Annotated in this window: 145 protein-coding genes, 1 tRNA gene and 1 riboswitch; of the genes, 72 read left to right on the forward strand and 74 right to left on the reverse strand. The window is 37.1% G+C overall.

The annotated features are described in order from the left end of the window. The 18 genes from DEU42_RS08890 to DEU42_RS08975 all read right to left on the reverse strand — a co-directional run. Nucleotides 1-4,745, reverse strand: a 4,745-nt coding sequence (locus tag DEU42_RS08890) for an Ig-like domain-containing protein (RefSeq protein WP_114757943.1), incomplete at its 3' end; no start/stop codon positions are given. Between the two features lie 637 nt (nt 4,746-5,382). After that, nucleotides 5,383-6,432, reverse strand: coding sequence for a response regulator (locus DEU42_RS08895; protein WP_114757944.1), 1,050 nt, complete (start codon nt 6,430-6,432; stop codon nt 5,383-5,385). Continuing rightward, nucleotides 6,429-7,613 carry a PAS domain-containing sensor histidine kinase gene (locus DEU42_RS08900; protein ID WP_114757945.1) on the reverse strand — a complete coding sequence of 395 codons (1,185 nt, stop codon included), beginning with the start codon at nt 7,611-7,613 and terminating at the stop codon, nt 6,429-6,431. Before DEU42_RS08900 ends, DEU42_RS08895 begins: the two co-directional genes overlap by 4 nt. Before the next feature lie 211 nt (nt 7,614-7,824). Next, complete coding sequence (locus tag DEU42_RS08905) at nt 7,825-8,934, reverse strand: glycosyltransferase family 4 protein (protein ID WP_114757946.1); 1,110 nt, start codon at nt 8,932-8,934, stop codon at nt 7,825-7,827. 3 nt (nt 8,935-8,937) lie between these two features. Beyond that, on the reverse strand, nt 8,938-10,149 hold the full coding sequence (locus DEU42_RS08910) for a DUF1972 domain-containing protein (RefSeq protein ID WP_114758082.1): 1,212 nt from the start codon (nt 10,147-10,149) through the stop codon (nt 8,938-8,940). 121 nt (nt 10,150-10,270) lie between these two features. Further along, nucleotides 10,271-11,338 carry a glycosyltransferase family 4 protein gene (locus tag DEU42_RS08915; protein ID WP_114757947.1) on the reverse strand — a complete coding sequence of 356 codons (1,068 nt, stop codon included), beginning with the start codon at nt 11,336-11,338 and terminating at the stop codon, nt 10,271-10,273. Then, complete coding sequence (locus tag DEU42_RS08920) at nt 11,335-12,570, reverse strand: glycosyltransferase family 4 protein (protein WP_114757948.1); 1,236 nt, start codon at nt 12,568-12,570, stop codon at nt 11,335-11,337. The genes DEU42_RS08915 and DEU42_RS08920 overlap by 4 nt, the downstream gene beginning before the upstream one ends. Then, complete coding sequence (locus DEU42_RS17735; protein ID WP_114757949.1) at nt 12,560-13,258, reverse strand: acyltransferase; 699 nt, start codon at nt 13,256-13,258, stop codon at nt 12,560-12,562. Before DEU42_RS17735 ends, DEU42_RS08920 begins: the two co-directional genes overlap by 11 nt. Before the next feature lies 1 nt (nt 13,259). Then, nucleotides 13,260-15,629, reverse strand: a complete 2,370-nt coding sequence (locus tag DEU42_RS08930) for a hypothetical protein (RefSeq protein WP_147278095.1) — start codon at nt 15,627-15,629, stop codon at nt 13,260-13,262. Between the two features lie 137 nt (nt 15,630-15,766). After that, a complete protein-coding gene (locus DEU42_RS08935; protein WP_114757951.1) occupies nt 15,767-17,056 on the reverse strand; it encodes an O-antigen ligase family protein in 1,290 nt (429 codons plus the stop codon). Further along, nucleotides 17,056-18,171 (reverse strand): glycosyltransferase family 4 protein, encoded by a 1,116-nt coding sequence (locus tag DEU42_RS08940; RefSeq protein WP_114757952.1) that lies wholly within the window; start codon nt 18,169-18,171, stop codon nt 17,056-17,058. Before DEU42_RS08940 ends, DEU42_RS08935 begins: the two co-directional genes overlap by 1 nt. Further along, a complete protein-coding gene (locus tag DEU42_RS08945) occupies nt 18,162-19,385 on the reverse strand; it encodes a hypothetical protein (protein ID WP_114757953.1) in 1,224 nt (407 codons plus the stop codon). Before DEU42_RS08945 ends, DEU42_RS08940 begins: the two co-directional genes overlap by 10 nt. 12 nt (nt 19,386-19,397) lie before the next feature. Next, a complete protein-coding gene (locus DEU42_RS08950) occupies nt 19,398-21,548 on the reverse strand; it encodes a GumC family protein (protein ID WP_114757954.1) in 2,151 nt (716 codons plus the stop codon). A gap of 11 nt (nt 21,549-21,559) precedes the next feature. Continuing rightward, complete coding sequence (locus tag DEU42_RS08955; protein WP_114757955.1) at nt 21,560-22,291, reverse strand: polysaccharide biosynthesis/export family protein; 732 nt, start codon at nt 22,289-22,291, stop codon at nt 21,560-21,562. 22 nt (nt 22,292-22,313) lie between these two features. Then, nucleotides 22,314-22,748 (reverse strand): response regulator, encoded by a 435-nt coding sequence (locus DEU42_RS08960; protein WP_114757956.1) that lies wholly within the window; start codon nt 22,746-22,748, stop codon nt 22,314-22,316. 128 nt (nt 22,749-22,876) lie between these two features. After that, nucleotides 22,877-25,927: a PAS domain S-box protein gene (locus DEU42_RS08965; RefSeq protein ID WP_114757957.1), complete on the reverse strand. Its 3,051-nt coding sequence runs from the start codon at nt 25,925-25,927 to the stop codon at nt 22,877-22,879. After that, on the reverse strand, nt 25,914-27,056 hold the full coding sequence (locus tag DEU42_RS08970; RefSeq protein ID WP_114757958.1) for an FIST signal transduction protein: 1,143 nt from the start codon (nt 27,054-27,056) through the stop codon (nt 25,914-25,916). Before DEU42_RS08970 ends, DEU42_RS08965 begins: the two co-directional genes overlap by 14 nt. Beyond that, nucleotides 27,057-28,406, reverse strand: coding sequence for a sigma-54-dependent transcriptional regulator (locus DEU42_RS08975; RefSeq protein WP_114757959.1), 1,350 nt, complete (start codon nt 28,404-28,406; stop codon nt 27,057-27,059). It abuts the gene before it with no gap. A gap of 340 nt (nt 28,407-28,746) precedes the next feature. Here DEU42_RS08975 and DEU42_RS08980 point away from each other — a divergent pair, with 340 nt between their 5' ends. From DEU42_RS08980 to DEU42_RS09010, 7 genes are all read left to right on the forward strand, one after another. Further along, on the forward strand, nt 28,747-30,297 hold the full coding sequence (locus tag DEU42_RS08980; protein ID WP_158537869.1) for a tetratricopeptide repeat protein: 1,551 nt from the start codon (nt 28,747-28,749) through the stop codon (nt 30,295-30,297). 335 nt (nt 30,298-30,632) lie between these two features. Beyond that, the gene (locus tag DEU42_RS08985; RefSeq protein WP_114757961.1) at nt 30,633-38,333 is read left to right on the forward strand and encodes a fibronectin type III domain-containing protein; all 7,701 of its coding nucleotides are present in this window, start codon (nt 30,633-30,635) and stop codon (nt 38,331-38,333) included. A gap of 181 nt (nt 38,334-38,514) precedes the next feature. Further along, a complete protein-coding gene (locus tag DEU42_RS08990; protein ID WP_114757962.1) occupies nt 38,515-39,210 on the forward strand; it encodes a VIT family protein in 696 nt (231 codons plus the stop codon). 89 nt (nt 39,211-39,299) lie between these two features. Continuing rightward, the gene (locus DEU42_RS08995) at nt 39,300-39,731 is read left to right on the forward strand and encodes a thioredoxin family protein (RefSeq protein ID WP_114757963.1); all 432 of its coding nucleotides are present in this window, start codon (nt 39,300-39,302) and stop codon (nt 39,729-39,731) included. A 14-nt stretch (nt 39,732-39,745) separates the two neighbouring features. Further along, nucleotides 39,746-40,669 carry an FAD:protein FMN transferase gene (locus DEU42_RS09000; protein ID WP_114757964.1) on the forward strand — a complete coding sequence of 308 codons (924 nt, stop codon included), beginning with the start codon at nt 39,746-39,748 and terminating at the stop codon, nt 40,667-40,669. A 6-nt stretch (nt 40,670-40,675) separates the two neighbouring features. After that, nucleotides 40,676-40,897 carry a DUF4266 domain-containing protein gene (locus tag DEU42_RS09005; RefSeq protein WP_114757965.1) on the forward strand — a complete coding sequence of 74 codons (222 nt, stop codon included), beginning with the start codon at nt 40,676-40,678 and terminating at the stop codon, nt 40,895-40,897. 18 nt (nt 40,898-40,915) lie between these two features. After that, entirely contained in the window at nt 40,916-42,100 is a 1,185-nt protein-coding gene (locus DEU42_RS09010; RefSeq protein ID WP_114757966.1) for a DUF3570 domain-containing protein, read from the forward strand. Nucleotides 42,101-42,188: 88 nt separating this feature from the next. Here the strand turns inward: DEU42_RS09010 and DEU42_RS09015 are convergent, their stop codons facing one another. After that, nucleotides 42,189-42,419, reverse strand: a complete 231-nt coding sequence (locus DEU42_RS09015) for a helix-turn-helix domain-containing protein (RefSeq protein ID WP_114757967.1) — start codon at nt 42,417-42,419, stop codon at nt 42,189-42,191. Between the two features lie 206 nt (nt 42,420-42,625). Between DEU42_RS09015 and DEU42_RS09020 the strand changes: the two genes are divergently transcribed. From DEU42_RS09020 to katG, 5 genes are all read left to right on the forward strand, one after another. After that, nucleotides 42,626-42,958, forward strand: coding sequence for an ArsR/SmtB family transcription factor (locus DEU42_RS09020; protein ID WP_114757968.1), 333 nt, complete (start codon nt 42,626-42,628; stop codon nt 42,956-42,958). A gap of 17 nt (nt 42,959-42,975) precedes the next feature. After that, a complete protein-coding gene (locus DEU42_RS09025; protein WP_114757969.1) occupies nt 42,976-43,452 on the forward strand; it encodes a DUF6428 family protein in 477 nt (158 codons plus the stop codon). Nucleotides 43,453-43,462: 10 nt separating this feature from the next. Continuing rightward, nucleotides 43,463-44,092: a low molecular weight phosphatase family protein gene (locus DEU42_RS09030; RefSeq protein WP_199509078.1), complete on the forward strand. Its 630-nt coding sequence runs from the start codon at nt 43,463-43,465 to the stop codon at nt 44,090-44,092. Between the two features lie 2 nt (nt 44,093-44,094). Then, on the forward strand, nt 44,095-45,162 hold the full coding sequence (arsB, locus tag DEU42_RS09035) for an ACR3 family arsenite efflux transporter (RefSeq protein WP_114757970.1): 1,068 nt from the start codon (nt 44,095-44,097) through the stop codon (nt 45,160-45,162). Between the two features lie 182 nt (nt 45,163-45,344). Continuing rightward, nucleotides 45,345-47,618, forward strand: a complete 2,274-nt coding sequence (gene katG / locus DEU42_RS09040) for a catalase/peroxidase HPI (protein ID WP_114757971.1) — start codon at nt 45,345-45,347, stop codon at nt 47,616-47,618. A gap of 154 nt (nt 47,619-47,772) precedes the next feature. Here katG and DEU42_RS09045 read toward each other — a convergent pair whose 3' ends face one another. Continuing rightward, nucleotides 47,773-48,576: a DUF2490 domain-containing protein gene (locus tag DEU42_RS09045; protein ID WP_114757972.1), complete on the reverse strand. Its 804-nt coding sequence runs from the start codon at nt 48,574-48,576 to the stop codon at nt 47,773-47,775. A gap of 225 nt (nt 48,577-48,801) precedes the next feature. Here DEU42_RS09045 and DEU42_RS09050 point away from each other — a divergent pair, with 225 nt between their 5' ends. Continuing rightward, complete coding sequence (locus DEU42_RS09050) at nt 48,802-49,833, forward strand: BamA/TamA family outer membrane protein (RefSeq protein WP_114757973.1); 1,032 nt, start codon at nt 48,802-48,804, stop codon at nt 49,831-49,833. Nucleotides 49,834-49,881: 48 nt separating this feature from the next. Here DEU42_RS09050 and DEU42_RS09055 read toward each other — a convergent pair whose 3' ends face one another. The 6 genes from DEU42_RS09055 to DEU42_RS09080 form a co-directional block, all read right to left on the reverse strand. Then, nucleotides 49,882-50,349: a DUF5362 family protein gene (locus DEU42_RS09055; protein ID WP_114757974.1), complete on the reverse strand. Its 468-nt coding sequence runs from the start codon at nt 50,347-50,349 to the stop codon at nt 49,882-49,884. 19 nt (nt 50,350-50,368) lie between these two features. Next, the gene (gene rocD / locus DEU42_RS09060) at nt 50,369-51,613 is read right to left on the reverse strand and encodes an ornithine--oxo-acid transaminase (protein WP_114757975.1); all 1,245 of its coding nucleotides are present in this window, start codon (nt 51,611-51,613) and stop codon (nt 50,369-50,371) included. 163 nt (nt 51,614-51,776) lie between these two features. Continuing rightward, on the reverse strand, nt 51,777-52,274 hold the full coding sequence (locus DEU42_RS09065; protein WP_114757976.1) for a DinB family protein: 498 nt from the start codon (nt 52,272-52,274) through the stop codon (nt 51,777-51,779). Nucleotides 52,275-52,329: 55 nt separating this feature from the next. Further along, nucleotides 52,330-53,298, reverse strand: coding sequence for a helix-turn-helix transcriptional regulator (locus DEU42_RS09070; RefSeq protein WP_114757977.1), 969 nt, complete (start codon nt 53,296-53,298; stop codon nt 52,330-52,332). Between the two features lie 85 nt (nt 53,299-53,383). Beyond that, the gene (locus DEU42_RS09075; protein ID WP_114757978.1) at nt 53,384-53,800 is read right to left on the reverse strand and encodes an OsmC family protein; all 417 of its coding nucleotides are present in this window, start codon (nt 53,798-53,800) and stop codon (nt 53,384-53,386) included. An 83-nt stretch (nt 53,801-53,883) separates the two neighbouring features. Beyond that, on the reverse strand, nt 53,884-54,432 hold the full coding sequence (locus tag DEU42_RS09080) for a DUF1697 domain-containing protein (RefSeq protein ID WP_114757979.1): 549 nt from the start codon (nt 54,430-54,432) through the stop codon (nt 53,884-53,886). Between the two features lie 71 nt (nt 54,433-54,503). On the opposite strand from DEU42_RS09080, the gene rlmD reads away from it, so the two are divergent. Genes rlmD through DEU42_RS09095 form a run of 3 tightly spaced genes read left to right on the forward strand, consistent with a single transcriptional unit; the run spans nt 54,504 to nt 57,180 of the window. Further along, complete coding sequence (gene rlmD, locus DEU42_RS09085) at nt 54,504-55,916, forward strand: 23S rRNA (uracil(1939)-C(5))-methyltransferase RlmD (protein WP_114757980.1); 1,413 nt, start codon at nt 54,504-54,506, stop codon at nt 55,914-55,916. Nucleotides 55,917-55,937: 21 nt separating this feature from the next. Further along, a complete protein-coding gene (locus DEU42_RS09090; protein WP_114757981.1) occupies nt 55,938-56,471 on the forward strand; it encodes a DUF6452 family protein in 534 nt (177 codons plus the stop codon). Then, nucleotides 56,452-57,180, forward strand: coding sequence for a DUF6048 family protein (locus tag DEU42_RS09095; RefSeq protein ID WP_114757982.1), 729 nt, complete (start codon nt 56,452-56,454; stop codon nt 57,178-57,180). The genes DEU42_RS09090 and DEU42_RS09095 overlap by 20 nt, the downstream gene beginning before the upstream one ends. A gap of 44 nt (nt 57,181-57,224) precedes the next feature. Here the strand turns inward: DEU42_RS09095 and DEU42_RS09100 are convergent, their stop codons facing one another. Together DEU42_RS09100 and DEU42_RS09105 are read right to left on the reverse strand one after the other, a co-directional pair. Beyond that, on the reverse strand, nt 57,225-59,402 hold the full coding sequence (locus DEU42_RS09100) for a T9SS type A sorting domain-containing protein (RefSeq protein WP_114757983.1): 2,178 nt from the start codon (nt 59,400-59,402) through the stop codon (nt 57,225-57,227). A gap of 127 nt (nt 59,403-59,529) precedes the next feature. Next, nucleotides 59,530-60,195: a DUF4294 domain-containing protein gene (locus DEU42_RS09105; protein ID WP_114757984.1), complete on the reverse strand. Its 666-nt coding sequence runs from the start codon at nt 60,193-60,195 to the stop codon at nt 59,530-59,532. 80 nt (nt 60,196-60,275) lie between these two features. Between DEU42_RS09105 and DEU42_RS09110 the strand changes: the two genes are divergently transcribed. Continuing rightward, nucleotides 60,276-61,367 (forward strand): M42 family metallopeptidase, encoded by a 1,092-nt coding sequence (locus DEU42_RS09110; protein ID WP_114757985.1) that lies wholly within the window; start codon nt 60,276-60,278, stop codon nt 61,365-61,367. 52 nt (nt 61,368-61,419) lie between these two features. On the opposite strand, the gene DEU42_RS09115 is transcribed toward DEU42_RS09110, so the two are convergent. The 4 genes from DEU42_RS09115 to DEU42_RS09130 form a co-directional block, all read right to left on the reverse strand. Further along, on the reverse strand, nt 61,420-61,803 hold the full coding sequence (locus DEU42_RS09115) for an ankyrin repeat domain-containing protein (RefSeq protein ID WP_114757986.1): 384 nt from the start codon (nt 61,801-61,803) through the stop codon (nt 61,420-61,422). Nucleotides 61,804-62,007: 204 nt separating this feature from the next. Further along, nucleotides 62,008-62,955, reverse strand: coding sequence for a phosphoribosylaminoimidazolesuccinocarboxamide synthase (locus DEU42_RS09120; RefSeq protein ID WP_114757987.1), 948 nt, complete (start codon nt 62,953-62,955; stop codon nt 62,008-62,010). A 48-nt stretch (nt 62,956-63,003) separates the two neighbouring features. Further along, nucleotides 63,004-63,426, reverse strand: coding sequence for a hypothetical protein (locus DEU42_RS09125; RefSeq protein ID WP_114757988.1), 423 nt, complete (start codon nt 63,424-63,426; stop codon nt 63,004-63,006). Between the two features lie 62 nt (nt 63,427-63,488). Then, nucleotides 63,489-64,436 (reverse strand): PhoH family protein, encoded by a 948-nt coding sequence (locus DEU42_RS09130; protein ID WP_114757989.1) that lies wholly within the window; start codon nt 64,434-64,436, stop codon nt 63,489-63,491. Between the two features lie 104 nt (nt 64,437-64,540). Here DEU42_RS09130 and DEU42_RS09135 point away from each other — a divergent pair, with 104 nt between their 5' ends. The 5 genes from DEU42_RS09135 to dnaN all read left to right on the forward strand — a co-directional run bounded on the left by DEU42_RS09135 (nt 64,541) and on the right by dnaN (nt 69,396). After that, nucleotides 64,541-65,368 (forward strand): S-adenosyl-l-methionine hydroxide adenosyltransferase family protein, encoded by an 828-nt coding sequence (locus tag DEU42_RS09135; RefSeq protein ID WP_114757990.1) that lies wholly within the window; start codon nt 64,541-64,543, stop codon nt 65,366-65,368. Between the two features lie 67 nt (nt 65,369-65,435). Further along, nucleotides 65,436-65,732: a putative quinol monooxygenase gene (locus tag DEU42_RS09140; protein WP_114757991.1), complete on the forward strand. Its 297-nt coding sequence runs from the start codon at nt 65,436-65,438 to the stop codon at nt 65,730-65,732. 16 nt (nt 65,733-65,748) lie between these two features. Beyond that, nucleotides 65,749-66,474, forward strand: coding sequence for a gliding motility-associated ABC transporter permease subunit GldF (gldF, locus tag DEU42_RS09145; RefSeq protein WP_114757992.1), 726 nt, complete (start codon nt 65,749-65,751; stop codon nt 66,472-66,474). Continuing rightward, entirely contained in the window at nt 66,474-68,183 is a 1,710-nt protein-coding gene (gene gldG, locus DEU42_RS09150; protein WP_114757993.1) for a gliding motility-associated ABC transporter substrate-binding protein GldG, read from the forward strand. Before gldF ends, gldG begins: the two co-directional genes overlap by 1 nt. Before the next feature lie 94 nt (nt 68,184-68,277). Then, nucleotides 68,278-69,396 carry a DNA polymerase III subunit beta gene (dnaN, locus tag DEU42_RS09155; RefSeq protein ID WP_114757994.1) on the forward strand — a complete coding sequence of 373 codons (1,119 nt, stop codon included), beginning with the start codon at nt 68,278-68,280 and terminating at the stop codon, nt 69,394-69,396. Nucleotides 69,397-69,494: 98 nt separating this feature from the next. Here dnaN and DEU42_RS09160 read toward each other — a convergent pair whose 3' ends face one another. Beyond that, a complete protein-coding gene (locus DEU42_RS09160; protein WP_114757995.1) occupies nt 69,495-70,379 on the reverse strand; it encodes an alpha/beta fold hydrolase in 885 nt (294 codons plus the stop codon). Nucleotides 70,380-70,496: 117 nt separating this feature from the next. Then, entirely contained in the window at nt 70,497-71,894 is a 1,398-nt protein-coding gene (gene mnmE / locus DEU42_RS09165; protein ID WP_114757996.1) for a tRNA uridine-5-carboxymethylaminomethyl(34) synthesis GTPase MnmE, read from the reverse strand. A gap of 248 nt (nt 71,895-72,142) precedes the next feature. Here mnmE and DEU42_RS09170 point away from each other — a divergent pair, with 248 nt between their 5' ends. From DEU42_RS09170 to DEU42_RS09180, 3 genes are all read left to right on the forward strand, one after another. Then, nucleotides 72,143-73,771, forward strand: coding sequence for a hypothetical protein (locus DEU42_RS09170; RefSeq protein ID WP_114757997.1), 1,629 nt, complete (start codon nt 72,143-72,145; stop codon nt 73,769-73,771). 132 nt (nt 73,772-73,903) lie between these two features. Continuing rightward, nucleotides 73,904-74,740, forward strand: coding sequence for a universal stress protein (locus tag DEU42_RS09175; RefSeq protein ID WP_114757998.1), 837 nt, complete (start codon nt 73,904-73,906; stop codon nt 74,738-74,740). Between the two features lie 143 nt (nt 74,741-74,883). Next, nucleotides 74,884-76,569, forward strand: a complete 1,686-nt coding sequence (locus DEU42_RS09180; protein ID WP_233506654.1) for a MutS-related protein — start codon at nt 74,884-74,886, stop codon at nt 76,567-76,569. 158 nt (nt 76,570-76,727) lie between these two features. Here DEU42_RS09180 and DEU42_RS09185 read toward each other — a convergent pair whose 3' ends face one another. The 5 genes from DEU42_RS09185 to DEU42_RS09205 form a co-directional block, all read right to left on the reverse strand. Then, the gene (locus tag DEU42_RS09185) at nt 76,728-77,750 is read right to left on the reverse strand and encodes an LLM class flavin-dependent oxidoreductase (protein ID WP_114758000.1); all 1,023 of its coding nucleotides are present in this window, start codon (nt 77,748-77,750) and stop codon (nt 76,728-76,730) included. Nucleotides 77,751-77,786: 36 nt separating this feature from the next. Then, nucleotides 77,787-78,794: an LLM class flavin-dependent oxidoreductase gene (locus DEU42_RS09190; protein WP_114758084.1), complete on the reverse strand. Its 1,008-nt coding sequence runs from the start codon at nt 78,792-78,794 to the stop codon at nt 77,787-77,789. 35 nt (nt 78,795-78,829) lie between these two features. Next, a complete protein-coding gene (locus DEU42_RS09195) occupies nt 78,830-79,333 on the reverse strand; it encodes a peptide-methionine (S)-S-oxide reductase (protein ID WP_114758001.1) in 504 nt (167 codons plus the stop codon). Continuing rightward, nucleotides 79,326-80,327 (reverse strand): bifunctional methionine sulfoxide reductase B/A protein, encoded by a 1,002-nt coding sequence (locus DEU42_RS09200; RefSeq protein ID WP_114758002.1) that lies wholly within the window; start codon nt 80,325-80,327, stop codon nt 79,326-79,328. The genes DEU42_RS09195 and DEU42_RS09200 overlap by 8 nt, the downstream gene beginning before the upstream one ends. A 248-nt stretch (nt 80,328-80,575) precedes the next feature. Beyond that, entirely contained in the window at nt 80,576-82,780 is a 2,205-nt protein-coding gene (locus tag DEU42_RS09205) for a bifunctional alpha,alpha-trehalose-phosphate synthase (UDP-forming)/trehalose-phosphatase (protein ID WP_114758003.1), read from the reverse strand. Nucleotides 82,781-82,860: 80 nt separating this feature from the next. Between DEU42_RS09205 and DEU42_RS09210 the strand changes: the two genes are divergently transcribed. Then, complete coding sequence (locus DEU42_RS09210; protein ID WP_114758004.1) at nt 82,861-84,660, forward strand: glycoside hydrolase family 15 protein; 1,800 nt, start codon at nt 82,861-82,863, stop codon at nt 84,658-84,660. A gap of 302 nt (nt 84,661-84,962) precedes the next feature. Beyond that, complete coding sequence (locus DEU42_RS09215; protein ID WP_114758005.1) at nt 84,963-85,640, forward strand: mechanosensitive ion channel domain-containing protein; 678 nt, start codon at nt 84,963-84,965, stop codon at nt 85,638-85,640. 271 nt (nt 85,641-85,911) lie between these two features. Here DEU42_RS09215 and DEU42_RS09225 read toward each other — a convergent pair whose 3' ends face one another. From DEU42_RS09225 to DEU42_RS09255, 7 genes are all read right to left on the reverse strand, one after another. After that, nucleotides 85,912-87,423, reverse strand: a complete 1,512-nt coding sequence (locus DEU42_RS09225) for a right-handed parallel beta-helix repeat-containing protein (RefSeq protein ID WP_114758006.1) — start codon at nt 87,421-87,423, stop codon at nt 85,912-85,914. Between the two features lie 201 nt (nt 87,424-87,624). Then, nucleotides 87,625-95,748, reverse strand: a complete 8,124-nt coding sequence (locus DEU42_RS09230) for a LamG-like jellyroll fold domain-containing protein (RefSeq protein ID WP_158537870.1) — start codon at nt 95,746-95,748, stop codon at nt 87,625-87,627. 343 nt (nt 95,749-96,091) lie between these two features. Next, nucleotides 96,092-98,065, reverse strand: coding sequence for a cytochrome-c peroxidase (locus tag DEU42_RS09235; RefSeq protein ID WP_114758008.1), 1,974 nt, complete (start codon nt 98,063-98,065; stop codon nt 96,092-96,094). Between the two features lie 209 nt (nt 98,066-98,274). Next, nucleotides 98,275-99,669: a TolC family protein gene (locus tag DEU42_RS09240; RefSeq protein ID WP_114758009.1), complete on the reverse strand. Its 1,395-nt coding sequence runs from the start codon at nt 99,667-99,669 to the stop codon at nt 98,275-98,277. After that, nucleotides 99,669-101,021: an HlyD family secretion protein gene (locus DEU42_RS09245; protein ID WP_114758010.1), complete on the reverse strand. Its 1,353-nt coding sequence runs from the start codon at nt 101,019-101,021 to the stop codon at nt 99,669-99,671. Before DEU42_RS09245 ends, DEU42_RS09240 begins: the two co-directional genes overlap by 1 nt. 5 nt (nt 101,022-101,026) lie before the next feature. After that, complete coding sequence (locus tag DEU42_RS09250; protein ID WP_114758011.1) at nt 101,027-102,682, reverse strand: peptidase domain-containing ABC transporter; 1,656 nt, start codon at nt 102,680-102,682, stop codon at nt 101,027-101,029. Between the two features lie 92 nt (nt 102,683-102,774). Next, complete coding sequence (locus DEU42_RS09255; RefSeq protein WP_114758012.1) at nt 102,775-103,179, reverse strand: hypothetical protein; 405 nt, start codon at nt 103,177-103,179, stop codon at nt 102,775-102,777. A 386-nt stretch (nt 103,180-103,565) separates the two neighbouring features. Here DEU42_RS09255 and DEU42_RS09260 point away from each other — a divergent pair, with 386 nt between their 5' ends. The 14 genes from DEU42_RS09260 to DEU42_RS09325 all read left to right on the forward strand — a co-directional run bounded on the left by DEU42_RS09260 (nt 103,566) and on the right by DEU42_RS09325 (nt 122,374). After that, the gene (locus DEU42_RS09260) at nt 103,566-104,789 is read left to right on the forward strand and encodes a DUF4856 domain-containing protein (protein ID WP_114758013.1); all 1,224 of its coding nucleotides are present in this window, start codon (nt 103,566-103,568) and stop codon (nt 104,787-104,789) included. Nucleotides 104,790-104,855: 66 nt separating this feature from the next. After that, nucleotides 104,856-105,968 (forward strand): imelysin family protein, encoded by a 1,113-nt coding sequence (locus DEU42_RS09265; RefSeq protein ID WP_158537871.1) that lies wholly within the window; start codon nt 104,856-104,858, stop codon nt 105,966-105,968. Nucleotides 105,969-106,107: 139 nt separating this feature from the next. Next, nucleotides 106,108-108,579, forward strand: a complete 2,472-nt coding sequence (locus tag DEU42_RS09270; RefSeq protein WP_114758015.1) for a TonB-dependent receptor — start codon at nt 106,108-106,110, stop codon at nt 108,577-108,579. 58 nt (nt 108,580-108,637) lie between these two features. Further along, entirely contained in the window at nt 108,638-110,005 is a 1,368-nt protein-coding gene (locus DEU42_RS09275; RefSeq protein WP_114758016.1) for an HTTM domain-containing protein, read from the forward strand. Nucleotides 110,006-110,336: 331 nt separating this feature from the next. Then, entirely contained in the window at nt 110,337-111,353 is a 1,017-nt protein-coding gene (locus DEU42_RS09280; protein WP_114758017.1) for an alpha/beta fold hydrolase, read from the forward strand. A 64-nt stretch (nt 111,354-111,417) separates the two neighbouring features. Next, entirely contained in the window at nt 111,418-112,809 is a 1,392-nt protein-coding gene (locus DEU42_RS09285) for an alginate export family protein (RefSeq protein WP_114758018.1), read from the forward strand. Nucleotides 112,810-112,948: 139 nt separating this feature from the next. Beyond that, entirely contained in the window at nt 112,949-113,419 is a 471-nt protein-coding gene (locus tag DEU42_RS09290) for a Dps family protein (RefSeq protein WP_114758085.1), read from the forward strand. Nucleotides 113,420-113,521: 102 nt separating this feature from the next. Beyond that, nucleotides 113,522-115,717, forward strand: coding sequence for a histidine kinase dimerization/phosphoacceptor domain -containing protein (locus DEU42_RS09295; RefSeq protein ID WP_158537872.1), 2,196 nt, complete (start codon nt 113,522-113,524; stop codon nt 115,715-115,717). Between the two features lie 11 nt (nt 115,718-115,728). Continuing rightward, on the forward strand, nt 115,729-117,099 hold the full coding sequence (locus tag DEU42_RS09300) for a sigma-54-dependent transcriptional regulator (RefSeq protein ID WP_114758086.1): 1,371 nt from the start codon (nt 115,729-115,731) through the stop codon (nt 117,097-117,099). Between the two features lie 17 nt (nt 117,100-117,116). Further along, nucleotides 117,117-117,413, forward strand: a complete 297-nt coding sequence (locus tag DEU42_RS09305) for a GNAT family N-acetyltransferase (RefSeq protein ID WP_114758020.1) — start codon at nt 117,117-117,119, stop codon at nt 117,411-117,413. Between the two features lie 46 nt (nt 117,414-117,459). Further along, nucleotides 117,460-119,001 (forward strand): sigma-54 interaction domain-containing protein, encoded by a 1,542-nt coding sequence (locus DEU42_RS09310; protein WP_114758021.1) that lies wholly within the window; start codon nt 117,460-117,462, stop codon nt 118,999-119,001. A 346-nt stretch (nt 119,002-119,347) separates the two neighbouring features. Beyond that, nucleotides 119,348-120,037 carry a hydrolase gene (locus tag DEU42_RS09315; RefSeq protein WP_114758022.1) on the forward strand — a complete coding sequence of 230 codons (690 nt, stop codon included), beginning with the start codon at nt 119,348-119,350 and terminating at the stop codon, nt 120,035-120,037. 93 nt (nt 120,038-120,130) lie between these two features. Further along, nucleotides 120,131-121,936: an amidohydrolase gene (locus tag DEU42_RS09320; RefSeq protein ID WP_114758023.1), complete on the forward strand. Its 1,806-nt coding sequence runs from the start codon at nt 120,131-120,133 to the stop codon at nt 121,934-121,936. 3 nt (nt 121,937-121,939) lie between these two features. After that, nucleotides 121,940-122,374 carry a DoxX family protein gene (locus DEU42_RS09325; RefSeq protein WP_114758024.1) on the forward strand — a complete coding sequence of 145 codons (435 nt, stop codon included), beginning with the start codon at nt 121,940-121,942 and terminating at the stop codon, nt 122,372-122,374. A gap of 210 nt (nt 122,375-122,584) precedes the next feature. On the opposite strand, the gene DEU42_RS09335 is transcribed toward DEU42_RS09325, so the two are convergent. After that, complete coding sequence (locus DEU42_RS09335; protein WP_114758026.1) at nt 122,585-123,097, reverse strand: adenine phosphoribosyltransferase; 513 nt, start codon at nt 123,095-123,097, stop codon at nt 122,585-122,587. A gap of 115 nt (nt 123,098-123,212) precedes the next feature. Between DEU42_RS09335 and DEU42_RS09340 the strand changes: the two genes are divergently transcribed. Continuing rightward, nucleotides 123,213-123,286, forward strand: a tRNA-Arg gene (locus DEU42_RS09340). A 421-nt stretch (nt 123,287-123,707) separates the two neighbouring features. Here the strand turns inward: DEU42_RS09340 and DEU42_RS09345 are convergent. The 3 genes from DEU42_RS09345 to DEU42_RS09355 all read right to left on the reverse strand — a co-directional run bounded on the left by DEU42_RS09345 (nt 123,708) and on the right by DEU42_RS09355 (nt 126,596). Then, nucleotides 123,708-124,598, reverse strand: a complete 891-nt coding sequence (locus DEU42_RS09345) for a helix-turn-helix transcriptional regulator (RefSeq protein ID WP_233506651.1) — start codon at nt 124,596-124,598, stop codon at nt 123,708-123,710. A 936-nt stretch (nt 124,599-125,534) separates the two neighbouring features. Continuing rightward, nucleotides 125,535-126,125: a hypothetical protein gene (locus DEU42_RS09350; RefSeq protein ID WP_114758028.1), complete on the reverse strand. Its 591-nt coding sequence runs from the start codon at nt 126,123-126,125 to the stop codon at nt 125,535-125,537. Nucleotides 126,126-126,143: 18 nt separating this feature from the next. Continuing rightward, entirely contained in the window at nt 126,144-126,596 is a 453-nt protein-coding gene (locus DEU42_RS09355; RefSeq protein ID WP_233506652.1) for a hypothetical protein, read from the reverse strand. Between the two features lie 414 nt (nt 126,597-127,010). Here DEU42_RS09355 and DEU42_RS09360 point away from each other — a divergent pair, with 414 nt between their 5' ends. Beyond that, nucleotides 127,011-128,417: a serine hydrolase domain-containing protein gene (locus DEU42_RS09360; protein WP_114758030.1), complete on the forward strand. Its 1,407-nt coding sequence runs from the start codon at nt 127,011-127,013 to the stop codon at nt 128,415-128,417. A 261-nt stretch (nt 128,418-128,678) separates the two neighbouring features. On the opposite strand, the gene DEU42_RS09370 is transcribed toward DEU42_RS09360, so the two are convergent. Continuing rightward, entirely contained in the window at nt 128,679-130,250 is a 1,572-nt protein-coding gene (locus DEU42_RS09370) for a T9SS type A sorting domain-containing protein (RefSeq protein WP_114758032.1), read from the reverse strand. A gap of 589 nt (nt 130,251-130,839) precedes the next feature. On the opposite strand from DEU42_RS09370, the gene DEU42_RS09375 reads away from it, so the two are divergent. Both DEU42_RS09375 and DEU42_RS09380 read left to right on the forward strand, forming a co-directional pair. Continuing rightward, nucleotides 130,840-131,358 carry an ankyrin repeat domain-containing protein gene (locus DEU42_RS09375; protein ID WP_114758033.1) on the forward strand — a complete coding sequence of 173 codons (519 nt, stop codon included), beginning with the start codon at nt 130,840-130,842 and terminating at the stop codon, nt 131,356-131,358. Beyond that, nucleotides 131,355-133,535, forward strand: coding sequence for a catalase (locus DEU42_RS09380; RefSeq protein ID WP_114758034.1), 2,181 nt, complete (start codon nt 131,355-131,357; stop codon nt 133,533-133,535). The genes DEU42_RS09375 and DEU42_RS09380 overlap by 4 nt, the downstream gene beginning before the upstream one ends. Before the next feature lie 95 nt (nt 133,536-133,630). Here the strand turns inward: DEU42_RS09380 and DEU42_RS17740 are convergent, their stop codons facing one another. From DEU42_RS17740 to DEU42_RS09400, 5 genes are all read right to left on the reverse strand, one after another. Next, complete coding sequence (locus tag DEU42_RS17740) at nt 133,631-133,759, reverse strand: hypothetical protein (RefSeq protein ID WP_255418249.1); 129 nt, start codon at nt 133,757-133,759, stop codon at nt 133,631-133,633. A 146-nt stretch (nt 133,760-133,905) separates the two neighbouring features. Further along, on the reverse strand, nt 133,906-134,286 hold the full coding sequence (locus DEU42_RS09385) for a hypothetical protein (protein WP_114758035.1): 381 nt from the start codon (nt 134,284-134,286) through the stop codon (nt 133,906-133,908). A 121-nt stretch (nt 134,287-134,407) separates the two neighbouring features. Continuing rightward, nucleotides 134,408-135,322: an SDR family oxidoreductase gene (locus DEU42_RS09390; protein WP_114758036.1), complete on the reverse strand. Its 915-nt coding sequence runs from the start codon at nt 135,320-135,322 to the stop codon at nt 134,408-134,410. A gap of 124 nt (nt 135,323-135,446) precedes the next feature. Next, nucleotides 135,447-138,014 carry a DNA ligase D gene (gene ligD / locus DEU42_RS09395; RefSeq protein WP_114758037.1) on the reverse strand — a complete coding sequence of 856 codons (2,568 nt, stop codon included), beginning with the start codon at nt 138,012-138,014 and terminating at the stop codon, nt 135,447-135,449. Between the two features lie 6 nt (nt 138,015-138,020). Then, nucleotides 138,021-138,806 (reverse strand): Ku protein, encoded by a 786-nt coding sequence (locus DEU42_RS09400; RefSeq protein ID WP_114758038.1) that lies wholly within the window; start codon nt 138,804-138,806, stop codon nt 138,021-138,023. A gap of 783 nt (nt 138,807-139,589) precedes the next feature. On the opposite strand from DEU42_RS09400, the gene DEU42_RS09405 reads away from it, so the two are divergent. The 4 genes from DEU42_RS09405 (at nt 139,590) to DEU42_RS09420 (ending at nt 141,879) form a co-directional block, all read left to right on the forward strand. Beyond that, on the forward strand, nt 139,590-139,781 hold the full coding sequence (locus tag DEU42_RS09405) for a cold-shock protein (RefSeq protein WP_114758039.1): 192 nt from the start codon (nt 139,590-139,592) through the stop codon (nt 139,779-139,781). A 166-nt stretch (nt 139,782-139,947) separates the two neighbouring features. Next, nucleotides 139,948-140,430: a hypothetical protein gene (locus tag DEU42_RS09410; RefSeq protein ID WP_114758040.1), complete on the forward strand. Its 483-nt coding sequence runs from the start codon at nt 139,948-139,950 to the stop codon at nt 140,428-140,430. Next, nucleotides 140,423-141,151: an endonuclease gene (locus DEU42_RS09415; protein WP_114758041.1), complete on the forward strand. Its 729-nt coding sequence runs from the start codon at nt 140,423-140,425 to the stop codon at nt 141,149-141,151. The genes DEU42_RS09410 and DEU42_RS09415 overlap by 8 nt, the downstream gene beginning before the upstream one ends. Next, nucleotides 141,151-141,879 (forward strand): DUF72 domain-containing protein, encoded by a 729-nt coding sequence (locus DEU42_RS09420; RefSeq protein WP_114758042.1) that lies wholly within the window; start codon nt 141,151-141,153, stop codon nt 141,877-141,879. The genes DEU42_RS09415 and DEU42_RS09420 overlap by 1 nt, the downstream gene beginning before the upstream one ends. A gap of 247 nt (nt 141,880-142,126) precedes the next feature. Here the strand turns inward: DEU42_RS09420 and DEU42_RS09425 are convergent, their stop codons facing one another. Beyond that, nucleotides 142,127-142,720, reverse strand: coding sequence for a ferritin-like domain-containing protein (locus DEU42_RS09425; protein WP_114758043.1), 594 nt, complete (start codon nt 142,718-142,720; stop codon nt 142,127-142,129). Nucleotides 142,721-142,740: 20 nt separating this feature from the next. Then, entirely contained in the window at nt 142,741-144,891 is a 2,151-nt protein-coding gene (locus DEU42_RS09430) for a catalase (protein WP_114758044.1), read from the reverse strand. A 785-nt stretch (nt 144,892-145,676) separates the two neighbouring features. Between DEU42_RS09430 and DEU42_RS09440 the strand changes: the two genes are divergently transcribed. The 7 genes from DEU42_RS09440 (at nt 145,677) to DEU42_RS09470 (ending at nt 160,362) form a co-directional block, all read left to right on the forward strand. Then, entirely contained in the window at nt 145,677-149,834 is a 4,158-nt protein-coding gene (locus tag DEU42_RS09440; RefSeq protein ID WP_114758046.1) for a two-component regulator propeller domain-containing protein, read from the forward strand. 173 nt (nt 149,835-150,007) lie between these two features. After that, entirely contained in the window at nt 150,008-153,085 is a 3,078-nt protein-coding gene (locus tag DEU42_RS09445) for a SusC/RagA family TonB-linked outer membrane protein (RefSeq protein ID WP_114758047.1), read from the forward strand. A gap of 10 nt (nt 153,086-153,095) precedes the next feature. Beyond that, entirely contained in the window at nt 153,096-154,571 is a 1,476-nt protein-coding gene (locus DEU42_RS09450) for a RagB/SusD family nutrient uptake outer membrane protein (protein ID WP_114758048.1), read from the forward strand. 70 nt (nt 154,572-154,641) lie between these two features. Then, the gene (locus tag DEU42_RS09455; protein WP_114758049.1) at nt 154,642-155,700 is read left to right on the forward strand and encodes a glycoside hydrolase family 130 protein; all 1,059 of its coding nucleotides are present in this window, start codon (nt 154,642-154,644) and stop codon (nt 155,698-155,700) included. Then, nucleotides 155,700-156,992 carry an MFS transporter gene (locus tag DEU42_RS09460; RefSeq protein ID WP_114758050.1) on the forward strand — a complete coding sequence of 431 codons (1,293 nt, stop codon included), beginning with the start codon at nt 155,700-155,702 and terminating at the stop codon, nt 156,990-156,992. The genes DEU42_RS09455 and DEU42_RS09460 overlap by 1 nt, the downstream gene beginning before the upstream one ends. A 17-nt stretch (nt 156,993-157,009) precedes the next feature. Then, nucleotides 157,010-158,725 (forward strand): hypothetical protein, encoded by a 1,716-nt coding sequence (locus DEU42_RS09465; protein WP_114758051.1) that lies wholly within the window; start codon nt 157,010-157,012, stop codon nt 158,723-158,725. A 2-nt stretch (nt 158,726-158,727) separates the two neighbouring features. Beyond that, a complete protein-coding gene (locus tag DEU42_RS09470) occupies nt 158,728-160,362 on the forward strand; it encodes an alpha-glucosidase (protein ID WP_114758052.1) in 1,635 nt (544 codons plus the stop codon). Between the two features lie 383 nt (nt 160,363-160,745). Here DEU42_RS09470 and DEU42_RS09475 read toward each other — a convergent pair whose 3' ends face one another. Together DEU42_RS09475 and DEU42_RS09480 are read right to left on the reverse strand one after the other, a co-directional pair. Next, a complete protein-coding gene (locus tag DEU42_RS09475) occupies nt 160,746-161,567 on the reverse strand; it encodes a helix-turn-helix domain-containing protein (RefSeq protein ID WP_114758053.1) in 822 nt (273 codons plus the stop codon). Between the two features lie 30 nt (nt 161,568-161,597). Further along, complete coding sequence (locus DEU42_RS09480; protein ID WP_114758054.1) at nt 161,598-162,593, reverse strand: SDR family NAD(P)-dependent oxidoreductase; 996 nt, start codon at nt 162,591-162,593, stop codon at nt 161,598-161,600. 499 nt (nt 162,594-163,092) lie between these two features. Between DEU42_RS09480 and DEU42_RS09485 the strand changes: the two genes are divergently transcribed. Further along, entirely contained in the window at nt 163,093-164,673 is a 1,581-nt protein-coding gene (locus DEU42_RS09485; protein ID WP_114758055.1) for a phage tail sheath family protein, read from the forward strand. Nucleotides 164,674-164,915: 242 nt separating this feature from the next. Here the strand turns inward: DEU42_RS09485 and DEU42_RS09490 are convergent, their stop codons facing one another. Beyond that, nucleotides 164,916-168,089 carry a PAS domain-containing hybrid sensor histidine kinase/response regulator gene (locus DEU42_RS09490; protein ID WP_114758056.1) on the reverse strand — a complete coding sequence of 1,058 codons (3,174 nt, stop codon included), beginning with the start codon at nt 168,087-168,089 and terminating at the stop codon, nt 164,916-164,918. A gap of 282 nt (nt 168,090-168,371) precedes the next feature. Between DEU42_RS09490 and DEU42_RS09495 the strand changes: the two genes are divergently transcribed. The 3 genes from DEU42_RS09495 to DEU42_RS09505 are packed head-to-tail and all read left to right on the forward strand — an operon-like array spanning nt 168,372 to nt 173,503. Beyond that, complete coding sequence (locus DEU42_RS09495) at nt 168,372-169,415, forward strand: ligase-associated DNA damage response exonuclease (protein ID WP_114758057.1); 1,044 nt, start codon at nt 168,372-168,374, stop codon at nt 169,413-169,415. After that, nucleotides 169,412-171,016, forward strand: a complete 1,605-nt coding sequence (locus DEU42_RS09500) for an ATP-dependent DNA ligase (protein WP_114758058.1) — start codon at nt 169,412-169,414, stop codon at nt 171,014-171,016. The genes DEU42_RS09495 and DEU42_RS09500 overlap by 4 nt, the downstream gene beginning before the upstream one ends. Nucleotides 171,017-171,043: 27 nt before the next feature. Next, complete coding sequence (locus DEU42_RS09505; protein WP_114758059.1) at nt 171,044-173,503, forward strand: ligase-associated DNA damage response DEXH box helicase; 2,460 nt, start codon at nt 171,044-171,046, stop codon at nt 173,501-173,503. 1 nt (nt 173,504) lies between these two features. On the opposite strand, the gene DEU42_RS09510 is transcribed toward DEU42_RS09505, so the two are convergent. Beyond that, entirely contained in the window at nt 173,505-173,702 is a 198-nt protein-coding gene (locus DEU42_RS09510; protein WP_114758060.1) for a YqaE/Pmp3 family membrane protein, read from the reverse strand. A 29-nt stretch (nt 173,703-173,731) separates the two neighbouring features. On the opposite strand from DEU42_RS09510, the gene pdeM reads away from it, so the two are divergent. Next, nucleotides 173,732-174,376 (forward strand): ligase-associated DNA damage response endonuclease PdeM, encoded by a 645-nt coding sequence (pdeM, locus tag DEU42_RS09515; RefSeq protein ID WP_114758061.1) that lies wholly within the window; start codon nt 173,732-173,734, stop codon nt 174,374-174,376. Nucleotides 174,377-174,462: 86 nt separating this feature from the next. On the opposite strand, the gene DEU42_RS09520 is transcribed toward pdeM, so the two are convergent. Beyond that, the gene (locus DEU42_RS09520) at nt 174,463-174,879 is read right to left on the reverse strand and encodes a hypothetical protein (protein ID WP_114758062.1); all 417 of its coding nucleotides are present in this window, start codon (nt 174,877-174,879) and stop codon (nt 174,463-174,465) included. A gap of 360 nt (nt 174,880-175,239) precedes the next feature. Here DEU42_RS09520 and DEU42_RS09525 point away from each other — a divergent pair, with 360 nt between their 5' ends. Together DEU42_RS09525 and DEU42_RS09530 are read left to right on the forward strand one after the other, a co-directional pair. Beyond that, nucleotides 175,240-176,217 carry an SDR family NAD(P)-dependent oxidoreductase gene (locus DEU42_RS09525; RefSeq protein ID WP_114758063.1) on the forward strand — a complete coding sequence of 326 codons (978 nt, stop codon included), beginning with the start codon at nt 175,240-175,242 and terminating at the stop codon, nt 176,215-176,217. A gap of 51 nt (nt 176,218-176,268) precedes the next feature. After that, nucleotides 176,269-176,490 (forward strand): hypothetical protein, encoded by a 222-nt coding sequence (locus DEU42_RS09530; protein ID WP_114758064.1) that lies wholly within the window; start codon nt 176,269-176,271, stop codon nt 176,488-176,490. Nucleotides 176,491-176,525: 35 nt separating this feature from the next. Here DEU42_RS09530 and DEU42_RS09535 read toward each other — a convergent pair whose 3' ends face one another. Genes DEU42_RS09535 through thiS form a run of 7 tightly spaced genes read right to left on the reverse strand, consistent with a single transcriptional unit; the run spans nt 176,526 to nt 182,395 of the window. Beyond that, nucleotides 176,526-177,236, reverse strand: a complete 711-nt coding sequence (locus DEU42_RS09535; RefSeq protein WP_114758065.1) for a HesA/MoeB/ThiF family protein — start codon at nt 177,234-177,236, stop codon at nt 176,526-176,528. A 3-nt stretch (nt 177,237-177,239) separates the two neighbouring features. Then, nucleotides 177,240-178,355 carry a 2-iminoacetate synthase ThiH gene (gene thiH, locus DEU42_RS09540; protein ID WP_114758066.1) on the reverse strand — a complete coding sequence of 372 codons (1,116 nt, stop codon included), beginning with the start codon at nt 178,353-178,355 and terminating at the stop codon, nt 177,240-177,242. A gap of 12 nt (nt 178,356-178,367) precedes the next feature. Beyond that, nucleotides 178,368-179,138, reverse strand: coding sequence for a thiazole synthase (locus DEU42_RS09545; RefSeq protein ID WP_114758067.1), 771 nt, complete (start codon nt 179,136-179,138; stop codon nt 178,368-178,370). After that, entirely contained in the window at nt 179,135-179,752 is a 618-nt protein-coding gene (locus DEU42_RS09550; protein ID WP_114758068.1) for a thiamine phosphate synthase, read from the reverse strand. Before DEU42_RS09550 ends, DEU42_RS09545 begins: the two co-directional genes overlap by 4 nt. Further along, nucleotides 179,742-180,335, reverse strand: a complete 594-nt coding sequence (locus tag DEU42_RS09555) for a thiamine phosphate synthase (protein ID WP_233506653.1) — start codon at nt 180,333-180,335, stop codon at nt 179,742-179,744. Before DEU42_RS09555 ends, DEU42_RS09550 begins: the two co-directional genes overlap by 11 nt. Continuing rightward, nucleotides 180,335-182,155 (reverse strand): phosphomethylpyrimidine synthase ThiC, encoded by a 1,821-nt coding sequence (thiC, locus tag DEU42_RS09560; RefSeq protein ID WP_114758069.1) that lies wholly within the window; start codon nt 182,153-182,155, stop codon nt 180,335-180,337. The genes DEU42_RS09555 and thiC overlap by 1 nt, the downstream gene beginning before the upstream one ends. A gap of 33 nt (nt 182,156-182,188) precedes the next feature. Continuing rightward, nucleotides 182,189-182,395 (reverse strand): sulfur carrier protein ThiS, encoded by a 207-nt coding sequence (gene thiS / locus DEU42_RS09565; RefSeq protein WP_114758070.1) that lies wholly within the window; start codon nt 182,393-182,395, stop codon nt 182,189-182,191. Between the two features lie 60 nt (nt 182,396-182,455). Further along, nucleotides 182,456-182,551, reverse strand: a riboswitch (TPP riboswitch). A 229-nt stretch (nt 182,552-182,780) separates the two neighbouring features. Between thiS and DEU42_RS09570 the strand changes: the two genes are divergently transcribed. Further along, complete coding sequence (locus DEU42_RS09570) at nt 182,781-183,890, forward strand: YncE family protein (protein WP_114758071.1); 1,110 nt, start codon at nt 182,781-182,783, stop codon at nt 183,888-183,890. Between the two features lie 146 nt (nt 183,891-184,036). On the opposite strand, the gene DEU42_RS09575 is transcribed toward DEU42_RS09570, so the two are convergent. The 3 genes from DEU42_RS09575 to DEU42_RS09585 form a co-directional block, all read right to left on the reverse strand. Beyond that, complete coding sequence (locus DEU42_RS09575; protein WP_114758072.1) at nt 184,037-186,259, reverse strand: multicopper oxidase domain-containing protein; 2,223 nt, start codon at nt 186,257-186,259, stop codon at nt 184,037-184,039. Beyond that, nucleotides 186,259-187,098 (reverse strand): DUF3347 domain-containing protein, encoded by an 840-nt coding sequence (locus tag DEU42_RS09580; protein WP_199509080.1) that lies wholly within the window; start codon nt 187,096-187,098, stop codon nt 186,259-186,261. The genes DEU42_RS09575 and DEU42_RS09580 overlap by 1 nt, the downstream gene beginning before the upstream one ends. A gap of 80 nt (nt 187,099-187,178) precedes the next feature. Then, nucleotides 187,179-187,529, reverse strand: coding sequence for a hypothetical protein (locus tag DEU42_RS09585; RefSeq protein WP_114758073.1), 351 nt, complete (start codon nt 187,527-187,529; stop codon nt 187,179-187,181). 448 nt (nt 187,530-187,977) lie between these two features. Between DEU42_RS09585 and hisG the strand changes: the two genes are divergently transcribed. Genes hisG through hisIE form a run of 8 tightly spaced genes read left to right on the forward strand, consistent with a single transcriptional unit; the run spans nt 187,978 to nt 194,844 of the window. After that, nucleotides 187,978-188,835: an ATP phosphoribosyltransferase gene (gene hisG, locus DEU42_RS09590; protein WP_114758074.1), complete on the forward strand. Its 858-nt coding sequence runs from the start codon at nt 187,978-187,980 to the stop codon at nt 188,833-188,835. 4 nt (nt 188,836-188,839) lie between these two features. Further along, nucleotides 188,840-190,129 (forward strand): histidinol dehydrogenase, encoded by a 1,290-nt coding sequence (gene hisD / locus DEU42_RS09595; RefSeq protein ID WP_114758075.1) that lies wholly within the window; start codon nt 188,840-188,842, stop codon nt 190,127-190,129. Next, a complete protein-coding gene (gene hisC, locus DEU42_RS09600) occupies nt 190,122-191,144 on the forward strand; it encodes a histidinol-phosphate transaminase (RefSeq protein WP_114758076.1) in 1,023 nt (340 codons plus the stop codon). The genes hisD and hisC overlap by 8 nt, the downstream gene beginning before the upstream one ends. Beyond that, nucleotides 191,141-192,229: a bifunctional histidinol-phosphatase/imidazoleglycerol-phosphate dehydratase HisB gene (hisB, locus tag DEU42_RS09605; protein ID WP_114758077.1), complete on the forward strand. Its 1,089-nt coding sequence runs from the start codon at nt 191,141-191,143 to the stop codon at nt 192,227-192,229. The genes hisC and hisB overlap by 4 nt, the downstream gene beginning before the upstream one ends. Continuing rightward, entirely contained in the window at nt 192,226-192,804 is a 579-nt protein-coding gene (gene hisH / locus DEU42_RS09610; RefSeq protein WP_114758078.1) for an imidazole glycerol phosphate synthase subunit HisH, read from the forward strand. The genes hisB and hisH overlap by 4 nt, the downstream gene beginning before the upstream one ends. After that, entirely contained in the window at nt 192,801-193,514 is a 714-nt protein-coding gene (gene hisA, locus DEU42_RS09615; RefSeq protein ID WP_114758079.1) for a 1-(5-phosphoribosyl)-5-[(5-phosphoribosylamino)methylideneamino]imidazole-4-carboxamide isomerase, read from the forward strand. Before hisH ends, hisA begins: the two co-directional genes overlap by 4 nt. Continuing rightward, a complete protein-coding gene (hisF, locus tag DEU42_RS09620; protein WP_114758080.1) occupies nt 193,508-194,260 on the forward strand; it encodes an imidazole glycerol phosphate synthase subunit HisF in 753 nt (250 codons plus the stop codon). Before hisA ends, hisF begins: the two co-directional genes overlap by 7 nt. Beyond that, a complete protein-coding gene (gene hisIE, locus DEU42_RS09625) occupies nt 194,257-194,844 on the forward strand; it encodes a bifunctional phosphoribosyl-AMP cyclohydrolase/phosphoribosyl-ATP diphosphatase HisIE (protein ID WP_114758081.1) in 588 nt (195 codons plus the stop codon). Before hisF ends, hisIE begins: the two co-directional genes overlap by 4 nt. 87 nt (nt 194,845-194,931) lie before the next feature. Here the strand turns inward: hisIE and DEU42_RS09630 are convergent. Then, a partial coding sequence (locus DEU42_RS09630; protein ID WP_147278097.1) for a T9SS type B sorting domain-containing protein occupies nt 194,932-195,210 on the reverse strand: 279 nt, incomplete at its 5' end.

Below are 195,210 nucleotides of genomic sequence, written 5' to 3' on the forward strand. Positions count from 1 at the left end.
TCTGAATCGCTACATTGCAGCGTTACATTTAGAGATGATGACTCTGTTGACCAAACAGGAACCTGGGTGTCCTCTATGGTAATTATCTGAGTAAAGATCTCTGATATATTACCGCAAACATCAGTAGCAATCCAGGTATTGGTATAAGTACCTGAATTGGCACAAGAACCTGCCACAAAAGAACCTGAGGTTTTGGTATAGGTGATTGTACCTCCGCAGTTGTCTGTTGCAACCGGGGCTTGCGACTGAGCATTGGCCAATCCTTCTGAGTCACTGCATTCAAGAGTAACATTAAGGGCTGTTGTTTCAGTTGACCAAACAGGAACCTGGGTATCTTCAATAGTAATAATTTGGGTAAAGATCTCTGATACATTACCACAGCCATCAGCAGCACTCCATGTATTGGTATAGGTACCTGAGTTGGCGCACGCTCCTGCTACAAATGAACCTGAAGTTTTGGCGTAGGCGATTACTCCGCCACAATTATCGACAGCAACAGGTGATTGAGATTGAGCAGCAGCAAGTCCTTCTGAATCGCTACATTGCAGCGTTACATTTAGAGATGATGACTCTGTTGACCAAACAGGAACCTGGGTGTCCTCTATGGCAATTATTTGAGTAAAGATCTCTGATATATTACCGCAAACATCAGTAGCAATCCAGGTATTGGTATAAGTACCTGAGTTATCACAGTCACCACGGGTAAATTCTCCTGAGGTTTTGGTGTAGGTGATTACTCCTCCACAGTTATCTGTTGCGACAGGTGATTGTGACTGAGCATTGGCCAATCCTTCTGAGTCGCTACATTGCAACGTTACATTAAGCGCTACTGACTCTGTTGACCAAACAGGAACCTGAGTATCTTCAATAGTAATCACCTGAGTAAATACTAAAGAGGTATTGTTACATCCATCGGTAGCAGTCCAGGTATTGGTGTAAGTACCTAAGTTATCACATGCTCCTGCTACAAAAGAACCTGAGGTTTTGGTATAGGTGATTACTCCTCCACAGTTGTCTGTAGCGACAGGTGATTGTGACTGAGCATTGGCCAGTCCTTCTGTATCACTGCATTGAAGTGTTACATTTAGAGAAGATGCTACGGTGCTCCACACAGGAAACTGAGTATCTTCGATAGTAATTAACTGAGTGAAAACTGAGGATGTATTATTACAAACATCTTTTGCAACCCAGGTATTGGTATAAGTACCTGAGTTATCACAGTCACCTCGGACAAATTCGCCTGAACTTCTATTATAACTGACCGCACCGCCGCAATTATCAATAGCAACAGGAGCTTGTGACTGAGCATTGGCCAATCCCTCTGAGTCGCTACATTGCAACGTTACATTAAGCGCTACTGACTCTGTTGACCAAACAGGAACCTGGGTATCTTCAATAGTAATTACCTGAGTGAACACTGAGGAAGTATTGTTACATCCATCAGTAGCAACCCAGGTATTAGTATAGGTGCCTGCATTGGCGCACGCACTTGCTATAAAAGACCCTGAGGTTTTGGTATAGGTGATTGTACCACCACAGTTATCGGTAGCAACAGGAGCTTGTGACTGAGCAGTTGCAAGTCCTTCTGAATCGCTACATTGCAGCGTTACATTTAGAGATGATGACTCTGTTGACCAAATAGGAGCTTGGGTATCCTCTATTGTAATTATCTGAGTAAATACTGATGAAGCATTTCTACGTAAATCCAAAGCAACCCAAGTATTAGTATAAGTTCCCGAGTTTTCGCATTCACTTTGAACAAATGTTCCTGAGGTCTTGGTAAAACTAACAGCACCACCGCAATTATCAACTGCTTCAGGTTCATATAGCTGTGCAGCTGCAAGTCCTAATGCATCGCTACACTGCAGCGTTATATTAAGTGCGAAAGCAGAAGTTGTCACTACTGGAACAAGAGTGTCTACGATTGTAATTGTTTGTGTAAAAACAGAAGAACTATTGCTACAAATATCAGTAGCAGTCCAGGTATTTGTGTAAGTTCCCTCATTAGGGAAAAGTCCCTCTACAAATGAACCTGAGGTTTTGGTATAGGTAATTGTACCTCCGCAGTTATCTGTAGCGACAGGGGCTTGTGACTGAGCAGCAGCAAGTCCTGAAGCATCACTACATTGCAGCGTTACATTTAGAGATGATGCTGCGGTGCTCCACACAGGAACCTGAGTATCTTCGATAGTAATTACCTGAGTGAACACTGAGGAAGTATTATTACACACATCTTTTGCAACCCAGGTATTGGTATAGGTTCCTGCATTAGCGCATGAACCTGCTGCAAAAGAGCCTGAGGTTTTAGTGTATGTGATTGTACCACCACAGTTATCGGTAGCAACAGGAGCTTGTGACTGAGCAGTTGCAAGTCCTTCTGAATCGCTACATTGCAGCGTTACATTTAGAGATGATGACTCTGTTGACCAAACAGGAACCTGGGTGTCCTCTATGGTAATTATCTGAGTAAATTCAACTGAAGAATTACCACATCCATCATTGGCTATCCAAGTATTGGTATAAGTACCTGATTTGGCGCACGCTCCTGCTATAAAAGACCCTGAGGTTTTGGTGTAGGTGATTGTACCTCCACAGTTGTCTGTAGCAACCGGAGCTTGTGATTGCGCTGTGGCTAATCCTGAAGCATCACTGCATTGCAGCGTTACATTTAGAGATGATGCTGCGGTGCTCCACACAGGAACCTGGGTATCTTCAATAGTAATCACCTGAGTGAACACTGAGGAAGTATTATTACACACATCTTTTGCAATCCACGTATTGGTATAGGTGCCTGCATTAGCGCATGAATCTGCTACAAAAGAGCCTGAGGTTTTGGTATAGGTGATTACTCCGCCACAGTTATCGGTAGCGACAGGAACTTGTGATTGCGCTGTAGCTAATCCTGAAGCATCACTGCATTGCAGCGTTATATTTAAAGATGATGCTGTAGTGCTCCACACAGGAACCTGGGTATCTTCTATAGTAATAACCTGAGTAAAGACTGAGGAGGCATTATTACAAACATCTTTTGCAACCCAGGTATTGGTATAGGTACCTGTATTGGCGCACACTCCTGCTACAAATGAACCTGAGGTTTTGGTGTAGGTGATTACTCCGCCGCAGTTGTCTGTAGCTACAGGGGCTTGTGCCTGAGCAGTTGCAAGTCCTTCTGAATCGCTACATTGCAGCGTTATATTTAGAGATGATGCAGCGGTGCTCCATACAGGAACCTGGGTATCTTCAATAGTAATCACCTGAGTAAAGACTGAGGAAGTATTATTACAAACATCTTTTGCAAACCAGTTATTGGTATAGGTGCCTGCATTGGCACACGCCCTTGCTACAAAAGAACCTGAGGTTTTGGTGTAGGTAATTGTACCTCCGCAGTTGTCTGTAGCGACAGGAGCTTGTGACTGAGCAGCAGCAAGTCCTGAAGCATCACTGCATTGCAGTGTTACATTTTGAGATGATGCTGCGGTGCTCCATACTGGGGGTGTATTGTCCACAACATTAATCGTTTGACTTACAGGAAGAGACTGATTGTTACATGCATCTGTAGCTATCCACGTTCTTGTTATAGAATAAGTCCCCGAACAAGATCCCGGAGTATTAACTTCTGTATAAGTCAACGAGCTGACTGTCCCACTATTATCAGTAGCAACTGCCTGAGTAAATACTGGCGTATCCGGACAATTAATAGTTGTAGGAGCAGGTAAAGGATTAATTACAGGCTTAATTGTATCTCCTCCCGGTATAGTTACTGATAATTGCTTAGTACAATTATTACTATCCTTTACAGTAACCGAATATGTACCCGAAGACACATTAGAGAGGTTCATTGTTGTTGCTCCAGTATTCCACAAATAAGTATAACCTGGTGTTCCTCCGGTTACATTTAATGTTATGGAAGATGTTCCTCCACTACACCCTATGCTTGTATGTGTCTCACTTACCATTAATTCAGCAGGCTGAATAATAGCCAGTGTATAGGAATTTGAGATATTTTGAGCATCGGTAACGGTAAGTTTTGCAGTATTATTAGGAGTTGTGTATACATATGTGGGATTTGATAAAGTAGAATCAGGCGCCCCTCCATCATTTTGAAAATCCCATGCATATGTATATGGCGTTTTACCACCATTTGTTGTTGAAGTGAAATTCACAGTTGTATTGTTTCCAACTTTACACGCTTTGTAACTAAACTGAACCGCTAAAGGCTTAGAAATTGTTATAGCATTAGTAAAATCACATTGTGAATTAGAGTAATTACTACATTGATAATTTGGTCCCGGATCGTTATTACTAGTAGTTTTCCAGGCAATTATAGTATTGGTAAGACTTAATTCGTCACCACAAACCCAATTAAAAGGCCCATATAATAATTTGATGTTGTTCCCGGGAACTATATCTCCCAAAAGAACATTAACAAAAGTGGTTGTTCCACCTATATTTAAGTCGGCATTTAATCTAGCAAAGTGAACTGTGGAGCTCGAATTTGATGAATAATTTAAGTAGATGTAAACCTGTTGTGATTGACCAATTGTACAAGGCGTATTACCTATAGGAATACCACTTACGGATGAAAGGCTTAAATATACATCCGTTAATGTATAATTATTTGAAGTACAATTAAAACCACACGTCCTTAGATCTACTTGCGAAAATGCATAATGAATATTAAATAATAGAAATACTATCACAAGACTACATTTAATATTTTTAAAAAAGGAAGTAATGTTTTTCATAATCTCTAATTTTTGAAAACTGTATTTTGAGATTGTTGTGTTTTTTAATCCTTTTATTTGATCAAAAAAGTATGTTTTTTATAAGCTTATCAACTGATTAGCTTATTGCTTAAAAAAACCTTCGTAATTGTGGTATAACAATTTATAAAGTATTAGAGGAGGTAGGAATTATAAGGTTATTTTTAAGGGGGCTGGTATAATCTTTACGACTATAAATTAGTTTGTTTTATTAACTTTTTTTACAATTTATATCTTGTTAATTTTTAGCAAAAAACAAGTTTTAAAAAATGAGACATTCAGTTAACTATTTTTATTTTTGGAAGCCTTACGATATTCAAATAGTAGATTTTTAAAAAAAAATCAAACGATATATTTAAAACATATCTAAAACACCTATCAAAGTTAAATTTTAAATACAGCATGCGTAATGACACAGATCACCTAAAAAGATGATTCACATCATTTTTATTTAAGGTATGGTATCCAAAAAAATTAGTATATTTTTGATGAGAAAAAAGGCGTTAATTAACCCTGAAAAAGGCAATGTGGATTATTGATTTCAAAACGCAAAAAAAAAACATCATTTTGGAAAATCCAAAATGATGTTTTTTTACTTTACTTTTAATTTATTTTACAGCTAGTTCCTTAACGTATTAAGTTTATTAAAATTAAGAATATGAAGCGTTCCTGCGCTTTTTTTAATAAGCCCTTCTTCTTTAAAATCACTTAGCGTACGACTAACAGTTTCAGGGGAAGTTCCTGATAGTGCTGCAAGATCATCCCGTGTTATTTTTATCATAGCGTTGTCACAATTATGCTGCCCGGCCATTTTAATTATTCCCTCTGCTATCCTTTTACGTACTGACATGTAAGCAATTTGCAGAAGACGTAATTCTTTTTCTCTGATATTACAGGTAAGTATATTAATGAACTTGGCTCCTATTTCAGGATGTAAAAAAATAAGCTTATCTAATTGATCAATGGGTAAAAAACTTAAAACTGTTTCTTCTATCGCAATGGCTGTATCACTGTAAATATTTGCCGATAGCATAACGTTTATATCCAGGTAATCTCCCTCTTTGTATATGCCTGTAATTAGCTCACGTCCATCTTTGGTAAATTTTACAGTTTTTACTGTTCCGCTTATAATGTAATATATACCGGTTACGTGATCTCCCTCATAATGAATATGCTGATGAGGTTTGAATTTCCTACAGCTTCGCTCCTGCATAACGCTTTTTAATTCATCTAATCCTTTTTTATTTGAGATTATAGTATTAAGATTTTCAGGAGTCTGCCCATAATATAATTGCTGTGCTTCTTTTTTTTTGGTACGGCTTTCAATAGCCCTGAGTAATTCTGAATCATCAAAAGGTTTGGTGAGATAATCATCCGCTCCCAGTTCCATCCCTTTCCTTAAATCCGATCTTTCTGCTTTGGATGTTAGAAATATAAAGGGAATTGTTTTGGTTACTGAACTTTGACTAAGTACATGCAATACCCCATAACCATCTAATTCAGGCATCATTATATCACATAATATGATATCTGGATTATGTGTTATTGCAAGTTCAATTCCTGACTTTCCGTTTGATGCAGATAAAACTTCGTAGCCGGACAGTTCTAATATTTCAATAATATTTTCCCTAATGCTGTCATTGTCCTCAATAATAAGTACTTTGCTCATGATAATGGAAATTTAATTGAAAATATTGTACCTTCATTTTGTTTACTTTTGAAACTTATAGATCCTGCCATAAGTTTTACATATCTGGACACTATATGAAGTCCTAGTCCTGTTCCCGGAATATTTCCTGTATTTTGAGCCCTGAAAAAGGCCTCAAACAAATGTTCCTGTTCTTCTTTTGGTATACCAATACCATTATCCTTAACAGTTATATTTATACTTTTTGCTGTTATAGAAGAGTGAATCTCAATATTAGTTTCTTCACCGGAATATTTAATGGCATTAGATACCAAATTAATAATGCAATTTCTAAGCAAATTTTGATCTAATGTTACTAATCTGAATTTACCCGTATGCCTGCTTATTATCTTTTGGCTCTTCTTAGCAAGTAATTGTAACTCTTCTATTATCTCATTAACAAATAAATCAAGTTCGAAATAGGTATAAGAAACTTTTATTTTATCAGATTCGGTCTTTTCAAGCTGTAAAAAATCATTAAGAATCGTCGTGAGATTACCAATGGCACTTTTAATCTTGTAAACGTGATTCTCAATTTTATTGTGCTCGGATTTTTCGGCGTAATGCTGAATCAAAGATGAAGAAAGCTGAATAGTACTCAAAGGTGTGCGAAATTCATGAGAAGCCATAGATAAAAGCCTGCTTTTTAGCCTGCTCATCTTTATTTCATTTTCCAAAGTTGTACTTATTTCTTCTTTGGCCTCGGTAAGAGCTTCAATTGTTTCATTCAAAGAGTTTGTACGGTCCTTTACGATTTCTTCTAAATGCTGAGTATACTGAAGCAGCTTATTTTCTACCTCGGTTCGATAACTCAGGTCATGAACAAATCCTGTAAACAGTCTTTTACCCTGAAAATTGATTTCACTAATTCCTAATCTAAAAGAGAATATAGAGCCATCTTTTTTCTTACCCAGTACATCCCTATTAATACCTCTGGAATCAATCCCGGAAGACAATAAAGAGTGTAAACACGAATTATACTTTTCTATATAAGAAACAGGCATTAATAATTCAATGCTTTTTCCGATAAGTTCGTGTGGATAATACAAAAAGAGATTGCATGCAGAGGGATTTATCGATTCTATTACGCCATGTTCATCAATCGTAATAATTCCGTCAATTGCATTTTCGATAATAGCATTAAAAAGAATATGATCTTCCATATCGATCAAGTTTGGGGGAAATACAAATTTATTCAATTTTTAAATAAATTAACATTAAAATAATTTATTTTTTAATTAAATATGAATATAAAAGTAATTTCAGTAAGTTAACAACATATATATTTAAGAATAATCCGATAACTATTATAAATAATTATTTAGCATGTCTGTCAATGTAATTTCGTGAAAGGAGAAAAACAAAATACAATAATTAATAATCTAAATTTCCTTCTTTTTTATTTACAGAACACTCCATCACTTTGATTCTAATAGTCCACTGATATAACTTATTAATCATCAGAAGCAATCTTATGATTATTGAAAAAGAAAGAATTAAAAGCATAATAATTAAGGTCATTGTCAAAAAAGATTTTAAACTGACAATCAATATAAGCATTAGCATACATATTGCAGAAATTACAATATCTACTTTCTTATGTGTTAAACCAATACTCAGCAACAAATGATGAAGATGTGATTTATCAGCTTTAAAAGGAGATTTTCCATTTTTCATTCTTCCCAGATATACCCTTAACGAATCAAAAACAGGTATTGAAAAAAAGACAAGCAAGATCAATAAAACAAGATCGGGGGTTGTATCATGCGGCAACATATTTTTTTGTAAAAACTTTATAGCTAATGTTATCATTATAAAGCCTATGAACAGAGATCCTGAATCACCCATGAAAATCTTTTTCTTCCCTAAATTAAATTTTAGAAAACCTACGATAGCTCCCATAAAAACAGCACTTAAAAATACCAGAAAATAATCTTTGAAATAAATTGCGGAAATCAAAAAAATTGAGAAACCAATTAATGAAAGTCCACCCATGAGACCATCTACTCCGTCCATAAGATTAAAAGAGTTAACAACACCCGTAATAATTAAAATTGTCAATAAATACTGTATCCACGTACTTATTTCATAAATGCCAAATAAGCCATATAGTGAAGTCAGTCTTGTACCGGAAAGTGCAATGATTAGAGCCAAAATTAGTTGTATCGCTAATTTATACTTTGCCGAAATATCATTTTTATCATCAATAATACCAACGATTAGCAAAGTAATTGCTCCTGCAAAAACACTAAAGTATTCTTTGATAAAAACATTTCTGAAACCAGAAATAAAAATCACAATAAATATTACTAAGGCTATTGCTATCCCTCCTATCAAAGGCACTGTATCTAAATGCACTTTTCTGTAATTAGGTTTATCTACCAGGTTAACAGAAATTGCAACTTTTCTAATGAATGGTATAAAACTGATTGTCAAAAGAAGCGACAAAAATCCATACGATATAATTTCCAATATTGTTTTCATGACTTATCTGTTTTCGTAAAAAAAGTTATTGTCTTTTAGATGTGACAGCTGAAAATCCTGTAAAAAAGAATTCCTTAGTCTTTTTACCTCCGAAGAAACACCTATCTTCCTTTTAGTCATATAAGCTTCTTCAATCAAAAATTCATATTTCCTGGCAATGGTATTCCAGGTATACCTTCTTCTGGCTATTGAAGACATTGCGGCAGCAAGTTTAACCAGCATTTCATCATTAACAATAGATAATTGATTTACTAAATCTTGTACAGACGAAAAATAGAGCGCTTTTCCTTCAGTAGTTGTAATATTATAAGAGACATTAAAAGCTATAACCGGTAGCTCTAAATACATAGCTTCAACCAGGGATGGATTGGTTCCTCCTGCTGAATGCCCGTGAATATATAAACTTGCGTTTCCTCTTATCAAATCAATTTCCCTCTGGTCATAAATAGGATCGTACAAATAAAGATTTTGGACTTCACTATATTTATCTTTCAGTTTTTTACCATACTCACTATTATTCCAGTTCCCTACGAGTACCAGATTGGTGTCTGATTTTTGCTTGAAAGCTTCTAAAACTACATGGACATTATTTTCTGGCTCAATACGACATACCTTTACCGCATAATTCTGTTTAAGAAACGAATATTTACGTATATCCTCTTCATCAGGTTTTACATTTTTTGTATGATCTGCGCCATATTCAATAACACGGCTTAGTGTTTCATAACGGATAGCTGTATAATCCTGAATGGATTCGTTATCTGATATGTCAATATGTGAATATCTTACAGCTATTTTTTCTGACCACCATAAATACAATTTAGCCATCAGTGGCCATTTATCCCTTTTCCATTCGATTCCATCAATTGAAATGATTATTTTTTTATTTGTAAATAATCTCACAAAAGGCAAAATCCATGCTCCGGCCACACCAAGAATCAGTAAAACATCATTTTTAAAAATTGCATGGATTATAGAAATAGTATCATATAATATGCTCTGAATCCCGTTAGCTTCTAAAGGAATGTATTTTAACTTAGCTCCTTTGTACGATTTTAATCGTTCTTCCTTTTTATATTTCTTTTGAGAACAATAGACCGTAAAATCATACTTATCAGATAGATTGCTCACCAAATGATCTGCAAGGGTTTCAAAACCTCCATACTTAGCCGGTAAGCCTACGGTACCAATTATGGCAATTTTACGTGTTTTCATAATTTTATTATTTTTCTGGTACAGTACCAAAATCATGCTTCAATTAAAAACATTTGATTTTCAGCAAGTTAAAAACATTTCCTAATGTTTAATTTTCCATATTTTGGAAATAAAAACATTATCAGGAAAGCAGGTTAAATGATTTTTGCTCAAAAATATCAAGATTAAAGTCCCTGCTTTTATCTTTTGCATGTTTACTCATTTCATTATATAGTTCTTTATCCTCCAAAACTCTGCAAATGGTGGCGGATAGTAATGACAGGTTTTTACTGTCTATTAAAAAACCATTTCTACCTTCATCTACGAGTTCAGTAACACCGCCAACAGGAGGAACTATCGTTGGCAAACCATAAGCCATCGCCTCTAAAATGGTTAGGCCAAAGGTCTCAACCCATAATTTTGTATCCGATAAATTAAGCACCATAGCAGCCTCATCGTAAAATTGATGTGTGTTAATCTGAGTAGGATAAATTAAGAGATTTACAGGTATTTCTACATTTTTAAAGTAGTCGTTAATTTCTGAAATTGATGCGTTTACAATCAACTTAAAAACATACCCGGAATTCATTTCAGCCAACTTTAAAAACTCATTGACTCCTTTGTATGCTTTTAATGAACATATCATCAATACGATCTTTTCGTGTTTCGAATAATTTGAAGAAACAGATGTTTTTTGAATGAATTCTTCTTCAAGAACATTATGAATAATATGTTTTCTAACATCCAATGGCTCCTGATTGGCTAAAAACTCAGAAACATATACAATATCATCAGCTGAACATCTAACAATACCAAACAAAAAGCGTTTGAATAGTAATGGCTTCATACTGGTTTCATGTATATGATAAATGACTTTTACACCTCTTATTTTTCCGGCTAATGCTGCTCCAAATGGTAACACAGTATTTATATACAATACATCGTCTTTATTCAGAAAGAAGACTAATTTAACGGCTAAAAGAATTTGACTTGAGAAAAGAAATATCAATCGTATCAATGGATTTTTAGCAAACTTATACCAATAGAAATGACAAATAACACTGGGCAAATCTGATAAGAACCCTTCTCGTCCGCTACAGGTAAATAAATGTAATTCAACATTTCTTTTAGCCCAGCCATTTAGCAGCTGTCTTAAAACTTTAGGGCTGCCACTAAAATCATTTAATAAGTGTACCGCTATAACTCTCATAATGATATGCTATTATAAATTTCTTTAAGATGCTCTCCCCTGCTATTCCAGGTAAATCGTTCATTATATCGTTCACGCGCTTTCCTGCTCATTTTTGCCAACAAACTATTGTCATTAAACAATTTGTATAATGCATCATCAAGTCCTGAAACCGTTGCATCATAATTTGTTTGAGGTACAATAAAACCGCATTCAGATGTTATGTATTGCCCCGGACCAATGTTGTCAAGGCAAATTACAGGTAAACCAAAGGATAATGCTTCAGCTACAACCATCCCTGCTCCTTCGTGGGATGGGAACATAAACACTGATGATTTTGCGTAGAGTTTCATTAACTCCTTACGCTCAATCCATTCAATAATTTCAATATTATCTTTAGCAATGCTGTTATTGATCAATTGCTCATAAAATCCTTTTTCCGGTCCTGAGCCTACAAGCGTTAGTTTACAATTCCCCCTTTCTTCAAAAGGTATTCTATCTAAAAAATTGATAAAAGAACGAATGGTCAGATCAAAACCTTTGAGAGGAACAAAACGTCCGGCACTTATAATATGGAAACCTTGTGTTTCTCTACCCTCGACAGTACCGGAATAATCCTCTGAAGCTACAGATGGAAAAACAGAATAACTATTACCTTTCAGGTTAAGCTTAACAGGAACATCAGTATTCATACACCATATATGGGCCGAATTATCTTTTGTTTCTTTTAAAGCAGATGAATAATTCCAGAATATTTTTTTTACAAGCCAGGTAAGGCTATCTTTTATACTATAATTTAGGGAATAAGGCCTCAAATACATTTTTGGAATGAGCGGATGATGACCGACAGGACCCCAAACCAAAGGTTTATTTAATTTCCATAAAAAACTGGGTGTCCAGTCGTTATGAAAGTTAACATTGTGAGCAATATCAAATTTCAGTTTTTGTTTTTTTACAAAACCTACAATTCCCTTTTGCCATAAATAAAAGTAAAGCATGGCTCCACGGCTTCCTTTTTTCCAGAAGCGCATGTAATAGGGCAAATCAAAATATAAAAATGTGATGTTAGAATATTCAGAGGCCGGATTTATAGCCATAAATTGCTCTATTGCTTCTCTGTTGTTTTCTCTTGTAACTGCTATTACTTTATTAAATCTGGCAATTTGCATTACAAAATTCCAACCCATTGCATCTTCAGAGCCTTTATAAGGATTAACGGCATAGCAAGATGCTAAAATAATTCTATTGCTCATGACTCCTGTTTTTTAAAATTTTAGCAGGAACACCTCCAATTATACTATTATCCGGAAAAGATTTAGTTACCACACTTCCTGCAGCGATAACACATCCACAACCTATTTCTACACCATCAAGTATTGTAACCTTACTGCCAATCCAGCAATTGCGACCTATTAGTATCCCTTTTCTTGAAACCCCCTGATGCCTGATAGAAATATTTAAGTCATCACAATTATGGTTTTCGGGATGACAGCTAAAGTACTGTCCTACTATACACTCATCCCCTATTTCTAAGCCACCTCCACCACCTAAATAGGCAAATTCACCAATACCTACATTATCTCCTAATACAATCTTATCACCAGGATTATTGAGCGATGTTGATACTATTATCCTGCTAAAGGCACCTATGCTTACATTATTTCCGAATCTCACACCATTAATGCTTAATGCAGACACGGAAACATGATTTCCTAATCGTAAAAATCTGCCCCAGGTTATCCCCGATGGGTTAAAAAAACTTACCGACTTACCCAACATCATCCCTTTAGGATTTTTCAGGTAAAGGAATACAAACAACCCTCTAAATACTGCCATAAATTGTATCCGCATAAACTGTATCAGCATAGGTGTAGTGATATTTTCATCAAACCTGAAATCAGGATTTCTAAGCTGAATCAACTTCTGCATTAAAGTTTTCATATCAATGGCTTTTAATGGTTAGTAAAACATGATTTAGAGTGATGTTAAGATCATTGTTCTCAATTACCTCATATATTTCGCTTTTGCTTTGTTTTCCAAGTTTTCCAAACAAAGAGCCATAATTATTAGTCAGTTCTTTTATAGCGGATTCATCTAACTCTTTTTTCCTTTCTAAAATAGTCTGTGTATCAGCAAAAAGAAAGAAATTGAATTTAGGTTTAAGTAAAAACCTATAGCCAAAGAATGACAGTCCTTTTGGTAAAACAACATTGCTTCTTTTAGCATCGCCAATAAAATCAAAATAATAGCGATCATAAATTACTACATAACCTCTTAAAGTATATTTAATGTATACCAGAAATTGCCCTATAAAATAGTCTGTGTAGTAATATGAAAAGCGCAAAAGAGATGATAAAAAGCTGGTATTGTTCCCTTTTCTTGGTAAGCTTGACTCTACAATTCTTTTAGCTTCTTCCCTGCCTTTAAAAATTACGCTTATTATAGGCAGTACAGACGGACGATGAAGTAAAATAACTACCGGTAATCTTAATTGCTTCTCTATTAACTGGGCTACATTTTCAATTACTGTCGATTTACCTGCTCCGTCTACTCCGCTAAAAGTAACCACAAAACCTCTTCTTCTGAAGGAAGTCAGAGTATCATAAAAATATAAGACCATATTTTTCACAGCATTAAGGCCTCTGTTTTCTTTAATCTTTCTCAATTTTCTCATCAGTGCCTTTTTATCTTTCACATAATTCTGAAAATACTCATTAACAATGCTGTCATTTTTTTTATTCATGTCAACAGCCGCTTCTTCATATACTTTAAACTTTTCAGGGATTGCAGCGTTATTAAGCGAATAGAATCCTGAAATATATTGCATGGTATCACTAACAGAAGTTGTCCTGACACCAAAATTGTTCAGATAAGCATTTTTAAGCACTTTTTTTACTTCCATGAAAACAACATTTCTTCTTTTAGGCTGCCATATAAGATCTATAGAAAGGAAAGAGCCTTCGTTTAATATCAGTTGAATCGTATTCATAAATGACTTAGGCTTAGATACCATTTTTGTTACCAAAGAATGTTTTTCGAAGAAATTAATAAGCTTGTCATTGAGATCATTTTCTACAATAAGATCTATATCCGAATTTATGCTTAGGTTTTCCGGATAGCCATTTAGAAATTTAACTGCTGCATAATTCTCATTTTGGATATGATCAAATAAATCCATAATCATCAATTGTCTTGAACTTTTGCTTTCTGTCAGGAACATATTCATAGCTTCGTTCCAAACTTCAAATAACCAGTTGATCTGTATATGCCAATTTGGTTGTGATGCATAAACTTTTAAGTAATTCATACAATTTATCAGTAAATAGAACTTTAAATATCTGTTTACTATTTCCAGGTCATATCCAAAAGCAGTATTGCAAAAATCACCGGAGCATTGGTCTTTGATGTCTTCATAAATGTCTTTCCAGCATTTTCTATCAACCATCACACCTTGCTGAATCAGATAATGAAAATAATCAAACCCTTTAGGCCTGTCATATGTGGCCAGCTCCCAATCGTATAATGAAATTTTACCGTCACTTTCATACATGTTCCATGAAGTAAAATCGCCATGGGACAGAGAAACCCCTACAACTTCTTCGGGATCTAAACCATCGATGAGAATATTAATTTTCCTCATAAGGTTTTTAGGAATTCTTTCATCTTTAATAGTACTGAAATCTTTCCTCAAATCATTAAATAATTTCCAAGAATTAATTTTAACAATCTGGTCATTAGGGAAATTCATTTCATCTAAAGCTTTAAGGTGACCATTACCTATTTTCCCTGTCCTGATACCATTTTCTGTAACATCAGAAAGCTGAATAATATCATCCGATATTTGTTTTGATTTAGGAACTCTGAAATTTGAAAAAGCATTATTGCTTAAAATCCTGTTTTCTTTTTTTATCAGCTCCTGAGCATTATTAGTAGTAGCAATTTTGAAGAAGGAATTGTTTGTGTATAATATAGCCTTATTATTAGGCCCAACAGTTCCGGTAAATAAGGCCCATGCATCATTACAGTCAAAAAGCGTAATAGTTTCTTTGTTGTAAAAATATCTCGTTCTGCTAAATATCAGCTTTTGCAGTCTCAACGCAAAAACCATTTTTATCATAAATGCAAACAATTTAGCCCTCTTGTTTCCTACATTATAAAACTTTAGGAATAATGGTTTTTTGTTGTTAGCATTCCATACCCATCTAATACTTCCATCCGGATTTTTAATACATAAAACATCAAGGACAGAATCGTTAGTACTGTTGCTTTTACGTGATAGGGTGTATCCTATTTTATTAAATATATTTTCCATGACATATAAATTTAATTTCAATTTTATAGAAAGGAAAATTATACCAAAACTTAAAAACCCTTTAAAATCAGGCGTTTTCAACAAACAGCAAACAATAAAATATTCCAAAAAATGGAAATTATACGATTTTTGGAAATCTACAAACCCAAATCAGGCCTTCTTTTTCTTAAGTAAATTTTCTGAACAGAAGTCAAACGGGTATTATATTTAAAGGATACCGAAAAGATTATCATCTGATAAAAAAGAATACCATAATTGCTTTCACCAAATATTCCAAATTCAGTAAATGAATTTATAAGCACCGGTATAAGCATGCCTATAAGCATAAGTTTATTTTCTTTATTTTCAGAAAAGAAGGCCCTAAAGGTAAAAATCATCTGGAAAATTGCGGTACAAAGTCCAATAAACCCAAGGTTCATTAAAACCTGCATGAAAGTATTATGGGTCATTTTTCCCGGGTAGGTATGAACACTCTGAAAAAACTCTTTATAATCTATTCTCATATAGCCAAACCCTAATAATGGTTCTCTTGGCAGACCTTCAGTAACAAGAGCCTGCCAAAAAGGTAAACGTCCTGTAAGGGTAAGAATTTCTTCAAGACGCTCTTTATCGCCCCCTTTTAAAATAACCTGATGTATTGCAAAAGGCACAACCAAAAGAACTCCTGCAATAATAGCCATTTTTAAGCCCTTCCTTTTAGTTTGGTTTATATGGAAAAATATGATTAATAAAACTCCAATTAACGAAGAACGGGATCCTGTCATGAACAGGGCATAAAAAATTACAAGAATTTTTATGATAGTCCATACTTTACTCTTTTTTCTGTAAAGGTCAAAAATCAGGCAAGCAACACCTAAGCCTGCCAACATCCCAAGTTCATTAGGATTCATCATTACGCCTCCTAAACGGGCTTCTTCTCCTCCATTTGTCAACCTGAAAAAAGTATCAGGATCTACCCACATACCAATTACAAATATGGTTTGCAAAACGAAAACAGAATTACCAAGTAAATGATAGAGACGAATTGAATGACCTTCAAAAAAATGATCCAGTACTTTTAAGCTTTTAATAAAAAAATAAGCAAATACGAGACTTTGAAAAGTCATAAACCACTGGAGCATACTGAATCCAGGATTAGTACTCCACATAAAGGATAAAAACCCCAGTGTCAGGTACAGTAAATAAAATAATGGAGAAAATATATTTTTATATCCAAGCGTATTTACTGCTCCATAATTAAGTATCTTGTAATAAATACCAATAGACGAAAGCATTAGTCCCATCCTTCCCACTACTTTTATACCTCTGGTGATTGCAACATTTTCACTCCATGTAAAAAAACAGGCAATCATAAGCAGTAAAACAATAAACATATAATTGTTTATTGTTTTTAAAAAAGCGTCGTGTATTTTTACATTGGTTTCCATTACAAATGGTATAAATTATTGCGGAATTTCAATAGCAATTTTTCCCAGTTGTATTCCTCTTGTACCATTCGCATAGCATTTTGCTGCATTGCTACAAAAGCACCCGGATCATTAAAAACTTTAAACATGTGAACCATAGCAGCTTCAAGTTTATTCTCGTTCTGGGAATATATAGTCTCTCCCGCATTATAATTTGCTATTTCATGACCAATATTCGTAGTATCGGTAACAATACAGGGCTTGCCAAAACTTGCGGCTTCTATAACTGACAAGGGTAACCCTTCATTTCTTGAAGGATGTACAAAAACATCCATTTTCTGTAATAACTCGTTTTTTTCATCTCCAAATTTACTCCCATACAAAACCACATTTTTGTCAAGATGATTTTTTGAAATCAAGTACTGAAGAGTATCTCTTTCATTACTGTCACCCACTATCCATAACTTAGAATCCGGATAGGTATAATGAAATTTTTTAAAAGCATGAAGCAAAGTATCTAGTCCCTTAGTATATATATCCAGCCTTCCGATAAAACCAAATATTATATTTTCTTTATTTGGCTGCCTAATTTCAACAGAAGAATTGTTAACAAATCCGTAAGGCAGCAATACAACATTATCTTTTTTAAATATCTTTTTAAGCCCGTGAACTTCGCTTTTACCTATGCAATGAATACTGTCTGCCGTTTCAAGGATTCTTCTTTCGAAAAAACGGAAGTATAATGCTTTCATCATACTGCTTTTTTTCATTGCTATGGTATTATAGGCTCCGTGTGCAGTAATTACAAATTTTATGTTGTGCCTGTAGAGCAGTTTGGCTAATAAGAAATAAACGGGAATCCATCCGCCATGAAGATGAAACACTGCTTTTCCTTTTTTTTCCAGTATAGCTTCTTGCAGTTCTTTTGAAAAGAAAAAAGGAAAGGAGCTTTTTAAAAAAAGTTGGGTATCAAAATTGCGGCTGCCGTAATTTTCTTCTTTATCACTAACAATTCCCCAAACAGCAACTTTTTCACCAAATTCAGCCTGTTTGGTCGCTAACTGGTATACCACTTTATTTACACCATTCATCCTGTCCGGATTAGCTTTACCAAGAATTAAATGAATTATTTCCATAATACGAATTGTTTATTATTTAATTGATTTTGCCAATATATCATCATTATAAGCTGATTGATAATAAGCCCTGTTATAGCTCCGTAAAGTCCGTAAAACTGTAACAGGAAATGGAATGTTGCTATTGATGAGATAAATGACATTAAATATCCTATGAAAAAAGTTTTATTAAGAATCAACACCCTGATAGATATCCTTACAGGATAACCTAAAAAAATGAAGAGATACAGAATACAGATCATTTTTACTACATAACCGTAATTCTGATACTGTAAGCCTCCGGCAATAACAATAATCTTATCTGATAAAACAAAGGCAGGTAATAGTATCGAAGCAAAAATTGCAAGTCCGCTTATAGTGAGTTTAATTATATATGCTTTTGCTTTCTCAACACTTTCATTATAAATTGAAGATATTTTAGGCACAAAATAATTCTCTATGGTTTGAAGTCCTACATTGATAATTCCAAAAAATGATTGTACAAGCCTTAAAGCCCCTAAAGCTTCTACACCTAAATAAGTTCCGGAAACCAGCACGAAAAAATTCCCTGAACACCATTGTAAAACTGCTACACTTAGCAACCATTTACCCTGCTGAATATGATCCTTCAAGTATTCTCTCCACAACGCCGGTTTTTGAAAGTGTTTAATTATATTGCCCAGGCCCGGAAGTGAAGAAATTAAATTTGCACAACCCAGTATCCACAAAGTTCCGGATAAACTAAAATCAGGATTAATAAATAAATATATAAGCACTAAAAAATAAACACTATCCATAATGAGCACCATTCTGATATCGCCGGTACCCAGAAAAATCTTTCTTAGAAAATCATTTATCAAAAATCCAACGCAAAAACATACAAGAGAACCGGTAACTATATGATAGCCTTCCCGAAAAATAAATCTATTCAACAGTAAGAGAATCACAACCAACAATGAAAGGAGAATCATCAATCCCGAAAATAAAAATGAGATATATTGCTTAGGCTGCTTAATTGTGGAAAAAGAAACCTGAAAAGGCTGAATCAAAACAGCACTAAAAACACTTACTAAAAGATACACAATCAATACCACAGATGAATAGACCCCAAAACTTTTAATGTCCATCTTTTGGGCTAACAAGATTGTTAGCAAAAAACTTGTACCACTAAATAGCGCCTGATCTGTAAAAGCCAGGAGAGGTTTAGAGATTGCTATTTTTTTTAATGGATACATATCAAAACACTTTTATTTGTTGGTGAGCTGTCTATACATTTTTTTAAGCGATGAGAAAATACTAGGGTTATAGCCTGTTTTATTCAATATAAACCACATGCCTGGAAGATTATATTCTTCTTTTAAAAGTTCAATCTTTAAAATTATTTTCTCAGCTGTTTGCCTGCTATCAAGAACAACAAAGTTTTGATTTGCAAGGCTCATAAACACTAAAGAAAGTGACCCTTTTTTTATGGATTGATTATGCACTACACATAGTTCATAATCTTCCATCTGTTCTTTTATTAAATTATCAAAGGCCGATTTAGTATAACTTAGGTATTTCGCTTCAGAAAAATCAATATAATCTTCTTTATCATTCTCAACTTCAAGCTCTCCGGTAGCGTCTATAACCAGCACCTTCCTTCCCTGCTCCCTAAATGAATTAATAAGGTTCAATGAATGAAACCTATGATCACTGGATTTATCAAATGAGCTTATAGCCAATATATTTTTCTCACCAACCAGTCCTTTAAGATCCATCTGCATAGCCTCCTGTAAAAAAGTTTCTCTTATTTCTTCTTTATTTTTAATAAATGGAGTAGCTAATGCAACAGGAATATTACTGTTCTTTTCAATCGTATAAATATCATTAACTTTTGCTTTTGCAAAATGGACAGCATATATAAGAACTAATGATCCAAACATTCCCATTATTGCAGACACAATTATTATAATAGCTCTTATTGGTGATACAGGCGAAGCAGGAATGTCTCCAGGTGTTATTATTTTATGAAATGCGATTTTGGCCGATTTGGCTATTTCAGCATCAATTCTTTTTTCATTTAAAAAATTATAATTTTTCTCATACAAATTGAATTCCCTGTTAAGTATGTTCAGTTGTTTTTCTTTTTCCGGCAAGCCCACAAAAGCCTGCTCTGCCTGACCTATTTGAGAAGATAATTCGTTATATTTTACCTGAAGATTTTTTTCTGTGTTTTTAATGCTTTCAATCTGGTAGTCGGTTAAATCTTTAATTTTAGAATCAATGATTTTTACCTTATCATTCTCAGGAGTATATGTAAGTAATAAGTCTTTTTTCTCAGCCTGAAGTGCTTTCATGTTTTTTACCATTTCTGTAGAAAGCAAATCGGTAAATGCTTCAAAATTTGCCGCCAGATCAAGATAATTATCCTTACCCGAATCGATGTAGCCATTTAGTTCTTTAATGGCATCCAGGCTCATTTTAAGGTTGGTTTTTTCAATCTTTAACTGTGCTATTTTCCTTAAATCTGTTTCAGTCTCCTGAGTAAGATTGATGATATTCTTTTTATCTCTGAAATTTTGTATATTATCTTCTGATTTGGTTAGCTTTTCATTCGAAGATGTAATTTCACCCTTAAGAAAATCAACAGTAGTATCGGCTGCTTTATATTTACCTTCTATATAATCTCTTATGTAAACTTCAGCCAATTTATTTACGAATAATGAAGCTTTTTCAGGTATATTGCTTTTAAGGTTAATTCTAATTACCGGTACATCCTTATCAACGGCTACAATATCTAATTCTTTATTTATTTTATCCATAAGCTTTGCCTGGCTCAGGTATTCAAATTCATAATCATCAGCTATTTTTACTTCCTTTTTTGATTTAATATACTCTTCATTCAACCGTACCAATATAGTTCCATAATCTATTTTTAAAGGTTTACCTAAAATGCCTTTTATATTCCTTTCAGAATCGGGGTAAGTAAACAAAAATTCATTATTTGACAGTACTTTAAGGCCATAACGTTTGTTTAGTCCTTTATCAGAACTAAACGTTGCGTCAATAAGTATTGGAGAATTATTAAATAATTCAACTGATCGTACACTGCCCTTTCTATAAATCTCTTTGTTAAAAGGAAGTTCTACTAATGCCTTATCAATAAGTAACGATGATTTCAACACTTCAATCTCTGTTGCTATTTTATTAGCTGAAGCAAAAATGTCAAAGTCTTTAAAAAGATTAGCACTGGGCACACCTTCCTGTACATCGGCCAACTTTAGTTTGGCTGTACTTTCATACATTGGGGTCACGTAATTAAGGTATTTTTTGGCTGCAAGTACAGACAGTATCATTACCATAATTATAATAGGGATCCCTCTGAAAAAAGGTTTCAGTATTCTTATGTTCTCATTCATGGCTGGAGTTTTTAAAGGAGTCCCACTAAAATTGCTGCTGCGCTTACTGTAGTAGCCAGTGGTATAATTGTAGCTATGCGTTTATCAAATTCCTTGTTCTTCTTGGAAGGTACAATTACAACATCACCCGGATGTAATTGTATATTGGTATTCAAAATATCATTTGCTGTTGTAAGATCAATATTTGTGACCCTGACATTTTCTCCTTCTTGTCTTAAAACCTTTATCGATTTAAGATTAGCATAAAACTCAAATCCTCCGGTTTTACTTATCAGTTCTAATAAAGTAACGTTGTCTTTGTCAACCTGTATGGTATTAGGGTTTCTAACCTCTCCTAAAATTGTGATTTCCTTATTAAGTACTTTTATGTCAACGATAGGATTTACAAGCCATTTTTTTAATTTTTCGGTCAGTAGAATTTTTAACTCAGGTACAGTTTTACCTAAAACATTGGTAGTGCCAATTTTTGGAACTTCTATATTTCCGTTTATGTCTACCATCAACCATTTTCCGTAAACTTCGTTAGAGTTATAGATGCCATAGACCGACCCTACACTTAAATCATCTTCACCCCATACTGATATAGATATCTTATCGTCTTTACGAATCCTGTACTGATAATCTGAATCATATAGAAATGTGTTCTTATCTTCAGGTTTTTGTTCTTTGCTTACAAGCAGATTTTGTGTTTTGCAAGAGCTCAGAATCAAAACAATAAAAAGATATTTAAGTGTAGTTTTCATATCCAATAGTATTAAGGAGTTCTTAAAATATAGACAGAAGGCGTTTTATAATACCCGGATTAGATTTTGCCAGCTCTTCTTTTACCCTGATAATTTTATTTATTACCTCACCTATCTTTTCACATACATCTTTGCCTTTAATTACATAATCAAAAGCACCATATTTTAAAGCATCAATGGCTGTTTTCATGTTTTCCTGACCGGAAATCATAACCACATAAATGTTTGGATTATATCGTTTAATTTTTTTAAGCACCTCAAATCCGGTAATATCTTCCATATTATGGTCCAAAAAAATAATATCCGGATTCAAATGCAAATTGTTAAGACAATCAGTGCCATTACTATAAGTAGTTATGTCTTTGTAGTCTAATGTAGTGAGATATTGTTCGTAAACATTTGCACAGAAAACATCATCGTCTACAATGAAGAATTTAAATTGGTTTTGGGTTTCCATCTTTATCACTTTTTTGTTTGATAAAGTATATACCAATTTCGAACCAAAATTACAACTGTTTGTTTTTCAGTAATTTATAAATTTAATTTGCTTTTTTTATTCCATTATTTGGAAAATATTCCAACGTATTATACTTTGACTTCTTCTTTTAGCTTTTCAATAACCCCTAAAAGAATATCTTTAATATGGATAAATAAAATTGTAATTTGATTTCGATCAGAAGATTCCTTTGCTATTTTTTCCAAACGCTTAACATCTTCCATAATAGATAAAATCCCCATGCTTTCAATACTGGGCTTAATCTTATGGATAAGTTGGCTAACGAGAGGAAAATCTTCATCAACCAAGGCTTTATCAACCCTATCTATAACATCTTCCGTCTGACTAATAAAAATAGAAATCATCTTTTGAACAAACTCATTATTTCCCTTACTCATATTATTGAGAATCTTCAAATCATATAATTTTGCTATATCTCTTCTTTCTATAATACTTTCGGGTAAAACATCTTTATTAATGGTATATCTGGCTAAAGTTTCGATAAGTACAGACTCTTCAAAAGGTTTTGTGACATAATCATTCATGCCCGCCTCTTTACACTTATCAATTTCACTCTTAAAAGCATTAGCTGTAAGTGCAATTATAGGAGTATCAATTTTTAATCCTTCCCTTATTATTTTAGTAGCTTCAATGCCCCCCATTTCAGGCATCTGAACATCCATTAATATAACATCAAATTTATCTTTTTTCAAAATGTCAAGTGCTTCAAGACCATTAGTCGCCTCTGTAACTTTACAGTTAAAGTAGTTAAGCGTATAATTAACAACCATCCTGTTCATTTGATTGTCTTCTACTAACAAAATGTTTGTTCCGGCAATATCATGATTTATCTCACTCTGAGGTTTCTTTACATTTTTTAAAACACCCTTTTCAAGTTGAAGAATAATGTTTATAGTAGTTCCGACATTTTTTTTGCTTTCAATAGTAATATGCCCTTTCATTAACTGTACAAGCTCCCGTGTAATTGCCATACCTAGGCCAGTGCCTCCAAACTTTCGTGTTGTAGATTTATCTTCCTGAGAAAACTTATTGAAAATTGTATTTGCAAAACTTTGCTCCATACCTATTCCGGTATCAGTTACCGAAATGCACACTTCCTGAAAGTTATTATTATCTTTTAAAACTTTGCAGTTTAAAGAAATAAATCCCTCTGTAGTAAACTTCAGGGAATTACCAATCAGGTTAAAGAGTATCTGTTCTAATCGTAATATATCCCCTTTAAATACATTACCCGTATTTTCAGCAATATCAGAATACAGCTTTAATCCCTTTTCAGTAGCTATGGGTTGCATCACTGTTATTACATTACTTATTGCATCAGAAAAAATGAAATCTTCATCTTCCAAAGACATCTCTCCTGCTTCAATTTTAGAAATATCAAGAATATTATTTATAATAGAAAGCAAATGCTTAGAAGCAATTGCACTATTATTAACATATTTCTTTTGAGTTTCAGACAACCCCTGTCTCTCAAGTTCTCTCAAGAAACCAATAATTGCATTTAGAGGTGTCCTTATCTCATGACTCATGTTGGCGAGAAAAGCTTCTTTAGCTTTTGATGCTTCCTGGGCTTTAATTTTTTCACTTTCCAGTTCGAGTTCCATCTGTTTTTGCTCAGTAATATCAAGATGAATACCTATCGATCCAACCAAATTCCCTTTATCATCATAATTAGGTGCTCCACCAACAGCCCACCATCTCAACTCACCTCTTTTATTTCTTACCGGAATCTGATATACATCCGAAATACCGTTTTTTCGCAAACGGTTCTTATCTTTCATTACTTCAATATTTTCACCAAAAACAAAAGTATCCAAAGCACTCAATCCAATAAGTTCATCGACTTCAAACCCGCTCATTTCGGCAAAACTTTGGTTTGCAAACTGTATAACCTCTTCTGTGTTTACTTCTATAAGTCCTAAATTAATATTTGCTATAATATTTCTGTACTTCTCTTCCTGTAATCTTAATTTAGCCTCCCCTTTCTTTCTTTCAGATATATCCTGAATAAACGAACAGAAGAAAACCTCTCCATCCTGCTCAAGCGGTATAATTGAAATTTCTACAGGAAATTCAATGTTATTCTTATTAATAGCCGGAAGCTCAATTTGCTTATTTAAAACAGGCCCTTCTCCAGTCTCAAGGTAATGCTTTAAGCCATCAAAATGCTGTTGTTTATGCCTATTAGGGATAATTGTATCATTAAGTGTTTTTCCTAATACTTCATCTCTCTTCCATCCAAAAATAACTTCTGCCTGATTATTCCAGAAAGTAATTTTTCCTTTTATGTCAATAGTAATTATTGCATTTAATGAAGAATTCATAATTATACGATTACGCTCTTCACTTTGTTGTAATAAATTTTTACTTATAATCTTTTGAGTAACATCTGTAGACTTCCATAAGTGTCCTATAAATTGATCTTCAACTATAATAGGAATATAATCTCTTTCTATAAAACGGCCATCAATTGTCTCAAGTATCTCACCGGTTACTATATCCTTGTTTTTAATTATTTCAACAATCCTGTTTTTGTAAGCATCAGGGTCTTTAAAAAGTGCTGTTACATCGTTTAAATAATAATCCGGTTTTTTTCCCATCATATCCAGTGGAGAAGCATGGATATTCCTTATATCGCATAAATGCTGATTTACATATAATATTGTATCAGTATTATCTATAAATAATATTCCTGACTGAATGTTATCAAGCAGTACCCTTAAAAATTCTGCCGTTTCAAAAAGTTTTTTTTCAGTCTCTTTTCTCTTAAGAATTTCGTCGCTTATATATCTTGAAATAAAAAGAAGGTCATTTTGTTTTATTTCATCTTCAAAGTTTTTGTCACTTTTTAATTCACTAAGGCTTTTATAGAGATTAGAAATAGATTCCTGCTTTAATTCATATTCTTTTTTTAAATTCTGATTGACCTCATGATATTCTTTTTCACTTTCTTTAAAAGAGTGATCCATTAAATCTTTGTCTCTTTCAAAAGATATATAGGAATCATTAACAGCTTTAATGAAAGACTGAAACGAAGGATTATCAATTAACTCTGCAGGTATATATTTGTTTATTTGTCGCTGTAAAAGCTTATGATTATTCATGTTAATCAATTTCATTTAATGAAGTTATCGTCATTGTCTGATTATGAAGCACGCAATCGGCAAAAGGTTTTAAAGGAGAAATTTCACCGTAAGAATAAAATCCTGTCAACATTGTCTGTTTTCCAAAAATTTCGGAAACAGCTTCAACTTCTTCATCAATACGGCTTCCTAAAATAAGTTTCCTGCCTACACAACTTATCAATAATGCTAACTTAGGTGTAAAACTATTAATATCAAGACATGCTCCTGCTGCACCACTTGCTGCATCAATCAGCCTGTCAAAATTAGCTTTCATAAAACGTACCTTACTTCCTTCAGGAATATCTCCCGCAAAAGTCATTGTACTGTGATCTTCATCAATTGAAAGTATGGTTCTAACTAATGGTTCCTCATTATCTTCCATTTTTATTGCTAATGGAAAAAGAAGAGCCGAACCCGGCAATTCCTCAGCATACTTTCCTAAATAGCTTTTATATAACTCCAATACATTCTTATCATCAATTTCAGAGAGAACATTCTCTTTCGATTTAGTTACTGTCCTTTCAAGCCCGAAACTCTCCCAGCCACCTAATGATCCATGCGACACCATTAATTTATCACCATAGAATCCTAAAGCAACAATTTGTCCCTGAGATGGTAATTTATTTAATCCTACAACGGTTTTTTCAAATCGGGCAGCATCACCTGCCAGACCGCCCATTATGAGAACATCTTCAGTTTTAGAAGCATTCATTCCTTTCACAAGTTCGCTTCCATTAACAAGTCCACCATCAGAAATAACAAGTACAAATTTTAAATTGACAGGATCAATATTCTGCATTAAAACCTTACCGGCTTCATAACTGTTAGGAAAATCAGAAATATTTACTTCTGAGCTCTTTACAACTGTAGAAGAAAATTTAATAACTGTAAATGAAATTGTATTGTCAAGAACTTCAGTCCCGTTTATCTCACCGGAAGAAGAACACAAGACTAACTTAGACACCGGAAACTTCTCTTTAACCTCAGTGTAAACTGCTTCATCAGAAACCAGTTCCCTTGCCCCAAAACCAAGCACGAGGTCAGCATCAGCTAAAATCAAATTCTCATCATTTTTTTCCTGTTCAAAAGAACCATTCCTGAATAATATTGAAGCTACTTTCATTTAGTTGGATTTTTCGGTTGCTTGAATTAAGTTATATATTGTTGATTTGCCAATATCTAATTGCCTGGCAGTTTTTAATACATCATTATTGTTTTTTTTCAGATAGTGCATTATAATTTCATGCGTAAACTCTTTCAGTGTTTTTTCTTCGGACAGGAAAAAATCAGTATTATTTATACTCGAAAAAGTAAGATCGTAATCTAAAATTTCATCATTTTCACACATCACGCAAGCAAGATCCATAACAGATTTAAGTTCCCGAATGTTACCTGGAAAAGAATATTTTAACAATCTGTCTTTAGCTTCCTTTGACAAAACTGGAGGTTTCATCTTATTCTCTTTAGCAAACATATCAATAAAGTGTTTTGCTAATAGCAGTACATCGTTACCTCTCTCTCGTAATGGCGGAAGCTCAATAGGTAACCCTATAATTCTGTAATATAAATCTTCTCTAAAATTCCCTTTCTTAACTTCTTCTTTTAAATCCTTATGGGTAGCAATTATAAGTCTCGCATCAAATTTTATTCTTGAAGTTCCTCCTAAACGTACCACTTCCCTTTCCTGTAAAACTCTTAATAATTTACTCTGAAGATTTAAATCAAGTTCCGCTATTTCGTCTAAAAAAATGGTTCCTCCATTAGCCTGTTCAAACTTTCCTATAGTTTTAGTGTCTGCACCTGTAAAAGCCCCCTTTTCATGTCCAAAAAACTCACTCTCTACCAGTTCTTTAGGAATAGCTGCCATGTTAACGGCTATAAAAGGCTTATTTTTTCTCTCGGAATTGTAATGAATTGCTGAGGCCACTACCTCTTTACCGGTACCGGTTTCTCCCGTTATAGAAACATTAATATTGCTTCTAATCGATTTATTAATCTTATTGAAAACATCCTTAATAGCTTCACTTTGCCCTATAATGGCATTTTCAAAACTGAATTTTTGTTCAAGCTTTTCCTTAAGCTCTTCAACTTCATTTATAAGATGTAAATTCTCTCTGATCTTAAGAATAGAATTCCATAATATATCCTTGGTATGTACATTCTTTACGATGTAATCCCTCGCACCAGACTTTAAAAAATTTACAGCTACTTCTATATCTTCCTGACCACTGATTATAATAATGGGAATTTTATTATTCGACTGATGAACCCTTTTAAGCAGTACATCTCCTTTAATATCAGGCAACCCAAAATCAAGGCAAATTATATCCGGCTTTAAAAATAAATTATCCAGACATTCTTTACCTGTCTTAAAAAGATGAACATCGAAATCGGGATTGAGTTTTAAATGATACTTTAATGTTTCTCCAAAAAAAGAATCATCTTCAACCAAAAATATCTTAAGTGATGTCATAAATTTATTAGTATTTATAAGCAATACTAATGTACAAAATTTAAGTAATATCTTAAAAAAATAAAACCAACGACAGTCAATTTATCAAAATTAAACTTAAAAAAACATATTATAATCAATCATATTGTTATTTGTATTGAATTATTGACAAAAAGACAACAAACAAGTCTATTCTTTATCATTTTAGTCAAAATTTGAATAGAAAACATTATATCATCGGGTATATTTCTTACATTTACTCTGTACAAAATAAGATTTATACTGCTTAAAAATGCTACTTAAAATAAACATAAAGAGAATCTGTCTATGCCTTCTTTTTTTACTGGTGACAAATATCCTGATGTCAAATACAAAAGAGGTTTGTGACTCTCTAATCAGTAAAGGTGTAGAGTCATTCAAAAAAAGGGATTATATACATTCTTTAGAGTTTTTTACAGAAGCTCGGTCAATTGCCAATAAATACAAGTGGGACAGACAACTTTATGATGCTACTTTTCACATAGGGAATACCTACTATGAAATGTTTGACTATGGAGAAGCATTAAATTATTTTCTGGAAAGCTACACCATTGCATTAAGTAAATTAGACGCTAAGGATGAAATTGCATCCCTTAATAACATTGCTAATCTTTACACGAAAGAAAAGATTTATGATAAAGCTTTAGAATATTACACTAAAGCCTATCAACTGGCAAAAGAAAAAAATATTGATGCAAGAAAAGGCCTCCCTGTAATGAATATAGGATACATCTATAACAAACTCGAGAAACCTGAAAAAGCGCGATACTATTTAAAAGAATCATTAAAATATTTAGAAGAAGAATATTTGCTCTCTGCAAAAATTCTTTTGATAGAAAACGATCTCTTGTTGGGCAATAGTCACATTGCCAGAAAAGAGGCTTTTGAACTATTAAACAACCCTGATTATTCTAATGCATTAAACGTAGATGTTTTTCTATGGTCATTAATATCTAAAAGTTACTTAAGTGAAAACAATTACGAAATGGCTTCAGAGTTTGCTTTAAAAGTCCTTGATAAAAAGCCGGTTATCGACATAAAAAAAGACACTTATCAGTTATTATCCGATATCTTCAAAAAAAGTGGTAATCTGGAAAAAGCCTTATCATATAAAGATTCAATTATTGATATTGAAAAAAAACTCAACGATATAAAAAACGGAAGATTATTTGAAAACAACAGGGTAAAGTTTGAAATACAAAATTATAAAGAACAATTAATTGAAAAGGAGGACAAAATAGTTCATGAACGTTGGATATTATATTGTATAATCACCATAATACTGGTTATGGTACTATTCATAATCATTGTATTAAGACAAAAAAATATTGTAGCAAAGAGAAATCAGGAAAATAGCGAACTTAATCTTCTGCGTGAAAAAAACAACAGCCTGATACTTGAACAAAAGGTTTTAAATTCAACTAAAGAACAAGAACGTCTAAAAAATGAAATTGATACCAGAAACAGAAAGCTCTCAGCAAAAGCTTTGCATCTTTCCGGGCGTAATGAATTAATTGAGGAAATATTAAACTACCTTTCAAAAAGACCTAAATATTCAAAAGATAGCACCTTAGCTTCTTACGTAGAATCGCTCAAACATCATATAAAAACTGATAATGACTGGGATGATTTTATTTCTCATTTTCAGGAAGTGAACTCCGGTTTTCTTACAAGACTTAAAGCAGCTCACCCAACATTAAATATTAGTGAAATTAGATTCATTGCTTATATGTATATGAACTTATCGTATAAAGAAATTGCTCATTTACTTAACATAACATCTGATGCTTGCAAAAAAAGAAAAGAACGCCTTGTTAGTAAAATGGAATTACCAAAAGACTTGGATTTGTATGAATACATAGCAAATCTATAACTATTAAAATCACGATATTAGATTGTGAAAACATTAAATAATTCGTACAACAAAGAAACATGTAGTAAATTACTGATAACATTTTAGCAATCTATCTTATAAAAAATCAATAATTTACATTCTGTTAAAAAAAACACCTTTTTTAAACACAAATAACTAAATAACAACTATTTATAACAATACTGTCACCAATAATCTAGCTATATGTCACTATTTTTATACATATAAATAAGAACAAAAACAGAAAACGAATCTTAACAATTCTTAACATTGCTATAATCTTACTGTTAAAACAGCAGAAGGTTTAAATTAAATTAACTTAAACTACATTAACAATGAAAAGAATTACTTTAATGATCTTCGGATTGTTGATGTCCTTTTTTGCGTATGCGCAGTTACCTGTGGAGCACTTTGATGATCCATGGACAGGTAGCCCGGCAGCACCACCAAACTGGGTCGTCATAAATCAATTCGGACCATTACAGACCTGGATCCAAACGATTCCGGGCAACACCCAACAACCACCTTATGGGGGTTCAGGACACTCTGCGTATCTTCAAAAGGAGAACGTAGCACCAACGGATGCCATCCCGGCAGACTGGCTTGTTACTAAAGCTTTCCCTATGGTAGCAAATGCTGAACTAAGATTTCAGTCAAGACTTACTATTGCGGGTGACAACGGCGGTATATACAAAGTATACCTCATGCCAGATACAGGGGCTACACCAACTCCTGCAGATTTTAACAGTAATGCAGCTTTCCTTTTAACAACCTATTCTGAACTGACACTTAACCCGGTTCAGACGGAATGGACTGAAAAGATCATTACGATACCGGCAAATGCTTTATGGGCACCGGGAACACAGGTTAGAGTAGCTTTCCTTATGGAAGGTGATGATAAAGATCGTTGGTTTATAGACGATGTAAAGGTTAGTGCCTTGTGTGTGCCTCCTGTCACTCCGGTGATTACAGCCACTACGACTACAACAGCATCATTAAGCTGGACAGACAATATTGCCAGTGAATGGGAAATTGAAGTTGTAGAGGATGGTCTTGCGGCAACCGGTTCAGGAGAAGTTTACAACGGTAACCTTCCTTATGTAAAAACAGGGCTTACAGCTTGTACTGCTTATAAATTCTACGTTCGTTCTTTGTGTGATGACGGAGGTATTAGCCAATGGGTTGGCCCAACATTATTCAAAACAAGGTGTCAGGGAGATACCTGTGCTGATCCAATTGTTTTAGGGTCGGGTAATCAGAGCGCCTCAGGTAATACTTCTGACAACAGTGACTTTTATGAAGGCCTGCCTGGTACAGGCTGTGGTAGTTCAGGAAACTACCTGGCAGGAAATGACGTAGTATATTCATACACTCCTAACGTAACAGGAAATTACAATATAACCCTGACAGGTACAGGGGGACCGGCAGGTCTTTTTGTATATAATAACTGTACTAGTATTGGTGTTTCGTGTTTAACAGGTGGTCTTGCATCTGCAACATCTGCATATAACAATGCTTCATTTGCTATGACAGCTGGTACCACTTATTATTTTGTAATATCTACAAACGGTACTCCGCAAACAACACAGTATACTTTAATAATACAACAGGTATTCTGTCCGCAGCCTACAGGTGGTAATGTAACCGGTATTACGGGAACAACAGCGACATTAGGCTGGAATCCCGGAACAGTAGGTGCAACCTCCTGGCAAATGGCTGTACAACCAGCCGGTTCAGGATTGCCATCTGCTGCTAACGCTACTACAGTAACCTCAAATACAGGGAATACAGTAGGAAGCACTACGGGTGCAACAATTACTCCTTTTACCCCTGCTACAGCTTACGAGTTTTATGTAAGAGAAAATTGTGGTAATGGTAATTATAGTATCTGGGCAGGCCCCTATGTGTTTAACACAAGTCAGGTTGCGACTCAGTTAGACTATTATCAAAATTTTGACGGAGCCGATTCAGGCTTTACTCTGTCAAATGGAACAGAGATTAATAAATGGTTTGTAGGCACTGCAACTAACTTCAGTCCAAATAAATCACTTTACATATCGAATAATAATGGCGTTAACAATGCTTATTCAGACGGAGCTTCTTCAATAGTTCATGCATACAAAACGCTAATATTGCCTGCCACAGTAGATCAGTTAAGCCTTTCATTCCAATGGAAAGCTTTTGGTGAATCTTGTTGTGACTTCATCAACGTATGGCTTGTACCTGATTCATTTACTCCTACACCCGGTTCACAAATAACAGATAGCGATGGTATCAGAATAGGTACAAATCGTAATCTTAGTATGAACTGGCAAGCCTCAAATAATATTATCACTCCCCCTGCATCATGGGACGGAACGTTAGTTAAACTTGTATTTGAGTGGACTAATGACGGTAGCGTTGGATCTGCCCCTCCGGCAGCAATTGATAATATTGAATTTAAGGTTGTTACATGTCCTCAGCCAAGTGACCTGATTGTACAGGATTTAAACGTTACTCAGGCAGTAGTTGAATGGACAGCTCCATCTGTTGTTCCGACAACATATGATGTTTATGTATCACAAACCAACACAGCACCTTTAGCCAGTACTGCACCAACGCAAACTGTACCGGGCACGCAAACAACTGCTACAATAACTCCATTAATTACATCTGCTAATTATTTTGTGTGGGTAAGATCTCATTGTAGCGATACTGACATTAGCTTCTGGACCGGACCTGTAATGTTTACTACACCTCAGATTCCGGCTACTATGCCATATGCTCAGAACTTTGATGCTGGCGCACACAATTTTACTTTAGCTAATGGAACCAACAGCCCTAACGAATGGATTGTGGGTACTTCAACAAGCAGTAGCCCAACACAATCATTATATATAAGTAATGACGGTACAACGTATGGTTATGATTCGTTTAACTTTACAGTAGTTCATGCTTACAGAGACATACAGCTACCTGCTAATATTCCATCAGGACAGATTCTTCTGAATTTTGACTGGAAAAGTATGGGCGTTGAATGGGGAAGCGACTTAATGAAGGTTTATATCGCTCCTGTTACATTTACTCCAACTGTAGGGCAGGAAATTAATGAAGGCGGTGATATTGTTAAATCAGGCCCTGATTATTTTGACAATGATCAATGGATAACCGCTAATAATGTTATTGATGTACCTGCAAGCTGGAATGGTACCGTAAGAAGAGTAATCTTTGAATGGAGAAACAGCTGGGGAGGTGGTACTATACCTGCCGCTATTGATAATGTAGGACTAAGTGTAATTACCTGTCCTGCACCTAGCGATTTAGTACTTGATGCTTTAACGATAGATACAGCTACATTCTCATGGACACCTCCTGCTTCTGCACCGGGGTCTTATGATTATTATATTTCAACAGACGGAACTTCTCCGGTAGCAACAACAACCCCTACAGGTAACACAATTGACACAACTGTGGCGATTCCGGGACTTGCCGTTTCTACATATTATAATTTCTGGGTAAGAAGTGATTGTGGTGTAGACGGGAAAAGTTTCTGGGTAGGTCCGCTTAAATTTGTAACACCTCAGATTCCGGCTACTATGCCGTATGCTGAGAATTTTGACGGTACACCTCAAAGTTATTCATTCAACACTTCAAATGATAATGAATGGGTTGTAGGTACTGCTACTAGCAATAGCCCTACACAATCGCTATATGTTACTGACGATGGTGGTGTTACTAACTCTTATAATAACAGTAATGGACTTAGCATAGTTCATGCTTACAGAGATATTCAGCTTCCTGCTACAATCGCATCAGGTCAGGTTCTTCTTAATTTTGACTGGAAAAGTGTTGGTGTAGAATGGGGGTCAGATGTATTAAGAGCCTATGTTGCTCCGGTTACATTTAGTCCTATTGCTGGTGAACAGGTTGGTTCTAATCCTAATGTAATAAATGTAGGTCCAGACTTATTCAATAACAACGTATGGAAAACTGCCAATAATGTTGTAAATATTCCTCCATCATGGAATGGCACTATTGTAAGAGTTATTTTTGAATGGGAAAACAGCTGGAGTAGCGGAACTATCCCTGCTGCGGTAGACAATGTAGGATTCTCTGTAATTACATGTTCTGCACCTACCGATGTTACTTTAACGTCTATAGATGAGAACAATGTTACATTTACATGGACAGCTCCTAATGATGCTCCTGACAGCTATGAATATTATTTAACTACAAGCCCGGTTCCTCCTGTTGCAGGGACAACACCTACAGGTACAGGTATATCAGGAACATCAGTTACTATATCAGGTCTTCCTGCGAATACTAATTACTTTATATGGATAAGGAGTAATTGTGGAGCGGCTGATGGAAACAGTTTCTGGGTTGGTGGAAACAACTTTAATACACCTCAGGTTCCTGCTGTTCTTCCATATGCAGAAAGCTTTGACGCTGGTGCAGCTGATTATACATTTATCAGCCTTGATCAGCCTAATACATGGGCTGTTGGTGGTGCGACATTCAACACTCCTGCACAATCTATGTATGTAACTAACGATAATGGAGTTTCAAATGCATTCACTAACGATCAGGAATCAATAATCCATGCTTACAGAGATATCGTAATTCCTGCCGGAACGACAGAACTTGACTTTACTTTTGACTGGAAAAGTATAGGCGAAGAATGGGGTGGCGATTACCTTTCTGTATGGATGGTTCCTTTAAGTTATCTGCCTGTTGCCGGTAACCAAATTAACGGTGGTGATGGTGTAGAAATAACCACACAGAATCTTTTCAACAATGGTATCTGGAAAAATGAAAATTTTGTTATTCCTCTTACATCAACACAAGCCGGTACAACTCAGCGTTTTGTTTTCCAATGGGTAAATAATGCATGGAGTGGCGGAGAGACGCCTGCAGCTGTAGACAACGTTGAAGCTAAAGTTTTAACTTGTCCTAAGCCTATTGACCTTAACGTTACTGACGCTGGTATGACTCAGGTTACATTAAACTGGACTGAAGTAGGTTCTGCCACAGAATGGGAAGTATATGTAGTTCCTCAAGGAGGTGCAATACCGCAAACAAACACTGTGGGTACTCCTGCCCCAACCAATGGATTCCCTTATCCAGGCTTAACTCCTGCTACGAATTATCAATTCTATGTTAGATCTGTTTGTGGCCCTGGTGATAAAAGCCGTTGGAGTGGTCCGTTTGACTTCCACACAAATGTTTGTGAAGTAGTAGATCAGTGTTTATATAACTTTACAATGACTGGCACCGGATGGGGTTGGAATGGTGACACTGTAAGTATAACACAAAGTGGAATTACTGTAGCAACTATTGGAGCCGATTTCACCAGTGGAGAAGGCCCTCAAACTGTTACCATACCTCTTTGTACAGGTATCCCTTATCAGGTATACTGGAATAAAGGTACTTGGGATGAGTCTGGTATAGGATTATCAATCGTAAATAACTTTAACAGCCAAACAGTGTTTAACAAAGTTGCCGGATCAGGTGCATCTGAAAGGGAAACAGTTATTTATGAAGGTATGCCATATTGTTCGGTTATTACATGTCCTCAACCTACTAACCTGGTAAGTGAGAGCGTTGTAAACGCTTCTAACACTACATTGCTTAGCTGGACTCCGGGTGGTAGTGAAACACAATGGGAAGTTGTTATACAGCCTCAGGGTGGTGCATTCCCATCGACTGCTCCAACAACAAGTGTAATTGTAGACCAACCACAATATGTATTGGCAAACGTTTCTGCAGGCACGCTTTACGAATATTACGTAAGAGCTATTTGTGATATGGATACTAATGATAAAAGTTTCTGGTCTGGAGCACTTAGGTTCTCAATCTTTACTCCGCCTGCTTGTGCAGACGTTAGTGTCGTAGATGATGAGCTTAATATTATCGCACCGGATACTGAATATATAATATGTCCTGACGAAAATTTATGTGTAAACTTTAGCGCTAATTATTATGAAGGCGCTTCGCAAACAACTTCATATGAAGTAGAAGGTATACCTTATGTACAACCTTTCCCAACACTTGGTGGTACTGAACTTACCATTGACGTAGATGATATTTGGGGTCCTAGGGTTGTATTGCCATTTGAATTCTGTTTTATGGGAGGCGTTTACAATGCTGCCCAGGTAGGCTCTAATGGTGTAGTAAGCTTTAATGCTGATCAGGCTAATGGCGCATTTAGTCCATGGTCGTTCAGCCAGAGTGTACCTGATACTTCATTCCCGATAAAAAACGCTATTTATGGTGTTTATCAAGATACTAACCCTAATCCAGATAATAATAGTTGGGACAACCCTAACATCAACTATCAGGTATTAGGAAACTACCCTTGTCGTGCATTTGTAGTTAGCTTTAATGAACTTGCGCAATTCGGCTGTAGTACTGACAGCGCAGAAGACCAGGCCATTGGCGCTCAAAGTTCACAGATTGTTATCTACGAGATTACTAACATTATAGAAGTTTACGTTAAACGAAGAGTTCCTTGTACTTCTTGGCAAGGCGGTGTTGGTGTTATTGGTGTGCAAAATGAAGATGGAACTGTAGGGTTTACTGCTCCGGGAAGAAACACTGGAGATTGGTCTGCTTCTAATGAAGCCTGGAGATTTACACCAAACGGAGACCCTACTGCTACCTTCGAGTGGTTTAAAGATGGTGAACTTTATAGTACATCTAAAGATATTCAGGTATGTGCACTAGAAGGCGGTATAACTACAATGACTGCACGTGCTTCTTATGAGTTATGTAATGGTAACGTTATTATGAGAGAAAGTGACTTCTCTATAAAAGTTCAGGAGCAGATAATCCCTGCAAATGATCCTGTAGATCTTACTAAGTGTGGTAACGATGTTACTTTCGATCTTAACGAAGCTGTTGCTAATGCATTTGATGCATCTGAAATGCCAAATTATACCTTCACATTCTATACTACAGAAGCAGATGCTGTAGCTGGTGGTACTAATAATATACCTACTACTTTTGTAACTAATGCTACAACTACTATTTGGGTTAGGATTATGAGAGTTGGACAGCCATGTGCTAAGGTTCTGTCTTTCCAGACTATCCTATCAAACATTCCTCCTAAATTTACTGTTACAGCAGATCAGACTATCTGTGAAGGCACTTCTGCTACTATTGCAGTAACTCCTGATGCAGGCGAAGATTTCTCAAATGCAACGTATGTATGGGCACTTGATAATGTTACACTACCTGATACAACAAGCTCAATAACTGTAACAGAGGGTGGTACTTATGAAGTAACAGTAACTAAAGAAGGATGTGTGTTTACTATACCTTCTACCGTAACTGTCGTACCAACTCCAGTAGCTGATGCACCTGAAGATGTTAATGCCTGCGATAGCTATGTGCTTCCTGCATTAACTGAGGGTAATAATTATTATACAGGAGAAAATGGAACAGGAACAATTCTAAGTGCAGGTGAGACAATTACAGCATCTCAACGTCTGTATGTTTATGTCGCTGCTCTGGGTAATGCGCAATGTTTTGACCAAAACTTCTTTGATGTAACAATTACAGCTACACCAGAGTTCTCTTTTGTTGATGAATGTGACTCAAATGTTTACTATCTTGAAGTGGTTAATACTGATGGCTCATTTGATACTGATCGTGCTACCTATGCATGGACAGGTCCTGAAGGATTTACTGCTGCAGAGCAAAAAATTGTTCCTTCTAAACCGGGAGAGTATACAGTTACAGTTACGACAGATGCGGGATGTATTAATACAGACATGTTTGAAGTAATAAGCACATCATGTATGATTCCTAGAGGTATCTCTCCTAACGGAGATGGTAGTAATGATAATTTTGACTTATCAGCTTTAGAAGTTAAAAAACTTGAGATATTTAACCGTTACGGTCAGCAACTATACAGCAAGTCTAACTACACTAAGGAATGGGTTGGTAATGATGACAAAGGTAATGAGCTGCCTACGGGTACGTACTTCTATATGATTGAACGCTCAAACGGAGAAACTTTAACCGGTTGGGTTTATATCAATAGACAAGAATAAAATTTCTTTAAATGTTTATAAGGCTGCCTCAAAAGAGGCAGCTTTTTTTTTCACTAATTCTAAATAATACAAGAGTTTATCCATTAACTGATAAATAAAAAAACTCCTAATAAAAAGATTATATACAATAGATTTTTATATCTGTAAATTCTTTAACTTTATTGTAACAAAGCATCCTGAAATGAAAATAAATTCTGAGAATCACTTTATAATCCGTAGCGGATGGTTAAGGGCTGCAGTACTAGGAGCCAATGATGGTATACTCTCTACCACAAGTCTCGCAATCGGAATTGCAGCTGCAAGCACTACCAGAGATCCAATAGTATTAGCTACAATAGCCGGTGTTGTTGCAGGAGCACTTTCTATGGCTGCAGGAGAATATGTATCTGTAAGTTCGCAAAGTGATATAGAAAACTCTGACCTGGAACGGGAGAAAAATGAGCTTAAAAATATGCCCGATTCCGAATTAGCTGAACTTACCGATATATATATAAAACGAGGACTTTCAGCCGAGGTCGCACATGAAGTCGCAATACAACTTACTGCTCATAATGCACTTGAAGCTCATGCCAGGGACGAACTTGGCATTAATGAAATCACACAGGCTAAACCTTTTCAGGCTGCAATGGCATCAGCATTTGCTTTTATAGCCGGGGGCATTCTGCCTTTGCTTGTGGCCTTATTTGCCCCTGTAAAATCAATGGTAATCCTTCAATATGTTTTTGCTATAGTATTCCTTGCTTTTTCGGGCGCTTTGGCAGCAAAAGCCGGAGGTTCAAACATGCTTAAAGGTATTATACGTATTTGTCTTTGGGGCACGGTTGCAATGTGTGCCTCTGCTTTAGTTGGGTATCTCTTTGGTGTTCAGGTAGGATAAAATTGATTATTACATCTTAAGCAAATCTTAAGTTTCAAAATACAATTCACTTTATGGGTTAACGTTATTTTTATAAAACAAAAAAGTATATGAAATTAATTGCCTTATTACTCTTATTTGTGATTCCTACACAATGGGAGACAGATTTTGAAAATGCTAAAAAAATAGCAAAAGAAAAACATCAGCTTATACTCCTGAACTTCTCCGGGTCCGATTGGTGTGGCCCCTGTATCATGTTAAGAAAAGATTACATTGACAGTCAGGCTTTCCAGTCTATGGCAGGGGAAAACCTTGTAATGGTTAATGCCGATTTTCCCAGAAAAAAGAAAAATCAGCTTTCTGCAGATCAGGTAAAACGAAATGAGGCTCTGGCAGAAAAATACAATAAACAGGGACAATTTCCTTATACCCTATTATTGGATGCTAACGGAAAAGTTATTAAAACATGGTCAGGAAAACCCGAGATAACTGTTGAGCAATGGACTCAGGAAATAAAGAATATCTGTATTGCTAATAAATAATCATACGATTATAAATGAAAACATTCTCGCAGTCCCTAAAGCTAATGGGTAATAATTTTACTTTTACCGTTGTTGCAGAAAATAACAGCATTGCCCAAACCCATATTGAGACTGCAATTGATGAAGTAAGACGTATAGAGAAGTTGTTTACCACCTTTAGCGAGAGTAGTCAGACAAGTCTAGTAAACGCTAATGCCGGTATAGCTCCTGTCCAGGTTGATAAAGAGGTATACGATCTAATTGAAAGAAGTATTGCTATCTCAAGGATAACCCAGGGAGCGTTTGACATAACATATGGAAGCATTGATAAAAGCCTTTGGAATTTTGACAAAAGCATGAAAAAACTTCCTTCTAAAGAAGATGCTTTAAAGATGGTGCATCTGATAAACTACAACAACATTATCCTCAATCCTGAAAATCATACCATATTCTTAAAAGAAAAAGGAATGCGCATTGGTTTTGGTGGAATTGGGAAAGGCTATGCCGCCGAGATGGCCAAAGCCTTACTTATAAAAAAAGGTGTTCAAAGTGGCATTATTAATGCCAGTGGCGATCTTACAGCCTGGGGTTTGCAACCTGACGGACGCCAATGGCGCATAGGAATCTCAAATCCCGACAGGCCACAGGACATATTCTCTTACGTAGATATTTCCGGCAAAGCCGTAGCTACTTCTGGAAATTATGAAAAATACATATTAATTGACGGAAAAAAATATTCGCATACTATTGATCCAAAAACAGGCTTGCCCATATCCGGAATAAAAAGCGTGACTGTTATAAGTGCTAATGCTGAATTTGCCGATGCCATGGCCACGCCTATTGCAGTTATGGGAATAAAAGCAGGATTATACCTTATCGATCAGATTCCTGACCTGCATTGTATCATTATAGACGATAATAATAAAATTTATACCTCCAAAGATATTAACCTTAATTAAAACAACATGAGACGACGTATCTATTGCCTGAGCATTCTGGTACTCGCAGGTGCAGGATCATTTTCCTGTACTTCTGTAAAAGAATACCAGAAAAATAAAATAAATGATGCCGAAATGGCACTTTCCAACCGTAAAGTAGAAAAAACAGAATTAAGTTTTCAGAGTTACAGAGAGGGTTCATCAGGTGCCAATTCAGGAAAAAGCGGCGGTGGCTGCGGATGTAATTAACCCTTAAAGTAAAATTATATGAAACGTATATTTATTACAGGCTTTGCGCTTCTGGGTTTTTTACGTGCAACTGCACAGGATAATGTACAGACCGACTCTATAGCCTATAAAGCTCAAAAGTTAAAGCTGGAAGAAATTAATCTTGTTTCGAGTTATTATAAGCAGGATGGAAATAATTCTGCTGTTACCGGAGGTATCGGAACGGAAAAACTTACCGATATTTCCAATAGCATTGATGTTAAGTTTGTTAAATATGGCGAGACGGGAAAAAAACATACATGGGATTTTGAAGTTGGTGTAGACCAGTATTCTTCGGCCTCTTCAGATATGGTTGACCTTAGTGCAAATTCTTCGGCTTCCTATTCCGACATTCGCTTCTACCCTTCTGTAAGTTATAGCAGGGAAAATGAAGAGAAAGGAAATACCATAGGTGCGGGAGTTTCGTCTTCAACAGAGTTTGATTATCAGTCTTTTGGTGGAAACATAAACTATTCTAAAAAAACCAAAGATCGTAATGGCGAGTTTACTGCAAGATTCCAAACCTATATTGATCAGGTAAAACTAATAAACCCGATAGAACTTCGACCGACCATTGAAAATGGTGGTACAGAAGGAAGAAACACTTTTGCCGGTACCCTTAGCTATTCTCAGGTTGTAAATCAAAACCTTCAGGTACTCTTCCAGGCAGATCTTGTTTCTCAGCAGGGCTATTTAAGTCTGCCTTTCCACAGGGTTTACTTTAATGACGGTAGCGTACATCAGGAAAATCTGCCTGACAGCAGATTCAAAATCCCTTTGGCAGTGAGAGCAAGTTATTTCTTAGGAGATAATGTAATTATACGTGCTTATTACCGTTATTATACTGACGACTGGAAACTGACATCACATACTGCGGATATTGAAGTACCCGTTAAACTGTCTCCCTTCTTTTCCCTGAGCCCTTTCTATAGGTATTATTCGCAAAGTGCTGTGAAATATTTCAGCCCATACGGACAACATACTGGATCCGAGCAATATTATACCAGTAATTATGACCTTTCAAAATTTGACAGTAGTTTTTTTGGTATGGGGGTTCGTATTGCCACACCCGATGGTGTCTTTGGGATAAAACATTTTAGTGCATTAGAAATCAGATATGGTCACTATAGCAGGTCTACAAACCTTACTTCCGACATTATCAGCATAAATATAAAATACAAATAGATTAAGAATTAAGCCTTAATCTAAAATAAAAAACTGCTCATTTGACTGAGCAGTTTTTTTTATTTATATAAATAAGGATTATTTATTATCACTGAAAATCAAAATCCAACAGATTGGAAGGATTCACACCCAATCCTTTTGCAAGTTCCAGCAAAGTTGTAAACGCAAAGTTCTTACTTCCTTCTTCAATAGCAGCAATGTCACTTTTAGACAAAGACGTTTCACGAGCTAAATCAGCATACTCTAAACCTTTACCTAAACGAATAGCCTTAACATGGGCACCAAATGTAACTAATCTTCTATCCTTAAATTGCAGCATTCCTTCTCTTTCAAATTATTATCAGATAAATGTATACAATATAAAGCAAGCCACTAAATTACAACAGTAATTCAGATTTAGAATAAATTAAACCAATTACTATTTTACATCTATTACCACTAATAATGAGTAATTTATAATTCTTAACATACAAATAATTTCAATTTAAAAAGTTTATCGTAATATTGCAATATAAATATATTACAATGGGGATTACAAAAACTGATCACTTCACAGGAAAGCAAAATGAACTTGCCGTTTTAGCAAAAGCTATAGGGCATCCGGCACGAATTGCAATACTGGAATACCTTATGAAAGTTGACACCTGTATATGTGGTGATATCGTAAATGAAATGCCTCTCGCCCAGCCTACAGTTTCTCAACATTTAAAAGAATTAAAAAATGCTGGGTTGATTAAAGGAAATATTGAAGGCAATGCTATATGTTACTGCATTAACGAAGAAGGATTTGAAAAAATCAAATCGTTTTTTCAGCAAATAGACAATTACACAAAAAATAAAAAGAACGATTGTTGCTAAACTTAAATAGTATAATTATGAAGTTATCTGAAATCAAAAATTATTTGAATACAGTTGAAAAGCTGTCGTTTCAACTACCGGACGGATCTTATGTTCCTGAGAATTTCCATGTTACCGAAGTAGGGCTTATAACAAAAGATTTTATTGACTGTGGAGGTACAATCCGTAAAGAAACAGTGGTAAACTTTCAGTTATGGGAAGATTCAAACGATGAAGACCACCGCCTGAAACCTGAAAAACTGAAGAAAATAATTGACCTATCGGAAAAAGTTCTAAACATTGGAGATTTTGAAATTGAAGTAGAATATCAGGACAAAACAATAGGTAAATATGATCTGGGGTTTGACGGTACAAACTTTTTATTACTAAATAAGCAAACGGCATGCCTGGCCTCAGATCAATGCGGAGCGCCTAAAGAGAAAAAGAAAATTAACCTTATCGATATTTCAAAAAATTCAACCAACAGCTGTACGCCCGGAGGCGGCTGCTGCTAAAAATATTTCAATGAAAACCGAAAGCATACTATTCCCTGAGATAAATAACGTAGTAAATAATATAGAATTTGAAAGTATTTCAAAAGAACGTAAAGAAATACTTCAGCCTCTTATAAACTACATACAAGGAAAATCAACTGAAAATAAACAAATAAGACTAAACCTGATTTGTACTCATAATTCCCGCAGGAGTCATTTGGCGCAAATATGGGCTCAGACAGCTGCTGCTCACTATCGTGTACAAAATGTATACTGCTACTCAGGAGGAACTGAAGCCACAGCCATGTTCCCGGTTGTAGCTGACACATTAAAGAACATAGGTTTTAAAATTCAAAGCCTTTCCGAAGGAAGTAACCCTGTATATGCTGTAAAATATGCTGAAAACGAGCATCCAGTGATTGCTTTCTCAAAAGCATACTATGATGATTTTAATCCGGAAGAAGAGTTTGCTGCTATAATGACCTGTTCACAAGCAGATGGTGGTTGCCCATTTATAACCGGAGCTGAAAAAAGGATAGCCATAACCTATGAAGATCCTAAAGCATTTGACAACACACCTCAACAGGCGGAAAAATACAAAGAAAGAAGCCTACAGATAGCCAGTGAAATGTTTTATGTATTCTCTCAAATAAAAAAATAAATATGTCTTCAAATAATTGCAGTCCTGTTGCTGAAAGAAAAAAACTTGGATTTTTAGATCGATACCTTACACTTTGGATTTTCCTCGCAATGGTCGTTGGAGTAAGCATAGGTTATTTCATACCATCAAGTGGAGATTTTATCAACTCTTTCTCAAGTGGCACAACAAATATTCCCTTAGCAATAGGATTAATTCTTATGATGTATCCTCCTCTTGCGAAAGTTAATTACAGTAAAATAGGTGAGGTTTTTTCAAATATAAAGGTTTTAAGTGCATCACTCCTGCTCAACTGGGTAATAGGTCCTGTTTTAATGTTTATATTGGCCTTATTATTCCTTAAAGGATATCCTGAATATATGATTGGGGTTATACTTATAGGTCTTGCACGTTGTATTGCAATGGTTGTGGTATGGAATGATCTTGCTGATGGAAACCGGGAATATGCGGCAGGATTAATAGCCCTTAACAGTATTTTCCAGGTTTTACTATATAGCGTTTATGCTTATATATTCATTACGATCCTGCCTCCCTATTTTGGTTATAATGGTTTTTCAATAGACATTAGTATTGGACAAATTGCAGAAAGCGTAGGTATTTATTTAGGCGTTCCATTTGCAATGGGTTTTATTAGCAGATATGCGCTGATAAAATTAAAAGGCTTAGAATGGTTTCAAACAAAATATGTTCCTTTCATCTCTCCTATTACTTTAATAGCATTACTATTCACTATCATCGTTATGTTTAGCCTTAAAGGCGAGTTAATAGTTCAGATCCCAATGGATGTATTGCGTATATCGATACCATTAGTTATATACTTTACAGTTATGTTTGTAATTAGTTTCTTTACAGGCCGCTACTTTGGAGCTGATTATTCTAAAAGTACTTCTATAGCATTTACAGCAACAGGTAACAATTTTGAATTGGCCATTGCTGTGGCTATTGGTGTTTTCGGAATTAATAGCGGACAGGCTTTTGCAGGTGTTATAGGTCCTTTGGTTGAAGTTCCCGCACTTGTTGCCCTGGTTAATTTAGCATTTTGGTTTAGAAAAAGATATTTTAGAGAGGCTTAACATCATATATATCATGTCTAAAAAGCTATTAGTATTGGTCAGAGTTTAGGTTATATCTATCATAACTCTTAATAAATTTCTATTATCCTGATATAGAATTAAATGATTATGATATTCCAAATCAAAATCTTAATTTTAGTGTTATAAGATACTCAACACAAACAATATTAAACCAGTAAGATATGAAAGACGAATCAAACGATGTAAGTAAATGTCCCTTTCACAACGGTACTCTTAAACAGGCTGTTAATAATGGTGGTACAAAAAACAGTGATTGGTGGCCTGACCAGTTAAAATTAAACATCCTAAGACAACACTCTTCTTTATCAGATCCTATGGGAGAAGCTTTTAATTATGCCGAAGCATTTAAAAGCCTGGATCTTGAAGCTGTAAAGAAAGATCTACACGCTTTAATGACCGATTCACAGGATTGGTGGCCTGCAGATTTTGGCCATTATGGCGGCCTATTCATACGTATGGCTTGGCATAGTGCGGGTACATATCGTGTTGGTGATGGTCGTGGAGGTGCCGGTGCTGGACAACAGCGTTTCGCACCTCTAAACAGTTGGCCTGATAATGTTAGTCTTGATAAGGCCAGAAGATTGCTTTGGCCGATCAAGCAAAAATATGGCAATAAAATATCTTGGGCAGATTTAATGATTCTAACCGGAAACATTGCCCTCGAGTCCATGGGATTCAAAACATTTGGCTTTGCCGGAGGGCGTGCCGACGTTTGGGAAGCGGAGGAAGATGTTTATTGGGGATCTGAAAAAGAATGGTTAGGTGGTGATATTCGTTATGCTCATGGTTCAGACGGAGTTCCTAAAGATCATGGTGTTGTTTCGTCAGATGATAATGCAGATGGTGATATCCATAGCCGTAATCTTGAAAATCCATTGGCAGCAGTTCAAATGGGACTTATCTATGTAAACCCTGAAGGCCCGGATGGTAACCCTGACCCTATTAAAGCTGCAAAAGATATTCGAGATACATTTGGCCGTATGGCTATGGATGATGAAGAAACCGTGGCATTAATCGCCGGTGGACATACTTTTGGTAAAACTCACGGAGCAGCCCCTTCAGACAATGTAGGTAAAGAGCCCGAAGCTGCAGGACTGGAAATGCAGGGATTTGGCTGGCATAATAATTATCGATCCGGAAAAGGTCCTGATACCATTACCAGTGGCCTTGAAGTAACCTGGACCAAAACTCCTACACAATGGAGCAATAACTTCTTCGAAAATCTTTTTGCCTTTGAATGGGAACTCACAAAAAGCCCCGCTGGTGCACATCAATGGGTCGCTAAAAATGCTGAGGCGATAATTCCTGACGCTTATGATAGCTCAAAGAAACATCTACCCACTATGCTTACTACAGATCTATCGTTACGATTTGATCCGGCATACGAAAAAATATCACGACGATTCCTTGAAAACCCCGATCAGTTTGCCGATGCCTTTGCCAGAGCGTGGTTTAAGCTAACACACCGTGACATGGGGCCTCGAGCACGTTATCTGGGTCCTGATGTACCTCAGGAAATCTTATTATGGCAAGATCCCATTCCTGAAGTTAATCATGAATTGATTAATGATAATGATACAGCTGCTCTAAAAACAAAAGTACTTGAATCAGGTTTAAGCATTTCAGAATTAGTTTCTACAGCATGGGCAGCAGCTTCTACGTTCCGCGGATCGGATAAACGTGGCGGAGCCAATGGCGCACGTATTCGATTAGAGCCACAAAGAAGCTGGAAAGCAAATAATCCTACTCAATTGCAAAAGGTACTATCTAAACTTGAAAGCATTCAACAAGACTTTAATACTTCTCAGGGAGGAAACAAAAAGATCTCATTAGCAGATTTAATTATACTTGCCGGTTGTGCCGGAGTTGAGAAAGCTGCAAAAGATGCAGGACATTCAGCTATAGTTCCCTTTACCCCTGGTCGTATGGATGCCTCTCAGGAAATGACCGATGCAGAATCATTTGGTTATCTTGAACCTAAAGCTGATGGTTTCAGAAACTATCGAAAACCAAATCTACCGGTATCAACCGAAAAACTATTAATTGATAAGGCAAACCTTCTTACACTTACCCCATCTGAATTAACTGTTTTAATAGGTGGTCTCAGAGTGCTAGACACCAATTATGACGGCTCTAAAAATGGAGTATTTACCACAAGGCCGGGTCAGCTTACAAATGATTTCTTTGTAAATCTTCTGGATATGAATACAGAGTGGAAATCAACTTCTGAGGATAAAGAACTTTATGTTGGTAATGATCGTAAATCCGGAGCTGTTAAATGGGTAGGAACCCGTGCCGATCTTGTTTTTGGCTCCCATTCTGAACTCAGGGCAATTGCAGAAGTATATGGTAGTTCTGATGCTAAAGACAAATTTGTGAAAGATTTTATTTCGGCATGGAATAAAGTAATGAACCTTGACAGATTTGACTTGTAAAACATACAAAATAAATACAACAACCCATTTTAAACCAAAAATTTAAAATGGGTTTTTTAATGTAAAATTTTATATGAAATTTATGACTTAATAACAGATAATAAACCAATATTTACATTAGAAAACTACTATTTCGCATTTACGGTTACTTATTTTATGACCCTCCTCCGGATGGTGCAGCTTCATCAACTTCGGTTTTTTCACGTTTAAACGGCTTTTCAGCTTTAGAGAAAAGATTAATTAAAACAACATTTAACTGAATAGCATTGTAAAGTTTATTACCACCACTTCGGGGTAAAAATTCATTGGCATAAGAAAGCTCTAACTGAAATTTATCTGTAACAGGATAACCTAATCCGGCTGTTAGCCTGTTTCTGTCAAAGATATCCTTTCCACTTACATCACTTTTCGTTTTTAAAAAAACTTCATCAGACAAAAAAGCATATACTATACGTTTATCAACCTTAGGCCCATTTAAAGGATAAACAGCTTTCGCCTGTAGCCTTAGTCTCTCAACGGATTCAAACGTAAGTTCCTCATTTTTAATATTCCTGTCTTCCAGTCTCCCTCTGAGGTTTATATTTATCCTATGGTGTTTAAGGAGGTTATAGGTTACCTGAAATGCAAATCTATACTCAGGAGCATCACTTTGATTGAGTTCAGGTACATTTTTATTAAAATAGTGCGCATAAAAAAACGATACTTTCCACCTTTTACCCGGATAATAATGTGCCCATCCTCTAAAGTAAACCTGAATAATCCTGCTGAAATAATTATTATTATCCGGAAAGCTACTTGAGGTTAATCCACCATCTAACTCAACCACCCAGTTTTTGCTCAGATCCTGGGTAAAAGCATATTCATTCCAAATCTGATTCAGAACTTCACTTTGAGCTTTAGAAGATGAACTCAACATTATAAAACTAATGCAAACAATATAGTGTAGCTTTCCTGTCATATTTTTAAATATGCTATACAATATCTGATTATTAGGCTCACTAAATTAAGTAAGATTAATCAATCAAAGACTCTTAAAACATTAATTCATGATTCATTTTATAATATGAACCAAGTTTAGCACAAAAAACTATACAATTCTGTTTCAGTTTATAATTTGAAACTCATTGAACAACAATATGTAACCGCTTGTTAATTATCTTTGAGTAATCCACAACCTATCAAGATGAAAAATGCATTGTTTTGTTTTGTCCTGCTCATAGGCACTGTTCTTAATGCCCAGGAAAAAGTTAACGACAGCATTAAGAAGAAATTTGACATTACTGGTATACCAATAGTTAGTTACAATGATGCTTATGGTTCTATTGTTGGGTTAAATAGTATGGCTTTTTTTAATCTAAACAAAAAAGACACTATTTCTCCCGCAAGCATAGCCGGATTGGGTGGAGGTTTCAGTGAAAATAAGACCTGGTTTATTACACTTTTTTCACAGTTATACCTCGATGAGGACAAATGGAGGGTAACGGCGGGAATAGGTTTTGGAAACATCAATTTTCAATATTATGAGTCTTCAAATGAAGGAGAAGAAGGTTTTGTGGACTATAGTAACATTACAGAATTTGCAGCTTTTAGGGTAATGAGGCAAATTGTACCACACTTTTATGGTGGAGGAATCATAAAATTTCAACACAGTAAAACTCATTTTGAAACAGGAATAGATAGTATTGCCAATGCAAATGGTTTGGGCATTTCATTCATGTATGACACAAGAGATGATGTATACTACCCCGAACAAGGATGGAAGGCTGCCATAACTTATGTAGCAAATTCCGAATGGCTGGGAAGCAAGGAAAGTTTTCATTCTATACGGGCTTATTCTAACTACTATTGGAAAATTAATAACCGAATGGTATTGGCAAATCGTGCCAGTATTTTTTCAGGCATGGGAACTGTTCCGTTTTTTGGTCAGCACACAGTAGGTGGAAAAGACATCCGCGGATATACTGAAGGCAAATATAGAGGGAATCAGGTATATTCAGTACAATCAGAATACCGATGGAACTTTTACAGGCGTTGGGGAGCTGTGGGCTTTTTTGGCATGGCATTTACCGGCAACCCATCAAGCGGTGCACTACCGGCAGGCGGCGCAGGAATTCGCTTTAAAGCGATACCATCACAAAAAATAAATATTGGCATTGACTACGCCATTGGAAAAAAAGATAGCGGTATTTATTTTAGGATTGGAGAATCCTTTTAAATAAAATCCCGACTAAAAAGCCGGGATCTGTATTTGTTTTAAATCTGTCTAGAACGCAGAAGACATTCCTGCTACAATCAGACCAAAAAAGAATAAAATATAAATTGATATCATAATGATTACCGCTAATCCGGTAAACTTATAATATGATTTTAAATTCTCAAAAGAATCTGTAAGCGTAGTTGTACTGTTTTCAGAAAGTGCAGCCTTAGCTTTTGATGCAAATCGGAACATATACAATGCAGGAAAGAAATTAATAATTGCAAACAAAAGATAAAATCCGCCTAACATTCCTCCTGAAAACATTCCTGCCATAGGGTTATTTGCCATGGTTGAAGCCATAGCCCCCCCTATAGCAAACATGACAAGAGCAAAAATTACCATAAAGCCTGTTGCTATAAAACCTATGATTGACAGAAAAGTTGCCCATTTAGCGGTTTGATGATAATAGTCTTGTGCCTGTTTTGTAAACTGAAGCTCAAATGATTCAAATTGTGATTGTGAATTGTAATCCATCGATATTTAAATTGGTTAATTATTTTTCAAAAGCCTTAAGCGTTTTGGTAATGATAGATACACAATCTAAAAGTTGCTCTTCATTCATCACTAATGGTGGGGCAAAACGTATAATATTACCATGAGTTGGCTTTGCTAAGAGGCCGTTTTCTTTCAGGCTCACACAAATATCCCATGCTGTGGAACTCTCTTCAGTATCATTTATGACAATAGCATTAAGCAATCCTTTACCTCTGACAAGTGTAACTATATTACTTGTAGCAATGTATTCATTAATTTTTTGTCTGAACAATACACCCATAGCCTCAGCATTCTCGGCAAGTTTTTCCTCTTCAATTACCTCAAGAGCAGCAATAGCTACAGCTGCAGCAACCGGATTACCGCCAAAAGTAGAACCATGCTGACCCGGCTTTATAACATTCATGATATCATCATTAGCCAATACTGCCGAAACAGGGTAAGCACCTCCTGAAAGCGCTTTACCTAAAATTAGGACATCAGGCTGGACATTTTCATGATGAACCGCTAATAGTTTACCCGTACGGGCAATACCTGTCTGAACTTCATCTGCAATGAATAATACATTGTTTTCTTTACAAAGTTGTTTTGCTTTGGAAAGATAACCTTCGGCAGGAACATAAACACCCGCCTCACCCTGAATAGGCTCAACAAGGAAACCTGCAATATTTTTTTCAGATTTAAGAACATTCTCTAAAGCCGATATATCATCATAAGGGATTTTTATAAACCCTGCTGTATAAGGCCCAAAGTTTTTCCTTGCATTCTCATCATTAGAAAAAGAAATAATAGTAGTAGTCCTTCCATGGAAGTTATTCTCACAAACTATAATTTTAGCTTCCTGCTCTGCAATACCTTTTTTCTCGTAAGCCCATTTGCGACAAAGTTTTATAGCCGTTTCAACAGCTTCAGCACCGGTATTCATTGGCAATACTTTATCAAAGCCAAAGTATTTCGTTACAAACTCTTCATACTTCCCTAACTGATCATTATAAAAAGCTCGTGAAGTTAGCGTAAGTGTCTTTGCCTGACTTATCATTGCATTTACAATCTTGGGATGGCAATGCCCCTGATTTACTGCTGAATAAGCCGATAAGAAATCGTAATATTTTTTCCCTTCTGCATCCCATACATTCACACCTTCTCCCCTGCTAAGCACAACAGGAAGTGGATGATAGTTATGTGCTCCATACTTGTCCTCTAAAGCTATAGCTTCCGCTGAGCTTAATTTTTCTAAAACTGACATTGCTTTTTTATTTTTTGTTTGTCAAACAGCAATTCCTTCTTGTGGAGAGAAATCATCCAATTAGCCTGCAAATTACTAAAAATAAAATTATCGCCGATTTAATCTGAATTAAACGCAAATAAAAAACCTCATTTAGTTTAAAATGAGGTTTTTTATCAATGTCTTAAAAAGTCATATCATCTGCAGATGGGCCATAACTTCCCGGCAATGGAATATCAAGTAATCGTAAATATACCCCAAGCTGAGCTCTGTGATGGATAATCTGTGAATATGCCATTCTTATCACTTCATATTTGCTGTCTCTACTATAAACCTGATTGCCACTACGCAATACCCATTCTTTACTAAAAGTATTTACATCAGCATTAGCTAAAGCCTCTTTACCTTTTTTAAGCGATTCCTCAAAAAAGGTTAGCAACTCCTCATTAGACGTAACATCGTATGGCTGATAAGGATTATTTTCAAAATCAAGCCCATCTGTAGTTATTGCCATTTCAACCCAACCGGGTAACTCGGCAATATGAGAAGCAAGACGCTTCATTGTCATACTTTTTGGATGAGGTTGCCAGTCAAATTTTTCTACAGGGACAAGGCTAAGCATTTTTCGGGTTGTTGCTGCTTCCTGCTCCATTTCTTTCTGTAATAGTTTAATAAGTTCCATAATTGATTGATTTAATTTGTTTACAGTACAAATTAAATCATGGTTTATGACAACCCTATGTCAGCAGATTTTCCGAAACCTGATTTTTTTTCATCATTGTATTTAAAAGCCTAGCAACTGCGTCTTTTAAATTTTGTGGTTCAATAATTTCACCTTTGTCTGCGAACATTATAAACCACCGGGCAAGTCCTTCTTCTAACGATTGTGATAGAAAAGTCATCTCTACATAATCATCGGTAACCACCTCTGAAACAAAACCAAAATAATGGCGTCGGTCCTGCAGGTATATCGCTATACTTTTATCAAAGCGAATAACTGCTTTCTGAACCTTAAATCCAGCTCTGATAGCCTCTTGTGTTTGTTGAAATTCTTTTAAGGAAGCACGTTCCTCCTGAGGCTGATCGGTCAATTTAATTTCAATAACCCTGTCAAGTCGAAACTGCCTGTATTCCTGTCTCAAATGGCAAAAGCCGATAGTATACCAGTTCTCGTGCTCATGAAAAACACCTATCGGTTCAATATGTCTCTCACTATTATCATTGCCAAATGCTTTATATATCATTTTTACGACTTTCTTTTCAGCTATAGATTTGAGTAATACATCAAGAATATTGGCCGGAGGTGTGCTGTTTTTTGGCCTTTCTATTACCAGAATCTGCTCTTCAAGGTTTTCCACAAGGTCTTTTTCAGTTCCCCGTAAAACAGCTTTAATCTTATACATTGCCGAACTGAAATTAGTATTTAGCGCACTATCGGTAAACTTACCCATAAGTTTTTCTGCCGTAACAAAAGCGATGGCTTCTTCCTGCGTAAACATTACAGGCGGCAATCTATACCCGTCAACAATTGAATATCCTATCCCCGCTTCTCCATACAACGGAACTCCGGCTTCTTCAAGGGTGCGTATATCACGATAAATGGTACGCAGGCTGGTGCCAAACCTATCGGCGAGGTCCTGTGCCTTTACCACTTTTTTAGACTGAAGCTGTATTAATATTGCGGTTATCCTGTCAAAACGATTCATGGCTGAGATTTAGTAATTCAAAGATATAAATTATCGCAATGAAAAAAGGCCCCATAAGGGGCCTCATATGAAATCAAAAATAAACTTAACTCCGTACTAATGTTGCGTTTGATGTGATAGCTGTATTCAGTAACCTTGAAATAGGACAATTAGATTCTGCCTTTTTTACAAGCTGCTGAAATACATCGGTGTCAATATCGTCAATTCTTGCAAGAACTGATAAATGAGAACCAACAATACTTCCGTTTTGGAAATCTATATCACATTTTGTTTCAATTGAAGCTACATTATAACCGGCTTCATTGATGTATGCTGTCAATTGCATAGTAAAACATCCGGCATGTGCTGCAGCTACCAACTCTTCAGGGTTGGTACCGATACCATCTTCAAAACGAGTCTTAAAAGAATATTGAGTATTGCTCAGTACATTACTTTGCGTAGTAATTTTTCCTCCGCCTTCTTTCAGGGAGCCTGACCAAACGGCCGTAGCGTTTCTTTTCATCAGAATATGTTTGAATTGGTTTTCCTAAATTACTCAAATAAATGAGTAATTATGGGGTATTTAACAAAATTTTAAAACAAAAATTACTCCATCATAGACAACAACTTCAATGTTGTATTCCAGTTACGGGTAGTTGCCTTTAATTTTAATTTTGTTTCTATGAGATTATTTGAAAGCTTTGAGTCTGATGCTTTCGATTCTAATTTAAAATAAAGAATGTTATCAACTATCTCAATCAAATCATTGCCAATAGGAGCCTGAAGTAGCTTCTCTATATTTTCAGACGTTGGAATATCCGAAAGAAAAGTAACATATAGTTTTTTAAATCCGGAAGGTTCCTCTTCTCTCCGTTCTGTAAAAGGATTACTATCAATACTTGTTTCGAGTTCATTTTTATTAATTATGAATACGGTGATATCAAAACCATACTCATCTTTTATAAGACCGGATAAATTATTTTTCAGTTTGTCTTTTGATTTTTCATCGCTCTCAAATACTACATTTCCACTCTGAATGTAAGTCTTAACACTTTTAAAGCCATTATTTTCCATCAATGTTCTTAGACTTTCCATTTTAATGATATTCTTACCACTAACATTAATTCCACGCAAAAGAGCCAAATACCTGTTCATAATATTTTTTTGTTTAATGAGATTACAACAAATGTATCCTGTTTTTTGTAATAATACCTTATTTTTGCGCCATGGGAAGAAAGAAGACAGATAAGATCGTATTTGACAATATTACAGTACTTGACGCAGGTGCTAAAGGTGTATCGGTAGCTAAAGCTCCGGATGGAAAAGTAATTTTTATACCCAACGTGGTTCCTGGAGATGTTGTAGACATACAGACTTTTAAAAAGAAAAAGTCGTATTATGAAGGAAGAGCCGTGAAATTCCATCAATATTCGGAACACAGAATTGATCCTGTTTGCAGTCATTTTGGTTCATGCGGAGGATGCAAATGGCAAAACATGCAGTATTCTCAACAGCTATTTTACAAAAACCAGGAGGTTTACAATAACCTAAAACGCATTGGAAAAATAGAACTACCCGATTTTGAACCAATATTAGGTTCAGAAAAACAGCTGTTTTACCGTAATAAGATGGAATTCTCGTTTTCTAACGCTCGATGGAAAACTCAGGAAGAAGTTGATAGCGGTGTAGAAATTTCCGACGCTAATGCTCTTGGATTCCATATCCCTAAAGCATGGGATAAAATTCTTGATATAACCCACTGTAGTCTTCAGGAAGATCCCAGTAATGATATCCGTAACAGCGTAAGGGAATTTGCTAATGCAAACGGATTGAGTTTCTTCAATCCCCGTAATCATGAAGGTTTGTTACGTACATTAATGATTCGTACAGCATCAACTGGCGAGATCATGGTACTTATTCAGTTCTTTGAAGATGATAAAGAAAAAAGAGAGCTGCTTTTAAATTACCTTAATGAGCGTTTCCCTCAAATCACGTCACTTCAATATGTAATAAACAGTAAAGCTAATGATACGCTTTACGATCAGGATATAATTCTCTTCAAAGGACGTGACTATATCCTTGAAGAAATGGAAGGCCTTAAATTTAGTATCAATGCTAAATCGTTCTATCAAACGAATTCAGACCAAGCTTATGAACTGTATAGCATAACACGCGAGTTCGCCGGACTTACAGGAAATGAACTTGTTTATGACCTTTACACCGGAACAGGAACTATTGCTCAGTTCGTTTCTAAAAAAGCTCGAAAAGTTATTGGTGTTGAAGCAGTACCAGAAGCAATTGCCGATGCAAAAGAAAATGCAAAACGTAATAATATTACTAATTGTGAGTTCTTTGTTGGTGACATGAAAGTTGTTTTCAATGATGAATTCATAAATACTCACGGAAGGCCGGACGTTATCATTACCGACCCACCACGTGATGGTATGCATAAAGATGTGGTAGACCAAATTTTACAAATTGCCCCTGAAAAGGTGGTTTATGTAAGCTGTAATTCTGCAACGCAGGCACGTGACCTTGCTCTGATGGACGAAAAATACAAAGTTACGAGAGTACGCCCTGTTGATATGTTTCCGCAAACGCATCATGTGGAAAATGTTGTACTTTTGGAAAAACGATAATATAACACAGGCACAGCCTATATGAAAAGATTAATAGCTTCTATAGCCGTATTACTTGCCTTTTCAGTCTATCTCCTTAGTTGTGAGAAAGATGACATCTGTTCAGAAGATACTCCTACCACACCTGGATTGGTAGTTGAATTCTACGATAAAGAAACTCAGACTGAAACAAAAAGCGTTAGTAATTTTAAATATTACGTATTAGGTACAAACGAAATTTTACCTGCAAATTCTTCTAGCAGTGTTAGCAAAATTACACTACCGCTGAGAACGGACCAGGATGAAGTTACATGGGCTTTACAATACAACACAACATCCAATGGCATAAAAGTCAGTAATACTGATTATCTTACTATTAAGTATACTCGTCAGACAACTTATGTTTCTCGTGCATGCGGGTATAAAACAACATTTACCCTTATACCAGCATCAAATGGTAATCCTAATCCATCAGTTACAGATGCTGATACAAGACTATTTATTGAAGGAAATCCCGAAGTAGTTACTCCATACATAGAAAACGAAAATGAAGTACATGTCAAAATCTATTTTTAGCCTTTTATTGCTGTTTACATTTTCGGGCTACGGACAGGATAAAAAACCAACGGATACTATCAATAAAGTCCAGCCTGCTAAAACAGAAAAATACGGTATACGTATTGGTGCCGACCTTTACAGACCTGCACGTTCCCTATATGAAGATGGGTTTTCAGGTTTGGAACTTGTTGCAGATTACAGGGTAACAAATAAAATGTATGCCGCTGCTGAACTTGGAACTGTAGATTTTACTGTAGATGATGATCAGTTAAACTTCACCACAAAAGGAAGCTATCTAAAAGTTGGTTTTGATTACAATGTGTATGAAAACTGGCTCGAAATGCAAAATATGATATATATAGGTATGCGCTATGGTTTTGCTACTTTTAGCCAAAATCTTAATTCATATACCATATACGACACAACAGACTATTTCCCCGATGTGACTCTGTATCCAAATGAGAACTATTCAGGACTTACAGCACACTGGGCAGAAGTTGTTGGCGGACTGAAAGCCGAAGTCGTAAAAAACCTTTATTTAGGCTTTAGTGTACGACTGAACATGCTGCTGGCGGAAACAAAACCTGATAACTTTGACAATCTTTATATACCTGGCTTTAACAGAACTTATGAAGGAAGTTTTGGCGCCGGAATAAATTATACGGTTTCTTATATGATACCTTTTTACAAAAAACAAAAGGCCGAAGAGAAGAAAACCTCTAAATAGCAAAAAAAGCCGCATAAATGCGGCTTTTTTTCATTTTATTACCCTTATTTTATGATAAGTTTCTTAACCTGATGCTTACCATTAGAAGTTATACTTATAAAATACACTCCTGAATTTAACGCTGCTATATTTAAGCTTACTTCATTAGTGATGTAACTGTTTTTCAGAACCGTTTTACCAAGCATATCAATAACCGAAACTTCAAATCCATTAGCTTCATTATTTGGAAGGTGAAGATTTACACTCTCTGATGCAGGGTTAGGATAAACCTTAAACAGACTGATGTTCTTTTCTCCTGTACCTAAAACATTCTGTACTGTTGTAGTAACTTCGTTAGTTGTTATAGGATCATTGAAATCAAAATAGATATCAGCCTGTGCAGACATAGAATCACCAACTGTAACACTTGTTTTTGGTTTGATTCTGTAAATAATGTGTCCGTTGCTTTCAGGTACTATACCTGTTGCTTCATTCTCGAAAGCAAGATCAATACCTGTAAACATAAACTCAACTTCATTTCCTGTGTGTTTTACTGTAAATTCATCAGTTGCTGATACTGCCTGGAATGTTGACCAGTCAAGGTTTTCATCAAGACCAACCACTACCCTCACATTTTCAGCATTTGCTGTACCCATATTCTGAAAGCGTATAGTATAATTAAGATAATCGTTTGTTTGTGCTTCTGTAATAAACTCACCTTCGCGAACAGCAATATCATTAGGATCGTAAGAATTAATAACGGTCTGGCTTAAAACAGATGTGTTATCAACTGGATTAACATCACCTGTAAGCGGAGTAATATTAGCTGTAAAATTTAAAATAGTTCCTGCAGATGTAATTTGAGGTACATTTACAGTAAAATTCACTATTGCTATTTTACTCTGGAACGGATAAAGGTTAACATAATCAAGTGTAAGCATATTACCTGATTGTGTCATTGCTGGAAGAGCATTTGTGAAGTTTAAGTTATTCGCATCAAACTGAAGCGTTATACTGCCGTTTTGAGTTACAGTACCCATATTCTGATAAAAAAGAACATAACTTGCAGGGAAACCCGGGCGAGCAGCAGTAATAGGGAAAAGTGTAACTGCCACATCATTCACCGCTTCGAATTGTGGTGTAATACAGAAGTTTTTCTCATTAGCTTCCGTCGGCATAACAACAGAGTAATTCAATGGTGACACTGTACTATTCGCATCAGCTATTACGTAAACTGAATTATCTCCATCCGGAACATTATCAAAATGGTAATAACCATCTGCATTTGTGTAAGTGATGTATACATCATTATTATGAGTCAAATAAACGGGTATACCTGAAGCAGCTGCTTCAAAAGTATCACAGTCATTATCAAAATTTAGTGATGCAAATCCCGTAATTGTATTTCCATTACACTCAATTGCAATTAATTCAATTGGAGCTACCCAACGGCAATTACTCACTGTTCCTGTTTGAACTACAGAAATATAAACAACGCCAGTAATACTGTTATAACTCTGAGGATTTACTATAGCATTTACACCAAATTCAGCAGCTGCCTGTGTTTGGTGAAATGTACACGTATACCCTGTAGTACCAGCTGTAACCTGAGCAATTGCTGGTGTAAGATCATAGATAGCACTACCATCGTTATTCATTAAACAACCTGTTATTGGTTGTGGAGCATTAAAATTTGGCGTCGGAATAATCGTTACAGTAAAATTTGATTCGTCTGAGCATCCAAAATCATTTTCTTTGTAAACATAAACAACCTGTGTCTGAGTAATCACAGTACCAAAAGGAATTTCGTTAACACCGCCAGGAGATGAATAATATTGTCCAACTTCTATAAAAGGAAGTTCGTATGAGTTGCATCCGGAAACATCCGGTAAATCCGGAACAAAAATTCCTGACACCCAGCTAATTTGGAAAACTGTAATTGCCGAAGAATCATCATCGGTGTTTACTACTTTTGCAAAAATAGTTTGCTGCATAGGTGAAACAAAGGCAGCAGGGTTCAATATAGGATTTGTATTAGCTGCTGCGTCTGCCTGTGTTAGGTAATAAGTGACTGTAAAAATTTCCGGATCCTGATTCCCTAAAATAATAGGTGTTTGTAAAGTAAGATCAAATACTTCGTTGCCGCATTGATTGATACTCGGGGCAGGATAAGCTTCCGTCTGAGAAAATCCTTTTACCACTGTAAAAAGAATAATAGCAAAAAAAAGTAGTTTCTTTTTCATAATAAGGTTTTAATGGTTCGACATTCTATAAAACAAACCATTGAAGAAATTCCCTACTCAGAAAAATTAAAAAAATTAACACCTCTAATGATAACTTATAAAAAAAACGGATAAAACCGGCTTATTTTTATAAGTTATCTTTTTTCTTTTGCCTCCAGTTTTTAGTTATAGCTATGTAATCTATTGAAAAAGCCGGATCCTGTCGTTGTAATCTGTGTTCTTTAAAAGCCTGCAATAAAAAGCCTTCAATATGATAATCCTCAGCTATTGTTGACGGGCTATACCCCCTCTTAAGATCAATATTAAACATATGGGCTATACGATTAGACCAAAAAGCTTTCCATCCGCTTTTATGTTCTTTAATTAAGTCGAAAGTACTTGTACCGGTTTGCCTGTAAATGAGTTTAACTAATATTTGCCCTTCAGACCTTGTCAATTTCTTAAGCCTGTCTTCAAATTCATTTTCGAGATAATTCTCAACGATTTTAGCGTATTTTTTTTTCTCCTTTTCTGTCTTTAGCTTTGCCAGATTGTTATTAAGCATGGTGAGCTTATCAGCAGCAGTTTTAGCATAAGGATATACTTTAAGCGTTCTTCTTTTTAAAAGCGCAAGTTTTTTTCGCTCATCCACAGAAATACTGTCCTTAACATTGGATATGACCAGTTCAGGCATCTGCATGTTAAATGCTATAGAATCCAGTTCAGGATCATTTATAGTATCCTTCTCAGCAATCTGAGCACTTACAGTCATACTTGACAAAAACAGGAAGAGCAAGCAAATCTGTGCTTTCATTTATTAAAAATTTTACTTCAAATGTATACAATAATACGCAACTCTGTAATCTAATTTATATTTTAGCCAAAAATTAATTTATGTCTTCTAAATCTATATTAAACGATACATCATTATCTTTCCTTGAGCAATATCTAAACAACCCTTCACCTACAGGTTATGAATCTGAAGGCCAAAAGATATGGATGGATTACTTAAAGCCTTACGTTGATACTTTTATAACAGATACCTATGGCACTGCTGTGGGTATAATAAACCCTGACGCTCCTTACAAAGTAGTAATTGAGGGCCACAGTGATGAAATATCATGGTATGTAAATTACATAACGGAAAACGGGCTAATTTATGTTATACGTAATGGCGGTTCAGACCACATGATTGCTCCTTCTAAAAGAGTCAATATCCATACCAAAAAAGGCATTGTAAAAGGAGTTTTCGGATGGCCTGCAATTCACACACGTCAGCGAGGAAAAGAAGAAGGCGCTAAACTTGAAACCATCTTTATCGACCTTGGTTGCTCAACCAAAGAAGAAGTTGAAGCTCTTGGCGTACATGTTGGCTGCGTGATCACCTACCCTGACGACTTTATGATCCTAAACGAAAATAAATTCGTTTGCCGTGCCATTGATAACCGTATAGGTGGCTTTATGATTGCTGAAGTAGCCCGACTACTCCATGAAAACAAAAAGAAACTTCCTTTCGGACTATATATAACCAATTCCGTTCAGGAGGAAGTTGGACTTCGTGGGGCCGAGATGATCACTAAAACCATCCGCCCAAATGTTGCCATCGTAACCGATGTGTGCCATGACAGCACTACGCCAATGATCGATAAACGCATCGAAGGTGAAACTCAGATAGGAAAAGGTCCGGTTATTACCTACGCTCCGGCTGTACAAAATAACCTGAGAGAACTTATTATCGATACAGCTAATAAGAACGAAATTCCATTCCAAAGATTGGCATCATCCCGTGTTACAGGTACCGATACCGACGCTTTCGCCTACAGCAACGGCGGTGTTGCATCTGCCTTGATTTCACTTCCGTTACGCTATATGCATACCACTGTAGAAATGGTTCACAGAGACGATGTCGAGAATGTAATCAGGCTAATCTACGAAGCGCTGCTCAACATAGAAAACGAAGAAACTTTCTCTTACTTCAAAGCATAAAAAAAAGCATTCGCTCCAGCGGATGCTTTTTTTTCATTACGTTAAAAACGAATTAGGCATTTGCCTGCTTTAACAAAGCAACAGCTTCTTTAGCATTAGATGCTTCAGCATGCTTTAAGGCTGTTAGACCTTTTTCATCTTTATCTTTTACATTAGCGCCCTTTTCCAGCAATAGAGTAATGATTTCTGACTGGTTGTAACGTGCCGCAATCATTAGTGGAGTCATACCATTACATTTTTCATGTACTGACGCTCCGTACTCTAACATTTTTTTTACGGTTGCAACATCACCTTTAGAAATTGCTACACCAAGCGGTGTGGTCACTTTGTACTCCCTTGTTACTGCTGTTGAAGTACTTTCTGCATTGTTTGCCATTGATACATTAGTAAACGCTAATACAATAGCCAGGCCTGAATAAATGATCGCTTTTTTCATGATTGATTGAATTTGATTTGATGATTATTTTTAATTAACCGGTTGATGAGACCGTTTAAAATAATAGACGAGCATAACACGGAAAACGTTACAGCGGTTTTTAAAATTAACAAAATTTTAACAATTATAAACTTACTATGCTTGCATATATAAATAAAAAAACCGCCTTAAAAATAAGGCGGTTACAAATATTTTAATGAGAAATTATTTATTTAGGAATGCTAGAACATTTTTTTCAATTCTTTCATTGATATTAGAAATATCAGCTTTAGCAAACTTCTCTCCTATGATATTTTCGTACAATTCGATGTATCTTTCAGATACTGTCTCGATGTATTCATCGGTCATTTCAGGAATTTGTTGTCCTTCTTTACCCTGAAAACCGTTAGCGATAAGCCACTGGCGAACAAATTCTTTAGAAAGCTGTTTCTGCTCTTCATTATTGTTCTGACGCTGTTGGTAACCTTCAGCATAGAAATAACGGGAAGAATCCGGTGTATGGATCTCGTCAATAAGAACTATCTTGCCGTCTTTAGTCTTACCGAATTCATATTTGGTATCAACAAGGATAAGCCCTCTTGAAGCAGCAATCTCAGTACCTCTTTGGAAAAGAGCACGTGTATATTTCTCAAGTACTAAATAATCTTCTTCAGAAACAATACCGTTAGCTAAAATATCTTCGCGAGAGATATCCATATCATGCTCACCATTATCAGCCTTGGTTGTAGGCGTGATTATCGGAGAAGGAAATTTATCATTCTCTTTCAGTCCTTCAACAAGTTCCACACCACACAATACCCTTTTACCAGCTTTATACTCGCGGGCAGCGTGACCTGAAAGGTATCCACGGATAACCATCTCTACTTTAAATGGCTCACAAAGGTGACCTACGGCAACATTCGGATCCGGAGTATCGATAAGCCAGTTAGGCACTACATCTTCGGTAAGGCGCATAAATTTAGTAGCGATCTGGTTCAGTATCTGCCCTTTGTAAGGAATACCTTTTGGCATAACTACGTCAAAAGCCGAAAGCCTGTCGGTAGCTACCATTACCAATAGCTCATCGTTAATATTGTATACTTCTCTTACTTTACCGCGGTAAACCGATTTTTGCCCCGGAAAATTGAAATCAGTGCTTGTGATGGTATTCATTGAAACTGTTATAAGTTATTGTTTTTTGAAGATGCAAAAATAAGAAAGTTAATGTTCTAATCTTTTGTTTTTATCAGACATTTTACAGGCAATTGCAAAACCTACATTTATGAAGAATAAAATCAGCGACAAAATTGAAATTATCAAACCGGTTGTACAAAAGCCAAAATAAATACTTACAAGCAAAAAAACAAGTGAAAGCATTTGAATAATAGTTATCCAACTATTGATTCTGGCCTTAAACAATACTAAAAAACCATATCCCACAACACTTGTAATAACCGAAAAACCAAACACAACCGGCATAAAATTGCTTAAATCCCATGCCCATCCAATTGTTTTATTAATACCATATGTACCAACAACTGTATCTTCAAATAATAATTCCCGAACAATCAGATAAATTATAGGAGACAATAACAGAATAGCTAAAATTAAAAAAGGATGCTTTGGCTTTGAAAAATTTATCATAATAAAAGTAAACCTGCAGAAATATAAATTTCTGCAGGTTTTTATAAGTATATTTTAAAATTTTAATTACTATGCTCAATCGACTTGTACGCCTCAATAACTTTCTTAACAAGGCGGTGACGTACCACATCTTTATCATCAAGGTAAATGATACCGATACCATCTACGTCTTTAAGAATAAGCAATGCTTCTTTCAGTCCACTGGTCGTACTACGCGGTAAATCGATCTGTCCCGGGTCACCCGTTATCATAAATTTGGCGTTTTTACCCATACGGGTAAGGAACATCTTCATCTGCGAGTGCGTAGTATTTTGTGCCTCATCAAGAATTACATAGGCATTATCAAGCGTACGTCCCCTCATAAAAGCAAGTGGTGCAATCTGGATTATCCCCTTCAGTATATAATCCTCTAATGACTGCGGCGGAAGCATATCACGTAGTGCATCATATAACGGCTGCATATACGGATCCAGCTTCTCTTTCATGTCTCCCGGAAGGAAACCAAGGTTCTCCCCTGCTTCTACTGCCGGACGGGTTAATATGATTCTTTTAACCTGTTTCTCCTTTAATGCTTTTACGGCAAGGGCAACACCTGTATACGTTTTACCTGTACCCGCAGGACCTATTGCAAATACCATGTCATTTTTAGCCATAGTATCAACCAGCAACTGTTGGTTTGGCGTAAGAGCTTTAATCAGCTTGCCACCTACTCCGTGTACCAGTATTTTATCGCTCGGATCCATCTGCTCAACCTGTGAGTCGCTTTGAATTACCCTTTCTATGACATTGTCATCAATGTTGTTATAGCGTGTAAAGTGCAGCATCAGCCTGTTAAAGCGTTTTTCGAACTCGTCAAGGATTTCTTTTTCACCAAATGCTTTTAATGTGGTTCCGCGTGCAACGATTTTTAGCTTAGGATAATATTTTTTTATCGTTTCAAGATGTGAATCCTGAGCACCCCAAAAATCTTTAGGGGCAATGTCTGTCAGTTCAATTATTCTTTCGTTCAAAAGCAGTTGATTTTAATTAGAGAAATGAGCATTATAATTATTAGCTTTGCAATCAAATTTAGTGAAATTAAACATCGTTTTCAGCAAAAGTTTTACACAATTTTATGTCAATAATTACCCTTACAACCGATTTTGGCCTCAAGGACCATTTTGTGGGCGCTTTGAAGGGAAAAATTATTTCCGGTTATCAGGAGGCTCAGATTATTGACATATCCCACGACATCGATTTGTTTAATGTTTCTGAGGCAAGCTATATTGTTGGCGCAGCATACAATAGCTTTCCAAAAGGCACTGTACACCTTATTGGCGTAGATGCCGAACTTACCAAAGACAACAGGCATCTTGCCATGCAATGGAACGATCACTATTTTATTTGTGCCGATAATGGCATCCTTAGCATGCTTACGCAAAAGATCATTCCTCAAAAAATAGTTGAGATAAACATACACGACCGCCTACCTGAAGGTTCCACCGAAATGGATGCGTTTGTCGCTGTTGCCTGCCATATTGCCAAAGGCGGACAGTTAAATGTTATAGGGCGCGAAATAACCGAAATAAAAGAAATGAGCGAACTGCAGCCTATTGTAGCTGCCGACCAAAACTCTATAAAAGGATACATCGCTTATATAGATCACTTTGGTAACTGTGTAACCAATGTAACTGAAAAGCTTGTACGCGATACCGCTAAAGGAAGAGAGTTTGAAATTAAATTCAGTACTAAAACCATAAAGTCGGTACGTAAAAACTACTCCGATTTTACCGTACGGGAAAACTTTACTATAAAAGATTATGAGGGTGATAAACTGGCCATATTCAATGAGGCCGGATTCCTGGAAATTGCAATATACCGAAGTAATCCTCTAACTGTAGGCTCAGCTGCAACCCTATTGGGGCTAAAGTTCAGAGATGTAATTAATGTAGTCTTCAAGTAATAATCAGTCGCAGTATTCAGTTTGCAGACCGAATAAATTCGAAAATAAAAAAACAATAAAAAACTGTATGTTTGTACGCATAGTAAAAATGGGATTCTACGAAGATAAGGTCCAGGCCTTTCTTGATAATTTTGAACAGGTTAAGGAACAAATACGAAATTTTCCCGGAAACCGTTTCTTAGAATTATATCAGGACAGGAACGACCCTACCGTGTTTTTCACTTATAGCTATTGGGAAGATGAGGCAGATCTTGAGAAATACCGTCAATCAGAATTGTTTATAGAGGTTTGGGCATTTACCAAACAGCTATTTAACCAAAAGCCTGAAGCCTGGAGTGTAAATAAACTGGTTACTTTAGAATAAAAAATAAAAAATATTAATGAAAGCATTGTTATTACGTGAGATCAAGTCCTTTTTCGGTTCGCCGATAGGTTATTTGGTCATTGCTATTTTCCTGCTGCTCAACGGCCTGTTTTTATGGGTGTTTGAGGGTGATTTTAATATTCTGAACAGTGGCTTTGCCGATTTGAGCCCATTCTTTACGATATCTCCCTGGATATTAATTTTCCTTATCCCGGCAGTAACCATGCGCAGTTTTTCTGATGAAAAAAAACAGGGAACTATAGAATTATTATTTACCAAACCGCTTAGCGTATGGGAAATAGTAAACGGTAAGTTCTTCGGTGCTCTTATATTAATTGTTTTAGCCATACTGCCAACAATCATTTATGTAATGGTAATCTCGTATTTTGGAAATCCTGAAGGAAATATAGATATGGGGAGTACGCTAGGTTCTTATTTTGGTTTATTATTCCTGATTGCAGGATATACAGCTATAGGAGTATTTACCTCTACCCTTTCCGACAATCAGATAGTAGCATTCATCATATCTGTTTTTGTGTGCTTTCTATTCTATTTCGGATTTGAAGGCGTTGCAAACTACATAGGCAACCTTAAAGGCTTTGTTTCGTCTCTTGGAATGGATTATCATTTTAAAAGCATGAGCCGTGGCGTAATAGATACCAGAGATGTAATCTACTTCATTAGTATTACGGTATTATTCCTGTCGTTAACTGTTTACAAACTTAAAGCGCTTAAAGGATAATGGAAACAGTTAATCAGACACCACAGCCAACAGTAAAACAGAAGAACCTGAAGCAGCTTTTTACAATTATAATTGTCTTGCTTGCAGTTAATTTTGGCGGATACTATTTGTACAAACGTTTTGACCTTACACAGGATAAACGCTACACTCTTTCTCCTGCAACCCTAAGTGTCATTGAAGAAGTAAAAGACCCTTTATATATTGACGTTTTTCTTGAAGGCCAGTTTCCCGGTGAATTCAAAAGACTACAGGATGAAACCAAACAATTACTGGAAGAATTTCACGCGCGTAACAGCAATATAGTATTCAACTTCACTAATCCGCTTAAGGATGAAGACGGCCGCGATCAGGCAGTACAGGAGCTTTACAAAATGGGTATGACACCTGTAAGCGTCACGGTAGATGATAAAGGTAAGCAATCGCAGGAGTTGGTATTCCCTTGGGCAATGGCGAATTACGGAAAGAAAACCGTAAAGTTTCCGCTGCTTAAAAATATGCTTTTAGCCTCGACAGCTGAAAAAGTTGTGAGTTCAGTTCAGCATCTTGAATATGCCGTAACCGATGCTATCAACAAAGTAATTAAAGAAAAGGAAAAGAAAGTTGCCATAATAAAAGGTAATGGCGAAATGAATGACAGGCAGATAGGTGATTTTATCAGGAATATAAGAGAAAGTTACTATATCGCACCTTTTACGCTTGATTCTGTTGCTAAAAACCCTGAAGCCACATTAAGACAACTTAAAGGTTATGACCTTGCCGTTATCGCAAAACCAACTGAAGCTTTTTCGGAACAGGAAAAACAGGTGCTTGATCAATATATCGTTGAAGGGGGCAAAACCCTTTGGATGGTTGATGCCGTTCAGATAGAAATGGACAGCCTTTATAACGACACGGGAGTAACTCTTGCCTTTCCACGTGATTTGAACCTAAACGATATGTTCTTCAAATATGGTATCAGGCTTAATCCCGATCTGGTTAAAGATGAGATAGCTACACGTATCAAACTGGCTACAGGTGCTCAGGGAAGTGAAACACAGTTTCAGGAATATCCTTGGCGTTTCTCTCCATTTATCTATCCAGATTCGAAAAATCCTATCGTAAAGAACATGGACGGTATCCGATTTGAGTTCGCTAACAGTATTGACACCCTTAAGAATGGTATTGACAAAACGGTACTTTTAAGATCATCTCAATATTCAAGAAAGATAGGTACTCCTACAGAGATAAAGCTTTCCATGGTTGAAGAAGAGACAAGCCCTAAAGATTATGCAGGCAAAGGCTTCATTCCTGTGGCAGTATTACTTGAAGGTAAATTCCATTCAGCATTTGAGAACCGTGTACTTCCGTTTAAAGATGCTGCATTTAAAAAAGTAGACAAGGCAGGTAAAATGATTGTAATTTCTGATGGAGACATTGCAAAAAACCAACTGGATAAAAATTTCGAACCTTTAGAACTTGGTTACGATAAATGGACCGGAGTGCTTTATGACAATAAAGGTTTCCTTATGAACTGCGTAAATTACCTGCTCGATGACAAAGGACTTATTAACATCCGAAGCAAAGATGTAAACCTTCCGTTACTGGACACACAGAAAGTTCATGAAAACTATACTGCCGCGCAGTTTATAACTGTCGGATTACCAATAGTGATTTTAGCAGTATTCGGATTCCTGTTTACTTACCTTAGGAAAAAGAAATATGCAAAGTAGTGTTAATAAAAAATATTGCACTATTTAATTTGATTACGATATATTTGTGAAATGTAAAATCAGCCGATTTTATAACTAAATAAACAAAAAAGAGATGAAATTTATAGTATCCAGTTCATATTTGCTAAAACAATTGCAGGTTTTAGGAAGTGTAATCAACAGCAACAACACGTTGCCAATACTTGATAACTTCCTTTTTGAATTAGACAGTACTGAATTAAAAGTATCTGCTTCCGATTTGGAAACTACAATGTCTGCTACTTTAGAAATAGATTCAGACAGCAAAGGAAGTGTAGCCGTACCGGCAAAACTTTTACTGGAAACTTTAAAAACGTTCCCGGAGCAGCCACTTACTTTTACAGTAGAGGATAACAATACTATCGAAATTAGCTCTAATTCGGGTAAGTATGCTCTTGCTTATGCTGCCGGTGAAGAATTTCCTAAAGCGGTAACACTGGAAGATCCATCTTCTACCCTTGTGCCTGCAGAAGTACTGGCTACTGCCGTAAGCAAAACTATTTTTGCTGCCGGTAACGACGACCTAAGACCTGTTATGTCAGGTGTATTTTTCCAGTTTTCTCCGGAAGGGTTGATATTTGTCGCTACTGATGCACACAAACTTGTAAAATACTCAAGAACCGACGTAAAAGCTTCTCAGGTTGCAGATTTTATCATGCCTAAAAAGCCGCTTACTATACTTAAAGGTATCCTTGGATCATCTGATGCTGAAGTAAAGATTGAATACAACGATTCAAATGCTACTTTCTCATTTGACAATTATGTACTTACATGTCGTCTTATTGATGGAAAATATCCCAACTACGAAGCGGTTATTCCTAAAGAGAACCCTAACAAGCTTCTTATCGACAGAACACAAATATTAAGCTCTGTTCGTCGTGTGGCTATCTTCTCTAACAAGACTACACACCAGATACGCCTGAAAATTGCTGGTACTGAATTAAATATTTCTGCCGAGGATATCGATTACTCAAACAAAGCTGAAGAGCGTTTGACTTGTGATTATCAGGGAGATGATATGCAGATAGGCTTCAACTCACGTTTCCTTACGGAAATGCTTACCAACCTTCAGAGTGATGAGATCATGCTGGAGATGTCATTACCTAACCGTGCGGGTATCCTTACTCCGGTAGATGGTCTTGACGAAGGCGAAACTGTTACCATGCTGGTTATGCCGGTAATGCTTAACAACTAAATAAGCTATTTAACCAATCCTTTTTTATATGAAAGCCGTAACATTAATTTGTTACGGCTTTTTCTTGATATAATAAATTTAAAGTCTCAAATTATGATTTAAAACCCCTTGTACTTATGATATGACTCGATAGCATGTCCACCAACAAAGCTTAGGAGATCCTCATTGAATTTATTTTTGTGAGTGTAAAAAAGACCATGCGGTGCATCATCATATACTACATACTCTGCATGAGGAACAATTTTAACCGTTTCTTCTGCTGATATTTCTATTGGTACCGTTTCGTCTTCCCTTCCGTGAATTACAAGTAATGGAGTTTTAATCTTAGTCAAATCATTTCTGAAGTCAGTTGTAGACCATGCATCCATTGATTTTACAGTAGCATATAGCGCAGCATTAAGGCAGCGTGTAAGATTGTGCTGCAGAAATTCTTCACTAACCGGATGATTAAAGGTATGATAACCATAGAATGTTTTTCCAAAAGCGGATAAGAATTTTGCCCTGTCTTCTTCAATATCTTTTTTCATAGAGTCAAATTGTTCCTTTGGAATTCCCCTTGGATTATCGGCAGTTTTAAGTAAAAAAGGAGTAACAGCTCCTACTAATGCTGCGCGCACTACCCTCCCATCATTATTATAATTGGCAAGATAACGGGCAACTTCTCCTCCTCCCATTGAAAAACCTACTAGCGTAACATCATTAAGATCTAATGTATCTATAACAGCTCTTAGGTCAGATGCAAAAGTATCGTAATCATATCCATCCCATGGTCTGGACGATCTGCCAAAACCTCTCCTGTCATAAGCTATAACTCTAACATCATATCGTGGGAGTTCATTTAACTGATATTCCCACATCTCATGGTTTAGAGGCCAGCCATGAATCAATATAATTGGCTTACCCCTACCAACATCTTTATAGAATAACTCCACTTCTTCAGAGTTACCCGATAAGCTAACTGAGTTTGTTTTTATAAATGGCATAATACTGTTTTTAGAAGTTAATTTCTTATATAAAGTTACAAACAACTAAAAACATTAACACATTAATTAAGAATTCATTAGGTGTTAAAAACTAAGATAAATCACTGTAAAAACATTTTACTTTCCGATACAGAAATTAGCGAAAATATTACCAAGCAACTCATCATTAGTTACCTGTCCTGTAATTTCTCCGAAAAAGTAAAGCGCCTGACGAATGTCTATTGCCATTAGATCGGCTGGCAGGCCTGACTGAAGTCCAAACTGTACTTTTTGTATTTCTTCCAGGGCTTTTAATAATGAATCATAATGACGGGTATTGGTCACAATAGTTTCGTTATTACGGAGTGCGCCTGTATTTACAAACGACAGCAGCTTGTCTTTTAACTCTTCAACGCCAATATTTTCTTTAGCGGAAATAAGAAGTAGTTCAGGGATTACAGATAAGATTTCTTTTTTTTGCTCAGTAGAGAGTTTATCAGCTTTATTTCCAATGATTACTAAAGGTTTTAAAGGAAATTGATTTTTTACTTTTTCAATTTCAACTTTCAATCGATCAAGAGAAGAGGTATCTGCTGTTAACTGATAACCGTCAACTAAATACACAACTACCTGTGCCTGTTCAATTTTTTCAAAAGTCTTTTTGATACCTATGCTTTCTACAACGTCCTTAGTTTCACGAATACCGGCAGTATCAATAAATCGGAAGCCTATTCCGTTTATTACCAGCTCATCTTCAATAGTATCACGCGTAGTCCCTGCAATGTCTGATACTATGGCGCGTTCTTCGTTAAGTAAAGCATTCAAGAGGGTAGACTTACCAACATTTGGTTCTCCTACGATTGCTACCGGTATTCCGTTCTTAATCACATTTCCAACAGCAAACGAATCAATTAGTCTTTTTAGCACGAATACAATTCGCTCAAGTAAATCTGTAAACTGAGAACGGTCAGCAAATTCAACATCTTCCTCTGCAAAATCAAGTTCAAGCTCTATTAACGAAGCAAAATTTAGCAATTCTTCACGTAGTTTCGCTATTTCATTTGAAAAACCTCCACGCATTTGCTGCATAGCGATTTGGTGTGAAGCTTCATTATCCGACGCAATAAGATCAGCTACAGCTTCAGCCTGTGAAAGGTCAAGTTTTGCATTCAGGAAAGCACGCAAGGTAAACTCACCTGCATTAGCCATACGGCAGCCTTTTCTTAATAATAATTGTATAATCTGCTGTTGAATATATGTTGATCCGTGGCAAGAGATTTCCACAGTGTTTTCACCTGTATAAGAATTAGTACCCTTAAATAACGAAAGTAGCACCTGGTCATAGGTTTTATTATCGTCTACGATATGGCCAAGGTGTAATGTGTGTGTTTTTTGTTTAGTAATGTCTTTTCCGTTTACAGATACAAATACCTTTGACGCAATTGTAATTGCCTCCGGCCCTGATATTCTTATAATGGCGATAGCTCCTGATCCTGAAGGGGTAGCAAGGGCGACTATCGTATCTTGTAGTATCATCTTATATGATTTTTTGCAAAGATAAGCCTATTTACCGCACTTAATTTGTGCTTTGCCGCATTTTTTATGACAGGAGAAATTACCAGAATATATTTGTCTCATCAAAACAGAATGGTCATGGAAAATAACATCTTTTATTCGGTTAGCATACATGTCCTTTTATTTAAAAAAGGAACTTGTAAAGAACAAGTTAAATATTTTTTGGAAATTGTTCTAAATTGATAAATTTCGACAACTAAAAATTTTATATGAAAATTAATCTATTGCGTTTTTCAGCTCTGGCAGCTATTTTTTTTATTGTATCATGTACACACGATGATGACAGACCTTCAAATGGTGGCATTGTTTTAAATAGTGACTCGCAAAACCTTACTACACGAGTTAAATATGATAATGCCGGAGTATTATCAATGCGTGAAGAAGGAGGATCTTCAGACAGAACAGACCAGACTGCAGGTTCGCTACCACTTGTGTTGGTTGCAGAAGTTGCTCCTCCAAGTTACAACGGAGCAACTTTAAAAGCTACTCATGTTGCTATCAATGGAAATTATGCCTATGTCTCTTACAATATTGAAGGTGAGGCTTATGGTGGAGCAATAGATGTAATTAATATCTCAAATCCTAACACCCCTCAACTTGTGGTTCAGGCTATATTGCCTAACACCGACGTAAGTAGTGTTAAATATGACAACGGTGTACTATATGTGGCCGGGGCAAGAAGCACAGCTGCCTTTCCGACGGCCGGTACCGCAGCTTTTTCAGGAATAATGCCGCTTAATAACGGTTTGCTTACTACAACACTTAATCAGGTATCTCTTACTGGAAATACAGGAACTTCTGTTACATCTTCAACATCTAAGTATTATGCAGTTTCAGGAGATAACGGATCTCTTTATCAGCTTAATAAAACTTCAAATGCTGTTGAAATGACAATTCCTTTAGCTGATTTAAGGGCTGTAGGCTATAATGATAACAAAATAGTAGTACTAAGCGGAACTCAGGGAGTAAAAGTTTACAATGCTAATGGTTTGACTCAACTACTTTCGTTTTCTACATCTCAGGATGTAGCTGCAGCTAAAAGAACAGTTGATTTCATCGGAACAACATCATTACTTGTTTCTGAAGGTTATAATGGACTCGGAGTATATAATATTTCTACAGGTTTAAAAACACAGACTATTCCTGTACCAACAAATGTATCAGGAGTTACTGCTAATGATATAACTACCAATGCAGTGTCTGTTAATAATGATAACGTATTTGTTGCCAATGGCGGAGCCGGTATGTACATATATAAAAATACCAACTCTGTTTTGAGTTTCCTGGGTTCAATTTCTCTAAGCGGAAACAGTTCTTGTAACTATCTCACAAGTTCAGGAGACTACATCTTTGCAGCTATGGGTAATGGAGGTCTTAAAATAGTTAAAATGGTTTCTGCAAGTTCAGGAACTGTAACAAACTGTACATCTTTTCCTCTTTATACAGGATCAAACTGGTTAAACGTAAATTCTGGTGAGACAAAACAATATCAGGGAGCAGCAGCACTTACAGGAGTAAATGTAAATGCCAATCTGACATGGTGTGGATCACTATCTGTTTCACAAGGGCTTAACGTAAATAGTGGCGGTGTATTTTATATGAGAGGGGCTTTAGCTCAGGGTTCAGTATTTAACCCATACAACTCATTAAATGTAAACAGCAATGCAACGCTGAAAATAGAAGGTTCGGTTGTAGTTTACGGAAATATGGTATTAAACAGTGGAGCCAAGCTTGAATTTGTAGGTTCGGGGTCATCAATAACAATCTTCGGAACCGTAACTAAAGGAAACAATGTTACCATAACCGGTACTTATGTTGATACTTTTAATAAACTATAATAAATTCGAAATACACAACAACGTTGAGGGCTGCCATTGGCAGCCCTTATTTTTTTAACAAAAAGCTCATGGTTGAAATGTAAGAAGCCTCGGTATTTTTTTGTAATTTTATAGTATACCAATACCGCTATTATGAAACAAATTCTTTTTCCAACAGATTTTTCTGAAGCTGCACAAACGGCGTTCATTTATGCTCTCAGGTTTGCTGACTCCTTTGGGGCCGAACTGGTAGTGCTGCATGTATATGATTTGCCAATAGTTGAAACACCGCCGTTGCCGGAATCGACAAAAGAAATATTCGACATAGTGGAAATGAACCAATTTGAAAGCTTTAGGGAACAATTGCCCGAATTGCACAAAATTGCCGAGCGAAGGAACCTTGGACACGTAAAAATGAGAAATGTACTGCTTTATGGTGATCTTATATATAACATAAACAAGGTTTGTAACGACGATAATATAGACCTGATTGTTATGGGGACAAAAGGAGCGAGTGGCTTAAAAGAAACCTTTATTGGCTCTTCTACTGCTTCAGTAATTACCAATGCAAAAGTCCCTGTATTAGGTATACCTGCAGAAGCAGAATATCATCCGATAAAAAGTATTGCGTTTACAACTCAATACAAAGACAAGGACAACGACGCTCTTGCTAAAACACTCGAGATTGCTAAAAAATTTGAGGCATCGGTACTATGTCTTTATATTAAGAATGATGATGATCCGGAGGATATTGAGGAAAGAATCAATGAATGGAAAATATATTATCAAAGTGAAAAAATTGATTTCTTTAATATTGCCGGCGATCATATTGAACAAACCATACTTGATTTTATACAAAACCAGCGCGTAGGGATGCTGGTTATGCGTACGCATAAACGTGGATTCTTTGAAGGGCTTTTCCATCGCAGTCTCACAAAAAAAATGGCCTATCATACCAAAATACCTTTACTGGTATTTCATGAAGGCTAAAAGAAATATCCTGCCATTGCAGGATATTTAATTTTAATTGTGATGTGTATATGGAGTTCTACGAAAAACGCAGGGAAGCTTTTTTACAGGATTTAAAAAGGCTAACTACCCGATATAATATTATTAGCACGTCAAGATTGTTAATGGCGTTAGTTTTTCTTGTTTTAGGCTATTATAGTCTTACAACTGAGAAAACCTCTCTTTTACTTTGGGGTATGGCATTTTGTATAGTAGAGTTTATTCTGCTGATGAATCGTCATGTTGTTGTTCGTAATAAAAAATTACGTGCTGAGGCATTAGTAAAAATCAACAAGGATGAGATGGACTATCTTAACGGTATTTCAATTCCTTTTAATGATGGTGAAGAATTTGAAGACCATTTTCACCCTTATACCTTTGATCTGGATATCTACGGACGAAAATCACTTTTTCACAATCTTAATCGAACCAAAACCTATAAGGGCAATAAAAGGCTGGCTGATTTATTAAATAAATTACTTCCGCAAAGCACAATTATTCAAAATCAGGAAGCAGCAAGAGAACTGGCTAATAAAGCAGAATTCAGACAGGAAATCATGGCACTGGCTATGGTAAAGCCGGATAGTGAGGAAATTTACAATCAATTAGTAAAATGGGCTGATGCTAGAACAGCCAAAATGTCTCCCATTGCTAATATATTATTATACACAGGACCTATAGCATTTATTTGTTTTTTTCTGGTATATGTAATTACAGGCAATGGTTTGTTTGGAGATGTAGCCGGATGGTGTTTTGGGTTTAATTTACTGTTTACATTATTACATTTAAAAACTATTAAGGCTGAAACAAAAGATATTACTGAGGTAGATGAAATAATTCATCACTATGGCCTTATAATTAAAGAGATTGAAAGCCAATCTTTTGAATCAGAAAAATTGAAAGCTTTACAAAATATCTTTATCAATGATAATAAAAAAGCTTCAAAAGAAATTAGAAGGCTTGCGGTACTTTTTTCCAGGCTGGACAGTATAAATAACCTGCTTGGGGCTTTATTGTTTAACGGAGCCTTGTTGTTTCACCTTAATTCTCTCAAAGCCTTATGGAAATGGAAAAAGCAATATGCAGATAGCATAGTTGTCTGGCTGGACACCATTGCCGAAATAGAAGCTTTAGGAAGCTTTGGAAATTTGTATTACAACAATCCTGAATTTGTTTTTCCCGAGCTCAATTCTGATTTTAAAATTGAATTTCAAAACCTGGCTCATCCACTTCTAAGAAAGGGAAAAAGAATTGGGAATGACATTAATTTTGATAAAAACTTTATGATACTCACAGGCTCTAATATGTCGGGTAAGAGTACATTTCTACGCAGTTTAGGGGTAAATATGGTACTTGCAGGAGCTGGCGCTCCAGTATGTGCAGAAAAGGCTATCATTCATCCATTACCAGTATTAGTTTCAATGCGATTGTCTGATTCGCTTTCTGATAATGAATCATATTTCTTTGCCGAAGTAAAACGTCTTAAATATATTATCGATGCACTTGCTAACAACAGAGCTTTTGTTTTACTTGACGAGATATTGAAAGGAACTAATTCTGATGATAAACATAGTGGCACTATTAAGGTTATTGAAAAAATGATCGCCCTTAAAGCGATAGGATCCATTGCAACTCATGACATAGAAGTTTGCAGTCTTGCTGATACGCATCCTGAAAAATTAGTAAATCGCTGTTTTGAGGCCCAAATAGTAGATAATGAATTATACTTTGATTATCAGCTTCGTGATGGAGTTTGCCGAAACAAAAGCGCAACCTTTTTAATGACGAAAATGGGTGTTATTGATAAGTGAAATATTTATTTTAGCACCTCCTAATATTCAAGTGACAGAATACTTTATTCTCACGAGATGTCTAAAACATATCTGAACCATCAGAAATATAAGTTTCTTATTATGATAAAACAAAAAAGGACCGCCTCAAAAGTGAGGCAGTACCTTTAAATTTTATATTATCGCCATCCTAGTGCCGGAGCCACATGCTCCATTATAGCTGACATTACATGTACATTATAATCAACACCTAGTGTGTTTGGTATGGTAAGTAATAAAGTATCTGCTTCTTTGATAGCATCATCCTTAGCCAGTTCCTCAATTAGTTTATCCGGTTCGTCGGCATAGCTCTTTCCAAAAATAGCACGCTTGTCACTTTCTATATAGCCAAAACTATCATCTCCCCTTCCCTGCTGACCGAAATAATAGCGATCCTGATCGTTTACCAATGCAAAAATCGAACGACTTACCGAAACTCTTGGTTCGCGCTGATGACCGGCATTTTTCCAGGCCTCTTTGTACATCCTGATCTGTTCTGCTTGCTGAATATGAAAAGGTTTACCGTTTTCATCATATTTTAGTGTCGAACTCTGAAGATGCATACCCTGTTCAGCAGCCCATACAGCTGTAGCATTAGAAGCAGCGCCCCACCATATTCGCTCGCGCAATCCTTCAGAATGCGGCTCAAGACGTAATAGCCCAGGTGGATTAGGGAACATAGGTTGCGGATTTGGTTGTGCAAAACCCACACCATCAAGCCTTTTTAAAAATTCCAACGCTTTTTTACGTCCCATATCTGCATCTGTATCTCCACTTTCAGGTTCATAGCCAAAGTAACGCCAACCGTCAATAACCTGCTCCGGTGATCCCCTGCTTATGCCCAACTGCAAACGACCTTCTGAAATAAGGTCGGCAGCACCTGCATCTTCCACCATGTATAATGGGTTTTCATAACGCATATCAATTACACCTGTACCAATCTCTATTTTGCTGGTTTTTGCACCAATAGCCGAAAGCAATGGAAAAGGCGATGCTAACTGACGGGCAAAATGATGTACCCTAAAGTAAGCACCATCCAAACCTATTTCTTCAGCAGCTACTGCCAAATCAATAGATTGCAGCAACGTATCACTCGCTGTACGAGCCTGATAAGACGGATGATTAGCCCAATGTCCAAATGATAAAAATCCTATTTTTTTCATAGATATCTTTATTTTATATCAAATATACACATCCTGTTAATTATTTCGTTCCTTCAATATTTCAGACAATATGCTATAGGATTTTATCCTATCCTCATGTTTGTGCATATTAGATACTACCATTAGTTCGTCTACACCAGTTTCACGAAGAAATCTGTCTAACTGTTTGGCTACAGCCTCTTTTCTACCCACAAAAGAGTATTTAAGCATCTCACGTACTGCAGGATTATGCTGAATCATCATCAGTTCATCAGTCATTTCAATCGGCGGTTGTAAAGGCTCTCTCTTCCCTGTCAGTATACCAAGAAACATACGGATAAGAGAAGTGAAATTGCGTTCTGCCTCGTCATCTGTATCCGCAGCGATCACATTAACACCTGCAATAGTATATGGTTTTGCAAGATATTCTGAAGGCTGAAATTCTTTTCGGTATATATCAAGAGCCTCATGCAGTAATCCTGTGGCAAAATGGCTTGCAAAAGCATATGGGAGCCCTATTTTTGCTGCAAGATGTGCACTATCCAGGCTTGAGCCTAAAATATAAAGCGGCACGCCAACACCCTCGGCTACAACAGCACGCACCTGAGACCACTCATTTTCTGTTGAGAAATATTTTTGTATTTGTTCAATTTCTCTTTCAAAATTATGTACCGCTTGCATCCTGTCACTACGTATAGCATGTGCAGTAATCTGGTCGGTACCCGGTGCCCTACCCAGTCCTAAATCAATCCTGTCAGGGTAAAGTCTTCCGAGTGTTCCAAACTGCTCTGCTACTATAAGTGGTGAATGATTGGGCAGCATTATACCACCAGAACCTACTCTGATGCTTTTGGTATGTCCTGCTATATGACCAATCAATATGGATGTTGCCACGCTGGCCACGTGAACCATATTATGATGTTCAGCAAGCCATAATCGGCTGTATCCCATATCCTCCGCTTTCCTGGCAAGGTCTACACTGTTTTTAAATGTTTCTTCTATCGAAAGGCCACTCGATACTATTGCAAGTTCCAGTATTGAGTATGCCGTTTTTTTATTTGTTATTTCCATAATATAATATGCATCTGACTAATAAATTATTACAGATGCTTTAATTTATCATTATTAGCAACGTTAGAAAACCGTTCCATAATGAGTTTTAATTTAGGTGTTATATAACGTTCGCAAAAAGGTTTTTGTGGGTTACTGAAATAATAATCCAGTAGTTCATCCCTACTGAGCGAAAACTCCTTAAATGGTAAAACCTTAGTTACAAAAGGTTCATTAAATTCAGATTGTAAGGTATCCATAGTTTGCATTGCAATTTCAGCGTCACGATCATCAAATACGTAGACAGCTGAACGATATTTACCTCTCATTGAATGTTGTGATGTACTGCTGTGTGTATAAAGATGAATAGCAATAAGTATTTCAAAAGAAATAACACTTTCGTCGAATTCAATAATTACTCCTTCCGAAAAGTAAGAATTATTCCCGGTAGAACCTATCCACCCCTGCTTTACAGACTTAACACCCTGTAAAGAAGAAAATACCGCTTCAGTACACCAGTGGCAACCTCCTCCAAAACCGGCTTTTTTAAACACGATTATCGTTTATCTCCTGCTCTGTATCTTTGAGCCTGCTTTTAAATAGCTCCCTAAACTTCCTTAATTTAGGATCGATGACGGCCTGACAATAGCCTTCCTGAGAATTGTTGACATAATAATCCTGATGATAATCCTCTGCCTTATAAAAATAATCTAATGGACTAACTTCAGTTACTATAGGCATATCATATGCTTCCTGCAACTCAGAAATAATCTCTAAAACTGTAGTTTTTTCATCTTCATTCCTGTAGAAAACAACACTCCTGTATTGCGTTCCTACATCGGCACCCTGCCTGTTAAGAGTAGTCGGATTATGAGTACTTAAATGTATGCGAAGTAAATCTGCATACGATATTTCATCAGGATCATAAGTTACTTCAACAACTTCTGCATGGCCAGTCAATCCACTACACACTTCTCTATATGTAGGATTTGTGATCTTACCGCCACTATACCCGCTCTCTACTTTCGAAACTCCTTTAAGCTGAGTAAATATAGCTTCTGTACACCAAAAACATCCACCTCCAAAAGTTGCTTTTCTTTCGTTGCTTTCCACTTTTTTAAGAGCTACAGCATTCATACAATATCGTAATCCGCCAGGCTCAGGCCCATCGGGAAAAACATGTCCTAAATGAGCGTCACAGGTATTGCAGACGGTCTCTATACGTACCATACCATAACTTATGTCTTTATTGTAAGCAATGGCATTTTGGGCAACAGGTTGGGTAAACGAAGGCCATCCTGTACTGCTTTCAAATTTTTGATTAGCATCAAAAAGTAAAGTACCGCAGCAAACGCAGGCATATTTTCCGGGTTCAAATAGTGAACACATCTCTGAGCTATGGGCACGCTCTGTACCTTTTAATCGGGTTATCCTGAATTCTTCAGGTGAAAGCAGCATCTGCCACTCTTCATTTTTCTTTACAATTTTTTTATCAGGCACAGGGTTACCTGCACTGGCAAATCGTATAACATCAATCCATTTTAGCATTTTAAATTTCCTTTCTTTTTTTACTTTGGATTACACACTATTAGACATAAAAAGTATGCCAAAAAACTGAAATGATATTATATCTAAAAAACCCGTCCTTTTGTCATGTACAAACTACACTCAATTGTTATAAGTACATCACTATTGTCCGGAACTTATTAAAACTAAACAAATAACTGTATCTACAGACACTATGACGGATTCTAGAGCATTCACTAACAAGATCACCTAAATAATATAGTTTTATGCTAACACAATGATTTTAGTATTTTACGCACCTCTTCAAAGTTTTTCACAAAATATCTTGCTGCAGTTTTACTAGTACCAACCTTAACAGTATAAGCCTCTACAGGTAATTCCTCAAACATAAATTCATCAGTCCAGTCATCACCTATTGACAAAATAAAATCATATTTTGTGTCCGCCAGTAATCGTGCAGCAGCTCGGCCTTTATTTACTGAATCACTTTTTATTTCCAGAACTTTGTTACCCTCCAGCAGTGAAAGTGAGCTACTTTCGAGTGTTTCAGTAAGCATATGTTTAATTTCCTTTATACGAAATTGTGCCAGTTCGGCATCCGAACGACGATAATGCCAGGCAAGTGAATATTCTTTTTCTTCTACAAAAGCTCCCGGCGTACAATCTGAAAAATTTTCTAAAATAGGCTTAATATTTCTTTTCCAATCACTATCAGCTTTTGCAAGACGTGTCCAGCCTTCACTTTTTCTTCTTAGCCATACGCCGTGATCTGTAATTATTGTATAGTCTTTATGTCCAAACCAATTTTCTAAGGTAGCACGATCCCTTCCGCTGATTATAGCAATTTCTGTATCTTTATGTTTAGCGAGACAATCAAGATAACTATAGAGTTCCTCATCGGGGCTAGCATCTAAAGGATTGTCTTTAAAACCTACCAAAGTCCCGTCATAATCAAGGAGTAATAATTTTTTACCGGATTCGGAATAATGATTTTTCAGCATTTCATTGTCACCATCAGTATATCTGTCTGGAAAAACAGGAGCAATTTGTGATTTAATTTCTGTTAGAGAGTTTATAAAAGCATTAGCCCATCTTTCTACATTATGCTTCGACACCCCTTTTTGTAGCGCTGCGAGCCTTATTGCCTGTTCTTGTTCAGGCATTTCTAAAGCAGTTTTTAAGCTATCGGCAAGCTGCTCAAAATTGTTTGGATTTACCAATAACGCCTGATGCATTTCTTGTGCTGAGCCAGCCATTTCACTTAAAATCAGTACGCCACTACCATCAATCCTGGTAGCAACATACTCTTTAGCCACAAGATTCATCCCATCTCTTAGAGGTGTGATCATAGCTACATCTGAAGAGGCATAAAGATCTACAAGATCATCAAATTGCATTGAACGATAAAAATACCATATTGGGGTCCAGTTTACTGTAGCAAATTGTCCGTTAACCCTACCTACCAATTCATCCGTTTCACGTTTAAGGTGCTGGTATTGCATTACTTTCTCCCTTGAAGGAACAGCAAGCATTAACAAACGGACTTTACCTTTAAACTCAGGATACTTATTTAAAAAATACTCAAATGCCTTTATTCGGTTAGGTATTCCCTTTGTATAATCCATTCTGTCTATAGAAAGCACAAGTCTTGATTCCATGTTATTAGAATTATGCTGTTCAATGCTTTTTCTGAGTTGTGACTTTGCTTCCTCCGGTCTTGCAGCATGTTCTATTGCAGCGGAATGATACCGGTCATAATCAATGCCCATAGGGAAAAAGTCTACCTTTACAGTTCTATCTCCATAATTAACTTCATTGAAATGCACATCAAGACCTGCAAGTCTTGATGTAGATGAAAGAAAATGTCGAACATAATCATAGGTATGAAAACCTATTAGGTCGGCTCCTAATACGCCGTATAAAAGTTCATCCCTCCACGGACAAGTACGAAAAAGCTCAAATGAAGGAAAAGGGATATGGAGAAAAAAACCAATTGTAAGGTCCGGACGCTGTTCCCTTAATAATTGAGGCAATAAAAGAAGCTGATAATCATGTATCCATACTGTATCACCTTCTTCGGCGTGCTTAATGACAATTTCAGCAAATTTGTTATTAACCATTTTATACGAATCCCATTGTTCAAGTTCAAATTCTGTATAAGCCTGAAAATAATGAAACAGTGGCCAAAGTGCCTTATTACTAAAACCATGATAATAATTTTCAATTTCATATTCCGTAAGCGGTACCCTGATACATTTATGTACGTCAAGTGCTTCGTCTACCTTTTGGGATTGAACCGGCGTTAACTCATCTTCGGTAATTCCTGACCATCCTACCCAAATGCCATCACCATCAGAATGGATGGATTTTAAGCCTGTAGCTAATCCCCCAACGCTGCTTTTTATATGCATTTTTTCATTTTCAAATTGTAATTCGATTGGCAGACGGTTAGAAACTATAATTGTTTTATTCATCAAAAGTATTTTGGATTAATAAGTCGATTTTTGTAAATTTAAAAAATTGAAAGCCTACAACCTATCCAAATACACATTTTATGACTAATTTAAATTTCGGCATAATTGGTAATTGCCGCAGCGCAGCATTGGTTTCAAACAAAGGTTCTATTGATTGGTGCTGCTTGCCAGAGTTTGATTCTTCTTCAATTTTTGCAAAACTTCTTGATGAAAAAATTGGCGGTAATTTTTGTATAAAAACTACTGATGATTACAAAATAAATCAATATTACATGGAAGATACTGCAATATTGATTACCAAATTTGACAATGGCAAAGATGCTTTTGAACTTATTGATTTCATGCCCCGATATGGTGAAGAAACCAAAGGTTTTTATTCACCACCTGAAATAATACGCTACTTGAGACCTGTTTCAGGAAATCCTTCTTTTTACGTAAAATATGACCCTAAGCTGGAATATGCGTTTGAAGAAACAAGAAGTTATATAAAAGAAGATTTTATTATCAGTGTTACCGATAACAAGAAATTCGATTCAACATTCCTATATACAAATCTGGATAAGAATAAAGTACTTTCTGAAGAAGAAATATTTCTTACTGAGAAAGCTTTTTTACTACTAACTTATAACGAAAAAATATTTGTTCCAACGCTTAAAAAAGTTGAACTTGAACTCCAACGAACAAAAACATATTGGCTTAACTGGAGTGAAAGAACAACAACATATAGCCGCTATGCACAACAAATATCCAGAAGTGCCATAACGCTCAAATTATTGTCCTATGAAAAGACAGGAGCTGTATTAGCCGCTGCTACAACATCTTTACCTGAAACCATTGGAGAAGTCCGTAATTGGGATTACAGGTTTTGTTGGATCCGTGATGCATCGATGGTTGTCAAGGTTGTTCACGAACTTGGCCATTATGAAATGGCGCGTGATTATCTCCGTTTTATTATAAGCCTTGTTCCTGATAAGGATGAGAAACTCCAGATAATGTATGGCATAAACGGCGAAAAAAAACTGACCGAAGAAACCCTTGATCATCTCTCAGGATATTATGATTCAAAACCTGTACGAATAGGAAATGCTGCCTATTCACAACGCCAAAATGATATTTATGGAATCCTGATGGATGTAATTTACCAGCAACTTACACATTTTAGCAATAGCATTGAAAATGGAGAGGAATTATGGAATATTACTAAAGGTATTGTATGGGTGGTACAACAGCACTGGCAGGAACCCGATAAAGGAATATGGGAATTTCGAACAGAAGAGCGTCATTTTACATTTTCAAAAGTATTATGCTGGACAGCTATAGACAGAGCAATAAAAGTAGCTTTATTACTTGACAAAAAGGCCAAAGCCCAAAAATGGATACCTCTGGCCGATGCCATAAAAAAAGATGTTTTTGAAAATGCCTGGAATAATGACTGTAATGCTTTTACCCAATCTTATGGTTCTTCAGATCTCGATGCTTCTGTATTATTAATGGAAAGCTACGGAATAATTGAAGCTTCCGATCCTCGTTATATCAGCACTGTTCATGCCATTGAAAAAGAGCTAAGTCATAAAGGTCTTTTATACCGTTATAAAAACAAAGACGATTTTGGATTGCCATCTTCTTCTTTTACGATATGTACGTTTTGGTTTATAAACAGCCTTTATAAGATTGGTGAAGGTAAAAAAGCCCTTGCTCTTTTCGATCAGCTATTGTCTTATAGTAATCATTTGGGGCTCTTTAGTGAGGATATTGATTTTGAAACTAAAAGACTTTTAGGCAATTTCCCGCAGGCCTATTCTCACCTTGCCCTGATAGAGACAGCAATTAATCTTTCAAACGTTACAAATGAAGAACGCATAAAAGATGCTTTAAGCTAAAATTTACATTATCAATCGTAACTATTCCGTTCTGAACATAATAATAAAGATTTAACCAGCGATGGTTTGCAAACCCATAAATAAAAGCCTACATTCGTAATTACATACCGGCACCGTAACAATATGCCTATTTTACCGTGCATGTGCATTCGCCATTTTGGCCACCCCGATTACATTGCTAATCAATTTTTCCTCGAAGGTTAATCATCGCTCATGTCAGGCATTACTCCCATATTATATTTGGGTACTATTGCTATTGTTATAAAACCGGTACTATTTATTATATACAAAAAATAAGAAGTATGAACGAGTTTTTAGACAACATTTTTCTGGGAAACACTATTTATAACTGGCTTATGGTAATAGCCATAATAGTTATAACATTTATTGCCCTGAAAATATTTAAGCATTACATTTTCAGAAGGCTTAAAAAATGGGCCGCCTCTACCTCAACTACTTGGGATGAGTTTCTTTTAGGGATTATCGAAAAAAGCATCTTCCCAATACTGTACATAACTACAGTTTACTTCTCTATTCAAACCTTAAATTTACCTGAAAAGCTTAGGAATATTTTGCATGTGGCATACATGATGGCAATCACATTCTATATCATTAAAATTGTAATTGCTGCTTTTAAAAAATTTGTATTCTCTTTTATTCAGCGGGATGAGGACGGTGAAAGCAAAGAGAAGCAAGCCGGCGGACTTATAGCTATTGTAAACATAATAATATGGATACTGGGCATAGTGTTTTTGATAGATAATATGGGGTATAATGTGACCACAATAATAGCCGGTCTTGGGGTTGGAGGTATTGCAATTGCTCTAGCTGCCCAGGCAGTACTCGGCGATCTGTTTAGCTACTTTGTAATATTCTTTGACCGCCCATTTGAAATTGGTGACTTTGTAGTTAAGCTCTTGTTTCCATGTAACGCCCCGAATCCCACCATCGTTCACTTAAAATCACCAAAGATAGAATAGTAGACAAGAAAAATAACCCTATAACAAAGGGCATTTTAATAAAACGGTGATTGATATAAGTAAATACTGCTGAAAGACTTATCAGAGTTACAAGTATAAGATAGATATTCATTAAATATAGTTAAGTTTAGTAATACAATATACGACAGAGTTGCTTTAAATTGTTATATCACTAAAAATTTTAGGTAACTATATTTTAATTACATAAAATTAACAAGTCCTAAAATAGTCAACCTATTTTAGGACTTGTCAGATAGTAGATTAATATAAACTAAAAACTCAATGCAGGAATAAAATCATTATTAGAAGCATTGTTGCTTATTACCATAGGGCTTGTCATATCGGGTGGTAATTCAGAGCAATTATTCATGCTAAAAATCCTTTTTGCGCCAGGCTGCTGCAATACATTTATATCGCAATTTTCTACAGTCCAGTTTTCCCATTTTCCATCAATATGATTCCAGGTGTCAAACCCAACCTGACAAGATATCGCTCCGCAGTTAACATATATAGTGTCTTTTGCATACATATCTACAAAAGGTTTTCGCGGATCCGGTGCCCATCCAAACCCTATTCCGTAACCATATTTATCATAATTATTGGTTATGTTTCTATTCTCGTCAAATACCAAAACATTATTGGCAACACAAGATTCAAAAGTAATATTGTTGCCGGCGGCACTAAAACCGCAACTCTGCTTATCCTGCGGAACTATTGCGAATATATTTTCGACTACACTAAATTTTACAGTTATATTATTACCATAAACTTCTAATCCCGTTGCTTTTGCCCCGGTATTAACAGGAGCATCTCCGTCTAGTATACCTGTAGCCCTAAAAGCAGTAACAGTAACATCATTTGAATCAAAAATAGACATCCCATGACAATCATCACAACATCCCCTTAAATTGGTGGCGGTACAATTTTCATAATGAAGATTAGAACAGGCAGTAGGTAAAAAACCTAAAACAGTATGCCCGAAAGTGGTAGTTTTTCCTAATGGATTGGCTTGATAATGGGATCTGAATTCAGACGAATGGCAATTAAATGTTGTAACCTTCTTGCATCCTTCGACATAACTAAAACCTGTTACAGTTCCATCCAGATTAACCAGATTATTTACATAATTATTAGATATTGTAGCATTTGTCGAAGCAAATAACTGTATACCTGCATATGCGGGCGATGTAACCTTTACACCCGTTACGGTACAACGGGTAATATTAACGTAGTTAGAAAATTCAACATAAATTCCCGAAGCCGTTACCAGCCGATCTGTTCCAAAATAAGTATATTCAGATCCTTTAACTGTTACATTTACGATATTTAAATTGCTGGTTAAACCTACACTAATACCGTGAAGTGACATATTAACCAACTCACCATTCTGAATTGTAATATTATTGCAACCTTCAAGAGAGCCTGCATTTATCCCAACAATTTCAGCAGTATGATCTAAAGATACTGCGGTAATCTTATGTCCGTTTAAATCTAAGACTACATCGCTACATGTAATGTTAATAGCTATACTTTTTTCATTTGTCCCTGGAAGCCAAATTATATCTTGTGTAAGATAATAAGTCCCCGGTGTATTAATTTTTATTCCGTTGGAAGGAATAGTATTGATATCATTTGTAAGCTGGATTTCTTCTCCTTCTCCAAACAAATGATAAATTATCTTTTTTGCCTTAGCATCAAATTTCTTTATCATTTTTTCAAGAATGACCTCTTCACGGTGTATACCATTAAAAATCTTCTTTACAATAGTTTCTGGATTTGTCATATTTTAAGTTTTTAGTTGTGGTATAAATCTACTAACCAAAATAAGCCTGAAAAACATTTCTCAACTCAAAACAGTTAGTATGTAAAACTAAAAAAATGTTCCAAGGCCTGTCTGCGTATTATTACCTGATTTTACATAAAAAAAGAGCCGGCATTACTGCCGGCCCTCTCATTCAAAAAACAAATTTCCTAAACTAAACTATTATTGCTTTTTCAGTAGTTTGTAAGTTCCTGTTTTATCACCCACGTGTACGTGGACAACAAACACCTGCTCACCTGCAACTCCTGAAAGGTTAAGTTCAACTTTCTGGTTTCCTGCTATTGACTGGCCTTTTGTTTCAGACACTTTTCTGCCTGTAATATCAAATACCTCAACAATAACATCGTTACCTGCTTCATTATTAACTTCAATAGTAACAGCTCCATCAGTAGGGTTAGGATACATTGTTACCATACCTTTAAGTGGGTTTGGTGTATCAATACCAAGTACTTCTTCAACAAGTATGTAATCTGCTTTATCAGCAGCAGCACTTGTACCAGCAATGTTATAAGTAATTAAACTTACATTGTATGTACCCGGAGCATTATACGTTACAGTAGGTGAAGCTTCTGTAGAAGTAGCCGGCTCACCACCTTCAAACGTCCATGCCCATGATGTTGGGTTGTTTGTACTAAGGTCAGTAAACGTTACTGTTTCACCTTCCTGTATTGTAGTTACGTTAGCCGTAAAATCTGCTACAGGAGTATGCGCTCCAAGATCTCTATCTAATGAGAACACCACTGTAGCCGAAGCGTTAAATGTAACGTTACCAAATGTAGCATCTTGCTGAGCAGCGTTATTTCCGTTTGGATGCTGTACAGAGAAGAAACCATATTTAAAGTCTGGTGTAAAGTTTAGTCCTGTAGGCTCTGCACCCGCCGGCATAGAAGCAAACAGTTTAATATTAGGATGGCTTTGCTCATGATCAGGGCGAATAACCCAGATATAGTTAAGACCACCGTCCTGAAGTACCCAAAGGTTACCTTTATCATCAAAAGTAAGGTTATCATTTCCATCTGCCCATGGTTCACTCATAGTACCATTTGCAGTTTCAATATTATAATTCTTACCTCCGGCAAATACTTCAAACTGACTGATAGTATCACCATTGTCCTTAAATCTGTAAACTCGGTTTTTACCTTTAGATGTAAAATAGATCATACCATTAAGCGGGCTAATCTCGCAATCTTCAACACCGTTAAAGTTAGTACCTCCAAGAGTTGAAGCTACAGTATTAAGGTTGTTACGATCTGCTTTAGTAGCATTAGGTACCTGTACCCATGTAGCTGTAGCTGAACTTGGCTCATCATCAGATAACGGAAGATCAAGTTTAAGTACATAAACCTTACCTGCGCTAAGATCACCTGGTGTGTCCGCAACGAATTTATAAACACAATGTGTTCCTCCATCCTCACCATAGTAAGCAGTTCTCTGATCGGCAGCGATAACTACGTTCTCGTGGTTCATTCTACCCATAGCCCATAGTTTCTCCTGATAACCGTTTCCGTGCTCTTTAACCTGAGCCGTTTCCGGATCAATTTCTATTAGCCATCCAAGATCCTGATAGCCATCGCCATTTGCATCACCTGAAGCAGTATCCTCTTCACTGGTTACAATAGTACCCCATGGAGTTACACCACCCGAACAGTTTCTTGAAGTTGTTACAAGGTTACTGTTGTATAAATCAACCGCTCTTGAATTATCTACAACCCACAGATCCTGAGTTTCATCAAGATGAAGATTAAGCATAGACACACCACCCGGAGTATTTTCCTGGTTAACTGATAGGTATCCGTTAGTACTACTTCCATTGATACCAATATAAGCTGCAAAGTCATGGTTTCCAGGAACGTTACCGCCTCCTGTCATATAAGGAGTTCCTTCTTTAAATATCAGCTGGAAACGGTGATCTCCAGAAATTATAAGATGATTTTGCTGAGCTGTTGGTGCAATAGATGTGAAACAGCCAATATGAGGCTCATCGCAACTCACAGTAAGATCTTCAGTATTCTGAACATAAAGGTCAAAACCTATATCAGAACTTGACTGATCGCGATTGTGCATCTCGACAGATATTCTATTTACACCATCAACAAATGCTGACTTAGCAACCTGATAAACGTAGTAACGTTTTTCATCTGCACCATCTATAGTGTTTACAGAGTGTGTTAGATAATCAATAGCACCCGTAGGCATATTGTCTCTTATAACTTCTGTACCATTTACATAAACAACTGCACCATCATCTCTCCTTAGTCCGAAGTTTACCATATCAGTAAGTTCAGAAAGGTTAATCTGGATATCTCTTGAGAAGTAAGTAGTAATATATTTATTTGCCGAATCAGGGCCAAAAGACACCACAGTGTTCATTGGATTTCCATATCCAAGAGGTGCAATTCCTTTTTTCCATTCAGTGTTATTAAACACAGGATTAGTCCACTCAGTACCCTGATTTATACCGTTATCAAGATAAGTCCATTCAGAACCTTTAGGTAACGGGTAAGCAGCCGGAGCTAATGGAGGAAGATTAAAGTCTACCGCCATATCAAATCCAAGATCTGAACTGTTAGCTGCTGCCTGATGAAGCTCTACAGCAATAACGTTCTCTCCTGTTTGTAACAAATTATCAGTAGTAAATTCGTAGAATGTAGTTTCTGCAGCATCATTTACAGCAGCAAGTGCAATTGTAGAAGATGTAATTTCTCCCTGAGGCATATTGTCTCTGAAAGCTTCAACTCCATTTACATATACAACTACACCATCATCTCTAAGTACTTTAAATTTAAGAGTTCCTATTGCTGAAGCATCTTCAACATTAAAAGTATGTCTTAAATATGTAGTGATGTGTTTGTTTTGTGCATCAGCACCATAACTAAGTGTAGTATTTTGGTTAGGATCACCATACCCAAGGATACCGTTACCAAATAACCATGCCGAATCATCATACGCATTAGTTCTCCAGTCAGTTCCAAGATCAGCACCACTATCATTATATTTCCAGATGCTTTGTGCAGCAATTGGGAAACTACCAACCGGATATTCCGGTTCGTTTTTCCATGCAAGGTATACAGGTGTACCATCAAGTGGCATTTCGCCAAAAGTAACAATATTACCAACTTTAGTACCTGTGGCAGCTATTTCCAGAGCTTCAGCCGGATTACCTTTCAATAAGAAATAGGTTTGGGCAATAAGCTGAACATCATTAAGATTTGTAAAAATCTTAGAAAGATCTGCTTTAGGAGAACCCTGATCCATGTAAAGCGAAGCCATTTTCCAAGGTGTACTCAGGTAAAGTGTATCATTAGCCGTTTCATTAAGAATATGAAGTACTTCTCCACCAAGCTGTTTACCTATAACAACGTTATTTTCTTTGCTTGTAATAACATCAGCAAGGAAAAGACCATTTCTGTCATCATTCTTAACACTCCAGTTACCGGTAACTTTATTTCGGAACGGAGCCTCCATATCTCTTACCGGAGCCGTAGCAGGAATAATGTGTGCATTAGTGTAAGCTACCTCAACCTGTTGCGAACCGCTATTTACGATAAAACCGTTATCATCTTGATTAAAGGTATAGTTATAAGGCAGGTTAGCTGTAGCTTCAGGCATTGTAAGATACATATCCTCACGTATCTCTTCGATAGTTTTAGCTTTAGTCCATATCCTGAACTCATCTATTGTACTTCTCGTAGGCGAGTTATTAGCTACGTTTTTACCTAATGCAAGGTTATTAGCATTTGGCGTAAAATGGGTTACAGGCATACTACTCATCAATTCACCATTAATGTAGAATTTGAATTCTCCATTCGGTGTATAAGTAACAGCAGCGTGGTTCCATTCATTAACAGCCCATACCTTTGTAGAGTTAAGACTGTTCCAGCCTCCTGAAGCACCTTTACCCATAATAGTTTGAAGAGTCTGGTTATCAAGGAATTCCATTTCCCAACCAAAGTTACCACCTGTAAGACTCGTGAAACCTACAAGTTTTGTATTTGCTCCGGCTGTTTGTGTTAAACGACCCCAAAGCTCAATTGTAAACGGACCTGAAAGTGCCTGGTTAACTCCTTCTTTAGGTATAAGCACTTCGTGTCCCTGACCTAATTCAAGAGTACCACCCTGCTGTGCAATAACCGAATTTACATCCGTTTCAAAAGCAAGATAATAGTTACCTGAAGTAAGAGCTACGTTTTCAAAATCAATTTTACCATCTACAGACACTCCTGTAGCTACCGTTTGATAGTTACTTTCCGGATCACCTTTTATCAGCATAAACTGCTCGGCAAGGTTATCTATCTGTGTAGGATTTGCAAATATTTTAGAAAGATCAGCCTGTAGTGTAGCCGTTTCAAGGCTAAGAGCATTAAGGTTCCAACCTCCTTTTACATAAGATGTATTTTCAACAGTTCCTAATGGCAATACAGTACTATCTGTATTACGGCCTGCTATAAGGTTCGATGAGAAACTGTCAATATCAGCTTTAACATATAAACCGTTATCAGTTTCGTTTTTAATACTCCAGTTACCTGTCACTTTAGGGAAAGCCTCTGTAAGATCGGCAACAGGGCTTGTCGCATCAATAATTTGTGCACTTGTGTAAGTTACATCATTAACCTGAGTACCAGTATTATCAATTATTCCGTTATCCTCCTGATCGAAAGTAAGGTTGTAAACAAGATTGTTATCTGTTGTTTTAATGCCATAGTGCATCTGTGCCTTAATTTCTTCAGCAGTTTTAACTTTATTCCAAATACGGAATTCATCCATTTTAGAAATAGTCTGACTATTGTAGTTTATACTTTTTCCAATGGCAAAATCCCAGTTAGTATTAGTTACAAATCCAGTGTAAGCACTGGTTGCTTTAAGCTCACCGTTAAGATAAAGTTTAATGTTCTCTCCCGGTTTAGCAGTAACAGCAACGTGGTTCCACTCGCCTACTATAAGCTGGGTACCTGAATTAATGTTGTTCCAGTTGTTCGTGTTTGTACCAAATACAGCAGATACACTGTTGTTATCCGGCATTTCAATTGAAAGTCCGGTAGTATTATTATTAACCCTGCCATGGTTAGAAACTAGTGGCGTGTTACTACCCGGATCCTGTGTCATGTTTACCCAGAACTCTAAAGTAAACTCTCCTGATAAAGTAGGATTGATATCAGCTTTTGGTATAGTAACAACGTGACCGCCTGTTAATGATAGTGCTCCCCCTCTGCCTAAGCTAAAGGTTGCTATATCCCATCCAAGGAAATACTCACCTTCAGTAAGGTTTGCATTGTGGAAAGTAACATTTTGTCCGTCAAAATCACCTTCGCTAACGTCTAGATAAGATGTATCACTTTCTTTCTTAAGAAGGTAATATTTACCTGCCACATTAGCAACCGAATCAAATTTAGTTGCAAGAACCTCTGAAAGATTCATTTTTACTGAAGCAAATGGAGTGCTTACAGGATCAATTTTCCAACCACCTTTAGCATAAGAAAGTGTAGAACTTCCAGGAACTGCATCAAGAGTAGCATCATTCTTTTTACCCACAACTACATTACTTGCATAATTAGTAATGTTATCAGGCATTGAAAGACCAGCAGCGTTCATTGCGTTGTTTTTACTCCATTTACCTTTTACTGTAGTTTGGTAATCAGCCGGCATAACAGCTACCGGCGAAGTCGCAGGAGCAAGTGTACCACCGTTAAGTGTAACAACATGAGGAACACTCCCTTTACTTGTAATAGTATTTGCACCTTCTGTTGTAGGGGCAAAATCATAATACAATGCAAGGTTTTCTTCTGTACCTTCAAGAGCATAATGCATTGTTTGCTTAATTTCTTCTGGAGTAAGTGCTTTTTGCCAGATGCGTAGCTCATCAAGTTCAGCCTGAACAGCACCTGTATATGCCGGACTGTAACCAAGACCAAGACCCCAACTGTTACCCACGTATTGCGTAAAGTTAGTTTGCGCTACAAATTCACCGTTTACATAATATTTAAGCTGTCCATTATTAACAGCAGTAACTGTTACCTGATTCCATTCTCCTACATTCCATGCAGCACCCTGCTCAGAAATAGTGTTCCATCCGGAACCATTGTTACCAATAACCACATTAAGCTTATTGCTATCCGGGAATTCAAAAGATATACCTGTAGAGTTACCATTTACCCTTCCGTTACTTGCAAGCATTTTAAAGTTTGTACCCGGATCACCATTAAGTTTAGCCCAAAACTGTATTGTAAAGTTGTTAGCTAATAAAGGATTAATTACCGATCCTGGGATTGCCATTTGCGGAGCTCCAGCTACTTTAAGTACTTCTCCTCGTGTAGTTTCAAAATCAGCTTCAGTAAGAATAGCCTCATCAGAGATAATTCTTCCGTAAAGAACCAATTTATCAAGAGCACCAATGAATTTTTTACCTTCAAAGTTATTACCTACTTTTATTTCAGATGCAGATGCAACCGGAGAGATTACGTTAGTCCATGACTGGATAACAAAACCATTGTAATATAGAGACAGTTTTCTCCTGACATTATCATATTTCCATACAATATAAGCCCAAGTATGTGGCAGTAAGCTGTACTGACTTGTATAAGTTGTATTAGTTGCATGGTCTTTGTAGGTTAACTTACCATTAGCATCCAATCCAAAAGAAACACCTGTTCCGGCAGAACCGTTAGAAATTATTGTAGAACCGTTAGACTGGAAAGCTTCTGGTTTTACCCAAAACGCAAGACTGAACGGACGATTATGGAAATTAAGAGAAAGTGCACTCGGAATACTTACCGAAGTATTTTGCCCAAAGCTTACTGCTTCATTAGCTAAACCTTCCCTATCGTTTACATAAGCTACATCTGTTGCAGTAATAACATGATTGTAAGTCGATGCATCAGTAATAGAATTACTCATGTCTAACTGAAGTTTAAGCGCATCAGCATTCTGACTTGTAAGCATGTCTTCGTGTATGATTGTCTCAAAATATGGAACTCCTGTAGGCCCCACATATTCAACTTTCATTCTACGATCATCTTCTGCTCCAAAAACATTAATTCTCAAATACGTTTGCTTTACACCTGTCATCAGGTAGTCGCTACCGTAGTTTACATTGTGCTGACCGTTACCTATGTCAGAGTTAAGGTTACCAGACAAGATATCATAAAGCGGATATTTAACATCACTACCTTCACGTATCATGAACTTTTGCTCATGGATATCAGCACTTAGGGATAACACACCGTTGATATTATTATCTCGGATATAGTTTACAAGTTCTGCAGATTGTGTTGTTGCACAAAAGTTTCTTCCACCACAGTTACGTTCAAATGATGGTGTACCGTTAATAAGCACTTTAAATTTAGCTGTAGAAGCTAAAAGTGCACCTTTAAGCCACACCATCTGATCAGGACCAAGGTGAGCAAGAGTACCATCGCGGTAGCTACGGTTGTCAAGTAAGAAATACTCAACATCTTTGTACTTGTACGAAGAGAAAAGCCCGGGACCTTCAGGAGTACTCTTGTATTCCGGGTTAGGCCACCAGTCTTTAAATATCTCTTTCATTTCACCTAACGTTGGCATTGTTTTGTTAAACTCGTTAGGTCCAGTGTCATGATTATCTGTAATAGCCAGCTGAGGCATAGCCTTAGTCAGGTTGTCATGAAAATCCCTGTAGAACATGTAACGTGCAAACGCCATGTCTTTGTTTGCCCAGTCATCAACACCGTCAGGACACTGCCCCATAGCATGCTGAAGACCTAAAAGGTATACGGCATCACCTAACCATACCATCATGTCGCTGCCTTCCTGCGCCATAACGTTAAACATGTTCGGGTCACCGTTAATATGTGTCGCGGACTCCGGTATGTCTATACAACGTGAAAGGTCGTATATTCTACCACAGCCGCCAGAAAGAAACTCAAAATCATCTATGATCTCCTGTTCATTTCTGATAGTTGCCACTCTATTTGAAGCAACACCATTTACCATTACCTTAGCAGTATAATTACCGCCAGGCAACAGGTTAGTGTACTCAAAAGAGCGTAGGTTATACCCTAAACGGGTATCAGAATTGTAAGCCGTACCTGTTAGAAGAGTGCCCGGTGCAGCATTTTCAGACATGGAAATGGACAAAGCATTTCCGGAGCCTGTGTTGTTTTTGGTAAGCACCCATACCCTTACCTTATTGTTATAAGGCGGGCTCATCATGGGGCCATACACAATTGAATCTCCAGGAATGATCTGAGCCTGCAGGCTATAGCTCACCCCAAGGAAAAACAATAAACTTAAAAAGAGAAAATTCTTTTTCATGTTTGGCATTTGTGAAAAATTAATGATTATTAAAGCGCCAAAAGTAGCGCTGCCAAATGCCCGCAATCCCATAAAGCATTTTAAGGTTGCATTACCCAAAAATGATAATTAAGGGAGTTTTATGTTAAGGTAACTTTGAGGAAATAAAGAAAAATTCTACCTAAGATTATAACCAGATGTAATATTCTCAAAAATATTATGGTCGCAAAAACCACAAGTTTATCAAATTTGCATTTTTAGTGAATAATATCCAAAAATATAAGTTTTAATATTAAATTAACCTAAAACTACTCTATTACCTTAAGCTTAAGAAGAGTACGATTTTACTTAACATTAATAATTATTACTGCTTAGAATAAGCAGTTCCCGGATTATCAGTCAGCGACTCCATAAAAGCGATAAGAGCAGTAATTTCCTTTTTAGAAAGATTAAGATGATCAGGCGGAAGTGTCTGATTTGGCACCTCATAGGTAAGACCAAGGCCTGCCGCTCCCCCTTTATTATAAAAATCAATAACCTCGTCGAGTGTATTGTATGCTCCATTATGAAAGTAAGGAGCCGTCAGTTTTACATTTCGCACTGTCATGGTTTTAAAAGACCCTCTGTATATCTCTTCATAATCTTCTGTAATCATATTGCCAATTCTTCCAAAATCCTGATCTACATCAAGTGTATTTGGCTTTGCCAATACACCAAGCACTTCGCTTTCATTTTCATGGTATAATGGAGGTACAAGCCCGCTAAAAGTAGGAGCATAATGGCAGGTTGCACATGCTGCTTTACCGGTAAAAAGATTAAAGCCGAGTTTAACCTGTGCAGAAATATCTTTTACCTCACCACGCGCATAGCGATCAAAGCTACTGTTAAATGATCTAAGTGACGCTACATAAGACGATAAGGCAGCCGAGAAACGGTAACGGTTAATTTCTGCATTTGCACCAAATGCTTTGTCAAATAAAACTCTATAGATAGTATTGTTACCTAACTTTTTGATGAGTTCAGGAAAGTTCGTATTAAATTCCAGATGGTTTTCAATAACGTGTTCACCCTGTTCTTCAAGATCGACAGCACGCAAATCATAAAAATACCTGTCAGAGAAAACCACATTTATCAATGATGGTGAATTACGTAACACACTCTTGCCTTCTACACTTGCCAATGATTTAGCAACACCATCTGAAAAAGCCATTTCAGGACGATGACACGATGCACAACTCATTTTTTCATTATTACTCAACGATGTATCGTAAAACAATTGTTTCCCCAAATTACGTAATGCTTCACTGTCATCCGATTCTTTAAGTAAGGTATAATAGTATGGATTAAGAAAATCCTCAGCGAAGATCCCCTTGCTGTATGCATTCCATGAAGATGTTTCACCGCTAATTTCCTGTGTACTCTTTATATGTAGACTTATCTGCATTTTTCGAAAAGAATCATATAACGGATTAATATGTTCCATTAAAAAAGTAAGCCTGTCAAAACTGTCAAAGTCATGGTTTTTTTCCAGATAAGTGACAGCAGTTTTTATACTCAGTTCCAATTGCTGTTTTTCTGCTTCAGGTAGCCTTTGCAATAATGGCTTTAAAACCTCCTGCATACCCCTTAGTGAAGCCGCAGCTTCCTCCATCGCATTAAGCGACCCAGGTGTATCAAACCCGGTAACCCCCATTGTAAAAATACGAACAAGTTCTAATCGTGTAGCTTCCATAATTTCATGCTCATAGAAGTAATTACGTTTTTTTACAGCTTCAACCAGTACAGTATAGGTTTCTTTCAGTGCTGCAGTCAGTTTTACTACCTCTATTGCATCAACATCACCATCTGCAAAGACAGTTTCATCAAGTACCTGCAGTCCAACAGGTGCTACTACCCTTTGAGCTCCACGATAATGATCAGTGTTTAGATGATCTATAGGCAGGGTTTTACTATATTCTTCAGGGCTGATGCCGTAATAATTATTAGTCTTAAATTCTTCTTTTACAGGATATGGATCCAGGTGATATAAAGGAGCACCATTTATATAAGATTTTATATGTTTCGGAAAATAGTATTCTAAAATACCTTCTGTTCTTTTAAAAGCTAACCTTGTTTTTATTAACTGTTGTCTTAACTGCTTTAGCGTACCATCGCCTTGTCTGTATAAAACAGCCACATTATTTAAACTAATGATTTCTTGGTTTAATAAATCTGTTTGAGATACAATTATATCCCGAAAATCATCTGAATAGTAATCACCCTGAGTATGGTGGAATGATGGAAAAAACCAAGCGATTATAACACAAATCAGTATAGGAAAAGAAAGCTTAAGACTCATTAGTATTTAGATAAGAATTGCAAACTTATACTGATTGATAGTGCAAAATGTTATCTCTGTATTAAAGAATAATTAACTCATACTTTTTAGCAAAAGTCAGTAACGCTTTTATTTGTTTAAATAGAAGTTAGATTAATAAAAAACACCCGCCGTAAATGGCAGGTGTTTGTTTATGAGTTTAGACTCTTAAATTCATTAAATAAAGGGGCTTAATCAGGATTAGCCATAATCCTGAAAAGCTCAGCATTGGATGTAAAATATTGATAATCCAAAGCTATTTGCGATAGTTTGGTGTTAACCAGATTGTTTTCCCTTGAATTGATAAGGAACATCGAACTTTCTCCAAATGAGAAAAGTTTTTCTTCTGAATTCAATAGCGCGGTATAATTAGCGACAAGCGTATCAATTACCTCTTTTTGCTTTTTTAGTGATTCTATTTCAAGTTGCTGCGATTTAATCTTGTTTTTTAGCTCCAGCCTTTGCTGGCTTAAATCGAACTCCATGTCTTTAATTTTCAGTTTAGCCAACTTAAGATTTCCCCGTTCTTTTCTAAGGAATACAGGCACGCTGAAATTAAAGTTGAATTTATAGTCATCTGCATTAAAACTGCTGAGATAATCAGGCTCAGAAATATAATTATATCCCACATTCAGTTTCGGCAATAACATATTAGCCTTTAATTTCCTGTTTATCTCAAGCATTGATAGTTTTGTTTCCATAGCCTGAATCTTTGGATGAAAATCAAGCACATCAGATTTTCCCATCAATGCACTTGTCTGTAGCGTTGTTTCTAGTGTTTTTATGAGATCCTGCTCCGGTATTATATTAGCTTCCAGTTCAACCGGAACATTCTCAATCCATAAAAAATTAGATAATTTTAGTTTTGCCTTTCCCAGTTTTAAGTTTGCATTTTCAAGATTCAGTTCACGGCTTTTTACTGTTATCCCTGCTTCGATACTGTCTATGGCCGGCGAATCCCCCAATTCAATCAATTGCTGTACTCCTCTGAAACGTGTTTTAGCAAACTCCATATAATCTTTATACAGTTGCGCTTCAGAATAACTTCGTTTCCATTCAAAATAAGCTTCACTTGCTTTATATAAAACTTCAATAGCTTTAAGCTTGCGTTCTGCATCACCTAACTTCAGCATCAATTTTCCTTCTCTTACATCAGCCATCCGTTGGTTAATAAATAATCCCTGTCCTAATGGCACATTGATACCCAAAGATGTCAATCCAGCCTCTGGCGTACGGTTTTGAGGATTTATATATTGCCCTGAAGTATCGTCAAAACCGGCTTTAAATTCTATCCCATACCATGTAGGGATTTTGAAGCTACTATTAAGCAGCGAATAATATTCTGTTCCTTTAAACTCTTTTTTATCATAATCCACCTCTATTTTAGGATCAAAACCACCCCTCGCCGCCATTAAAGTTGCTTCCGCCTTGCTAACTTCAATTCCTGCCTGTTTTAATAGCGGATGGTACTTTTTTACATACCCTAAAAATTCGCTATAGCTTAGCTCATCTGAATTTAATTGTTGAGCATAAAGCGGTGTAAAAACTATTAAGAACAGAAAAAATAATATAAAACCTTTCTTCATTATTTCTTTTCTTTTTTACCATCAGCCTTTTCATCTGTTTTATAAAAATTAGGCGGAAAACCATTAAGGTTACGCCATATTTCATACCAAACCGGTACGGTTTCTAAAAGCGCAATGCTTTGTGCTCCTGCACCTATACTAAGTTCTTTAGGCCATTTATTATCTTTACCTGAAGGTGCAATAAGCACCCTATATTTTCCATTGGGGCTGATAAAGTTTTCTATAGCCACAACGCGTCCGCCAAAAGTTCCGTAAGATAAACCCGGCCAGCCTGAGAATACTACTCTGGGCCATCCATCAAACCAAACCCTTACTTCAGCTCCTCTGTGTACCAACGGCAAGTCTATTGGGTCTACAAATGTCTCAACGGCAATATCGTATCCTGCCGGCATTATGCTAACTACAGATGTACCTTCTTTAATAGTCTCACCCAATCCGGCCAATAAAGCACGGTTAACATAACCGCTTTGGGGTGCAGTGATATAGTAAAGTCCACTTCTTATATTATAATTTACATACTGATTGTGGAGTTTGTTTACCTGCGCTTCGGTATCATATTGTGTACTTAGAGCCGTAAACTTATCACTACGCGATTTAGATATCTTTTCAGCATATTCAGCATTAATACGGTTAATTTCAACATTAGCATTTATATACTCATTTTTACTGCTTAAAAGTTTATTTTCCTGTGTTATTATATAAGCTTCAGCTTCCTGCAGTTTTAATCTTTTTTGCTCTACATCGGTAAGAGGCTTTAAGCCTTCCTTATTCAATGCTGTAGAACGATTGAACTGTGTTTGAGCAATTTTCAACTGAGTCTTTATTGCTTCAAGATCCATACTGTCACTCTTTATCTTAAGTTGAGCCTGCTTTATTTTATTTTGTGCCTGCTGTAACTTAAGCTGTCTTTCTTTAGCAAGGGACTGCGCCTGTACTTCCAGCGAATTCACTTTGTCTCCATAAGAATCCAGTGCCATTTTTTTGGCATCTACCTGCTGTTTTGTATTAGAAACCAGGTTTGGGTCAAAGTAATCTTCTTTTATTTCAGAGATAAAAAGTATAGTATCCCCTTTATTCACATAATCTCCCTCCTTTACGTACCATTTTTCAATTCTACCGGCAATAGCATTATGAACTGTCTGTGGCCTTTGATCCGGCTTAAGAGTAGTTACCGATCCGGAACCCGATATATTTTGTGTCCATGGCAGGAAAAGGCATCCAACTATAAACAAGAGAAAACCCACTATAATCCTGTTAAGAAATTTATACTCAGGCCTGCGTGCTACCTTAGAAATTGAGGAATAATCACACGGAGTTATCAGTACATGATTATCTTTAGATATATTAAGCATAGTGTTTACAGTTTAATGTCGTTAATTATTTTCCCCTCATCCATTGTAATCATACGGCTGCTTCCCTCTCTCCATATCTTATTTTTTGAAGCTACTATTACTGTCCAGTGATTTTCATCAGACAATAAAAAGTCAACTACCCTTCGTGAAGTTACTTCATCCATCTTATTTATAGGATCTTCCAGAAATAGAATATTTGGCTTATTTACAATACTCCTTGCTAAAAGGATTTTTTGCACATCAGAATCAGAGAGCTGTCCACCTCCGGGATGTATATGTGTTTCCAATCCATTAGAAAAAGTCTTAATATGAGGTGTAAGATGTACATTATCAAGAGCCCATTTTAAATCATCATTGTTAACACCTTTACTTCCAAAAAGTATATTATCACGAATAGTACCGTCAAAAAGAGTATCTGCCTGTAAAAAAGTACCTGCCTGAGCCCTGAAATTATCCTCGTCAAGACGGTTCATGTAATTATCAGTTATATATACACTACCGGTTTCAGGCTCAATAAGGCCTGCAAGAAGTCTAAGCAAAGAACTTTTTCCTGCACCATTACTACCCGTAAGTATAATTTTTTCTCCCTGTGATATCTTGAGATTAATATTTTTAAGCGCCTTTTTGTCAGAGTCAGGATATTTATATCCTACTCCTTCAGTTTCAATGTTTATTCCACTTTCACTCTTGTTGGCTATTTTTGGGACACAAGAAATTTCCATATCAGTAACCTGAGCAATTTTTTCTACAGAGGTAAGTACATCATAAAAAGAATCAAGACCGAAAATTATCTTCTCAACAGAGTTGATCAAAAGAACGATAACAATTTCTGCAGCAACAAACTGACCAATATTCATCTGATGATGAATAACCAAAAAACCACCAACTGACAGAAGAGCAGCGGTAACAAGTATTTTAAAAATTACAAGATGTACATATTGTTTTTTCATTACCTGAAAATGTTTTTCCCGATAATCTATATAGTCAGATACATACTTGTCATTTCTGCTAAGAGCATAATCAAAACCATTCTTTTTCCTAAAGCTTTCACGGTTGCGTGCTATTTCCTGAAGCCATGCAGCTACCTTATACTTAAACTTAGATTCGTTTAAACTTGTATCTAAACCATCTGTATACGAAAACTTAAATATTATGTACAGAATAACAATAAAAAACAAACCTATCACCATAAAAAAAGAATGATAAAGCGTTAACAGTATGATTCCAAAACCTACCTGCAAAAAAGCTGTAGAAAAATCAAGGAGCAATTTTGCCGTACCTTTTTGAACCATAAGCGTATCAAAAAATCTATTAGCTTTTTCAGGAGCAAAGTTTGAATACATCTCTTTGAACTTAATAAGAGGCATCTTATACGCGAATTCAAATGAAGATCTAACAAATATCCGCTGTTGAAGATTCTCAACAATGCGTAATTGCATAATTGTCAAAACTCCGCCAAAGCCAACACCAAAAGTAACCAAAATAACAAGTATTATCCAGGATACGCTTAACTGCCCGCTTTGAATAAAATTAATGATAGCCTGTATGCCAAGTGGCAATGATAAATTAACCAGACCTGCAAAGGCCGCGTAAAAAATTATTTGATATACATCCCGCTTATCTAGTTTAAGCAGATTGTAAAATCTTTGAAATGGAGTCATAAATCAATTTATAAATAGAATAATATTTGGGAGCATACCCCTAAATATGGGTATACCAAAACTTTAACATTATAAAGTTCTGAAAAAAGTATTTATAAAATAAACTCCGGAGGAGGTAAATGTATTTTAGTATAGAAATTAGGTGAAATTACCAGATTATAATTATGAGTTTTTTTATCACCCTCATTAATAGAATAATTACAAGGCAAAGCAGTATAAACCGGAACCAGATAATCGGCAAGTTGAAACCCCTTGGTACTTTTGTCAGTTTTAGTTTTACTGGTTTCATAATCTTCCAGTTCTTCTAACAAAGTATCGGGTTTTAAAAGCTTTTTAAGTATGTGGCAGGTTTTACCTATTAAACAATGGCTTTCAGTATTATTAGCAATGATACCATCCAGACTGGCTGATATGTTGATATTATTCAATAAAAAATAGCCAATCAGCACCACACGAAGGCACTTCCCGAATACACCATTTTTTATTTTTTTCAACATAGCACTCCTAAAGCAAAAGATGTACCAAAAAAAACGAAAAATGCCTGCAAACACTAACATTAGAAAGATTTAATGTACAGATTAGAAATTCTAATCTTGAAATATTAAATTTTTAAAGATTTTACTTATAAAACATTTAATCCGATTGTAAATACTTTATCATTGACTATTATTAACTTCCACTAACGCATACAATCAGTACTCAAAAACTTTGCTTTTACTCTATCAATAAACGTTTTTTTATTCTTGCTTAACTGAAACAAAATAACCATAAACAACTACAAAACAACGGTTTGAAATTATTTAGATTTATTTTAAATAACCTTTTGGATTTCAAAAAACCTTTATATATTTGCACTCCAAACTTAATTAATCTAAATAAGACAATGAGATTCAAATCAATCTTTTTTTATGTTTTGCCTGTTGCAGCATCACTAGCACTAGCATCATGTTCAGATGACGATTCGTCATCAAATGAACCGTCATACAACATTCCTGCCACCTATACTTTTGAAAGAGACGGACAAAGTACTGTAGACTTTTCCGGACAGACTACCAGACTAAAAATGCTATTGGAGTTTGATGCATATTCAAAAAATAAAGCAGGTTTTCCAACATTTGATAACAATCTGGTTTTAAACATGTTTTCAAATACAAATAATCCATTTTCTGAAGAAGCACTTAACACTTCCGGCAAGCAGTTAAGAGATAAAACAGCTGCATCTGCTGATTATTTTGCTTCAAACTCTGTAGAAGCTGCTGAAATTAAAGCTTCTTTCGACGGATTGTTTACAGAAATGGGACAAGCAGCGGCTAATTATGCTACAACAGCTACTCCGGGTACAGCTGGTTCTATTGAAGATGGAAAAAGACTTGTAAACGGTAAAGGGCTTGAGCCTAACCAGGCAATAATCAAAGGTCTTATGGGTGCTTGCTTTATGGATCAGGCCTTAAATAATTACTTAAGTATAACCGTTCTCGATGAAACTAAACTTGCTAACGATGCAGGTACTTTAGAGGCCGGAAAAAATTATACTACCATGGAGCATAAATGGGATGAGGCTTATGGTTACATCTTTGGTTACCAAACAACAAATACTGACGGTACAACAAAAGTATATTTTTGGGAAAGCTACCTGAACACTGTTAACGGTAACCCTTTCTTTGAAGGTATAACTGCCAACATTAAAAATGCATTCATTAAAGGTAGAGCAGCTATCGTAAATAAAGATTATACTACCAGAAATGCTCAAATCGCAATTATAAAGGAAAACCTTTCTAAAGTTGGGGCAGTTAGAGCAGTTTACTACTTAAACGAAGGTAAAGCTTTACTATCTGGAGATAACACACAGACTGTTAAAGCTTTCCACGCACTTTCTGAAGCATATGGCTTTATAACCGGATTACGCTACACTAATAATCCGGCAAAAAATACATCATACTTTACAGCACAGGAAGTAAAAAATATTCAGGAAACTCTTTTAGGAGGAACTGATGGTTTTTGGGATGCTAATTATACTTCTCAAAAAGCTACAGAATTAATGGAAACAATTGCTCAAAGATTTGGCTTTACAGTTGAACAAGCAATCCACGAAGGTGGTAGCCACTAATAAATTATGAGGGCAGCTAATGCCCTCTTTTTTCTTTTTAAAATTTCAACACTTAATACGACTTTCATGAAAAAACTGATTCTGTTTTTTTCTTTTACAATTCTTCTTACTTCATGTTCATCTGATTCTTCTCAGGGACAATCTGATCAATATGACAGAGGTACAATGCTACAAAACTGGGCTAATAATTTAATTGTACCTGCAATACAAAATTATGACCAAAAATTAGCAGCACTAAAAACAGCTACAGTAAACTTTACTTCAGAACCTACTACATCAGGACTTGAAGATTTGAGATCAGCATGGTTTGAAGCGTATAAAGCATATCAATATTCGGCTATGTATAATATTGGAAAAGCCGAAGAATTACAGTTCACCAAATTCTGTAATACCTACCCTACAAACACTACTCTGATTACAACCAAAATCGGTAATGGTGATGTAACCCTTGAAGGCCCGGGAAATGATGTGGCGCAAGGATTTCCTGCACTAGATTATTTACTTTTCGGTCTTTCTGACACTGATGTTCTGTCATTTTATACTGAAAATGCTCTTGCCAATAACTACAAGAGCTACCTGACTGCAGTTGTTGATAAGCTTGTAAACCTGAATAGTGCAGTACTTAATGACTGGAATGGTAGCTTTAAAAATACTTTTATCTCTAAAACAGATAACTCAGCCACAGGAAGCGTAAATAAAATGGTTAATGCCTATGTGCAATATTTTGAAAGAGACGTTAGAACCGGAAAAGTAGGTATACCTGCAGGTCGCTTTTCTACAGCTCCACTTCCTGAAAAAGTTGAAGGTTTCTACAGTAAAGTATATTCCAGAGAACTTCTTCTGAATGGGTTGCAAGCTAGTTGGGACTTCTTTAATGGAAAACATTTTAACGCAACTACTAAAGGCCCTTCTCTGGCCTCTTATCTTGATTTTTTAAAAACACAAGGATACGGATCAGACTCAGAAACACCTCTTAGTGAGGTTATGGATAATCAATATTCTCAAGCCTATACAGCTATAATGGATATGCAGGAGAATCTTTATCAACAAGTACTAACCGATAATAACAAGATGCTTACGGCATACGATAAAATGCAACGCAATGTTACATACATGAAAACAGATATGATGTCTGCAATGAGCATATCAGTTGATTATGTTGATACCGATGGTGATTAATACACGAGAATACACACTATAATCAAAAAAACGTATAAGCTGTCAGATATTGGCAGCTTTTCGTATTATTTTTGCCACCTGTTTGCGGACCTTCCTCTTAAAAGTAAAATTTATAAAGTCCGCATAAACCTCTATAAAAATGAAACTGAAGGATTTTTGCCTGTACTTTATTTTTTTATTTTCAACTACAGCTTGTATTGCCCAATACAATTTGTCAGGAAAAGTAATTAATCAAAATACAAATCACCCCATACCTCAAGCTGAAGTATACAATCGTACCACAGATAAACTTATTAAAACAGATGATAAGGGTGAATTTGTATTTACAAATCTTAAGCCTGGAAAATATACGCTTGAATTCTTATCTGATCAATTTGATATTGCTACAATTGAAGTTGCAATCGCGTCTTCCAGTCAGCAAATTACAGTGCAAATGAAACCGTTACTGATACAACTATCAGAAGTTATTATTGAAGACAGACGCAATGAGGTACTGGGACTTACAAGACTGAAAGATATTGAAGGAACTTCAATATATGCAGGTAAAAAAACAGAAGTAGTTGTACTTAATAAACAAATGGGAAATATGGCTGCCAATAATGCCCGACAGGTATTTTCTCAGGTTGTAGGTTTAAACATTTATGAAAGTAATGATGGTGGACTTCAGCTAAACATAGGAGGTAGAGGACTGGATCCTAACCGTTCAGCCTATTTTAATGTCCGCCAGAATAATTATGACATTAGTGCTGACATATTGGGTTATCCGGAAAGTTATTACACACCTCCAGCCGAAGGTCTTGACCGTATTGAGGTAGTAAGAGGAGCCGCCTCATTACAATATGGTCCTCAGTTTGGCGGATTAGTAAACTTTAAGATGAAAACACCGGTAAGCAACAAAAAAATGGAAGTGACAACACGCCAGACTTTTGGATCTTATAACTTTATAACCAATTTTACAAGTCTTAGCGGCACAGTAGGCAAATTCAGTTATTATACCTACTACAATTATAAACAAGGTGACGGATTCCAACCTAATTCAGAATTTAAGTCCCATAATTATTTTGGGAATTTTAATTACCAATTTACTGAAAGAACCAGTCTTAGCTTAGATTATACCTACTTCACTTACCTGGCAAAACAACCGGGAGGCCTTAGCGACACAATGTTTGAAGAAAATCCTATGCAGAGTAACCGCAAAAGGAACTGGTTTGAAGTAAACTGGAACCTTATGACGCTTAAATTTAAGCACAAGTTTAACTCATCAACCGACTTAAGCTTTAATTTGTTTGGCCTTTATGCACAACGAAATACAGTCGGTTACAGATCAAACAGGGTATCAGATGCCGATACTCCAGGCACGGTACGTGATCTTATCACAGGAAAATTCTCAAACTGGGGTTTTGAAACTAAACTATTACATCGCTATAATTTCTTTGGTAATAAAAATGCTTTTGTATTGGGAGCCAAATATTATGATGCACATAATACTGCCAAACAAGGTCCGGGAAGTTCAGGTAGTGATGCTAATTTTAATTACGCAACAGATGAGTTTCCTTATTACAAAAATCAATCAGATTACACCTATCCCAATAAAAATATAGCTTTATTCGGAGAAAATATTTTTAAAATAACTTCAAAGTTTACAATAACTCCTGGCATACGATTCGAGTATATTGACACCAAGGCTATTGGTTCATACAGAACAATAAACCTTGACTTTGCAGGCAATGTTATACTGGATGAGACAACAAATGAAAACAAAAATCTTAGCCGCTCTTTTGTACTACTGGGAACAGGGCTAAGCTACAAACCTGTTGACGGCCTCGAATTTTATACTAACTTTTCGCAAAATTACCGATCGATAACTTTTAACGACTTACGAATTATAGAACCTTCCTATGTAATAGACAAGAATCTTAGTGATGAGAAAGGTTATACTTTTGATGGAGGAATAAGAGGAAAAATATCAAACAAAATTAACTATGACATAAGCGCTTTTGGGCTTGCTTATAATGACAGGATTGGACAGATAATAACCCGATATAACGAAATTTTTCCGGAATCTGAGGATGAAAGACCTGTAAAATACAGAACAAATGTTGGTGATGCTTTTATGTACGGACTTGAGTTTTTCACTAATGTTAGCCTGCAAAAAACTTTCTTTAATGAACAGAATGAAAATTACAACTGGAATATCTTTGTAAATGCAGCCTTTACAAAATCAAAATATACAAAATCAAGATTATCAGGAATAGTTGGTAATGAAGTTGAATTTATTCCACTTGTTAACTTAAAGACGGGAATGTCTTTTGGCTATAAGAAATTTATGTCTAACCTGCAGTTAACTTACTTGAGTGATCAATATACCGACGCAACAAATGCTCCGTTAGACGTTAAAAATCAAAACGGAATTATTGGTCAAATCCCTTCATACCATATTATGGACCTTTCTTTCTCTTATATCTTTACAAAATCGATTAAGCTGGAAACCGGTATAAATAATTTAACCGATAATAAATATTTTACGAGAAGAGCTACCGGATATCCCGGTCCCGGAATTATTCCTTCTGCTCCAAGAACATATTATGCAACGTTACAATTACAGTTTTAAAAACCGATAAGTCAATAAATAAGCTAACACTGTTACGCCGAAATTAAATCTTACTAAAATGGTTTACCGTATCAAAGAATATCTTAATTCATATACAAATGCCTCAACACTGGCTTTTTTCAGGCTTGCATTTGGATTTATGATGCTATTGGGGCTTGTACGTTTTGCATTAAATGACTGGATCGATAAATTTTATATTGAGCCGGGGTTTCATTTTACTTACTATGGATTTAGCTGGATAAAGCCCATCGGGGTATATACTTATGTTATATTTTTAATTTGTGCACTTGCGGCCATTGGTATCAGTATAGGTTATAAATACAGAATATCAGCCATAATTTTCTTTCTAAGTTTTACTTACATAGAACTTATGGATAAGACAACCTATCTTAACCATTATTATTTCGTATCGGTTATAAGCTTTGTGATGATATTCCTTCCGGCAGGCAATTACTTTTCTGTAGATGCCTACAGGAATCCAGTACGGTCATTTGGACAAATACCACGATGGACTATTGACATTTTAAAGCTTTTACTGGCTATGGTTTATTTCTATGCCGGTCTTGCAAAACTAAACTCCGATTGGCTTGTTAATGCAATGCCTTTAAAAATATGGCTTACAGCTCATGCTAACTTACCCGTTATTGGTCCTTTAATGTTGAAAAGCTGGGTACACTACACCTTTAGCTGTTTTGGAGCAGTATATGATCTCTTTATCGTATTTCTTCTTATAAACAGAAGAACAAGACTATTAGGTTTTTTATTGGTCCTTTCTTTTCATTTAATGACTTCGTTATTGTTTCCTATCGGTATGTTTCCATATATTATGATAGTTTGTTCACTGATTTTTTTCAGTAACAGTTTGCATACGAACGTACTTAAATTTTTATCCAAAATTTTTAAATTACCTGCAAAGCTAGCAGAAACCCAACAGATTTATGCTCCCCGTTTCAGGTCACTTTATCGCTTGAGCCTTTATCTCTTGGGAATTTTTCTTGTAATTCAGTTATCATTTCCTTTCCGGTATATTTTATATCCGGGGGAATTATTTTGGACCGAAGAAGGATTTCGATTTTCATGGAGAGTTATGCTCATGGAAAAAGCCGGCTCCGCACAGTTTAAAATTACAGACAGGAAAACAGGGAAAAGCATTTATGTAAATAATGAGGATTACCTAACACGATTTCAGGAAAAGCAAATGGCGTTTCAACCCGATTTTATACTGGAATATGCTCATTTTTTACATGACCATTATGAATCGCTGGGAATGTATGATCCCATTGTAAATGTTGAATGTTATGTTGCCCTCAACGGACGATTGAGTACCCTTTATATTAATCCTGAAACAGACCTTTCACATATACCGGAATCATTTGAACATAAAGAATGGATACTTCCTTTTAAAGGCTCAATATGGAGGCTTTAAAACAGCTTAATCATAATTAAATTCAGTATAAAGAGCGGCTATCTTAAAATGTAGCCGCTCTTTTTCTTTATCTGGATAAAGTACTGAAATATAAAACACCAACATCTTAAGAGTAAGCTACATTCCGATAATAAACATCAACATTTTTTCACGAAATATCGTAATTAAAAAAATTAGATTAAAATTTAAAGAACTAACAATCAAACACTTAATTAAAAAGAATGATTTTAGATAAATAGTTGTATGTAAGGCAAATAGCAGTTGTTTGTAGTAACATAAACAACATCTGACAAATCCTTACATATTAATCAACAACTAAATCTTTTTAATTATGAAAACTAAATCAAATCTCTCTGGAGTCTTCAATTTTAAGACAAAAGCCTTTACTATTTTACTATCCTGTTTTTTATTACTTTCTATCATTTCCTGTAGTAAAAAAGCAGAAACGGCAACTGAGGAAAATACAAATGCAATAGTAACCGATACTATACAAGTTGCACCTGCAAATCCACCTGAAAACTTTAAGCATGAAACAGCTACGGTAAATGGTATTAAGATACATTATGTAATAGGTGGAAAAGGCGAACCGCTTGTATTGGTACATGGTTTTGGACAAAACTGGTATATGTGGAACAGATTACTGCCGGAACTGTCAAAACATTTTACAGTAATCGCTCCCGATTTAAGAGGTGTCGGAGAATCAGATAAACCCGAAGGAGGTTATGATAAAAAAACAATGGCATCAGACATCCATGAACTTGTAAATCAACTGGGATATAAAAAGATAAACCTGGCCGGTCATGATATAGGACTAATGGTTGCCTATGCCTATGTTGCCCAATATGAAGACAGCGTAAACAAAGTAGCGCTTATGGATGCCCTTTTACCGGGAGTTGAGCCGGTTTGGTCGTCGGTTTCTGCATCCGCATGGTGGTTTGGCTTTTTTGCATGGCCCGCTTCAGGTGACATCGTGAAAGGTAAAGAAAAAGAATTCCTAACTAACTTTTGGCCTGTAGTAGGTCATGTAAAAGAACCTTTTACACCAGAAGAAACTACAGAATTTATCAGGGCTTATGCTGTTCCGGGCGGAACCACAGCCGCTTTTAAATGGTTTGGTGCATTTCCTCAGGATGGAAAAGACAATCTTATATTCATGAAGAGAAAAATAAAAACACCTTTATTAGCCATGGGTGGAGAGTATTTTGCAGCCGCTTTCCTAAAAGATCATTCCAAATTAGTAGCCGAAAATGTAACCGAGTCAAAAATTGCAAACTCAGGACACTGGCTGGTTCAGGAAAATACTGCACAGGTACAAAAAGACTTACTTGACTTTTTCTTAAGTAAATAAATATAGCCTCCGGATTAGATTAAGAGGTATTCGGCTTCAATACAAGAATCTTAAAAAGATTATCATGAAAAATAAAAACATCACCCTAATACTTTTAAGCATCCTTGCTTTCACTATTATACAGCAAAGCTATGCACAATCCTATCCGGAGTTTAAATCCATGCGATTTGAAGAAGACTATTCTGTTTTGGCTAATGATACAATTAAAAAAGACTGGTACACAGAGGCAAAGTACATCCCCCTCACCTCTTCAGGAAAAACATTTCTAAGCTTTGGCGGAGAGGTTCGGTATCAATATTTCTACATTAAGAATGAAAAATGGGGAGATGAACCTAAAGATGCTGATGGTTATATACTTAACCGTTTATTATTGCATAGCGATTTTCATGCAGGCAAACACTTTAGAGCTTTTGTACAATTCCAAAGCAGTAATACCAGTGGCAGATTAGATCCGAGCCCGGTTGAGAGCAACCCTCTAGAATTGCATCAGGGTTTTGTTGATTTGAATGTATTTTCAGAGAAAGACCGTCAATTAATTTTAAGGGCAGGAAGGCAGGAATTTAGTTATGGTTCACAACGCCTTGTGGCTTTACGTGAAGGCCCAAACAACCGACAATCTTTTGATGCTATAAAAGCGATAGCCGGTTTTAAAAATTATCACGCCGATCTTTTCTACAGTCATTATGTAGTAGCTGAAGATGGAATTTTTGATGACACATCAAATAAGGAAAAACAGTTTTGGGGAAGCTACATAGTTATCAATAAGATACCTGTAATAAAGAATATCGATTTATATTATTTAGGTTACAAAAGGGCCAACTCTCATTTTGATGATGCAAACGGAAAAGAATTAAGACATTCTTTAGGAACCCGCATCTGGGGGAAATATGATAACTGGCGTTATGATGCAGAAGCAGTTTATCAGTTTGGAACTGTAGATGTAAAAGACATAAAAGCCTGGACTGTTACCTTAAATACAGGTTATCGTATCACATCGGTAGTTTTACATCCGGAAATTGGTTTAAAAGTTGAAACGATAAGTGGCGATAAAACAAAAAACGATAACAATTTAGAAACTTTTAACCCATTATTTCCAAGGGGGGCTTATTTTGGACTAGCCTCCGTAATCGGTCCTTCTAACCTTGTTGATTTACATCCTTCACTAAACTTTGAACTTACCAAAAATCTTAATTGGGTATTGGATTATGATATGTTCTGGCGGTATAGCAGCCAGGATGGCATTTATGGACCAAACACAATTATGGTTTATCCGGGAGATGCAAGCACCGATAAACAAATAGGTGAGCAATTTGAAAGCGAAATCATATTCCAGCCAAATAAATATTTGTATTTCCGTGTTGAGGCAACCTGGTTTAAAGCCGGAGATTTTCTTAAGGCTGCAGGTACCGGAAAAGATATGTTGTTTACCGGAGCAACAATGCAAATTAAATTTTAATCCAGATATTACAAAAACTGTTCATAAATTTACGATATATCGTAATTACGAATTTTATTCAAACAGCTCTAACCTCTAATTATAAACATTTTACATTTTTGGCAACATTATGGCTTATAGTATAAAAAAAATTACAAACATGGAAACTAAGATTGGAATAACTACCGAAAATAGAAATACAGGAGTCCAAAAACTTTGCAAATTACTTGCAGATGAATATGTACTGTATACAAAAACAAGGAATGCTCACTGGAATGTGGAAGGATATGACTTTTATAATAAACACCTGTTCTTTGAACAACAATATGGTGAGCTGGACGAAATCATAGACAGTGTTGCTGAAAGAATAAGGACTTTAGGCCATTATGCACCTGCTACATTGAAAGATTTCCTGAATCTTACCCAACTTACAGAAACTAAAAGTGAAGCTAATGATAGTATTGGCTTCATTAAAGAACTGCTGATTGATCACGAAAGCATTATTATATTCCTGAGAGAAAATATAGATTTTTATACTGATCTTAAAGATTATGGTACCAGTGATTTCATAACCGGTTTAATGGAAACTCATGAGAAAATGGCATGGATGCTAAGGTCACATATAAAATAGTCTTGTAAAAATATTCTGAAAAACAAGAATGTGCTTATATTCGGGGTAACAAACCATCATAGTAAAAGTAAAATGATTTTTAGGCGCTTACATAAAATAATATTGTTAATTGTCTTTTTTACGGCAGTTAGCATTCATGCGCAATCAACTGAAGATAAAGTTAAGTTTTCAAAAACTATATCCCGACTGCACTTTGAAAAAGATGAAACCAAAAAAGCTGAAAATCTTCTTTGGACTGCAAACTACTGCCTGGACAGACCGGGAAACTACAAAAAAGATCTTGACAGCGCAGCTTTGCTCAATAGGCAATCACTTAAAATCAGTAAACAACTTAACCTTAAAAGCAATATTGCACAAAGCATGCTTCTGGATGGAAAGATTGCAAAGGAAAGAGGCAATGCCACACTGGCAGGAAAGCTAAAACAAAAGGCACTTGATTATGCTATTGCTCAAGATCTAAAAAAAGATATGGCTGATGCCTATACTTCTATAGGATTAGATTATGATGGCAGTAATCTTGAAAGAAATACCGGAGATCTTTTAAAGGCAGCTTCGCTATACCAGGAATTAGGGTCATTTAAAGAAGAAGCCGAAACCTTTACAAATCTTTCAATCATATATAATTCGGCCTATCAGCCTGCAACATCTATAAAGTATGCCTCACAAGCTATAAAGATTAAAAAGAGCATTAAAGAGAATAACTTCTTTTCAGAATATACAATGCTTGCCTTAAACCTGAGGATACAAGGCAAATATAATACTGCGTTATCTTATGCTCTGGCTGCAGAAAAAATAATAGATAAGGCCAGTGATAAACAATGGCAAACTGTTTTAATCAATCTTATAGGCACTATATATTCTGAATTAAAATATCACGATAAATCAGTTGAATATTATAAAAAGGCAATTACCCTCGCTAAAGAAAATAAAGATGTTGAAGGGGTGACTTCTATAACCATTAATACCGTTAGGGGATTATATAGCAGGGGCAAATACAATGAAGCCCTTGAAATATTAAATAATGGTGCTAAATATTCTCCCAACGACTATTGTAATATTGAATACCCTTCCCTTTACATACTGCTATATTGTGAACTAAAAAAATATGAAAAAGCCAAGCCGTATTTTGAGCAATTGCTGAAATGCAGCGAACAGCAAAACAATAATCATCTGGCAGTTGAAAAAATGTATTATGCAATGATACACTACCTGCTTAAAACAGGTCAGGCACAAAAAGCATATACCTACATTGATGAGCTGAAAAAACTATCAGTTGTAAATGATGATTTGTATAATCGTTCACAGTTAGAAAGAACTCACTTTGAAGTTGACTCGGCCAACGGAAACTTTAAAGACGCCATCCAGCACCTTAAAAATTTCAAAAAGCTTAATGATTCCATCTTCAACATAAACAGTTCTAAACAATATGCTGATTTACAACTTAAATATGAAACTGAAAAAAAAGACGAAAATATTAAGCTGCTCACGCATAAAAATGAGCTTCAGGAAGTAAAAATCAAAACTGAGAAAGTAATACGCTATATATTTATAGGAAGCCTGATAGTACTATGCATAATCTTAGGATTATTATATAGCAGATATTGCATGAAACGTAAAACAAACGCAATACTCGAAGCAAAGCAGGAAGAGATAAACACACAGAACAGAAAGTTACAGCGCCTTGTAGATGAGAAAGAATGGCTTGTAAAGGAAATTCATCATAGAGTAAAAAACAACCTTCAGATTGTTATAAGCCTTCTAAATACACAATCTGCCTATCTGGATAATGATGATGCTCTGGAAGCTATACAAAATAGCCAGCACAGGATGCATGCCATGTCACTGATCCATCAAAAATTATATCAGACAGATAATCTTTCCAGTATCAACATGTCATGGTATATAAAAGAACTGGCAGAATACCTAAAAGACAGTTTTGATGATGACGATAAAATTAAATTCAAGCTTAAATTATCAGAAATAGAACTGGATGTTGCACAGGCAGTACCGCTGGGACTTATTTTGAACGAAGCGATAAGTAATGCCATTAAATATGCATTCCCCGAGCACAAAGGAATAATCAATATACTTTTTGAAGAAAAGGATGAGCATTACCTCTTGAGGATTGAAGATAATGGCATTGGACTTCCCGAAAATTTTGAATCGAACGAAAGCGATTCGTTAGGAATGAATCTTATGATGGGTCTTGCCGAACAGTTAGACGGCACATTTAGCATAAAATCTGATAAAGGTGTAATAATAACAATTAACTTTATAAAAAGAGAGGCTACTTTATAGCCTAAATGATGATGGAAAATAAAGAAAAAATACTGATAGTTGAAGACGAATTCATTGTAGCCAACGACCTTAAAATGATATTGAAAAAAGGCGGTTACAATGTGGTAGGTATTGCCTCTTCGGCTGCTCAGGCCAGAACTATGATTGCTGCTAAAAAACCTGACTGGGTACTTCTCGATATTATACTTAAAGGAAGTGAAACCGGCATAGATCTGGCAAAAGAGTTAAATGGATCAAAAACCCCATTTCTTTTCATATCGGCAAATACCAATCAGTCTACCCTTGAAGCTGTAAAAAAGACACAACCTTATGGTTTTATGGTAAAACCCTTCAGGGAAAAAGACCTGTTGGTAATGTTGGACATTGCCCGATACAGATATGCACTGGAACATCAGGTAAGTGCTCCTTTGATTGATACAAACAGGCAAACATCAGCCTTTAATGGTATTATAGGTAACAGTCAGTCACTTAAAGAAATACTTAATCGTGTAAACATAGTTGCCCCTACAGAAACTTCTGTACTTATTACGGGTGAAAGCGGTACCGGAAAAGAAAGGGTTGCCCATGCGATTCATGAGCATTCGGACAGAAAAAATAAACCCATAGTAGTGGTAAACTGTGCTGCTTTACCATTATCGCTTGTAGAATCAGAACTTTTTGGATATGAAAAAGGCGCATTTACAGGTGCTAACTCCCGTAAAATAGGAAAGTTTGAACAGGCAGATGGAGGTACTTTATTTTTAGATGAGATAGGCGAACTTCCTTTGGATGCTCAGGTTAAATTACTGCGTGTATTACAGGAAAAAGAGATTGAACGCATTGGTGGTGAACAGACCATAAAAATTGACGTTCGTATTGTTGCTGCAACCAATCGTAGCCTGGAGCGTGAAGTAGCCGAAGGACGATTCAGACTGGATTTGTACTACAGGCTAAATGTTTTTCCTGTCGAATTACCACCGCTTCGCGAAAGAAAAGAGGATATACCCCAACTTGCCATGCATTTCCTGCAAAGATTTAATACCGCTGCTAACAGGAATATTAAAGCTTTTACTCCCGGTGTACTTGAACAGATGGCACAGTATAACTGGCCAGGGAACATACGTGAACTTGAGCATTTAATAGAGCGTAGCACTCTTTTAGCGTTTGGAGATGAAATAAGTGAAATAAACCTGCCTTCCAATACGGCAATAAACATACTTCCTTCTGAAACCGGAGTATTGCAATCGCTGGAAGATATGGAACGTAACCATATAATGCAGACATTACAAGCCTGTGGCGGTAAAGTATTTGGTCCGGGTGGAGCTGCCGAAATACTTAAGATACCTCCTACCACCCTATATTCTAAAATGAAAAAATTAGGTATACAGCAGGAACATTATTAACATAAAAAACACTTATCATGACCGAGATAAAATTAGAAATAGATGAAAAAAAACACGGAGCCTTCAATCTGTATGAAGACAATACCAAAATTGGAGAAATGGTGATAAGCCTTCGTGATGATAAATTAACAGTATATCATACTGAAATTGACAGCTCAGCTGAAGGGAAAGGATATGCAAAACTGCTTTTGCAGGAAATGGTAAGCTACAGCCGAAATAATAATTTAAAGGTAATTGCGCTTTGTCCTTATGTTCATGCTCAATTTAAAAGGCATCCTGAAGAATATGCCGATATATGGCTAAAACAGGAATAACGGTAAATTTATACTTTAGCATACTATAATCAGAAGCCAGGTCACTATGAGCCACAATGAAATAATCGCACGTATACAGCAAAGAGAACAGGAACAATCTTTGACTATTTCCATGAGTGAGATCCTGGCATCTGTAAGCACCAGGAAAGAGTTTCATGATGTGATCATTAACAACCTAAAAAACGCTTTTGGGTTCAATCATTTTAGTATTTGTATTGAAGATGAAAAGTCTAAGGATTTTTATCTTCAATATCATATACTCCCTTCAGAATATTCGAAATTATCATCTGCAGCGTTTAAAGATAGTTCCGGCATTTTCAATGAGGTTTTAAGCTCAGCCGAACCTGTTTTTATGACAAAAACTGAATTTGCAAAAATAACCGGACTTCCCTCCTTTCTTAAAGATACTTATGAAGGGCAAACACAAAGTATAATAGCATTATCAATAATTACAAAACGATTCAAATCGGTTGCTTTTATTGGCTTTGGAAAGAATTATACTCCCGAAAGAAATACATTTCGTGTTTTAAAGTCACTGTCACCTCAACTAGGCATAACGCTTACCAATATATTACTTCTTGAAAACATTATACCTTCCAATTCGGTAATTGAAGAAGATGCTCAAAATGTATCGGAACCCCCCGGAGATTTAGGGATTATTGGAAATAGCGAACCCATGCAAAAAGTAAGGAGCTTAATCAAACTGGTTAGCAATACCGATAGTGGTGTTCTTATATTAGGTGAAAGCGGAACAGGTAAAGAGCTTGTTGCTAAAGCTATACATGAAAACTCAGAAAGATCAAAAAAGCATCTTATCAAAGTAAACTGTGCTGCCATACCTAAAAATCTTTTGGAAAGTGAATTGTTTGGCCACGAAAAAGGCAGCTTTACCGGAGCCATATCCCAAAAGAAAGGCAAGTTCGAACAGGCACATAAAGGAACATTGTTCTTGGATGAAGTAGGCGAAATGCCATTAGAGCTTCAGGTGAAATTATTACGTGCCCTACAGGAGAAAGAGATACAACGCATAGGCAGCAACGGTCATATTAATGTAGATACCCGTATAATAGCGGCTACAAACAGAGATTTACAGGAAGAAGTAAATAAAGGAAACTTCAGAGCTGACCTGTTTTACAGGCTAAATGTATTTCCTATTGAAGTCCCTGCCTTAAGAGAACGCACTGATGATATTCCTGATCTGGCCAAATTCTTTGTTCAGCGTTATGCACTAAAGAATAAAAAAGCAATAAAAAATATTGCCGTAAAAGCACTAAATACTATAAAAATATATCATTGGCCCGGCAATGTTCGTGAACTGGAACATGCTATGGAAAGAGCTTTCCTTTTAGCTCCCGATAAAACCATAAAAGAAATTCAGGTTAGTAACAGCAAGCAAATTGCAACCGGATCGGACATAAAGCCATGGTATGAATTTGAAAAAGAATATATACTAACGATACTCAAATTTACTAAAGGAAAGATATCGGGTCCTAATGGTGCAGCGGCATTATTAGATTTACCTCCCACAACACTTAATTCTAAAATGGAAAGACTTGGAATTAAAAAAAGACATCACTTAACTAAATAATATCTAAAACATAAAAAGATTCAATAAAGGGAACCATAAGGTTCCCTTTTTCTATATCTATTATCCAATAATCGGTTATTCTATTTCGTGGAGCCTGAACAAATTACGCTATATCGTAAATAAAAACCACTATACTTATTACAAAAATACTGAAAATCAATATTTTAAAATAAAGGCTTCGATTTTGAAATATATGGTTTCAGGAACAGAAAACGTCCGGATAGTTTTCTTGTCTTAGTTCAATGTGCAGGATTTAGGGATATCGCAATTTTGTCCTGTAAGATTGTAACAACAAAATAATTTAAAAAAATCGATAATCATTTTAATCACTAATTCTTAAAACATCATGAAAAATTTAGTTTTAACCTTAGCATTAGCTCTAACAACATTAACCGGTTTTGCTCAAAAACCCGGAGCTGCATTATTAAGTCCTACTAACCACGCTTTAGTACTTGTAGACCATGAAAGCCAAATGGCATTTGCTGTAGGCAGTACACCAATAGATCAATTACGTAATAATACTGCACTTGTGGCAGGAGCGTCTAAAATTTTTAAGGTAGCTACCGTAGTAACTACAGTTGCCGAAAAATCGTTTAGCGGACCGGTATTCAGAGAGATTGAGGAATTCTATCCAAAAGCAACATCAGGTTATATTGATCGTACTACCATGAATACCTGGGAAGATGTAAATGCACACAAAGCCATTGTAGGCAAAAACAAAAAGAAATTAGTCTTTGCCGGATTATGGACAAGTGTATGTATCGTTGGGCCGGTATTATCAGCTATCGAAGAGGGGTATGACGTTTATGTAATAACAGACGCAAGCGCCGATGTTTCTAAAGAAGCTCACGAAATGGCCGTTACAAGAATGGTACAGGCAGGTGCTCACCCAATGACTTCATTACAATATTTACTTGAACTGCAACGCGACTGGGCTCGTCAGGAAACTTATGTAGCAGTTACAAATCTTGTTAAACAATATGGTGGTGCTTACGGTGTAGGCGTTCAATACGCTCACGATATGCTAAAACACTAATTATAAATTTAGGTTTTGCTTGGTTAAAGTTGGGCTGTGCCCCTCGGCACAGCTCTCTTTTATCTTTCCAAATTAATCCAATCTATACCCATCATGAAAACTATTACTAAATATTTACCAATCCTTTTTCTATTAATTGTCATTAATGGTTATGCCCAAAAGGCTGATCTGATTGTATTCAATGCCAAAATACATACGCTGGACAGCAATAATGCGATTACTGAAGCAATTGCCGTTAGCAACGGAAAAATCATTAAGACAGGAAGCAGTAACGATTTGCTTAAGCTCAAAACAAAGACTACTACTGTTATAGACGCCAAAGGAGCTACAATTATCCCGGGACTTTTTGACTCGCATATGCACATTATACGAGGTGGCCGCTTTTATAATACAGAACTTCGCTGGGATGGCGTACGTTCCTTAAAAAGAGCACTGGCAATGCTAAGAGAGCAGGCCCAAAGAACACCACAAGGCCAGTGGGTTCGCGTAGTTGGTGGCTGGAATGCATATCAGTTTGAGGAAAAAAGGCTTCCTACATTAGATGAAATTAACGAAGCTACAGGGAATGTTCCTACATTCATATTACATCTTTACGGACATGCTTATCTGAACAAAGCCGGGATAGCAGCTTTAAAAATAGATGCAACTACTCCTAATCCAAATGCAGGCTTAATAGAGAAAGACATCTACGGTAATCCAACAGGTATGCTTGTCGCTGAACCTAATGCTTTTATCCTTTACTCTACTTTATCAAAATTACCGGAATTAACTACCGAAGAAAAGATAAACTCAACCAAACAGTTTATGAGTGAAATGAACAGATTGGGTGTGACTGCCATTATGGATGCCGGTGGAGGATTTCAAAATTATCCTGACGATTATGGCATTACCGGCAAACTATGCGAAGAAAATGCATTAACCGTACGTATGCCCTACTATCTTTTTGCTCAGAAAGCAGGAAATGAATTAGCTGACTACACCAAATGGATAAGTTCTGTTGAAATTGGAGATGGATGTGATGAACCTTCAGATGGAGTTAAAAAATTTGGAAAAATGCCAAAAATGGAATATCACGTACAGGGAGGCGGTGAAAACCTTGTAATGAGCGCGGGCGACTTTGAGAATTTCGATAAGCCGAGACCTGAACTGAGCCCGGCTATGGAAGGTCAGCTTAAGGCAGTACTTTCTTTATTGATAAAAAACAGATGGCCTTTCAGAATTCATGCAACATACAACGAAAGTATAAGCCGCTTTCTTAATGTAATTGAAGATATAAATAAAGAAACTCCTCTAAATGGGCTTTTGTGGTTCTTCGATCATGCCGAAACTGTTTCTACTGAAAACCTTCAAAGAATAAAAGCCTTAAACGGAGGTATAGCAATACAACACCGCATGGCATATCAGGGAGAAGCGTTCATCAAAAGATATGGCAAGCAAGCGGCTGCCAATACTGTACCATTAAAAAAAATGATGGAAATGGGAATTAAAGTGGGTATGGGTACAGACGGTACTCGTGTAGCGAGCTATAACCCATGGGTAGGACTTTACTGGCTTACAACAGGCAAAACACTTGGTGGATTAAAATATATGAATGAAGAAAATATACTGGACAGAACTACTGCGCTTAAATTATTCACTCAGGGTAGCGCACAATTAATCAATCTGGACAGTGACAGAGGCATACTTAAGAAAGATTACCTTGCCGATTTCACAATATTATCTGACGATTATTTCTCTGTCCCGGAAAATACTATTCTGAACATGGAAGCGAAGCTAACTGTTGTAAATGGTAAAGTAGTATATGCAAATGATGAGTATCGCTCTTATGCAGCCCCTCAGCCAAAAGCAATACCAGAATGGAGCCCGGTAAATTATTTTGGAGGATACCAAAAAAACTAAACCATGAAAAAACTATTCATAAAACTGCTATCGTCAGATTTGAAAAATCCTTTGTATAATTTTGCTATTCTACTGTTCAGAATTGGTATTGCAGCACAACTTATCGTAGTTCATGGACTAAAAAAAATTGGAATTGGTGTAACTTCCGTAGAAGTTATACCTAACCCATTTGGTTTTCCTGACACAATGAACAATTTTATTGCCATTATGGCTAATGTTTATTTGCCATTCTTTATAATTATTGGATTATTTACAAGAGCGGCAGCCTTTCCTGCTATGATGGTAACAGCAACAGGTTACTTTATTGTTCACGCTAATGATGTCAATACAATAAAAGATATCCCTTATATGTATACAATATCATTACTTACAATTATCTTTTTAGGATCGGGAAAATATTCATTAGACTACTATATTTCTAAATCATTAAATGTGTAATTTAATATAATCTTAAAGGCTGCCCATATAAGGCAGCCTTTTCTTATATTTGAGTTACAATAAAACCAATATTATGTTCAGGATACTTGCCAAACTTAATAAGTGGCTACTGCCAAATTACACAAAAGAGCACTTGGATCTTAGCAAAGCAACAAAACTACAAAAGGCAATTATAGCCTGGAAGTACTTTGTAACAACTCGGGCTTTGGATTAATACACTAAAGGTGCATACACCTCTCTATTACCTAACTTTTCTCTACCGTTAAGAAAAGAAAGCTCCATAAGGAAATTACACTGTACAATTTCACCGCCAAGCTTTTCTACGAGTTCGCATACTGCAGCTGCTGTACCTCCGGTTGCCAATACATCATCATGGATAAGAATCCTGTCTCCCGCCTTTATAGCATCAGTATGCACTTCAAGAGTATCAGTACCATATTCGAGCTCATATGATGCCGAAATTGTCGCAAATGGTAATTTCTTAGGTTTACGAACAGGAATAAAACCCGCATTAAGCTCGTAAGCTAATAGCGTTGCAAAAAAGAAACCTCTGCTCTCTACTCCTACCACTTTATCAATTTTACGGTCTCTAAGATTGTTAAGAAGCAAAGCCATACATTCACGAACAGCTTTAGGATTATTTAGCAATGGTGTTATATCTTTAAACATTACTCCCTCTCTCGGAAAATCCTGAACGTCACGTATATACTGATTAAGCGTCATTTTTTTGTATTTTTTTATTCATTTAAGCTTGCAAGTTACGCATTATTGCCTATATTTGCACCCGCAATGAGGATGATAAATATCACGAATATTTAAATCTAAAAAAAGCAAAAAAGGCCTCGTGGCGCAACTGAATAGCGCATCTGATTACGGCTCAGAAGGTTACTGGTTTGAATCCAGTCGAGGTCACACATTAAAAAGCTCAAAATCAATGATTTTGAGCTTTTTTGTTTTTATAAACTTACAAAAATATCAAGTTATTAAATTTTTTATAAGCTTATAGTTATGGTTTGATATCCCAAGTAATTATCTCAACAGGATAAACAATTAAGTAACTGCGATATAATAAAATCTGATTATTTGCATGAAGATTTAAAACCCTGCGATAAGATCTGGATTACACTTCGTGCATTTCGTAAGAGTTTTACAAGTACATGGAACTGATATTGAACGCGGCAGACTCTGACCCGTTTAGCACTACACCGGCCAATATTAAAGGCAACATACTTAACAAAAACAAGGGAGGCAGTAAGGCTCTTGGGTATTTCATTCTGTGCGAAACTATGTGGAGTATGTATGGGATATAACAGCACACATTTTTCAAAGCATTTCATTTTCTTCTTAAATACCGGGTGTATGCATACCTGAAGGTACTTTCATCGTTGTATCCCAACTTGTCGTAGATATCCTTTGCCTGAAAACCTTTAACGGTGATCAGCTCATTGGCTGCCTGCATTCTAAGTTGAGTATAATAGCGATGGACAGTCTGGTTAAACTCTTTCTTAAAGTGATTCCTTAGTGTTCTTTCGGTAACGTGAAAATGGTCAGCAACACTCCTGACACTCAACCCCTGGTTGCGATAGTTCTGATCTAAGTAGTGCTTAACGCTATGGGCAAGGCCTTCAGAATGGTTTTCAAGACGTTTGAAGTAGTACTCCAGAAGTAGGGCAATATTCATCCGCAGGTTGCCATCAACAGCGTTTACTCCAAGGTGCGAAAAACGATAAATGGATTTGATCCACTTTTCAGCCTTATGCCCCGCACTACACTTGAAAATCTCCGTTAGCCTTTCCTGTGGTGTGCTGTTTTCGCTAAGCCCGGCAGCAAAATAATCTTCATATACTGCCCTATACCACTCCCTTTCGATAGTAATTACCATAAAACTGTTGATGCCATCTCTAAGATTTATTGTTATTTGTCCCAAATTTCGATCCGCTACAACAAATTCGCCGACTGCAAAAGGAACTAAATTTGCTGAGGTAAACTCTGCCCAAACCCTACCCTCTAACATAATAAAAAGCAATATCTGGTGGTCCTCAATTTTAATGGAAACCCTTTCCCCGGATGCGCTGCAATTTATTTGCAAAAGGTCAGCTGTAAAAGGGTTGTACTGGTAGCGCATGCCAAAGAAATCAGTATTGCGCCAGACACAGTGAATACGCTGCCTGGCAAAATCCATTGAAAAATTGCACCAGTGTGGGGTTGAAGGGTCGTTCCCCATATTTACAAATTCTTGCCGGGGCGATTCAAATTTATACTTAGACGTCATGAAAATTTTACGGATCTTTGAACGAAGGATAAATTTTCCGGTGAACAATTATTAATGCTTGATTTATCTCATAGTAAATTTAAGGGTTAAGGTAAGGTGCAAGGAACAAAAAGTCATAAAAATATGCAAAGGGCACTGGGGGAGGCGCCCTTTGCTGATAGATACAGCCAAAGGCGTGCATTTATTTGGCCACTAAAGTAGTACTCCGGGGCCTACATGAAAAGGAATAAAAGGTAAATAATGTATAGCGTAAGTTTATTTTTACTTTTTTTTCCGTTCCGATTTTTGCCTCTCAGCAGCCCCGGTCCAAACAGAAAAAGCGGTGCCTTCCCTAACCGTACATTGGCTTTTAAAGAGCTCAATTACCATCATAAACAATTGATATAAAAAATCTTAACACTGAAAAAGTTTTCAGACCAGATTGCTATAAAAGCTAATTAAACACGTCCCGACAGGCATAGTTCTATATAAAAGAAAAGGCAACAATCTTTGGATTGCCGCCTTTTGAATCGATAATTTTTTTAGCCCCCACTAAAAATTTATCATTCCCAAAAATAGGGTTTTAAAATATATAAATTCCTAAAATGCATATTTTATGACCGGTTTATTCTAATATACTGTGCATTAATCTTGTATGCCGCCAGCTGAAGACCCGGAAAGAAAACGTATCAAAGGGCCGCGTTTTGCCATTTAAGTCTTTCAGTGCCAAAGCCAAAATACAATCGGTGAATTACATATCTCCTGCGCGTTTTACCATTGGGCAAGGGTAAATGTCAGCCTAAATTGATTTTCTTTTTTACTGCGGCTTTCTTTTTAAGCAATTCCTGCTGCAATTTTTCTTTTCATCAGTAGTGGCTCAGAGACGAAAAATGCCCTGCTAAGAAAGAATTAATTTTGAACTATCGGCGCTCTGAGTGACTCCAAAACAGCAACAATATCAGTATAAAGTTCTGTATCGGACGCCACCCCGTTGGCATTCGCTGCTGCACCAACGTAACCTACAAATTTTGTGTAGTCAGCATCGCTTGCCTTTGTGCCCATACGAGGGTTTACCGCAGGATTATGCGCAGAGGCCATGTCAAGTCCGGAATAGGTATTGACAGGATTGGTTCCCCCGGTATTGAATGAAAAGAAATCGGTCAGGTTATCCGATAGCTTAGCAATATTGGTAGCCTGGGTCGTTCCGGTTTCAGCCAAAAGAGGCGCGAAATGTGCCTGTAGATTTCCTGGTGTATCCGCCTGAATGTCGGCAACAATTAATCCAACCGTTGAATTGACCACCTTACGGAAGCTCAAGCGCCCCTGCTCGATCATCTGGCCTTCATTATCCGGGTCGGCAACCATGGTAGTTCCTCCCAGCCTTTCATAGATTGTTGCCTGTTCAACGCCTTTCGGGGTATTATCGTCATTGCTACATGAGGTAAAGGCTACCGAAGAAATAAGCAACGTGCTTAAAGTGATTTTTGTGTAAATTTTCATAATAAAAGTATAGAATGGTTAATTAAAAAATTGATTGATTTTTCTGGACAGTTTATACCCCGCACTACTTTGATCTACAGGACAAACCTCTTTGGCTATCATGCCCGGCGGCAGGATATAGCGTTTGGCGCGATAGTGCCTCCTCGACATAAGCTCGTCAAAAACTTTCTGCGAATCGGTGACTTTATTGTTGTGAAAATACACTACGACATTTCTTTTCACAATAATGGAATCTGAGGTAAGGCCTTTGATAGTTCTTAAATCGGAACAGATTTGTTTTGCCTGCAGGGAGTCGATATCAGACTCAAACTCAATCCTGCTAATCTGCAAATTAGGGTTATCGTAAGAAGCAGGCTTTGCTGTTATAATATGGAAGATCAGAATGGCAAGGAGTAGTGTCACTATCCCGAGGAGGATAAAAAGGATTTTTTTGATTTTCATATTGGCTATAATGCTTAGGTTGTAAATCATTTACGAGAGTTTTCCTCCTACGGTTTTAAAAAAATCACACAACCCTATAATTTAGAGACGTTCTAATTTAAGTGAAAGGGGCTGCATAAAAAGGGAGCGTATCCAATAATCTGGCAAAGTTTTATGCATCACTTTATAGCCTGATTCCTTCCGGAATTGAGAGGCTAACCTCCTTTGTCTATACAGTATTTACATTATGGTTAGAAGTTCCCAGCAATCGCTCCCATTTGTAAAAAATCCTGTACCTGTCCCCTGCCCCCGCATCCTTTTTGCTAATAACAAAATCACGGCGAGGAAATAGGGCTATTTCATAACGAGATTACCTCATCATTATTCACAAACTATAAAAATAGTTGTATAACTACAAAAATAGTTTTAGATTTGACTACAATCATCAATCAATCAATAATAATTATGAAATTCTTAAACGTAGTAACCGTATTTATCTTTTTTTCCGTTAACAGCTATTGCCAATCCAGCCAATCTGTAAAGCTCGACAGCCTCTTCACTATGCTACATGCGCAAAATCAGTTTAATGGTGAAATACTCATTGCTGAAAAAGGAACGGTAATTTTTCAAAAAGGTTACGGATTTTCCGATGAGGCAACGAAAAAAACAATAGATGAAAAAACAATATTTGAACTGGCTTCCTGCTCCAAGCAATTTACCGGTGCTGCTATAGTATTGCTTAAAAGGGAAGGCAAACTGGACTACGCCGATAAGCTGTCAAAGCATATTCCCGAGCTTAGCTTTTGGGAAAATGTTACCCTTTACGATTTGCTGAGGCATACCAGCGGCATACCCGATTTTTTATCCGGCATGAGTAAAGATTGGGATCGCTCAGCAATAGCCTCAAACGAAGATGTCATCGAATATTACGCTTCAAAGAAGGACACACTGGATTTTGAACCAAAATCCATACACAGGTACAGCAATACAAATTACGTTCTGCTCGCTTCGATAATCGAAAGGGTCTCCGGTAAAAAATATGGCGATTATCTCGCCGAGAAGATTTTCAGGCCTTTAAAAATGAATAATACGTTCGTGTATAACAGGCGTAAAAACCCGGCAAAAGTCGCTAATTACGCCATCGGGTATGTCTGGGCTCCCGGCTCCTTTAAAAAGGTTACTATGGAAAGTCCTGAATACAATGACCAGATGGCCTATTATCTTGACGGGGTTGAAGGAGCCGCCAAGGTGAATTCCAATATTGGGGATATCTATAAATGGATAATAGCCTTAAGAAATAATACGCTGTTTAGTCAAGAAGAATTCGATGAAATGACCCGCGTAACCCAGACAACCAAGGGAAAGCAAATACCATACGGCTTCGGCTTCGATGTGAGAAAAGCAGAAAATAAGATGGCTTTTGGGCACACTGGTAGCTGGGATGGCTATACGACACTAATCTATCATGACAAGCTTAAGGACAGGACGATTATTGTACTTGAGAATTTCAAAATGGGTGTAACCGCAACCAATAACATATTCGAAATCCTGGACGGCAACACCCTTACGGTAGAATATGAAAAGAAGATACCGATGAGTGAGGCATCAATGATACCATTTGCAGGAACATATGTTGATGAGAAGGGAAATGAACATATTATCACCTATAAAGATAACCACCTGATTTATAACACGAAGGATATAAAATGGGATATGAGGTTCTTTCCTTTTAACAGGAATGAATTTGCAGCGATACGACAAGGGGGCACGAACGGCATTTTGAAATTTACCACCTCAGATAACGGGGATATAAAGCTAGAAATGCTACAGTATGGCAACCTTGTAGGATCAGGAATTAAGAAGAAGAGTTAAGTGTTTGCTAAATAGTTGTGCATATTGCTCTGAATGTAATGCCGCTTTGCTGGCAGACTCCGGATAGTCCATTGCCTGCGAATCTTGGAAGCATTTGAAAATCCAGCCATGCTATAAACTTCAATCGCTTTGGTAGTGAAGCGTTTTTCGCTAATACCAAATGGTTTGAGGCTGTAACTATTTGCCAGCCCATTTGATTAAAAGACTGGCAACTCATTTTTAAACCATTAAAACCAACATCCGGCTGTAAGAAATCAAAAACTAATTTTTTACCAATTTTGCGGTAAAGCTGTTCCCTGCACGTATAAAATAAGTACCTTTTGCTAAGGCTGCTACATCGATCGACCCATCGGGAACGGCTTCAAAATCGATGATTTTCTGACCCAGTGTGTTTGTTATTGTACCTTTTATGATTTCCTGCAGCCCACCTATATAGACACTATCCGAAGCTGGGTTAGGATATAATGTAACAGCTGTTTTACTTGCACTTGAGGCGCCCAAAGTATCTATACCTATTTTTGCCAAAAAAGGATATTTGCTGTACGTTGGCGCCTCATTCACTAGCTCGCCAAAGCTCACTGTACCGTCGCATATGCCACTTATGAATACCTCTCCATTGCTATCTACACTAATGGCATCAGCATGATTAATAAATCCCGATCCTCCGGCAGTTACAGCTGCAAGAATATTTCCTTCGGGGCTGTATTTTAGAACCATAACATTCTTTGCTCCCCATTGTTCAGATGTTGTTACTATAGTGTTGTTCCAGTGTGTGCTTCCACTGCCCTGCCCGGCAAAGTAAATATTACCTTGGTGATCCAGTGATAAAAAATTACGATTGCCAGGAATTGCCTGTCCTTCACCAGGTACTTCACGTACCCATTGGTAGCTGCCGGAAGCATTTAGTTTTGCAAGGAAAAAATCTTCGCCCACTCCAAGCCCCCCTTCGGTCATGATTGCGTCAAATGCATACGCGCCATAGAGATAGGAGCTAAAATATACTTCGTTTGGGGTACGTGCTATTACAACCGGGGTTGAGCACGTAATGTCCTGTACGCTCTTATGCCACTGATAGATGCCATTAAAGGAATACTTCACGATATATGTGTTATAATCGTTTATCACCTCAGCCTGGGTTCCGTTAAAATCGGTGGTAGCATCCGCGCAGGCTCCGGCAGCATAGATGTTTCCCTCATTATCTACACTAACTGATGTAAGCCTTGCGGCACCTGTCTGAGTGATCGTAAACTGTGCTGCGCCATCAGCTGAATATTTCGTGATAAAACTATTATTATAATTGTCGTAGCCTGCAAAGATGTTATCTTGTGCATCAATCGCAATACCGCGTGCATCCATTACCCAGTTGTATTCCTCGGTGGTATTTAGCTTACGGTACCATGACAAATTTCCATTGCTGTCAAATTTAGCAACGATAAAGCGCATATCCGCAATCTCTTCCAAAGGTGCTGTTATAGTTGTATTGCCTATAGTAATACCATCATGATAGCCTATCAGCATGATCAGGTTATTTTGCGTATCGGTAGCCATATTGTAAATGCCGGCATCACCGGTTATTGCTTTACTGAAAAGCATTTGTCCTGTAGTGGCATATTTTATATACATTAAAGTGCCAAGCTGCTCAGTCTGTGGCATGGGGTTTTCTTTGAGCCCCACTAAATAAACGTTATTTTGGGTATCAGTGGCCGTGCAATAACCTGTATAACCAAGAGTAAGATTCATGTCAATCTCCGGTGTCTTTACCCAATCGAATGTTTGGGAGAAGCAACACATAAAAGGGAAAAAGAATATTAAAAAATACAATGTTTTTCTCATAATGGCTTGAGTTTAATAAAGCAAATATAAAATACATAAGAAAGGATTTACTGATAATATTGCAAATGGTAAAATCAATTTAGAATTCGAATGTTAGTATCGAGAATTTGGTTGCACGAACGTCTGCAATATGGACTCCTAAGTTTCACATAAAAATTTTTCTTGTGTTCAAATCTCATTTGTAGTATCCATAGCAGAGCTTGCCGGTTTCAAATATGGTAACGACAAATTCGATGCTGCGGTTCGCCATCACTACTATCCGGCGCATTACTATGGCAGACCAATCTTTGGTTTGGGTTTTCCGGCCCACCTAAAGCGGTCCCCAGGCGCAATCGATGCGTCGAATTACCTGACGTTGATTATCATATTCCTTTGTAAAATCACCAAGCAAATATCTTGTCATACTGATATGAGTTATCCGCAAAATTTGTGAAAGCCGTCGCTGCAGCCCTCAAGTTTCTGCAAAAGCGATTTTCGAAAGCCGACCGTCGTAAACCACTTAAGAAAGATTTAGGATAACTTAAGCATAATATTAAGCATACTATAAATCAGCCTTTTGTAACTTGGATTACCTTTAAAAAATTACACCATGGATACAATTGCACAAGCTCTTTTTGCAGCAGCAAGGCAGGGAAACCTGCCGGTGCTCCAGGAGATATTCACCCATAAAACGGACCTGAATATACAAGATGACCGAGGTTTTACCCCCCTTATCATTGCCGCTTATAATAATCAGCCCGAGGCGGTAGCCCTGCTGCTTGATGCCGGAGCCAATCCTGATGCCACTGACAATGGTGGCAACACAGCCCTGATGGGTGCCAGCTTCAAAGGCTACCCTGATGTGGCAGAACTGCTCCTGAGCTATGGGGCCAATATTGATGCGCAGCATGCAGGTGGCGGGACAGCGTTAATGTTTGCTGTCATGTTTGGGCGCAACGCCATGGCCGATCTCTTGCTAGCCCACGGGGCGAACCCCTATTTGACTGATACACGCGGCCTTAATGCGCTTGAACTGGCAGTACAGCAAAACAACCACACGGCAGCAGAAAAGCTTCTTGCAATCACTAAAGAATCAAAATTTTACACCTTACTAAATAACCAGTTATGAAAAAAGACAATACCAAACCAGGCAAAAACAGTGAAAAAGAAGATCTGAAATCCCAGGATCTGGAACGCAACAGGGAATATAACAAGGGGCAGTACATTACCACGGATCAGGGTGTCCGAATAAACAATGACCATAACAGTTTAAAAGCGGGAGAGCGTGGCCCTTCGTTGTTGGAAGATTTCATAATGCGTGAAAAAATCACCCATTTTGACCACGAACGTATCCCTGAGCGTATCGTTCACGCCCGTGGCTCCGGTGCCCATGGTTATTTTGAGGCATATGGTAATGTTGGCGAATATACCAAAGCTGCCTTCCTAAATGACACCAGTGTGAAAACACCTGTTTTTGTCCGTTTCTCTACGGTAGCGGGATTCAGGGGATCAACTGACATGGCCCGCGATGTGCGTGGGTTTGCCATAAAATTCTATACTCAGGAAGGCAATTTTGATATGGTAGGAAATAATATTCCCGTATTCTTTATTCAGGATGCTATGAAATTCCCCGACCTTATACATGCCGTAAAACCCGAACCACATAACGAGATTCCTCAGGCGGCGTCGGCTCATGATACGTTTTGGGATTTCATATCGCTTATGCCTGAAACGATGCATATGGTCATGTGGGCTATGAGCGACCGAGCCATACCGCGCAGTTTAAGGATGATGGAAGGCTTCGGTATCCATACGTTTCGTTTTGTAAACGACCAGGGCAAATCTACTTTTGTCAAATTCCACCTCAAACCCAAACTCGGTACCCATGCAGTAGTGTGGGACGAGGCGTTAAAAATATCAGGTAATGATCCTGATTTCCACAGGCGTGATCTCTATGATAACATCGCAATGGGCAATTTCCCGGAATGGGAATTTGGTGTGCAGCTTGTTCCGGAAGAGGACGAACATAAATTTGATTTTGACCTTCTTGATCCAACCAAACTAATCCCTGAAGAATTGGTGCCGGTGACACCAATAGGAAAACTGGTGCTGAACCGCAACCCCGATAACTTCTTCGCCGAGACCGAACAGGTCGCATTCCATCCCGGGCATGTAGTACCGGGAATCGATTTTACCAACGACCCGTTATTGCAGGGCAGACTGTTTTCCTATACTGATACCCAGCTCTCAAGACTGGGGAGCCCTAACTTCCATGAGATTCCCATAAACCGGCCTGTTGCCCCTATGCACAACAACCAGCGCGACGGGCACATGCGCCAGGAGATCAACGTTGGCCAAACACATTATAGCCCTAATTCCTTGAACGATAATTACCCGATACAGGCAAAAGAGTCTGAAGGCGGTTTCGTCAGTTACTATGAGCGTATGGAGGCGCATAAGGTACGTGAGCGAAGTGAAAGTTTTTCCGATCATTTCAGCCAGGCCAGCCTGTTCTTTAACAGCCAGACGCCTGTTGAACAAAACCATATTATCAATGCATTACGTTTTGAGCTGAGTAAAGTGGAAACGGTTGCTATACGTGAACGTATCTTGGGCCTTTTAAGCCAGGTAGATAAGACACTGGCAAAAAAAGTAGCTGAAGGATTGGGACTCGCTGTTCCGGGCGCACCGGAGAAACCCATGAATAAAGGTGTTGGTGCAGATGCTGATCAAAAAAAAAATGAGCCAAAACGTATTGGTAAAGGTTATGAGCCCAGCAATTCCCTGAGCATGATTAAAAATCCTACGGTTACCGAAACCATTGAGACCAGGCAGGTTGCCTTTTTGTGCGGGGACGGGGTAAGCGAAAAATCCCTTACTGCCCTGAAAAAATCACTTGAAGCAAAAGGTGCGGCTGCAAAAATCGTAGCTCCTACCCCAGGTAGTGTAAAAACAGATACAGGAAAGGAAATCAAGGCTGATTTTGCTTTTTTCTCTTCTTCTTCCGTAGTGTTTGATGCGGTGTACATTCCCGATTCAAAAAACAATGTGACATTGCTGCAAAACAATAATGTAATTGAATTTATCAATAACGCTTACAGGCATTGTAAGGTTATCGGTTTCGACAATGGAATGGAGAACCTTATCAAAAAAACAATAATTGCTCCTGGGCAGGAACTACCTAAAAGTACTGAAATGCCTGGAGTATTGATTAACAAGGGAAGTATAAAAGCTTTTACGGATCAATTTACCAAGCTATTAGGTCAACACAGGATTTGGGAGCGTGAAACATATCTGAATGAGTAATAAACAAAATATACGTAAAAAAGGGGCTGTCTCAATACTGAGCAGCCCCTTTTTTTAATCACATCCCTGGAATAGCATGTAGTATGAAAAATCCCTTAGAATACACTCCAGATGATAAGCCCTAAAATGCAAAGCACCACCGCTGCCTCAATAACATGTATGATACGGTTTTTCTTTCTTATGGATTGGCGCGCTTCCGCGTGTTCTCTTCGTGGATTTTTCATTTCATTTGTAATTAGATTAAATATTTAATTCTCAAAGTATCCTTTTGCGTTGCAATATCTTTCTACTAGTATCAAAAAAGAAAGAAGAACTGCAAACTAATCAGAGAGCCAGCTTTTATGAACAATTCCTCACCAGGCTTTCCTTATTATTGATGCGAATAATTAAGTTCTACTATAGTTTTCTCCATTGGCGGGGCTATACCTTCTTTTATTAAAACCAGCTCACCCTCGACAAAACACCAGAGTTTATACGATTTTCCCGATTCAAAAACATTTTCGAATGTAGCTTTTAAATGGACATCAAAATCATCGGATACGAATTCAGTAGTATGCCATAACGTTAGCCCATCAAGACCTTGTACAATACGGATGGAACCATCAGCAGACCGATAGGCTGCTTCTGATAGTATGGATTCTTCCGCCGTTATGCGATACTGGATACTGGTTGCCTCATCCTCACGGTCTCCATGGCAGGAATAAAGGGAAAAAGTGAATGCTATAAACAGCGTAAAGTGGAATACTTTCATAACGGAATGAATTGGGATTAAATGCAAACAACATAAAAGTATAGGATTTTACTTAACACTATTTACAAGATTCTGTAAAAAAGTTATATGCTGTGTTGGCAAAAATCGTTTGGTTGAATATTTACGGCTGTCCTCCACCTCCTGCCGCACCGAAAATCTGACCGGTAGAATAACTTCCCGTATTGTCGGCCAACTCAACATATAGTGAGGCCAGCTCCGCAGGCTGGCCAGGCCTTCCTAATGGCGTGTCGCCCCCGAACTGTTTCAGCTTTTCCATGGTTGCTCCGCCGCTTACCTGCAGGGGTGTCCAGATAGGGCCCGGTGCTACACCATTGACACGGATGCCTTTCGGCCCAAGCTGTTTTGCCAGCGAACGAATGTAATTGGTGGTGGCAGCCTTGGTTTGGGCATAATCAAACAATTCTGGACTTGGATCCTGTGCCTGCACTGAAGTGGTACCTATTATACACGCACCCGGTTTTAAATGGGGTAAAGCCGCTTTTGTAATCCAGAAAGGAGCATAGACATTGGTTTTCATGGTAGCATCAAAGGCTTCAGAAGTGATATCCAGTATCGACTCCTGGGTTTGCTGGCGCGCGGCATTATTTACTAAAATATCAAGCCCGCCCAGGCCTTCTACCGCTTTTTGGACAAGGGTCTCACAGAAGGATTCATCGCGAAGGTCTCCCGGTAGGGCAATTGCTATACGCCCCTCCTCTTTTATAAGAGCAACGACTTCCTGAGCATCCTGTTCCTCATCAGGATGATAATTGATTGCTACATCAGCACCTTCACGGGCATAAGCTATTGCTGCTGCCCTTCCTATACCCGAGTCGCCCCCGGTGATAAGCGCCTTTCTGCCGGCAAGCCTGCCCGAGCCCTGGTAGGAACTTTCCCCATGATCGGGACGTGGTTCCATGTTCGCGACCAATCCAGGCCAGCTTTGTTGCTGTTTCTTAAAGGGCGGCTGAGGATATTTGACCGTAGGATCCTCCAGTTGCGCTGATGTGCCTTTTTTTGCTTTATCTTTTTTCATAGCTGTAATTTTAGTTGATCCTCTAAATTACAACAACCATCACCATCATAATAATAAAGCTCAGTTAAAGGTTCTATAAACTATTGCTATGCTATTTATAAGGATATTTCTCTCCTGTACCCAATTATTTTTTTAGTTTATCCAATACCGTCTTAAGGTCTATGGCATCGTTAAAAAAATCGTTCCATAGGTCTCCTTTTTCCCTGATACGCCGGGGCATGGTTTTAATGTTGTAGTTTTTAATATCAAAAGCATGATCGAGCTCGCTCCACTCCAGTGGCGCACTACAGGTCGCTCCTTCGCGCGGGCGCAACGAATATGCGCAGGCCATCGTTTTGCCTTTGCCGTTCTGAAGGAAATCAAGATAAACTTTGCCTATGCGCTTTTTAGGCATCCGTTCCAGACTCGTAATATCCGGCAGGGCTTTGTAAACGGTTTCGCTTATTAAACGTGAAAACTCCCTGGTTAACCGATAGGTATAATTTGACTTTACCGGGATGAAAATGTGTAAACCCTTACCGCCTGAAGTTTTGAGATAGCCTTTTATGTCGAGCTTATCCAATATTTCCTTTACTTTCTTTGCCGTAGTGATAAGATCCTGCAATGATGCTTTGTTGGGATCAAGATCAAAAATGATATAGTCAGGATTATTAATGCTTCCAATACGGCTGCTCCAGGGGTTGATCTCAATACACCCCAGATTAGCCATATAAAGAAGTGTTTCTTTATCATTGCAGACCAGGTATGCAACAGATTCACCATCCGAAGAAGATTTAAGCTTTCTGGTCTTAACCCATTTTGGAGTTTTCCCAGACATATCTTTTTGAAAGAACCCTTGATTTTTAATACCGTCAGGATTTCGTCGTAACGATTGGGGCCGGTCTTTTATATATTTTAGAACATAGTCAGCCATAACATTATAATATGCAATGACATCTCCTTTAGTGTAGCCTTCTTTAGGCCAGAATATCTTATCGGGATTTGTGATGTCTACTTTATCAGATTTAAAATCCTTCCTACTAACATCATTATGTTGTCCAGCATTTTTTGTCTTTTTGAGTGGTTTTTCCCGTATTACTTCCTTAGCTTTTTTATCCGTTCGTAACGCAACGAATACAGGATGCCGCATACTCCCGCCCGCTGTCCATTCAGTAAATTTAACCTGTGCCACCAGTTCAGGTTTAACCCAATGTACATTAGGTATTTTTGGTTTTTCATCAAAATGGCAGGTAGTGGTTTCAATTTTCATTAGTGAAGCATGCAGTTTTTCCAATGATGCCTGATTAAATCCCGTACCCACTTTACCCGAATAGATTAATTTCCCATCGTCATAATAGCCAATCAATAATGAACCGAATGCGTTACGAATACCTTTAGGCTCAGTATACCCACCAACCACCATTTCCTGCTCTTTGGTGACTTTTATCTTAAGCCAGTCTTTAGAACGTTTATTTACATGGTAGGAGGAGTCCAGTTTCTTTGCAATGATTCCTTCTCCGCCTTTCTTTGCAATTTTATTCAGTGCCTGTATACCTTTGCCAATAGTATGATCAGAATACAAAATAGTTGTAGATTCAGGTAATAGTGCTTTTAAGATATGTTTTCTTTGTAATAATGATAATCCGGTAAGGTCATAACCATTGAAATACAATATATCAAACATATAGCATTTCAGTTTCCCTCTACCGGGATTTTCGTCATAATCCTGTAACCACTGAAAATGACTTTTACCTTTGGAGTCTTCAACTACGATCTCACCGTCCAGTATTATATCATCCTTAATAGCTAGAAATGAATCGACTAGCGATTCATACTTTTTATTAAATGAAAGCCCGTTTCGTGACACAAGGTTGACTTTTCCTCCATTAATCTGTATTAAAGCCCTATAGCCATCGTATTTATTTTCAAAAATCCAGTCATCATCATCAAATGCTGCATCCGTTAATGTGGCAAGTTGGGGCTTCCATTCCCTCGGAAATGTTTTTCTGGGTTTGGCAGGGGCCAGATCCTCACTTTTAAAAGATAAGACATCAGACGCAGCATCATTATTTTCTTTCAGGATATGGTTTTTATCCCCTTTTTTAGCCGGAGTCGCTTTCTTATTGCTTTCCCAGGTCTCTGAGCTTTTGTCGTTTTGTATTTCCAGAAGTGTACGACCTGTCAGTACTGAATGCTGGTCAAAATTTTTCTTATTAGCAAAATCATCTTTACCTTTCATAAGCAGCCATTCCTGTTTTTTCCCGCTCATTCGTACAAGGTGATAGGAACCTTTAAGTTTCTTACCCTGCATAATTATTTTGATGTTTCCCTCCTTGTACATTTCCTTTATCAAATTCTTACTTTGGGAAACTGTATCGGCTCCTTCAGCCAAATAAGAACCGGTATCCCAAACCATTACGGTACCTCCTCCATACTGGCCTTTCGGAATGTTGCCTTCAAAATCGATGTAATCCATGGGATGATCTTCAACGTGCATAGCAAGTCTCTTCACCGAAGGATCGGCGCTCGGTCCCTTGGGTACAGCCCAACTTACCAGCACACCATCAATTTCAAGCCGCCAGTCAAAATGCAGATGCGAAGCTTCATGTTTCTGCACAACAAAATGCAATACTTCACCTGATTTCTTCACCTTGCCTTTGGGCTCAGCCGTTTTTTTAAAATCCCTCTTCTTATTGTATTCCGATAACTTCATCACCGCTTAGTTTTTTATTGCTGCAAGACTGGCTTTCAACTGCTCGAGCAAATCATCTTTAGCTTCAGCTGTTTTTTTTCTTTTTCGGGGAGCAGGTGCAGTCGCGCTACTTTTAGCAGCTGCTTTTTTCTTGATCATCTTTATCAGTTCTGCCTTATAGGTATCTTTATATTTTGTAGGGTCAAAAGTACCTGTCAGCTGATCAATGATATTCATAGCCATGGACAGTTCTTTGCTGTCAATTTTTAAATTTTTAGGAATAAGGCCTGCTTCTTCCGGATCCCGAAGTTCATCTTCAAACCGGATCTGTATCAGCAGTATGGCATCCTCTTCTACCTTCACTATCCCTAGGTGCTCGGTAGTGCGCATTACAAATTTGCAAAGGCCAACCTTCCCTGATTTGCGCAATGCCTCCCTTAAAAGGGCATAAACCTTTTTTGCATCTTTGGCCGGTTCGGTGATGTATGGCTTTTCAAGATATTTAGCAGGAATCTCCTCTTCTTTAATGAACTCAAAAATATCGAGGGATTGTGTTTTTTCAGGAGCGGCTTTGGCAAAATCATCCTTATCTAAAATGACATAATCGCCATTTTCTTTTTTATACCCTTTGGCGATGTCTTCCCAGGATACTTCCTTGCCATCCTTTTTGCAAACGCGGACGTACTGAATTGCACATTTATCCTTTTTACGGACCATATCCAATGCCAAACGGTGTGATTGGGTACCGCTATAGAGTTTTATAGGGATATGTACCAAGCCAAAACTGATGCTCCCTTTCCATAATGCCTTCATAATTTCCTTTTTTTAAATTCATCCTATGAATGTAAAAAGAACGAAAGGAAATTCATAACTATTTAATATTCAATTAATTAAAATCGGTAATTCTAAGACTGTAACACTAAGAGACATTGCCTGTGATATTGATGGAATAATAAAATGTTAGAATATTGTTGCTTGCAATAAGCGCACCTGCTTCCCATCAGTGTATTTTTAAATATTTTTACCGCTATACAAAACTCATCAACCTGAAGATATTCAATCATTTTTCAGGTTCTTATCCACTGTTACTATATTATTGACTTGCCACAGCTTTGATATAAAAAAAGTACTATGACCCCAACAGGACATCCAAACCACAAAAAATAAAATTTAACTTACAAATTACCCCAAATAATAGGCCAGTTTTTCCAAATCCTGCATAAAATGGTTTGGAATTTGTCCACTCGAGTCACTTAGAGAGACAACTATTTACCCGTATAAAAATAAAAGCAAAACAGAAAAAAAACAGTAATATCAATCTATTGAAAACTATAAGGGTTCGCATTTAATATCTATTTAGAAATGTCAAATATAACATATGAGCTTAAATTGAAATCAAATACATTTACAATAAGCCTTAAATCCTTAGCAACCTCTGAAACGCTGGAATATACAGATTTGGCAGTTTAGAAAACTAACTTAGCACAAATTACTTACGGCAGAAATCAAAACACAACAGATCTTCTTAAATAAATATCTATTTATCAATAACTTCCAAAAATATAGACTACCTTTACTCAAATTAATATATTTATAATGCAAGAAGGTACAGTAAAATTCTTCAATGAAGAAAAAGGTTTCGGATTTATTACCCCGAGCAAAGGTGGAAAAGAAATCTTTGTTCACGCTTCAGGTCTTAAGGAAAGCATTCGTGAGAATGACGAAGTCCGTTACGATGTAGAAGAAGGACCTAAGGGTCTAAATGCAACAAACGTAGTTATAGCTTAATCACTATATAAGTTTATTACAGAGCCCCTGCAATTGCAGGGGCTTTTTTTATTGCAATTCATTTGATTAAACCTGGCCAATCTTTAACAGGGATTTATACTAATTCCCTCTAACGTTCACTAATTTTAATGTTATAACATATAGAAATTGTCAATTATTATAAAATATGAAAACTACAGAAAAGATTATAATATCGGCAATTATAGGTACTACGTTTATGACGCTCTACAGCTATTGGAAATCAAAACGGGAGAGACAGCAATATGTAGAACCTGTAATGATAAATAAATTGATTGATAAATCTGAGAACATGCCCAGGTTAGATAACGAGGTTTTGCATCCTGCGGGTTGGGGACTTCATTATCTTGCAGGTGTCGCTTTTGTATCGGCATACTGGCTTATCTGGCACAAAGCGCTCAGAAAACCTACAGCAACAAAAATCCTTATTGTTGGTTCTTTAAGTGGTATAGCAGGTATAGCAGTATGGAAATTACTTTTTGCACAACATTATAATCCCCCGAAAAATTACAGATACGGATACTACAGGCAATTATTTGTTGCGCATATAATCTTCTCTGCATTTGCACTGGCTAGCTATAAAAGTTTGGGTTATAATGACAATGAAATAAAATCACAGAATCATGCCTGAAGGACCAAGTATAATAATTGCAAAAGAAAAGATGGCTGAATTTATTGGCTATAAAGTTATTGCTGCTGCCGGCAATGCCAAAATAGATATGCCCAGACTTGAGGATAAAAAACTTTTAGATATAAAAACCTGGGGCAAGCATTTATTATTATGTTTTGAAGGATTTACTATCCGTGTCCATTTTTTGCTTTTCGGAACTTACCGTATCAACGAAACTAAAGAAGCTTTGTTACGGTTAGGATTGACTTTTAGTAATGGTGAAATCAACATTTATACAGCTGCGGTAAAAGTGCTTGAAGGTGATATAAATTCGCATTATAACTGGTCTGCTGATGTAATGCACCCACAATGGAACGAAAAAGCAGCAATCGAAAAGCTTACTGATAAGCCTGATATGATGATATGCGATGCATTACTCGAACAGGATATTTTTTCCGGTGTTGGCAATATCATTAAAAATGAGGTATTGTACAGGGTATATGTACATCCTGAATCACGCACAGGAAATATCCCTGAGAAAAAACTTAAAGAAATTGCGGATCAGGCACGAAAATATAGCTTTGATTTCCTGAAATGGAAAAATGAAGGTACACTAAAAAAACACTGGCTGGCCCACACAAAAAAAAATTGTAGCCGCTGCGACCTGCCAATGTACAAGGAATATACTGGAACCAAGAAACGTCGCAGCTTCTTTTGTACTAATTGCCAGGAACTTTACTAATGAAAGATATATCCATAAATATCGGATGCTCCAGCTATGCAACAACATCATGGCAGCCTCTTTTCTTTCCTGAAGACCTGCCCAGAAAACAATGGTTTGAATTTTACTGTAAGTATTTTAACACGTATGAGCTTAATTCAACTTTTTATAGGTTCCCAACGGTGAAGAGCCTGCAATCTTGGTATGAAAAGACTCCGAAGGAATTCAAGCTCAGCATTAAAGTCCCAAAAACAATTACCCATATCAAAAGGATGGAAAATTGTAAGGAAGAAATTGAAAAGTTTTATGAAATCGCACGCGATGGGCTTAAAGATAAATTAGGTTGTGTGCTTTTTCAATTGCCTCCAAGTTTCAGTTTTACACGCGAAAAACTGGAAGCAGTAATTGCGGCTATGAATCCTGAATTCACTAACGTTGTCGAATTCAGGCATGAAAGCTGGTGGCGACAGGATGTTTTCGAAATATTGAGAGACAACAACATTACCTTTTGTAGTGTGAATTACCCTAAACTCCCGACTGACATAATAAAAACATCCCAGACAGGATATGTAAGAATGCACGGAAACCCTAAGCTTTTCTATTCTGAATATACCAAAGAGCAGATTGAAAATTTATACAATGAAGTCAAAAGTCAAAACTTTAAGCAAGCTTATATCTATTTCAATAATACAGCATCTACTGCTGGAATTATTAATGCTCTAGAAACAAAGAAAATGGATGAACTATAGCTACCATAAAAAAACATATTTATAATCAGGCTACTGATCATCTAAAAATAAAGAGCACACATCGCCTGGGCTAATGTGTGCTTACCTGAAATTGTCCACCTAAATTTTATTCTGAACTTTTACTGTTCTTTTTATCCCTCTTGGCTTCTTTTTTTTCTTTTGCAGTTTTAAGGGGTTCCTTTTTACTGCCTTTTTTCGAATCTTGACTTTTTGACATAATTTTTGTTTTAGTATTAATTACTGATCATTATCCATTGGTGTCATATGCTATGTTATCAACAGCACTTAAATTAATAGCACTGTATGCAACATCGCTCAGCACCATGTCGGCTTCTTTTTCTTCAGCGAGCGTTTGTGTAAGCAGTTTTGCCGCATCGTTCTCACCCAACGTTTTTGCGAATGCGGAAAGGGTTCCATAGGTAGCGATCTCATAGTGTTCAATTTTTTGGGAAGCAGCAATAATGCCGGCATCCCTTACATAACCCGGAACAGTTTCTAAAAGAATACTGTCTCCCTCTTTCAACAGTCCAGCCATAGCTTCGCATTTTTTACCTTCAGCTTTTTCGCCAAGTAGTTTAAAAATAGTTTCAAGGCGTACCACCTGGTTTTTTGTGACTTCCAAATGTTCTTTGATTGCCGAGGCCAAAAGCGGTGAAGTGGCATTCTGAATAATTTTAGGTAAGGCTGATACTAAGGCATTTTCTGCCCAGTAAATATCCTTTAAGGAGTCAATAAAAAAATCCTTTAATTCACTTGCTGCATCAGAAGCTGGAGCTACAATACTATTAGAGGAATTACTTTTTGCAGAAGCATTTAAATTTTTATTATTTGTATTTTTCATATTATAATTAATTAGTTGTTTTATAATGATGTTTCCCTTGCCCAGATACGATGATTACCCATTGCAGCGATAAAATTTGCTGCAAAATCAGTGTTTTGCGTGTCCTCATCTATTACTAAGCCCTCGTCATTATCTGTTTTTTTGGCAAATGCAATGCCTGAAAGAAGTTCTATTCCATCTACATGAGCACCAATTACCTTACAGTGCCTGTAGGCATCATTTAAAAAATCCATGACATCAGCATCCTGCGAAAGTTCATTAAGTCCCTGTCCTCCCGGAATATATATAGCATCAAATAACACCGAAGAGCAGGTAAGGAAACTGAAATCAACAGCTATCTCCTCTCCTTTGTCTGTTTTAACATTACCCTGATATGGTGCTATAACAAATCCTTTAGCACCTTCCTTTACAAGTGCCATTTTAATATTCAGCACAGCTTGTTCATCTACGCCATCAGCACATACAATGGCTACTTTTCTCGATGCTATTGTTGGAGTTACTGTAGGGTTATTAATCATACTCAGTGCCTGAGAAAATTCTACTGAAGGGGTTACAGTTTTAGGTTCCTGTTCTCCGCCCAGATTCTCAGGCGATACGCCATGATTCATTGGCTGTTCAGGAGCAACCGGAACTGTAAGTCTCAGCCCTTGTGCTACTCTATCGGCAAGTGTTTTATCTACCTGCGAAAGAATGCCCAGCATACGAACCCTTATAGCCGTTGTTTCCACTTTACCTAACTCGAAGCGAAGTGCTTTTATAATATGATCCTGCTCCACCTGTGTCTGACTATTGTAAAACAGTTTAGCCTGACCAAAGTGATCAGAAAAGCTTTCGCTCCTCTGGCGCACTTTATGTGCATCAACTCGTTCATTAAAGCTCGCAAAGCCTCCTTCGGCAATTTTTGCCTGATATGGACATCCTCCTCCTAATGAGTTTGGTGAATAACTTACGCGACCAACATTGATTTCCTGGCGCATGTGCCCATCACGCTGATTATTATGCACAGGCGCAATACTCCTGTTGATAGGTATTTCATGAAAATTAGGGCTACCAAGTCGGGATAATTGCGTATCGGTATAAGAGAAAAGCCTTCCCTGTAATAAAGGGTCGTTTGTAAAATCGATACCAGGCACTACATGCCCGGGATGAAAAGCAATCTGTTCTGTCTCGGCAAAGAAATTATCGGGGTTTTTGTTAAGAACCATTTTCCCAATGATTGTAACCGGTACCAATTCTTCCGGGATAATCTTAGTAGGATCAAGCAAGTCAAATTCATATTTATGTTCATCTGCTTCAGGAACTATCTGAACTCCAAGATCCCATTCAGGGAAATTACCCGTCTCTATTGCTTCCCAAAGGTCGCGCCTATGAAAATCCGGATCACTACCCGAAATCTTTTGTGCTTCATCCCATACAACAGCATGTGTGCCTAATTTTGGTTTCCAATGGAATTTCACGAAATGAGATTCATGATTTTCATTTATTAAGCGAAAAGTATGAACACCAAAGCCTTCCATCATGCGGTAACTTCTCGGAATGGCCCTGTCTGACATAGCCCACATGATCATATGTGCAGATTCCGGCATCAGGGAAATAAAGTCCCAAAAAGTATCGTGGGCAGATGCAGCCTGTGGAACTTCGTTATGCGGTTCAGGCTTTACAGCATGTACCAAATCGGGAAATTTAGCTGCATCCTGTATAAAAAATACAGGGATATTATTACCTACCAAATCATAAATACCTTCCTGGGTGTAAAATTTAGCGGCAAACCCTCTTACGTCACGGGCAAGGTCAGTTGAGCCTCTTGAGCCTGCAACAGTAGAAAAACGTGTAAAAACCGGTGTCTTCTGCCCTGCCTGCTGGAAAAATCCTGCTTTGGTAAATTGCGGAATAGGATTGGTAACTTCAAAATAGCCATGAGCACCCGATCCACGTGCATGCACAATTCTTTCAGGAATTCGCTCGTGGTCAAAGTGAGTGATCTTCTCTCTCAGGATGAAATCTTCAAGAAGTGAAGGACCACGCTCTCCTGCTTTAAGAGAATTATTATCATCGTTGATCTTTACCCCCTGGTCAGTGGTAAGAAATTTGTTTATTGCATCTGACTTAGCAGGCATCAAATCTTTTTGTTTTGCTTCCTGATCATTCAAAGGTGTGTTATTCTGTTTCATAAAAATTTTAACTATTTGATAATTAGCATTTTTAAAGTTCAGAATTAATATGCCCTTTGTTGCCAATGTTATCCCAAAAGAATATTTATAGTCAATAATTTAAGATGATTTTAAAAGAACTGCCACAGCACCTCTAAAATTCAACAACATATCTTACTATCAGAAGAAGTAGAAAATGTATTTATATAATTAGGAGCTAAGGATATCTAAAGATTAATAACAAAAAAAATGTAAATTTATCATGATCCTCAACAGAATTCAGACTGGCTCTGTCACATCTGTTTTTTAAATCCAAGAAATTCACGCAGTATAATTTTATAGTGCCAGTTTGCAAAATGATTTAAACATATTAGCTTGGACCTTTCACTTTAATATATGTTTCATCCATCCTCCAGCTCTTCCCAACGACGAGTTTTCTCTTTTTCATTTGCAACTCTATAAATGGTGTAAACTTATATACCCAATGTTGGATGGTACCATGGTCAACCTGAATGTCGCGCATCTTCATTATCTCTTCGACATCCCCTATAGCTCAATGTAAACCTAAGCTAAAATATACTGCTTGAAGAATAATAAATTTCGGAAAGCAATGACCTTTAGTATTCATGAAATGAAGAATTTTAAAGACTAAAGATAAATGTTATTTATAAATGTGACAGAGCCGTAACTTCAATGTATTTTAAAACGAATTTATCCTTCATAAATTTACCAAAAAACATTCCTATATTTATTGAAAACTTAATTGATTCGTATAATATTTTAATTTTCTTAAATATATAATCCATTTGAAAAAGCACTTAATTTTTACTTTTATCTTATTTATAATTTTTGCTTGTACTAAAGAGCAGAATACAATATCCTTTGTTCAAAAAAATCAGGATAATAAAAGTGAAATTGCTGATACTATTTCCAAATACTCATTAGAACAAATTGACAATGAAAAAGGGTTATCAAACAGTTCAGTAAATTATATTTTTCAGGACTCGCAAAATTTGTTGTGGATAGGAACCTGGGACGGACTTAACCGCTTTGATGGTAGTAATTTTAAAATTTTCAGGCCAGAGCCAAACAAGAAGAATTCATTATCTAATCAGGTAGTGCTTAAAATTGATGAGGATAAAAAAGGTGATATTTGGATTGTTACCATGCATGGCATTAACCGCTATAGCAAAAAATCAGATAGTTTTAAGCACTATTTTTTTTCTAAAAACAGCAAAACACCACTAACTGAATCGCATTTTCATATCGCCGTAAACGATCAAGGAGACGTTTTTTGTGCTGTTAAAGGTTGGGGACTAGGCTATTTTACAAACGAAACATTTCAACCTCTTAATAATAATCCCTTTGCAGCAAAGACAATAGTAAAAATAGAATTTTTACAAAATGGAAATCTAATCGCTTTATTCGATGACAGCACCCTGTACAGCGTATCTATAAAACAAGGTTCAGGCGGCCTGAGAATAATTGATAAAACTGATTTATTATTAGGTGACGTACGTACTTTTGATATAACCCCTAAATCGGGTATCAGTATTGTCAACACAAAAGGGAATTCATTTCTTTTTGATCCTCAAAGCAAAAAACGAATAATTCTACACATAAATTCTATCGACGAAATCATTGGGTCTACTGGTCAGGAACTTATTTTATTTGGAAAATCAGGTTACACAGTGTCTGACCCCTCGGGTACTATAATAAACACACCCTGGAATAAATACCTGAATAATCACAAGGTAACCCATATAATTAAAGGCACTGAGAATATATTGTGGGTAGGCACCGACGGAGATGGTATCCTGAAAATTCAACCGGGAGGCAAATCATTTGGACTCATATCAAAATTACATCTGCCCCCTCTCGATGGCGCTATTGTGAGAGCTTTTGTAAATGATTCCAATTCTTTATGGGTTGGCACTAAAGGTAATGGGCTTTTACAGTTAAATACGGATTTTTATACTAACCCTGACAGCAGTATAAAGTATAAAATTTACAATGAAAGTAACAGCATTCTTAACAATGCAGTTTATGCTTTAAAAAACGCAAAAGACAATCTCTTGCTGATTGGAACTGATGGAGTGGGTTTAACCGTGTATGATCGTCTTACATCTAAGCTGGTTAGCTGGAAAGAAATCATTGGGACTGACAAGTACGATTATTTTAAATCGGTTTATTCTATATACCAGGATGATAAAGGCTATATCTGGATGGGTACAAATGGTTATGGGATGGTACGCTGTAAAATTGAACGCACTAATAACACTCTTAAAGTTAGCTCGTTTAAAAGATACAGTGCGGGTAGCGCTACTGCCATCAGCAGTAACATAATCTTTTCTATACTGCCTGAAGGCAAAAGCAAACTTTGGATAGGTACACGTTTGGGGGGATTAAACCTATTTGATACAAGGTCAGAAAAGTTCATCACCTACAAGAACGATATTAATAATTCACATAGTTTGTTGAATGATGACATCTTATGCCTTTCAAAAGACGCGGCCGGAACACTCTGGATTGGTACAAGTTTGGGACTAAGCAAATTGCAATCGCTTCAAAATGGCAAGGCAATATTTAAAAATTATATAGAAAAAGATGGATTGCCCAACAACACAATACATGGAATTGTACCTGTAGATAACAAAACATTATGGCTAAGTTCGAGCTTTGGGCTGGCTTCTTTTAAAACTGCGGAAGAAAAATTTACAGCTTATACAAAAAGTGATGGTTTACAAAATAATGAATTTGCAGATGGCTCCTTTTACCTCGATAGGACATCGGGCTATATCTTTATGGGGGGCATTAAAGGGTTTAATTATTTTAAGCCAAAAGATATAAAAACGTCTGATGAATTACCTGATCTGTTCATTGATAAAATTAGCGGACACAATCAGTCCATCCCTTATTATCAGGGCTTAGTTATCGCCCCTAATTCAGTTAGTCATCCTTCGCTTACCCTTAAACATAATCAGAACTTTTTTGATATTTACCTTTCGGCATTAACATATACTAATAACGATAAATGCCAATATTCATATAAAATGGAAGGTTTTGACAAAGAGTGGAATACCATCGATAACCGAAAAATCATTTCGTTTACCAATGTACCCCGAGGCAGCTATATTTTATATATAAAATGGTCAAACAGCAATGGTGTATGGAGTGAACCTGTAAAAGCACTTGATATCAGAATTAAACCTGTCTGGTGGCAATCTAATCTTGCGGTGACAATCTATCTTATGCTTACCGTTTTGTTCCTACTCTTTGTACGCAGCTATTATCAAAAAAGGCAATCGTTAAGGGATAATATACTTATAAGGAAAAAAGAAGAAGAACTGCATGAAAACAGGTTAACCTTTTTTACCAATATTGCGCATGAATTCCTTACACCATTGACACTTATTGTAGGACCTGCACATAAGCTATCTGAAGACACTAAAATAGAAGGAAGAAACAGGAAGTACATGCATATGATTCAGCGTAATGCATCGCGCTTACTTTTTTTAACCCAACAGCTTTTAGAATTCAGAAAGGCAGAGTATGACTATCTTGAAAACACGGTTAAAGAATTTGACCTTGTAACCCTAATTGAGCAGATAGCAGAACTTTTTGACGATTGGGCATTCGACAAGAATATCAGTTATACAATTGATGTAACTCCTTCCCTTTCTGGATGGTTTGACAAAGATAAGCTTGAGAAGATTGTATTCAATCTTTTGTCCAACGCATTTAAGTTCACACCAAGAAATGGATCCATTAGCCTGAAATGTTTTATTGAAAACAAAAATTTAAATATAATAATTTCAAACACAGGAGAAGGTATATCAAAAGAAAAACTTGATTCTCTTTTTGACCGTTTTTTCCTTTCCAATATCAATAATACCTCAGATACTGAAATACTAAGGACAGGAATAGGACTTGCTTATATAAAAAAACTCGTAACTGTACTACGTGGAGAAATCTCGGTTTCAAGCCAACCAAATATACTGACAGTTTTTACGATAGAGATACCCTGCGACAAATCTTCTTTTAAAGAAAAAGAAATTGATTCAGGTACTGTTTCCATACTGATCTCACCGCACCTTAAAGATATTCTCGAAGAAAAAGAGGAAATTCATGAAGTACTACCCGATAAGATATTAAATCTTGACATACTGGAAAATGACCGAAAAAAGGTACTCGTAGTTGAGGATGAAAAAGAAATACAAAACTACATAAAAGATCTTCTTTCAGATAAATATAAAATCCTATCTGCTTATAATGGAGATGAAGCCCTCAAGATTCTTAATAGTGAATTACCGGATATTATTATAAGTGATGTAATGATGCCTGTTATGGACGGGGTTGAACTTTGCAAGACAGTAAAGAATGATCTAAGGACATGCCATATACCATTCATAATGCTTACCGCCAAAAATTCTGTGCTGCACAGGATCGAAGGATTGGAAAGCGGGGCCAACTCTTACATTCCTAAGCCTTTTCATCCCGATCATTTAATAGTAAGGATACAAAAACTAATAGAAGAAAAAGAACTAATATTAAGGCATTTTACTCAAGATGTGGTTGCCGGTAATGTCCACGGAATTTCCCTGGACAGTGCAGAGAAAGCATTTATTAAAGTGTTTATAGACCACATCAAACAAAATATAGATAACGAAAACCTAAACAGTGCATTTATTGAAAAAAAGCTTGGTATGAGTACCTCGCAACTATACAGAAAAACAAAAGAAGCTTATGGGCTTTCCCCCGGCGACCTGATACGAACCATACGCCTGAAATATGCCGCCGAGCTGCTACGTAAAAATGTCCTGACAGTATCGGAAGTTTGTTATAAATCCGGTTTTAACAACCGTTCTTATTTTTACAGGGAGTTTAAAAAAGTGTATAACACAACCCCTAAAAGTTACCAGTTAGATTACAAAGCGAAAAGCGCTGCATTTTTAAACAATTAAAAATCAAACATTTATTGCAGAGTGTACACTTTTGAAAAAATAGTGTACACTCTTTTTTATGCGCATAATATAAATTTATAACGTTTTCGTAAATACAATTCTTAACTATTCAAGCCAAAAATTAGAAACATGAAAAAAATAACACTAATTATTAACCAATCCTATTATCTGTTATGAATCAAAAAATCAAACATTACCTGATTCTATTATTAATGATACTATCAGGAGCTGCTATCTATGCACAAACTATAAAAGGTGTAGTGAAAGATGAAACCGGACCCTTGCCCGGAGTAACAATAATGATTAAAGGTACAGCTATAAGCACTATTACAGATATTGATGGAAATTATAGCATTTCAAGTGACCCAAATTCTGTATTAGTATATAGTTATATAGGCTATCTAATTCAGGAAGTAAGTGTAAATGGGCAGACTGAAATAAATGTAACCTTAAAAGCTGACATTACAGTCCTTGGCGAGGTTGTGGTTACAGGTTATGTAGGACAGAAAAAGAATTCAATATCAGGCGCAGTAGCTCAGGTAAATATGGAAGATGCATCAAAAACAAGAATTCCCGACGTAGCGCAGGCATTACAAGGACAGATTGCAGGTGTATTTGTTGCCGCTAATACCGGTGCACCGGGCGATGGTATAAAAGTAAGAATCCGTGGAGAGGGTACTTTAGGCAACAACGATGTGCTATATGTTGTAGACGGTACACCAACACGTGACATTTCTTTCCTTAATATGAATGACGTCAAGTCAATGACAGTACTTAAAGATGCAGCATCTGCTGCAATATATGGTTCAAGGGCTGCCGGGGGAGTGATTATTGTTACAACTAAACAAGGAGCAATAGGAAAGTCTACATTAGACGTAGAAATGTTCAGTGGAATAAGTTATGCTACTAATCTTCCTAAACTACTTAACGGTAATCAGTATATGTCAGTAAAAGAGCAGGCCTGGAACAATACCTATACAGGGCAAAACCCTTATACTGCCGACAGAACAGCAAGAAACCTTGCTAATACTGACTGGCTGGATGAACTATTTACTACTGGCTTTTCTCAAAATGCACAGGTTTCTGCAAGCGGGGCAACCGATAAAGTACGTTATCTTATTTCAGGTGGATATTATGGAATGAATGGTATTGTAACCGAAGATAATGACAGCTACAAACGTGTAAATTTTAGGTCAAATATAACTGCTGATGTATCTGACCGATTTACCGTAGGCACTAACATCCAGATTACCTATCAGTCTCAGGATAAGCTATCATCGAGTGGCGATGCACCCGGTGTTATCCGTCATGCATTAATACGCCCTCCTGTACTATCTGTTTATAAAGATCTAAGCGACCCTACCTATTCTGCAAGAAACCCTTATACCGATTTACCGTTCTACACGAGTCCTGACCCGGTAAATGGTTATAGCAGGATTTATGAATACACCTCTAACCCATTGGCTATTGTTCATTTTACTGATGATAAGAGAAACCGTTACCAAACGTTTGGCAATGTGTTTGCAGAATATTCTTTCCTTGAGGATAAAGCACTAAAATTAAGAAGTAATCTTGGTGTGGATATGACTTTTTCGCATAATAAGAATTTTGCCGAAAACTATGGCGACGATAATATTAGCGATGTTAACAGCGTATACTATGGCCAGGGACTCGGAAGAAACAACCTGCCTAACAGCCTGAATGAAAATCGTGGCCAGGATGTTACTTTTACATGGTCTAACACTTTAAATTATGTAAAAACATTTAATAGTAGCCATAGCATAAATGCATTGGCAGGTGCCGAAATCATTAAAAATAAACAATCTGCCATAGGGGGTGCAAGGTCTAATTATGAAAATACAACAGATCCTTTCCGTTATTTGGATTACGGTGGCCTGGGAGGAAATGGCCTGCCATACCCTTACAGTTCAGGAAGCGCCACAGAGTGGTCTTTAGTATCATTCTTTGGTTCTGCAACCTATGGATACAATGATAAATATTTTGCCACTGGTACAATAAGGGCAGATGGTTCTTCGCGATTTGGACCTAACGACAAATGGGGATATTTCCCATCAATAGGTGGTAACTGGATCATTTCTAATGAAGATTTATTAAAAGATAATTCATGGTTGAGCTATTTAAGATTAAGGGCAAACTGGGGACAAGCCGGTAATCAGGAAATACCTAATAATGCTTACCAAACATTAGTAAGCACCACAGGCGGCTCGGTAAATATAATTCGTTATGGAAACCCTGACCTTAAATGGGAAACAACAACACAAACTAACTTTGGGTTAGATTTCTCTTTCCTGGATAATAAACTATCGTTTTCAGCCGATTATTTTAAAAAAACAACTGAAGACATCTTATTGGGTGTAACCCTTCCCGCAGTTTCAGTTGGAGTAATAGATAGAACATTTGTGAATGCCGGGGAAGTTGAAAATAAAGGTTTTGAGCTTGCATTAAGTTTCAAGAATAATGATAATGAATTTAAATACGGTATCAGTGGTAATGTAGCAACACTACAAAATGATGTTACCAAGCTATTTACTTATGTAAAAAATATTGACGACTCAGGAACGCATACCCGCACAGCTGTAGGAGAGGCTATAAACTCATACTATGGTTATGTTTTTGATGGAATTTATCAAAATCAAAACGAAATAAACTCCTACTTGTATACTAATACAAATAATACGCAGCCTGGTGATATGAAATTCAGGGATTTAAATAACGATGGACAGATTAATGCGGATGACCGTACATTTATTGGGAACCCTATTCCTGAAATAACGTATGGACTAAACTTTAATGCTTCATACAAGAATTTTGATATTTCGTTCTTGTGGCAGGGTGTTCAGGGTGTTGACCGATACAATGATATGATACAGATTCTGGATTATGACAGCCGTCCGTTTAACTCAACAACCGATGTACTTGGCAGCTGGCATGGAGAAGGTACAAGTAATACTACGCCACGACTTACGTTTGCAGATAATGGAGGAAGCAAGGTTTCCAGCAAATTTGTTGAAGATGCTTCTTATCTGAGACTAAAGAACATCGAGTTGGGCTATACCTTTGGAGGTAATACCATTAAAGGAATTTCTAATGTGCGTATTTATGTTTCAGGACAAAACCTGCTGACATTTACCGACTACAAAGGACTTGACCCGGAATCAACATCATTGATAGATAAGGGAACTTATCCGCAATCTTCAACTTTTCTTTTTGGAGCCCGTATAAAACTTTAAAAAAATTATCATGAAAAATTATATAAAACTGGGATTATTAATTGGCCTGATTTCCATAACAGGCTGTGAGGATGAACTTACTAAAGACCCAATTGGACTAACAACGCTTGATCAGGCAAATACTACACCAACTATAGCCACTATAGAAACAGCCGTGCGCTCCTCTTATGACCTGCTATCAAACAGGCTTAATATATTAGGCGAATGGAACTGGGCCGGTGGGCTGGTATTTCAGAATGATTACATCCTACAGGATATTGCGTCAGATGACATGGAAAAAAAATGGAATCCTGACGGAGACCAGCCGTGGATAGATGAAATAAACAATTACACATTTACATCTGAAAATGGCGGTCCTAATGGCTTGTGGAAATATAACTATGAAGGAATTAAAAGAATCAATATTGCTATTGAACATCTGGAAAACCCTGATATTGAAACCATAACAGGAATTTCAGCTGAAAGGAAAAATCAGCTTTTAGGCGAAGGGTATTTTATAAGATCATATTATTATTTCTCGTTAGTTACTAATTTTGGAGATGTGCCACTTATACTCAGCCCTGTTAAAACATATCAGGAAGCATTTGAGGTAGCCGTAAGGATAGATAAATCTATTGTATGGGAACAGATAAAAGCCGATCTGACACTAGCCAGGAATTTGCTGCCTAACTCAAAATATTCTTCGGATACAGAAAAATGGAGAGCCTCAAGAGGTGCTGCCATAGCTTTGCTTGCCAAATCGGAATTGTATACTGAAAACTGGAGCCAGGTGCCTGCCCTTGTTGATGAACTGGCAGCCTTAGGTTTTGCATTAAACAGTCATTATTTTGATAGTTTCAGGACTGAATTTACAGACAATGAAGTAATTTTTGCCTTTGATCATCAAACCAATGCTGTTCCAAGAAGAGGGAATGGAATATGTGCTCCGTTAGGATGGGGCTTCTTTGCGCCAAGTACTAATTTTCTTGAAGCTTTTGAAGAAAATGATCCAAGAAAACTATACACAGTAAATGTAGAACTTCAAAACGTAAATAAAATGCTGGGCAGCACGGATGGTGCAAATAAAGGTAATGACGATGCCCCAAATAATAAAGTATACATTCGTTATGCCGATGCACTTTTATGGAAAGCCGAAGCGTTGCTCGAATCAAATGATTTTTCAGGCGCCATTGCCATAATAAACCAAATCAGACAAAGAGCGAGGACTACACCTAATGTAGATGGAACAATGCCTCCTGCAGGAACTTTAGCTGGCAGGCCGGCTGCTAATGATTATCAAACCGTAAAAGACTGGCTTATACATGAAAGAAGGGTTGAGCTTGGTTTTGAAAATCAGAGAATGCTTGATCTTAAGCGTTGGGGAATTGCAAAACAGGTAATGACAGCTCATGGCAAAAATTTCCAGGACAAACATATGCTCTACCCTATTCCGCAATCGGAAATTGATGCTTCAGCGGGCACGCTAATACAAAACGACGATTACTAAAAAAAAAGTTTGGGTTAGTTCCGGGTCCTGAATGATCAGGCCCGGTTAACCCTAATTATGAATATTGCTTATGAAAGATATTGCAAGACGCTTCAGTCAGAATCCACTATTAGCTCCTAACGACATTCCTCCGAGCACACCGGGACTGGAAATAACCTGTCTTTTAAATCCGGGGGTGTTTCGCTTCCAGGACAAAACCTGGCTTATCGTACGCGTAGCTGAAAGGCCAACTCAAAAAGATACCCATATTTCTTTCCCAATACTAACTGAAACAGGAAAGATAACCATCATTGAAATAGAAAAAGACCATCCGGAGCTTATCGCTACCGATGCACGGGTCATCAACTATAAAAAAACTGATTATCTTACTACATTGTCTCACCTGAGATTATTATGCAGTGACGACGGAATCAATTTTTATGAGCCAGAGGGCTATCCGCTATTAGTTGGTGAAGGCAGGCATGAAACTTTTGGAATAGAAGACTGCCGTGTTGCACAAATAGATAATACTTATTATCTGACATTTACATCGGTATCAGATAATGGTGTTGGCGTTGGACTACGAACCACTAAAGACTGGAAAAACTTTGAAAAATACGGTCTGATACTCCCTGCACATAATAAAGACTGCGCCATTTTTGAAGAAAAGATAAATGGTTTATATTACGCTCTTCACCGTCCCAGCAGCGTAGATTTAGGAGGTAATTATATTTGGCTAGCATCATCACCTGACGGCATCCACTGGGGCAACCATCAATGTATCGTGAAAACCCGAAAAGGGCATTGGGACAGCAAACGTGTAGGCGCAGGCGCCGCTCCAATAAAAACCGAAAAAGGCTGGCTCGAAATTTATCATGGAGCTAACAAAGACCATTATTATTGTTTGGGTGCATTTCTGCTTGATCTGAATGATCCCTCTAAAGTATTGGCAAGAACAGAAACTCCTGTTATGGTACCTACTGCTGAATATGAGATAAACGGTTTCTTTGGTAAGGTGGTATTCACTAACGGACACATCGTAGAGCCTGATGGTGATACTCTTACAGTATACTATGGCGCTGCCGATGAATTTGTGTGTGGTGCGCATTTTTCTATTAAAGAAATACTATCACTTTTAAAATATGACTAATGCTTAAAAAACTCAAAACAGAAGTTGACCATTTTAAAAGTCAGTCGCATAACTTTAAAATACTGGTACTTACCAATATGGTATATGCATTAGTACAGCCTGTAATAGATATTTTTGTAGCGGCCTACATTATGAGGAATTCTAACGATACTTCTAAAGTTGTCATTTACCAGCTGGCTATTTATACAGGTATCCCACTTACATTTCTTATAAATGGTTTTCTTTTAAAATATATTAATATCAGAAAATTATATTCGATGGGCATGCTGCTTAGCGGTGTTTCCATGATTATAATGATGTCGCTAAAAACGCTTGATTTGACGGGCATAGGTGTTGCCGGAATAACAATGGGACTATCTTTTGGGCTTTATTGGTCAAACAGGGATTATCTTGCCATCTACACTACAAACGACAATAATCGTAACTACTATTATGGCCTGGAGACTTTTATTTATACCATGATAGCGATTATAGTACCAGCCACAATTGGATGGTTCATACAATCAAAAACAGGCGAAACAGATAAGCACAGTGCATATGTAATTATAACCGCAGTAGTATTTCTTATCACGTTGGCCGCATCTGCTGTCTGCTTTATAGGAAAATTTGAAAACCCTGTACAGAAAAAATATATTTTTTTAAAATTCCATCCATTATGGTATAAGCTACTTTCCCTGGCTATGTTTAAAGGATTGGCACAAGGATTTCTGGTAACAGCACCCGCAATGCTTATCTTTAAAATACTGGGAGAAGAAGGCGAATTAGGAAATGCCCAATCAATAGGTGCCGTATTGGCAGCAATAATCATTTATTTTATAGGGCGGTTTTCAAAACCATCGGATAGAATTAAGACTTTTTCGGTCGGTCTTATATTATTTGCGGTTGGCGCATGTATAAATGGTGCCCTGTACGATAAGACAAGCGTGATTATATTCCTGTTGCTTTTACTGATAGCAAAACCTTTAATGGACCTTGCCTACTACCCTATTCAGCTGCGTGTTATCGATATTGTCTCCCATATTGAGAAAAGAGGTGAATTTGCCTACATACTTAACCACGAATCTGGATTGTACGTCGGCAGGCTTTTAGGAGCCGGAACCTTCTTGGTATTGTATTATACAATATCTGAAGATATTGCGCTTCGGTATGCAGTAGGAATCATCGCTCTTTTGCAGTTATGCTCTATATTTATAAGTAAAAACATAATTGCTCAGGGCAATAAAATTGCTCCCGAAAAAGAAGATATAGAAGAAACTAAAGTATTACAGGAAACTGCTGCAAATATTGTTTAAAGAAAAAAAGCACAAACATGAATATTTTTTATAGATCTCTGCCCTACTTACTTTTATTTCTCTGCCTTTCTGCATACTGTCAGGTGAAACAACAAACCATTGCAAGGGTGAACGAAATGCCGGATATACCTCAGCCTTTTGAAATAATAGATTATACTGAATTGGCACTGAATTTTGATAAAACAGTTTACGATTTTAATGCCAAAGGTAAGTTTTGGCCGTTGGTCTGGATTGACAAATCCCATAAAAACTACCCACAGGATGTCGTTGGATTATATACAGCCATGGGCGATGTGCGTCAGGGACCTGTTAACAATAAAGGCATGTTTCATGAGGCGTTAGCTACCATGGGAGCTACATTAGGCGCTACGCTTGTGGGCATTGATAAAACAAACCAACAGGGACATAATATTGTTGGTATGATTAAGAACTACTTTAACAGGGAAACAGGATGGGATATAATGATGAACAATACCTGTCCTGAAGTTGCTTTACTTGGCGGTGGCTATGGTCGCGATTGGTGGTATGATGTATATCCAAATGTATTATTTTATGCTATTTATGATAAATATCCTGACCAGCCCGGCTTAGACGAAATAGCAAAAACCATTGCAGACAAATTTTATAAAGCAGATGTAATTCTTAATGGCAATTACAATTATTCCTATTTTGATTATGGGAAAATGCTGCCTGTAAAAAATAATATATGCATCCAGCCAGATGCGGCAGCCGGCCATGCATGGGTACTATATGCTGCCTATAAAAAATTTGGAGATGAAAAATACCTCAAAGGCGCTATTTCTGCACTATCTGCCTTGCAGTCACAGTCCGAAAACCCTACTTACGAATTGCTTATGCCTTTTGGCGCTTATCTTGCAGCAAGAATAAATGCTGAACAGGGAAAAAATTATGACACCAATAAAATGCTTGCATGGAGCTTTGACGGTACTGCTGTATGCCGTGAAGGATGGGGAATGCTTACAGGCAAGTGGAATAATTATGATATTTCCGGTATTTTTGGAAGTACCGTTGACCATGGTGGTTATGGCTTTCTAATGAATACATATGATGCAGCCTGGCCATTAGTACCAATGGTACGGTATAATCAATCTTATGCTGACGCAATTGGCAAATGGATGCTGAATGCTGCCAATGCATCACGATTTTTTTATCCGCAATATATGCCGGATGAGCATGAAACCATACCACAACGTTCTGGAGTGGGTAAAAATGTTATTGCTTACGAAGGTATTATCAAAAAATCCAACCTGCCTGAATATCAAAACGTAGAAGCCCCTGTTGCGCAGGGAGATGGCCCCTTATGGGTTCCAGGAAAAAATCCACCTGAATCACAACTGAGTGTTTATGGTAGCGGCCACGTAGGCATATTTGGAAGTATTATTAAAAAAACAAATGTTGAAGGCATTCTCCAACTTGATTTACTTGCTACTGATTTCTTTGCAGATAAGGCTTACCCATCTTATTTGTACTATAACCCCTATGAAAAAAATAAGACTATAACTGTAACTGCCCCAAAAGGAAAAAAAGTAGATTTATACGACACTGTTTCGGGTACTTTCGTTGCAAGGAATATATCATTATCGGCTACAATTGAACTTAGCCCAAAATCTTCAGCGGTTATAGTTATAATTCCTGCCAAAGGAAAAGTTACTTACATGGGTTCAAAAATGCTGGTTAATGGTACTGTGGTAGATTATAATTCTGGTAAATAAAAATGAAACCGCCATCTAAAAAACAGTTTATCTCTTTGCTTTTGATAATTTGCTGCTTTACTGCAAATTCGCAAAATACCGAAAAAGCGGTTTGGTGGAAAGAAACCGTATTCTACCAGATATACATGCCCAGCTATGCTGACAGTGATGGTAATGGATATGGGGATTTTAATGGCATGACTGATAAACTTGACTATTTAAAGTCGTTAGGCATAAAGGGCATCTGGCTTACACCTTTTTTAAAATCTCCTAAGGTTGATAACGGTTATGATGTAGCTGATTATTATGCCGTTGATACTGTTTATGGAACACTATTGAATTTTAAAACATTTTTAAACGAAGCGCATAAAAGGGACATAAGAGTTATCATGGATATGGTACTAAACCATACCTCTACTGATTGCAAGTGGTTCCTGGAAGCAAAAAAATCAAAAGACAATCCCTATCGGGATTACTATATCTGGAAAGATAAACCTAATAACTGGGAATCTTTTTTTGGAGGAAGTGCATGGGAATATGATATAAATTCTAAACAGTATTATTATCACAAGTTTGATATCACAATGGCCGATCTTAACTGGCAAAACCCAAAAGTTGTAGAGGAAGTAAAAAATATATTAAGATTTTGGCTTGAAATGGGGGTAGATGGCTTTAGACTTGATGTTATAAACTTTCTCACAACTGACGGGGTTTTGCAGGATAATCCAGTAGTTAACGAAAAACAACAGCATGTTTATGATATAGACCAAGCTGGTGTAAAACACGCTATGCAGGGCATTAAACAAGTTGTAGCAGAATATCAAAACCGTTTTATCGTTGGCGAAATAGGCAGCGATAAATTAGAATTCTTAAAACAATACCAATCTGAAGAACTGTTAGATGTAGTATTCAACTTTAACTTTGGAAGCATACCTTCATTTTCTGTTGAAAAAATTGTTAGTGAACTGAAAAAAATGGATCAGGAAATGGAGGGATATCCTACCCTGTTTTTTGGCAGTCATGATATGCCGCGCATGCTCGACCGCCTTGCTAATGGAAATATAAAAAGAGCCGAAGCACTTGCTGCAGTCATTCTTACTGCAAAAGGAATCCCGTTTATTTATTATGGCGAAGAAATAGGAATGCAGAATATTGTTGCCGAACAATATAATGAGATTGTTGACATACAAGCAAAAACACAGTACAAACTCGCCATCGCAGATGGTAAAACTGCTGAAGAGGCAATTTTAGTTGCCAACAATAGTAACAGGGATAAATCCCGCAGCCCAATGCAATGGGATACAACACAATTTGCAGGCTTTTCTTCTTCAAAACCGTGGATAAAAATTAGTGATAATTATAAGCAGCAAAATATGGAGGTTTTAAAAAAAGATGAGAATTCTATTTATGAGGTTTACAAAGAGCTTATTAATTTAAAAAATAAATATAAGGTTCTTCAATATGGTAATTATAAAGATCTAACTGTAGAAAATAACATTGTTACTTTTGTCAGGTCTTTAAATAATGAATTCATAACTACTATTATAAATTTTGGCAAGCCCACAAAAATTCAACTTCCAAAAGACTCAAAAATACTGATGGGCAATAGCAATTTAAATCAGAATGAATTCGTAATATACTATATAGCACATCAATAATTAAGTATTCGCCCTCCGCAAGCGAACCTCCAAACAAATTGCTGATGTTCAAAAACAGTCTCTAGGCATAACAAATTAATTTGTTTAAATCATGTATAAAATGGTTTGGAATTTTTCTTGTTGAGGTTAATGCTAAAAAAGTGTTGAATCGAAAGATTTGACACTTTTAGTTTAAAGAATAGTAACGTTAGTTATACTCTGTCTCTCTTCTTTGCAAAAGCACTACTAAAAAAACGCCTATCCAAAACATAAAGGCGAAGATGCAGATGCATTCCCATAGTCCGAGCAAGGGTGTCGCCGGCCCTGCTGGATGGCGACAATACCGCTGCCGATGAAAATGCCTGGTGACCTGCAAGGCAAAAAGGCCATGACCAGACTTTTTATTACCCAGTTGTATTATTACGGATAATCAATTCTGTGGGTGCACAGCCATATTGCTTTTTGAAAGCATAAGAAAAATGGGAGAGGTTCTCAAAACCAGTTTCGTAGCAGATCTCAACTGGGCGCTTTTGCTTTTCCGTGAGCTGATAATATGCCAATTCGAGCCTTTTCCTGGTCAACCATCGCTGTGGCGTTGTATTAAAAGCTTTACTGAAATCACGTTTAAAAGTGGTGAGGCTTCTACCGGTAAGGTAACTGAACTTTGCCAAAGGCAGGTTAAACATAAAGTTCTTTTCCATGAATGATGCAAGTTCGAGCTTATGCGGCTCCTCAAAATTGGCCAGGATACTGTCTGTTCTTTTGTCAATATTCCTGAGTATGCTAATGGCTTCAGTAATCTTCAACCATGCAATATCTTCAGGAAATTGATCCTGCAGATCGAAATATGGAATCAGAGATGCCAGGTAACTTTGCAGAAAAGGGTGCTGATCAAAGCTAATGATCTTATCGAGCACTGTCTTTTGCTGCACCTCTTTATCAAGATAAAAATTCCTGAGTCTTGCCGTGGAGAGGTGCATGGCCACAGCTTTGTGTGGTAATCCATCTTTTGGTGTATTTATAATAGTGGCTACTTGATTTCTTGGGATTAGAAAAACACATCCTGCCCCGAAAACCATTGTACTATCGGCTAAAATCATTTTTGTTTCTCCTGAAATCAACCATACAAGGAGATGGTCATTAAAGGCTGCTTCTGTCCTAAACAGCTTTCCTGAATAACAGGAAAGCTTAATCTCAGAATTGATATAATTTACCTCGTAATCCATTGGACTTGTAAATTTTCAAAATTACGAATATCAATTCGTTTTAAATTCGATTCCTGTTAATTCTTCAGTTAACTTCCACAAACGTTTTGCATTGGTTTCATCAAGAGAATAAGGCTTAATACCTCCAATAATTGCAACATCTGTAACCATTGCTGCTACATCAACATTCTCACAGTACACGCCCCCGGTATGTTTCAGCATGGGGCTCGTTGCGCACCATACGGTTGTTGCTGCACCTTGTGGGATTGTTTTGAGTGATGCCACTACTTCGGGTAATATATTACCCTCGGCATCGGTGTAACCTAATTTTTGTAGCAGGTCTATTGGTGCTTCCCTACCCAGTTCTGTTTCCGCTACAGCACCGGGACACAATGAATAAGCACGGATGCCAAAGGACTGTGCCCTGTTATCTAACTCAAGGGAAAATAGGTTTACAGCTGTCTTTGATTGTCCATAGCCAACTAAGGTGTCATAATCCCTTTTTTCAAAATTAAAGTCCTCAAAATTAAAATCAGAAAACTGGTGCCCTCCCGAAGATACATTTACCACTCTTGCCCCTTGTGCCATTTTAAGAGCATTCCAAAGCCTTGCCGTCAGTTGAAACTGTGCCAGATAATTGGTTGACAGCTGCGATTCGATACCGCGACTGTCCCGGCGAAGCGGAACCCACATAATACCCGCATTGTTGATAAGTAAATGAAGTGGCCTGCCCGATGCAAGGAATTTTTCTGCAAAAGAATCAATAGATTTTTGATCCATCAAATCCATTGTTTCTATTTCGATATGCGGAACCCCTTCTAAGTTACGTTTAGCTTTTTCTACATCTCTTGCGGGAACAATAACTGTGGCCCCTGCCTTTGCAAGGGTTATGGTAGTCTCCAGCCCAATACCTGTGTTACCTCCGGTTACAATTGCAATTTTTCCCGTTAGATCAATACCTTCAATTACGTCTGCTGCTGTGGAAGAAGCATTAAATCCTGAGCCTATTGGTTGCTGTAATGCCCCCCGATAATTATTCCGATACATCTTAATAAATTTTAATGTTATTGATGCAAAGGTAGATGCACTTCTTCCCGACAACTTTGTTTAAAAGACCTAATTTGCTTTGTTTAAAAGACCAGCGCAGAAGCAAAGTGACAGGGAAGAACAATGACCCCTGAGTAATCTTTTAGGTATTTATTAAACTAAAGGGAAAAAGTTATCCCTCGATACGACATAACTCTTTTTTCAAAATAAATAAAATTATCATGAGAAATTAAAATCACGTAAAACTACGTGGAATTTTAGCACCAGGATTTAATACATTGTTCTTTCTAAGAGCTGTCTATGGCTTTAAGTTTGGCACAATAGCATAATTAGAAAACCTGAAAGACAATTTACAGTCGTATTTGATAAAACTGGTGAACTGAGCTAACGATAGAACATTTTACAGGCGGTTACCAGTCAAACCGGACTGAACAGGTAATTCAGGTACACTTACATCATTCATACATATTTACAATATCTATAATTTAAAAAAATACTAATGCCCGCATCGAACATTAAATCACCCGGTGTTTATATCAGCGAAATAAACGCTTTTGAGAATTCGGTAATTCCGGTAGCTACCGCTGTTCCAGCATTTATCGGTTACACACCACAGGCACAGTGTAATGGAAAATCTTATACCAACAAAGTACAAAAAATCACCTCATTTGCAGAATTTCAGGCTATTTATTGCCTGCCAGACCCACCACCGCCTGCTAGTCCTTCAAAACAATATAAACCACAATATTACCTTGTTCAGCAAAAAAATAAGCCAGACAATGGGGATTTTATCATAATTAATAATAATTACTATTTGTTGGTGCCTGATCCAAATACGATTTATTACCTATATAATAGTATCAGGCTGTTTTATCAAAATGGTGGCGGTGATGCTTATATCGTTTCCGTTGGGGGTTATGGAAACCCGTCAGGCACGGCAATGGCCCCTGGTACACAAATTATAAACCCAAATGTACAGCTAAACGAGCTTATCAACGGCTTGGCATTGCTTTTAAATGAACAGGAGCCTACCATGTATATATGCCCCGAGGCGACATTACTTTCCATAACCGATAATGGTACACTTATGCAGAAAATGCTGTTGCAGTGCTCTCAAATGCAAACTTCAATAGCTATATTTGATATAATAGGCGGGAGAAAACCCGACCCTATTATGTATACAAATGATATTACAAGTTTCCGTAACAATACAGGCTCACAGGGGCTCGATTATGGCACTGCCTACTACCCTTTCATTGGTACAACTGTAATGCAGAATCAGGATATTGACTACACCAACCTGTTCGGCGGCGATGTAAAACAGTTATCATCACTGCTTAGTCCTGCAGACAATCCGAATATGAGTGTAACAACCATTTTGGATATGATTGAAAATCCTGGTGCAAACCCACTAACGGTTACACAATATAACAGTGCTTTGCTTAATGCAAGCGAAATCTATAGCCAAATCATAAAATATATATTAGCCGATGTGAACCTACTGCCACCGAGCGGAGGTATGGCAGGTGTAATGACAACTATAGACAACCAGCAGGGTGTATGGCAGGCTCCTGCAAACACAACCATAGTGGGTGCAGCATCGTTGCCTATAAGGTTATCTGAAAGTCAGCAAGCCAATCTTAACATGGATGCTTATTCCGGTAAATCAATAAATGCTATCCGTTTCTTTAACGGCTTAGGCATTTTGGTCTGGGGAGCCCGTACTCTCGATGGTAATAGTCAGGATTGGAAGTACCTTTCGGTACGAAGGACAATGATATTTTTAGAACAGTCCTGCAAACTGGCTGTAAAACCTTATACTTTCCAGCCTAACGTAAAAAACACATGGGAAGCGGTAAAGGGAATGATCAGCAGTTTTCTTACTTCTGTATGGAAAGAAGGCGGCCTTCAGGGTGCATCAGCATCAGATGCTTTTTCGGTGGAATGCGGGCTTGGCAGTACTATGACATCTGATGATATCCTTAATGGGTTTATGAATGTTAGCGTAAAGGTAGCGGTAGTAAGGCCGGCCGAGTTTATAGTTTTTACCTTTCAGCAAGAAATGGCATCATCAAATTAACAACTATTAACTATTATTAACTTCATAAAGCCTCCATCTGGCTCGGCTGTATAAATCTAAGTGTAAAATATACAGCCTGAAGAATAATAGTTTTAGGTAGTAATGACCTTTGGTATTTATTTTGGTTGTATTTATTAAATATAAAGGTAAAAGTTATTGGTATACTCAACAGAACCCTTGACTATTAACATGTCCATCCATCGACATGATGAGTGATGATATGGTCATGCACAGTACGAGCTCTATACTGAGCCATTCCCGAGCCATTTTGAAAGTATATCGATAATATTTTCTTCCCTTATAGGCTTTACTACATAATCGTTCATACCCGCATTAAGGCATTTTTCTTTTTCGCCCAAAACATTGCCAGCTGTTAAGGCCACAATAGGAACGGATTGCCTTTGGTCTTGTTTTCGTATGTTTTCGGTAGCTTCGCAACCGTTCATTTCCGGCATCTGAATATCCATTAAAACAAGATCCGGTTTATGCTGACTGCAATATTCCACAGCTTCCAGGCCATTACTGACTTCTATCAGGGTAGCTCCAGGTACCAATCGGTTGAGAATAGAACGTACCAGCATCATATTTACCGGATTATCCTCAGCAATTAATATTGTTAGGTTTTCTGAAGTAACTGCTTCCTCTGATTCCAGGTCGGGTGTAAAAACAGTCTGTTCTTCATGAGAGAGTCTTTCCAACGAGCTGTAAATATCATCAATCTTTAAAGGTTTCACAAGGTAACTACTGACATTCAACCCCTTACAGGCTTCAATGATCTTTTCGTCATCTGCCGAACTGTGAAGCAATATTATGGGCTGCTGCGCAGTAGTGGGGTAAATATTTTGGCGTATTTTCGTTATGGTTTCCAGCCCATCCATAACCGGCATATGATAATCCATCAAAATAACATCATACTTGTTTCCATCAACCAACAACTGAAGAGCCTCGAGTCCGTTTCTGGCTTCTGTCACCTTTATATTTTTTAGTCCCAGGATTTGTTGTAGTATAGTCCTGTTATTTTCATTATCATCTACGATCAACACTTCTCTTATCTTCTCAATATCATACCACACGATGGGTTCTCCCCTTTCTGATCTGAAGGAAACTTCAAAATAAAAAGTACTGCCTGAACCCGGATGGCTTTCCAGTTCAAGATTACTCCCCATGAGAGCCAGCAACTTATTGGATATGGTTAATCCAAGGCCTGTGCCACCATATTTTTTTGTGGTCGAAGTATCTTCCTGTGAAAAAGCCTCAAAAATAGTAAACTGCTTTTCCTTAGGTATCCCGATGCCTGTATCCCGTACCGAAAAGCGTAATCGGGTTTGGTCTTCATCGGATTGCACGCAGGCAATCTTTAATTCTATTTCTCCCTTTTGGGTAAATTTAGCAGCATTACTCAAAAGATTAACCAGTACCTGTTTCAGCCGGATGCTGTCAGTGTAAATGAAACGTGGCAATTCAGGAGAAACATCTAACAGCATTTCCAGACCATTTTTCTGTACCTGATAACTGATAATATTAGCCGTCTGGCTGGCAAGTTCATAAACATCACACTTTTCTATATTTAATTCCAGCTTGCCGGCTTCAATTTTTGAAAAATCGAGTATGTCATTAATTATGCCGAGGAGTGCATTGGCTGACTGGTTCACTATCGAGAGATACTGCTGCTGTGTATCGTTCAAATGGGTCTTCATCAAAAGATCCGTAAAACCAATAACACCATTTAAGGGAGTACGTATTTCGTGGCTCATATTAGCAAGGAACTCTGATTTTGCACTATTAGCATTCTCAGCTTTTTGAATAGCAAACACCAGTGCTTCCCTCTGTTCTACGATAGATGTGATATCCTGAAAGGTACCATAGAGGCGTTTGTAATTTCCCGGTTCTCCTTCGGCATTACCAATAACCCTTACCCATATTTCCCTTCCTTTTCCGGTTATAACCTGTAGTTCCATATCCCATGCCTCACCGTTTACCAGTGCCTGCTGTACTGTTTTACCTATAGTTTCACGGCTGGATCCTTCTTTATAAAAATTAATTGCCTCATCGAGGGTTGGTTGAAAATCGGATGGCATTTCGTGAATCTCCTTTGTTATAGATGTCCAGCTCAATTTCTGCCGTTGCAAATCCAGTTCCCATCCTCCAACACGGGCAACGCGGTTGGTCTGCTCAAGTGTTTCTTTTGTACGACGAAGATCCTCTTCAAGCCTGTAACGTTCTGTCACGTCTATTGCATTGCCTATTACATAAGGTTCACCGGTAAGATTTCGCTCTAATATATTATTATATTGCCATATATGATACTCGCCATTTTTGTGTGTGGTAACCATCTGCCCTTTGGCACTACCGGCCCTTTTTATTTCCGCCAGATAGTCCACTACAAGTTCATGCCTTCGCTCGGGAACGATATTAAAAAGATCCTTGCTAAGAATTTCTGCTTTGGTATAACCCAGTATCGCTGCACCTGCCTCGTTAACCGATGTAAATTTACCATTAAGGTCATGAGTACACATAAAACCCTGTGAATTTTCGAAAAAAATTCGGGCACGTTCCTCACTCAGTGACAACTCCATGTCTTTTTGATTTTCCTGAGTAATATCTCTGGCAATTGCATACAACTTTCCTTCTTTAGGTTCCGGAGTGGCCGACCACTGAAGTGTTTTGTATTCACCATATTTAGTCCTGAACCTATGCACAAAATTGATGGTCTTGTTTCCCTGTTTCAAACTTTCGATTTCGTTTTGGGTAACCTCGCGATCATCTGGATGTACAAGATCAATAAATGAAGTGCTGAGAAGATAATTTTCGTCCCATCCTAACACTTTTTCAAATGCAGGATTAATACTTTTAAAATAACCATCGATACCCGCTATACACATCATTTCATCAGAGAGATTAAACAGATCAAGATAGGTGCGCAATGCCTTGCGTTCTGATCTGGTCTTTAAATGTGTCATAACTTCTTTTGCCAACAGTCCTAAGGCTTGTATTTGAGCGGGTGAAAGTTCTTTAGTCTCATAGTCAAGTACGCAAATTGTGCCAATCGCAAATCCACTAGTATCCACGAGGGGATACCCTGCATAAAAAGCAACGGAAGCATTGCCTTTTACAGGATAATGTTTTACCGAATCTGAAGAAGATATGGTAATGTTGGTTTGATAGAATTCTCTTTTTTCAATAACCGTTTCACAAAAGGATTCCTTCCTAATCCCTGAATTGTCCTTAAGTCCTATTGATGCACTGAATAGTAACTGATCTTCATCTACAAAAGACAGTACCGCAATAGGGGTATTGCATACTACGGTTGCAAGTTTTGTAATGTTGTCAAAAACTTCACCAGAAACGGTATCATAAACAGTATGTTCTCGTAATGCCCTAAGTCTTTGCTGTTCGTTGTTTGGTATATGATCCATAATATATTTAACTTATCATATCTCAGTATTATATACCAAGTTAGCATATTTGATTTTATAAAACCAATACATATAGAAAAAACAACTAAAACACGGACGAATATCAACTTAAATAGAATAAAAAAATTCGTTTGCTACTTCATTAATGAAAGTAAAGACATAGAAACGCAATTCATAACTGTTTAATATTCCATTAATTTAAAAATGTAAAATCCGTTAAACTTCTCAAAACCTTATATTATCAAAGAAATACAGTTTGTAACTTTATATAAAACTGTAAAAATGAAACAGCCTCTGCTCGCATTTAATGATAAAGGTATTTACTGTGCACAGGCCGACCTGTATCTGGATCCATGGCGTGCTGTGCCTAAAGCAATTATTACGCATGGGCATAGCGACCACGCTCGTTGGGGGCATGGCCGTTACATAACGCATCATATGAATGTACCAATTATCAAACATCGTTTAGGTGACATAAATGTTACCGGTAAGGAATGGGGAGAAACGTTTACCATAAATGGAGTTGCCTTTTCCTTTCATCCGGCAGGGCACATTGTAGGAAGTTCGCAGGTTCGGGTCGAATACAAAGGAGAAATATGGGTATTTACCGGAGACTATAAAACCGAAGATGATGGCTTATCTACACCTTATGAAGTCATAAAATGCCATACTTTCATCACCGAAAACACCTTTGGCCTCCCCTGTTTTAAATGGACACCTCAGCAGGAAGTTATGAACGACATAAACACCTGGTGGACACAAAACAAAGCTGAAGGACAAACATCAGTATTATTTGGTTACACATTAGGTAAAGCGCAACGCTTATTAAAACATCTTGATCCATCAATCGGGCGAATTTTCACCCATGGAGCCGTTGAAAACATGACCAATATAATACGTACGATGGTTGACCTACCTGAAACTGTACTAATAACTCCTGAAACCAAAAAAGAAGATTTGCAGGGTAGTATCGTACTTGCACCACCGAGTGCACACGGAAGCCCATGGATAAAACGTATGACGCCTTATGTAACCGGTACTGCGAGCGGTTGGATGGCATTTCGCGGAGCAAGGAGAAGACGTGCAATTGATAAAGGATTCGTTCTTAGCGATCATTGCGACTGGACGGGCTTACTGGAAAGTATACAGGCTACGGGGGCAGAAAAAATTATCTGTACCCATGGTTACAGTGATATTTTTAGCGCCTACTTGCGTGAGTTGGGTTATGACGCACGAACCGAACAATCTCAATATGAAGGTGACGAAGGGGAAACTGACACCAAAGAATCCAATGAAACAGTCACTATGGAAGGAGGTGATTTATGAAATATTTTGCCGAACTCATTAAAACGCTTGACAGTAGCAATAAAACCAATATAAAGGTAGATGCCCTGACCCAATATTTCCGTAGAGCAAGCGACACAGATAAAGTATGGACCATTGCCATACTCTCACACAGAAGGCCGCCTCGTCCGGTAAACACAACTTTGTTACGACTTTGGGCTGCCGAATTGGCTAATATTCCACTATGGCTCTTTGAGGATTCTTATCACATAGTAGGTGATTTGGCCGAAACCATTGCGTTAGTCATACCTGCCTCAAAAAATCATAGCGAAAAAACCCTGACAGAGTTTGTAGAGGAAATGATTCTTCTCAAAAAAAAGACAGATACTCAGAAAAAAGAGTACCTGCACAATAACTGGTTATCGCTCAACTATTACGAGCGATTTGTATTTACTAAACTTATAACCGGAAGCTTCCGAATTGGGGTGAGCCAAAAACTGATGACCCGTGCCCTGAGCAAGGCTACAGGCGTAGATGAGGATATATTAGCTTACAAACTAATGGGCGACTGGGATCCGGCCAACATTAGTTTTCAGGATTTAGTACTGGAGGAAAAAGCTCAGGATTTCCTCTCTAAGCCCTACCCTTTTTACCTTGCCTATGCTATTGAGAGTGAAATTGAAGATTTAGGAGATGTAAGCAACTGGAGCACCGAGCATAAATGGGATGGTATTCGCAGTCAGACAATAGTTCGCAACGATCAATTATATGTATGGAGTCGCGGTGAAGAATTGGTTACTGATAAATATCCTGAATTCAATAGTTTTTTAGGAGTTATCCCAAATGGTACTGTAATCGATGGGGAAATATTACCCTGGATAGAGGATAACATCGGTTCATTCAACGACCTGCAAACGCGCATCGGGCGTAAAGTGGTAACTCCTGCCTTATTGAAAAAAACACCTGTTATCATCCGTGCGTATGATCTATTGGAATGGAACGGCAACGACATAAGAAACCTGCCTTACAACGAAAGACGTAATCTTCTTGAAAATTTATACGAGCAGGTAAAAAATTTTCAACTACCGCTTCAGATTTCAGAGAGAATTCAGCTGAAGGACTGGAAAGAAGCATTACGCGAAAAAGCTAAAGCCAGGGATTTGCGAAGCGAAGGACTGATGTTTAAACGAAATGATTCTACCTATGGTGTTGGTCGCAAAAAAGGTGACTGGTGGAAATGGAAACTTGACCCTTTTAGCATTGATGCAGTACTTACATATGCCATGCGTGGCAGTGGCCGTCGGGCTAACCTGTTTACCGACTACACATTCGCCTTATGGCAAACAAACGACGATGGAAATAAAGAACTGGTAACATTTGCCAAAGCTTACTCGGGACTTACAGATGCTGAATTCCGTATGGTGGATGATTATATAAAAAAGAACACTCTGGAACGTTTTGGTCCTGTACGCAGTGTGACACCAAAGCTAGTTTTTGAGATAGGCTTTGAGGGAATTGCTTTTTCAGGCAGGCATAAAAGTGGTGTAGCCACACGTTTTCCGCGTATATTACGATGGCGGCATGATAAAACAATTGAGGAAGCGAACACTATTGACGACTTAAAAGCTATGATACCGGGATAAATCACACATAGAACTACATTTCAATATATGAAAAGGGAAGAACTTTTTGATATCGCTACCAACTGGTTTACAGGCCGGGGCTGGAAACCGTTTCCGTTTCAGACGCAAACGTGGACAGCCTTTTTACAAGGTAAGAATGGCCTGCTTAATGCCCCTACCGGTAGCGGAAAAACCTATGCACTCTGGATTCCCGTTATATTGGATTACATAAAAAGCAACCCCAATTATAAAAACAAACATAAACCAGGACTTAAAGCCATCTGGATAACACCTTTAAGGGCACTTTCTACCGAAATTAAACAGGCGGCTGAACGCGTAGCCGACGATCTTGAAACCGGACTAAAAGTTGGGGTGCGCACCGGTGATACTTCTGCATCTGAGCGTTCAAAACAAAAAAATAAAATGCCAGACCTGCTTATAACCACTCCCGAAAGTATGCAGCTTATGCTAGCTTCCAAGGGGTATGAATCAGTTTTTAAGACATGCGGGGCTATTATAATTGATGAGTGGCACGAACTATTAGGAACCAAACGAGGTGTACAGGTAGAACTGGCACTAAGCAGGCTAAAACATATAAATCCACAGTTACGGATTTGGGGAATATCTGCAACAATAGGTAATTTAAAACAGGCTTTAGAAGTACTTCTGGGGACAAAGAGCCCAGCTCTTCAAAATTCAGTAATGATACGTGCACATATAAACAAAAAAATAAATGTGATATCAGTCATTCCTGAAAAAATGGATACCTATCCCTGGCGTGGACATATGGGGTTACATCTTGTTGATGAAGTGGCCAATATTATAAGAAAGAGTAAAACAACACTGATTTTCTGCAACACCCGTTCGCAATGCGAATTATGGTTTCAGGCGCTGCTTACCAAATATCCTGAATTTGCAGGTGAACTTGCTATGCACCATGGCAGTATTGCTCGAGAAACCCGCCAATGGGTGGAACAGGCAATACGTGATGAGCAGCTTAGAGCTGTAGTTTGTACCTCTAGCCTTGATTTGGGTGTAGATTTTGCCCCGGTAGAAACAGTGGTTCAAATAGGTGGTCCAAAAGGTGTGGCGCGTTTTTTACAGCGGGCAGGCCGTAGTGGGCATCAACCGGGACAGGAAAGTAACATTTACTTTCTGGCTACGCATGCCATAGAATTAGTTGAGGCCTCTGCCCTACGCCGCGCTGTAAAAGAAACGGTAGTTGAAGATCGTGTACCTTACCTTAATAGCTGGGATGTATTAATACAATACCTCGTTACTCTTGCAGTGAGTGATGGTTTTTACCCTACTGATGTTTTTAAAGAAATACAAGACACCTTTTGCTATCAGGGTATTACAGCAGCAGAGTGGCAGTTTTGCCTCAACTTTATTACTCGTGGCAGTCAAAGCCTGCAGGCGTATGATGAATATAAAAAAGTGGAAATTGAAGCCGATGGCAAATTTAAAGTTAACAGTAAAACAACTGCGCTCAGACACAGGATGCAGATAGGCACAATTGTAGGCGACTCAGTTATGAATGTCAAGTTTTTAGGAGGTGGCTATATTGGCAGTATTGAAGAATGGTTTGTCTCTAAGCTTAGCCCTGGGGACATATTTATTTTTGCAGGCCGCAAACTCGAACTGATACGCATACGCAACATGGAAGTAATAGTACGAATGGCAAACCCAGGGGTAAAAGCCGTACATGCCAGCTGGATGGGCGGACGACTTACATTATCAAGCCAGATGAGTGAACTGATAAGAGAAGAACTGTATGACGCAAATACAGAATCGATGAGCAGGGAGCTAAGATCGCTAGAGCCTATGTTTACCCGTCAGCGAAAGGAAAGCATTGTACCAACAGATAACCAGTTCCTTATAGAGACATTTAAAACCCGTGAGGGTTACCATGCTATATTTTATCCCTTTGAAGGACGTTATGTACATGAAGCATTAGCTAGCGTTATGGCCTACCGCATCAGTCTGCTAAGTCCTATAACATTTTCACTAGCCTATAATGACTATGGTTTTGAATTGCTTTCGGATAAGGAAATTGATATGCAGCAGGTTCTTGACAACAACTTATTTACACCATTACATCTGCATACTGATTTACAGCAAAGCCTTAATGCAACCGAAATGGCAAGGCGAAAATTCAGGGATATTGCTGTAATCGCAGGACTGGTATTTACAGGCTATCCCGGAAAAAATGTCAAGACAAAGCACCTGCAAAGCAGTAGCCAGCTTATTTTTGAAGTATTTCGTGATTATGAGCCTAACAACCTTTTATTTCAACAGGCCTATCGGGAAACCTTTGAACATCAGTTGGAAGAAGGTCGTCTGATACTGGCTCTGGAACGTATACAAAATCAGGAAGTTGTATGGAAACAGTGTGAAAAACCTACTCCTTTCAGTTTTCCTATAATAACTGACAGACTCAGGGAACGTTTATCAAGCGAAACACTAGCGGAAAGGATTAAAAAAATGACTGCAAATTATATGAAGTAATTTATTTAGCCATAGCTTTAATAATACGATTGGTTCTTCTGTCGGCATACATTCGGTTTAAAGCCGTTACTGCCCATATAAATGCAGGTATCCAGCCAATTATAGTTATTTGCAGGATAAGACAAATTATCCCACTGAGAATTTTACCTTGTAGTATCAATGATAACCAAGGCAAAAAGAAAGCAATCACATATCTCATATACTAATAAAATTAAAGGTCTAAAAATAATGACTTTAGAAATAGAAATTAATAGAAATACATTTGTTTTGCATAATTCAGGGGCACTTTACTGGACAGAAAAACGTATGCTACTTATCAGCGATGCACACCTTGGAAAGGTATCTCACTTCAGAAAATATGGTGCAGCAATACCTGAAGCTGTCATAAATAAAAACTTTATAAAACTGGACGAAGTGGTAAATTACTTTGATCCTGAAAGCATTTATTTTTTAGGTGATTTATTTCATAGCGAACTAAATAATGAGTGGTATTTATTTCAGCAATGGGTAGAAAAAACAAACATCCCTATAATCCTTATTGCAGGCAATCATGACATTATAAATCCGGCTAAATACTGCGAATTAAACATACAAATTACTAACGAATGGAAACTAAATGGAATTCTGCTTACGCATTATCCTGAAATCCGTGAAGGTTTTTTTAATTTATGCGGACATGTGCATCCGGCCATAAAATTACGTGGAGCAGGAAGGCAATCTTTAAAGCTTCCATGCTTTTTCCAATCCGAAAATCAGATGATACTTCCGGCATTTGGAGAATTTACAGGAACTTATGTAATTGAACCAAAAGAAGGTGATACGGTATATGGCATTACAAAAGACACAGTACTACCTGTCATAATAACTTTTTAATCCAATAAAATTAAGCTGAAACTATGGAATATATCACGTAATTATAAGTGTGAAAAGAATTTTATTATTTTTCATTATTATGTAACTTAGGTACTACTTACCTGATTTGGTATTAACCACTTTTCTCTTCCCTCAAGAGTAATCTTCCTATACTTATCAGTATCCATCAACAATCGCGTGTTATCCCCGATAATTATCACTTCTGATGTTTTAAAAAGGTCTGCGAATTTTTTTATCAATTTCTGCTCATTCCATTTAAAGTCTATTTTTCCGTTGGTATGGTATTTCAGTATCACATTGGTAAATTGGTTTTGCTTACCAGAGGCTTCTGCTTTATTTGGTCCGTTGAGACCCGCTTTGATGAGTTTTGCCTCACCGGACTCTAATGCTTTAAGTATTATGTCACAAATCTGCTGGCGACGCTCTTTAGCACGTGTGTAAAGGGGAAGCCTGATTTTATTAGGCAGATTAACCCACATATAATATAATTTTGAGTTCTCCATAACATTTTATTTAGGTTGTTAGTATAGGATACAAGGTATAAAAGTACCGTAGTACAAGGGCTTTGTTTTACAAATGATTAACCCAATATTAACCGCATATTTGGCATTACTGACAACTAAGGTTAAGGAACTACAAAATATTTTATATAAAAACCTTAAATAACACTTTCTCTTTCAGTCTTTAACAATGATTTAAATAGCACTTGTTACTCATTTGGCTAACTTTAAATATTATCATTAACAAAAATACCTGAAAACCGTTACTATAGAAACTATTAATGTAAACATTCTTAGTAATTTGAAAGTAAGGAATGAATAAAAGGTGGCCATGTAACAATGATACTAATGTAAATAAATACTATGAAAAATACTCAACAACTAAAGCACAAGACAGTGGTCATTACCGGAGCAAGCAGCGGCGTGGGAAGAGCAGCAGCTGAAGCCTTTGCCGAGAAAGGTGCTAATCTGGTTATCGTAGCCAGAGGACAACAAGGCATTGACGAGGTTGTGGAAATATGCAGGAATCTGAATGCAAACGCCATTGGTGTATCAGCCGATATGTCTGTAGAAGAGGATGTAGAGAAGGTTGCTCAACAAGCACTAAGCATCTATGGCACCATTGATGTATGGATTAATAATGCAGGGGTTATGGCAAGTGGCAAATTCGAAGAAATACCCATGCCTATCCACGAGCAGGTGATAAAGACAAATTTATTTGGGTATCTGCATGGCACTTACAATGCGCTTAAAATTTTTAAAAAACAGAATCACGGAATAATAATAAACAATATATCCATTGGAGGTTTTATGCCTGCTCCCTATAGTTCAGTATACACCGCTACAAAATACGGAATTAGGGGTATGATGGAAGGTTTACAAGGGGAAATCTCTAACCGAAGGAACATCCATATCTGCAATCTTTATCCTCAATTGCAAAACTCAACAGGAAATCTGCATTCGGCAAAATACTCAGGATTTGATATGAAAATTCCTCCGATTGCATCAGATCCCCGTGACACCGCCGAAAAAATGGTTCAGCTTGCATTACATCCCCAAAAAGACCTTTTCCCTGATTTCAGAGCAGCTGCGATTACTAATATATATCGGATGTTCCCTAAAACAACCATAAATCTGGCTTCCGGTGCAGTTCGACTCATGATGAAAATGAATGAAGACAAAACGGGAAATGCCGGGAATATACTGGCCCGCTCAAAAGAGCCCATGCGTATATATGGAAAAAAACCAATTTCAAAATCGATAAAAGAAATTGGTTTGGCTATGTTCGCAGGTGCAACAGTCGGTTTATTAATGATGTCACTCTCAAAACGCAATGCCTAAAAGCATGAATCACCAAAAACAATATAAATAATCACTAAAAACAAAAAAGTAATGAAAAGTTCAAAAATCGTAGGAATTGCACTTATAGTTTTAAGCCTGGCTATAGGTTATATTGGCCTGAATAAAATAGCTGACAACACAAAAGAAATTAATTTCCTGGGCATAAAAATTGATGCTTCAAATGAATCCGGCAAACAGCAGGGCTTTATCTACACAGGGGTCGCGGTGCTGCTTTTTGCAGGAGGGATATATTCAATGAAAAAAGCTGAATAAGAAAAATATTCCCCCTCCCTCTTTCGGGCTGAGAACTAAAAATTCACTTTGATGAACTTCCACTGCAAAGTATCATAAACTATCATTTCATTATGTAAAACCGATAGGTCTGTGATTAGCTTAATTGTCTCGTGAGCCATCATACTGCCTAAAATACCCGGCAAAGTTCCTATAACGCCGTTGAGGCTACAATTAGGAACGTCTTTTGGATCAGGTGGGGATGGAAACAAGTCTCTTAAGTTCTTGCTTCCTTTATGATTAAACACTGCCATCTGTCCTTCAAAATTCAGTATACTGCCATATACAAGCGGTTTATTAAGCAAAACACATGTATCATTGACTAAATAGCGTGTTGAAAAATTATCGCTCCCATCTATAACCATATCAAAGTCACGTATGAGGTCAGCCGCATTTTCACCTGTAAGCTTTCGGTCATAGATATTATAGTTCAAGCCCGGATTCAGCTTTTGCAGTACCTTTTTTGCAGTTACTGCTTTTGATTCCCCTATTTGTTCATCGTTGTAAAGTATCTGTCGGTGCAGGTTGTGTAATTCAACAATATCAAAATCAACAATGCCTAATGTTCCTATACCGGCTGCTGCGAGATATTGTAAAACAGGACAGCCAAGTCCCCCTGCACCTATCACAAGTACTTTAGTCTGCTGAATTTTTTCCTGCCCCGCCTCTCCTATCCCGGACAGCATCATCTGGCGATTATAACGCAAAAAGCTATCTATTGAAATCATATTTTAAGAAGTATATATTTTATCCCAGTCTTTCCATACCGGCTCATAACCAGCTGCTCTGATCTTTTCGGCAACTTCCTCGGCTGAACGTTCGTCACTGGTCTCAAACTGTTCGAGCGATTCCGGCGCTACCGAATACCCACCGGGATTGGTCCTTGACCCGGCACTCATGCTGGTAGCCCCTAAATGGATAATGTTATCCCTAAATTTTTCATTTTCCCTTGTTGAGACGGATACTTCAAGATCTTCATTCCATATCCTGTAGGCACAAATAAGCTGCAACATATCCTTATCATCCATAATAAAGTTTGGTTCAATAATACCCTCGGCAGGCCTCAGCCTTGGGAAAGATACCGAATACCTGCTCTGCCAGTATTTTTTCTGAAGGTAATCCAGATGGAGCGCAGTAAAGAAACTGTCGGTACGCCAATCTTCGAGACCAAGCAATACGCCAAGCCCTATCTTATGTATCCCTGCCTTACCTATCCTATCGGGTGTTTCCAGCCTGAAATCAAAATTTGATTTTTTCCCTTTGGGATGGTACTGCTTATACACTTGCCTATGATAGGTTTCCTGATAAACCAGTACAGCATGTACGCCAGCTGTATGTAATGCCTGATATTCTTCAGTACTTAAAGGCTGCACTTCTACAGAAATATTAGCAAATTTTGCCTTTAACAAACTGATGGCATTCAGGAAATAATTGATATTAACTGTATAATTAGCTTCACCGGTAACTAAAAGCACATGTTCGAAACCTGCTTGTTTTATAGCTTCGGCTTCTTTTAGAATATCGGCATCGTTCAGAGTCTTTCTCTTTAGTTTGTTGTCCAGGCTAAAACCACAATAAGTACAAATATTCTGACATTCATTGCTAAGATACATAGGTACATACATCTGTATGGTCCTGCCGAAACGTTTTTGTGTCAGTTCTTTGCTCATCGCAGCCATTTCTTCCAAAAACGGCGTAGCTGCAGGAGAAATAAGTATTAAAAAATCATCTATAGTGCGCTTTCTTTTGGAAAGGCTATGTTGTACCTCAGCAGCTGTAACATGCTGTATTTTCTGCTGAATACTATCCCAGTGGTATTGTTCAAAGAGGCTTTTAAAAGTCGTCATTGGAAATTAGCATTAGTCATATAAAAATGAAGTAAGGGGGCTGGATGCCGAGGCTATACTAACGCTTCCTGCCAGTTGGCTTTCAAAAGCTTTACGTCCGGCAATAACAGCCTCTTTAAAACTCTCTGCCATTAGTACCGGATTACCCGCAACAGCTATAGCAGTATTGACCAATACCGCATCAGCTCCCATCTCCATAGCCAAAGCTGCATGAGAAGGCGCACCAATTCCTGCATCTACAATCACAGGAACCCTACTTTGCTCAATAATGATTTCTAAGAAATCCTGTGTCTTCAAACCCTTATTGGAGCCTATAGGTGCCCCTAAAGGCATGACCGCTGATGTACCGGCATCCTCAAGACGCCTGCATAAAACAGGATCGGCATGCATGTACGGCAAGATGATAAAGCCCAGCTTTGCCAATTCTTCAGTGGCTTTTAGGGTTTCTATAGGGTCCGGAAGCAGGTATTTAGGATCAGGGTGTATTTCCAGCTTAAGCCAGTTGGTTTCCATCGCTTCGCGTGCCAATTGCGCTGCAAATACGGCTTCTTTCGCATTTCTTGCCCCCGATGTATTGGGCAAAAGATTAATATGACTATGGTTCAGATGTGATAAGAGACTATCTGTGTCCTTTGCAAAATCGACCCGTTTGAGTGCAACAGTGACCAGTTCACTACCTGACGCCAGGACAGCCTCTTCCATATGCGTGGCGGATCCAAATTTTCCTGTACCTAAGAACAGCCGTGATTCAAATTTCTTATCTCCTATTACTAATGGTTTCATACTATATTTAATTGACTAAATAGTTCTTTTTTTTGAGTGTGCGAAGTAATATAGCCCGATAGTGCTACCCCATAGATACCCGTATCAATAATATGTTTGATATCATCTTGTATTATACCTCCTATGGCATAAACCGGTGTATGAATTTGATATTCATTTATCTCCTTCATAATACTTTGCATGCCTTTTAATCCTAAAACAGGGCTCAATTTATCTTTAGTTGCAGTAAAACGAAATGGTCCAAGGCCTATATAATCGCATTGTTCTGTATGGCGTTTAATCACGTCATTGAGTGTGTTTGCAGTACCTCCTATGATTTTGCCAGGTCCTATAATAGATCTCGCTTGTGCTATATCCATATCGTCAAGTCCTAAATGGATGCCATCCGCATCAACAGCTTTTGCTATATGAGGATAATCATTGATTATAAATGTGCAATCATATCCCAGCATTATTTTTTTAATCTGTTCTGCTACTGTAAGCACCTCCAATTCCGATACACTTTTAAAGCGTAATTGCACCCAATTACACCCGGCGTCAAGTACTGATCTTATATTTTGTATCTGAGTGTCAGCAGTCTCTCCCTGAGATATATATTGTATTTTACTTCTCATTATTAAACGTTTTAAATTCGCATATGGGGTCGCCTGAGTTCCATATATTTCCTAAAACGGCTACACCATCAAAACCCGTCTGAAGTGTTTGTTTGTAATTTTTATGACTTATTCCTCCCAACGCTATCAGTTTTGTATTAAAGTTACTACGCCTTTTTATTGATTCGATAATATCTGTATCCGGAGCATATCCCGGTTTAGAAATGCTGTTATACACCGGACTTAAAAAGGCATATTCGTAACGATGGGATAATCCGTTAAAATCTTCAAGACTGTGTGTTGAAGTTGAAAATATCCACTCTTGGTCGTTGCCCAGCATCTCGAGTATCTTATCAAAATCAGGCCTGTTACTTTCAGTAAAGTGAATTCTGTTTATGCCGTACTGTCCTGCCAGATTATAATGCTGATGCAGTACCAGCCTATCATAATATTCCTCATGTATCAAACCCAGAAGATATTTGAGATGGTAGATGCCTATACCAGGTTTTCGCATATGAAGCAACTGCAGTCCTTCTTCAAATAGCGTGTTAATGATATTCGCTTCATCAGTAAAAATTACCGGATTTGTAATAACAATCAGCACTACAAATAAATTTCTTTTCCGGCCTCAACAAACTCTTCCGATTTATCTCTCATCCCTTTTTCAGCTACCTCCCTTATTTCCTGTGATATTTTCATTGAACAGAATTTCGGACCGCACATAGAGCAAAAATGTGCCACTTTTGCGCCATCTGCTGGTAGGGTTTCATCATGAAATTCCCTTGCTGTATCAGGATCAAGCGCCAGATTAAACTGATCTTCCCAACGAAATTCGAAGCGTGCTTTACTAAGGGCGTTGTCACGGTACTGTGCCCCTGGGTGACCTTTAGCCAGATCAGCAGCATGAGCGGCTATTTTATATGTTATCACACCATCCTTCACATCTTTTTTGTTGGGTAATCCCAGGTGTTCCTTAGGCGTAACATAACAGAGCATAGCTGTTCCATACCAACCTATCATAGCTGCACCAATGGCAGAGGTTATATGATCATACCCCGGAGCTATATCTGTAGTAAGTGGCCCCAAAGTGTAAAAGGGTGCCTCTCCGCAATGTGCTAACTGCTTATCCATGTTTTCCTTTATCATATGCATGGGAACATGGCCTGGTCCTTCTATAAATACCTGAACGTCATGTTTCCATGCAATTTTAGTGAGTTCGCCTAACGTTTCGAGTTCTGCGAATTGCGCTGCATCATTAGCATCGGCAATAGAACCCGGACGAAGGCCATCGCCAAGTGAAAAAGCAACGTCATAGGCTTTCATAATTTCACATATTTCTTCGAAATGGGTATATAGAAAATTTTCTTTATGATGAAACAGGCACCACTTCGCCATAATTGATCCCCCTCTGGAAACAATACCGGTAACCCTGTTAGCGGTGAGATGGATATAGCGCAACAGTACACCGGCATGAATCGTAAAATAAGATACTCCCTGCTCTGCCTGCTCTATAAGCGTATCCCGGAAAACTTCCCAAGTGAGATCCTCAGCAATACCCTTCACTTTTTCAAGTGCCTGATATATAGGTACTGTACCAATAGGAACCGGGGAGTTGCGAATTATCCACTCTCTTGTCTCATGGATGTTTTTCCCTGTGGACAAATCCATTATCGTGTCCGCTCCCCAGCGGCAGGCCCAAACAGCTTTTTCAACCTCTTCTTCAATACTTGAGGTAACCGCACTATTGCCGATATTAGCGTTTATTTTTACAAGAAAGTTTCGCCCAACAATCATGGGTTCACTTTCAGGATGGTTAATATTATTAGGTATAATGGCCCTTCCACAGGCTACTTCATTACGAACAAACTCAGGTGTAATTTTTGTCTTAGGCGTATTTGCCCCGAAACTATTTCCAATATGCTGAGAGGCAAGCGAAGGATTTTGCTGTTCAAAAGCTTCTAAACGCTGATTTTCACGTATTGCTATGTACTCCATCTCCGGAGTAATGATTCCCTTTTTTGCATAATGCAGCTGTGTTACATTTGCGCCTGCTTTAGCGCGTTTCGGCTTGTGTAAGTATGAAAACCGTAAATGATCGAGTTTAGAATCATTGAGCCTTTGCTTACCATAGTCAGATGTAATCTGTTGTAATTCATCCACGTCATTGCGCTCCATTATCCATTGTTCCCTAATGCGTGGCAATCCTTTACGAATGTCTATTTCGGCATCAATGTCAGTATAAGGTCCGGAAGTATCATAAACCGTAACGGGTGGATTTTTCTCCAGGCCGCCATTAGAAAGCCTGGTATCATGTAGTGAAATTTCACGCATTGCTACCTTTATAGGATGCATATTTCCTTCAACATATATTTTTTTAGAATTAGGAAAAGGAGTGCGGGAAATCTGACGTTCTGTATTTTCCATTAGTATGTCTGTTTGATTTATAGCAATAAAATTCTATCCGCCCTGAGTGGCAGAAATAATTAATATCTGGTCTGTTGAAGAGAGAGTAAAGCTATTCCACTGCGTTTTGGGAATAACAGTGTTGTTAACGGCTACAGCAATACCTTTTTGCTTCAAAGGTATTTCGATATCAAGCATAGTCTGTATAGTGACTGTACTTTCAGTAAAATGTCTTGTCTGATTATTGATTGTAAGCTCCATTCCTTGTTGGTATATATTGATATACTTTAGGAATGGCTACGACTGTACACGGAGGAACGTCAAAGTCATCTTACTTTTCCCTACGGCAGTATGAGCTGCATCAGGTTCAGAGGGTAAAATCTCAGCCTACGGTAGTAGACACCCCTAAAGTTGCAGCAAATGTAATGGTATATTCTATAAATACCATAAAAATTATTTTTTTAACAAACTAAATTCTTAAATCAATAATTTAAAATCGGGTAAATCTACGTGATTCCGAGTCCTTTTTAGTGCTTAGTTTTAGCACTCCTTAAACCTGGATCTATAAAAATTAGAGGTCAACTAAAATTAAAAAACGAGGACAGCCAAAAAACAAACCGATAAAATTAATTAAACCAAAAATACTATGTCAAAAACTGATAAAAATCAATTGAAAAATATTATAAACAGCAAATTAATTGCCACTGTTAACGTTGGTGTGAATCCTACAGCAATGGCAATAACATCCGATTCTACTAAATTATATGTAGCCAATGGTAATAATTACGGAATTGCAGGAAGTGATACCGTGACGCTGATAGACTTAACAACCATGATGCCAGTCTTAACAATATCAAGCGGAACATTTAATCAGCCGTACACCATAACGCTATCTAAAGACGAAACTAAAGCTTACGTTACTAACTCCAATGCATCTACAGTGAGCATAATTGACACTGCAACAAATAAAGTTACCGGAATAATAGACGGATTTAATGGGCCATCAGGTATGGTAATCACCCCCGACGGCACTAAATCCTATGTTAATAATTATGGTGCAAGTAAAGCAATTCCATCCGGATCCGGCAATACTGTAAGTGTAGTAGATTTGATTAGTGAAAAAATTATTCAGGAAATTACTTTAAGTGAATATACACAGGCTGCAGCACCATCTGCAATTGCTATTAGTCCAAAAGGTGATTTTGTTTATACCGCAAATTACACAAACGGTGAGCCATGGCAAGGAACGTTATCAAAGATTTCTACGGCTACTAACGTTGTGGTTGATACTATAGGCGGTGCGCCCTTTCTTGGAGGAACCCCATTTCTATTTGGTATGTTCGCTTTAAAAATTGATGCTTCCGGTAAGTTTGCATACCTTACCAACTTTGGGAGCAATAACTTTGCGCCTTATGGCACAACGGTTTGTGTAATAGATCTTGAACAAAATACTCAATCGGCGCTGATTGAAGTAGGAATACAACCATCCGGATTTGATATTACTCCAGATGGACTTTATGGTTTTGTTTCAAACTACAATACATTATACAGTTCAGGTGCACCTGATTACACGGGGTTGACAGCCGGACAGGGAACTGTGAATATCATAGATCTATCTACTAATTTGTTAGTCCCAATTACTATTAATGTTGGATTGTCGCCAGGATGTATCAAGATGAGCCCAGATGGTAAATATGCTATTGTTTCTAATTATACTGGGAATACAGTAAGTATTATCAGTCTATATGGTGAATAATAATTTAGACTTCTTAAATATAAATATCCGCAAACAATAATTTTCTGAATTTGAAAATAGTTTAGAATTTGCCTTGAAGGTGATACATATAAAATCCCGAAATCAAATTGACTTCGGGATTTTTCTTTTATCTTTTTTCATAAAGACTAATAGGTAAAGGCAATACCTCCACCCATGCCCATATCACTATCATAATGTGCCGAAAGAGACCAGTATCGGGTCAATATATAGCGGCTGCCTACACTGTATTCAAAATCCGTATTCCAGCTTCCCCATAATCGTAATCTGGAAGTAACAGGTATATCTTGTCTCGTGAACTGCAAGCGAACATTGCCTTTATGGTCTACCCGTAAATCAGTCTCTACAAACCAGGGTAAAACATAAATAATCCCTAAACACGCTACTGCCCTTTTTGCCTGTGTGCTTCGCTGCCCAAAAAGATTGCGCTGTTTATCCATCTCGTTATGATACCTGAAATCCCAACCTGTATATACAGCAAAAAATTGCTTATTGTCTAGAAAACGGCCAATGTGCGCTTCGGTTTCATAACCGGATTCACTATTATAGCCTACTCTCCATTCAGCATCTATAAAATTGCGTGTGTTTTCAAGTCGTAGCTCTCCATCACTACCATTACTTTCGAGACCAATATCCGCCGAAAAATAATAACGCTTATCGTCTGCATATACTTTTTTTAGCGATGCTTCCGCATCAGGCAACTGTGGATTAGGTGGCGAATCCTCATAGGTAAATATTCTGCCCATACCGCTCATCATATGATAGAGTATATGACAATGAAAAAACCAGTCACCATATTTTTCGGAAGCATTAAATTCAATAGTATCCGTTTCCATAGGCATAATGTCAAGTACACTTTTTAGCGGTGAATATTCTCCATATTGGTTGACTACCCTAAAAAAATGTCCATGAAGATGCATGGGATGTCGCATCATTGAATTATTAGTTATAATAATACGTATATTTTCCCCCGCCTTAATTAGAATCTTATCGGTTTCAGATATGGTTTTATTATCAACAGTCCATACATAACGGTTCATATTTCCGGTTAGGGTAAAATGCAGTGTACGATAAGGCCTGTCGGATAAAATAGTTTTTACCGGCGATTTAAGCATATTGTAGTTAAGTGTAACAATATCCTTATTCTCTTCCATAGCATGATGGTCATGTTCTTTCATGTTTTCCATACCATTTGCATTTGTAGCATCCGGACCTTGCATGCCAGTCATTTGCATGCCTGATATTTCAGGATACATAACTGCATTCATATCCATCTGCTGCAAACTCATGTTCATCCCCATATCTTTCATGTTTCCTCCCACAGTCATCATATCATTCATCATCTGCATACCCTCAAAATAATTCAGCCTTTGCAAAGGATTGGCCAACTGCTTAATTCCGTTACCAAGCCATAATGATGTATGCCCCGTTCGGTCTTCAGAAGTGGCAACTAACTCATAAGCAATACCTTTAGGAGGAATAGTCACAATTACATCGTAAGTTTCTGAAGTTCCTACTATAAAACGATCTACACTCACCGGTACTACTTCTGCCCCATCAGAAGCTACCACATCCATCTTACCTCCGGCATAATTCACCCAAAAATAAGTGGAGGAACTCCCGTTAATGATTCGTACCCGTATTTTATCACCAGGCTTAAAATCTGTAGCCTGAACTTCGCTTTTACCATTAGCAAAAAAGCGCTCGTAATATACATCGCTCACGTCCATAGCCCGCATACGCTTCCACTCGTTAGTGAACTTTGTTCCAAACTTACCCTCCTTTATAGCCTGTCCGTAATTTTGGGTAGCTCCTTTTTTGATACTGAACCAGTCATTTTCCTTGTGAAGCATACGTTCAACCTGATGCGGATTCATATCAGTCCAGTCACTTAAGAGCATTGTATATTCCGGCATCTTAGTTTCATCTTTTTTATGGATGATAAACGCTCCATACATACCTGACTGTTCCTGTAACATAGTATGCGAGTGGTACCAATAAGTACCACTCTGTTTTAAGGGAAATTTAAACGTATGTACGCTCATAGGCTTTATGGAAGCCGTAGTAAGATAGGGTACACCGTCCTGCTCATTAGGAAGCAGAAGCCCATGCCAGTGTACTGAAGTTTCATGGTGCATCATATTATGCACTCTTATTACAGCTGTATCGCCCTCAGTAAAATGCAGCTCCGGACCTGGTAACATGCCATTAATAGCGATAGCACTTACAGTTTTACCGGTATAGTTTACTACTGTATCAGTAACATACAGGTCATATTCCTTAATTTTCTGCGCCTGAATTACCATTGAAAACAGCAGTAAGCAAATAAAAATTAGCTTTTGCATAGGCATTATTTAAGGGTTTCAACAGTGTTTCCGCAACTTAACATCTTATTTCCGTAGTATGGATTCTTTATTTCTTTTCCTAAACTCAGCCAGTTAGCCCCTTTGCCATTATTGTACATTGGACAATGCTGATAATAAATGGTTTCACCTGTAGTAAAAGCTTTAGCCACATTATACAGAGCATCAGACAATGTTACAAAATGATCTCGTTGATGTTTTATATCATTGGTTTCTGCTATATGCTCAGCATCTTCTCGCAAAACAGGTAGGCTTTTCATCCATACCATGTGGGCAGCATGTTGCATCTTATCCATTGGCACCGCTTTTAGCGTTTTCTCTAATTCTGATGCAGCCTTAGCTGCCGCTGATCCGTCTGACTTTACCAATGCATCTTTTAGAGTAAAATAAGACCTATAGACATCTTTTAAAATAGTATTGCTTTGACCTGAATTTTCAGCAGCCAAGGTTTCATGACCTTCATGATTATCCTTATTAGCAGTAGTTTCAGCAGGGCGCTCATACTTGCAACATCCCGGAAGTTTATTGTAAGCTTCAGAGGGTGCGAGGTATTTCTCATTATCGTAACCTGCATAGGCTACTTTTTTTAGGAGGGCATCAGCAGTGGTTTTAGTAGTATCGTAAGTAAGAGTTAGTTTTTGTGAGTCCTTATCCCATACGGCTTCAGATATTTTCTTTTCTGTAGCGGCTTTTTCAATTGTCTTTTTACACATATCACAGCTACCATAGACGGTAACTATTTCAGTTTGGGTATTTTTTAACTGCGCGTTAGCATATGACGATACAAGCATAAATACAGGTATCGCTATTTTATAAAATAGATTCATGATTTTTAATATTTATAAGTAAACAAATAATTCAGTTTGTGTGACTTGTTTAAACACACTTATGGCTATACAATTATGGTTTAGCTTATTTTAGGAGGAAGACGAAGTCCGTAAGTATCGGACTCAAAATATGATTCTGAATAAACAAATTTTTCTTTTGTTTCTAATGCAGAATTAAACAGCTGTCCCGTTTCCAAAGAAGCAATTGGCAAAAATTTCAGCATACCTATAGTCAGGCATTGACAGCAATTTCCGTCACATTTTCCTTTATGTTCCTGCTTACAAACACCAGCATGATTTGTATCAGTTACCGAACATTCTGTATAAGACTTGTTTTGGGGAGTATGATTTGAATTATTACAGGCAAAAGAAGTCTCTGGGGTTAAAATAAACCCTAAAACCATCAGCACTATAATATATAAGTTTTTCATATCCAACCGGTTTCAAAAAACCTTTAATAAAGTAATGTAAATGTACTACCTATTTTCCTATGGTCTCTTATACAATTTTATAAAGATTATATAAAATTTTGGTATTGTCCGTTTTCAGTAAATATTTAAAGACATCTATATGTCTGAAAATCAGGCACAATATTTTAATCTCAAAGCAAAATAAAAATATAATTTCTGGTCAAATAATTTTGTTGTTTAAAAATAGTTCTATATTTGCTACGTTATTTCAGACAAATAACCCTTAAGTATGAGATTTAATCAACTACATCATCATCATCATTTTAATACTGGCTCAAATGCGAGAAGGAAATGATATGTAGTTAATCCAAATATTTTTCTAAAACCCGTTTGAGTAAAATCAGACGGGTTTTTTATTTAATCGAGCGCTCCCCCTTCTTTTTTTACTCAGGCATTATTTCTAATAAAAATGAGTAAATTAAAAATTGCCATTCAGAAGAATGGCCGGCTTAGCGAAAAATCGCTCCAGTTACTAAAGGAGTGCGGCATAAAACTCTCTAACGGCGAACGCACCTTAAAAGCAGTATCTACAAATTTTCCAATTGAGATCCTGTTCCTAAGGGATGATGACATCCCTCAATATGTAGAGCAAGGTATTGCAGACGTGGGAATACTGGGTGAAAACGAAGTGTGGGAAAAAAACAAAGAGGTTACAATTAACACCAAACTTGGTTTCGCCAATTGTCGACTTTCCCTTGCTGTTGCTAAAGATGTTGAATATAATGATACATCATACTTCAACAATAAAAAAATAGCAACAAGTTACCCAGTTATTTTACAGCAATTCCTTAATAAAAATAACATTATTGCGGAAATCGAACCTATCAATGGTAGCGTAGAGATTGCCCCGGGTATTGGCCTTGCAGATGCTATTTTTGATATTGTTAGCACGGGAAGCACTTTGCAAATTAACGGGTTAAAAGAAGTTGAAATAGTTAGCAAAAGTGAAGCAGTATTAATTTCTAACCCCAACCTTGACAGCAATAAACAGACTATCCTTAATCAATTGCTTTTCAGGATACAGTCCGTTAAGAACGCTTCTGAAAACAAATACATCCTGTTAAATGCTCCCACTTCTTCAATAAAAAAGATATCTGAGGTATTACCGGGTATGAAAAGTCCAACTGTCCTATCTCTTGAAGAACCGGGATGGAGCAGCATTCACTCTGTAATTCGTGAAGACGATTTTTGGAATAATATAGATCGCCTAAAAGCATTAGGCGCTCAGGGAATACTAGTAGTTAATGTTGAAAAAATGATACTGTAAACAAATGAAAACATACTACAACCCTACTAAAAATGAATGGTCGTCGCTATGCGAAAGACCTGCCATAAAAAGCTATAATCTGGAAGAACTGGCTACTCAGATATTCACGGAAATACAAAGAAACGGAGACGTTGCAGTTAGAAAATATACCAACATTTTCGACGGTGTTGTACCTGATAGCTTAAAATTAACAGAACAGGAAATAACTCAATCGGCTAAGCTAATACCGGAAGAGTTAAAACAAGCCATACAATTGGCTAAAACCAACATTGAAAAATTTCACATTTCTCAGAAAGAGGCAAAAAGTATAATTGAAACAACTGAAGGTGTATACTGCTGGAGAGAGAGCCGTGCGATAGAAAATATAGGCATTTATATTCCCGGTGGCTCTGCCCCTCTTTTTTCAACTGTACTTATGCTTGCTATTCCGGCACAAATAGCAGGCTGTAAAAACATTGTATTGTGCACACCGCCTGATAAGCATGGAAAGATCAATGATGCAATTCTTTATGCAGCACAGCTAACCGGAATTAAAGATATTTATTGCATCGGTGGCATTCAGGCTATTGGAGCTATGACTCTGGGTACGGAAAGCGTACCAAAAGCCGATAAAATTTTCGGCCCTGGAAATCAGTATGTAACCGCTGCTAAACAACTGGCATTAAAATATGGTGTAGCCATAGATATTCCTGCCGGTCCAAGTGAACTATTAATTATTGCCGATACCACTGCAAATCCTGAATATCTGGCTGCAGATTTACTATCACAGGCCGAACATGGTTCTGACAGTCAGGTGATTTTGTTATGCACAGAAGAATCTTTGGCTAAGGCAACTATAAATGAAGTAAACAGTCAAATTCAGGATTTACCCAGAAGAGAAATAGCTGAAAAAGCATTACGAAACAGCAAGATCATTGTTTTTGATGATTTGGAGTCGTGCTTCGGCCTGAGTAATCAATATGCTCCGGAACACCTCATAATTGCCTGCGAAAATGCTGAAAATTATACTGAGAAAATAATAAATGCCGGCTCTGTCTTTCTTGGTAATCTAAGCTGTGAAAGTGCCGGAGATTATGCCAGTGGAACCAACCACACCTTACCTACAAATGGTTATGCTAAAAACTATAGCGGAGTATCCCTCGACAGTTTTATACGAAAAATAACTTTTCAAAAAATCAGTGAGAAGGGATTGCAGAATATTGGTCCGGCTATAGAAATAATGGCTGAGTCCGAAGAACTTCAGGCTCATAAAAATGCAGTTACAATACGACTAAAAGACTTAAATAATGTTTGATATTAATACGATAGTACGTCCAAACATTCTGGCGTTGCAGCCCTATTCCTCAGCCCGGGATGAATATACAGGCAAACAGGGAATATTTCTCGATGCTAATGAAAATCCTTTCGGAGAGTTAAATCGTTATCCGGATCCTCATCAGAGCGCATTAAAAGATAGAATAGCATTGGTATACTCTACTGCTCCTGAAAACATCTTCATTGGCAATGGCAGCGACGAAGCAATAGACCTTTGCATGAGGATATTTTGCGAACCGGAAAAAGACAAAGCCCTAACTTTTACACCTACCTATGGTATGTATAAAGTATCGGCATCGATAAACAATATAGAGTTATTGGAAGTTCCTCTTAATGCCGAATTTCAGTTAGATATATACAGCGCTATAGCTTCTTTAAAAGATCCCGCTATAAAAATACTGTTCATTTGTTCACCAAATAACCCCTCCGGTAACACAATTGAGGAAATTGAATCGATAATCAAAAACTTTAAGGGTATAGTAGTAGTAGATGAAGCATATGCCGATTTTACCAATAACTCTCTGCTTGAAAAACTTGGAATGTATCCCAATTTGATTATACTAAAAACACTAAGTAAAGCCTGGGGACTTGCGGCTGTACGTTTAGGAATGGCGTTTGGATCTAAAGCTATAATCGATATCTTCAATAAGGTAAAGCCACCATACAACATCAGTACGCTCAATTATAAGGCCGCGATAGAAAAACTTGAGGATATACAGGGCTTTGAAAAAGCAAAATCTCTACTAATTAGCGAAAGAGAAAGAATGGCTGAAGCTCTTGCAAAGTTACCTCAGGTCGTTAAAGTATATCCGTCTCAGGCAAACTTCCTTTTGATTGAAGTGCGGAACGCTAATAGAATCTATGATTATTTAAAACAAAACAACATTATAGTAAGAAACAGGAATCAGGTAGTGCCCAATTGCATAAGGATATCTGTAGGTACTCCAGATGAAAACCAAAAGCTTCTTACTGCCTTAGAAAATAGTACCATATGAAAAAAATACTTTTTATAGATCGTGACGGAACAATCGTTATTGAGCCGCCTGTCGACTTTCAGCTTGATAGTCTGGAAAAACTGGAATTTTATCCCGGTGTATTTAATGGCTTGTCCAAAATAGTAAACGAACTGGATTATGAACTTGTAATGGTTACCAATCAGGATGGCTTGGGAACAGATTCTTTTCCCGAAAATACATTTTGGCCTGCTCAGGATAAGATAATTCAGGCATTAAAAAATGAAGGTATCTCTTTTAGAGAGATTATCATTGATAAAAGTTTTGAACACGAGAACCTTCCCTCCCGTAAACCCGGAACTGCATTACTGACCCACTACCTAAAAGGAGATTTTGACCTCGCAAATTCTTATGTTATTGGAGACAGAGAAACCGATGTTGAACTTGCAAAAAACCTTGGCAGCAAATCAATATTTATTGGTGATAGTAACAAACAGGCAACATTTGTAACAAAGAGCTGGAATGAAATTTACAATCACCTGAAAGCACTTCCCAGAATTGCTTCGGTATTCAGAAAAACTAAGGAAACTGAAATCAGTATACTTTTAAACCTTGATGGTACAGGAAAAAGCGACATAGCCACAGGTATTTCATTTTTTGACCACATGCTGGATCAGTTGGCAAAACATGGAGGAATAGACCTTTCGATAACAGTTAAGGGCGATCTGCATATAGACGAGCATCACACTATAGAAGATGCTGCATTGGCATTAGGTGAAGCTTTTAAAATTGCATTAGCGAGCAAAAAAGGAATAGACAGGTATGGATTCCTTTTACCCATGGATGATTGCCTGGCACAGGTAGCCATTGATTTTGGAGGCAGACCCTGGTTAGTTTGGGATGCTCTGTTTACCCGTGAAAAAATTGGTGAGATGCCTACGGAAATGTTCGTGCATTTTTTCAAATCGTTTAGTGATACGGCAAAATGCAATCTTAACATCAAAGCAGAAGGAACCAATGAGCATCATAAAATTGAGGCAATATTTAAGGCTTTTGCTAAAGCAATTAAAATGGCAATTAAAAAGAATAATGATTTTTCAATCCCAAGCACAAAAGGAACATTATGATAGCAATACTAAAATATAATGCAGGTAACATCACATCTGTAAAAAATGCTGTCGAACGTTTAGGACATCAATGTATCATAACAGATGATCCGCAACTTCTTGCATCCGCAGACAAAGTGATTTTTCCCGGAGTGGGTCAGGCAGCAACAGCTATGGAATATTTAAAAGCAAAAGGATTAGATACAGTAATTAAATCGCTAACACAGCCTGTATTGGGAATTTGTCTTGGCATGCAACTTATGTGTAATTCAACCTCAGAAGGAAATACTGAAGGACTTAGAATCTTTGATATTGAAGTCAAAAAATTCCCGCCTTATAATATTGTTCCCCACATGGGATGGAATACATTAAATATGAAGGAATCAAAATTATTCAAAAACATTCCAACTGATGCTCATTTTTACTTCGTCCATAGCTATTATGCCGAAATGTCCAAATATGCCATAGCTGAATGTAACTACATATTACCCTATAGCGCAGTATTAGAAAAAGATAATTTTTATGCTGTTCAGTTTCACCCGGAAAAGTCGGGTATGTTGGGCGAAATACTAATTAAAAACTTTTTAGAATTATGAGGATTATACCCGCAATAGATATAATAGATGGTAAATGTGTCCGGCTTACCCAGGGAAATTATGATACCCAAAAGATATACAATACAAACCCTGTTGATGTAGCAAAAAAATTTGAAGACTCGGGTATAAAATACCTGCATCTGGTTGATCTTGACGGTGCAAAAGCAGGTAAAATTGTAAATAGTAAAGTTCTTGAAGATATTGCCAGCCAAACAAATTTGATAATAGATTATGGAGGAGGAATTACATCTGACTGCCAAATCGAAAAAGCGTTCGACAGTGGTGCGAACCAAATAACGGCAGGAAGTATTGCTGGCAGAAGACCTGATATAGTTACTAAATGGCTTGAAGTATACGGTTCAGATAAAATAATACTCGGGGCCGATTGTAGCAATCGTAAAATAGCAATTAACGGATGGCTAAATCAAAGTCAGGATGATGTTTTGGTTTATATTAAAAATTATCAGCAAAAAGGAATTCAGCAGGTAATTTGTACTGATATTGCTAAAGACGGTATGTTATCGGGACCTTCAACTGCATTGTATCTTGAAATACTTACTTCTCTCGATATTAAACTTATCGCCAGTGGAGGCATATCTTCTATTAAAGATATTTACCGCATGAAAGAAATTGGATGTGAAGGTGTAATCATTGGTAAAGCCATCTATGAAGGACAAATCAAACTAAAAGAATTAAGCAGATTATGTTAAAAAAAAGAATCATACCATGCCTTGATATCAAGGGTGGACGTGTGGTAAAAGGAATAAATTTCCTGGGGCTTAATGATGCAGGAAATCCAATTGAATTAGCCGCTAAATATGCACAGGATGGTGCTGACGAATTGGTATTTCTTGATATTACTGCTACACTTGAAAAAAGAAAAACATTATTAGAACTTGTCACGACAATCGCCAAAGAAATCAACATTCCATTTACAGTTGGTGGTGGAATAGCTACAGTTCTGGATGCTGAAATACTAATCAATAGTGGTGCCGACAAAATAAGCCTTAATACCGCTGCCGTGCGAAATCCAGACTTAATAAGTGAAATAGCCCATAAAATGGGTAGCCAGGCTGTAGTTGTTGCAATTGATACAAAATTAGTCAATAACACAAATGAAGTGATTATTAACGCCGGCAAAACACCTACTGGAATTGAACTGGTAAGCTGGGCGAGGCATGTGGAACAGATGGGTGCCGGTGAGATACTGCTCACTTCTATGAATCAGGATGGAACCAAAAAAGGATTTGATATTGCTACTATTAATGCTGTAAGCAATGCCGTAAACATACCTGTTATTGCCTCCGGAGGAGCCGGAAACAAGGAACATTTTAAAAATGTTTTTTCTAAAACAAATGTCATCGCCGCTTTAGCTGCAAGCATTTTCCATTATGGTGACATTACTCTCTCTGAACTTAAATATTATTTAAAAGAACAAAACATTCCTATACGATGAAACCAGACTTTACAAAATCAAACGGACTCTTGCCTGTTATAATTCAGGATGCCGGAACAATGAAAGTATTAATGTTAGGCTACATGGATCAGGAAGCTTACACAAAAACTTTTGAAACCGGATATGTAACTTTTTATAGCCGTAGTCGTAAAAACTTATGGACAAAAGGCGAGACTTCCGGAAATTATCTTCTTGTTCAGTCCTCTTCTCTTGATTGTGATTCTGATGCCTTATTGATAAATGTGATAGCAAAAGGCCCAACTTGCCATACCGGGAATGAATCCTGTTTTTCCCTTCCGAATGAAAAAGTTTTTCTTTACAAATTAGAACAGATAATAAAAGAGCGAATTATATCCGGATCTGAGGAGTCCTCTTACACCAAAAAGTTATTTAATGAAGGAATTAATAAAGTTGCTCAGAAAGTAGGTGAAGAAGCTGTTGAACTTATTATTGAAGCAAAGGATAATAATATCGAGCTATTCAAAAATGAAGCAGCCGATTTACTATTCCATTTGTTAATTTTATTTAGAGCTAAAGGTCTTGAATTAAAAGATATTGAAAACACCCTTTCATCAAGGCAATGATAAGTCCTTCAAACCCACAATCTCCTTATAAAAAACAAAAACCGGGCAGCTGTTGGCTGACCGGTTCTTTTTATTGTTTTTGCATTCTTATCTCTTCAGTGAGAAATGCGATTTAAATTCACGTATCACGGTTGTTGTTCCGTCATATTCCGGGTAGGTAACGGTAAACCAGTAATCGGTTGCCGGTACCTGTACACCGTTGAAGGTACCATCCCATCCGTCACTGTCAGGGCTGATCTGTTTGATCAGTTTGCCGTAACGGTCGAAGATATAGATTACCGATCCTGTGTCCTGCAGCCCGATGATGTTCCAGGTATCGTGGAAGCCATCGCCATTCGGGGTGAAGAAGTTAGGGTAATCCACAAT

It is taken from the genome of Flavobacterium sp. AG291 (assembly GCF_003350375.1).
Taxonomy (GTDB): domain Bacteria; phylum Bacteroidota; class Bacteroidia; order Flavobacteriales; family Flavobacteriaceae; genus Flavobacterium; species Flavobacterium suzhouense.

Excerpts from the sequence above, each read along its gene's own strand:
- arsB (WP_114757970.1), top strand. The coding sequence starts at position 44,095 with ATGTCTTCAAATAATTGCAGTCCTGTTGCTGAAAGAAAAAAACTTGGA.
- DEU42_RS09075 (WP_114757978.1), bottom strand. The coding sequence starts at position 53,800 with ATGAAAAGAAACGCTACGGCCGTTTGGTCAGGCTCCCTGAAAGAAGGC.
- DEU42_RS09525 (WP_114758063.1), top strand. The coding sequence starts at position 175,240 with ATGAAAAATACTCAACAACTAAAGCACAAGACAGTGGTCATTACCGGA.
- hisB (WP_114758077.1), top strand. The coding sequence starts at position 191,141 with ATGAAAAAAATACTTTTTATAGATCGTGACGGAACAATCGTTATTGAG.
- DEU42_RS09305 (WP_114758020.1), top strand. The coding sequence starts at position 117,117 with ATGACCGAGATAAAATTAGAAATAGATGAAAAAAAACACGGAGCCTTC.
- DEU42_RS09185 (WP_114758000.1), bottom strand. The coding sequence starts at position 77,750 with ATGAAAAAAATAGGATTTTTATCATTTGGACATTGGGCTAATCATCCG.
- DEU42_RS09500 (WP_114758058.1), top strand. The coding sequence starts at position 169,412 with ATGAAATATTTTGCCGAACTCATTAAAACGCTTGACAGTAGCAATAAA.
- DEU42_RS09160 (WP_114757995.1), bottom strand. The coding sequence starts at position 70,379 with ATGCCATTTATAAAAACAAACTCAGTTAGCTTATCGGGTAACTCTGAA.
- DEU42_RS09310 (WP_114758021.1), top strand. The coding sequence starts at position 117,460 with ATGAGCCACAATGAAATAATCGCACGTATACAGCAAAGAGAACAGGAA.
- thiC (WP_114758069.1), bottom strand. The coding sequence starts at position 182,155 with ATGGAAAATACAGAACGTCAGATTTCCCGCACTCCTTTTCCTAATTCT.
- DEU42_RS08915 (WP_114757947.1), bottom strand. The coding sequence starts at position 11,338 with ATGAGAGTTATAGCGGTACACTTATTAAATGATTTTAGTGGCAGCCCT.
- DEU42_RS08980 (WP_158537869.1), top strand. The coding sequence starts at position 28,747 with ATGTCAAATACAAAAGAGGTTTGTGACTCTCTAATCAGTAAAGGTGTA.
- DEU42_RS09550 (WP_114758068.1), bottom strand. The coding sequence starts at position 179,752 with ATGAGAAGTAAAATACAATATATATCTCAGGGAGAGACTGCTGACACT.
- DEU42_RS08990 (WP_114757962.1), top strand. The coding sequence starts at position 38,515 with ATGAAAATAAATTCTGAGAATCACTTTATAATCCGTAGCGGATGGTTA.
- DEU42_RS09345 (WP_233506651.1), bottom strand. The coding sequence starts at position 124,598 with ATGGGGAACGACCCTTCAACCCCACACTGGTGCAATTTTTCAATGGAT.
- DEU42_RS09235 (WP_114758008.1), bottom strand. The coding sequence starts at position 98,065 with ATGAGTCTTAAGCTTTCTTTTCCTATACTGATTTGTGTTATAATCGCT.
- DEU42_RS09480 (WP_114758054.1), bottom strand. The coding sequence starts at position 162,593 with ATGTATCGGAATAATTATCGGGGGGCATTACAGCAACCAATAGGCTCA.
- DEU42_RS08955 (WP_114757955.1), bottom strand. The coding sequence starts at position 22,291 with ATGAAAACTACACTTAAATATCTTTTTATTGTTTTGATTCTGAGCTCT.
- DEU42_RS09455 (WP_114758049.1), top strand. The coding sequence starts at position 154,642 with ATGAAAGATATTGCAAGACGCTTCAGTCAGAATCCACTATTAGCTCCT.
- DEU42_RS09200 (WP_114758002.1), bottom strand. The coding sequence starts at position 80,327 with ATGCTAAAATGGATTGATGTTATACGATTTGCCAGTGCAGGTAACCCT.
- DEU42_RS08905 (WP_114757946.1), bottom strand. The coding sequence starts at position 8,934 with ATGAAAACAATATTGGAAATTATATCGTATGGATTTTTGTCGCTTCTT.
- DEU42_RS09110 (WP_114757985.1), top strand. The coding sequence starts at position 60,276 with ATGTCTTCTAAATCTATATTAAACGATACATCATTATCTTTCCTTGAG.
- pdeM (WP_114758061.1), top strand. The coding sequence starts at position 173,732 with ATGACTTTAGAAATAGAAATTAATAGAAATACATTTGTTTTGCATAAT.
- DEU42_RS09390 (WP_114758036.1), bottom strand. The coding sequence starts at position 135,322 with ATGAAAAAAGATAAAGCAAAAAAAGGCACATCAGCGCAACTGGAGGAT.
- DEU42_RS08930 (WP_147278095.1), bottom strand. The coding sequence starts at position 15,629 with ATGGAAAATATATTTAATAAAATAGGATACACCCTATCACGTAAAAGC.
- DEU42_RS09210 (WP_114758004.1), top strand. The coding sequence starts at position 82,861 with ATGACTAATTTAAATTTCGGCATAATTGGTAATTGCCGCAGCGCAGCA.
- hisIE (WP_114758081.1), top strand. The coding sequence starts at position 194,257 with ATGAAACCAGACTTTACAAAATCAAACGGACTCTTGCCTGTTATAATT.
- DEU42_RS08975 (WP_114757959.1), bottom strand. The coding sequence starts at position 28,406 with ATGACATCACTTAAGATATTTTTGGTTGAAGATGATTCTTTTTTTGGA.
- DEU42_RS09510 (WP_114758060.1), bottom strand. The coding sequence starts at position 173,702 with ATGAGATATGTGATTGCTTTCTTTTTGCCTTGGTTATCATTGATACTA.
- DEU42_RS17740 (WP_255418249.1), bottom strand. The coding sequence starts at position 133,759 with ATGAAAAATCCACGAAGAGAACACGCGGAAGCGCGCCAATCCATAAGA.
- hisG (WP_114758074.1), top strand. The coding sequence starts at position 187,978 with ATGAGTAAATTAAAAATTGCCATTCAGAAGAATGGCCGGCTTAGCGAA.
- hisH (WP_114758078.1), top strand. The coding sequence starts at position 192,226 with ATGATAGCAATACTAAAATATAATGCAGGTAACATCACATCTGTAAAA.
- DEU42_RS09275 (WP_114758016.1), top strand. The coding sequence starts at position 108,638 with ATGGTTTACCGTATCAAAGAATATCTTAATTCATATACAAATGCCTCA.
- DEU42_RS09400 (WP_114758038.1), bottom strand. The coding sequence starts at position 138,806 with ATGAAGGCATTATGGAAAGGGAGCATCAGTTTTGGCTTGGTACATATC.
- DEU42_RS09055 (WP_114757974.1), bottom strand. The coding sequence starts at position 50,349 with ATGGATTACAATTCACAATCACAATTTGAATCATTTGAGCTTCAGTTT.
- DEU42_RS09475 (WP_114758053.1), bottom strand. The coding sequence starts at position 161,567 with ATGGATTACGAGGTAAATTATATCAATTCTGAGATTAAGCTTTCCTGT.
- DEU42_RS09465 (WP_114758051.1), top strand. The coding sequence starts at position 157,010 with ATGAATATTTTTTATAGATCTCTGCCCTACTTACTTTTATTTCTCTGC.
- DEU42_RS09080 (WP_114757979.1), bottom strand. The coding sequence starts at position 54,432 with ATGAACAGGTATTTGGCTCTTTTGCGTGGAATTAATGTTAGTGGTAAG.
- DEU42_RS09430 (WP_114758044.1), bottom strand. The coding sequence starts at position 144,891 with ATGAAACAGAATAACACACCTTTGAATGATCAGGAAGCAAAACAAAAA.
- DEU42_RS09420 (WP_114758042.1), top strand. The coding sequence starts at position 141,151 with ATGAAAGATATATCCATAAATATCGGATGCTCCAGCTATGCAACAACA.
- DEU42_RS09300 (WP_114758086.1), top strand. The coding sequence starts at position 115,729 with ATGGAAAATAAAGAAAAAATACTGATAGTTGAAGACGAATTCATTGTA.
- DEU42_RS08910 (WP_114758082.1), bottom strand. The coding sequence starts at position 10,149 with ATGAAAACACGTAAAATTGCCATAATTGGTACCGTAGGCTTACCGGCT.
- DEU42_RS09250 (WP_114758011.1), bottom strand. The coding sequence starts at position 102,682 with ATGACTCCATTTCAAAGATTTTACAATCTGCTTAAACTAGATAAGCGG.
- DEU42_RS09245 (WP_114758010.1), bottom strand. The coding sequence starts at position 101,021 with ATGCTTAATATATCTAAAGATAATCATGTACTGATAACTCCGTGTGAT.
- DEU42_RS09545 (WP_114758067.1), bottom strand. The coding sequence starts at position 179,138 with ATGAAACCATTAGTAATAGGAGATAAGAAATTTGAATCACGGCTGTTC.
- DEU42_RS09020 (WP_114757968.1), top strand. The coding sequence starts at position 42,626 with ATGGGGATTACAAAAACTGATCACTTCACAGGAAAGCAAAATGAACTT.
- DEU42_RS09445 (WP_114758047.1), top strand. The coding sequence starts at position 150,008 with ATGAATCAAAAAATCAAACATTACCTGATTCTATTATTAATGATACTA.
- DEU42_RS09370 (WP_114758032.1), bottom strand. The coding sequence starts at position 130,250 with ATGAGAAAAACATTGTATTTTTTAATATTCTTTTTCCCTTTTATGTGT.
- DEU42_RS09375 (WP_114758033.1), top strand. The coding sequence starts at position 130,840 with ATGGATACAATTGCACAAGCTCTTTTTGCAGCAGCAAGGCAGGGAAAC.
- DEU42_RS09180 (WP_233506654.1), top strand. The coding sequence starts at position 74,884 with ATGGCGTTAGTTTTTCTTGTTTTAGGCTATTATAGTCTTACAACTGAG.
- DEU42_RS09570 (WP_114758071.1), top strand. The coding sequence starts at position 182,781 with ATGTCAAAAACTGATAAAAATCAATTGAAAAATATTATAAACAGCAAA.
- DEU42_RS09010 (WP_114757966.1), top strand. The coding sequence starts at position 40,916 with ATGAAACGTATATTTATTACAGGCTTTGCGCTTCTGGGTTTTTTACGT.
- DEU42_RS09320 (WP_114758023.1), top strand. The coding sequence starts at position 120,131 with ATGAAAACTATTACTAAATATTTACCAATCCTTTTTCTATTAATTGTC.
- DEU42_RS09120 (WP_114757987.1), bottom strand. The coding sequence starts at position 62,955 with ATGAATACCATCACAAGCACTGATTTCAATTTTCCGGGGCAAAAATCG.
- DEU42_RS09280 (WP_114758017.1), top strand. The coding sequence starts at position 110,337 with ATGAAAACTAAATCAAATCTCTCTGGAGTCTTCAATTTTAAGACAAAA.
- DEU42_RS09215 (WP_114758005.1), top strand. The coding sequence starts at position 84,963 with ATGAACGAGTTTTTAGACAACATTTTTCTGGGAAACACTATTTATAAC.
- DEU42_RS09485 (WP_114758055.1), top strand. The coding sequence starts at position 163,093 with ATGCCCGCATCGAACATTAAATCACCCGGTGTTTATATCAGCGAAATA.
- thiS (WP_114758070.1), bottom strand. The coding sequence starts at position 182,395 with ATGGAGCTTACAATCAATAATCAGACAAGACATTTTACTGAAAGTACA.
- DEU42_RS08965 (WP_114757957.1), bottom strand. The coding sequence starts at position 25,927 with ATGAAATTGATTAACATGAATAATCATAAGCTTTTACAGCGACAAATA.
- DEU42_RS09460 (WP_114758050.1), top strand. The coding sequence starts at position 155,700 with ATGCTTAAAAAACTCAAAACAGAAGTTGACCATTTTAAAAGTCAGTCG.
- hisA (WP_114758079.1), top strand. The coding sequence starts at position 192,801 with ATGAGGATTATACCCGCAATAGATATAATAGATGGTAAATGTGTCCGG.
- DEU42_RS09015 (WP_114757967.1), bottom strand. The coding sequence starts at position 42,419 with ATGCTGCAATTTAAGGATAGAAGATTAGTTACATTTGGTGCCCATGTT.
- DEU42_RS09385 (WP_114758035.1), bottom strand. The coding sequence starts at position 134,286 with ATGAAAGTATTCCACTTTACGCTGTTTATAGCATTCACTTTTTCCCTT.
- thiH (WP_114758066.1), bottom strand. The coding sequence starts at position 178,355 with ATGACGACTTTTAAAAGCCTCTTTGAACAATACCACTGGGATAGTATT.
- DEU42_RS08995 (WP_114757963.1), top strand. The coding sequence starts at position 39,300 with ATGAAATTAATTGCCTTATTACTCTTATTTGTGATTCCTACACAATGG.
- DEU42_RS09270 (WP_114758015.1), top strand. The coding sequence starts at position 106,108 with ATGAAACTGAAGGATTTTTGCCTGTACTTTATTTTTTTATTTTCAACT.
- mnmE (WP_114757996.1), bottom strand. The coding sequence starts at position 71,894 with ATGATACTACAAGATACGATAGTCGCCCTTGCTACCCCTTCAGGATCA.
- DEU42_RS09255 (WP_114758012.1), bottom strand. The coding sequence starts at position 103,179 with ATGTTGAAAAAAATAAAAAATGGTGTATTCGGGAAGTGCCTTCGTGTG.
- DEU42_RS09050 (WP_114757973.1), top strand. The coding sequence starts at position 48,802 with ATGAAAAATGCATTGTTTTGTTTTGTCCTGCTCATAGGCACTGTTCTT.
- DEU42_RS09225 (WP_114758006.1), bottom strand. The coding sequence starts at position 87,423 with ATGACAAATCCAGAAACTATTGTAAAGAAGATTTTTAATGGTATACAC.
- DEU42_RS09260 (WP_114758013.1), top strand. The coding sequence starts at position 103,566 with ATGAGATTCAAATCAATCTTTTTTTATGTTTTGCCTGTTGCAGCATCA.
- DEU42_RS09580 (WP_199509080.1), bottom strand. The coding sequence starts at position 187,098 with ATGAATCTATTTTATAAAATAGCGATACCTGTATTTATGCTTGTATCG.
- DEU42_RS09045 (WP_114757972.1), bottom strand. The coding sequence starts at position 48,576 with ATGACAGGAAAGCTACACTATATTGTTTGCATTAGTTTTATAATGTTG.
- DEU42_RS09505 (WP_114758059.1), top strand. The coding sequence starts at position 171,044 with ATGAAAAGGGAAGAACTTTTTGATATCGCTACCAACTGGTTTACAGGC.
- DEU42_RS09025 (WP_114757969.1), top strand. The coding sequence starts at position 42,976 with ATGAAGTTATCTGAAATCAAAAATTATTTGAATACAGTTGAAAAGCTG.
- DEU42_RS09005 (WP_114757965.1), top strand. The coding sequence starts at position 40,676 with ATGAGACGACGTATCTATTGCCTGAGCATTCTGGTACTCGCAGGTGCA.
- DEU42_RS09315 (WP_114758022.1), top strand. The coding sequence starts at position 119,348 with ATGAAAAATTTAGTTTTAACCTTAGCATTAGCTCTAACAACATTAACC.
- DEU42_RS09350 (WP_114758028.1), bottom strand. The coding sequence starts at position 126,125 with ATGAAAATTTACACAAAAATCACTTTAAGCACGTTGCTTATTTCTTCG.
- DEU42_RS08895 (WP_114757944.1), bottom strand. The coding sequence starts at position 6,432 with ATGAGCAAAGTACTTATTATTGAGGACAATGACAGCATTAGGGAAAAT.
- DEU42_RS08935 (WP_114757951.1), bottom strand. The coding sequence starts at position 17,056 with ATGGAAACCAATGTAAAAATACACGACGCTTTTTTAAAAACAATAAAC.
- DEU42_RS08945 (WP_114757953.1), bottom strand. The coding sequence starts at position 19,385 with ATGTATCCATTAAAAAAAATAGCAATCTCTAAACCTCTCCTGGCTTTT.
- DEU42_RS08985 (WP_114757961.1), top strand. The coding sequence starts at position 30,633 with ATGAAAAGAATTACTTTAATGATCTTCGGATTGTTGATGTCCTTTTTT.
- DEU42_RS09490 (WP_114758056.1), bottom strand. The coding sequence starts at position 168,089 with ATGGATCATATACCAAACAACGAACAGCAAAGACTTAGGGCATTACGA.
- gldF (WP_114757992.1), top strand. The coding sequence starts at position 65,749 with ATGAAAGCATTGTTATTACGTGAGATCAAGTCCTTTTTCGGTTCGCCG.
- DEU42_RS09575 (WP_114758072.1), bottom strand. The coding sequence starts at position 186,259 with ATGCCTATGCAAAAGCTAATTTTTATTTGCTTACTGCTGTTTTCAATG.
- DEU42_RS09135 (WP_114757990.1), top strand. The coding sequence starts at position 64,541 with ATGTCAATAATTACCCTTACAACCGATTTTGGCCTCAAGGACCATTTT.
- DEU42_RS09230 (WP_158537870.1), bottom strand. The coding sequence starts at position 95,748 with ATGAAAAAGAATTTTCTCTTTTTAAGTTTATTGTTTTTCCTTGGGGTG.
- ligD (WP_114758037.1), bottom strand. The coding sequence starts at position 138,014 with ATGAAGTTATCGGAATACAATAAGAAGAGGGATTTTAAAAAAACGGCT.
- DEU42_RS09000 (WP_114757964.1), top strand. The coding sequence starts at position 39,746 with ATGAAAACATTCTCGCAGTCCCTAAAGCTAATGGGTAATAATTTTACT.
- DEU42_RS09065 (WP_114757976.1), bottom strand. The coding sequence starts at position 52,274 with ATGGAACTTATTAAACTATTACAGAAAGAAATGGAGCAGGAAGCAGCA.
- DEU42_RS09070 (WP_114757977.1), bottom strand. The coding sequence starts at position 53,298 with ATGAATCGTTTTGACAGGATAACCGCAATATTAATACAGCTTCAGTCT.
- DEU42_RS09520 (WP_114758062.1), bottom strand. The coding sequence starts at position 174,879 with ATGGAGAACTCAAAATTATATTATATGTGGGTTAATCTGCCTAATAAA.
- DEU42_RS08900 (WP_114757945.1), bottom strand. The coding sequence starts at position 7,613 with ATGGAAGATCATATTCTTTTTAATGCTATTATCGAAAATGCAATTGAC.
- hisF (WP_114758080.1), top strand. The coding sequence starts at position 193,508 with ATGTTAAAAAAAAGAATCATACCATGCCTTGATATCAAGGGTGGACGT.
- DEU42_RS08920 (WP_114757948.1), bottom strand. The coding sequence starts at position 12,570 with ATGAGCAATAGAATTATTTTAGCATCTTGCTATGCCGTTAATCCTTAT.
- DEU42_RS09360 (WP_114758030.1), top strand. The coding sequence starts at position 127,011 with ATGAAATTCTTAAACGTAGTAACCGTATTTATCTTTTTTTCCGTTAAC.
- DEU42_RS09105 (WP_114757984.1), bottom strand. The coding sequence starts at position 60,195 with ATGAAAGCACAGATTTGCTTGCTCTTCCTGTTTTTGTCAAGTATGACT.
- DEU42_RS09285 (WP_114758018.1), top strand. The coding sequence starts at position 111,418 with ATGAAAAATAAAAACATCACCCTAATACTTTTAAGCATCCTTGCTTTC.
- DEU42_RS09240 (WP_114758009.1), bottom strand. The coding sequence starts at position 99,669 with ATGAAGAAAGGTTTTATATTATTTTTTCTGTTCTTAATAGTTTTTACA.
- DEU42_RS09355 (WP_233506652.1), bottom strand. The coding sequence starts at position 126,596 with ATGATTTACAACCTAAGCATTATAGCCAATATGAAAATCAAAAAAATC.
- dnaN (WP_114757994.1), top strand. The coding sequence starts at position 68,278 with ATGAAATTTATAGTATCCAGTTCATATTTGCTAAAACAATTGCAGGTT.
- DEU42_RS09205 (WP_114758003.1), bottom strand. The coding sequence starts at position 82,780 with ATGAATAAAACAATTATAGTTTCTAACCGTCTGCCAATCGAATTACAA.
- DEU42_RS09290 (WP_114758085.1), top strand. The coding sequence starts at position 112,949 with ATGGAAACTAAGATTGGAATAACTACCGAAAATAGAAATACAGGAGTC.
- DEU42_RS09495 (WP_114758057.1), top strand. The coding sequence starts at position 168,372 with ATGAAACAGCCTCTGCTCGCATTTAATGATAAAGGTATTTACTGTGCA.
- DEU42_RS09100 (WP_114757983.1), bottom strand. The coding sequence starts at position 59,402 with ATGAAAAAGAAACTACTTTTTTTTGCTATTATTCTTTTTACAGTGGTA.
- DEU42_RS09415 (WP_114758041.1), top strand. The coding sequence starts at position 140,423 with ATGCCTGAAGGACCAAGTATAATAATTGCAAAAGAAAAGATGGCTGAA.
- DEU42_RS09265 (WP_158537871.1), top strand. The coding sequence starts at position 104,856 with ATGAAAAAACTGATTCTGTTTTTTTCTTTTACAATTCTTCTTACTTCA.
- DEU42_RS09090 (WP_114757981.1), top strand. The coding sequence starts at position 55,938 with ATGAAAAGATTAATAGCTTCTATAGCCGTATTACTTGCCTTTTCAGTC.
- DEU42_RS09335 (WP_114758026.1), bottom strand. The coding sequence starts at position 123,097 with ATGACGCTTAATCAGTATATACGTGACGTTCAGGATTTTCCGAGAGAG.
- DEU42_RS08960 (WP_114757956.1), bottom strand. The coding sequence starts at position 22,748 with ATGGAAACCCAAAACCAATTTAAATTCTTCATTGTAGACGATGATGTT.
- hisD (WP_114758075.1), top strand. The coding sequence starts at position 188,840 with ATGAAAACATACTACAACCCTACTAAAAATGAATGGTCGTCGCTATGC.
- DEU42_RS09030 (WP_199509078.1), top strand. The coding sequence starts at position 43,463 with ATGAAAACCGAAAGCATACTATTCCCTGAGATAAATAACGTAGTAAAT.
- DEU42_RS09530 (WP_114758064.1), top strand. The coding sequence starts at position 176,269 with ATGAAAAGTTCAAAAATCGTAGGAATTGCACTTATAGTTTTAAGCCTG.
- DEU42_RS09125 (WP_114757988.1), bottom strand. The coding sequence starts at position 63,426 with ATGATAAATTTTTCAAAGCCAAAGCATCCTTTTTTAATTTTAGCTATT.
- DEU42_RS09470 (WP_114758052.1), top strand. The coding sequence starts at position 158,728 with ATGAAACCGCCATCTAAAAAACAGTTTATCTCTTTGCTTTTGATAATT.
- DEU42_RS09325 (WP_114758024.1), top strand. The coding sequence starts at position 121,940 with ATGAAAAAACTATTCATAAAACTGCTATCGTCAGATTTGAAAAATCCT.
- DEU42_RS09115 (WP_114757986.1), bottom strand. The coding sequence starts at position 61,803 with ATGAAAAAAGCGATCATTTATTCAGGCCTGGCTATTGTATTAGCGTTT.
- DEU42_RS17735 (WP_114757949.1), bottom strand. The coding sequence starts at position 13,258 with ATGAAAACTTTAATGCAGAAGTTGATTCAGCTTAGAAATCCTGATTTC.
- DEU42_RS08940 (WP_114757952.1), bottom strand. The coding sequence starts at position 18,171 with ATGGAAATAATTCATTTAATTCTTGGTAAAGCTAATCCGGACAGGATG.
- rlmD (WP_114757980.1), top strand. The coding sequence starts at position 54,504 with ATGGGAAGAAAGAAGACAGATAAGATCGTATTTGACAATATTACAGTA.
- gldG (WP_114757993.1), top strand. The coding sequence starts at position 66,474 with ATGGAAACAGTTAATCAGACACCACAGCCAACAGTAAAACAGAAGAAC.
- DEU42_RS08970 (WP_114757958.1), bottom strand. The coding sequence starts at position 27,056 with ATGAAAGTAGCTTCAATATTATTCAGGAATGGTTCTTTTGAACAGGAA.
- DEU42_RS09585 (WP_114758073.1), bottom strand. The coding sequence starts at position 187,529 with ATGAAAAACTTATATATTATAGTGCTGATGGTTTTAGGGTTTATTTTA.
- DEU42_RS08950 (WP_114757954.1), bottom strand. The coding sequence starts at position 21,548 with ATGAATGAGAACATAAGAATACTGAAACCTTTTTTCAGAGGGATCCCT.
- DEU42_RS09405 (WP_114758039.1), top strand. The coding sequence starts at position 139,590 with ATGCAAGAAGGTACAGTAAAATTCTTCAATGAAGAAAAAGGTTTCGGA.
- DEU42_RS09535 (WP_114758065.1), bottom strand. The coding sequence starts at position 177,236 with ATGATTTCAATAGATAGCTTTTTGCGTTATAATCGCCAGATGATGCTG.
- katG (WP_114757971.1), top strand. The coding sequence starts at position 45,345 with ATGAAAGACGAATCAAACGATGTAAGTAAATGTCCCTTTCACAACGGT.
- rocD (WP_114757975.1), bottom strand. The coding sequence starts at position 51,613 with ATGTCAGTTTTAGAAAAATTAAGCTCAGCGGAAGCTATAGCTTTAGAG.
- DEU42_RS09170 (WP_114757997.1), top strand. The coding sequence starts at position 72,143 with ATGAAAATTAATCTATTGCGTTTTTCAGCTCTGGCAGCTATTTTTTTT.
- DEU42_RS09140 (WP_114757991.1), top strand. The coding sequence starts at position 65,436 with ATGTTTGTACGCATAGTAAAAATGGGATTCTACGAAGATAAGGTCCAG.
- DEU42_RS09175 (WP_114757998.1), top strand. The coding sequence starts at position 73,904 with ATGAAACAAATTCTTTTTCCAACAGATTTTTCTGAAGCTGCACAAACG.
- DEU42_RS09095 (WP_114757982.1), top strand. The coding sequence starts at position 56,452 with ATGTCAAAATCTATTTTTAGCCTTTTATTGCTGTTTACATTTTCGGGC.
- DEU42_RS09410 (WP_114758040.1), top strand. The coding sequence starts at position 139,948 with ATGAAAACTACAGAAAAGATTATAATATCGGCAATTATAGGTACTACG.
- DEU42_RS09425 (WP_114758043.1), bottom strand. The coding sequence starts at position 142,720 with ATGAAAAATACAAATAATAAAAATTTAAATGCTTCTGCAAAAAGTAAT.
- DEU42_RS09380 (WP_114758034.1), top strand. The coding sequence starts at position 131,355 with ATGAAAAAAGACAATACCAAACCAGGCAAAAACAGTGAAAAAGAAGAT.
- hisC (WP_114758076.1), top strand. The coding sequence starts at position 190,122 with ATGTTTGATATTAATACGATAGTACGTCCAAACATTCTGGCGTTGCAG.
- DEU42_RS09450 (WP_114758048.1), top strand. The coding sequence starts at position 153,096 with ATGAAAAATTATATAAAACTGGGATTATTAATTGGCCTGATTTCCATA.